This window comes from Hymenobacter sp. BT18 (genome assembly GCF_012273015.1).
Taxonomy (GTDB): domain Bacteria; phylum Bacteroidota; class Bacteroidia; order Cytophagales; family Hymenobacteraceae; genus Hymenobacter; species Hymenobacter lutimineralis.
Window position 1 is genome coordinate 2,833,750 of the sequence record NZ_CP050954.1, and the last position, 228,316, is coordinate 3,062,065.

Genomic DNA, 228,316 nt, shown 5'->3' on the forward strand with positions numbered 1-228,316 from the left:
GCCAGCGCGCTGCAGCTTCTCGGCCCACTTGATGTTCGATTCTTCATCGAAGCGGGCCTTCAGCTCCACGACCACCGTCACCTGCTTACCGTTTTTCACGGCCTTGAGCAGGGCCTTGGCTACTTCACTCTTTTCGGCCACCCGGTACAGCGTAATGCTGATGGCAGACACGGCCGGATCCTGAGCGGCTTCGCGCAGCAGGCGCAGCACTAGGTCGTAGCTCTGGTAGGGAAAGTGCAACAGGTGGTCCTGCTGAGCAATAGCAGCTAGAAAGGAGCCAGTGCGCGGCAGGGTAGGATGCTTTAGCGGGGGCTGGGGCACATATTTCAGCTGCGTCAGGCCCAGGTCGGGAAAGCCGAAGAAGTCGCGGAAGTTGTGGTAGCGGCTGCCTTCTACCAGCTCACTGGCGTCGATGTTGGTTTTTTGCTGCACGGCCCGCAGCACCTCGCGGGGCATGGCCGGGTCGAAGAGCAGACGGGCGGGGTAGCCGGTTTCGCGCTTCTGCAGGCTGCTCTTGATTTTGGCCAGCAGGTTGCCCGACACCTCCTCCTGAATATCCAGCTCAGCATCCCGGGAAATCTTGATGGCGTGCACCTGGACGCGGCCGAAGCGGGGAAACAGCCCCTGGGCGCAGCACCGGATAATGTCGTCCAGAAACATCACGTAGCGTTCCTCGCCCTGGTCGGGCAGGCGCACGAACCGGCCCCCGTGGCGCTTGGTGGGCAATTCCATCACCAGTACCCGCTCGTCGTCCTCGCCCTTCTTTTTCTGCAGGGGCTGCGTGAGGAAAAAGGTCAGGTACACGGTCTGATCTTTCAGGAACAGGTGGTGCAGGGTGTCGTCGAGGATGATGGGGGAAAGCAGGTCCTGCACATGGTCGCGGAAGTACTGCTGGGCCCACTGGCGCTGCTCGTCCGAAAGGTCGTGCTCGTTGATCAGGTGGATGTGCTGGGCGCGCAGCTCCGGCAGAATCTGGTTGCGGAACGTGTCGCCAAACTCCTGCTGCTGGCGGCCGACTTCGGCCAGCACGTGCTTGAGTTGCCGGGCCGGGTCTTCGCCCAGCTTGGCCAGGGTTTTCTTTTTCAGCTTCAGCAGGCGGCGGATGGTGGCCACGCGCACCTTGAAGTACTCATCCAGGTTAGACGAAAAAATGGCCAGGAACTTCAGCCGCTCCAGCAGGGGTACCTCGGGATTCTGAGCCTCCTGCAGTACGCGGTGATTAAACGAAAGCCAGCTCAGCTCCCGGTCCTGAAACCGGGGCAAAGTGGAAGTAGGCTGGTCACTCATAAAAAGCGAAATGTGGCGGGCTAGGTTAGCCCTTGTGGTTTTTGGGCGCGTCGAAGAAGTAGTACTCGGCGTTGGTGCGGTCGAGGTCCTGCCACCGGTCGATGCTGAACTTCAGGCACACGACGGCCGCCGTGGGCATTTCCGGAATGGGGCTCGGGGAAAGCAGGTTGGCAAAGTCCGTGATGGTGTTGTTGTGCCCCACCAGCAATGCCGACTCCGCCTCATCGGGAAAGGCGCGTACAATGGCCAGCAGCCCCAGCGGGTCGGCGCGGTAGATGAGCTCCTCTACCTGAATTTTCTCGTGAGGGTACTGTACTTCCTTGGCTACCAGGGCCGCCGTGCTCAGGGCCCGTACCGCCGTGCTGCTAATGAGCAGATCCAGCTGAATCTGGCGCCCGGCCAGGGCCCGGCCCATGGTGGGGGCATCGTCGCGGCCCCGGTCGTTCAGGGGCCGGTCGTGGTCGGAAAGGTCGTCGAAGCTCCAGCTGGACTTCGCATGGCGCATCAGGTACAAGGTTTTCATAAGCAGCAGGGAGGCGTGTCGCGCTTCTTTACTGTTGGCCTTGGCAAATGGTTTTCTCCCCGGCGAAAGAATGCCCCGAAAATAAAAAGACCCGCGTGGAGGCGGGTCTTTTCTGGGTGAGTGAGCTGTGGAATAGGGAGGCAATAAACCCCGTGCTGCAACAACGGGGCCGCTAAGAACGCAAATTCCCGCCGATAAAAATACGGGGGGCTAACAAAAAGCGAATTTTCGCATTTCGGGTAAGCTCGGCTATTGCTCGTCTTCCCAGGCCGCCCCGGTCTGGCCCGGAAACCGCTGGGCATGCAGGGCGCTGATGTGGCGCACCAGCAGGGCCCGCAGCTCATCGATATTGGTGCGCTCCTTGGCCGAAATGAAGATAACCGGGTCGTGAAGCTTAGCCATGTAGGTTGCCTGCAGCTGCTCCAGCGTGGGCCGGGGCACGTGGTCTTCGTCGGGGTTCATGCCCTCAAAGCCCTCGTGCGGCTCGGTGCTGGCTTCGGTGTTGTACTGGTCAATTTTGTTGAAGACGAGCAGCATGGGCTTATCGGCCGCGCCAATGTCCTTGAGTGTGTCGTTGACGACGGCAATGTGGTCTTCGAAGGCCGGGTGGGCAATGTCCACCACGTGTACCAGCAGGTCGGCTTCCCGAATTTCGTCCAGTGTGCTTTTGAAGCTTTCAATCAGCCGGGTGGGCAGCTTGCGGATAAACCCAACGGTATCGGAAAGCAGAAAGGGCGTATTCTCCAGCACCACTTTGCGCACGGTGGAGTCGACGGTAGCGAAGAGCTTGTTTTCGGCAAACACGTCGGCGCGGCTCAGCAGGTTCATGAGGGTGCTCTTGCCCACGTTGGTGTAGCCCACCAGGGCCACCCGCACAATGCCCGTGCGCGACTTGCGCTGGGTCTGGCTTTGCTTGTCCAGCTCCTTGAGGCGCTCCTTCAGAAAGTCAATCCGCTCCCGCACTACGCGGCGGTCCGTCTCAATTTCCGTTTCCCCCGGTCCACGCTGACTTACGCCACCCCCGCGCTGCTTGTCCAAGTGCGTCCAGAGGCCGGTGAGGCGGGGCAGCAGGTACTGGTACTGGGCCAGCTCCACCTGCGTGCGGGCGGTAGCCGATTTGGCCCGGCTGGCGAAAATGTCAATGATGAGCAGGGAGCGGTCCACGATTTTCACCTGCAGCTCGGCTTCCAGGTTGCGGAGCTGGGAGGGCGAGAGGTCATCATCGAAAATAACCATGCTGGCCCCGCTGTGCTGCACGTAGGCCTTGATTTCCTCGAGCTTGCCTTCGCCTACAAACGTGCGGATATCGGGCTTTTCGAGGCGCTGCACGAAGCGCTTGGTCACGACGGCACCGGCGGTTTCGGTGAGAAAGGCCAGCTCATCGAGGTATTCCTGAGTGAGGGCATCGGCTTGGCGCTTGTCGGGCACGGCCACCAGCACGGCCGTTTCCTGCTGCTGGGCGGTTTCGTAGGTGGCGTCTTTATTGCCCTGGGCCAGAATACGGCCGGCGCGGCCTTTGGCAGTATCTACAGCGCCGGGGTGGCGGGTGCTATTTTGGCGACGTTTGGAGGCGGGTTTATTGGCCATATGCGTGCGGGAGGGTTTAGGGAAAGAGGTGAGCGGGTACTACGAACGAGGACAGGGCGGCTGCCGGAGCAGAGTTACTGCAGGGTAAGTGAGTAGGCTGCTACCTGCTCAATCTGCTCTGGGCTAAGCTGATTTTTAAAGGCAGGCATGTTGCCGAGCCCGTTCGTCACCATGTACACGCGTCCGGCCTGATTCAGGTTGCTTTTGGTGAGGTCGTGGGCCCCATTCAAGCCGCGTTTGCCGTCGGAGCCGTGGCAGAGCGCGCAGTTCTGCTCAAATAAAGCCTTGCCGGGCAGCAGAACAGCCGCCGTGGTATCGGTGGACGTCTGGTAGCCCGGCTCCTGGCCGTGGCAGGCGCCCAGCAGCCCCATGCTCAAAAGCAGCAGCCAGGAAGTGCGGGAGAAGAGAATCATCATGACGGGAAACAACGTAAGGCGGCGCAAAGTAACCGAAACAATGCGGCAAGGCCGGGTAGCCCGCCGCCAACGCCTACCTTTGCCGTCCGAACTTTCCTTTGCTGCATGCGCGTCGCTATTGTTATCAACACCTCCTGGAATATCTGGAATTTCCGTCGTAGCCTGGTAAAAGCCCTGCAGGCCGCAGGCCACGAAGTGCTGGCCATAGCTCCGCCCGACGATTATTCGGCGCGCCTGGAAACCGAGCTGGGCTGCCGCTACGTGCCCATTCTGATGGAAAACAAGGGCACCAATCCCGTAAAGGATGCCCTGCTTACGCGGCAGTTCTACCAGGTATACCGCCGCGAGAAGCCCGATGTGGTGCTGCAGTACACCATCAAGCCCAACATCTACGGCACCCTGGCTGCCCGGCTGGCCGGTGTTCCCAGCGTTAACAACGTCTCAGGGCTGGGCACGGTATTTATCGTGAAAAACCTGGTGAGCAAGGTAGCCCTGGGCTTGTACCGCTTTGCCTTCCGCTACCCGCACCGCGTATTTTTCCAGAACGACGACGACCGGCAGCTGTTCCTGCAGCACGGCCTCGTGCGGGCCCGCATCACCGACCTGCTGCCCGGCTCCGGCATCGATACCCGGAAGTTTCAGCCGGCCCCCGTATTCCAGCGCCAGCAGCCCTTCACCTTCCTGATGATTGCGCGGGTGCTCTACGAAAAGGGCGTGGAAGAGTATTTCGAAGCCGCCCGCCGGGTGCGGGAGGCCATGCCCGGCACCCGCATTCAGCTGCTTGGGGGCATCGATGAGAGCGGGGGAGTGGGCGTGAAGCGGGCCGTATTTGAGCAGTGGCTGCAGGCCGGCAACGTGGAGTACCTGGGCACTTCCGACAACGTAGCTGCCCACATTGCCCAGGCCGACTGCGTGGTGCTGCCTTCCTACCGCGAGGGCACGCCCAAAACCCTGCTCGAAGCCGCCGCTATGGGCAAGCCCATCGTCACGACGGATGTGCCGGGCTGCCGCGAAACCGTGGAGGACGGCGTCAACGGGTTCCTCTGCGAAGTGCGCAACGGCGCCGACCTGGCCGAGAAGATGCTGCAGGTGCAGGGGCTGCCGGATGCGCAGCTGGCCGAAATGGGCCGCGCCAGCCGCCAGCTGGCCGAAGAGAAATTCGACGAGCGGATTGTACTGGAAAAATACCTGCGCGTGGTGGCGGAAATAGGCTCGCGCCGCAAGGTCTGAAGCCGTTTCTTGTTTGGCCTTTTCTCATCTTTGCGACCTACACTTTCTTGCGCATGGAAATCAAGTATCACGCTCTGGCCGGCATAATCGAACTAACTCCGCGGCTGTTTACCGATGCCCGCGGCTCCTTTTTCGAATCGTTTAATGCCCGGCGCTTTGCTGAGGTCGGCATAGAAGGCGACTGGGTGCAGGATAACCAGTCCCTCTCGTCGCGGGGAGTGTTGCGGGGCCTGCATTTCCAGCGCCCACCCTACGCCCAGGCCAAGCTCCTGCGTGTGGCCTCAGGCCGCGTGCTGGACGTGACGGTAGACTTGCGCCGCAACTCGCCCACCTACGGGCAGCACCTGAGCGTGGAGCTGGACGCGGAGCGCTGCAATATGCTGTACGTGCCCGTCGGCTTTGCCCACGGTTTCCTCACCCTGGCCGACAACACCCGCTTCATCTACAAGTGCAGTGACTATTATCAGCCTTCCGCCGAAGGTGGCCTGCGCTGGAACGACCCCACGCTGGGCATTAGCTGGGGCTTGGAGGAGCCGGTGGTTTCCGAGAAAGACGAAGTACTGCCCTTCCTGCGCGACTTCGAAAGCCCGTTTTAATTCCGAGGGAGAACCACGAAGAGGAACCACGGATTCGCGCGGATTTTTCGGATTTCACGGATTTCGTGGACGATTCAGCTGGTAATAAAAAAGCCTCGCAGTCTGCGAGGCTTTTTGCTTTATAACCTGTCATCCTGAGCACAGCGCAGGCCCTTATCACGCCAGAAAAAGGAGCTCGGCACTAACGCAGCCGTGAGAAGGTCCTGCGCTGTGCTCAGGATGACAAACAGTTTGTCTTAATCGTCCCCAAAATCCGTGAAATCCGAAAAATCCGCGCGAATCCGTGGTTCCAGCTACAGCAGCTCTACCAGCGTTTCCAGACCCATGCCGCGGGAGCCTTTCACCAGAATCTGCTGCCCCGCGGGCGTGTTGTGCTGCAGCCAGGCGGCTGCTTCCGCTTTGGTCGGAAAATGATGAAACCCGGGCCGGCGGGCGGCCGCCATTTCGGGGCCACACAGCACTACCGAGCCGAACCCGTAGCTGTCGAGCTGCTCGCCAATGGCGTGGTGCTCGGCGTGGCTTTCGGTACCCAGCTCGAACATGTCGCCTAGGATAACCATTTTGCTGGCGGCGCTGCCGGGGCGGCCGGCAAAGCTGGCCAGGGCCGCCGCCATCGACGAGGGGTTGGCGTTGTAGGCGTCCAGCACCAGCTCGTTGTGGGCGGTGCGCACCAGCTGGGAGCGGTTATTATCGGGGGCGTAGCCAGCCAGGGCTGCCGCAATATCGGCCGTAGGCACGCCAAAATGTGCTCCCACGGCGGCGGCGGCAGCCAGGTTCAGGAAGTTGTAGCCCCCATTAATCTGCGCTTCCACGTGCGTGCCATCGAAGAGCCGGAACACCACGTGCGGGGCCGCGCTGAGCAGCTCGGCGGGATATTGGTCGGTGGGGGCGGGGTAGGTAATACGCTGGGGAACCACCTGCGCGCGGGCGGCCACCTGGGCATCGGCGGTATTCACGAAAGCCGTGCCGGTGTGGTTTGCTAGATAATTCCACATTTCGCCCTTGCCCTTGGCTACGCCCTCCACCCCGCCAAAGCCTTCGAGGTGGGCCTTGCCCATGTTGGTAATCAGCCCGTGCGTGGGTTCGGCCAAAGTGCACAGCAGGGCTATTTCGCCTTGGTGGTTGGCGCCCATTTCCACAATAGCCAGCTCGTGCTCCTGCAGTCGGATGCTGAGCAGGGTGAGGGGCACGCCAATGTGGTTGTTGAGGTTGCCGCGCGTGTACTGCACCCGGTAGCGCCGGCTGAGTACACTATGCAGCAATTCCTTGGTGGTCGTCTTGCCGTTGGAGCCCGTAATAGCCAGCACCGGCCCCGTAAACTGCCGGCGGTGCTCCAGCGCCAGCTCCTGCAGCGCCACCAGCGGGTCGGGGGCGAAGGTGTAGCGGTCGGGGTCGGAGGCGGCCAGCGCCGCGTCGTCCACCACCGCAAACCTAGCCCCCTTGGCTAGCGCCTGGGGAGCGAAGTCGCGGCCCCGGAAATTAGGCCCGTTGAGGGCGACGAACAGCGTGCCGTTTTGGGGCTGCCGCGAGTCGGTGCTCACGGCCGAGCTAGCCAGAAAACGAGAATAAAGGGCGGTAGGCGCAGACATAGAACGTAAGGGTGTTAACTTCCGGCAACGCAGTGCTGTTTGCTGCTAAACTGCCTTCTGACATGATGCGACGCGTAAAACGAGGGGTGGTGACCGGGCTCTTAAGCCTGGGCGCACTGGGCGTGCAGGCCCAAGAGCTTGGGAGCTGGGGCCTGGAGTACCAGCCCCTGGCAAAAGTAGTACACGGCACCCAGACGCTATCCATGCCCTGGGCCGGTGGCTTTAATGCCCCGCAGTTCTCGGCCATCGATTTAAACCAGGATGGGCAGAACGACCTGTTTGCGTTTGACCGCATGAGCAACCGGGTGTCTACCTACCTGCGCGTGGCCGATGCGGCCGGCAAGCTCAGCTGGCAGTACGCGCCCCAGTACGAAGCCCTTTTTCCCGCCGACTTGCGCAACTGGGCCCTGCTCCGCGACTACGACTGCGACGGGCGCCCCGATTTATTTACCCACGCCAACGGGGGCGATATTCGCGTCTACCGTCAGGAAACTGATGCGCGCGGGCAGCTGACGTTTAAGCTCGCGAGCAGCCAGCTGCAGTTCTACAACACGCCCAACAACAGCGGCAATATCTTCGCCAGTGCCTACGACATCCCCGCCATCGATGACATTGACGGGGACGGCAAGCTGGATTTGCTGATGCTGGACTTTGTGCTGGGCACGACCCTGACGTGGTACCGCAACGTGAGTCCCACCTGCGGTGGGCTCGACTTCCGGTTAGAAACCAACTACTGGGGCCGCCTCAGCACTTGCTTTGCTTCCTGCACCGGCTTTGCCTTCAACGCCCAGTGCCGGGCCGCGGCCCCCCAGCATACGGGCGGCGCTTTTTTCGCGACGCTCGACCTGGATGGGGACGGTGACCGGGACCTGCTTACCAGCCGCGACCAGTGCCCGGAGCTGGTGAGTTTGCGCAACGACGGCACGGCCACCCAGGCGCTGATGCAGGCGGCAGGCCTGAGCACACAGTTTCCCCCGGGCACTACTCCGGTCCGGCTGCCCAATTTTCCCGGCGCTTACTACCTCGACGTGACGTTTGATGGTCTGCCCGATTTGCTGCTTTCCCCTACGCTGCCCGATAACGCCGACCAGATAAGGCTGCGGGAAACAACGTGGCTTTACGAAAATACGGGTACGGCTACTGTACCGGCATTTACGTACCGGCAGGCTGACTTTCTGCAGGGGCAGATGGTGGAAGTAAGTGAGGCCGCCGCTCCTGCTTTCCTGGATGTGGATGGTGACGGGCTGCTGGATTTGCTGGTCGCCAACGGGGGCGACGCACCCACCGCGGGCACGTACCGGTCGGCGCTGCACTACTACCACAACGATGGCACCGCCACCGAACCGGCTTTTACCTTGGTTTCGGAGGACTACCTGGAACTGGCGGCCAAAGGCCTGCTCCACCTGAAACCAACCGTAGCCGACCTGAACCGCGACGGCGCCGCCGACCTGGCCTTCGGGGCTTCGCAGGGAGGCACAGGCCGGGTGTGGTACCTGCTCAACCAGGCCGCTGCGGGGCAGCCGGTGCGCTTTGAAGTAGCCCAGCTGCAGGAGCTGCCGGGCGTGGGCACCCTCTTGGCGCCCGCCCCCACCTTTGCCGACCTGAACGGCGACCAGTACCCCGACCTGCTCCTGGGTACAAACGAGGCCACGGGCGCAGGCTCCCTGCGCTACTACCCCCAGGTGCCCGGCGCCGCCACGCTGCAATTCACGCTGATGGACGACGATTTTGGGGAGGTGCGAAACCCCGATGGTAACCGCCCTACCAACCTGCAGCCCCTGCTCACGGACCTGGACAAGGATGGCAAGCTGGACCTGCTAACCACCGACAACTTCGGGCAGGTGCGCTTCTTTGCGGATATCACCAGTCAGGCCTCGCCCTTTGATGGCCTCACCGATTTATTCTATCAGCCCCTCACGCAGCAGTACGGAGCAGCTCGACTGGGCACCTCGGCCAACCTGCACCTGGGCCTGGCCGCCGCCGACCTCACTGGCGACCAGCAGCCCGAGCTGCTCATCGGCTTGCAGGAAGGCGGGCTGCAAAGCTTCCGGGTGCGCCGCGAAACGGAAACGGCCGTGCGCTCTCCTCGCGCCACGTTCAGCTTTCAGGTGTACCCGGTGCCCGCCACCGACCGGGCCACCGTGGAAACCCCGCTGCCCACGCGCCTGACGGTGCTGGATCTGACGGGGCGCGTGGTGCTGACCAGCACCCAGCCGGGCCGGGTTCATCAGCTAAACCTGCAGAGCCTGGCTAAGGGAGTGTACGTGGTGCGCGCCGAGGGTACCAACGGGCAGCTGGCTACCCGCCGCCTGGTAGTGCGCTAGGGCTACGAGTGAATGGTAAACCGGTCGGCGTCCTGCAGGGCGGGGAAGCGCCGCCGGTAGGCTTCCAGCTCATTGCGGCGCAGGGTGCGGGTGATGCTGGTTTCGTGGTTGCCTACTTCTACCAGGTATTCGCCTTTCATATCCAGTAGGGCCGAGTCGCCGGCGTACAGCTGGCCGTGGATGTCGAGGCCCACGCAGTTGACACCCAGGGTATACGCCAGGTTTTCGATGGCCCGGGCGCGCAGCAGCGTCATCCAAGCCGTGCGCCGGGCAGCCGGCCAGTTGGCCATGTACAGCAGCAGGTCGTAGGGCGCCTCGGCGTTGTTGCGGCTCCAGACGGGGAAGCGCAGGTCGTAGCAAATAAGTGGCCGGATGCGCCAGCCCCGCCACTCTTCAACCAGCTGCGTGGTGCCGGGCGTGTAGGTATGCTGTTCGCGGGCGAAGGTGAACAGGTGGTGCTTGTCGTAGTGGCTGTAGCTGCCATCGGGGCGCACCCAGAACAAGCGGTTGTAAAACCGGTCGGCTTCCCGCACCATCAGGCTACCCGTCACCACCGCATCGTGCTGGGCCGCCACCTCCCGCATCCAGGCCAGGCTGGGGCCCTCTACCGGCTCGGCCAGCGTAGCCGCTTCCATGCTGAAGCCGGTGCTGAACATTTCGGGCAGCACAATCAAGTCCGAAGACAAGGAAAGCTGACTTAGCAGGCGGGAAAGCTCAGCCCGGTTGGCTTCCGGCTGGTGCCATTGAAGCGCGGCCTGAACAAAGGAAACGGTTAGATCCGACACGGTAGAGGAGAGGTTGAGCGAGAACGGAAGCTGTACGGCGGCCTGCTTTAGAAAAGATGCAGGGTGGCCCTGGTCAGCCAGACAACGGTGTGTAAGCGTGGCGTAGGTGCTTCAAGGTACAGGGCACAAGGAAGATAACAAAGCCCGGCCGGCTAGTTTATCAGGAAAGAGCTGCCTCGCGTAGCCGCTGAGCTGCCTGGCGTAGCGTTTCGTCTTCTTTGGCAAAGCAAAAGCGAATGAGGCCGGCATCCTGCCCGTCGTGGTAAAAGGCCGATACTGGCACTACAGCCACGCCAACTTCCGTGGTAAGGCGGCGGGCAAACTCCACGTCGGGCAAGGCTGAAATCCGGTGGTAGCGGGCCAGCTGGAAATAGGCGCCCGGCACCGGCAGCAGGTCGAAGCCCGTTTCCCGCAGCAGCTCCGCAAACAGGTCCCGCTTGGCCTGGTAGAAAGCGGGCAGGGCCTGGAAATGGGCGGCCTCCGCCAGCACATCGGCCAGGGCATGCTGGGCGGGCGTGCTCACGGCGAAGGTGAGAAACTGATGAACGCGGCGCACCTCGGCGGTAAGCGCAGGGGGGGCAATGCAGTAGCCCACTTTCCAGCCCGTAGCGTGGTAGGTCTTGCCAAACGACGACAGTACAAAGCTGCGCTCGGCCAGCTGCGGATGTTGCAGGGCACTGCGGTGCGGCTGCCCGTCGAAAACCATGTGCTCATACACCTCATCCGACAGCACCAGGGTGTTGGTGGGCGCCAGCAGCCCGGCCAGCGTGTCCCAATCCTGCTCCGTAAGCACCGCACCGCTGGGGTTGTGCGGGGTGTTGAGCATAATGAGCCGGGTGCGGGGCGAAAGGGCCGCGGCCACCAGGTCCCAGTCGGGGCGGAAGTCGGTGGCGCGCAGGGGTACGTACACCGGCTTTCCGCCCTGCAGCCGGATGGCGGGGCCGTACAAATCATACGCCGGCTCCAGCACCAGTACCTCGTCGCCGGGGTGCACTACGGCCGCCAGCACGGCATACAAGGCCTCGGTAGCGCCGCTGGTGATGGTAATTTCCGTGTTGGGGTTGGGCGCGGGCACGCCGTATACCAGCGCCGTTTTGTGGCTGATGGCCTCGCGCAGGCGGGGCAGACCGGGCATGGGCGCATACTGTTGGTGGCCCGGGGTGGTGGCGTGGCGGGCTAGGGCTTCGCGCAGTACCAGGGGCGGGTCGTAGTCGGGAAAGCCCTGGGCCAGGTTGATGGCCCCATGCTCCTGGGCCAGCTGCGACATCACCGAAAAGATACTGGTGCCCACGTCGGGCAGCTTGGAGGCAAGAGCAGGAGTAGGCATAGGGGCCGGCGGCAAAGTCAGAGTTGGGGACTAATCTACGCTGAAGCCGGCTTTCACGCTGCTTCTGGACAACCCCTGCCGGGAGTGAGCCGGTTCCGCACGACGAGGGAGCCGGCTGCGCAGGGCGAGTAAGCGGCTTGCTTCCTCGTCGTGCGGAACCGGGGCAGCGGTGGGTGTGCCCGCTGCTGCGGAACCAAAGCCCGTGCGTTGCGGCAGGCCTGCCCCATACCTACTATCCCAGCACCCGCCGACAAATGCGCCCGACGCACTACCTTGCGGCTATGCGCATGTGGTCTTGGCTTGCTTTGGCAGGCAGTTTGGCGCTGACGGCTCCGGCCGCCGCGCAACAGTTTCCGGTTCTCAGCCAGAACCCACCGTCGTTGCGGTGGTTTGAAATTCGCACGGCCCATTTCCGGGTGTTGTATCCGGCGGGCTTCGAGCAGCGGGCCCAACGCACGGCCCGTCGCCTGGAGCAGGTATACGAGCCGGTAGGCGCCTCCCTGGGTGTGCGCCCCCGCCCCGTAACCGTGGTGCTGCAAACGCAGAATACTATCGGCAACGGGTTTGTGAGCATCCTGCCGCGCCGCTCCGAGTTTTTCACCACGCCCCCGCAGGCGCCTTCGCTCACGGGTACCCTCGACTGGCTCGACCAGCTGGCTGTGCATGAGTACCGCCACGTGGTGCAGTTCGAAAAGCCCCGGCAGGGTTTGTCGCGGGTAGCTTTTTGGTTGTTTGGCTACGGCGGGCTGGGCGCTACCACCATCGGGGTGCCCGACTGGTTTACCGAAGGCGACGCCGTGGGCACGGAAACCGTGCTGACGCGCAGTGGCCGGGGGCGTATTCCGGCGTTTGATGTGGAGCTGCGGGCCAACCTGCTGGCGGGCCGCCGCTACACCTATGCCAAATCCGTGGCGGGCTCCTACCGCGACAACGTGCCCAACCACTACGTGCTGGGCTACTTCCTGACGTCTTACGCCAAGCGCCGCTACGGCCCCGAAGTGTGGGGCCCGGTCATGAACCGGTACTACCAGTTTCCGGTCTACCCTTTTTCCTTTTCCAACAGCCTGCGCCGCACCACCGGTCTGCGCGTGGAAAGCCTCTACCAGCGCACCCTGGCCGAAGTAGATTCTGCCTGGCGCCAGCAGCTGGCCCGTATGCCCGCTGGGCCGGCGCCTTTCTATTACCCTGCCCGACCCGAGCGCCGGGTATTTACCCAGTACCAATACCCGCAGTACCTGAACGACAGCACCGTGGTAGCCCTGAAAAGTGGCCTGGGCCACATCGACCAGCTAGTGCTGCTCCGGCCGCGAAGCAAAGAGCAGGTGCTGCACGTGCCGGGGTTGGTTAACCTGCCCGAGATGCTGTCGGCGGGTGGGGGCAAGGTGTGCTGGCCCGAGTACCGCTACGATGTCCGGTGGCTGCAGCGGGTGTACTCGGAGCTGAAGGTGCTGGATGTGGCTTCCGGCCAGGTAACGCGCCTCACGCCCCGGGGCCGCTACACCGCTGCTGCTCTTTCCCCCGACGGGCGGCAGCTGCTGGCTGTGCGCACCGATGCTACCTACCGCACCGAGCTGGTGGTACTCGATGCCAGCACCGGCCAGCAGGTGCAGGTGCTGCCCAACCCCGGCCACGACCAATTCCAGCAGCCCCGCTGGAGCACCGATCAGCGTCGCGCCGTGGTCGTGACGCTGAAGGCCGCGGGCAAGGTCCTGGAGGAAATAGACCTGGCCACGGGGCAGCGCCAGGAGCTGCTGCCCACGGCGGAGCTCAACATCAGCCACCCCCAGCCCTGGGGCGACTATGTCTTCTACAACTCCCCGCAGTCGGGCACCGACCAGATCTATGCCGTGCATACCGGCACCCGCCAGCGCCTGCAAGTCACCCACGATTCGGTGGGCGCCTATCACGCGGCCATTTCGCCCGACGGGCAGCGCCTGGCCTTCCACGTGTTTCGGAGCGGGGGCAGCCGGGTGGCCGAGCTGCCCCTGACGCCCGCCCAGTGGCAGCCCGCCGAAGCCGGCCACGACCCCGCCGCCTACCTGGAGCCTGTAGTACAAACCGACCCCGGCGCCCAGAAAGTAGGCCCCGTGTTGCCCGGCGACACGCTGCTCCTCGATAACGCGTTGCCCACGCAACGGTACCGGCCAGCCGCTCATTTATTCAATGTCTTCGGCTGGGGGCTTATTCAGTCGCCGGCGGGCAGCGGGCTGAGCGTAGGCGTCCGGTCACAGGATGTGTTGAGCACCCTGCAGTCGGTAGCCGGCGTAGGGTATGACCAGACGGAGCGGACGGGCAATGCCTTTGCTACCATCAGCTACCAAGGCTTGTACCCCGTGCTGGATGCCACCCTGGAGCGTGGGCAGCGCCGTACCACGTTGTACATTGATAGAGATGATGAGGCGGATAGCCTGCGCCAGGACCGGTGGCAGTATACCAACCTTACCCTGGGGGCCCGCCTGCCGCTGCAGCTCACCCAAAACCGTTTCCGCCAGGCCCTGACCGTCGGAGCTTACTACACTGCCCAGCAAAGCCAGGGTTACGATCTGCCGTACCGCTATTTAAATGAAATAGGCCGCAACACGCTTCACCTGCTTTCTTCCTCGGTTTCTTACTTCCGCCTGCTCAAGCAAAGCCAGCGGGACGTAGCGCCTCGTTGGGGCCAGACGCTCTTTTTGTCGGCGCGGACTACGCCGTTTGGCAAGGGGCTTTCTACCTGGCAGCTGGCGGCGCAGGGAAGCAGCTACTTGCCGGGGCTGGGGCGCCATCATTCGGTGCGGGTGCGCGCCGGCTACCAGCAGCAAAACCCCCGGAGCTTCCCGCTGACTGCCGCTATTTTCTACCCCCGGGGGCAGACGTACTACAACTTCCGGCAGCTGGCCACGGGCAGCGCCGAGTACCGCCTGCCCCTGCTGCACCCCGACTGGACCCTGGGCCGCTGGCTCTATGTGCCGCGGGTGCTGGGCGGCGTGTTCTACGATAGGGCCGTGGGCACTTTGGCAGCGGTATCCCCGGACGGGCAGCCCACCGAAGTGTGGCAGCGCTACGCCACCGTGGGTGCCGACGTGTCGGTGGTGTTTAACGCTCTTCGGCTGCGGACACCCTTTGAGGTAGGAGCCCGCACGATCTACAATGTGCGCTCCGGGGAGTGGCTGGTGCAGCCTTTGGTGCTGGATATTGGCTTCTGAGTTCCGTTTTACAGCGAATGCGAAGAGCCAGTAGCCGAGGCCGCCAGGGACGCATGGCCGGGCCGGAGCTCAAAGGCAAGACGGGGCTGCTGGTGCGTGGCGTCGTAGAGGTAGAGGTAGCGGCCGCTGGTTTCGTAGTAGGTTACCTGGCCCATCAGGTTCATGTAGCGCAGCTCAAACCGGGCGGTGGCATTGTCGCAGTGCAGCATGGTGGCAATGACGTGCACCCAGGAGCGCACCCGGAAAGACAGCGGGCAGGTAAACGTACCACTACCGGCCAGGGGCTGTGGCAATGCCGTGAGCGACCAGGCAGCAGCAGAGGCAAAGCCGGTAGTAGATGAGTCCGTGAGGTGCACAGCCGAAACGCGCCGCCCATCCAGCGCGCACAGGGACCAGGCCGGAGAGGGTGCCGCGCTGGGTAGTGCATACGCCAGGGCCGCGGCTAGTAATCCAGCCGAGCATCCGCTGTATAACAAGGTATGGCGCGTAGTCATAAGGAGGGAAAACGGGCTATAGGTAAGCTAGCGTAGGGAAGGACTCTGCACGGGTAAGACCCTGAAACTGGCCCCAAAGGTTGCATAGGGGGCAAGGACAATCCTTTGGACTCTTTCAGGGAAGTAAGGGAAAAGCAAAGTAGGGAATTGTCGGCGGATGCCGCTGGCCGGCAACAAAAAGCCCCGCTACGCTGGAAATAAAACCAGGTAGCGGGGAACGATGCGTACAGGAACAGCTGCTTAGTGTGCTTTCAGCAGCTGGGGAAACTCCTTGGCAAAATGCTGGTAGCGCGGCGTCGACACGTTCTGGATATAGGGGTTTTCGGGGTGGTGCACGAAGTAGTCCTGGTGGTAGCGTTCCGCCGGATAAAACACCTTGAACGGTACCACCTGCGTCACAATTGGGTTGGGGTAGCGGCGGGCGGCATTCACGCGCTTGATTTCGGCTTCAATCTGTGCTTTTTCCTGGGGCGTACGGTAGAAGGCAATGGAGCGGTACTCCTCCCCCGCATCGGGGCCCTGGCGGTTGAGGGTGGTAGGGTCGTGCTGCACAAAGAATACCTTTAGCAGCGTTTCAAAGCTGATGACCTTGGGGTCGTAGTACACCTGGATGGCCTCGGCGTGCCCGGTGCCGCCCCGGCCCACCTGCTCGTACGTGGGCGAAACCGTTGTGCCGCCGGCGTGCCCGGAAATAACCGTGCGTACCCCTTTCAGGCTTTCGAAAACGTGCTCGGCGCACCAGTAGCAGCCACTGGCAAACGTGGCCACGGCCTCGCCCGGCTGAGGCTTTGGCAGCGCGGCAAACTGGTGGTCATCGGGCGTTTGCTGGCCGGCAGGGGCCGCGTCGCAGCTGACTGTGCCCAGCACGGCCAGCAGGAAAAGGAGGAGCTTCTGCATATACATGCTTAACATACGAAACCCAACAGGAGTTCGGACGTATTGGGGCCACCTGCTGGCTTTGTGATGAGGAATGGCGCTTAGGCGCGGCCGCAAGCCTGCTTTCCTGACACGTCCTTCCCTTCGCCAAATGGCTCTTCGTTTGCTCCAACAAACCGACTACATCACCATTGCCTACGATTACGGCAACGACTGGCTGTACGCCAACTGGCACGGGGACCAGAACCTGGAAACGGTGCAGACGGGGTGCGGCTTCATGCTCGACCATCTGCGGGCGGAGCGCTGCCGCAAAGTGCTCAACGATAACCGGGAAGTTACCAGCATGTGGGCCGATGCGGCGGAATGGGGCGGCCACGAATGGTTTCCGGCCATGACGGCCGGGGGCCTGGAATACTTTGCCTGGGTGTACTCGCCCAACGTCTACAGCCGCCTTTCTACCGACCTAACCTTGCAGCACACCACCCGCCCCATCATCGTTACCTTCGACGACATCGACACGGCCGAAGCCTGGCTGCGGCAGATGTAGCTAGAGTTCCAGCCGTACCGGACCGGCTACGGGGTAGCCCGTGCACGTGAGCACCAGACCGCGGGCCAGCTCCTGGTCTGTCAGTACCTCATTGATGCTCATCCACACGGTGCCCTGGGTGCAGCGCGCCACGCAGTTGCCGCACTGGCCGGCCTCGCAGCTGTGGGGCAGGCGCAGGCCCTGCTGCCGGGCCGCCCGCAAGATGGTGGTAGGGTACTGTACCTGCAGCACGTACTCCTGTCCCCGCCAGCTCAGCGTGACCGGGTGCTGGTCCGTATCGGGCGGGACGTGGGCTACCGGCGCCGCAGCGGGCGTGAAAAGCTCCCGCCGGATGTGGCTGAGCGGCAAACCCAGCGCGTGCAGGGCATAGGTGGCCATGCGCATAAAATCCAGCGGTCCGCACACGTAGGCCAGGGTAGTCGGCCAGGAACTGGGAGCAAAGCGCCGGACCAGCTCCTCCAGCAGCGGTTTGTGCAGGCGGGCCCGCCCCAGGTTGGCATCCACGCTGTAGAGCAGCTCCAGCTGCAGCCGCTGGGAAAATTGCCGCTGCAACGCCAGCAGCTCCTCCCGAAATAAGGTAGTGGCCGGGGCCCGGTTGCTGTACACCAGGAGTATTCGCGCTTCAGGCTGCGTGTAAAGGGCAGTTTTGAGTAACCCGTATACAGGAGTAATGCCACTGCCAGCCGCCACCAGTACTAGTTCCTGAAGCGCGGCCGGGGGCTGCGGTAAGGTGAAGAAGCCGGCGGCTCCGCTGGTCAGCAACTGGTCACCGAGCCGGGCTTCATCTACCAGCCAGCGGGAGATAAGGCCATTTTCGACGCGCTTTACCGTGATGGTGAGCGGCTCACCCAGCGCCGGAGCCGAGCTGATAGAGTAGGAACGGCGTACCTCGCGCCCGTGCCGCCGGAAGATGAGAGTAAGAAACTGCCCGGCTTGATATGGCGCAAGCTCACCGGCCTCTGGTGCCAAGACCAGGCTTTTTACACCTAGTACTTCTTCGCGGATGTTCTTAACAGTCAGGGTGGTGTATAAGGCGTCTTCGGTAGGCATAAGCAGGCTTGCCAGGCAGTTGTCGTAGGCTGATATAAAGCAGATCTGAAATATTTCCCGAATCAGTTGCAATCCACTGTCCAGCCAGGCTTCGTAGGTCGGGCATCTTACAGTTCCATCTACCTCACTCCATGAAAAAGCACTTGTTTTCCCTGGGTTTCGTAGCCCTGCTGGGCACGGTTTCGTTCTCCGCTTCGGCCCAAGCCAGCATGACGCCTAATACCATACAGGTAGGAGGCCAGGCCATGTACCCCAACAAAAACATTGTTGAAAACGCCGTCAATTCCAAAGACCACACCACGCTGGTAGCCGCCGTGAAAGCCGCCGGATTGGTAGAAACCCTGCAGGGAAAAGGCCCCTTCACCGTATTTGCTCCCGTAAACGACGCCTTCGAAAACCTGCCTGCCGGCACCGTAGAAACGCTCCTGAAGCCCGAAAACAAGGCCACCCTCACTAAGGTGCTGACTTACCACGTGGTAGCCGGCAACATGACGGCCGACAAAATTATGGCCGCCATCAAAGCGGGCAAAGGCAAAGCAACCCTCAAAACGGTAAGCGGCGGTACGCTCACGGCCATGATGAACGGCGCCCACAACGTGGTGCTGACGGATGAGTCGGGCAACACGGCCAGCATCAGCACCTACGACGTAAACCAAAGCAACGGCGTAATCCACGTAATTGACCACGTGCTGCTGCCGAAGTAGCCCCACCTGCGCACAACGCAATTACCGAACAACCGCCGCCTTACTTATCGGAGTAGGGCGGCGGTTGTCGCGTTATAGCTTGCGGAAGGGGTGGCGGCCCCGGGCCAGCCGCTCGGTCATTTCTACGGCCCGCCGGGCCCGCGTTTCGGGCTGCTTGGCGGTGGCTATATGTTGGGCAACGGCCCGCTGCATGCTGCCACTGAGCTGCTGAAAACCCGTTAGTGCCTCCGGCCACGCCTCCATGGCTTCGGCCAGCTCTTCCGGTACGTCTACCCGGTCGGGCTCGGGGTCAGGGGCCAGGGTTATTGTCACCAGTTGGCCTACCTGCACGGCTGCTTCCCGGCACATATCCTTGTTGAACATCAGGTAGCGGCCCCCACCCGTGAGTGGCAGCAACCCGCGCCGGATGGCGTAGCCGTTAAGCGTACCCACCACGCGACGAGGCAGGGGCGTGCCCAGGGCTGCCAGCACCAGCGGCGGCACCACTACCACTTGCGTAGGCATAAAGCTGGGGCCGCCGTGCTCTAGCCGGGCTTCGAAAACAGACGTTTCAGCCGCCATGCGCACCAGGCTTATTTAGCCGCGGAAGCTTTGCTGGGACCCGGCAACGACAGCTCCCGCGCAATCTGAAACGTGAAGGGCTCCGTGGCCGACTCATCAATGCGTCGCTGCATAATGCGCAGGTGGCTCAGGTCGTCGCCGGGCAGCACGGCTACGTCGGCGCCGGTGCCGGAGCCGGGCTCGTAGCTGCGAAAGCCTACAATCCAGCCCTTGGGGTAGCCGGCCCGCTCGGCCTTGGCGGCATCTACCACATCGGGTTTGCCGGCAAACGAGCCGAGGTTTATTTCCTTGCTCTCCTTGCCGGCTATCTTCAGGAAAGCTTCCGTACGGAGCGGCTGGGCCCCTGCCACGGGCTTAAAGCGCAACGACAGCGTAATGGGTTCGGGGCCGGGAGCTGTCTTCAGCTGCGGTGCTTCATCAGCGGCTGGAGCGGCAGTGCCGGCAGTAGCCGTATCCTGGGCAGGCTGCTCCGGGGCTGTGGTCGTGGCCTGCTCGCTGGCCGGCGGGGTTTGATTGCAGCCGGCCAGCAGCGCAGCGGCAAGCACGGGTAGAAAGAGGCGTTTCATGGGGAAAACGAAGAAGGAGTGGCGTAGAACTCAGGCTGTAAGAATACGCATAATTCCAGCGTGGTCTTAGCAATGGACGGCGACCTGGCCGAAACCTTTTTCTGCGCATGAGGCTTATACAGCATCCTAAAACCGACCTTCCCCATGAAAAAGATACAAGTAGAAATCTGGTCTGATATCATGTGCCCCTTTTGCTACATCGGCAAGCGGCGCCTGGAAACGGCCCTGGCGCGCTTTCCGCACGCCAACCAAGTAGAAGTGCAGTGGCGCAGCTTTGAGCTGGACCCCAATGCCAACCCCGAGCCGGGCGTAAACCAGTACGTGCGCCTGGCCGCCAAATACGGTAAGTCTGAGGCCTGGGCGCGCGAGATGAGTGCCAACATGACCCAGATGGCCGCCCAGGAGGGCTTGGCTTTCGACTTCGACCAACTTATTCCCGCCAACTCCCTGCGGGCGCACCGGCTCGTGCACCTGGCTGCCACGCATGGCAAGCAGGATGCGGCCAAAGAGCGGCTATTTAAAGCGTACCTGGAAGAAGGCCTTGACGTGAACGACCCGGCCACGCTCACGCAGCTGGGCGCCGAGCTGGGCTTGCCTGCTGCCGAGGTAACGCAGCTGCTGGCCTCCGATGCCTTCACTGAGGCCGTCCGCCACGACGAGTACCAGGCGCACCAGATTGGGGTGCGCGGGGTGCCCTACTTTGTATTCGACGACAAATATGCCGTGTCGGGGGCGCAGCCGGCGGAGCTGTTTGAGGAAGTGCTGCAGAAGGTTTGGGAAGAAGCTAAGCCCCAGGCGGTGCCCTTCGCCGGTGCCGAGGGCGCCGCCTGCGACCTGGAAAATGGCGCCTGCTAAGCTTCTGGTTGAAGTAAAAAGCCCCACTCGCTGCCTAGCGGGTGGGGCTTTTTTTGGGTTGCTACATTTGTTGTGGATGATAGACCAGTTCAATGGCACCGGTGCTGAAACAGGTGGTGTCTACTAGCTTTAGGGTGGCCATGCTGCCCTCGGGGAACAGCTTTTTGCCGCTGCCCAGCACCACCGGAAACGTCATCAGCCGGAACTCGTCTATCACGCCCTGCTGCAGCAGGCTTTGCACTAATTGCCCGCTGCCGTAGACCAAGATGTCTTCGCCGGGCTGGTGCTTGAGAGCTGCAATTTCCTCGGCAATGTTGTCTTGAATCAGGGTGCTGTTGTTCCAGGCAAGCTCCTGCAGCGTGTTGGATACCACAAATTTGGGCAGGCTGTTCATGCGGGCGGCAAAGCCCTGCTCGTCGGTAAGGCTGGGCCAGGCGGCGGCAAAGGCTTCGTAGGTTACGCGGCCCAGCACCAGGGTATCGGCGTTCAGGAGTTCCTCCAGCTTACAGCGCTGCTGCTCCTCTCCAAAAAACGGAGCCGTCCACATCGGGTCTTCCATCACCCCATCCAGCGACACAAATTCGGATACAACCACTTTTCTCATAGCTCGTCGAAACACCGTTAGAATAGGGCTTGGCCTTTAGGAATAAGCGGGCAACGGCGCATTGGCAGCCAAAGACGCGGGTTTACTTCGTTTGCGGCGGTTCAAAAAATACGAGGTAGCCACCAGGCTAAGGCCCACCAGCAAGGGCAGCCACATGCTGGGCGGGTCGCCCACCGCAATAAAGGAATACAGGGCCCCACTCAGGTCGAATGCGAAGCCGGCGTAGGCCCATTCCCGCAGGCGCGGAAACCCGGGCACCAGAATGGCCACTACCCCCAGCAGCTTGGCCACGCCCAGAAAAGGCAGCAGGTAGGCCGGATACCCCAGGTGTTGGAAAAAGGCTACGGCTTCGGGGGCACTCAGCACGTTGGGCACGGACGACAAGGTCATCAGCAGGGCCAGCAGCCCCGTGCAAATCCAGTACAGTAGGTTGAGCTTGTTCATGGCGAAGGCAAGTGCGCGACAGGAGAAGAATTGGCTTTACTACTGGGGCTTGTCGTAGTTGAGCATCCAGTCGATGCCGAACTGATCGGCAAACATGCCGAATGTGGCGCCCCAGAACGTGTCCTGCAGCGGCATGGTGATAGTGCCACCAGCGGAGAGGAGGCTGAACAGGCGCTGGATTTCCTCCGGGCTCTGGCAGTTGACGGACAAGGAAATCATGTCGCCCTTGGCCACGGGGCCCAGCCCGGAGTCCGAGGCCATCAGCACCATGTCGGCCGTGGTCAGCGCGGAGTGCATCACATTCTGGAGGGCTTCGGGTGCTACGTGCTCGGCGGCCGGCGTGCCTTCAAAAGTTTGTACCATCAGCTCACCACCCAGGCATTGCTGGTAGAAGGCCATAGCCTGGCGGCAGTTGCCATTGAACGTGAGGTAAGGCGTGAGGCGGGGCGTGCTCATCGGAATAGGAGGTTATGGTGAAATAAAAGAAGAATTAGGCGTCTGCTTTGCTAAGTAATGTAGTAATATTGGCTACATTTAATCTTTGAAAGCCAACAAAATTAGCAAAAACCGCGTCCCGGCAGCGGGGCAATTCCGACTAATTTGGGGTTGATTCCGACATCTGCTCCGCCTAGCTTTTTGCCATGAAAAACATATCCATCCTGGTGCCGCAGGGCGCTATCCTAGGAAGCATCGAGGGGCCACGCCTGGTATTTTCGGAGGTGAATGCGCTGCTGGCGCGGATGGGGCAGCCGCCGCTTTTTGCCGTGCAGCTCGTGGGGCTTCAGCCCGAGACGCCGGTGTGCGGGGGGCTCTACACCATTTCTACCCCGCGCCTACTCAGCGAGGTAACGGCCACGGACTTGGTCATTATTCCGGCTGTAGATGGAGACCTGGCCGCGGCGCTGGTAGCCAACCAGGCGTTTATTCCCTGGATTGCAAACCAGTATGCCCAAGGTGCCGAGGTTGCCAGCTTGTGCGTGGGCGCCTTCTTGCTGGCCGCTACCGGCTTGCTCGACGGGCGGCACTGCACCACCCACTGGGCCGCTGCGGCCGACTTCCGGCGCATGTTTCCGGCCGTGGAGCTAGTCGAGCACCAACTCATTACCGATGAGCAAGGCATTTATTCCAGCGGCGGGGCCTTTTCTTACCTCAATCTGGTGCTGTACCTGATTGAGAAATACGCCAGCCGGGAAATTGCCGTGCTGTGCGCGAAGGTGTTTCAGATAGATATGGAGCGCGTGAGCCAGTCGGCTTTCATCATTTTCAATGGGCAGAAAGAGCACGGCGACGAGTCCATCAAGAAGGTGCAGGCCTATATCGAGGATAATTACCAGGAGAAGCTAACGGTGGAGCAGCTGGCCGACATAGTAGCCCTGGGCCGCCGCAACCTGGAGCGCCGGTTTAAGAAGGCCACGGCCAACTCCGTGGTCGAATACATTCAGCGGGTAAAGATTGAAGCCGCCAAAAGTAGCCTGGAATCGTCGCGGGAGAACGTAAACGAGGTAATGTACCGCGTAGGCTATTCTGACCCCAAAGCGTTTCGGGTGGCGTTCCGGCGCATCACGGGCCTGTCGCCCAAGCAGTACCGCGCCAAGTACAGCCGGACCGCCACTACGGTGTAGCCTGGCGGGAACTAGCTTCGGATGCCTGCTTGATGCGCAGGGCTTCGGCCAGGGTCAGGGGCTTGTAGGGAATGCCCAGGCGCAGGGAATTTTCTTCCACTGTGGAGTCGAAGCCCGCTTTCTTGCGCCGCTCGTTCACGCGCCCGGCATCTTCGATGGGCCAGATAAAAGACACCGTTTCGCGCTGGCCGGTTTGGGGGTTGAGCACGCCGTAGCTGCAGCCCTGGGTGCCATACAGCTGGGTCTGGTTCTGGTACATCAGGTGCCGGTCGAGCATGCGGGCGTAGAGGTAGAAGGGCACTTCACCTTTGGCCGCTTCCTGCTCCACCAGCTTCAGGTAGCGTGGAATGCGGGTGGAGTGCTGGATTACGAGCAGGGCTACTTCGTTGGTAGGCTCTCCTACCAGAGTTTTGCCAGGGTAGCCGTACTGCCCGATAATCTGCCCAACCCGCTTGATGTTGAGCGAGTCCTGCGTCACCATACGCTGGCTGAGGTAAGGCCCCACTTGCTCCGGCGGAATGCCCGCCGCCCTGGCTACCGAGTCGAACCGGACTTCCATGCCCGGCCCACCCACGAGAAGCTTGCGGTACCGCTGATCCACTACATCCAGGCTATCCAGCTCCCGCTTCAGCGTGAGGTTGATTTCTGTGGACTTTTTCGTGGATTGGCAGGCACCCATGCCGGCCACCAGCAGCAAAAGTAAGGAAAGGCTACCGCCGTTTAGCTTCATAGCCGGCAAGGTAGCACCGTCGCCGGCTGCTGGCACCTGCCCGCTGAAGTAAAAATGGCAGCAGTGGTTTGAGACCGTAGGGTGCCTTAGCGCGGTGCGGGCATTTCCTCAGGGCGGGAAAGCACCGTGGCTATCAGCCCAAATACGCCCATGGCAAGAAAGGCATTGCGGGCGCGGCTATTGCGGGCAAAGCCAAACACCCAGGGCGCGGACAACGCCGTGAGGCTGCTCACCGCATCAAGGGCCAGATGGGCTTTAAAGGGTATGGCCTTCACCAAGCCCCACTCGGCCCGGGTAAGCAGGCTGGAGGCCAGGGCCGTTCCGCTGAGGACGTACGACAAAGTGCTGGCCGTGGAGTCCTCCGAAAAACCGGCGGCGGTTGGGGCTGCCGCTGCCGCCGCTACAAAGCTGTAGTCGGCAACTACGTGCTGGCGACGGGAAATGGGCTGGTGCATAGTAAGAATGGATAGAAGGCTGAGTTGCTACCCTAAGCAACGGCCCAAGGCGCCAAAAGGATAAGGACGAGTTTGCGCGAATGGACGCCCGAAAGCCAGACAGGGCGGGGAACATAGGTGTCAAAAAATATTGCCAGTATTGCGCCCGGCTGGCTTCTCCTCACCGTTTGCCGCCCGGGTCTTATCTATTCACCTCCATGTCCATGCTCCAATCTATGCTGCGTACTTACCGCTCCGTTTTTCTGGCCAGTCTACTGTTTTGTGCAGCCTGTGGTGGATCCACAGATAGCGCTACTGAAAGTTCCTCAACCGCCGACGCCTCGGAGCAAGCTACTACTGAGGAGCAAGCCCCAGCGGCCTCGGCCACGCCGGCGGCACCTACGCCTGACGGTGAACCCCACCTCACGGCTGGCCCTAAAAAAGAGGTATACAGCGTAGGCGACGTTGCAGAGCTGGATTCCCTGCTCATCCGCGTAAACAGCGTAAGCACGGCCCCGGAAACCGACTTCAAGGAAAAGCCCAAAGCCGGGCAGGAGTTTGTGGTGGTGAACATCACCTGGGAAAACGGCACCGCCCAGCTGCGGGACTTCTCCACGTTGCTGCAAACCGTCGTGCTGGATGCCAAGGGTAAGGAAATTCCGGTGAAACCCGCCGGCAGCGCCGAGGGCACCATGCAGCTCGACCGGAGCCGCGCCGCTGGTATGTCGGGGACGGGCCCCATCTTCTACGAAGTGCCAGCCGGTGCCAAAGGGCTGAAGTGGGTATTCCGTACCCTACACGGCATGGAAAAAAACATGGCCGAGAAAGGGCGCGTCACCTTCGACCTGGGCCGTTAGAGCTTGAGTGCCTACTAAACTGAAAGGCCGCCTCACGCAAGTAAGGCGGCCTTTCAGCTGTTACACGTTTTGTAGGGTCGGTAAGCCTAAGGGGCTACTGGGCGGCGGCAGTATCGGTGGCCGCGGCAGCGGTATCTACCCCGGCGTAGGCATCTTCCGGGGCAATGGGGGCCGCACCCGGCGTGTCGGAGGTTGTGGTGGTAGTGTCGGCGTCTTCGGTTTTCTGCTCGCCGCAGGAGGTCAAGCTCAGGGCAACAACGCCAGCCAGGACAAAGGACTTTCTCATGAGTTCAGCAAGGACGGTAAGCTCGGAGGTACGCTGCCGCCCGGGCTGGGGTTGAGCGGCTTACGCGGTAGATACCTACTGCTGGGCTACGGGCCGGGCCGGGGCCTTCGCGTTCAGATACCGTTCCCGCAGGACCGGGCCGGGGCCGGCAGCTTTCAGCACGGGTATCGGCTGGGTGGTGTCCATCGTGAAGCCTTCCATCAGCTCGGCCCCAGCCCAGGGAATATCGGCGCCGTGGAGCACGTATTTCTGGAACTCGTAGCTGATGTCTTCGTGCAAGTACGTCTGGGCCAAAGCCAGGAAACGCTCATCGTTGAAGGACTGACCGGGCAGCAGGCAGGCCTGACGCAGCTCGCGCATCAGGTCGTCGAGGGAGCGGGTATAGCCGGAGCGTTTCAGGATCAGGTTATCAATCCAGAAGGCGAAGAGGGCCCCGCGCCGGTAAGGCAGCTTGCCAAAGGCGCGGCTTTTCCAGAAGTTGTCCTTGATGAGGTAGTTGGGCTGGTTGCGCTCCGGGTTTTTGTAGAGCTGCTGAATGATGTCTTCGTTGAAGGCCTTCACCCACGTGTCCAGGGTCAGGTCGCCGCTGCGGAGGCGGTTTTTGTAGGCGTAGTAATCCGTGAAGCCCTCCGTAAACCAGCTGTTGAGCTCCTGGTGGGCGCCCCGGATCTGCCCGCCTATCCAGTCGTGCAGCATCTCGTGGTTGAACATGTAGCGCAGCAGGTCCCAGCTGTTGAAGGGGTTGTTGGTAGACTGCAGCTTGAAGCCCTGGTAGAGGCCCTCCCCCCGCATGCTTTGCCCGCGCCAGGTGCTATCCGTGTACGTTACGGTGGGGCTCATGAACACGGTGTAGCGGGTGGGGCCGGCATCGTGCCAGAAGTCGCGCTGGGCAGTGAGGGCCTGCTGCAGGGTGGTCAGCAGGCGGGCATCGTCGTACTGCTGCCACTGGCCGCGCACGACCACGTACACTGGGCGGTTCTGGTAGCTGAGCTGGTGCAGGCGGTAGTCGCCGCCTACGTAGAGGGAGCGGTAGAACTCCGTCCAGAGCTTGCCGCGGAAGGTTTGCTCGGTAGCACCCGAGGCGAAGGTGTTGTGCAGCACAAAGCCTTTGGGAAAGCCCACCCACCGGATGGTGGCGGTAAGCTCGGGCTCGGTGGGGGCGCCGGCCAGAAACTCGGGCACGGTAAACAGACTTTCACCCAGGACGTGGAAGTAGGTATCGGTCACCCGCGGGCGGTTTACCTGGTCGCGGGTATACTCGGGGGCATCCTGCTTCACGCGGTAGGAAAAGCGCACGTCGCGGGTGCGGGGGTGGTAGACCACAATGCGGTTGCTGTCGGGCACTATCCGGAAGCGGTAGCCGGGCTTTTCGCCGGCAAAGCCGCTGAGGCAGCGCAGCAGATTGTCCTCCCCCCACACGTTGTTGGCGAAGTGAAAATACGTGGAGTCGGTGGCTTTGGGCGTGCGCACCTGCACTGCCACGCGCAGGCCCTCCGCGCCCAGGTGGGGGGCGTAGTGGACCTGGTAGCCGATGCGGGGCTGGGCAACGGTGAGCAGGGGCAGCAAGGAGCAGAAAAACAGCAGCAGACGTTTCATGGGCAACAAGGGGAGCTAGCAGGCTGCCAAAGATAGGCTGGCTGACTTTCAGGCGGTTTCACATAATGATGTGAAGCCAATACCCTAAATTCTGTTGGGCTGATTCCGCCGGTTATGTGCCCGCTGCTGCGTAGATTGCTTGTCGTCTTCTCCTTCGTGCGTGTATGACTTATGACTACCGATGAATATAACCGCCTGGCGGAGCTTGATTCTTACGATATCCTGTACTCGGCGCGGGAGAAGCTATTCGACAACCTCGTAGAACTGGCGGCCTACATCTTTAGCGTGCCGGTAGCGCGCATTGCCTTTGTGCACGAGCTGGTGGTTTGGCACAAAGCCAGCGTGGGCATGCCGCCCCAGGAAACCCTGACCCTGGAGCAGACGCTCTGCCCGCGGGCGGTGGCGTCGGCGGAGCCGGTGCTGGTGTACCCCGACCTGGCCACTGAGCCCCTGAATAGTACGGCTATGACCCAGGCGCGGCAAATCCGGTTTTACGCCGGCGTGCCCGTGTGCACGCCCCAGGGTTTCCGCATTGGTACGCTGTGCCTGGCCGGGTATGAGCCGCGGGAGCTGACGGCCCCCGAGCAGCAGCTACTTACCCACCTGGCCGACCTGGTGACGCTGGCCCTGGAGGCCCGCCGCCATCTGCTGAGCGTCCACCAGCTCCAGGCCTGGGAGCAGCTGCGCGAAGAGGCCGAGGAAGCCCTGCACAACCAGATGGCGGTAGTGCGCTACCTGAAGGCCCGCAGTGCCGGGCAGGTGCCGGTGCCCGCCGACCTGCTGGACCCCATTGGCAAACGCCTGGCGGAGGTGGCCCAGGTGCTCAAGGCCGGGCTGCCCGCGGCCGGGTAGCTTCCCGGCGCGCCGGCGGGCGGCGGCAGTTTGCGGAGTTGGCAGTAGGAAGCGCCTGGGGCTATCTTTGGCGTACGTCCTTTTTATCTGCCTGCTATGAAACAACGTATCCTTATCCTGGCCGCGGTGCTGTTTGTGCCCGCGCTGGGTATGGCCCAGAATGTGGGCATTGGCACCACCACTCCGGCCGAGCGGCTGGAAGTATCAGGCAACATTCAGATTCCCGCTGCCAACGATTTCAAGTACGACGGGGAAAGGGTGGGCTATGTATCAGTGCCGGCCATTGCTTTTACGTATGCCCCCTTCGGCAGTACTACGGCGTATCTTACCGGCACCACGACGGGTACTTACCGGTATGTGGCCGGTGGGAGCTACGGCAACTCGGCTCACCTGTTTGCCCCAGTCTACCTGCCCAACGGAGCCCGGATTACCCGGTACACGGTGTATGTGTATGATAATGATGCTTCCTACGAGCTGTATGGTAACCTCTACCGGATTAACCTGGCTACCAACGTCATTACCAATATCGGCTCCACCAGCCTAACGAACGGCACCCCGCTGAACACGACCATTCTGGCCGATGTGAGCTCCGTGGTGGACAATGCCGTGTACGCTTACTACGTCCGCTTCAACACGGTGGAAAATGCTTCCAGCCTGCGGCTGCTGGGCGCGCGCATCACCTACGCCGTTATGAAGGTGGAGTAGGAGCTTCAGACAACACAACGCCCGACCTCCCTGGTGGGAAGCCGGGCGCGGCTGTTGCAATAGTATAGTGTGAAGGGATAGGGGGCGACAGGCAATAATGAGCCGCGGGGGCTAGGCGGGGGGGGCTTTTCCTTGCGGGCGGCGGTGTTGATGCTTTGGCGGGCCGAGAGGTAGGCGGTGTAGAACTCGGGCTGGGGGCGCTGGTAGCGCACCAGATACTTATCGATGCGGTTGCGGAGCAGGGCGGTGGCGGCGCGCAGATCGGCGCGTAGAGCGGTGCTCTGGGCTTTGGCATCGGCGACGGTGACGCGGGGCTTGGCCTGCTCCTGCTGGAAGGCGGTGAGGGCGGCGGCCAGATCGGTGAGCTCCTGCTGGGTGACGCCCTGTTCCTTGAGGGGCGTGAGCAGCTCGGTGGCGCGGGTGTGAATGTTTTTGGCGATGCGCGGCAGGTCGTTGTCGGTGGCGCGCAGCAATTGGCGCTCGGTGTAGTCGGCGTCGGTGTGGAGGCGGATGTCCTGGATTTCGTCGGCGTAGGCGAGCAGGGCGGCGGCGGTTTCGGCGGCGCGGGTGGCCAGCAGGGCCTTGGTTTTCTGCTTGACCGCGCCGGGCTTGGCGGCGGCGCCCACGGCTTGCTGGGTGGCGGCGGTGGGGTCGAGGTCGGCCACCAGCTCGGCCAGGCGGACGCGGGCGGCGGTGAGGGCCTTGTTGGGAAGATAGAGGCTGGCGTGCTTGGTGAGGACGCCGAGGGTGGCTTGCAGCATAGCTAGCTTCGCCCGTTGCTTGTCGTTCATAAGGGTATGATAGTTAAAGGGTAAGCGGGAAGATAAGAATATAGCGTATTGGTTGTATAAGCCGGGGCGGAATGCGTGAGCGGAGGCGCGGAGGGCGCTGTCAGGGGCGCGGAAGGGTGTGGCAAGGGCGCGGAAGCCGCTGTCGGGTGCGCAGAAGCCTGTGTCAAAGGCGCGGAAGGCATTGTCAGGGGCGCGGAAGCCTTTGTAAAGGCCGCGGAAGGGTGTGTCGGGGGCGCGGAAGGCATTGACCGGCGCGCAATGGCCTTTGACGGGTGCGCAGGAGGGCGTGTCGGCCGCGCGGAAGGAAATGGCGGAGGCGCGGCAGGCTTTGTCACGGGCGCGACGACCTTGGCCGCGTTGCTGCGGCAGCTTCAGGCTACGGGAGAAGCGGAGTTAGCCTTTGGAACAGGTAGAAGTTATATGGTACTGGGTATTTGGTTAGGAAGCCGCAGTGACTATAACCGGGTTTGGCGCAACTCCAGCTTGTTGCTTACCACTATGATGGTAAGCATAACATACATGTTCGCAATGAATAGTATGAAGAAATAATATTGATAATATGTTTTGAATATATTATCAATATTTTATACTATTACCGCTGACTTAACGACAATCAAAATGGACCCTGTTACTACTACTATTGGAGGTTGGCTACTCGGAAAAGTAGCTGATAAAGGATTTGAATCAATTACTAAGTCATTGACGGCGGATGATATAGACAAAAGCATACATAAGTCGATTTCTGCGATATCAAAAAAAATGCAGGAAAAATATCCTGATGTACTAGCTAATAATATAGAGTATTTTTTTCGTAAAGATGAAGTAGTTGAGGAATTAGTAAAGTTGACTTTTAAAGATGCGAGAATTAATATTAAGGCAATTGAGGATAAATTTGATATAAGCACATTGCCAGATGGGTTTGTATTAGAATTTGTAACAGGTTTAAGAGAGGAGATGTCGAATGATAGGCATCTCAACTCTATATTAGCAAATAGTGAAATATATTTAGCTGTAACTGGCTTGAAAAAGGATGTAGAATCTATAGTACAAGATTCTTATCTTACTAGAGCAAACATTGTGAAAATCAAAAATATATTAGAAGATAAAATTAATTATAATTTTTCATTTGATGAATTTGTTTCTACATACAGTAGAAATGCCTTGAATATCTTATCAGAGGTAAACTTCATTGGCCTAGGAGTAAAATCTCATATTAAAAAAATAGAAAAAAGTTACAAGAGATATTTGTAAAACCATTTTTTGTTCCTAACAGTGAAAATTCGAATAAAATTTTGTTGAAATGTCTCAATACTAATAAGGCTATGAGTGGGCCTACTAGCAGATATGTGTACCCCAGGATTTTAAGTTATGGTAATATCTTTTCAGGTGCTAAAAATGTCGTAGTGTTAGGAAATCCAGGGGCTGGTAAGTCTGTTATGTGTAAATCGATAATTTGCTCAATACTTGAAGATAATAAGACAGATTTTGAAGATAAAACCATCTTTGATACGTTGCCATTTAGAATTGAATTAAGAAAGTATTATCAATTTAAAAAAGATAAAAAAAATGGAATAATTAAATATATATCTTTTATGTTAGAGCATGAATATCAAATAGCTAATATACCCGATTTGAAAATAAAAGAATTGTTTAATACATTTAAGACATTGGTTTTTTTTGACGGTTTGGATGAGATTTTTGATGTCAGCGAAAAGATTGATATTAAAAATGACATTGAAATATTTTGTATGACATTTGATAATGCTAGATGTGTTGTTACATCTAGGATAATTGGGTATGAGGAAGTTAAGTTAAAGTCTTCATTATTTTGCGATATAAATATTATAAATTTTAATAATGAACAAATATCACAGTATGTTAGGCAATGGTATGCGAATGAAGAAGTAGACGAAGATCTAAGAAAACAAGATGTTGAGGGATTTCTCTCTCACAAAGATGAAATAGATGCCGAATTAATTACCAATCCGTTACTGCTGTCATTGATCGTAATACTTTATAGAAATAATTTAAAAATTCCAGAGTCAAAACTTGAAATATATCAAAGCTGCACTAAAACACTTGTTGACAAATGGGATGGTATTAAGGAACTGAATATTGCATTGGATGATGATATTAGTAAAAGAAAGGAATCAATTTTTGCGGACTTGGCTTTCTGGCATTACGAACAAGCAGGTTCTAAAAATGCTAGTATAACAAATATTAGAGTACAAGAAGCAATAGCTGAGGCAATCGTTAATAAATTAAAAATTACTGATGATTTTATTAGAGCCATGGAAATGGCTGAAAAATTTTTAGATTATGCTCAGAAAAGGTCCCTGTACTTTGATAACAATTTTACTCATAAGACTTTTCTAGAATATTTTACTGCTTTTTGGATCTACTCTAATGTTGAAAAAAAGCATAAGGTAGATGAAAGAAATAGGATAATAAAAAAATATATTGCAAGCAATTTTTGGTACGTTGTTCTTGAATTGTTGCTCAATATGATAGATGATAATCAAGCTGATAATGAAATGTTAGATGAACTTATAGGAGTGCAAATGAATAGTAGAGATGCTTATCCCTTTCTTTTAATTGTGTTACCCACATTGAAAAATGTTTCAAATAAGATGGCTAACGATGTTTATGTTAAGTCAATTCTACTCGAGATAGATACTGTTAATGAAGATTTGTCGAAATCAAGTGATAAACTCAAGCTGCTAAGAGATGCAAGCATGCGATATAATATATATGCCTATTATGAAGTAAGATCTGGGCATAATGGTATTTATGAAAAATTTATACAAGCATATGATGAGGTTTATGAAATTATAAAGGAGGATGATAAAAAAATGAAAACATACTTTATAATGTATGCTGAATTGTATTTGAATGGAATGGGGTCAAGAAATAAAGCAGTTGGTAACTATATTAGTAATTCAAAGCATAAAGATAAATATATTGAATACTCGGAAAAAGAACCTTATCTAAATTTGATTAATATATATGGTAAATCTTTTGTGGATGGCAATTTTAAGTTGGAGTATATGGTAAACAATATTAAGGCCTTTGGTGTTGAGAATTTTTTCAAACCATATGACTCATTATTTGCAAGATTTAGGATTAGTTTAATAACAATGTTTACTCATGTGTATTTTGATGAGAGGAATAACGAAGATATGAAAACGTATTTATGGAGCTGGAAAAAGCAGGGTTAACAAGAAAAAAAATGTTTTCAAAACTGAAAAACAGAATAATAATTAGGTTCCCGTATTCTCAACATTCTGCTATAAAAATAATTACCAGAATATCTGTTAGTAATGAGCCATTAACTAATGCAGTTTTGGCGGGGTTTCTTTATCAGTATGTTACCGCTTTTAATAAGTATGGTAGTTCACATGCTAGAGAAAATTTGCAGTCTATTATTGATTCTGCAAACGCTCATCCTCAAGTATGGATTAAAAAAATGTTAGCACAAGGTGATAAAAAGCAAGCATTTAACTATATCGAATCAATTCTTGGTATATCATGAAAGATATAAGTCAGGCTCATATTATGAGCCTGACTTATATTACACCCCTACCGCTTCCTCACTCCCTAACTCACTGAGGATACGCTTGGCTGCTTGCACGTTCTTCACATCTTCGATGCTGAGGATGAGCTGTTCCTTGCGCTCCTTCATGGAGGCCGTGCGGGTGTGGCTTTGCACGTAGGAGAGGATGTTGCCGAAGGTGTCGCCCTGGAAGTAGGGCTCGTTGTTGGTGGCCGGGATGTAGCCTTTGAGCAGGTTCTTCTTGAGGGTGAGCTTCTCGAAGCCCACCTGGCAGGCCTGCCAGCGCAGGCGCACGATGTCGGCGAGCTGCTCTACCTCGGCGGGCAAGGGGCCGAAGCGGTCTATCATGCCGGTGAGCACCTTGCGCAGCTCCTCGGGGTTTTTGGCCCGATCGAGCTTGCTGTACAGCTGCAGGCGCTCCGATACGCTGGTGACGTAATGGTCGGGAATGAGGATCTGCAGGTCGGTTTCGATGTTGCACTCCTTGGGGCGGCCGGTGCCGGCGGCTTCCTGGAGGCGCTGGGTGGGGTCGCCGAGAAACAGGTCGCGGAACTCGGTTTCCTTGAGCTCCTGCACGGCTTCGTCGAGGATCTGGTGGTAGGTTTCGAAGCCCAGGTCGTTGATGAAGCCCGACTGCTCGCCGCCCAGCAGGTTGCCCGCGCCCCGGATGTCGAGGTCGCGCATGGCCACGTTGAAGCCCGCGCCCAGGTCGGAGAATTCTTCGAGGGTGCTCAGGCGCTTACGGGCGTCGGAGGGCAGACCGGCCACCGGGGGCGTGAGCAGGTAGCAGTAAGCCTTTTTGTTGGAGCGGCCCACGCGGCCCCGCATCTGGTGCAGGTCGGAGAGGCCGTGCATGTGGGCACGGTTGATGATGATGGTGTTGGCGTTGGCAATATCAAGGCCCGACTCGATGAGGGTGGTGCTCACCAGCACGTCGTAGTCGCCATCCACGAACTTCATCATGCGCTTTTCCAGCAGGTCGCCCTCCATCTGCCCGTGCACGTAGGTCACGCGGGCATCGGGCACGAGGCGCAGAATCATACTGGCCTGCTCCTCAATGTCTTTGATGCGGTTGTGCACGAAGAATACCTGCCCGCCGCGCTTGATTTCGCGGGCAATGGCGTCGCGGATCAGCAGCTCGTCGAACACGTGCAGCTCGGTTTGCACGGGCTGGCGGTTGGGCGGGGGCGTGGCAATCACGCTCAGGTCGCGGGCGCCCATGAGGGAGAAGTGCAGGGTACGCGGAATGGGCGTGGCCGAGAGGGTGAGCGTGTCCACGTTCACCTTTATTTCCTTGAGCTTGTCTTTGGTTTTCACCCCGAACTTCTGCTCCTCGTCAATCACCAGAAGGCCCAGGTCCTTGAACTGCACATCCTTGTTGGTGAGGCGGTGGGTGCCAATGAGGATGTCGGTTTTGCCGTCGGCCACCCGGCCCAGGGTTTCCTTGATTTGCTTGGTGGTCTTGAAGCGGTTGACGTACTCCACCGTGACGGGCAGGTTGCCGAGCCGCTCGCGGAAGGTTTTGTAGTGCTGCATGGCCAGGATGGTGGTGGGCACCAGCATGGCTACCTGCTTGCCGTCGGCCACGGCCTTGAAGGCGGCCCGGATGGCTACCTCGGTCTTGCCAAAGCCCACGTCGCCGCACACGAGGCGGTCCATGGGGTGGGGCACTTCCATGTCGCGCTTCACGTCCTCGGTGGCCTTGGCCTGGTCGGGGGTGTCCTCGTAGATGAAGGAGGATTCCAGCTCGGCCTGCATAAAGGAGTCCTGGGCGAAGGCGTGGCCGGGCGCGGTTTTGCGCTTGGCGTAGAGGCGGATGAGCTCGGCCGCAATGTCTTTCACCTTTTTCTTGACGGACTTCTTCTTGTTTTCCCACTCCGGGGAGCCCAGCTTGCTCATGGAGGGCGGGGTGCCCTCGGCCCCCGAGTACTTGGCAATCTTGTGCAGGGCGTGGATGCTCACGGTCAGCACGTCGTCGTCGCGGTACACCAGCCGGATGGCTTCTTGGAGCCGGTCGTTGATTTCGACCTGCGTGAGGCCGGCAAAGCGGGCAATGCCGTAGTCTTGGTGCACCACGTAGTCGCCGGGCACGAGGGTGCGCAGCTCCTTGAGGGTAAGGGCCTTTTTCTTGGAGAACTTGCGGGTTTCCTGGGCCCGGTAGTAGCGCTCAAACAGCTGGTGGTCGGTGTACACGACGAGCTTCAGTGTCTCGTCGATAAACCCTTCGCGCAGGCCCAGCAGCAGGTGCTGAAACTGCACGTTGTTGTCCAGCTCGTCGAAGATGGTGCGGAGGCGGTCGGCCTGGCGCACCTGCTCGGCGGCAATAATGTTGGTGTAGCCCTTCTTCTGGTTGTCGTGTAGGTTCTTGACGATGCGGTTGAAGTCCTTGCCGAAGCTGGGCTGGGGCTTGGCGCTGAACTGGAACTCCTCGGCCCCGGTCTTGTAGTGAAACCGCTTGCCGAACTCCACCACCGCAAACCCGTCGAGCAGCTTCTTCAGCGACTTGCCCGTCTCAAACAGGTCGTCGGGCTTGCTCACCACCTGGGTGCCGCCCGAAGCCGCCAGCAGCTCCTTGAAGCCGTGCTCGGCCTTGTCGAAGTACTCGTCTACCACGTCCAGGGTCTGGCGCACGTCCTTGGCCCACACGGTGGTGTTGGGCGGAATAAAGTCGAGGAAGGCCTCCCGCGTTTCCTGGAGCAGCTTGGTTTGTACGTTGGGGATGATGCTCACCTGCTGGCGCTTTTCCACCGACAGCTGGCTTTCCGGGTCGAAGGTGCGAATGGTTTCCACCTCGTCGCCGAACAGCTCGATGCGGTAGGGCAGCTCGTTGGCGTAGGAGAAAATGTCCACAATGCCCCCGCGCACGGCAAACTGGCCGGCCTCGTACACAAAGTCGCTCCGCTCGAAGTCGTACTCGGCCAGCATTTCGCTCACGAAGTTCACGTCGAGCTTGTCGCCCACCTTCACCAGAAAGGTGTTGGCCACTAGGCTTTTCTTGTTGATAACCTTCTCGAACAGGGCCTCGGGGTAGGTGACGATAAGTGCCCCGGCCGTGTCCTTTATGCTGATTTTCTTGCCCTTCTGACTTTTTTCTGCGCCTTCGGGCAGGGCATCGTCGGCGTCCTCCGAGGCCTGCTCGGCGGTGGTTTTGGGGCCGCGGTGGCTATTGAGCTTGTTGAGCACCTCGGCCCGCATCAGCACGTTGGCGTTTTCCGTCTCGTCGAAGGAGTAGGGGCGCTTGTAGGAGGTAGGGAACAGCAGGGGCTCCTCGTTGGGCACCAAATGCTGGAGGTCGGCCAGGAAGTAAGCGGCCTCGTCCCGGTCGTGGAGGATGAACAGGTGGTGCTGATCGGGAAACTCGCGGTGCAGGGCGGCGGCCAGCACGGCATCCTGGGAGCCGATGAGGCCGCGCAGGTGCAGGCGGGTGGCGCCGGCCTCAGCTTTGGCAGCTCCGCGCAGGGTGTTGCGCGTGGCCGGGTTCAGGCGGGCACCCACGGTCAGCACGGTTGGGTCGAGGGCGTAGAGCTTCAGAAAATCGGAGACCTTCAAAACGGGTATCGGCTAAAGGGGAGGCAAAGGGGGAAGCCCGGCCGGAGTCAACTCCGGTCGGGCAGGGCGTGGTAGCAATACCGCGGCCAAGGTCCGAAAGTTTCCGCGAAGCCCCGGCATGGCGCGTATGGTGGAGCTTATTACTTAATTCCTATATTAGGTCCTGCTTACCCCGCTCTGCTTGCCTACCCCTTAATTCCCACACCCCATGGACCCTACCCGCAACCCGGCCGAGGACCCCGAATTCGATTTTAACGCCTGGGAGCTGCGCCAGCGGGCCCATCACGCCTGGCTGGCCATCTACCAGCAGCGCTGCCTGGCCGCCGTGCAGAAGCCCCGGCCCTACACGCGCGGCAGCGCCCGGCCCTGGGCCGCCTGCGCCCTGCCCGAGAAAAGTCATTGCTAGGCCCTGGCGCACTACCTTCGTACTTTCGCAAGTAGTAAGTAGCAGGTATTTTTTGTGCGCGGTTCTTCTCACCTGGCTATCGGCCTGATTACCGGCGTCGCCATTGCCGGCCTGGTACCCGGCATTCCCTTCTCCCCGGCGGGTATTGCCCTGGCCGGCTTTTCGTCCCTGGCCCCCGACCTCGACCACCCCGGCTCCCGGCTCAGCAAACGGCTGGGCTTCGCGCAGAACTACGTGCGCTGGGCTTTTATAGTGGGGGCGGCCGTGCTGGCGGCCTACACGCACTTTCTGCTGCCGCCCGGCCCCGACCGGCGCATGGGCTTCACGGCGGCGCTGGCGTTTGGCCTGATTGGAGCCGCCATGCAGGGCGACGCCACGCGCAAGCTGGCCCTGCTCTTTACCGGGCTGTGCACGGTGGTAGCGGGCCTCTACACCGAGTACGTGTGGCTGAGCATGCTGGGGTGCTTTGTGGCCGTGGCCCCCTATACTTCTCACCGCACCTGGACGCACACGCTCTGGGCGGCGGCTTTGTGGACCTATATCGGGCACCTTGCTAACCAGAGCCTGGGCTGGCATGGCGTGGCCCTGTTCGCGGGCGGGGGGTACCTGTCGCACCTGCTGGCCGATACGCTCACCAAGGCCGGGGTGAAATACTTTATGCCGCTCTGGGACGTTAGTGTGAAAATTCCGCTGATTCGCACGGGCTCGAAAAGCGGTAATTTTCTGGAGGTAGCCATTTGCGCGGGCTATGGGTTGTTGGTGCTGGGGTTGGTAGTTGGGCGGATGGGGTTTTAAACAAAATGCTGGCAAGTAGATTATTACTCCACAGGAGCTTGGAGCCCGCAGCCGGCCTGGCCGTGGGCCAGGAGAGTGGCCCGGCCCACCACGGGAGCTGCTGCCCGCCCCGAGAGAATATAGGGTTTTTGCTGAACTTGGATTATTTACTTTTAGCTCCCAACCTGAATGGTGAAATCAAACAGTATAAAGACGCTATATGATGCCTTCTGCGTTGTAGAAAATAGGATTATATAGGAAAGTAGCTTTGTCTATATACGCAAAGAATCAGGCAGTTACCATATTAAATTTATATTATGTATTTTATGCTTCCTTCGTACCTTTGAACCCCTCCTGCCTCTACGGGAGCTTCCGAACTACCACCCCGCTTCTCGTCCTCTTCATCCTTTACACACCTGTTTTCGCTCATTTTCCGCTCATTCTAACCCGCGTTCCTTGTTTATGAATCAGATGAATAGCCCGCTGATCCGGATAGGCGTCTTCTACGACGGCAATTATTTCCTGAAGATCAGTGATTACTACTACTTCCAACATGAACGGAAAGCTCGCATCAGCCTGGAAGGGCTGCACGAGTTTATCCGCCATCAGGTTGCCGAAGATGAAGATACCGACGTGCGCCTGTGTCAGATCACCGACGCGCACTTCTTCCGGGGGCGCCTGAGCGCCACCGAAGCCCGCGACAAAGACCGACTGTTCCATGACCGGCTCCTGGACGACATTCTCATGAACCTGGGTATCACCACCCACTACATGGCCCTGAAAACCCGCGACGGCCGCCTGCAGGAAAAAGGCATCGACGTGTGGCTGTCGCTGGAAGCCCTGGAACTGGCCCTACACAAAAGCTTCGACGTGATTGTGCTCATTGCCGGCGACTCCGACTACCTGCCGCTGGTGAAAAAGCTCAACACCGTGGGTACCCGCGTGATGCTGCTGAGCTGGGATTTCAAGTACACCGACTTCAAAGGCGAAAACCGCGTAACGCGTCCTTCCCAGCAGCTGCTCGACCACTCTACCTATCCCGTGCTCATGCACGAGGTAATTGATGAGCGTCTGGCCAAAAACGACCCGCTGATTGAGGACATGTTTGTGAACACGCCCGAGCCGGCACCCTACAGCCCCGCGGCCAAGCCCGTACGCCCGACAGGCCCCACGGCAGCCGGGCCGGTAGGCACGGTAGGCATCAGCACCATCAAGAACCTGAAAAACGGGTTTGGCTTCGTGGTAATGCCGCCAAACAACCTGTTCTTCAGCTACGCTGATATGGCCGAAGGCGACTTCAACGACCTGCGCGAAGGCGACTGGGTGGAGTTTACCGTAGGCCGCAACCACCGCGACGAAGACTGTGCCCGCAACGTGCGCAAAGTAGAGGCGCCGCAGTTTGACGAGGAAGAAGAAAACTCTTCCGAAGAAGAAGAGCACGAGTCCGCCAGCTCGCGCTACTAGTACCCTGCCCTTATCCTTGTAGTTCGGTCTTGGAAAAGCCGGCTGACGAACAGTCAGCCGGCTTTTTTGTGGCCGTTTATTCCTGGCTGTCGTCGGCGGAGGGAAACAGCAGGTTGCGGAACTCGCGCTTGGTTGCGGGGTAGCGGTTGAAGGTGCCCAGGCCGCAGGCTACCACCAGCTCCCGGGTGGCGCAGAAGATGTCGCCCTCGGCTACTACTAGGCTTTTACCGCTGTGCACCACCCGGGCCCGGGCCACCAGCTGGTCGTGCAGGCGCACGGGGTGCAGGTAGTTGATCTTGAACTCGACCGTAGAAACCAGCTCGCCCTCCGTGAAAGCCAGGGCCAGAGCCGCCGCCCCCAGGGCCGAGTCCATCAGGCCGGCCAACACGCCGCCGTGGCACGTGCCGGGGGAAGAGAGGTGCTCGGGCAGCACCGTCATGCTATACTCTACCTGGCCGGAGCCGACGAGGCGCAGCGCCATGCCATTGGTGCGGCCGTACTGGTTGATTTGGTTGTAGATGGCCACCAGCGTGGCCACATCGGGGAGGGGTTCCATGGAAAAGGGAAGGGGGTACTGGGCTTTCAGCGAAAAGTTAGGCTTCTTTACGGAAAGCCCCCGGTCATGTCTGCTCTGCCGCTCACCTTTGCTGAGTTCTATCCCCGCTACCTGCGCGACCATCAGCGCCGGGGCACGCGGATGCTGCACTTCATCGGCACCTCCCTGTTCTTGGTAGCGGCTGTGCTGGCGCTGGTGTTCCTGCGGCCGGTTCTGCTGGCCTGGGGCATTGGGGTGGCGTACGGGCTGGCTTGGGTGGGGCACTTTTTCGTGGAGCACAACCGGCCTGCCACCTTTCAGCACCCGTGGTTTTCCCTACGAGGCGACTTCAAGCTGTATGTGGACTTGCTGCGCGGCCGGGAAAAGTTCTAAAGAGGCTTCTGCATCAGGAAGTGCGGAATGCTGCCAAATAAGGTATGCGACGGCGCTACCACGGCATAGCCGGCCCGCTCATAGAAAGGCACCGCGGCGGCGCGGGCATGCAGCACGCACTCGGTGAGGCCCCGGCGCCGCGCTTCGGCTTCTAAGTAGGTAAGCACCGCCTGGCCTACGCCCTGACCCTGCCAGGCGGGATGAACTGCCATAAAGCGCACTTGGCCCTGGGCCGCGGTAGCCGCGTGCAGGCGCCCTACGCCCACCAGCGTGCCATCCTCGGCCAGTGCCGCTGCGTGGCAGGTAGCCGGGTCCTCGTCGTCGGGGGCGTGCTCGGAGCCGGGAGGCTGCTGCCAGGGCGCCCGGAGCACCTGGTAGCGAAGCTGGTAGTACGCGGCCCACTCGGCCGGGCTTTGAGGCGCCGTAACACGCATAGCAGGAAGGGACGTTAAAGGAAAACAGGAGCGGTTCCGGCGCGGCTGCGCCGGGCGTACGGCCAAACTCCTACCTTTGGGCCCTGCGCCCTGCAAGATATTCTTTCTTTTCCCTGCTTTTCCTCATGGCTTCCTTCGATATCGTCAGCAAAGTAGATCCGCAAACCCTGGAAAATGCGGTGAACACGGCTAAAAAAGAACTGCAAACCCGCTACGACCTCCGCGACACGAAGGGCGGCATCGAGCTGGACAAAAAGGCCAATACCATTCTGCTGAGCTCGGAGAATTCTATGCGTATTCAGGCCCTGGAACACATCCTGCTCACGCGGGTGGTGAAACAGGGTATTGATGGGACCGTGCTGGACTTCTCGGACGAAGAGGTGCCCAGTGGGGCGCTGGTGAAGAAAACCGTGAAAGTGCGCGCCGGCGTTGACAAAGAAGTTGGGCGCAAAATTATCAAGGCCATCAAAGATGCTAAGGTGAAAGTAGAAGCCCAGATGCAGGACGACCAGGTGCGCGTGACGGCCAAAAAAATTGACGATCTGCAGGCGGCCATTGCGGCCGTGCGGCGGGCGGAGGTTGGCCAGCCCCTGCAATTTGTGAACATGAAGAGCTAGTCAATGTGCTCATGCGGCAATGGGCAGGTGTGCTAAGGCTTATTCTGGCATCAGCACATCGGCGCATTCACCCTCCTCATCACACCAGCACCCTTCCCACATTCGCACAGTAAACACCATGTTCGACCTTTCCATTTTCTCCGAAACGCAAACCTGGGTGAGCCTGCTGACGCTCACGTTCATGGAAATTGTGCTCGGCATCGACAACATCATCTTCATTTCCATTATCGTCAACCGCCTGGACCCCGCGCAGCAGAAGCGGGGCCGTACCATTGGGCTGGTGCTGGCGCTGGTTATCCGGATCCTGCTGCTGATGAGCATTTCCTGGATTGTGGGCCTGAAAGCCCCGCTGTTCCACATCGATGTGCCCTGGGCCGACCACGACTTTGGCGTAACCGGACGCGACATTATCCTGCTGATTGGGGGCCTGTTCCTCATTGCCAAAAGCACCACCGAAATTCACACCAAGCTGCAGGGGGAGGAAGAAACTGAGGCCGGCGGCAAGCTTTACAGCTCCATGGGGCGCATTATTATTCAGATTGTGCTCATCGACATCGTGTTCAGCTTCGACTCCATTCTCACGGCCGTAGGGCTGGTCGACAATGTGCTGATCATGATTCTGGCCGTGGTGCTGTCGATAGGGGTAATGCTGGCCTTCTCCGGAGTAGTAGCCGACTTCGTCAACCGCAATCCTACCATCAAGATGCTGGCCTTGTCTTTCCTGATTATGATTGGGGTGATGCTGGTGATGGAGGCTTTCCACAAGGAAATCGAAAAGGGCTACATCTACTTTGCCATGTTCTTTTCCCTGGTGGTGGAAGTGCTCAACATGCGTTTGCGCAAAAAGGCCGACCCGGTACGCCTGCGCGACTCCCAGTTCGACTAAGCGGTTAACAGCGTTGGTAAAAGCAGAGGCCCACAGCGTGTAGCGGTGGGCCTCTTTGGTTATAGGCGTTTCAGGAGCATTAGCAGCAAGATCAGCGCCACTACGGAGCCTATGATGGCCAGGTTGACTCGTACCTGCGCATTGGAAGCCCGCCAGCCGCTGCCTGCTATAACTAACAAAATGCCACTGAATACAGCCAGGACGCTTACTTCATTGTGAACTGGCAGTGGCGTGCCATCAGGTAGCTGCGCTGCAAACACAAAATGGCCTATCGGGGAAATGCGTAGCTGCAAATGGGGGATGGATAGCGGAATATCGACGCTGGTGATGAAGTGCCCATGCGAAGTGCCTATTTCGTATTTCCCGGGCTCATTGACGTTGGATTTATCTGCGTAGGTCAGAAAGTTGGCCTGCACTTCTCTTCTTAACACGAAATAGTCAACCAGGATCAGGCAAGGCAGCAGCAGTAAAAGCTGACACCAGCGGCGGGCCCGCCCGGAATACGAGTGGTAATCGAATACCTGCAACACCCTAATTCTGGCTCGGCGCCTGAATGCGGTGGGTGGCGGAGTCCGTTGGGCGCGTGACCTGTAATTTGTTGGAGGAGCCGGAGCAGGCAGCTTCTGCGCCTGCTGCAACGCTGCGTCATAGCGCTGCCGGCGAATGGGGTCGGAGAGGGTTTCGTAGGCTTCATTTACCGCCAGATACCGTTGGTGGGCAGCTGGGTCGGCGGTACGGTCGGGGTGGGTGAGGCGCACCAGGTGCAGGTAGGCCCGGCGTATCTCGGCGGCGGCGGCCTGCTCGCTTAGCTCCAAAACGGCGTAGTAGGTTATCATCGGCTGCAGGCTAAACAACGGCCCGCCCGGCAGAAAGCCAGGCGGGCCGTTGGGGTTAAGCGGTACTGGAAAAAAAGCTAGTGGCGCACCACTACTTTTTTGGTGAGCGTACCCTGAGGCGTGGTCACGCGCACCAGATAGAGGCCATCGGCCAGGTCCCGCACGTCGAGGGAAGCGCCGCTCTGTGCCTGTCCGGCCGACAGGGAAATCGTGCGGACGGTGGCTCCCAGTACCGTAAGCACTTCTACCTCCACCGGCGCCGTGCCCAGGCCAAAGGTGCGCAGCGTCAGCTGGCTGTTAGCGGGGTTGGGGTATACTTCTACCGCCGTGGCGCTGAGGGCGGCTTTCGTGCTCAGGGCAGCCGGGAGGGCAAACCCTGCTTTGTTGTCCGTCAATGACTTGCTGCTACCCTGAATAGCGTTGTTCCCCATGCCGCGCCGGGCAAACACCCGCCAGATAATATCCTGGTTAGCGGAGTTAAACAGGGCCTTGTCGGCGGCCAGGATAGCGTTGCGCCCATCAAGGAAGCCGGGGCTGCAGGGTTGCAGCTTCATGCCTTCCATTACCAGCAGCATGGCTTTGTTGTTGCCGCCGGTGCCGCGGTACAAATCAGCGTTGTAGCCGTAGCGTTCAATCATTGCCCAGTTCAGGTCCCAGAGCACCGTGGCCCACACCTCGCCCACGTCGTGCGTCTCGGTGTATGCCTTGCCAATGATATCGTAGGTGTAGTTGTTGACGGCCATATCAGTGGAATACGGCTTCTGTCGGATGCCTTCGCCATCGGTAGGCTGGCCCATCACGTACGAGCCCACACTCCGGGGAGTGGTGGCTTTGTCGCCGGGCTTGGTTGTCAGCCATAAGGCCACAAAATCGCTCCAGCCCTCGCCCATACCCTCCACATTGTCTAGGCAGTCGGCGGTGGAGGGCCCACCGGTGAGGCGGGTGCTAATGCCGTGGGTGTATTCGTGGGCAATGATGACGTTATCGAAGGCGCCATCCCGGTCGGCGTACGGGCTGGGCGGGCTCAGCAGCTCCACGGTTACCGTTTCCCCCGCTTTCAGGCGGGCTTTAATCTGTTCCCCCGTTGCCAGGGTAATCATGAGGCTGGGAATGGCTAGCTGCTCGTCCCCGCCCATCGTGAGCAACTCGTCTTCTACGTTGTTGATGACCACCACGGCAATGGCCCCGGCGCTCTGGGCCGCACTGATTTTCTCCACAAAGGTGCAGTCACCGCGGTCCAGCAAGGCAATGTTGCCTTTAATGGCACTGGCATTGGTGAGGGTGCCGCTGCAGGCCCGCGAGGGTGTAGTGCTGCCATCATTCACCAGCACCAGCTGGCCCTTAAGTGGGGTTACTTCGGGCAGGGCGGGTCCGATACTTCCCTCGGCGGCCGGGTAGGTGTCGGCAATGGAAGCCGGAGCGGTTACCTTCAGGATAGTGGTATTGGGGGCTGGCCACGTGAACATGTGCATCCGGCCAGCCGAACCGTCCACACTGGGTATGAAGTAGGCATTATATACGCCTTCCGGGTCCTGGGCTACGGCACGTACGGCGTCGCTGCCGCGCCCTTTACCGGTGTAGTTCTTGGTTTGGAAGTTACCGCTTGCTTCCGTGAAGCCATAGTTGTAGAACACGTCGTGCATGATGTTATTCATGTAAAACAGGTTCACTACGGCCGCTTTCTGGTTGTCCAGCAAAGACTTGTTGCTGTCGTATGTGGGGTTGAAGGCTAGGCTGGTGCCGCCATCAACGTAAACGGGGGCGTTTGCTGCGTCGAGAGCGAAAGCCAGGGTATTGTTGCCGCGTGTGGTAGTAAACTCGGCGCCGGTGGCACCATTGGTGTCGTGCCAGCCGTAAGGTGAGGCCTGCGCATCGGCGGGGTTGCGCACCTGGGTACGAGCTCCAAAGGAAGGGCCCTCCGTAGGAATAGCGAATACCGTGTAGGTTGCTTCGTTGGCGGATGGGCGGCCGCTAAGCACCGCCGCAGGCGTGGCCAGCTGCTCGGCTGCGCCGGAGGCCGGTGGGGCCAGCTGCTCGTGGATGTTTCGGTCGTGCTGCTGGACTACCCGGCCCGTGCCGGCGTCTACCAGCAGGCGCCACTGTTCGGGCGTACGGGGCGGGTGCAGCACCACCTGCCAAACCAGCTGTACGCTGCCATCTTCGGCAGCCAGGTAAGCCAGCTCTACGGGAATTTGCTCCTTGGAAAGCGCCTCATCGGCCAGGGTAAGCTTGGTAGCGCGGCTTTGCATTGTGGTAGCCGGCCGTAGGCTGGCAGGCGTGAGTTTGAGCTTACGGGCGGCGGCCAGCGTGGCTTCCGTACCCGATACGGCCGCCGCCGCTTCCGGAGCCTTGCGCGCAAGATCGGCTACGAACCGCCCGGTTTGCGTGAGCAAGGCACCCTGCTGGTTGAAGTGCAGGCCCATTTCAGTGCCAAACACGGGCAGACCCTGGTGCTGCTGGCGCAGGTAAACGTGCGTAATGCCCGTCAGGTCGTCGGTGTAAGCATCCGTGATGAGCGTATTCTGCACGTCGGCCGGGCGCAGGCCTAGCTGCTGCTGGTGCTGCGTGAGGTATTGTTGGGCCCGGGTGCCGGGGTCCTGGGCCTGGGCAGGCGAGGGTGCGCTCAGGCCCAAAAGCAGGGCAGCAAAGAAGCTGGTTAAAAGTGTTTTCACTGGAACGAAAGAAAGTTTGGGGCAGGTTAGGAGATAAATATACAGGGAATATTTCAGCCGAAAGCCCCGCAACTGCCTGGTAAGTGCCCGCTTAGCTGACCCGACTTCAGTTTGCTAGCCGAGCATTGCCGCAAAAAGGGTATTTTTGGCATACTCTCTTCGATTCTCACTTCCACCCCTTTTTACCTTTTGCACGTTGCGCATGAAAACACGAGTACTGCTTGCCTTTCTGGGGCTTACCACTGCCCAGCTGGGAAATGCCCAGGACCTGAAGCCCTCCTCCGTGCCGGGCGGCACCACGGTATGCTTTGCCTCCAAGGAAAACGCCTACACCCGCATTGCCCCGCCGGAAAGCTTTCTGCGGGCGCAAAAGCTCAAAGGCCGCTCGACCAATGCCCCCATTACGGTGACATACACGGGCTTCACGCCTGCGGCCAAGGCGGCTTTTCAGTATGCGGTAGATATCTGGGCCTCCTTGTTGAAAACAAATGTGCCTATTCACATTGACGCTACTTGGCGGCCCCTGGATGAAGGCGTGTTGGGCTCGGCCGGTCCAGGTACTTACTATCGGAATATGAGCGGGGCGCCCCAGAATAACGTATGGTATCCTATAGCCTTGGCCGAGAAGCTGGCCGGGCAGGAGCTAAACGGGGCTGGGGAAGCCGACATTGTAGCTAGCTTCAGCAGCACGTTCGACTGGTACCTGGGCACCGATGGCAACACCCCCACCAACAAATACGACCTGGTTTCGGTAGTGCTGCACGAGCTGGGCCACGGCCTGGGTTTTGTGGATGCTATGAATGTGGAAAATAAGATAGGCAGCCACGGATACAGCGGAATTCCCGTCGCTTACGACACCTTCGTAGAGAATAGTGTGGGCAAGCGCCTGGTCGACAAAGCAAACTTTGCCAATCCCTCGGCCGCTCTGGGTACGCAGATGACCAGCAATGCGCTTTACTTCAATAGCGACCTAGCTGAGGCAGTAAACAACAACAACCGTCCGCGGCTGTATGCGCCCACCCGGTATAGCGGGGGCTCCAGCATTGCCCACCTGAACGAGAGTACTTACCTCTCGGGCGACCCTAATTCCTTGATGACGCCCCAGATTGGGCCGGCGGAGTCCATCCACACCCCGGGTCCCCTGGTGCTGAAAATGTTCGACGAAATGGGCTGGTTTAACACCGCCATTCGTCACACGCCCCTGCGTGATACGGAAACCGCCCAGAACTACACTGTTACGGCCGTAATTGAAAGCGACGGGACCGTGAAGGCCGATTCGCCCAAGTTGGTGTACTCCGTAGATGGAGGCGCTGATGTGACGCTGAACTTAACTCCGACCGGGCAGCCCAAGCAGTATTCGGCGGTTATTCCCAATCCGGGCCTCAACCACACCATCCGGTACTACCTGACCGCCGCCGACAACGAAACCGGCCGCACCTACACGGCCCCGGGCAAAGCTGCTCCTGGGGTTACTACCATGCCCCGCTACAGCTTCAAAGTAGGAGCCGACGTGACGGCTCCCCAGGTAGCCCACGAGGCCCCCAGCTTCCTGTTTGAGTCTCAGCTACCCTACCAGCTGGTGGTAGCGGCCGACGACAACGTAGGTGTGGCCTCCGTAAAAGTAGAGTACAGCGTAAACGGCGTGGCCCAGACGCCCATTGAGCTCACCAAGCAAGGCGAGGAAACCTACGTTGGCACTATTGGCAGCAATGGCACCGTTAAAGCCGGGGACGTCCTCACGTACCGGGTGGTGGTGACTGACGTGGCTACAGCACAGAACAAGGCTTTTAATCCCACTAGCGGCGTTTACACCATCAATGTGGTCAAGGTGAAGGATGCCCAGGTTACGTACGTCAACCAGCTCAACAGCACCACGCCGCTTGATCTGGTGGGCAATGGCTTCTCCATTACCACGCCCGCCGGCTTCAGCAACGCTGCCATTCACTCCCTGCATCCTTACCCCGACGGGGACGGCGACGACCAAGAAACCAACTTTATCTACCAGCTGCTGGTACCCATCAAGGTGCAGGCCAACCGCGCCGAGGCCACGGTAAAGTTTGATGAGATTGTACTGGTGGAGCCCGGTGAGGACGGGAAACCTTTTGGCTCGCCCGATTTTTACGACTACGTAGTAGTAGAGGGCAGCACTGATGGCACTACCTGGGTGCCCCTGGCCGATGGCTACGATGCCCGCGCCAACATTGCCTGGCTGGACCAGTACAACAGCAGCACAAGCGGTAACAACTCCACTGCCGAGGGTACGCCCTCGTTGTTTAAGGCCCGCGAATTCAATCTGCGCGACAAGTTTGCCGGTGGTGATATTGTGCAGCTCCGCTTCCGCCTGTTTGCCGATGCCGGTGCCCACGGCTGGGGCTGGGCCATCGACAACCTGCGGATTCAGGATGCAGTGACGGGCGTGGCCCAGGAGCTGAAGGATGCCGGCGGGTTCGACGTATTCCCGAACCCCACCACGGGCCGCTTTACGCTCCAGGCCCGCCTGACCAAAGCTACGCCCGGCCTGCAAGTGGTGGTGCGTAATGTGCTGGGCCAGGAAGTGCTGCGCAAAGCCCTGCCCACTACGCCCGGCCTCGTGAAGGAAACCCTCGACCTAAGCCAGCTGGCTAACGGGCTCTACCTGGTAAGCCTGGGTGATGGTTCTGAAGCGCTGACCAAGCGCCTGATGGTTCGCCACTAAGCTTCCCCTTAGAAAATAAAAGAGCCGCTTCTATAGCAGAAGCGGCTCTTTTATTATGGGCTGATATTATGGGCTGAGCAGTGGCCTACTCAGTGGGCAGTTGCCAGCCTAGCTTGCTGATAAAATCCCATAACACCACGCCAGCGGCCACGCTCACGTTCAGGCTGTGTTTGGTGCCGAACTGGGGTATTTCCACCGCGGCGTCGCAGAGGGCCAGTACTTCATCCTCCACCCCAAACACTTCATTGCCCATGATTAGGGCGTAGCGCTGGTCGGGTAAGGGCTGAAAGGCGGGCAGCAGCTGGCTGCCGGTGGTTTGTTCTACGGCTACCAGCACGTAGCCTGCGGCTTTCAGCTGCCGCAAGGCCTCTTGGGTGGTAGCCGCGTACTCCCACACCACCGACTCGGTAGAGCCCAGGGCCGTTTTGGTGATTTCGCGCTGCGGGGGGCGGCCGGTAATGCCGCATAGCCATATTTTTTCGATGGCAAACGCATCGGCGGTGCGGAAGGCCGCGCCCACATTATGCAGGCTCCGCACGTTGTCGAGGACTAGGGTAAGGGGGAATTTTCGCGTATTTTTGAAGTCTGCCACCGTTAGCCGGTTGAGCTCTTCCATCGAGAGTTTGCGCATGCCCGCAAAGGTAGGAACGCCCGGCTAGGTGGTAGCTGTTTGGCTTAAGCCGCACTGGCCTGATCATGCTCTTCGCCCTTGCTTGCGCTGCGCGACCTGCTCAGGATAACAGGCCAGCCCCATATTCCCGTATTTCCGCTTCCGTGAAAATCAAGTCTGCCGATACCAACAAAAAGCCCATCCGCACGCATGGTTCCCTCGGGCCCGCCCCCGTGGTTGATACTCCGCTGATGAAGCAATACTACCAGCTCAAGCAGCAGCACCCCGGTGCGGTCCTGCTGTTCCGGGTGGGTGACTTTTACGAAACCTTCGGCGAGGATGCCGTTACAGCCTCGCGCATTCTCGACATCACGCTGACCAAGCGGGGCGCGGGTACCTCTTCCGAGACGCCGCTAGCGGGCTTTCCCCACCACGCCCTCGACAACTACCTGCCCAAGCTGGTGCGGGCCGGGCAGCGCGTCGCCATCTGCGACCAGCTCGAAGACCCGAAAATGGCTAAGGGTCTGGTGAAGCGCGGCATTACCGAGCTGGTCACCCCGGGCGTGAGCCTGCACGACAACGTGCTGGAGCGCAAGAGCAACAACTACCTCTGCGCCGTGCACTTCGGCAAGCAGGAGGCCGGCATCAGCTTTCTGGACATCAGCACCGGGGAGTTTCTGGTGGCGCAGGGCACCATCGAGTACCTGGGCAAGCTGTTGCAGAACTTCCAGCCCGCCGAGGTACTTTTCTGCAAGAAAAGCCGCGCGGAGTTTGAAGGGCACTTTGGGCCCGACTACTGTCATTTTGCCTTGGATGAGTGGGTTTTCGGCTTCGACTACGGGCATGATACCCTCACGCGCCACTTCCGCACTACCTCGCTCAAGGGCTTCGGCATTGATGGCCTGCGCGAGGGTATAACGGCGGCCGGCTGCATCCTGCACTACCTCGCCGAAACCAAGCACACCGATGTGGGGCACATTGGCAGCATCGGGCGGCTGGAGGAAGACAAGTACGTGTGGCTCGACCGGTTTACGGTGCGCAACCTGGAGCTGGTGCACGCCCAGCACCCCGGCGGCGTGCCCCTCATCGATATCCTCGACCAAACCGTGACGCCGATGGGCGCGCGGCTGCTGCGCAAGTGGGTGGTACTGCCGCTCAAAGAGCCCGCCCAGATTCAGCGCCGCCTCGATACCGTGGAGGCGCTGCTCCAGACGCCCGAGTTGCTCGAAAACCTGCTCCAGCACCTGCGCCAGATCAACGACCTGGAGCGGCTGATTTCCAAGGTGGCCGTGCGGCGCATCAACCCGCGGGAGCTGCTGCAGCTGGCCCGCGCCTTGGAAGCCATTGGCCCTATTCGGGCGGAGCTGGCGGCCTCGGGCATCAGGGCGCTGCAAAAGCTGGCCGACCAGCTCAACCCCTGCCAGGCGCTGCGGGAAGAAATCCGGGCGAAAGTGCGGGAAGATGCCCCTATCCTCACCAACCAGGGCGGCGTGCTCAACGATGGGGTAGACCAGGAGCTTGACGAGCTGCGCGCCATGGCCTTTTCGGGCAAGGACTACCTCTTCCAGCTCCAGCAGCGGGCCATTCAGGAAACGGGAATATCGTCGCTGAAAGTGGCCTACAATAAGGTGTTCGGCTACTACCTCGAAGTGACGAATGCCCACAAGGATAAGGTGCCGGCCTCCTGGATTCGGAAGCAGACGCTGGTGAATGCCGAGCGGTACATCACCGAGGAGCTGAAAACCTACGAGGAGAAAATCCTCCACGCCGAGGAGCGGCTGTTCGTCATCGAGCAGAATATTTACAACGACCTGGTGCTGTTTGCGGCCGAGTACGTAGCCCAGATTCAGCAGAACGCCCGCGCTATTGGGGTTGCCGACTGCCTAGCCTCGTTTGCCGCTACCGCCCGCCAGCACCGCTACGTGAAGCCTACTGTGGATGACAGCACGCTGCTTGACATTCGGGCGGGGCGCCACCCCGTGATTGAGCGCCAGCTGCCCCCCGGTGAGCAGTACATTCCCAACGACATCCGGCTAGACCAGGACGAGCAGCAGATTGTGGTGATAACCGGGCCGAACATGGCTGGCAAGTCGGCCCTGCTGCGGCAAACGGCCCTCATTGTGCTGCTGGCCCAGATCGGCTCCTTCGTGCCCGCCGATGCCGCCCACATCGGCGTTATCGACAAGATCTTCACCCGCGTGGGGGCCTCCGACAACCTGAGCAAGGGCGAAAGCACCTTCATGGTGGAAATGACGGAAACGGCCAGCATCCTCAACAACCTGTCCGACCGCAGCCTGGTGCTGATGGACGAAATTGGGCGCGGTACCAGCACCTACGACGGCATCAGCATTGCCTGGGCTATTGTGGAGCACCTGCACAACTGGCCCAAGGCCCGGGCCAAAACCCTGTTTGCTACCCACTACCACGAGCTCAACCAGCTGGCCGACGACTGCCCGCGGGTGCGCAACTACAATGTGGCCGTGAAAGAAGCTGATGGTCGCATTCTGTTTCTGCGCAAGCTGCGGGAGGGAGGCTCCGAGCATAGCTTCGGAATTCACGTGGCCCGCATGGCGGGCATGCCCACCTCCGTGGTGTTGCGGGCCAATGAGATTATGCACCACCTGGAGCAGGAGCGCGCCTCCGCCGGCGTAGACACTGACGGGGCAACGGAGTTCGATGAAGTACTGGCCGGCCTAGACGTAGCCCCGGCACCAGTAGCTACGCCCGAGGCAGCACGGCCGGGGCCTCGGGCCCAGCCCGCGGCGGCGGTGCACTCTGCGCCCCGGCCCAGCCTGCAGCTCAGTATGTTCGAGCCCGCCGACCCGGCCCTCGAGCGTATCCGAGAGCTGCTAGAAAGCCTGGATGTAAACACCCTTACCCCCATTGAGGCGCTGCTAAAGCTCAACGAGCTAAAGCTGGCTACCCGCAGCAAGTAACCGTTGTTTCGGGCCACCGGCCCAGCAGTATATTGCCCCCGCATTAACTTTCTTTGCCCCCTCACTACATCGTTGATTATGATTATTCGTCGCGGCACCGAAGCCGATTTGCCCCGCGTGCATGAGCTTATCGTCGAGCTGGCCATCTACGAGCGCGCCCCCGAGGAAGTCACCAACACGCTGGACGACATGCGCCGCGACGGATTCGGACCTCAGCCAATTTTTGGGTTCTTCGTGGCCGAGTCGCCAGAGCAGGGCATTCTGGGCATTGCGCTGTACTATACCGCCTACTCCACCTGGAAAGGACGGATGCTGTACCTCGAAGACCTGGTGGTAACGGAAGCCGCCCGCGGCACCGGCCTGGGCAAACTGCTGTTTGACGCCGTGGTGGCCGAAGCCCGCCGCACCGGGGCCCACCGCCTGCGCTGGCAGGTGCTGGAATGGAACGAGCCCGCCATCGGCTTCTACAAAAAAATCGGCGCCAACCTCGACCCCGAGTGGCACAATGGCACCCTCACGGCCGCAGAGTTGGCGGCCTACGCCTGTCACCCGGACGTGGAAGCAGCCGTGCGCGGGTAGATTGGGTTTAGGCGTTTTGCAGCGGGACCGGGGCATACGTGGCCGTGGTAGCCGCCCGTACGCGGGCGTACCAGATTTCGGCGGCCACCAGCCACGCCCCACCCACGCCCGCCGCAAGGCCAAGCCACGCGGTATGGTAGGTGAAGGCCAGTACCAGGCCCAGCGTGGCCAGCAGGCGCACCGGCTCCAGCTGCGTAGCCCAGCGGCGGTTCTCAAACAGGCCGCCGCAGGCTACTACCGCCCAGCCTATCCAAAGTGCCGTAATCAGGCGCAGGGGAGCATTCATATCTTTCTGGGTGAACAGAAACAAGGCCCCAATACCAATGGTGACGACGTACTGCCCAAATACGTACCAGTTCAGCTGCACCGGGGCCGGGGTATGGTATTTCTGATACGTGAGCGGGTCTACGGCCGGAATTTCGTAGGGGCCGCCCTGGCTGGCGGGCCGCCAGCCGGGCCGCCCAAACAGTGTGCGTAGCTTGTCGCCGAGGCCGGGTGTGCGGCTGAGCTGCTGCCACAGCCCCTGATAGTGGCCCAGGTTTGCCCACACCGGGTTCCAGGAGCTGACGGGCACCGTCACGCCGTATACCGGCCGTTCCCGTTCGGGCTCAAAGGTGCCAAAGAGCCGGTCCCAGATAATCAGTGCGCCAGCATAGTTCTTATCGATGTACTGCGGGTTGCGGCCATGGTGGACGCGGTGGTGGGAGGGCGTGTTGAGCACCCATTCCAGCGGACCCAGCCGGCCAATGTACTCGGTATGAATCCAGAACTGGTACAGCGTCACGAAGGCCGACACGTACACGAAAAACTCCGGCTCGAACCCGATGACGGCCAGGGGCAGGTAGAAGGCAAACGTGAACAGCTCCTGCCAGGAGCCCTGCCGCAAGGCCACCGAGAGGTTGTAGTCCTCGCTCTGGTGGTGCACCACGTGGCCTCCCCAGAACAAGTTGATTTCGTGGCTCATGCGGTGGGCCCAGTAGTAGCACAAATCAGCCAGCACAAACAGCAGGGCGCCCGTAAGCAAGGTGCGGGGCACGTGCCAGATAGCCAGGTGCTGGTAGAGTAGCGCGTAGGCGCCCACGCCCAGCACCTTCATAAACACGCCCGTTACCTGCTGGGTGAGGCCGCAGCTGATGTTGGTGAGGGCATCGTGGAAGCGGTAGTGCTTGGTCTGGTGAAATCGTTCGACCAGCAGCTCCACCCCAATCAGCAGAAAGTAGATGGGAATGGAAAGGATAATCGGGTTCAAGTTCATCGGGGGCGGGGTGGGAAGTGGACAAGCAGGGCGAAGCGCAGGTAAGATAAACAGAAAAAGCCGCCTCCAGGGAAGCGGCTTTTCGTGCCTTCAAGGGTACTGTGAGACTAGTCTACCACTTCCAGCATGGTGCGGAAGGAGGCAAACCGCCCGGCGAAGTGCTTGTCAATTTCCTGGCGCAGCGCCGGGGCCGCTACCTGCTGATATTCCTCCAGCTGCTCCAGACTCACGCAGTAGTACTGGGCGGCGTAGGTAACACCCCCGTCTTCCTCGTTGAGCAGGCGGCAGAGCTGGCTTTTCAGGAAAAAGCCGGTAGCCATTACATCCGGCAAATGCGTGTCGCGCATGTAAGCTACCCACTGCTCTTCAATTTCCGGGTCGAGGCTGGTGGTGACGTTATACAGAATCATGGGGAAAGTCGGCGAAACGGATGAATACGACCAAGGGTGCTAGGCTGGAGTACGGTTCTACGGCGCAGGTCTTAGTGCGACAACACAAAGTTCAGGCAAAAATTCCAGTCGCCGGCCTAAACGGGCGTATGGCTCACACCCGCATGGTGTCGAGCAGCACGTGGTCGATGCGCTCCTGGATGGCCGCGGGGGAGAGTTTCTCGCGGATGGCCGCCTGGAGCAGCCCCGGCAGCTCGGCATCGGAGGCGTAACGCAGGGCGGCTATCTGCTTGAAGGTGAGTTGTTGCTCGAAGGGTTGAAAACTGTCCCGGGTGATTTCGAAGTAGCGTTGGCGCATTTCCAGCCGAATGATGCGGTCCTGCAGGGTGAGGGCGTAGTGCTGCCGCATCATAATGAGTATGCCCAGTACAATAACGGCTCCGGCCGCCACGCAAAACCACAGGCGGGCGTTGTTGTCGTCGGCGCCGGCTACGGCTGCGTAGCGCCGTCCGGCATAAAAGGCCATGACCAGCGCCGCTGGCAACAGGATAAAATGGTGCGGCGCGTAGAAGCGCACGGTAGGGCGGTTGTTGGGCGAAGAAGAGGGCATGAGCTGTGGTCGTGAAAAGCACTGAAATTTTCGAGCCGCTATATGCTGGGTGCGCGGGGAGCTTGCCTGGCTGAGTACCGACCATCGCCCCGCAGACTTACCGGCTTAGGCGCGGGCTGCTTTCCGGGCTTCCTTGGTGCGCTTCTTTTCTTCTTTCAACAGCCCACGCGCGTCTTTTTCGCGCTGGCGGTCGGCTTTTGCCGCTTCCTGCTGCCGGTGTAGCGTCAGCTTTTGCTCTTTAAGCTGCTGCTTTTGCTCCTTCATAGCGCGCTTCTGTTCGTTAAGCTGCGCCTTGGAGTCGTGTACGGCGGTACGGGAAGCCGTCGAGGCTTGTTTCTGAGTGTTCAGGGTGCCTTGGGCAGCGGCGGCCCGGGCTTGCTGCTGCTCCAGCGTAAGCTGGGTGGTATCGGTTACCGCAGGTGTGGTTTGGGCGTGAGCAGTGGCTACGCTGCAACAGGCAGCGGCTAAAAGCGCAACAAAAAATTTCATAGCTACGGTCGAGTTCATAGGAGAATTCGCCCTTAGGTACGGCGCCCACTCAGCAGAGTTGGGTTCAGCCCACTTAGCCGCTGCAAACAAAAGCCCGTCCGCCGGGCTACGCCTCGTCCAGTTCCACGTAATCAAGGTCCTTGCCGAAGCTTTCGGGCAGGGTACTCACGGCCCAGAAGGCAATGAGCAAGGAAGCCAAACCCACTACGGCCCCGGCCAGCACACGGTTGGGCGCGCCGGGCTGCCCCAGCGCGGCGGCTGTGTACTGAAAGATGGGCACCAGCAGCACCACCGAGCCCCGGGCAAAGTTGGGAGCCGTGGTAGCCACCGTGGCGCGCAGGTTGGTGCCGAACTGCTCGGCGGCCACCGTCACGAACAGGGCCCAGAAGCCCACCGCAATGCCCAGCACAAAGCACACGGCGTAAAACACCGTGGGCGAGGCCCCACGAATGGCAAACAGGTACACGCCCACCATCAGGCCGCAGAACACCAGAAATATCTGCAGCGCCCGGTTGCGGCTGCGCAGCAGCTGGCTGAGCGTACCGCTGGCAAAGTCGCCGAAGACCAGCCCAAAATAGCACCAGAACACGCCCAACCCGGCCGTGACGGGTCCGGTCAGGCCCAGGTCTTTGCCGAACTCGGGAGAAAGGGTAATCAGGATGCCCACCACAAACCACAGCGGCACCCCGATGAGCAGGCACTTGAGGTAGCGGGCCAAGCGTGGGCCATTGGTGAACAGGGCAAAGAAGTTACCGCGCTCCACCTCACTCTTTTTGGCCTGCTCATACATTCCCGACTCGTACACGCCCACGCGCAAAGCCAGCAGGGCGAGGCCCAGCCCGCCCCCCACAAAGTAGGCATTGCGCCAGCCGAACTTGTCACCCACCCAGTAGGCGAGCATGGCGCCGGATACGCCCACGGTGGCCACAATCATGGTGCCGTAGCCGCGCTTTTCCTTAGGCAGGGTTTCCGAAACCAGGGTAATGCCCGCGCCCAGCTCTCCGGCTAGCCCAATGCCGGCAATCAGCCGCAGCCAGGCGTACTGGTCGATGGTTTGCACGAAGCCGTTGGCAATGTTGGCCAGGGAGTAAATCAGGATGGAACCGAAGAGTACCGAGAGCCGGCCCTTTTTGTCGCCGAGCACGCCCCACAGAATGCCCCCCAGCAGCATGCCGCCCATTTGCATGTTGATGAGGTAAAGGCCCTGGCTGGTCACTTGGTCGGCGGCTGTAATTCCCAGCTCGTTGAGGCTGGCGACGCGCACAATGCTGAACAGAATCAGGTCGTAGATGTCGACGAAATAGCCTAGGGCAGCTACCACCACAATGGTGCTGAGCAGACCGGTAGTTTGGGAAGGAGAGGCAGGCGTAACGGATTTCATGCGGGAGGGAACGTTGCGACCCGCAGATTACGAAGATTTACCGGCATCCTGGCTTCTGTTATCCGGAGGGGAGCCAGGGGCCAGCAGAATTGTTCCGGCGTATTTTAGCCCGCAGAAGGCGCGGTGGTTTTGCCAGCGTCCTACGTAGCAGCTTAGGCGGTCAGGCAGCCCCCGCCTTCCCTACGCGTCGCAGCAGCCGTGGGCGCCCATCAAGGGGTAGTCATCTTCCAGCTGCACGGTGCAGTGGTGAATGTTGAACTCGTGGAGCAAATCGTGCTGCAGCTCCCGTAGAAATTGGTTGCTGTTTTGGCCGCCGGGGCGCACCAGGTGCACCGTGAGGGCCGTGTCCTGGGTGCTCAAGGGCCAGATGTGCAAGTCGTGCAGGGCTGTAACGCCAGGACGGGCCAGTAAAAAGCGCCGCACCGCCCCTACCTCAATTCCGACGGGAGCCGCCTGTAAGCCCAGCTGCATAGTCTCGCGCAGCAACCCCCAGGAACTGTAGCCCACCACGGCCAGAATTACGAAGCTGATGGCCGGGTCGAGCCAGAGCCAGCCGGTGAAGTACACCAGCGCTCCACCCACCACTACGCCCACCGATACCAGCATGTCGGTGAGCATGTGCAGGTAGGCGCCGCGCACGTTTACGTCGGCCTTCTGCCCGCTCTGGAAAAGCCAGGCGGTGAAGCCGTTGATGAGCACGCCCAGCCCGGCCAGGGCCATGACGACCGGCCCATTTACCGGGGCCGGGTGGCGCAGGTGGTCGATGGTATCCCAAAGAATAAAGCCCAGGGCCAGGTACAAAAGCGCCGCGTTGAGTAGCGCGGCTTGAATAGTGGCGCCCTTGTAGCCGTAGGTGAACCGCTCGGCCGCCCGGCGTCGGGCCAGCAGCGTGGCGCCCCAGGCCAGGGCCAAGCTTAGCACGTCGCTCAGGTTGTGGCCGGCATCGGAGAGCAGGGCCGAGGAATTGGCCCACAAGCCGCCCGCTGCTTCGCCCGCCACAAACAGCAGGTTGAGCGTGATACCCCAGGCAAAGGCCCGCGAGAAATTGCCGTCGGCAGGCGGGCCGTGGTGGTGGTCGTGTCCGGCGTGGTCGTGGGCCATACGGGTTGCTCGCAGTATTGCGCAGTGAAAGGAGTAGTGTCTCGCGGTGTCGTTCTGCGGTCAGCGCACTGCGGACACCGCGCCTGCCACTGCATAACAATGCGAGGAATTTACTTGAACGACAACGGCACCAAAAGCTTCACGCTCAGGGTACGGCCCATGTTAAACACGCCTGGCCGGCCGGTGGCCTCGTTTACGGCCGTGTACTTCAGCCGACTGAGGTGATTTTGATACGCGACATCAAAGAGGTTGTTGGCCGCCAGGTACAAGGAAAACAGCGTGCGGTCCTTGGCCGACACCACATCTGTTCCTATACCCGCATTAAACAAGGTATAGCCAGAAGTGGGAGTTTCAGTGTCGAAGGCCGAGAAAATGCGGTTCTGGGCGAAGTTGTGCTCCAGGGTGGCCCGCGCGTACAGGTTGTGCAACCGGGAGCGGCCGGCTTTGCGGAAGTTCACCCGCAGCTCCGACTGAAATCGGTCGGCGGGGGTAAAGGGCAGGTAGCGCTGCCCGCTGGGCTGGTCAAACTGCAGGGCCCGCACCATCGAAAACGAGTTTTCGAAGTGCAGCCAGTCCAGGGGGTGGGGGTGCAGGTCGAGGCTGACTTCGCCCCCGGCCAGGCGCGCATCGCCCTGCCCGTAACGGAACACCCGGTCGCCCTCGGCCGACAGCGAATCGGTGCCATCGACGGCGGCCAGGCGGCGGGGGAAGATGTAGTTGCTGATGCGGTTGCGAAAAACGTCGGCCTGGAAGCTAATGTGGTCGGAGGTGAAGCTCACCCCGCCGTCGGCCTGGAAGCTGGTTTCGGCCTTAAGATCCGGCTCCCCGATTTCGTAGCGGGTAGTGCCTTCGTGAATGCCATTGGAGCCCAGCTCGGCAATGTTAGGCGCGCGGAAGCCCCGGGCTAGGTTGGCCTTCAGCAGCCATTTTTCGCTGAGGCTGTACGCCCCGCCCACGCTGCCGCTCACGTTGCGAAAGGTGCTCTGGAAGCCCCCAAACTTCTGCTCACCCAGGCCAGCCGGCACCGGCTGCTCGTCGGCGTTCAAAAACAGGGCATCGGCCGTGATGCGCCGCGCGTCCACGCGCAGGCCACCGCTAAGGTCGAGCTTCCCGAAGCTCTTTTTGGTGACGCCAAACAGGCCCCCATCCAGCAGCCGGTACGCCGGAATCAGGAACTCCACGCCTTTGTTCTGGTTTTGCTGCTGCATGCCGCTCAGGCCCACCGTGGTGTTCCAGCCGTTTTTCTCGGGCAGAAACCAGCGCAGGGCATAATCCACGGTGCGCAGCTGGAAAAACAACGACTTCTCGTAGTAGTCCAGCGGGTTGCCGAACTCCCGGCGCAGGTTCTGCTGCCAGCCCACGTTCAGCGTCACGCGGTGCTGGCCCAGAATAAAGTTGTTATCGGTGCCCAGGCGCAGGTGGTTGATCTGCTGACGCGGTACATCCAGGTCGTAGCCCGAAAAGCCGCGGTCCATCACCACTTCCGGCTCGCCCAGGCCATTGATGCGCAGAAACCGGCCGGTGGCTGCCTCCCGTTCGCCCTCAATCAGGCCCAGAATCTGGTTGAAAGAATTAAACGTGAGGTGGGAGTAGCCCCAGCTTTTGTTTAGACCCACGTAGCCGCTGCCGTCCAGCTCCCGAAAGCCCGAGTTGTACACCCGGTCGTCGTAGCGGTTACGGTAGTCGGCGGCTACTTTGCCCGAGCCGCGCACCTGCCAGTTCAGGCCATTCAGGTTGCCCGCGTTCCAGACTGAGTAGCCCTGCTGGTAGTTGTTGGTTTGGTAGGTGGCGGCTACGGCGCCGAGCACCCGGCCTTCCTCCACGGGCTCGGCCGGCAGGAAGTTGATAACCCCGGCCAGCCCGTCGGAGCCGTAAAGCAAAGAGCCCGGACCTTTGATGACTTCGGCCCGGTCGATGCTGAACTCGTCGATTTCGATGCCGTGCTCATCGCCCCACTGCTGGCCCTCCTGCTTGGCCCCGTTGTTCAGAGTGATAACGCGGTTGGCCCCCAGCCCCCGGATAACCGGCTTGCTGATGGCTGCTCCGGTAGTAATCTGGTTTAGGCCCGGCAGGTGGGCCAGGGCATCAACGGCGTTGGTAGCGGCCGTTTGGCGCAGCCGTGTCTGGTCCACCACGCTGGTGGGAATGGGGGAGCGGCGCATTTCCGTGCTAGCCGATACCCCCGTAACAATGACCTGCCCAATTTCTGTATCGGCCGCCGTGAGGGCTACGTCGAGGGCAAGGCCGGCGCCGGTATCCACGGTGCGTACCACGGGCGTGTAGCCGATAAAGCGAACCTGCATGAGAAACCGCCCGCGGGGCAAACTGCTGAACCGGAACGTGCCGTCAGGCCCGGCCGCCGTGGCCTGGCGCAAATCCGGAAACACAATGGTGGCCCCGGGCAGCGCCTCGCCGGTGGCGGCATCAGTAATACGGCCCGTCACCGGGGGCGCCGCCACGCGCGCGGGCCGGGCAGGCGGCGGCGCGGGGGCTTGGGCAAGTGCGCTAAAAGAAAGCAGCCATACGCCGGCCGTGGGAAGAAATCGGAACATACTCGCAAAAAACTATACGCTGGTCATGAACGGCAGACGGGGCCGCAAGGCTGCACTTAGCCAAAACTAATGAAACCAGCTGGCCGGATTTTCTGATCAGAACGGGTACCTGCGTCCGAGGGAAGTCCAGTAAACAAACCGGGCAGCACCAGCAGCTCTGTGCCACCTGTGCTGCCCGGTTTGTTTGGGAGGCCCTGACTTAGCGTACGGCCGTGGGGAAGTCTACGGCTACATCGGTGTCGCCGGGCGTAGCCGTGCCGTCTTTGGTGCCGGGCTGGTGGCGCAGCGTGATTTTAAGGTTGCCGGTCGTGCCGGCCGCATTGGCTGCGCCGGTTTGCACCGTCGTTTCCAGGCCCACTTCCAGGTTGTTCTTGTCCTTGTCGGTACGCGTAACGGTCACGTTGGTGCCGGTGGCCTCGAACAGGAACAGGTGCTCATCAGCTTCTTCCTTCACTTCGGCCGAAATATCCTCGGCCGGATTCTTGGTTTCGTCGAGCAGTACCAGCTTGCCGGTGTACGTAGTGTTGGGAGCCAGCGTGAGGCCGGTAATTACCGGAGCCGCGCCCCCGTCACCGTCTACGTCGCGGTACTGGGCCGTGAGCGTAGTGCCGCCGCCCACGGGCGTCAGCTCGTAGCGCAGGGTAGTAATTTGTTCGTTTTCCTCGTCGGGTGTAGGCGTGTCGTTGTTATCGTCGGAGCAGCTGGTGAGCATGGGCGAAGCCGCTAGCACGGCCAGGAAAGCGGAACGGAAAAGCAGATTTTTCATGGTTTCAGAAGGTGATGAAGTGAATGAGAAAAGAGTAAAAAGGGAAGAAGGCAGTAGTACCAAGCCCTAGGGCGTAGGGGCTGACTTTGCCCGGCTGAATTCGAGGGGTACCCGCAGGCGCAGGGTCACGTTGCGGCCCATTTCGTCGGCGAAGTAGCGGTAGCGGTTCAGGTAGTCGCGGTAGCGCTGGTTGAGCAGGTTGGCGCCGGCCACGCTCAACTCCAGCGGCAGGCGGCCCCAGTGCAGGGTGGTGCCGGCTTCCAGTCCCAGGAGGCCGTAACCGTTCGGGGGCAGGCGGTAGTCGCGCTCGGCGTAGTTGCGCGGCACACGGGTCTGGCGGGTTACGCCGGTTCCCAGTACCTGCACGTAGCCCGCGGAAAGTCGGCGGCCCACGCGGTTGGGTAGCGCGTAGCGGACACTCAGCTCGGCGCGGTCGGCGGGCATAAAGATGAGCCACTCATCCTGGCGGGTGTCGCGCCCGCGCACCATAGCGGCCTTGCCGGCCAGGAGCCAGCGCGCCGTCAGCTGGTAGGAGCCACTCACATCCAGCCCGCGCAGGGTGGCATCGGTTTGCTGAAACTGCCAGCTGGCCAGCACGCCCCGGATGTTTACCACCGGCGGCAGAATGGGGGACTGGTACAGGAAACCCCGAATGCGCGTCTGGTACACGGTCAGCTCCCCGTTCAGGCGCGGGTTATCGTGCAGGGTGGCGGTGAAACCCAGGTTGAGAGCAGTTTCGGGCCGGGCGGGACCGTTGCCGGGTACTAGGTCATAGCCCAGCTCGTACTGCGCGTTGTGCACTCCGTCGCTGAACCGCTCGTTCGGGGCGGGTGCGCGCTGGGTCAGGCCCGAGGCCAGTCGTAGCGTCAGGTGGGTGGAGGCATCATACACAGCCCCCAGCGAGGCAGCCGGCGTGGTGTATTGGAATCGGCTTTCTTCAACCCCAAACACTCCGCCCGCACGGGTGGCGCGTTTCACCTGCAAGTCGCGCTGGTCGAGGCGCAGGCCACCTTCCAGCAGCCAGCTTCCCTGTCGCCATTGCTCCAGCCAGAACAGGCCGCCCACGTAGTTGGTGTAGAACGGAATAAACTGCCGGCTGCCATCGGCGTAGCGGTTGAACTGGTAGGTGCCCGCCAGCCCCACGCTGCCCGTGAAGCCGCGCCAGGCCCGGTGCTCCCACAGCAGCTCGGCGGTGCTGGTGCGGTTGGTATAGCTCAGCGCGGGCCGGTCGAGGGCGGCGCGGTTGTCGTTACGAGGGCGGTACTTGTCGTACTCGTCGCGGGCGTCTACCTGCTGGGCCACGGTCGTGCTGAGGCGGCCCGCATTGCCCGTTTTCACAAAGCCCGAAAACTTGAGTACGTCGTGCTGTACCTGCTGGTAAGCCCGCTCGATGTCGTAGCTGAAGCCGGTGGTTTCCAGCGGCCGGTCACGCGCCACGGCCAGCAGAAAATCCTGCTGATTGCCCACGTGCGCCGCCGGCAGAATCCCGATGCGGGTGTTGAACTGGCTATAAAAAACCTCAGCTCCGTACGTCGGTTTGTGCCAGCCTACCGCGCCCGAGAAGTTGCCCTCCTCGAAGCCAGAGTTTTTCAGGTAGTAGCCCGGAGCACGCATGGTGCCGGCTTTGCGCACCGTGCCCTGGGTTCGCCAACTCAAGGCTGGCAGGCGGCGCAGGTTGCCCTCCACCGTACCAGAGGCCGCGCCCAAGCCGTTGTTGCTCATGCCCACCAGGTTCAGCTCGCCACCCACCCCGGCCGAGTCGCGCAGGGCGCGGGGCTGCACCAGCACCACGCCGCCCACGGCATCGGAGCCGTAGCGCACACTGGCTGCGCCCTTCACGACAGTGAGTTGAGAAGCCAGGAACGGGTCGATTTCCGGGCCGTGCTCCTGGCCCCACTGCTGGCCTTCCTGCCGCACCCCATTGTTGAGAATGGTTACGCGGTTGGAGTGCAGCCCGTGAATCATGGGCTTGAAAATGCCGGGGCCGGTCTGCAGGGCCGTCACGCCATTCACTTTCTGCAGGGCCTCGCCCAGGGTCTGGCCGCGGGTCTGCTGCAAGTCAGCTTCCGACAGCGTAGCCGTGGCCTGGGTGGTAGGAGCCGCTACGCGCTGCCCGCTTATCACAGCCCCTTTCAGCACCACGGCATCGGGGTGGAGGCGGAAGTCGCGGTACGTGGCCACCGTCAGGCGCACCTCACTCACTTCCGACGCAAAGCCAATGAAGCTTACCTGCACGTGGTAGGTGCCGGGGCAAAGACTTTCCAAGTGGTAGTGGCCGTCGGGCTCGGTTTGAGTTGCTTGCTGGGTTTCCAGCACAACTACCGTGGCGCCCGCCAGTGCCAGGCGCGACTCGTGGTCCTGCACGCGGCCGCTCAGCAGCAGGGCGCAATCCGCCGGAGCGGGAGCCTGGGCCCACAGCAGCCGGGGTAGCACGCACAGCAACGCTACCGCCAGCACGGAGCCAGCCCTCCGCCCCCGGACACGGCCCGGAGTACGAAAAAACATACGAAGAGAAAGGAATCTGCCCGGGCTACTTAAACCAACCGTTTTCCCTGATAGGCCAGGAGCGGGCAGGCTCTGGCCAGTAGCAGCAGCGCAGCGACAAGTGCTCTACGGCATCGGATAGCCCGATGCCCCTACCTGCGGGGCTGCTGGTGGAAAAGGTTACTGAGTGCTTAAGCCCGGGTAGGGGGGCCCCGCAGCTGGTAAGTAGCAAAGAGTGTAGCGGCCCAAAGCGAAACAACCTCCTCGGCAGCCGGCGCGGCAAAAATGCCAGCTACCGGAGCTTCCAGCTGTACGCCGGGTGCGGGCTCAAATGCCGACTTGAAGAATTGGTCCGCATTACAGTGCTGGTGCTTGGCGGAGAACAATGCCTTGCCCTTGGGCCAAGTCACGGCGTGGGCCAGCTCGTCGGTGGTGTGCGTGTGCTGGTGCAGGGCCAGCACCCACGTGTCCGGCAGCAGCACCCGCACAAAGCACAGGAGCAGCAACAAAGCCAGCCGGGAACGAAGCTTACGCATGGGCATTACCACAGGATACGAACGAAGGCAAATGTAGAAGGAAAACGCGGAATGCCCCGAATGAGCGGTAAACATAATAGCCTGATCATCTTCAGGTCATCTTGCCATCCGAGCTTTGCCGCAGACAAAACCTGATTGCTCATACCATGCAAAAGCTCACTATCCATCTGTTGCGCCGCTTGGCGGCTAAACTACGTCCGTTTCCCAAAACCGGTCAGCCGCATACCACCGAATCGTGGTTTGTATAGTTGTAGCGCATCTGGGCGATGCGGCCACAACAAGGTGCCTTCAGTATGTGCTAAACCATATTAGCTGACTGCTAAAACAGGGTGAGGGTAGTGGAGTAAGTTTTGTAACTGTGTGGTTTTATGGCGGAATTGTGCTTATTATTGTAGATAAGCCCTGTTCTCGCCAACTATGATCTGTTATATTCAGGAGTGCATTCGGCTGCATTACGATGCAGAAGCGCAGCTGCTGCATTATGCCTGGTGTGGCGACCTGACCTCGGGCAAAGCGTTGCGGCCGGCGCTGGAAGTTATTGCGCAGCTGGCTCCGCAACTTCAGATCCGCCAGTGCCTGCTTGATACCCGTTCTCTGCCACCTATTTCCATAGAAGACCAGTTCTGGATTCTGCACAGCTGGCTTCCCCGGGTTTGCCTGCCGACTATCGATTGCGTGGCCGTAATAGTGGGCGAGCGGGACTATAACCTGATGGTGATTGAAAGCATTCTGCGCGCTGGCCGGCGGTTTATCCGCTTCGACGTACAGCTTTTCTCCGATCTGGATGCCGCCTTTGACTGGGTGGTAGACGGCCACGAAGAAGCCACTGGGCGGCTTATGGCAGAATGGCTAAACCCAACCGTAGTTTACAAAGACGTGGACGAGCTGCTGGCCAAGGCATTGCCCTTATGACGGTAGCGCACCCAGCCCACCAGCACTACGCCTAGCCCAATTGGCACCAGAGCCACCCCTACCCAGACGAAGAGATTCTGGCGGAAAAACTGAATGAGGGAGAAGCCGGCAATAACCAAGGCCATACCCGTGCGAACGTAAGCGAGCAGTGTACGTTCGTTGGCCATTAAAGTGCGCTCCAGGGCCAGTAGGTCGCGTAGTTCGCGAAGGCGGTTGTGGGAAGCAGCCATAAGGAACAGGTGGGGTGTATACGTGTCTTTTTGCCTTATCAGCCTGTATCTACGGGCGGTTTCGGCCTTCGGTTTATGCCGCCGCCGTGTTGGTTTGCCTGTCAATCTGACAGCCCAAGCCCGGGGTGGAATGGGTTTTGACGCGCGCTGTCCGTCCGGTGGCTGAAAGACTCAGCTACCGGCACCGAAAACCGAGTTCTGTGTTTTAACCCTAGTTGTTCCCCAAGCGCCATGCAAGAGAAAGGCAGCATCTCGATTCACACCGAGAATATCTTTCCCATCATCAAGAAATTCCTGTATTCCGACCACGAAATTTTCCTGCGTGAGTTGGTTAGCAACGCCGTTGATGCCACTCAAAAGCTGAAAAGCCTCGGCCAGCTGGGCGAGTTCAAGGGTGAGCTGGGTGAGCTGAAGGTGAAGGTGAGCGTGGACAAGGACGCCCGCACCATCACCATCTCCGACCGCGGCCTGGGCATGACGGCCGAGGAAATCAAGAAGTACATCAACCAGATTGCCTTCTCCGGAGCTACCGAGTTTGTGGAGAAGTATAAGGAGAAGGATGCCGCCGCCAAAGACCAGATCATCGGACAATTTGGCTTAGGCTTTTACTCGGCATTCATGGTAGCCAAGGAGGTAGAAATATTCTCGAAGAGCTATAAGGATGACACCGAAGGCGCCCACTGGGTATGTGACGGCAGCACGGAGTTCAGCCTCGAAACCACCGCGAAGGCCGACCGCGGCACCGACGTGGTTCTGCACGTAGCCGAGGACTCCGATGAGTTCCTGGAAGCAGCGCGACTGAAGGGCATCCTGAACAAATACTGCAAGTTCCTGCCCATCGAAATTGAGTTCGAAGGCACCGTTATCAACCAGACGGCCCCCATCTGGACCAAGCAGCCCTCCGAGCTGACCGATGAGGACTACACCAAGTTCTATCAGGAGCTGTATCCTTTCTCGGAGCCGCCGCTGTTCTGGATTCACCTCAACGTCGATTATCCCTTCAACCTCACGGGTATTCTGTATTTCCCCAAGGTGAAGGATGAGCTGCAATTCCAGCGCAACAAAATCCAGCTGTACTCGCGCCAGGTGTTCATCACCGATGAGGTGAAGGACGTGGTGCCCGAGTTCCTGATGCTGCTGCACGGCGTGATTGACTCGCCTGATATTCCGCTGAACGTGTCGCGCTCCTTCCTGCAGGCCGACGCGGCCGTGCGCAAAATCAACACCTACATCACCAAGAAGGTAGCCGACAAGCTGGCCGAGCTTTACCGCAAAGACCGCGCGGGCTACGAGCAGAAGTGGTCGGACATTGGGCTTTTCGTGAAGTACGGCATGCTCTCCGACGACAAATTCTACGAGAAAGCCAAGGACTTTGCCCTGGTGCAGAACGTAGCCGGTAAGCTGTTCACGCTGCCCGAGTACCAGGAGTTTGTGCAGGCCAACCAGAAGGACAAGAGCGAGCAGACGGTAGTGCTCTACACCACCGACGCCGAAGCCCAGCACGGCTTTGTGCAGGCGGCTCAGGACCGGGGCTACGACGTGTTGGAACTCAACGGCCCGCTCGACTCGCACTTCATTGGGCAGCTGGAGCAGAAGCTGGAGAAAACCACCTTCAAGCGCGTGGATGCCGATACCATCGGCAAGCTGATTGAAAAGGAGGAAAGCACCGAGAGCGTACTCAGCGACGACGACAAAACCAAGCTCCAAGACGTCTACAAAGCGGCCATCAGCAACGAGCAGATGCACGTGCAGGTAGAAGCCCTGTCGCCGCAGGATGCGCCGGTTATCATCACGCTGCCCGAGTTTATGCGCCGCATGAAGGACATGCAGCGCGCTGGCGGTGGGGGCGGTATGCAAATGTTCGGCTCCCTGCCCGACTCCTACACCGTGAGCGTGAATGCCAACCATCCCATTGCCCAGCGCGTGCTGCAGGCCGAAGGCGAAGCCGGCAGCAAGCTGGCCCGGCAAGCCTTTGATCTGGCGTTGCTGGCCCAAGGCATGCTAAAAGGCGAGGCCCTGACAGCTTTTGTAAAGCGCAGCGCCGATTTGCTGGCGGCGGAGTAACGCTTAATTCCTGAAGTAATAAAGCCTGCTGTACCTCTAAGGTGCGGCAGGCTTTTTTGCGGATTATCCCCTGCAGGCTGGTGCTACCGCGCAACTTCCTACCTTCACTTCCCGCGGCCGTGGGCACTATCTCCTGATATCTTTGCGTTTTCCTGCCGTCTGCTATTCCTTTTCTGCCCATGCGCCTGTTTCGTTTGCTGTCTGTCTGGTCGGGGTTGCTGCTGGGGCTGGGCGCCTGCTCGCCGCAGCTGGTCTCGTTCAATAGTAAGCCCGAGCCACCCGCCAGTCAGAACCGCCTGTCCGATACGCTTACCACCGCCCGCGACACCGTTGCGGCGCCTTCCCTGGTAGCCAAACGCGCCACGCTCACGAAGGAGCAGGAAAAGCAGGCCAAGGAAAAGGAGAAAACGGCTCAGCGGAAGCCCAAAAAGAAGAAGAGCCTGTTCCTGGGTGAAAGAATCAAGAAAGGCTATACCAAATCGGGCCCCAAAGGGAAAAACCAGGTCATCGAAATCTTCTACTACCTCAAGACCTTCCAGCAGCCCAACGCCTACGCTCCGGCCCGCTATTACTTCAATCCGCGTAAGAAGAAGATCTTCAAGGCTTCCACGGAGCTGGATCCGGCCGTCGATAAAGTGCTGCACGGCCCCTACAAGAAGCTGCAGGGCGGTAAAGTCGTTGAAACGGGTTACTACGCCCTGGGAACCCGGCACCTGCGCTGGGAGCGTTACAACAAGGACAACGTGCTCCTGAACAAGGTGCACTATGAAATGGGCTTCCCCCGGGATGCGGTCATTACCTATTACGACGGGGAGCAAAAGCTGATTAAGGAAGTTATTCCTTACCTGAACGGCAAGCTCGAAGGCGACTACGTGCGCTACCTCGAAAACGGGCAGCGGGACTGGGAAGGGCAGTTTGAAAATGGCAAGAAAGTAGGGGAGTGGACCAAGTACTGGGGATTCCGCAACCGCCGCCACTACGTGTACCAATACGGCGAATCGGGTTACGACCCGGAAGTAACGACTCCGGAGCTCGTGAAGGAATATAACCGCAATGCCGTGCTTGTTTTCGAGAAGGACAAGCTGGATAACCGCGACAAGCCCGACAATTCCCGTCCCGGGGCCCGCAACTAGCCAAGCCGCCCGCTAGGCAAAGGCATCTTCGAAATGCTCGATCTGAAAGCCCTGCCCAGTCTGCGTTAGCGCCAGAATATCAAAGCGGATGTCGCCGGTCCAGCCAAGCTCTTCCTGAAGCTGCTCCGCGGCCAGCCGGAAGAGCTGCTGCTTACGCGCGGTGACAAACGTTTCGGGGTAGCCGTACTGCGTGCCGGAGCGGGCCTTGACTTCCACAAACACCAGCAGATCCGCTTCATACTGCACTATCAGATCTACTTCCGCCCGCCGGTAGCGGTAGCCCCGGTGCAGCACCACGTAACCGCGCTGCTGCAGAAAATCGGCCGCGGCTTGCTCGCCCGCAGCCCCAAGCTGGTGAGCCGCACAACTCATTGGTAAAGGGCCACAGGCAGAGAATACACAGGAGCAAAGGGAAGGTTGGAGCTAAATCTAGTACCTTTGCGGAGAATTTAGCCTGCGTCCAACAATCAGGTGCCTGGTTAAACTGCCTGAGTAACCGTTGTTTCGGTTGCCGAAAGCAGCGTCCTTGCGCTACCTGACCGACAGCAGGCCTTACCTTTCCTTCGCATGGATTCTCAGCTTACCACCTGCGTATCGGGCCCTGCTGCCGCCTCGGATGCTTCGCTCCAGGCTGCCGCCGGGCAAGCCGGCCAAAACCGGGTGGTGCGCCTAGAACAAATGGGCTTGGTGCCTTACCAAACGGCGTGGGACTACCAGGAGACCTTGTTGGCGGCCACTTTGGCCATCAAAACCCAGAACCGGCTGGTTGCTGAGGCCGGCCAGCTCCTGGCGCCCACCCCTAATCATCTGTTGCTCTGTCAGCATCCACCCGTGTACACCTTGGGGAAAAGCGGCAAGCCCGAGCATCTGTTGCTCGATGAGCAGGGGCTGCAGGCGCACGGGGCCACGTTTCACCGCATCAACCGTGGGGGCGATATTACCTACCACGGCCCCGGCCAGCTGGTAGGCTACCCCATCCTCGACCTCGAAAACTTCTTCACGGATATCCACCGCTACCTGCGGGTGCTGGAAGAAGCCGTCATTCTCCTGCTGGCGGAATATGGGTTGCGGGCGGGCCGCATAGCCGGGCTTACCGGCGTCTGGCTTGATTTTGAAGAAGGGGCCGCCAACCCGCGTAAAATCTGTGCGCTGGGCGTGAAGTGCAGCCGTTGGGTAACCATGCATGGCTTCGCCCTCAACGTGAACACCGACCTGTCCTACTTCGGCTACATCGTGCCCTGCGGTATTACCGACAAGGCCGTAACCTCCATGCAGCAGGAGCTCGGCCGGGAAGTTTCCCTGCCGGAGGTAGAAAACCGGCTGCTGCCGCACTTAGCCACGCTACTGGGGGCGGAATACGTAGCCTGAACATCGTATGAAAGAAGACATTCAGTTTGATCCGGTAGAGGGAGTAGCCGTAGCCGTAGTGCCCGACGAGAGTATCCTGACTGAATCCGGAGAAGCCGGCTGGCAGGTGTACCTGCTCAACTATAACGACTACGCCCTGCATAACGTCATTGTGAATTCTAATGGCTATGGCGTGCTACCCAACGGGGAGGCGGTGCGCACTTCCACGCTGCGGCACGTGATGTTGGAAGTGCCCGCCCAGAGCGCCGTACCCATTGAGCCTCTGGACCCCGCGCTGTTTGCCCTCAACAACCAGTACTGGGTAAGCTACTACCGGGGCACGCAGATTTTCGACAAGAAATACATTTTCGTGCCTGACTCCCTTGTTCCTGAAAACCTTGTTCACATTGCGTTGCTCAACCAGCAAGGCATTCTACACCACTAAGTAAAGCAGCTGCCAGTGCCTACCCTGCTGCTGTCATTGGCGTAAATGCTGTACTTTGAGCGCTGATCTATGAATCCAATCGGTATTTCCCTGGGCCTCTCTTTTTTGTGGGCATTTTTGGTGTCACTCTTTGCGGTGCCATCCATCATCTACATTGCCCACCTCAAAAACATGCTCGACACGCCCAACGTGCGGACCGTGCATGAGTCGCTGACGCCGCGCTTGGGCGGGGTGGCGGTATTTGCCGGGTTCATGTCGGCCCTTACCATCTTTGCCAACCTCGGCAACGGCGTGCAGCAGCTTCTGGCCGGGTGCATTATCCTGTTCTTCGTAGGGCTGAAGGATGACCTAGTGAGCATTTCCGTGTCCAAAAAGTTTGTCGGCCAGCTGCTCGCCACTGGCGTGGTCATGATCATGGCGGATATCCGCCTGACTTCATTTCAGGGCATTCTGGGCATTTACGAGCTGCCCATCGGCATTAGCTACGCCTTCACTTTTTTCGTGATTGTGGGCATCACCAACGCCATCAACCTGATTGATGGCCTCGACGGACTGGCCGGCAGCATTGTCCTGATCATCGTCAGCACATTTGGGTACTACTTCTACCGCTACGGCGGCCCCAACTACAGCAACTACGCCTTTGTTTCTATCTGCGTGATTGGCGGGATGCTCGGGTTTCTGCGGTACAACTTTCACCGGGCCACCATTTTCATGGGCGACACCGGGTCGTTGGTGTGCGGTTTCATCGTGTCCTTCCTGACCATTCAGTTTATTGAGATGCAGCAGCCATTTCCCACTTCCGCGCCGTCGGTAGCGGTGGGGGTGCTGTTTGTGCCGTTGTTCGATACCATCCGCGTCTTTATCGTGCGCATGATGGCGGGCCGCTCGCCCTTCTCGCCCGATAAAAACCACATTCACCACCGCATTCTGGCCATGGGCTTTCAACAAATCAGCACGGTGATGCTACTGGCCTTGCTCAATCTCATTGTTATCCTGTTTGTCATCAACTTTGCCTACTTAGGCAATACCTGGCTTATTGGCGGCCTGGTGGTTTTTTCGCTGGGTTTGAGCGTGTTTCTGGGCGTATACCACAGCCGCAGCAGCCGGCAGCGGGTAGCGTCCTAGCCTCACAGGCATACAGTGCGACAGATGCGGTGGCAGAGCTTGCTCGTAGCGTTGGTTGGGGTAGTCTGGCTGGCTATTCGCCCCGGCTATGCCGCCGAATACCGTCCCTTGCCACCTCCGCCCCACGCCGGCTTATCCAGTGACTGGTTGATCTATAATCGGGCGCAAAACCGGCTTACGCTCTATCTTTCCGGGTACCATCAGCCCCGCCGGGCCTATTACCAGTGGGTCACGCTTCAGGCCGATAAACCGACGGTCATTTCCTTCACCGCGCATCAGCACCTGAGCCTGTTTCTGGATAACAAGCTGGTGTATACTGCGCCGGCGGCTGGTTCCTACCGCTTGGATCTTGCCAAGCTCCTGCCCCTGACCAGTGCGCCTACTAGGCATCTGCTGTGCATCTGGCACCCGGAAATTCCGCCCGCCTACACTTCCTTCGTCGATGCAGCCCCGCTGCATGTTACCAAAGCCACTGAGGCAGTTGCTCCGTTGCTGCCGCAGGAGCGGGTTCCCGGGCACCACAATGCCTATGTCTGCTTTCTGCTGCTGCTGGGGCTGCTCTATGGTGGGGTGCGGGTTACTTATCGCCCGGGCTTCAGCCGGATATATGAGTTGAAAAGCTTTCTGAGCAGTTCTGCTGATCAGGACTTTCTCATCAAGCCTACGGCCACCTGGCTCAACTTGGCGCTTATTCTGGTTTTCTCACTGTCGTTTGCCCTGATTCTGGTGGCGGTCCACACCAGCCTGCAGGACGCCCTGATTTTGCGGCAAATTTTCAACGTGCCCGAGTCGGCCATCGTCGTACGCATCCTTTTGTACACCGGGCTGGTTTTTGGCTTCGTCCTGCTCAAATACCCCTATTTATATATCATGGGGTACATCTTTGATGTCATTCCCGTAGTGACGGTGCAGTACCGGGAATTCGTTCGTACCATCCTGCTAATCGGGTTGGTCCTGCCTTTCGTAGTGGTGCTTTACCTGACGCTGAACGTGGCCGCGCCGGTTACAGTGTTGTGGATATCCAATGGCGTGATTGCCTTTTTGTTACTGGCCACGGTGGGGCGTATTGCCCTGACGCTACACCGCAAATCGTCCCTACTGAATCTGCATTTGTTTTCGTACCTTTGCGCCACGGAAGTGATACCGCTCATTATCCTCTTAAAGCTTATTGTTTTTGCCTATTAAAGGGCTTTTTGCACGGTTTTAGCGAAGCGCTGACCTCTCCTTCCTCTTCCTTTTTCCTCTCCTTTATTGCCTAGTCTTACCTTTTTTTCTTACCATGGCCGATAGCAAAGAGCAACCGGGAACTGGCCGTCACGCAAAGCGCATTGCGAGCATACTGGTCACCCAGCCCAAGCCGACAGGAGATGTATCACCGTATTTTGCCATTGCGGAGAAATACGGCATTAAAGTAGATTTTCGGGAATTCATTCAGGTTGATCCGGTTTCCTATAAGGACTTCCGGAAGGAAAAGGTGAACATTCTCGAACATACGGCCGTCATCTTCACCAGCCGCAACGCCGTCGACCATTTCTTCCGTATCTGCCAGGAAGCGAAGATTGAAATGCCAGCGGAGATGAAGTACTTCTGTATTTCGGAACAAACGGCCAACTACCTGCAGAAGTACATTGTGTTACGTAAGCGTAAGCTGTTTGTCGGCCAGCGCACGGCTGTTGATCTGTTTGAGGTTATTAAAAAGCATAAGGGAGAGAAGTTTCTGTACCCGTGCTCCGATATCCGGAAGGACGATATTCCGGAGTTTATGCGCGCCAATAACTTCAAATTCACGGAGGCCGTTATTTACCGCACGGTAGCCAGCGACCTGTCCGATCTGTCGGATGTGAAGTACGACTGCATTGCGTTCTTCAGCCCTTCAGGTATCAGCTCGCTCTTTATCAACTTCCCCGATTTCACTCAGAACGGTACGCGCATTGCCGCATTTGGCCCTACTACCGCCAAAGCGGTACTGGATGCCGGCCTGGAGTTGGATATCCAGGCTCCGCACCCCAATGCTCCATCCATGACCGGCGCCATCGAGCAGTATATCCTCCTGCACGGAGGGGCACAAGCCAGTGCAAAGGCAAAGTCAACTAAATAGACTAACTATCGGTATTATCCGTTGAAGAGTGGGTCAACAGCTCCTAATTAGTGTAATGACCTTTTTCGTTACATTTGGAAGAGCTGCCTTGTCCCACTCTGCATTTAACCCGCTTCTATTAAAACACAATTATGAGGGTTCCGGTACTGGTTAGTATGCTGCTAGGCTTAGCAGCCGGCTCTGCTGTAGCCCAGCAACAGCCGCAGTTTACGCACTACGGTTTCAATGGAATGTACCTGAATCCCGGCTATGCCGGTGTGAAAGGCTACGGCGAAATTTCCACGATTGGCCGCTACCAGTACTTGGGCTACCAGGCTACCCTGCCCGAAGACCAGGGCGGGTCTCCCCAGACTTATCTGCTCTCGGCTACGGTCCCGGTGAAGTTTCTGCACGGTGGTGTGGGTGGGGTTTTGTACCGCGACCGAATTGCTGAAACCAAAATCACCACGGCTACTCTTTCGTATGCGTATCACCTGAAGGTAGGAGAGGGTACGCTGGGTATTGGGGTGCAGGGATTGTATACGCACCTGGGCAAGGGGACTTACCGCCCTGCCGAGCCCAACGACCCGGCCATTCCCAGTGAAAGTGCCGACCGCAAGTTCGACGTGGGCACTGGGGTTTGGTATGAGTCAGAGAAGCTCTACGCAGGGTTGAGCGTGAATAACCTGCTGCGGGCGCAATACCGATTTCAGAATGTAAACGGGAATGATTCCTCTTCCGTAACAGGGGAAAATCACGCCTATCTCACCCTGGGCTATAATATTGAGCTCACGCCTTCCGTTGTGGTCACACCCACTGCGCTGGTGAAGATGGTGTTGCCGGGCAAGGTTGGGGATTCGGGGAAATTCTCGCAGAAAAGTACGTCGTTTGAGTTGGGAGGCCGGGCCACGTTGGATGATAAATACTGGGCAGGACTTGGCTACCGGTTTCAGGAGTCGTTTCAGGGAATGTTGGGCGCAAGCTTTACAAAGGACAATGCGCTGAGGGTGGGGTACGCTTTTGATTTTATTGCATTTAATCAAGAAGCGCGTGCGTTTAGCTCACATGAAATTATGCTGTCCTACCGCCTGCCGCGGCCAGCAGCCACTGTTCGGCCCGCCATCCGTACACCCCGCTACAGTTTCTGATAAGCTGCTTTCAAAAGGGCTTTTTTGGTCCTAGAACGTCATTTGACTATCTTTTGCTTTCTGCTTTTAAATGATGCTGACCCCCTTCGTTTTAACCCGCATAAAGCGCCATTCACGGGTAGCTAAGCGAAGTTGAACGAAATACTTGCGTACATGCGTTCAACGCATTAAATTTGCCTGCTGCAAAAATTGTAATCTTTGGGTATCGCGCCTCACAAGTCTTTCGCTTCCGGACTATGAACAAGCTTTTCTTATTTCCTCTCGTCGCTGCTTCGGCCCTCTTGTTGGGAGGTTGTGGTTTTGGCAAAGGCCCGCAGGGTGACCTGATTGGCGCCGAAGACCGCCCGGAGTTTAATCCGCAGGAAGTGCCTTTTGGTATGGTGCCTTGCCCCGGTGGTACGTTCCACATGGGGCAGACCGATCAGGACATTTCCGCTTCTATGGTAAACATGAACAAGCAGGTAACTATTGCCGGTTTTTACATGGATGAGACGGAAATTACCAACAATGAATACCGCCAGTTCATGGATGCCATTCGGCAGGACTCCATTGACGTGCTGGGCGAAGAATACGTAATGACCGAACTCTACCCCGATTCTACGGTGTGGGTGCGCGACTTTACCTACCACATGGGCGACCCCCTGATGGAGTACTACTACACGCACCCGGCTTTCGATGATTATCCGGTAGTGGGCGTAGACTGGTTTGCGGCCAAGTACTTCTGCAACTGGCGCACGAAAAACAAGAATGCTTCCAACGAAGAACTGGGGCTGGCGCCTACGCCTAACTTCCGTCTTCCTTCCGAAGCCGAGTGGGAATACGCCGCGCGCGGTGGTCGTGACCTGGCTACGTACCCCTGGGGTGGCCCGTACCTGCGGAACCAGAATGGCTGCATGCTGGCTAACTTCAAGCCTGGCCGTGGCGACTATGCTTCCGATGGTGCCGCTTACACCTCCGCAGTCGGCTCGTATTTCCCCAACGATTTCGGCCTCTATGATATGTCGGGCAACGTTTCCGAATGGTGCGATGATGCCTACATGGAAGCTTCTGTACCGGTAGTTTGGGATTTGAACCCTACCAACCCGGATGACAACGAGCCCCGCAAAGTAGTGCGTGGTGGTTCTTGGAAAGATATTGCGTACTTTCTCGAAACCGGTACGCGGAACTTCGAATACCAAGACTCGGCCCGTTCTTACATTGGATTCCGGACGGCTATGATTCAGATTGGTATGGGCACCAACAGCTCTTTGAACTAAGTCCGCTTTTCACTCTTAGTGTTTTCAACAACCCCAATTCTACCAACACACAAGTACAATGGCACAAAAAGGCGGCAGTTTCCTGTATGACGTATTAATGCCGAAGATCTACGGTCTGGGTGCAGCAGTAGTAATCGTAGGCGCATTGTTCAAAATCCAGCACTGGGATGGAGCAGATATCATGCTCATCGTGGGTCTGGGCACTGAGGCGGTAATCTTCGCCCTAAGTGCCTTCCAGCCCAACCACAAAGACCCCGACTGGTCACTGGTGTACCCTGAGCTGAGCGAAGGCTACGACCCTTCAACCGGCAACGCCAGCTTTGCCGCTGAAAACAACAGCAAGGGCCTGACGCGCAAGCTCGATGATATGCTGAAGGATGCCAACGTAACCCCCGAAGCCATTTCCTCGCTGGGTGCTGGCCTGAACCGCCTGAGCACCACCACGCAGCAGCTCTCGTCGCTGGGTGAGGCTACCAACGTAACGGACGAATACACGGCAAAAGTGCGCACCGCTGCTCAGTCGCTGGAGCGTATCAATGATGCGTATTCGAACACGGTAGAAGCCATTACGGCTATGTCGAATGCTACTTCGGATGCCAAAGAGTACCACCTGCAGGTGCAGAACGTAACCAAGAACCTGGGTGCACTGAACGCAGTGTATGAAATGGAACTGCAGGACGCCAACACGCACCTGAAGTCCATGAACAAGTTCTACGGCACGCTGAGCCAGGCCATGGAAAACCTGACCGAAGCCGGCAAAGAAACCGAGCAGTTCAAGCAGGAAGTAACCAGCCTGACGACCAACCTCACTTCGCTCAACCGCGTGTACGGCAACATGCTGAACGCCATGCGGGCTACCAGCTAAGCCGGAAGGCTAGCTAGGAGGTTAAGTGTCAGTTTCACAGATAAGAACAGGAAGAAACGATGGCGGGTGCTAAAGAGACACCGCGGCAGAAGATGATTGGCATGATGTACTTGGTACTGACTGCTCTTCTGGCGCTACAAGTAAACTCCGCGATTCTGCTCAAATTCAAGTTTTTGGATGACAGCCTGATCGGAGTAAACGATAAAACGACCCAGGCTAACCAAGGTGCCGTGAAAGGCATTGAGGCGGCCGTAACCAAAAACCGCAACCAGGCGCGTGACCTTGCTATTCTGAAGCAAGGCCAGGAAGTGCGGGAGCGGACCACCAAAATGGTGGCTTACCTGCGGGATATCCGGGAGAAGCTGTTGGCTGCTACTCAGGAAAAAGGCAAGGCTGAAATGAACATGAGCGGCGAAGATAAAGTCGCCATGACCATGCTCGGCGGTAAAAAAGATGGTGCTGCTTACCCCTTAAAGGATGAGTTGAACAAATACGCTGAATACATCAAGCAGATTGTTCCTAACGCGACGCCGCTGGCCCTCGATGCGAAAGACGATAAGGCGGTAACCGAAAAGGACCAGAAGAACAAAAACTTTGCGGAACTCAACTTCGAGAATACGCCCGTAGTTGCGGCGTTGGCTGTGCTTTCGCAGAAAGAAACCGAAGTATTGAAGTATGAGGCTGACGCCCTGAATCAGCTTTCTCAGAAAGTTGGGGCTTCTACAATCGTCTTCGATAAAGTAGGTGCTTTCGCCAGCGCCGAGTCAAACACGGTAGCTGCCGGTACTAAGTACAAAGCAGAACTGTTCCTGACGGCTTCGGCTTCGTCGCTGCGCCCCTCTATGACGCTGAATGGCTCACCCCTTTCGGTTGGCCCTGACGGCAAAGGCAAAGTTGAGTTCACGGCTCGCCCCGGTGCTTTCGATGCTGCGGGCAACGCCAAGGCTTCCTGGAAAGGAACTATTCGCTTCAACCAAAACGGCCGCGACACGACCTTCACCGTAACGGTACCATACACCGTTACCAAGCCTGTCATGCAGATTCAGTCGGCTTCGGTGCAGGCGCTGTACTTCAAGTGCGGCAACAAGCTGAGCGTACAGGTTCCTGCTCTGGGAGCTCAGTATGATCCAAGCTTCTCTGCTTCGGGGGCGTCTACTATTAAAGGTTCTGCCAAGGGTGAGGTAACGTTGGTGCCTAACTCCCGCGAGGTAACTCTGAGCGTGAGCAGCGGTGGTAACCCCATTGGCTCGCAAACCTTTCAGGTACGCCCTATTCCTAAGCCCGAGATTAAGTGCATTGTAGGTGGTCGCGAGGCAAACGAGAAGCAAGGGACGCCGGTAACAGCCGTGCGTAACATGAGCCTCAAGGCCGTAGCTGACGCTGGTTTCGCTACGTTCCTGCCCGAGGACGCCCGTTACCGCGTAACCCGTTACGAAGTAACGCTGGTGCGTGGCAAGCGCCCCGCCATTCCTACGCGCACCATCAATGGTCCGGATGCCAGCCTGAACGATGTAGTAAACACTGCCCGCGAAGGTGACCGTCTGTACATCGAAGTAAAAGAAGTGCAGCGCATGAACTTCCAGGGTAATACCGAGTCGGTAAATGTGTCGAAGAACTTCAATATTCCGCTGCTGTAAGCGTTACTCAGTAAATTGAACTAACGCCCGACTTTTTCGATTCGCCTAGTATGAACAAATTCCTCTCCTTCGCCGCTCTGGCGGCCAGCCTGACGCTGTCGGTAGCAGCATCGGCTCAGGAACAAGCTACTACCGCGAGCAGCAATGGCTCGTACCGCCCGATTCCGAATTCGGACATCATGTTCCGCAAAACCATCTGGCGTGCTATTGACCTGCGCGAAAAGCAGAACAAGCCCATGTTCGCCGAAGGCAAGGAAATCAGCAAAACCATTCTGGAGGCCGTAAAACGTGGAGAACTACAAGCGTATCGGAACGATTCGCTAACCTCTACCTACACCGCCCAAGAAGTAGTGGCGAATAGCTCTTACGCGGAAGCCAGTGCCGGCCTAAGCGAAGAAGAAAAAGCGGCTGGTTTCAGCGAAGAGTCTTCGGACGACGGCTGGGGAGCTCCGGCGCCTAAAAAAGGCAAAGGCAAAACCACGGCGAAAGCAGCCCCCAAAAAGCCCGTCGCACCGCCTAGCTACGAATACCGGCCGAAGGATCTGTACCAGATGGAGTTGAAGGAAGATATGATCTTCGACAAGAAACGGTCGCGGATGTATCATGACATCAAAACCATTACGCTGCTCGTTCCTTCCACCCTAGCGTCGAACACTTCGGGTATTGAGAAGCCCATTGGCACGTTCAAATACAGCGACTTGGTGCGCGTATTCCGGAACAACCCGGACAAAGCCATCTGGTTTAACCCCCAGAACGATGCTCAGCACAAGAACCTGGCGGATGCTTTCGAGCTCTGGCTGTTCAACTCCTACATCGTGAAAGTGTCGAACCCCAATGATTCGCGTCTTTCGGATATCTACGGTGGAGAGCGGGAAGGTATTCTGGCTTCGCAGCAAGCCGCTACCGACCTGATCGAATACGAGTACAACCTCTGGAGCTTCTAACTCGCTTCTACTGATTAGCAAAAAGGCCCAACCAAACGGTTGGGCCTTTTTGTTGCTACTCGTAGGCAGGAAGGTGTGCTAGCCGAGGGCATCAGGTTGGCTGAAGTAATCCAGCAGAATGCGGGCTTTGGCTTTGCCTACTTCAGTGACCAGCTCGGCTTCGGAGAGTTCTTTAATTTTTTTGACGGATTTAAATTTCGTCAGCAGTTTGTCGGCTGTGACGGGGCCCAGGCCTTTTACATCGGTCAGTTCTGTCTTGAGCGTAGCAGCATCGCGGCGGGAACGGTGGAAGGTGATGCCAAAGCGGTGGGCTTCGTCGCGCATGCGCTGGATTAGGCGCAGGGTTTCACTTTTCTTGTCAATGTAGAGCGGCAGCGGGTCGTTGGGAACGTAGATTTCCTCGAGGCGCTTGGCAATACCGATAATGGGAATCTGCCCCCAAAGCCCCAGGTCCTTCAGCGCTTTTACGCCCATACTCAGCTGTCCTTTGCCGCCGTCTACAATCACCAACTGAGGAAGGCTGGCTCCTTCATCCAGCAAGCGGCGGTAGCGCCGCGTCACGATTTCGTACATGGAGTCGAAGTCGTTGGGGCCTACCACGGTTTTGATGTGGAAGTGGCGGTAGTCTTTCTTGCTGGGCTTGGCATTACGAAAGCACACCATGGCGGCTACCGGGTTGTCGCCCTGAAAGTTGGAGTTGTCGAAGCACTCAATGTGCTTGGGGAGCTCGGTGAGGCGCAAATCCTTCTTCATGGTTTCCATAATGCGCACCTCGTTTAGGTCCTTGCTTCGGTCGTTCATGCTTTCCTTTTCCTTGCGCAGGTACAGCACGTTCTTGATGCTCAGCTCCAGAAGCTTGCGCTTGTCGCCGATTTGGGGCTGCGCAATATTTACCCCAGGCAGGGGCAGGGAAGGTATGGCTACGTTGGTGAGGATTTCTTTCGACTGGCTTTCGAATTCTTCCCGCATCTGCATAATCACCGGGGCCAGGATTTCGTCGTCGGGCTCGTCGAGCTTTTTCTGGACCTCTACCGATTGCGTCAGAATGATGCTGCCGTTCATCACCTTCAGGTAGTTGATAAAAGCGGACTTCTCATTGGACGCAATGCTGAACACGTCGATGTTCGATAGGGAGGCATTGACGATGGTGCTTTTGCTCTGGAACTCGTCGAGGCGGTCGAGCTTTTGCTTGAATTGATGCGCCAGCTCATACTGCTGCTCCTGGGCGGCTACCGTCATCTTCTCGCGGAAGTATTGCTTGGGCAAGCGCAAGTCGCCATTCAGAATCAACCGAATCTGCTGGATATACTGGTTATAGGTTTCTTCATCCTGTAGTCCTTCACAGGGGCCTTTGCAGTTGCCCAGGTGGTACTCCAGACACACCTTGAACTTGCCGGCTTCAATGTTCTGCGGGCTTAGGTTGTACGTGCAGGTGCGCAGTGGATAGAGGGCCCGAATCAGTTCCAGCAGTAGGTTCATGCCCGTCACGTTGGCGTAAGGACCGTAATAGCGGCCTTGCCCGGGTACTTTATTACGGGTCGGAATCAGGCGTGGAAACCGCTCATTAGTGAGCAGCAGGTACGGATAGGTTTTGCCATCCTTCAGCAGGATGTTGTACTTGGGCTGATGCTGCTTGATAAGGTTATTCTCCAGCAGGAATGCATCCGATTCGGAGTCGACAATAGTAAACTCGATGCGACGGATGTTCTTGACCAGCTGCTGAGTTTTCTTGTTGTGGTCCTGCTTGGTGAAATAGCTGCTCACGCGCTTGCGTAGGTCAATGGCTTTGCCCACGTAGATGATGGTATCTTCTTCTCCGAAGTACTTGTATACTCCGGGCCGGTGAGGCAGTTGACGAATTTGCTCTTGCAGCGCAGGGTTGGCAGCCATAGAATCACGGATTGAGCAAGCGTACAGGGCGGGCAGGACACCACAACCGTAGCAGCAGGGTAAAATGGTACGTAAACCGGCCAGAGGCAGGTTCAGGACCGGGTAGGTTTCTGAAATGTCAGAACAAAAAAGGAGGCCGGGAAGTCCCGGCCTCGCAAAGTCAACTTAATAATTTCTCTGGCAGGCACTGACGCTTCGCAGAAATCAGGCTTGAGCTTCAATCTAGATATCCTGGTCGCTCAAATCATCCAAATCTACTTGGTTCAGCTTCTGATCCGGCGGAATGGTGTCGCGCTGACCGCCGTAGTAGCGGGCACAGTCAATTTCGATGCTGAGCGGCTGCTGGGGAACCGGGAAATCCTGGGTGCTGATGCCAATTTCCTTGTTGTTCTTGTACACCTGCTTCATGAAGATGCCGTAGATGGGCAGCGCTAGGCGGGAGCCTTGGCCGTAAGCGCCCGTGCGGAAGTGAATACTCCGGTCTTCACCACCTACCCACATACCACACACAAGGTCGGGCGTGAGGCCCATAAACCAAGCATCGGAATAGTTGGATGTAGTGCCCGTCTTGGCCGCCATCTGGTAGGGGAACTTAAAGCCGCCGCGCAGGATGATGGAGGTGCCGCCTTTTTCCTCCACGGCGCCCCGCATCATATACGTCATCAGGTAGGCCGTTTCTTCGCTGAGCGCCTCTTTCGTCTGGGGCACAAACTCGCGCAGCACGTTGCCGTTTTTGTCTTCGATGCGCATCACCATCATGGGGGCAGTCCACACGCCGCGGTTGGCAAACGTACCGTAGGCGCCCGTAAGTTCGTAAATGCTCACGTCGGAAGAGCCAAAGCCCACGGCCGGCACGGCTTCAATAGGGGAGGTGATGCCCAAACGCTTGGCATATGCAACGACTGTCTCAGGACCGAGTTTCTGCACCAGCCAGGCTGTGATGGAGTTCATCGAGCGGGCCAAGGCCTGGCGCAGGGTAAATGTGCGGCCCGAGAAGCCCCCTTCGAAGTTGCGAGGGGTGTAGGGCGGGCGGCCGGCTACAGCCGGAAACGTGGTAGCTACGTCGGGGCGCTGGTAACAGGGAGAGTAGCCCTGGTCGATGGCGGCGGTGTATACGAAGGGCTTAAAAGTAGAGCCAGGCTGGCGTTTGCCCTGCTTTACGTGGTCGTACTTGAAGTACTTGTAGTTGGTGCCGCCTACCCAGGCCTTGATTTGCCCATTCAGCGGATTCATGGCCATAAACCCGGCGTGCAGGAAACGCTTGTAGTACGCCAGGGAGTCCATAGGAGACATCGTTACTTCCTTCTCGCCCTGCCAGGTAAACACCTTCATCTTGTACTTCTTATTGAGGTAGTACTTGATAGAGTCGGGTTGGCCTTCGTAGCGGATGGACAAGGACTTGTACCGCTCCGTACGCTTGATGGCCGTGTTCAAGAAGCCCGGAATAATCTTGCCGTTTTCGTCGCGCCAGGGCTGCATGCCTTTCCAGTGGGTATCAAACCACCGCTGCTGCAGCTTCATATGGTCGGCAATGGCCGTTTCGGCATACTTCTGCATGCGCGAGTCGATGGTGGTGTAGATTTTCAGGCCATCGGCGTAGAGGTCGTGGTCGGTTTCCCGGGCCCAGTCGCGCAGCATCTTGCTTACTTCTACGCGGAAATAGGGGGCAATGCCTTCGTTCTGGTTTTCGACGTTGTAGCGCAGCACTATGGGCTTCACGGTGTCGGCCTGCAGGGACTGGGCATCGAGGTAGCCATACTTGTGCATCTGGCGCAGTACCCAGTTGCGGCGCATTTTGCTCCGCTGGGGGTTGAACTTGGGGCTAAAGCGGCTGGGTGCGTTCAGCACGCCCACCAGGGTGGCGGCTTCAGGGCGCGTCAGCTCCTTGGGCTTCTTGCTGAAAAACGTTTTGGCCGCCGTGCTGATGCCAAAGGCATTGGAGCCGTAGTCCGTCACGTTCAAATACATGCGCATGATTTCGCGCTTGGTGTAGCTGCGCTCCAGGCGGATGGCCAGAATCCACTCCTTGGTTTTGGTGATGAGCATGCGCAGGCCCGGCACGTCGTTCAGACGCCCGTCGCTAAGGTCTTCGCGCGTGCGGAACAGCACTTTGGCCAGCTGTTGGGTGAGGGTGGAGCCGCCGCCCCCGCTGCCGCCCGTGAGCAGGCCCGCCGCCACCCGGCCAGTAGCCTTGGGGTCGATGCCGGAGTGCTCCTCGAAACGGGCATCCTCGGTGGCAATGAGAGCATCTACCAAGTGCTGGGGCAGGTCTTCGTACTCAACGGGCGTGCGGTTCTCCCGGAAGTACTTGCCCATCAGTACGTTGTCGGCCGAGTAAACTTCCGAGGCCAGTTCGCTCTTGGGATTTTCGAGCGTTTTCAGGTTGGGCATCCGCCCGAAGAGGTTCAGGAAATTGGCGCTGACGGCCCACACGTAAAACAAAAACGCCAGCGTGCCCAGGCCAAACAGTGCCCAAAGCGTGCGAATGAAGGCCGAAAACCGCCCAGACCGGGCAGGCTTGCGCGGAACAGCAGGTTTTCTGGCAGCAGAATAAGCCATTAGATAAAAAGGTAAATCAGCCTGCGCCGCCCTCGCAAGCAAAGACGGCAGCAGGGCTCAGGGAAGAGTCCGCAAAGTTACGGACGATAGGCTTGCTGATAGAACTGCTCGTACTCGGCCACGTTCTGGCGTTGGAGCAGCACTGGTAAGTTCTCAATACCTACGATAAGGCTTTGGTAACCCACGCCCCGCAGGCGGCCCAGCGGGCCCTGGGGCCCACGGAGCTTCAAGGCATAGCTCTGCGCTACCTTAGACCCAGCCAACGACTGCACCACCACGGCTACGAAACCGTCGCCGAGGGGCTGTTGCTGCACCTGCAGATTGGCGGCCCGGTAGTAGCGGTTGTTGTAGGCAGTAAGCTGCGTGGGCAGCGTAGCGAGCAAGGGCGCATCTTTGGCTATTACCAACACTACCGCGTGGTTGGCGCTCAGGTTAGCTGCGTAAGGCGAAACCGGAGCCGTAGGCGCGGGGTCGGGCCCACCGGGCGTGGCAGTAGCCGGGGCCGGTACCGCAGCTGCAACCGGCTCGGCTACGGCGGGCGGAGTGGTAGCTGGGGTTTTGTCAGGGGAGGGGGCAGGCGTAGCTGAAGCAGGGGCCGCGGGAGTCGGTGCGGCAGGAGTGGCTGCTTCAACCGGAGCGGGAACTGCCGGCTTGGGCACTACCACCGGCGACTCATTGGCCCCGTAGAAAATGCGCATGCGGTTATCAACTTCCCCGGGGCGGAAATACGAAACCCTGGGCTTGTCGGTAGAAGCCAGTGCGCCGGGCAAGCTGCCTTGCTCATAGCGTGCGAAGGTTTCCAACAGGCTTTGCGCATCGGTTACCAAGGGGCTGTTCGGGTACTCTTTCACAAAGCGGGCTACTTGCGCTTTGGTGGTGGCAGGTGGTTGGGTACGCAGCGCCAGCAGCACCCCCAGGTAAGCTACCCGGTCGTTGTAGTCACTTTCCGGATACAGCTTGCGCGTGCGGGTAAGAACCCGGCCGGCTTTTTTGAATTCCTGCTGCTTATAAAACGCAAAAGCCGAATCCAGCTGCACGCTCACGCCCGCATTGGCTACCGACATCCGCCGCAGGTACTCTGGGTCGGCAACCAGACGCGCGTACGACGACGTGGGGAACTCCTGGCGGAGCCGCTGCGCGTATTCGTCAGCTTTGGTACTGCCAGCCTCTTTATACAGCAGGAATAAGCTGTAGTATACCTCTGGGGCATGTTTGCTGGTAGGGAACCGCGTCAGGAGGGTTTCGTAGGTTTCGGCAGCTTTGGCAGGCTCCCGGAGTTGTTGCCCGTAAATGCTGCCCAAAGCAAACAATGCTTCTTCAATCTGCTGGCTGGAGGCTGCCAGCAGCTCGGCTGTCAAAGGAATATTCTGTCGGTATTGGGCAGCCAGCGTAGCAGCCTGCTGAGCTGGGTTAAGAGCCGCCGCCGCTGTTCCCGGGGCATTCACCTGGGTGGCATCGGAACCCGCCACGGTGATGGGCACATTGCCGCCGCGGGCGGTAGCAGGGGAGGTGCTGGCTGTACTTGTAATGCGCCAGTTATCCTGCAGAGGCCGATCGCCCCAGCGGCGCACAAACTCCGAGCGCGCCGTACTCAGCGACGTTGGGTTGTCGAAGTACCACTGGGCCCCCGTATTTGCGTTGGCAAAGGCAAATGGGTCGATGTCGGGGTTGCCGCTTCGGACGCTGCTCACCCCGGTAGCTGTCTGCCGCCGGCTTTCCCGCTCACGCTGGTCGGCCAGGCGTTTTTCCTCGGCGGCTTTGGCGGCCAGCTCAGCTTCGGCGTAGCTAAGCAAGCGGGTACGTAGCGTAGCCGTGTCCAGCTTGGCCAGGGCCTGCAAGCTGTCCTGAGTATCTACAATGGTTAGCTGCTTGGCAAACTCCTGCAGAATGGCACTGCGCTCGGCAATAGCCGCGTAATCGGGCGACTCGCGCGACAAGTTCTGCACCGTGCTATCGTAGTAAGCGGCCGCAGGGCGGTACTTCTGCAGGTTCTCGTAGTTGATACGGCCCGCCAACAGGTAGGTATAGGACTTCTGGGCTTGGGTGCTGCCCGTAGCCCGGGCCGATTTCTGCAGCAGCTTCAGGGCCTCGGGGTAGCGTTGCTGGCGGTATTCCAGCCGCGCCATCTCGTAGTAGATCTTGTCGCCGTACTCCTTGTTCTTGGTGTCTTTTAGCAGCTTGGCAAAGTACTTATCCAGCCGGGCGCGGTCATTCTGATTCAGGTCCGAAACCTGCCCCAGCATCAGCTTGCTGTAGAAATCGAGTTCGTAGGGTGGGTTCCGCTTCAGGATTTGGTTGAGCTGGGCGTAGGCCTTTTTGTCGTTGCCCTGCGCCTGGTAGAGCTGAGCCAGTACGTAGCGCGTGCGCGACTGTTCGTTTTTAGGCGTGATGTAGGGCAGTGCCTTTTCCAGGTTGGCAATGGCCAGGGGCTGATTGTCGGTGCGGAGGTAATACTCAGCGCGGGTCAAAAACAGAGCCTTGGCATTGCTTTCCGTGCCTACCTCTTTATCGAGAATGTCAGATACGGCCGAGGCGCTTTCGTACTCCTTCAGGGCCAGGAAGCTGCGCATTAGCCAGATCAAAGCCTCGTGGCGGGCATGTGGGTCCTTACTGGTGGTATTAACGTACTTGAAGGTCTTGATGGCATCCTCCAGTTCACGCTTATAATAGCGGGCTTTGCCTACCAGGATATAGCTGTCGTCCGTCCAGTCGGAGCCCGGGTGATACTGAATGGGGATGGAGGTCTTTTTGATGATGTCCTCCATATCCGGGGCCAGCCGCACGGCCGTCAGCGAGTCAATGGTCGGAAACAAAGGCAGCACGCGGTTGTAGTCGTTGAGGCGGGCCTTGTTCAGGTCTTCCTCTACCGTGCGCATTTTTTCGCGGGCTAGGAAGTAGGCGTTGTCGCGGGCTACAATATTCTGGTACGTGCGGCCCACTGGACCACGCTCGGACGCGCAGCCGTGCAAGCTGGCAGCCACTACCAACGCCGCGGAGGGCCAGAAAAGCAGACGGGAAAGCAGAGTTCGGGTCAAAACAACGAAAGAAGTCGGAGGCCGGGCAGTAAACGCGTAACGGGCCAGGCTGCCAAAATTGTTCAGCCAGTCACCCATTTCGGTTCACAACGTCACACAGTAAGTAAAAGTACGCTTTTTCCCGACCCACCCCGGGAAAGGCCCGTTTTCCGGCCAGGCGCCCCGGAAACCCGTACTTTCGTTTGGCGGCCCTTTCCCCCGCTGTCTGGTATGTCTGAAACGCCTCTCCCGGAAGATTCCCGCCCCAGTGGCGGCAGCAACTTTGGCAAGTTTGCCGGCGCTGGTATGCAGATGCTGGCCATTATCGGCTTGAGCACATGGCTGGGCGTCTGGCTCGACGGGCATTTTCACACCAGTCCCTGGGCCACCGTTGTTCTGAGCCTACTAGGAATTTTTGCGGCCTTATATCAGGTAATCCGGGCGGTTTCGGAAAAGTGAAGAGTAGCCTAAAGTAAATGCAACGGCCATTTGCTGCCGATATCCTCTTTAGGTAAGAAGCTATTAAGGTGGGCGGTTAGGTGTGCACTTTTGTGCCTTATGGTACTTTACCGGCTTGCATCTGTTACCTTTGCCGGCCCATCCTCCTTATATAGTAAGACTTGCTTCGCTTTTTACGCAATCTGCTGCTGTTGGGCCTACTCTTATACGGTAGCCTGTATCTGCTGAACGCCCGCTACGGCGAAGCGGTGGTGCATCCTTTGGCTGGGTATATCATGGGCTACTTCGCCCTGCTCACGGGCATCATCTACTGGGTCACGGCCCGCCTGGTGAAAGCAAACCCCGAAAACTTCATGGCGGCCTACTTCGGGTCTATGGTGCTACGGATGTTTTTGAGCATCGGCATCGTACTAGTCTATCTATATAGAGGGGGCGCGCACGAAGGCAGAGGTACTTACACCTTCTTGGGGGCCTTCTTTCTTGGGTATTTTCTCTTTACCGGGTTTGAAGTCTGGAGCGTTCTGACTAACTTGCGCCCGTTTTCAAAACCGGGTGAACCCACCGTTTAGGTACCCGCTTTGCCCCACCCTAAGATCTTCTGAATGAAGCGCTTACTTGTAGCCCTCTTCTGTATTCTTTCCCTGCCCGTTTTTGCACAAGAGCAGACGGCTTCCGTTCACGAGGCCAACAAAGAAGAAGGCTTCAACGCCGGTGAGCTGATTCTGCACCACGTAGGTGACGCGCACGAGTGGCATTTCTTCGGCGAAGAAGGCGAAGGGCCTCACTTCACCCTGCCCCTGCCCATCATTGCGTACCAGGAAGGCAAAGGCCTGTCGGTGTTTTCTTCGCATCACCTTTACCCCGAGGGCACTGTGCACGAAGGCCTCAAGCTGGAGCACGAAACCCTGGAAGCCGTTGACGGCTACAAAGTACACGATTTCTCGATTACCAAAAACGTAGCTTCCCTGCTGTTGAGCGTGGTGCTGCTGATTGTGGTGTTCACGGCCGTATCGAAAGGCTACCGTAAAAACCACGGCCGCGCCCCCAAGGGCATTCAGTCCTTCTTCGAGCCCATCATCATCTTTGTGCGCGACGAAGTAGCCAAGAAAGCTATTGGCCCGAAGTATGAGCGGTACCTGCCTTACCTGCTCACCATCTTCTTCTTTATCTGGTTCAATAACCTGCTGGGCTTGCTGCCCGGCGCGGCCAACCTCACCGGCAACTTGGCCGTGACGTTCCTCTTTGCCTTCCTCACGCTGCTCATCACCACGTTCAGCTCCAATAAGTACTACTGGTCGCACATTTTCTGGACGCCTGGTGTTCCGCTGTGGCTGCGCCCGATCATGATTCCTGTAGAACTCATCGGCGTGATTTCGAAGCCCTTCTCGCTGATGGTTCGACTGTTCGCCAACGTTACGGCCGGGCACATCATCATCCTGAGCTTCATTGCCCTGATCTTTATCTTCAACAGCATTGGCATTGCGCCGCTGTCTATTGCCTTCGGTTTGTTTATCAACGTGCTGGAGCTGCTGGTAGCTGTTTTGCAGGCCTACATCTTCACGCTGCTGACGGCCATGTACATCGGTGGGGCCGTGGAAGAACACCACGACCACGACTATGGCATTGGCGGTGACGACGCCGACGCACCGCTGCACGTATCGGGCAGCCACGCGCACTAAGCTCCAAATTCCCCCTTTTTTTCTGCGTTTTTTCTTCACACATTCTTCAAACTCTTTGTCTTATGCTGCTCTCTCTGTTGCTGCAGGTTGTTAATGCTGTTGGTCTGGCTGTAATGGGTGCCGGTATAGGTGCCGGTCTGGCTATTCTGGGTGCTGGTCTGGGTATCGGCCGCATCGGTGGCTCGGCCATGGAAGCCATCGGCCGTCAGCCCGAGGCCTCTGGCAAAATCCAGACGGCTATGCTGATCGTAGCTGCTCTGGTAGAAGGTGCTGCTCTGTTCGCAGTAGTAGTCTGCCTGCTGATTGCCCTGAAGCTTCAGTAGAGAACCTGCAAGACCCGATACGCCGGCTGGGCTCGTCTGTAGCCCGGCCGGTGAATCGGGTTTGCGGTTTCTTTGGGTTGTAGCGGTCCGGTCCGAACTACGCGCCCCGTTTCTTCGCCCGGCACCGATTATTCACCGATTTAGCTGAGCCCTGATGCTTACCAACCCTAGTATTGGCCTGCTGTTCTGGCAGCTGGTCATTTTCCTGATTCTTCTCTTCCTGCTCACCAAGTTCGCTTGGAAGCCCATCCTCAGCTCCCTCAAAGAGCGGGAAAGCTCCATCGAAGGTGCCCTGCGCATGGCCGACCAGGCCAAGCTGGAAATGCAGGAGCTGAAAGCCGGCAACGAAAAGCTGCTGGCTGAAGCCCGCCTGGAGCGCGACCGTATTCTGAAGGAAGCCACCACGGTATCCAACCAGCTCATTGAGCAGGCCAAAACCAGGGCTACGGAAGAAGGCAGCCGCATGATTGTGCAGGCCCGCGAAGCCATTCAGAACGAGAAAAACGCCGCTCTGGCCGAGGTGAAAAACACCGCCGCCAAGCTGTCCATTGATATTGCGGAGCGCATCCTGCGCCGCGAGTTGGCCGATTCGCCCGCTCAGCAGCAGCTCGTGGACTCGTACCTGAAGGAAGTAAAATTGAATTAGTAGTGAGTATTCAGTATTGAGTAATGAGGTTCGGTCAGCCGAATAACATCTGTCTCAATACTCACTACCAACTACTCAATACTAAAATCAATGTCTGAACAACGAGTTGCTTCCCGCTACGCCAAGTCCCTGCTGGATTTGGCCGAGGAGCGTGGGGCGCTGGAGCAAGTGAAACAGGATATGGACTTGTTCAGCAAAACGCTGGACGAGAACCGCGACCTGCGCTTGTTGCTGCGCAACCCCATCGTGAATCACGATAAAAAACTTTCCATCCTGCGCGCGGTGTTCGGCGGCAAGGTGTCGGACCTCACCGAGAAGTTCTTCACCATTGTCACCCAGAAAAACCGCGAAAGCGCGCTGGAGTTTATTGGCTCCGAGTTCCTGAGCCAGTACAACGCCCTCCGGGGGGTGCAAGCGGCGGAAGTAACCACGGCTACTCCCCTCACGCCCGAACTGCGCACTCAGGTGCAGCAGATCGTGCGCGAGCAAACCGGCCTCCAGCAGGTCACCCTCACCGAGAAGGTAGATGCCTCGCTCATCGGCGGCTTCGTGCTGCGTGTGGGCGACCAGCAAATCGACGACTCGGTACGTTACCGCCTGCGTAAGCTGCGCAGCGAATTCTCGAAGAACCCCTACCAATCCCAACTATAACCCACCATGGCAGAAGTACGTCCGGATGAAGTATCCGCCATTCTGCGGGAGCAGCTGTCCAACTTCAAAACCGCCGCCGAGCTCGAAGAGGTTGGTACGGTACTGCAAGTTGGCGACGGTGTAGCCCGCATCTACGGCCTGGGCAAAGCCCAGTCGGGGGAATTGCTCGAATTTGAAAATGGCCTGCAGGCCCTCGTGCTTAACCTGGAAGAAGACAACGTAGGCGCCGTAATGCTCGGCGACTACAGCGAAATCCGGGAAGGCGCTACGGTGCGTCGCACCAATAAAATTGCTTCTATTAACGTCGGCGAAGGCATTGTAGGCCGCGTGGTAAACACGCTGGGCCAGCCCATCGACGGCCGCGGCCCCATCCAGGGCGAAACCTATGATATGCCCCTGGAGCGTAAGGCTCCCGGTGTAATCTACCGCCAGCCGGTAACCGAGCCCATGCAAACGGGTATCAAGGCTATTGACGCCATGATTCCAATTGGGCGCGGTCAGCGCGAGCTGATCATCGGCGACCGTCAGACGGGTAAGTCGGCGGTAGCTATCGACACCATCCTGAACCAGCGTGAGTTCTTCGAGCGCGGGGAGCCGGTATTCTGCATCTACGTAGCCGTAGGTCAGAAAGCCTCTACCGTAGCCCAGGTGGTAAACGCCCTGCAGCGTGGTGGTGCCATGGACTACACCGTGGTAGTTTCGGCTTCGGCTTCGGATCCGGCTCCCATGCAGTTCTTCGCTCCCTTCACCGGGGCTGCCATCGGCGAGTTCTTCCGCGACACCGGCCGCCCGGCTCTGGTAGTGTACGATGACTTGTCGAAGCAGGCAGTAGCCTACCGCGAGGTGTCGTTGCTGCTGCGTCGTCCTCCCGGACGCGAAGCTTACCCCGGCGACGTATTCTACCTGCACAGCCGCCTGCTGGAGCGCGCCGCGAAGATCAACGCTTCCGACGTTATTGCCCGCGACATGAACGACCTGCCCGAGAGCATCAAGCACCTCGTGAAAGGTGGTGGTTCGCTGACGGCATTGCCCCTCATCGAAACCCAGGCAGGTGACGTTTCGGCCTACATCCCGACCAACGTAATTTCGATTACGGACGGGCAGATCTTCCTCGAAACCAACCTGTTCAACTCGGGTATCCGGCCGGCTATCAACGTAGGTATCTCGGTATCGCGCGTGGGTGGTAACGCCCAGATCAAGTCGATGAAGAAGGTAGCGGGTACGCTGAAGCTGGACCAGGCTCAGTTCCGCGAGCTGGAAGCCTTCGCCAAGTTCGGCTCCGACCTCGACGCTTCGACCAAGCTCACCATTGAGCGGGGCCGCCGCAACCTCGAGATTCTGAAGCAGCCCCAGTTCTCGCCCCAGAAAGTAGAAGACCAAGTAGCCGTAATTTACGCTGCTACCAACGGTCTGCTCGACCAGGTGCCCGTAAACAAGGTGCGGGAGTTCGAGAAAGAGTTTGTTCAGGTGATGAACACCCGTCACCCCGATGTGCTGAAGGCCCTCAAGGCTGGCAAGCTGGATGACACCATCACCAACGCCATCCGTCAGGTAGCCAAAGATCTGTCGGCAGCGTACGCCACTAAGTAATTAACAATTAAGAATTAGTAATTAAGAATTGAGTGTTGCCATCCGGCTGGTCTTCGCCCGACGGCAATTCTTAATTCTTAATTACTAATTACTAATTCCCAACGCATGGCAAGCTTAAAAGAAGTTCGTAACCGCATTGTCTCGGTGCAGAGTACGCAGCAAATCACCAAAGCCATGAAAATGGTGGCGGCGGCCAAGCTGCGGCGGGCGCAGGACAACATCCTGCGCATGCGCCCCTACGCCCAGCGGCTCAACAGCATTCTGAGCAACCTGACCAGCCTTACCGGGGGAGAAGTGCTGAGCGACTATGCCGTGCAGCGCGAAGTCCGCCGGGTACTGGTTATCGCCATTACTTCCGACCGTGGCCTGGCCGGGGCTTTCAACAGCAACATCTTCAAAGGGGTCAACCAACTGGTGCGCGAACGGTACGCGGCGCAGTCGGCGGCCGGCAACGTAACGGTAATGGCCATCGGGAAGAAGGCCCACGACTACTTTGCCAAGCGCAATCCCCTGCTCGGCAACTACACGCACGTATTCGGCAAGCTGTCGTTTGATACTGTGCGGGAAGCGGCCGAAGAAGCCATGGAAGGTTTCCGGGTTGGTCAGTTCGATGAAGTGGTGATGGTGTACAACGAGTTCCGCAACGTGGCTACCCAGATTGTTCGGGCCGAGCAGCTGCTGCCGCTGGTGCCCGCCGAACCGGCTGCCAACGCTACGGCTACTTCCAACGTGGACTACATCTTCGAGCCTTCGAAGGAGGAAATCGTACAGACCCTGATTCCACAGTCGCTGAAGGTGCAGCTTTACAAAGCAGTGCTGGAAAGCAACGCCTCGGAGCACGGCGCCCGCATGACCGCCATGGACAAAGCCACCGACAACGCCGGGGAATTGCTCAAGTCGCTCAAGCTCACGTATAACCGCACCCGTCAGGCCGCTATTACCACCGAGATTCTCGAAATCGTAGGTGGTGCCGAGGCCCTGGCATCCAGCCGGTAACGCGAATTCTTATTTCATCAAAAAAGCCCGCTTCCCAAAGGAGGCGGGCTTTTTCGTTTGCTTTGACCAGAGGTTCTTGTTTGGCTTAACAGCCGCTAGTTAAGTTTGTCAAGGCCGTTAATGGATAGCGCAAAAGTTAGTCCTACAGGTTCATGTACGCTCGTTGGGCTAGCGCCTTGCTGGGTTTGGGGACGGCTGAATGGGCTTCCAGCAGTGCTAGCACCCGCTTGGGTGTTAGCTCGGTGAAGTCGTTGATAACTGTGAGAGGTGCCTGAAACTGCTTGGCTTTTAGCGTGGTACTCACGCCAATGCAGCGCATACCGGCGCGGTAGGCGGCCTGCTCACCCAATAGAGCATCTTCTATGACCACGCACTGCCCGGGCGGGATGCCCAGCTTTTGGGCGGCTACCACAAACGTATCGGCGTGGGGCTTGCCCCGGAGCACATCGGCTTGGCCCACCACCACGTCGAAGTAAGGGCGCAGGTGCAGGTGGTCGAGTATATAGCCAATGGTTTCGGGGGCTGAGCCCGTACCCAGGGCCAGCTTAAAGCCCGCGGCGCGGGCCGCCTGCAGGAAGGCCGTCAGGCCCGGCAGCTCGCGGCGGTGGCTCCAGTAGAGCGTGCGGTAGAGAAACTCGCGCTGGGAAGCGTACTCCTCCAGCTGCTTTTGGGGCACGGGGTTGGTGAAAACAGTTTTTAGAATATTCGTGGCCGGCATGCCGTTGAGGCGGGCCAGCAGACGGCGGGCGTTGGTAGTCAGGCCCAGGTCCCGGAACAGCAGCTGAAAGGCCCGGGCCTGGTAGCGGGTGTTGTCGATGAGGACGCCATCCATATCAAAAATTAGAGCGTAGGAAGCCGGAGTAGCCATAACGGGAAGGAGGAAGATCGTACTTATCGAGGCGGCCGGAGCCATTGGTGCGGGGCCCGCCCCGCTGCCTGTACGCGGTGGCCCTCATTTTGGCTGCCCAAAGTGCAAGTCCCACGCGGGCGGGTTATCTTTGCCCGGGCCTTCGGGCGGAGGAAGCATTCTGCCAAGCCGGCCCTTCACTTTGCTGTTGCTGATTTGAAAACGAGTTTGTGCGTGTTGCTGGCGTTGGGCCTGACGCTGCCCACGGTGGCCCAGAAGAAAAGTCTGCCTCTGGAGCGGCCCCGGCTGGTGGTAGGCATTGTGGTAGACCAGATGCGCTACGATTACCTGTACCGCTACTGGGAAAAGTACGGCGACGGGGGCTTCAAGCGCCTGCTCAGCCAGGGCTTTAGCTACGAAAACACTCATTACAACTACGTGCCTACCTATACCGGGCCGGGCCACGCCAGCATTTACACGGGTACTACGCCCTCCGTGCACGGCATCGTAGGCAACAACTGGTGGGTGCGCGAAGACGGCAAAGCCACCTACGTGACCGAAGACAAGGGCGTGAAAGCAGTGGGAGGCTCGGCGGCGGCCGGGCAACAGTCACCCAAAAACATGCTCACCACCACCATCACCGACGAGTTGCGCCTGGCCACCAACTTCCAGAGCAAGGTCATTGGAGTGTGCATCAAAGACCGGGGCTCCATCTTGCCGGCCGGGCACACAGCCAACGCCGCCTATTGGTTCGATGGGGCCAATGGCGCCTTTATCTCCAGCTCCTTTTACCAGAACACGCTGCCCGGCTGGGTGAGCAAGTTCAATGGGGAGCTGCACGCCGCCGACTACCTGAGCAAGCCCTGGGAAACGCTGCTGCCCCTAAAGGACTATACCGAAAGCACCGCCGACGACGTGGTGTGGGAAGGGGCCTTCAAAGGCGAGGCTAAGCCCATCTTTCCCCACGACCTGCCCAAGCTGAGTGGAATAGACGTGGCCGCCGCCCGGGCCGGCCTGCGCGCCGGCGTGGATGCCTCGGCTGCCACCAAATCCGCTACCTACGACCTGATTCGCTCCACGCCGTTTGGCAACTCCCTCACGCTGGACTTCGCCCTCGAAGCCCTCAAAAATGAGCAGCTGGGGTTGCGCGACGTTACGGACTTTTTGGCCTTGAGCTTCAGCAGCACCGACTACGTAGGCCACCAGTTTGGGCCAAACTCCGTGGAGGCCGAAGACACCTACCTGCGCCTCGATCGGGACCTGGAGCGCCTGCTCACCTACCTCGATAGCAACGTGGGCAAAGGCAAGGCGCTGGTATTCCTCTCCGCCGACCACGGCGCGGCCCACGCCCCCGACTTTTTGCTGGAGCACGGCGTGCCGGCTGGCAACGTGGGCTCCCGCCTCATGCGTGATTCCCTGCAGCACGAGATGGTGCGCCGCCACGGCGCGGGCCAGTGGGTGCTTAGCTTCGAAAACCAGCAGGTGTATCTGAACCGGCCGCTGCTGGCGCAGAAGAAGCTGGACCTGGCGGCTTTCCAGCGGGAGGTAGCCAACGTGATGCTGCAGTTTGCCGGCGTCACGCGCGCCATCACGGCCGAAGACCTGGAGAAGTCGCACTGGGAAAGCGGCATGCTGATGTACCTGGAAAACGGGTTCTTCCCCAAGCGCAGCGGCGACGTACTGGTGGTGCTGGCCCCCGGCTGGCTGGAGTCGTATACGTACCCGGTGAACCGGGGCACCACCCACGGCTCCGCAGGCACGTACGATACGCACGTACCCCTCCTTTTCTGGGGCTGGCGCGTAAAGCACGGCGAGTCGAGTCGGTCAACTTCTATTACCGACATTGCACCCACTTTGGCGCGCTGGCTGCACATTCAGGAACCCAATGGCTGCAGCGGGCAACCCCTGCCCGAAGTGCTGGGCTTTTAATTTGAGCTGGTAGCTTCGGTCAACAGAAAGCCAATAGCCGGCAACTCCTCAAAACAACGTTTTTTCATTCTTTTCAAATTTTAGCTGACCCGCTACTAGCTAACCGCTAAAAGCCCACAGCTAACAGCTAAACTCAACATGGCTCATTTTAACCCCTGGCACGACGTAGCGCGCGGCGAAGACGCCCCTCGCGTTGTGAATGGCATCATTGAAATTCCGAAAGGCTCTAAAGGCAAGTACGAGCTCGATAAGGAAAGCGGCCTGCTGAAGCTGGACCGGGTGCTGTTTTCGGCCGTGCATTACCCCGCCGCCTACGGCTTCATCCCACAAACCTACTGCGACGATAAAGACCCCCTGGATATTCTGGTGCTGTGCTCCGTGGACATCGTGCCCATGTGCCTGGTGGAAGCCAAGGTGATAGGGGTGATGCAGATGGTGGACGGCGACGAGGAAGACGACAAAATTATTGCTGTAGCGGCCCACGACATTTCCGTGAACCACTACAATGACCTTGACGATTTGCCCCCGCACACCCTGCGCGAGATGCAGCGGTTCTTCGAGGACTACAAAGCCCTGGAGCACAAGCACGTAACCGTGGAGCGTTTTATGGGCCGGGAGGAGGCCTACCGCATTGTGGAGAAGAGCATAGACCTCTACAACGAGACATTTAAAGCGGGCCAAGCCGCGCAGGGTGCCCCCCAACCGGCTGGCGTAGCGCTATAAGCTCCCGCCCCATTGCCTTGAAACGCCCTGCCTGGCTTTTGCACCGGCAGGGCGTTTTGTTTGGGAGCCGGCCCAAGCTCCGCTATACCTTTTGCGCGGGCGTTGCGTAGGGTGGGCTATGCCCCAAAAACCACCCCAAAACGCCCTGCTGCGGTTTCTGTACGAGAACAGCCTCTTGCTTGTGGGCACTGTGCTGGTGCTCGGTACCCTGGTTGGCCAGATAGTGACTGGCTGGCACGACTACAACGACGAGCTAACCCAGATGCAGTTACCAGTCCTGACGCTGGGCCAGTACCTCGGCTCGGGGCATTTCCTGGAAGCCACGTTTGAAAACTGGGAAAGTGAGTTTCTGCAGATGGCCCTGTACGTGCTGCTCACCATCTGGCTTCGGCAGAAAGGCTCATCCGAGTCTAAAAAGCTATACGAAGAGGAAGAAGTAGACCGGGAGCCTAACCCGTATAAAGAAGATGCCCCGGCCCCGGTAAAGCGCGGAGGCTGGCAGCTGCTGCTGTACCAGAATTCCCTGACGCTGGCCTTTCTGCTGCTGTTTTTCGCTTCTCTCTGGCTACATGCCAAAGGCGGGGCCGAGGTATACAGCATTGAGCAGCAGCAGGAGGGCAAGCCTGCCGTAAGCGCACAGGAGTATATGCAGACCACTCGTTTCTGGTTTGAGTCTTTCCAGAACTGGCAGAGCGAGTTTCTGTCCATTGTGTCCATTGTAGGCCTGTCCATCTTCCTGCGGCAGAAAGGCTCCCCTGAGTCGAAGCCGGTAGATGCCAGCTACGAGGAAACCGGGGAATAAGCCTGGCTGCGTACCTTCGCTGTGGAGCTTTTCTGCGGGCTCCGGCCCCGGGTATGTCTTCAGTCAACTCCTCTTTTTCTTCCGATGAACTAGTGCAGCGGGTACCACGGGGCCTAAAGCAGGTGCTCGATGCCATCTTATACAGCAACCTGGTAGTGGCGGCCGCGGCGGCCAGCCTGAGTTGGTCCACCTTTCTGTTCTGGCGCCAGCCGTTGCCGCCGCGCCTGGGGCTGTTCATCTTCTCTGCTACGCTGTTTTTGTATAACCTCGACAGCGCCCTGCCTTATAAATACACCCGGCCCGCCCTGCTTTCGGGGCGCAAGCACTGGATGCTGGTGCACCGGAAGGCCTTGCTGGGGCTGGCAGCCGCTAGTCTGGCCCTGGCTGGGTGGGCCCTGTGGGCCGAGGCCAACCTGCCCCTGCTGGTTTTTCTGGGGCACCTGGCCGCCGTAGCGGTGTTCTACTCGCTGCCGGTGGTGCGCTGGCAGAATAAATGGCGTAGCCTGCGCGAGGTACCCCTGCTGAAGGGCTTCCTGATTGCCTACGTATGGGCAGCCGTGAGCGTATGGCTGCCGGCCCTGCACCTGGGCAAGCCCTTAGCATCTCCGGTGGTGGCGCTGTTGTTTGGCCGGCGTTTCTTCTTTATTCTGGCCCTCACCTTCGTCTTCGATATTCGCGACTACACCAAAGACCGGCTCAGCGGAACCCACACGTTTCCAGGCTTGCTGGGCGTAGCTACGGCCAAGCTACTGGCTTTACTGGCCCTGCTCGTCTCGGGGCTGCTGGTACCGGCTGCCATAGCCGGTCCCCACTTGGTTTGGTATACCCTGCCCCTGGGGCTGGCGGCGCTGCTGGTGGTATTTGCCCGGGAGGGCCGCTCCGATTATTACTTTGCCCTGCTTGCCGATGGCGTGATGCTGACTCCTTTCCTGGCCGCCTACGGTACCCTGATGTAGTCCGGCTAAAAAGCAGGTGGGGTAGTTAGCTCCTCGAGCGCAGGCCCTAAGTGGGCTGCAATAATACCGGCGGTCAGCCCCAGTTGACCTACCTGCCGGGCGCCCAGGTCGCCGGCTCTGCCGTGGGCGTATACTGCCAGTAAGGCCGCATCGAGTGGGGCCAGCCCCTGGGCGCAGAGGGCGGTCACCGCGCCTGTCAGCACGTCGCCGCTGCCCCCGGTGGCCATGCCTGGGTTGCCGGTGCTGTTGAAATATAAGGTGCCCGTCGGCGTCCCGATACAGGTGTAGGCCCCTTTCAGCACTACGTAGCACCGATGCCGGGCGCAGAATGCGCGGAGCAGCTCCAGGCGGTGGTAGTCGTCGTGGGCCGGTTGGGTGAGGCGCTCAAATTCCTTGGGGTGAGGCGTCAGGATGGTGTCGGGGGGAAGGAGTGCCAGTAGGTGTCGGTTGCTGCCCAGTAGGTTTAGCGCGTCGGCGTCCAGCACCAGCGGCGCCGGGCACGTGCGCAGCAGCTGTTCCAGCACGCGGAGGGTGTCGGGCTGCTGCCCCAGGCCGGGGCCGATGGCTACAACCGAGTACCCCTTCAGGTTCGGCAACTCCCCGATGTAGTCTTGCCCTACGTCCGGCAGAGCCATGGCTTCCGGTACGGCAGTTTGAGCCACGGTATACCCCACGGCAGGTACCGCCAGTGTGAGCAGACCGACTCCACTGTGCAGGCAGGCCTGCGCTGCCAGCACTGCCGCGCCGATCTTCCCGTAGCTGCCGCCCAACAGTAGGGCATGCCCGTACGTGCCTTTATGAGCGAAGCGCTGACGAGCCGGCAGCCGGTTTGTCAACAGTTTAAGGTCGGTATAGTAGTTATCCACAGGTGTTTTGTGGATAACTGTAGTATTCAGTCCAATTGAGACCAACTCCCATTGCCCAACATAGTCGGCATTTTGAGGAAGCAGGAAGGCTAGTTTAGGCAGCTCGAAGCTGATGGTGTAGTGCGCGCACACCACGGGGCTGCTCTTGGGCTGAGGGGCATCGGTGAGCAAGCCCGAGGGCATATCCACGGCCACGACGGGGGCAGACGAGTTGTTGAGGTAGTGTACTACTGCCGCGGCCACGCCTGTCAGCGGCCGGTTCAGGCCCGTGCCGAACAAGGCATCTACCAGCACGGCCGAGGAGGAAAGCTCAGGCAGCTGGTAAGCATCCAGTTCTATGCACGGCACTTCCGAAGGCAGGCGCTGATGGTTGGCGGTAAAGTCGGCGGAGCGACGGGCGGCGGGCAGCAGCCACACGCGCACGGCCTGCCCGGCTAGGTGCAGCAGGCGGGCGGCGGCTAGTCCGTCGCCGCCGTTGTTGCCGGGGCCGCAGAAGACGTGCACTTCGCGCTGCGGGTGAGCAGTCAGCTTTTCCAGCAGCCACTCCGTGAAAGCCGCCGCTGCGCGCTCCATCAACTCGACGGAGGTAATACCTTCTGCCTGAATGGTGGCTTGGTCGAGGGCGCGGGTTTGGGCAGCGGAAAGGATTTTCATGGAATTGAATCGGGCGGCTTTCTGAAAATAGTTAGTTCTTGGTGCGATGATATCTAAACCAATACGATTTAGAACTCTAGCATTACTGTGGCTGGTAGCGGCCTGCAAGCAGGCACCGGAACAAGCTGCCAGCTCTTCACCCTCAACCCCTTCAAAGCCTGTCACCGAAGGTTGGCAGCCAGCACCACTCCCCTCGGCTTCTAAGCCTGATACAACGGCAGTCGTGGAAGAGGTGTTGCTGATGGAGCCTTCCCCAACCGCCCGGCAGGCCGCGTGGCCCGGGGTGGTTGCGCTGCCCGATACCACTCTGCCAGTGGGTATCAGGCAGCCAGGCCGGGTGCTGGAAATGAAGCGGTGGCGCGATGCGGCCGGTGAGCAGCTGCTGGTAGTGTCGCGCCCTGCCCCGAAAGTCGAGTACCGGCCGGGCGACCGAAGCGCGGAGGGTGACATCTTGAAAGAGGGCGACATTCGGCTGTACGCGTCCACCGCCTGGCTGTATATCCGGCAGTATCGCCGCGTGGGCGAAGCCTGGCAGGAAGTATGGCGCTTGCAGGATGTGCTGGATAAGTGCTTCCTGGATCGGTGGATAGGTACCTTGCCCGGCTCCACGTCCGTTACCGATCTGGATAAGGACGGGCAAACGGAAACGACGATAGTGTACATGATAACCTGTCGTAGCGACTATAGCGCTTCGGCTATGAAGCTGGTCATGCGGGAAGGCCCGGTAAAATATGCGTTGCGTGGCTTTTCCCTGCTCAACGTTGATGCTGATCAATACCGCAGTAAGACTGAGGTTCCGATCTGCTGCAACGATACAGTAAACCAAGATGCTGATGCTGGAAAGTATGCTCTAAGCTGGTTTGGTCTCATGCCTGGGCATGAAGGAATGTATTTCAATGAAAAGGAATTTGCGGCTGCTCCAGCATCCTTTCTGAAGTTTGCCCGGCAGGAGTGGCGCTACTGGCGCGTGCGGGAACAGTTCAACCAGCTTTAGCGCGAACCTCCCCAGCAGTTTGGCTTTTTTAAGTTTGCTAACAGGACACTTTCTGCTGACTATTACCTGCCTGAAAGCAGGTCGTGCAGCTAGCTAACTACGGCAGCCCGGTTCTCAATGCAGATACAGTAGCCCTGATTCTCATATTACTATGATGGTTGAAACCGGCTTTGACCGATACACTATGCGCCCTGCTTTCTGGTTAGCATCTCTGCTCTTTGTGGCGGCCTGCTCCGAACCGCATTCCCCCGCCGAAACGAAAGCAGCCCCTCCGGCGGCAGCCACAGTTGATTCCGCAGGATTCAATTCCACAACCGTTAAGAGCCTACCGCTTCGCCAGCTGCCGGCTGGGGTGCCACGTCAGCCGGGCAAAGTGCTGGAAATGACGCAGTGGACGGACGCCAACGGCCCAAACCTGCTGCTGATAAGCCGCTCCGCCGTGCAAACGCTGCCCGCTGGCCCCGACGACCCAAACGACGTGCAATCAGTAAGCCTCTACGCCCGGCAGTATGTGCAGCGGGCCGGAAAGTGGAAAGAGCTGTGGCACTTGCAGGATGGCGTGGAGCGGTGCGCCTTCGATATGTGGCTGGGCCCGGTGCCCGGCGCAGTGGCCGTTACCGACCTGGATGCCGATGGCCGGACGGAAACCACACTGGTCTACAAACTGGTGTGCCGCAGCGACGTGAGCCCGGCAGATCTGAAGCTGATTATGCGGGAAGGATCAGACAAGTACGCCCTGCGTGGCCACACCGTAGTGCAGTACGACTCGGTGCCCGCCGCCCAACGCATACCAGCTGATGCCTGCTGCCTCGACACCATCAGCGCGGCCCGGCTGGAAGAAGAGTACGAGCTGCTCACGGGGCGCTACGAAACCGAAAAAGAGTTTCGGCAAGCGCCGTCCGCCTTTTTGCGCTTTGCCCGCCAGCACTGGCGGCGGTGGGTAGTAGAGCAGGAAATGGGGCAACTGTAGAAAACTTCTGACGCGGCCCCGGCGTTTGCACCGTAGTTGAATTGCTGACTTTACTTTTCGCCACTATGCAAACCTGGAACGATGTTATCCGGCTCGCCAACCACGGCAGCCCGGCCCCCGATAAGCGCGTAGAAAAAACCAACGAGGAGTGGCGCCAGCTGCTCACGCCCCAGCAGTACCACGTCACGCGGGAGCACGGCACCGAGCGGGCCTTCACGGGCGAATACTGCGAAGCCCACGAGGCGGGCCTCTACGCCTGCGTGTGCTGCGGCACCCCGCTCTACGACTCGCGCACCAAGTTCGAGTCGGGCACGGGGTGGCCCAGCTTCACTCAGCCCGTAAAAGACAACGCCTTGCGGTACAAGAAAGACACCAGCTACGGCATGACGCGCGTAGAAGTGCTCTGCAATGCCTGCGACGCCCACCAGGGCCACGTATTCCCCGACGGCCCGCCGCCTTCGGGGCTGCGCTTATGCATCAACTCGGCCAGCATCAAGCTGGTGAGCGAGCCACAGGCCGCCTGACGCTTTTACGCACAGCCGGAGGGGAAACCCGCCAAAATCAAGTACTTTGGGCTTGTCTGACCGTGGGGTTAGGCAAGCCTTTTTTGTTCTTATCACTTTGTATGAAGAAACAGCTACTCGCCTTATTTGCTACTGCCTTATTGCCAGGAGTGGCGCTATACGCACAAGTCCAGCCGGAACCCCTTTTACCTGACCCCATTGCCAGTGCTGCGCGGGCCACTGCCGCTACAGTGTTTCAGCCAACACAGCTGCTGGAGCAGACCTATGCGCTGACTGACTGGAAAAATAAAACCCGCACAGTGCTGCAGAAATTTGCCGGTCCCAACCAGCCACAGCTTTCCGTGGTAGATGCCTGGGATGGGAATGCCTGGAAGCCGTCTTTGTACAGCCACTTGCGCTACACTCCCGACGGGCAGATGAAAACCGATACGTTCTTCACCTACCAGCCCGGCAACCCCAAAGCCTTTGCCTACCTGGCCATTGCGCAAAGCTTCAATAGCGCCCGGCAGCTTACGGAGCGGGTTACTTCCGCTCTCAATATCGGCACCACCAAGTGGGTGCCCGTTAGCCGCGCCCAGATCAGCTATACCAACGGCCTGGCCACGCAGCAGGTAGAACAGAGCTACGATTACGGCACGGAGAAGTATCTGAACGTAGCCCGGTCGCTGTATAGCTACAACGCCAGCAAGCAGCAAACGCAGCACGAGCAACAGAAACTTGAAAACAATGCCTGGGTAAAGCTGCAGCGCTACGACAACACCTATACGGCCACGGGCAAGCTAGCCCAGCAGCAGCTCAGCCGCCCCGTGAATAACATGTACGAAGTCATGTATCGGTTTACGTTTTCCTATGATGCGGCCGACCGCGTCACTAAAATTCTTACGGAAGAGAAAAAGGCCGCTACTTGGGTGTCGGTGCAGCAAACGGTGTATGCCTACGACGGCAAGGGCAACCCAGCCAGCTATACCGAGCAGGCTTGGTCGGGCACCGCATTTGTAAATGCGCGGCGGGTGTTGATAACGGGCCAGTTGGTGACAGCTAACCAGGCAGCCCAGGCCCGGCAGTTTCAGTTGACGGTAGCGCCTAATCCCGCCCATGGAGCAGCCCAGGTACAATACACACTGGCTTCTCCGGCCACGGTAGCTGCTCAGGTGTTTGATGGAGTTGGGCGGGAGGTGGTGCGCTTAGCTTCACCTCAGCAGCAGGGTATTGGCCGCCAATCATTGCTGGTCCCTGCTACGCTGCAACCAGGCCTGTACGTCGTGCGCCTCAGCATCAACGACGAGGTAGTCCAGACAAAATTGGTGGTACAATAAGCTCGCACCACAACTTTAAATAGGAAAACAAGCCGCCACTGGCCCTAGGTCGGTGGCGGCTTTGTTTTCAGGGCACAGACCAGAATTTCTACCGATTTTCGCACCCCATCCACCAATTGTTGTTCGTAAGACGGAGGTAGTTGACAGTTCTTGCTTTAGGCAGGAGCCGTTACTGACCACCAGCAACCGCCAACAAAAATTACCCCACCCACCCCATGTCCCTACTTTTCACCGATTTTGCTTCCTGGCAAGCCCATTGCGCCAGTACCGGGGAGCCGCTGTACCAGCCCGTGCTGGCCTACGAGATAGAACAAAAGGGCCGCACCGAAGACCAGATCTGGCCTGGCCTGCAGCGCGCCTACGACGTGATGCGCGACGCCGTGCACACGGGCCTCACCGGCGACATGACCTCCCGCTCGGGCATGATCAACAACGGCGCGAAGAAGATTGCGGCTTCCCCCGTGACGGTGCTGTCACCCGAGTTCAAAAGTCTTATCATTCGGGCCCTGGGCGCCAAGGAAGTGAATTCGTGCATGGGCCGGGTAGTGGCCGCTCCTACGGCCGGGGCCTCCGGCATCCTGCCCGGTGTGCTCGTTACGCTGCAGGACCTGCATAAGCTGGAAGACCAAAAAATCCTGGAAGGTTTGCTGGTGGCGGCGGGTATTGCCCTCATCATCGAGCAAAATGCTTCCCTTGCCGGGGCCGTAGGTGGCTGCCAGGCCGAAACGGGCTCGGCGGCGGCTATGGGGGCCGGCGCTATAGTGTACTGCCTGGGCGGAACCGTCGAGCAGACGTTTTCCGCCGTAGCCATTACCATTCAGTGCATGCTGGGCTTGGTGTGCGACCCGGTAGCCGGACTAGTGGAGGTACCTTGCGTGGTGCGCAACGCCTCCGCGGCAGCCATAGCCTTCAGCTCCGCCCAGATTGCCATTGCCGGCGTCGACCCGGTGATTCCCGTAGATCAGTGCGTGGCCGCGCTGGGCGAGGTAGGGCAGAGCATGGAAACCCGCTACAAGGAAACCGCGCTGGGCGGCCTTGCCAATACTACCCGGGGGCGCGAAATCGAGAAAATGGTGCTGGTGCAGGACGTGCAGATTTTGCCCGACGAAGAAACTACCTGAGGCCGGCCCGAGCCAAGGCGCTAAAAGGCCTTGATTTCCGGCGTCATGGTGAGCTGGCCCAGGTAGGCAATGGCGGGCTGGTAGCGGCTGCGCAACTCCTGGTACTGGTGCCAGCAGGCTTCTACGTCTTCCTCCAGGGGAATTCCCTGCGCCCGCAACTGCGCGTAGGCTTCCCGGAAACTTTCCCCAGAGGGCTCTTCGATGCGGGCCTTGGGCAGGGCTTCGGGATTGGCATGGGCGCCCTCAAAGTACCGGTACACGCGGTTGATGCTGATGCATCCGGCTTTAAAGCAGATTTCGCCGTGCGGGTTGCGGGGAGCAGCCACCGTGCTCAGCAGCAGGGCCGCTGCATCCAGGATGATATCGGCAGCCATAACCCAGGAGCGCCCCGGCTGAGGGGACCGGAAGAAGGCCAGGATGCCCAGGGAAGTATGGCTTTCCTCGATTTCCACAAACCAGGACTCCCATTCTTCCCACTTCACCCCGTCGTGCTGCAGGGCGCCGGCGCGGTGCAGCCACTCTAGCAGCGTTACGGCGGAGGCCGGAGCGCCCGCCCGCAGCTCCAGGCGGGCCACCACCAGCTCCCGCCGGGAAAAAGCCTGGTACATCGTGGGCAGGTAGGAAATCAGCAGCGTAACCAGCAGCAGCCCGAGCCCGGCTTCGGAGTACGACACGGCGTTGGGCAGAAACCCTTTGCTGGGCTCCTCAGAGCCCAGGGTAAACAGGGAGCTGTTGCTGATACGAAAACAACGGTCAAAATCTCCCTCACCCAGCGCCCAAAAGATGGCGGTGTAGCCTAGCCCCACCATCACCAGCCACACCGCCGGCAGTGTTACCAGGGCTACGGGAGCATACAAAGCCATTACCCGGTCGCGGCTGCCGTAGGTTTTCTTGAGGCGGGCCAGGCGGCTAAACAGGAAGCGGATGCTGCGGAACACCCAATTGGTAATAAGCACCGACTCATTGCGGGGCAGCACAAAAGAGCGAATGGCGGCCAGCAGCGTACTGAGCACCAGCAAGGCCCCGCCCACAAAGGCCAGCACATGCAGCAAGAAAGTCCAGGAGGGCATCAAATGGTCAGGGAAGGCCAGCGTATGGGCTGAGTGTACGTGACGCGTTTCCCACAGTTGAGGTAGAAGCTGGTATGGTTTTCGCCGCGCGCCCATTCTTTTACCTAACCAATTTATAGTATGAAATTCTTTACTCCTGCTCTTGTTTCAATTCTGGGTGCGTCGGTACTATCAGCGGGCTGTTCCGTCGGCCGGGTGTCCATGCAAGTGCCCACGGAGCTAACGGCTACCAGTCCTTTGCCGGTCACCGGTAAGCAAGGCTTTACCTACAGTTATCAGTTCGGTGAATTCAGCACTGCTGCCGTGCACAAAGGCTGGCGCAGCACGGCTACGCACTCGGTGGGCCAGCCAATAAGTGCCGATCTAACCCGCGTCCGGCAGAAGTCATCCTTTGTGCTGCAGCCCGTAGGTGGCACTACCTGGGAAGCCCAGAGTGCTTATCTGCTGCGTGACAACGACCTGGGTATACAGACCGGGGCAAACTCCCGCACCGACGTCACCCTGCGCAGCGACGAAGTGTTCAGGACGTATATTTTCGCCCCGAATCAGCCGGGGTGGCAGCTGGTGGTGGAAAATCACCTGGGTCTGGGCCGGGAGCTACAGCCCCCGGCCGGCACGCTCAGCAGTGGCGATTCGGTGCTGACGGTGCGGCCCGTTACGCACCTGATGCGGCGCGACGGCCAGCCCATGCAGCTGCCAACCGGTTCGCCCCTGGGCTACGAGTTTGTGCGCGCCAATGGCTCCGTAGTGGCGGCCGTAGAGCTGCTGGGGCGCGGGCGGGTGTGGCTGAGCCCGGCCCTGTCTCCCGAAACCAAAGGCCCGGTAGTAGCCGCCGTAACGGCCCTGCTCATGCACCATCGGTAAGGCATGTGGCCCGCACAACCAGTGTGCGGGCCACATGCCTTATTTCTTGCGCTGTTTCCAGAGCTGGCGAAACGACTTCGGCGCTATCTGCAGGGCGTCGCGGCGCTTGCTCCAGCCTACTTCACCCAGCAGGCGGCTGAGTACCCAGTTTTTGCCAGCCGCAGGCGCCGCATCCCAGGCCCAGCGGTGCTTCATGCCATACAGCCAGAAGCCCACGGCGCGACGCTCTTCCTTGTCAGTAAAGCCCTGACTGACGGCCTGCTGGCGGTTTTTGAGCAGCAGGTTGTGCAGGTTGATTTTTACGGGGCACACCGAAGTGCAGGCTCCGCACAGCGAGGAAGCAAAGCTCAGGTGCTTGTTTTCCTCCATGCCCGCCAGGTGGGGCGAAATCACCGAGCCGATGGGCCCGGAGTACGTGGTTTCGTAGGTGTGGCCGCCAATGTTCTTGTACACGGGGCATACGTTCAGGCAGGCCCCGCAGCGGATACAGTGCAGGGCCTCGCGCTTGTCGGGCTGCTCCAGCAGGTTGGTGCGCCCATTGTCGAGCAGCACCACGTACATTTCCTCGGGGCCATCCTTTTCCAAAGGCTGGCGCGGACCCGTGTACACGGTGTTGTAGACGGTGAGCTGCTGCCCGGTGCCACTGGTGCTCAGCAAAGGCCAGAACAAATCCAGGTCCTGCAGGCGCGGTATTACCTTCTCGATGCCTACAATGGCAATGTGCGTTTTGGGGAAGGTGGCCGAAAGGCGGGCGTTGCCCTCGTTTTCCGTCACGGCCACGCCGCCCACGTCCGCAATCAGGAAGTTGCCGCCTGTGATGCCGACCTCCGCCGTGGTGTACTTCTGGCGCAGCAGGCGGCGGGCCGTGAGCACCAGCTCCTGGGCATCGTCGGTGGGCTGGATGCCCAGGTGCTTCACGAAGATGTTGGCAATGTCCTGCTTGCTCAGGTGCATGGCCGGCGTGACGATGTGGTAGGGCCGCTCCCCGTTCAGCTGCACGATGTACTCACCCAGGTCCGTTTCGATGGACTCGATGCCGTTCTTCTCCAGAAACGAATTCAGGTGAATTTCCTCGGTAGTCATGCTTTTGGCCTTCACCACCGTGCGCGCGTGCTTGCGGGCCATGATCTTGCCGATTTCCAGCAGGGCCTCCTCCGCATTCTGCGCCCAGATGACGCGGCCGCCCCGGGCCGTGAAGTTGCGCTCAAACTCCAGCAGGTAGTCATCGAGGTGGTTGATGGCCTTGGCCTTCAGATAGGAAGCCCGTTCCCGCGCCAGCTCATGGTCGCGGTACCAGTCGAGGCCGGTTTGCACGGCCGCGTTGTACTTGCCGATGTTGAAGCGAATCTTGCGCCGATGCTCCAGGTCAAAGGCTTTGGCCTCGCTGTCCCGCTGAAATTGACTAGGTTTGGTAAGCATGTTTCTGGTGGCGTGTGCCGCGTTGTCTTGTTGAACATCCTTCGGTTTGGCCTTCTCTCACATTCCTGACCCTCTGCCGCCCGAAGGTTTTTCGCTGCCCGTCGACGAAATTGAGGGCAGCTTCCGCACCTGGGGGTTTCTGCCCGGCTACTCCCGCAACAGCCTCAGCGCCCGCCTCACGCTCTACCCCGAGCAGGTGGAGCTTAAGGTACTATCCGTGAGTAGCTACCCCTACGCGGCCCTGCGGGAGGTGGGTTACCGGCCCGCCGGACTCCTGCGCCAGGAACGGGTAGTGTTGTTCTTCACCAGTCCAAAACACACGAGCTACTCGTTTATTCCATCCTCGGCACCTATCCGGCGGGCGTTTCTGCAGTTTTGCGTACAGCGAGGCCTCCATCTGTCAGCCGAAGCCCAGCAAGCCTTGCTGCTATAACCCGCCAGCCTACGGCTTGTTGGAATCGACCACAATCCGGTTGTCCCGGTTGGCCAGTTCCCAGGCCGTGTAAAATACCAGCTGGGCCCGGGTCTGGAGTTTGTCAAACTCAATCTTCTCCACATCGTCGGTGGGCTGGTGGTAGTCGGCGTGGTCGCCGGTGGTGTAGAAGATAACCGGGATTTTGTGCTTGGCGAAGTTGTAGTGGTCGGAGCGGTAGTACACCCGCTCGGGGTCATTAGGGTCGTTGAAGTGGTAGTCGAAATCGAGCTTGGTGTACTTCTGGTTGGCGGCTTCGTTGATGGCGTGCAGCTCCGAGGAAAGCTTGTCGGAGCCCACCAGGGCCACGTAGTTGGGCTTGCCTTCGTGTTCCTTATCGGTGCGGCCCACCATGTCGATGTTCAGGTCGGCAATGGTTTGCTCCAGCGGGAAAATGGGGTGGTCGGTGTAGTACTCCGAGCCAAATAAGCCTTCCTCTTCGCCCGTCACGGTCAGGAACAGGATGCTGCGGCGCGGGCCGTGGCCCTCGGCTTTGGCTTTAGTAAAAGCCTCGGCCAGCTCCAGCACCGAGACTGTGCCCGAGCCATCATCGTCGGCCCCGTTAAAGACTACCCCGTTTTTGATGCCCAGGTGGTCGTAGTGGGAAGATATTACCAGGATTTCGTCTTTCTTATCGGTGCCTTCCAGGAAGCCCAGCACGTTTTCGGTAGCAAAGGTTTCTTGTTGGCGCGCGGCCTTAATGGCGAAGGGCGCCGGTTTGAAGGGCGACTTTACCGGCTGCTTGGCCGTGGCGGTGCTTTCCTGATACTCACGCAGCTTCTCAGCGGTAGTGCGCAGCAGGGCCGCGCCCAGGACCGGCGACACGAAGAAGTAGCCCGCGCGCGGGGTCTCCGCCTTGCCCAGCATATTCATGCGAGCCTGGTCTACGTAAGGCCGCACCATGCCCAGCGTTTTGCGGTAAGCGGCCGTGTCGGGGTTCACGAAGAACACGCTGCGGGCGCCTTTCTGTGTGGCCAGCAGCACCTTGCTGCGCGTGTTCGGCACAAACGCCTTGCCTGGGGCGGCTACGGCCGGGAGCCCCGACTTTCCATCCTTCATCGGCTCCCCGACGAGGATGATGAGGTCCTTGCCCTGCACGTCGCCCAGAGCCGCGTAGTCGGAGTAGCCGTCCTGCTCGATGCCGTAACCCGCAAACACCGGCTGTACCGTGGTTTCCTGCGAGAAGGACGAAGTGCCGGTGGCGTAGAAGTCGCGCTTCCACACAAAGGGCTGCTTGCCAATGGTGAGCGTGGGGGCATCTTTCCAGCGGGTACGCTCCAACGTGAACGGCTGCAGGTAGGTGTTTTCAAAACCTTGGACCGGCCCCGTGAGGCCCAGCTCCTTGAAGCGGTTGCTGATGTACTCGGCGGCCATTTTCTGGCCTTTCTCCCCGGTTTCGCGGCCCTCGTAGGCATCCGAGGCCAGCACCGTCAAGTGGCGGCGCAAATCTTCCTGGGTGATGCTTTGAGCGTACTGAAGCGCCCAGTCGGTGGCCACCGGGGCGGGCGCGGGTGCGGCCGGCTGGCTGGCTTTGGGTTTGTGCTTTACCTTGATTTTGCTCTGGGCCAGCGCCGGCTGAGCGGTGGCGCCGGCCAATGCCAGCAGTAGGGCGTAACGGTGCAGGGAGTTCATACAGGCAAGAACGGCAGAAATGGCCACACCTGCTGCGGCCAAGCCCTAAAGCTAGCTTACCAGCGGCCAGGCCCGCAGAAAAAAAGCCCCGGGCATCCGGGAAGGAGCCAGGGGCTTTTGACAGAAACAGCGGGCTAAGCGAAGCCGCGGTTTAAACTACGGCTTGTTGGAGTCCACCACGGGGCGGTTGTCGCGGTTGGCAATGTCCCAAGCCAGGTAGTACACCAGCTGGGCGCGCTTTTCCATCTTCGGAAACTCAATCTTGTCTACCTCGTCCTTGGGACCGTGGTAGTCGTCGTGCACCCCGTTGAAGAAGAAGGCCACCGGGATTTTGTGCTTGGCGAAGTTGTAGTGGTCGGAGCGGTAGTAGAAGCGGTTCGGGTCCTGGGGGTCGTTGAACTGGAAGTCCAGGTCGATTTGCGTGTACTGCTTGTTGGCGTTTTCCAGGGCCGCGTGCAGCTCCGAGGAAAGCTTATCAGAGCCGATAACGTACACGTAGTCGCCCTTGCCCTCGTGGCCTTTATCCGTGCGGCCCACCATGTCGATGTTCAGGTCCGTCACCGTCTGAGCCAGGGGGAAGACGGGGTGGTCGGTGTAGTACTCCGAGCCCAGCAGGCCTTTCTCTTCGCCCGTCACCGTCAGGAACAGGATGCTGCGGCGCGGACCGTGGCCCTCGGCTTTGGCCTTGGTGAAGGCCTCGGCCAGCTCCAGCACCGAGACTGTGCCCGAGCCGTCATCGTCGGCGCCATTGTGCACCTCGCCATCTATGATGCCGATGTGGTCGAAGTGGGCCGAAACCACCAGGATTTCGTCTTTCTTATCGGTGCCTTCCAGGAAGCCCAGTACGTTTTCGGTGGTGAAAGGCTGCTGGTCTTTAGGCGCCGTGATGGTAAACTTCGTCGGCTTGAACGTGGATTTCTGGGGCTTGCCGGCTGCCGCGGTGGCATCGGTGTACTTAGTCAGGTTGGCCGCCGTCGTACCCAGCAGCTTATAGCCCACAGCCGGCGACACGAAGAAGGTGGCGACCCGCTCCGAGGGCTTGTCGGCGAAGGTGATGGTGGGCTTTTTCAGGTAGGGCCCAAAGCGGGCCGCCGTTTTCTGAAAGTTGTCGTTGGGGTTGAAGCTCACGAAGAACACGCTCCGGGCACCTTTCTGCGTGGCTACCGTAGCTTTACCCCGGTAATCCATGCCCCACTTGCTGGGCTGGCCGTCTTTGCCCAGCAGCGGCTTCCCATCCTTCATGGGTTCCCCGATGAGGATGATCAGGTCCTTGCCTTTCACGTCGCCTAGGGCAGCGTAGTCGGAGTAGCCGTCCTGCTCGATGCCGTAGCCCGCAAACACCGGCTGCACTACCGTGGCCTGCTGGAAGGGGGAGGAACCATAGCCGTAGAAATCCTGAAGCCAGGCAAAGCTCTGGCTGCCCACTTTCAGGGTGGCGCCATCCTTCCAGGAAGAGCGCAGCATGGTGAAGTGCTGCAGGTAAGGATTATCGGAGCCCTGCACGGGCCCCGTGAGACCCAGCTCCTTGAAGCGGTTGCTGATGTACTCGGCGGCCATTTTCTGGCCTTTCTCCCCGGTTTCGCGGCCTTCGTAGGCATCCGAGGCCAGTACCGTCAGGTGTTGGCGCAAGTCGGCCTGCGTGATGGTTTGGCCATACTGGCGGGCCCAGTCGGTGGCCACCGGGGCGGGAGCGGGAGCCGCTGCGGGCTCGGTGGTGGCGGGCTGCTCGGTTTTGGGCTTGTGCTTGACCTTGATTTTGCGCTTGGTTTCCGGCTGCTGAGCCACGGCGGCCGTGGTACAGGCACCCGCCAGTAGCAGCGCGCCCAGGAAGGGTAGTTTCATAGGAGAGGGGGTGAGGCGTTTTTTGTTAGATGGAATTTTGCAGCAATGGTTGCATAAGGGTAATGTGTTGCGCTTCGCTAATGTGGGAATGTGGTTTGAATGTGCTGATGCGCACAAGGGCTGAGTGGGAAAAGCACGTGCAGGCGTTGTCCAAGACGGATGGCTTCGCTTCGCTCGCCATGACACATTCCTCACCTGAGCACATTTTCCGCATTCAAACTACATTAGCGAAGCGCAGCAAATTTTAGCCCTGCACAATCAGCACCGAGGCGTAGGCGGCTACCCCTTCGCGCCGGCCCACGAAGCCCAGCTTTTCGGTGGTGGTGGCTTTAATGCTAATGTCTTCGGTCGGAATCTGCATCACCTCGGCCAGCACCCGCTGCATCTCGGGAATGTGCGGGTTCACTTTGGGTGCTTCCAGGCAGATAGTGGAGTCGATGTTGGAAATGGTGTAGCCCCGTTCGGTCAGCAGCCGGACCACTTCCGCCAGCAGGCGCTTAGAGTCGATGCCTTTGTACTGGGGGTCGGTGTCGGGAAAGTGAAAGCCGATGTCGCGCAGATTGGCGGCCCCCAGCAGGGCGTCGCAGATAACGTGAATCAGGACATCGGCATCAGAATGGCCCAGGGCCCCGTGGGTATGCGGCACCTGAATGCCGCCCAGCCAGAAAGGCAGCCCCTCGCGGAGCTGGTGGACGTCGTAGCCAAAGCCAGTGCGGATTTTCATAAGCAGAAACGAACAGAAAGTTGGGAGCCCAAGGTACAACGGCCCCGCCTTTTTTGCGGCCAAGCTTCCCGGATGGCGGCCCCGGGCAAATAAAAACCGGGAAAAATGCCGGAGGGTTAAAGTAAAAGCCCCGGCTTTGCGTCAGGAAAAACGACAGCAGCGAGAAGCGGAAAAAGAATAGAAAAAAATTAATGGAAACTTTGAATCCGTTTAAAGTTTCCAATGTACCTTTGCCCCGTCATGGAAATCAAAGACCGGATTTTAGTTGGGGCAGTGGAGCTGTTTATGCGCAATGGCATCCGCAGCGTGTCGATGGATGACATTGCCACCCGCCTGGGAATGTCGAAGAAAACCCTGTACAAGTGGTTCGAGAACAAAGACCAAATCGTGCTGGCCGTGATGCAGCAGCACCTCAACCGTGAGGAGGTAGACTGCGAAGCCGCTTTTGCCCAAGGTTCCAACGCCCTGGAAGCCATGTTCAACCTGATTCAGTGGCACCGGGAAATGCTGGCCAACATTCACCCCAGCATCTTTCACGAGCTGCAGAAATACTACCCCCAGGCCTGGGCCCTGTTTGATGAGCACAAAAACACCTTCATCCTGGCCAAAGTAGCGGCCAACATCCGTCAGGGCATGGCCGAAGGCCTGTACCGCCCCGACCTGGACGTGGACGTTCTTTCCCGCCTGCACTTGGCCGAAATCGAGCTGATGTTCAACAACGTGGTTTTCCCGCCCAAGCAGTTTACCCTGCAGCGCGTGAACTCGGCTATGATAGAACACTTTCTGATGGGCATATCCACCCTGAAAGGCCACCGCTTAATTAATGAATACCGTCAGGTGACGGAAGCAGAATAATCGTTTTCCGCGCTTCTTTCTTTACCAATTACCCTATGAAAAACGCTTTGCGCGCCGTGCTGTTGCTTGCGGTGCTGGGTTTTCTAAGTCTGCACAAGCTGCTGGCACAGGCCCCCACCGCCGTTTCCGGCACCCCGATGCCCCTGAGCCTGCAGCAGTCTATCGACTACGCTATCAAGAACAAGCCCACGCTGCTGGCCACACGCCTGGCCGAGCGCACGGCTGAAGCCAAAGTGGGCGAAATCCGCTCGGCGGGCCTGCCCCAGGTGAACGGAGGCCTGAACGTGGCCGACAACTTCAAGCAGCAGAAAGCCCTAGTATCTTTTCCGCTGTCGCAAACAGTGCTGACCTCCGAAAGCCTGAATAAGGCTGAAACCGGAGAGCGGGTAGTGCTGGAAACCCAGCAGTTGAACCTGCCGCCCCAGCCGTTCGTGTTCGGCCAGCAGTGGCAGGGCTCAGCTAACGTGTCGGTGTCGCAGCTGCTGTTCGATGGCTCCTATTTCCTGGGGCTGAAGGCGGCTAAGGTGTACCAGGACCTGTCTAAAAAGCAGACCCAGCAGGCCGAAATTGACGTGGTAGAGCAAGTAAGTAAAGCCTACTACAGCACCTTGGTAGCCCGCGAGCGGCTGCAGCTCCTGGCCCGCAACGTGCGCCGCCTCGATACGCTGCTGTACCAGACCAACCAGACCTTTAAAGAAGGCTTCGTAGAGAAGCTTGACGTGGACCGCCTGCGCGTGCAGCGCAACAACCTGGTGGTGGAGCAGCAGAAAGCCCAGCGCCTTACGGAGCTTAGCGTGGCGTTGCTCAAGTTTCAGATGGGCCTGCCCCAGCAGCAGTCCGTAGAGCTTACCGATTCGTTGAGCACGGCCCTGGTAGATGCCAATGCCCTGCGCCAGCGCCTGGGCACCGCCGACTTTGCCCAGGGTGGCGGGGCAGCGGGCGTACCTACGGCCCCCGCTACCACGCCGGGCCAGCCCAATGCCGCAGAGCAGGCCCGCCAGGACCGGCAGGATGCCCTCAACAATGGCCTGACGACGGCCGCCGGCGCCGCTTTCAACTACGGCAACCGCATTGAGTTCAGCACCCTGGAAACCCAGCAGGCCTTGGCCGGCCTCGATTTGCGCAACCGCCGCGTGAGTGCCTACCCACGCCTGATCCTGACGGGGGCCTACGGCTTCAACGGGGCCGGACCTACAGCCCGCGACCTGTTCGCCTTCCGCGGGCCCGATTCGCGCAATGGCGGCGGCTTTGCCAACCAGAACTGGTTTGGCTTCGGCAACGTGGGCGTGACCTTGTCGGTGCCAGTGTTCGACGGCTTCCGCCGCAGCTACCAGGTGCAGCAGGCGCGCATTCAGCAGCAGACCATTGAGAAAGGCTTTGAAACCCTGCGCCAGAGCATTGACTTGCAGGATGCCCAAAGCCGGGCTACGCTCACCAACGCCCTGGACGTGCTCGACAACCAGAAGGCCAACCTGGACCTGGCCGCCGATGTGGCCCGCGTCTCGCGCATCAAGTTCCAGGAGGGCGTGGGCTCGAACCTGGAAGTGGTGACGGCCGAAACCGAGCTGCGCACGGCCCAGACCAACTACTACGCCGCCCTCTACGATGTGCTGGTGGCCAAAGTAGACCGCGACAAAGCCACCGGCGAACTGTACCAGAAAACCAAATAAGCTGTTAGCTGATAGCCGGTGGCTGTTGGCTTCTTCCCAGACATTCTTTCTCCGACTCACTATGAACTCTTCGCTAACGAAAGCCCTCAGCTATCAGCTAATAGCTATCAGCTTACTTACTGCGGCCTGCGGTGGCAAGCAGGACCCCGCCGCCGAACTCGCCAAGCTTAAAAAAGAACAAGCCGCCAACCAGGCTAAAATTGCCGAGCTGGAAGCCAAAACCGGCACGCCTGCTGCCGCCGATCAGTCAGTACCCGTGTCCGTAATCGACGTAAAGCCCGAAAGCTTTAAAAGCTACCTGGAAGTACAGGGTCGCGTTGATTTCGACCAGAATGCCAACGTGTCGCCCCGCGTGCCGGCCGTGATTACCAATATCCGCGTGCAGCGCGGCGACCGGGTAAGCAAAGGGCAGCTTATTGCTACCCAGGATGCGGCCGTGCTGGAATCGGGCATTGCCGAGCTGCGCACCCGCCTGGACCTGGCCCGCACCGTGTACGAAAAGCAGGACCGCCTCTGGAAACAGCAGATCGGCACCGAGATTCAGTACCTGCAGGCTAAGAACAACTACGAAGCCCTGCAGCGCAGCCTGGCTACCCAGCAGCGCCAGCGCGCCATGTACAACGTGGTAGCCCCCTTCAGCGGGGTGGTAGATGATGTGCCCGCCAAAATAGGCGAAATGGGCAACCCCGGCGTGCCGGTGGTGCGCCTGGTAAGCGGCGCGGGCGGCAAAATCGTGGCCGACGTATCGGAGGCCTACGCCAACCGCATCAAAGCCGGCGACCAGGCCCTGGTGCGCATCCCCGACCTGGGCGACGAGGAAATGACGTCCACAGTTCGGACGGTGAGCCGCACCATCAACCCCACCAGCCGCACGTTTGCGGTGGAGCTGCGTCCCACCAGCAGCAAAGCCTCCCTGCTGCGCCCTAACATGGTAGCTACCGTGCGCATTCAGAATTATGCCCAGAGTAATGCTACCGTGCTGCCCGTAGACCTGGTGCAGAAAGACGAGCAAAACAGCTACGTGCTGGTAGTGGAGCAGAAGGACGGCAAGAAAGTAGCCGCCAAGCGCGTTATCCAGACCGGCCAGACCTACAACGGCAAGGTAGAAGTAACCAGCGGGCTGAAGCCCAATGATCAGGTGATTTCCGCCGGCTACCAAACCCTGAACGAAGGTCAATTGGTGACGCTGTAATCAGCGCCACCCCCAACGTCAACTCCCGAAGCCATGCAGGATTTAGAGAAAGAGTTTGGGCCGACCAGTTGGTCCATTAATAACAAAACCAGCATTTACATTATCACGGTGCTGCTGTGCCTGGCGGGGATTTTTGCCTACATCAAGCTGGGCAAAGAGAAATTCCCCGACATCGTGATTCCGCGCATCATCGTGGCCACCATTTACCCCGGCACCTCGCCGGCCGATATTGAAAACCTGGTGACGCGCCAGCTTGAAAAAGAGCTGAAAAGCGTGAACGGGGTGAAGAAAATCAACTCCACTTCCAACCAGGACTACTGCATCGTCGACATCGAGTTCAACTCGGGCGTGGACGTGCAGTACGCCAAGCAGCTGGTGAAGGACGCCGTGGACAAGGCCGCACCCGAGCTGCCCAATGATTTGCCCTCGCCGCCCACGGTAAAGGAAATCAACATCTCCGAGCAGCCCATCATGTTCGTGAACCTGAGCGGCAACCTACCCGCCGTGCAGCTCAAGAAGTACGCCGACGACTTCCAGGATAAGATTGAGGCCCTGCCCGAAATTACCCGCGTGGACATCGTAGGCGCCCTCGACCAGCAGGTGAACGTGGACGTGGACCTGAACAAGCTGCGGGCCTCGCGCCTGGGCTTCTCCGACATCAGCAATGCCATTGCCCGCGAAAACGTGACCATTTCCGGGGGCTCCATCGACGTGGGTTCCCAGAAGCGGGCCGTGCGCGTGGCCGGCCAGTACGTGCGCGCCGAAGACATTGCCGACATCCAGGTGAAGAACCTGAACGGGGCCGCCGTGCGCCTCGGCGACATTGCTACCGTGACGGATGGCTTCAAGGACCGGGAGTCCTACGCCCGCCTCGATGGCAAGCCCGCCATTACGCTGAACGTGGTGAAGCGCCAGGGGGAAAACCTGATTGACGCGTCCGACAAAATCAAGGCACTGGTGAAGGATGCGGAGAAAACGCTGCCCCGCGACCTGAAGGTGACTATCACCGGGGATACCTCCAACGACACCCGCGTAACGCTGCACGACCTGATTAACACCATCGTTATCGGCTTCCTGCTCGTAACGGCCATTCTGCTGTTCTTCATGGGCACCACCAACGCCATGTTCGTGGGCCTGTCGGTGCCGATTTCGATGTTCCTGGCCTTCCTCATCATCCCGGGCTTCGACTTCTCGCTGAACATGATTGTGCTCTTCGCCTTCCTGCTGGCCCTGGGCATTGTGGTGGACGACGCCATCGTGGTAATTGAAAACACCCACCGCCTCCTGCACGAGCACCCCGAGCTGACCACCGAAAAGGCCGCCAAATTCGCCGCCGGCGAGGTATTCGTGCCCGTGCTGGCCGGTACGCTCACCACCGTGGCGCCCTTCGTGCCGCTGATGTTCTGGCCCGGCATTGTGGGCTCGTTCATGTACTACCTGCCCGTCACGCTCATCATCACCTTGATGTCGTCCCTGGTGGTGGCCTTCATCATGAACCCGGTGTTTGCCGTGAGCTTTATGGAGCGCGAGGAGCACTTCGAGGAAGACCTGCACAGCAAGCCTAAGCTGAGCAAAGGCCTCAAAATTGCCGTAGGCGTGCTGGTGCTGCTGGGCATCCTGTTCAACGTGCTGGCTTTGGGCGCTACGCCTGAAGTAGGCCCCGACGGCGAAACCAGCGGCCTGATTGGGCACTTCGTAGGCAACATCTGCCTGGCCCTGGCCGGCTTCATCCTGCTCGATAAGTTTGTGCTGGTGAAGATGATTGCCTGGTTCCAGACGCGCGCTTTGCCCAAGTTCCAGAATGGCTACGCCAGCCTCGTACGCTGGGCTATTGGCCACCCGGCTCTGGTGATGATTGGCGTAGTGGTGCTGTTCTTTGGCTCCTTTGTAGCCATTGGAATGCGCGGGCCGAAAGTAGACTTCTTTCCCAAGGGCGACCCTAAATTCATCTATACCTACCTGAAAATGCCGGTGGGTACCCGCGTTGAGATTACCGACTCCATTACCAAAGTGCTGGAGAACCGCATCTACGGCGTCATCGGCCGCCAGAATCCCGACGTAGAGTCGGTGATTACCAACGTAGCCATCGGTGCCGGCGACCCCAGCGACGCCTCGTCGTCGAGCGGCACGGCTATGTCGAACATGGGCAAAGTGGCCGTCGCCTTCAAGGAGCTTAGCGACCGGACAGGCCCCGCCACCGGCACGTACATGGATAAAATCCGCGAGGTAGTGAAAGGCATTCCGGGCGCCGAGATTTCGGTGGACCAGGAAGCCAGCGGCCCGCCCCAGCAGAAGCCTATTGCCATTGAGGTGATTGGCGACGACTATCCTACGCTGGCCAAGCTCAGCAAGAAAGTAACCCGCTACGTCGATTCGCTCAACATTGGCGGCGTGGAGGCTCTGCGCTCCAACCTGGAGGACCGCAACCCCGAAATTGCCGTGAACATCGACCGTACCCGCGCCAACCGGGAAGGCATCAGCACCGGCCAGATTGGTTTGGAAGTGCGCACGGCCATTTACGGCTCGGAGGCCAGCAAATTCAAAACCTCCGACGATGAGTACCCCGTGCAGGTACGCTACGCTAAGCCCTACCGCAACGACGTGGGCGCCATCATCAACGCCCCGCTCACGTTCCGCGACGCTACCGGGCAGGTGCGGCAGGTACCCATTTCCTCGGTGGCCGAAGTGACCTACGGCTCTACCTACGGCGGTATCCGGCGCAAAGACACCAAGCGCGTTATCACCATCTCCTCGAACGTACTCAATGGCTATACCGGCCCCGACGTGGTAGCCAACATCCGCACGGCGCTAAAGGCTTTCCCCACGCCGGCCGGCTATACGCTGAAAATGGGTGGTGCCGAGGAAGACCAAAAGGAAACCACCGACTTCCTGCCCATGGCCGGCCTCGGGGCCCTGGCCCTCATCTTCCTGATTCTGGTCACGCAGTTCAACTCGTTCAGCAAGCCGGTTATCATCCTCTCGGAGGTGCTGTTCTCCATTGCGGGGGTGTTCTGGGGCCTGGCCATTACGGGCATGAACATTTCCATTGTGATGACGGGTGTGGGCATCATTGCCCTGGCCGGTATCGTGGTGAAAAACGGAATTCTGCTGGTCGAATTCACCGACATTCTGCGGGCCCAGGGAATGCCCCTACGCGAAGCCATTGTGCTGGCCGGCCGCACCCGCCTCAACCCAGTAATCCTGACGGCCACGGCCGCCACGCTGGGGCTGATTCCGCTGGCTATTGGCTTAAACATCGATTTCTACGAGCTCTTCGCTTCCGGCAACGCGCACTTCTTCATCGGCGGCGAGTCGGTGGTGTTCTGGGGCCCGCTGGCCTGGACCATCATTTTCGGGCTCACGTTTGCAACCATTATCACGCTGGTAGTAGTCCCGGTTATGTACCTGCTCAGTGAGAGCCTGAAGCTGCGTCTGAACAAGACGGCGGAACCCGTGGCCGATGCTGAGGAGATACAAGCGGCCACCCCGCCGGTTTTCGCCGAACACTAATTCTTTTCCTTCCCCTTACCTGAACGTCGTATCCCCCATGATTGCCTCGACGACTCTGGCCCCTCCGGCCATCACGCAGCAGGTGTTGCGTATCATCAGCAAGCGCAAGCACATCCGTGCTTCCCGCCTGCGTGTTTCCAGTAATCTGAGCCGGGAACTCGGCTTCGATACCGTTGATGTGGTAGACATCATCCTGGAGCTGGAGCGAAACTTCCACATCACCATCCCGGACGAGGTGCCCCTAAGCACCGTAGGAGATTTTGTGGACTACGTAGCCTCGCACACGCCTCAGGCCCAAGTAGCTGCTTAGCTCAGCCACAATGGAAAAGCCGCCCGAAACCTAAGTTCCGGGCGGCTTTTTTGTGCCTAAGACTACGGGCTTAGCGGACGTTCCCGCCGGTGTCACCGGAAGGCATCTGCGAGTCGTGGTTGGGGACCCGGCTGCTATCGGTGGTGTTGGCCGCTACATCGGTGGCTGGGGTAGCGGCTTCTGCGCTGGGCACCGGAGGCGTAGCGGGAAAATCCGTGGTGCCGGCTTTCTTGGCCGATTCAGAGCTGGGTTCGAAGGTAGAAGCCGTGGCTTGAGCCCGCTCTTTGGGCGTTTCGCCCGTTACGCTTGCATGGCTTTCTACCACTACCGCGCGGCTGCTTTCCCAGGCTTCAAACTTATCCATCTCATCGGTGAGGGTAGACGTAAACCACGCCACCAGGGCTACGTCGTCGAGCAGGCCCAGCACCGGGATAAAGTCCGGAATCAGGTCAATGGGGCTGAGGAAGTAGATGATGACTGCTACGGCAGCCACAATAGTCGGCGTGGGCAGGCCCGTATACTCACCCGAAACGGAGGCGCGTATCAGGCGGAACAGACGCTGCAGGCTTTCCCAGGCTTCATGGGCAATGGTGCCTACGTCATTCTTTTCACTGGCTTTCTGATACGCATCGTTCAGCAGCTGCTTGATGCGCAGGGGTTTGCGTACGTACTCTTCGGCCGAGTGCATAGCGCGCTTAAAGAAAGGCGAAGAACTAACCTGTTCACCGTTGGGAGCTTGGTTTGCCATGATGATGCGGAGTAAGGAAGAGAATGAGGAATGGTTGGGAAGCGGTAGGGCCGCCCGGGTACTATACTGCGGTACGCGAAAATAGTTGGCTGCCGGAAAAGCAACAGCCCCAGCCGAAATTCGACCGGGGCTGTGCCACTACAAAACGTGCTGATACCTAGTTGTGCGCTACCCGCCCAGCGGCGTAGAAGTTGCGCTGGTAGTAGGCTTGGTGCAGGGAGCTTACCATAACGCCACCGTTGGTAGCAGAGTGGGCAAACTTGCCGTTGGTGAGGTAGATACCTACGTGGTAAATAGGTTGGCCGGGGCCGCGGCGGAAGAATACCAGGTCGCCGGGCTGCATGGCGTCTTTGGCAACGCGCTGCACGTTCTCGAACATGGAGCGGGAGCTACGCTGCAGGGTGATGCCGTATACTTCTTTGAACACGCGGGTTACAAAGCCGGAGCAGTCGGTGCCGCGCTTGGAGTTGCTGCCGTAGTGGTAGGGAGTACCGAGCCAGTCTGTTACAGTGCGGAGCAGATCTTTGTTCTCGGTGTATTCCAGCTTTACGCCCAGCGCCTGCGCGTACTGGCTATACTGGATAGAGTCGCGGTAGGAAGCCCGGGTGCTGGGGCCTTCAACAGGGTCAGTGCTGAGAAAATCGGGGAGGAGGGAAGCTTCCGCTGCCACAGGCGAGCCAAGGGCAGTTGGAGCAGGGGCTTGCTCGAAGAAGAAAGATAGAGCCAGGGAGGCAGCGGCGAGGCAATACAGAATTCTGTTTTTCATTGTCCGTCGTAGGTGGCAGAATCAATTTAAGGGTCAGCTCCAACCAGGAACCTTAGCGTACTTCGTGTTACTCGATACTCAGAGCTGCAGCAGCCAAAAAAGAGAGTGAAGACCAGCGGAATCAGACCAAATCAATAAAGATTATTCCTGTCCCGTTGAGTAAAGCTAACCTCAAAAAGTCAAGCTATCCAAACGAAGACCGGGTAATGGCGTTAAATACTTCATTTAGTGCTATATTATTTTCAAATATTTATGACCCTCCTTGCAACCAGCCACTGAGGAGGCCCGTATATTCCGGCCGTTCTGCCGAGCCTTATGCCTAGTCCCCGCATCGTTGAAAACTCCCTCTTTGCACGTATTGCCCGTTTGGTGCTAAAGTCGTCCAGCGTGGCCATGGTTCTGGGCAATACTATTCATCTGAGCGGCGTGAAGCGCCAGGATTTTCTGCGTGACCCTTATTGGGTAGCGCACGAGATGTGCCACATCCGGCAGTACCAACAGCACGGCTACTTCGGCTTCCTGGGCCGTTACCTGCTCGAATCGATGCGGGTGGGCTACTACGCCAACCGCTTCGAGGCGGAAGCCCGGCAGGCCGGCCGCGACGAAGCCCACCTTTACGCCAACGGGCTGCCATTGCCAGATCCTGCAAAGATGCATCGCGGCGCTGGCGCGGCCTGATCCTGTTGCTCATACCCTAACTGATCGGGTAAGCACGAGGCTACTTTTGCCGTGGTGACAGGGTGCGGCCACGGATGCATGATTAAGCGCCGCCGCCGGCTTTCTTACAAACGGCCATTAGCAGGTGATGTAGCAGAGAATGAGTGTATAAAACCCTGTTCTTTTTGTAACCTAGGAAGGCAAACTTACGAATAGTAGCCAGAAGCTGCCTAGCCGGCAGCAGCGTTATTGTTCTATCTAACCACCCTTCCTCGTCATGGAAAATAAGCAAAATCAACCCTCTTCGAGTAATTCGAATTCCAATAAAAACGCTCAGTCTTCTACTCCTTCCTCGTTTGCCCAGCAAGCTTCGGCTTCGGATAACAGCACTAGCGGCGCTACGCAGCGCGAGGGTGCCCAGAAGGATGTATCGTCTAAAGCTCAGACCAGCAGCACCCGGAGCACCAATGCTGCCAACACCGAGTCGTCTGCTTCGATGAATGCAGGAGATTTGCTGAGCAGCGTAGAGGAGCGTTTCACCCAAGGCAAATCGGGAGTACAGTCCTGGATCAGCCAAACCGACTGGCGCGAAACCATGAATCAGCTGCCCCAGTCCGTGAAAGATCTGGGTACCAAGGCTACGGAGCAATTCAATAAGCTCACTACCACGCAGAAAGTCGTGGGTGGCGCCTTGCTGTTGGGCGGCCTCGGCTACCTGGCTTCGCGCTCTTCGCAGAAAACCAGCGACAATGAGTGGAGCACCGCCAAAGCCCGCCGCAACGACTACCGCTCGGGCAACATTCCCCGCGTAGAGTCTTCGCAGCGTTCCTCGGAGTGGAACAAGCGCACGATGCCTTCTTCAGCCTCAACGGCTTCTTCGTCTTCCTTCGACCGTGACCAGGATGCTCGTCGTTCTGACCGCGGCTCCCTTGGCCACGTAAACATCGACAGCTAGGCTGCTAGTAGTTTGCTGGCAAACTACTAGCAAGAGAAAAGCCCCCGCATCGTACTAACGAATGCGGGGGCTTTTGTTTGTGAGCCTGTTATTGGACTCGAACCAACGACCTGCTCATTACGAATGAGCTGCTCTACCAACTGAGCTAAACAGGCATTTCCCGAAGCCCGAGTGGCTTTCAAGGGCTGCAAAGATAAAGAGCGGCGCGGAAACCGCGCAAGCTACTTGGCAATTTTTTCGGTCTAGCTCAGGGTGTACAGCTTTACACCGGCTAAATCAGGTCTGATTCGTCCATCGTTTTCTGCTTTTCTAATGAAAAAATCGTCTTCCCCGAACTCCGTTTTACGCGCTTTGGCCAGCGGATTTGCCGGTGCCGTTGTCGTGACCCTGATTCATGAAACCGTGCGGCGCGTGCGGCCGACGGATGCGCCCCGCATGGACATCATTGGCGAGCGGGGCCTGCGCAAAATTCTACGGGCAGCGGATGCCCCTCAACCCGACGCTTCCACTGCCTATGGCCTCACGCTGGCCGGCGACATCCTGAGCAACGGCTTATACTATAGCCTGGTGGGCAGTGGCCGGGGCGTATGGTGGCGTGGCGCTGCGCTAGGGCTGGCGGCGGGCATTGGGGGCGTGACTTTGCCAGGGCCGTTAGGCCTCGGAAATGGACCCAGCAACCGTACTCCCCAAACTAAGGCTATGACGGTAGCCTGGTACCTGGTAGGCGGGCTGGTAGCCGCCGCTACAGCTTCGGCGTGGCAGTCTAAGGCTAACCGCCGCTAACTAAGCAGCAATTCGCGGCTTTCCGGCATCTTTGCGACTGTTATGATGAAAGACCTCCGCAAACTGCTGGTGCGCACCCTAGGCTTCGAGACGTACATCCGGCTGGTGAGCCGCGTGTACCTACGCCTGGTGGGGGCTGGCTGGGGCAAAGCCAAATACCCGGAGCTGTTTTTCCTGCGTCGGATTGTAAAGCCCGGGGACGTGTGCCTGGATATTGGCGCCAACCTCGGCTACTACTCCGTGATGCTCTCTAAGCTAACTGGGCCGGCGGGCCAGGTGCTGGCCGTGGAGCCCATTCCGGCGTTTCAGGCCATCTGGCGCGATAATGTGCGGCTGAGCGGCTACGATAACCTGATGCTACTGCCCTACGCATTGGGGGGCGAGAATACCACGGTGCAGATGGGCACTCCGGAGCGGGACGGACTGCTGCACCACGGCATGACGAAGATAGCCGCCAGCAACCCGCAGGAGCATTATGTGCGCACCTACGAAGTGCCCATGCGCAACCCCGACCAGCTGCTGGCCGACCTGACGCGCCTGGATTTTGTGAAGTGCGACGTAGAAGGGTTCGAGTACGAGGTGTTCCGGCACATGCAGGCCACGCTACGCCGCCACCGCCCCCTTATCCAGACGGAGCTGAACGGTCTCGAAAACCGCCGCCAGGTAGTGACGCTGCTAAGCGAGCTAGGCTACAAACCATTTGTGTTATCAGCTCGTTTGGAACTGGAGCCCTGCCTACCTGCGCAGCTCGAAAGCGCCGCCACGGCTGATTTTTACTTTCAACCTACCACGCCAATTGGCTAGCCTAGCTGCCCTGAGAGATGCCGAAGTTCCTGCTTATTCTGCTGTTTGTTTTTCTGTTCGTGCGGTTTGTGCTGCCAGTGCTCCTGCGCATGCTGCTGGGGCGGGTAGTCAGAAAACAGATGAAGAACTTCGGCCAGCAATTTGGAACAGAAGTGCCCTTTGAGCAGCCGCCAACCGCCCCAGGGCCTTCAACTGGCGGCGTCCATGTTGACTACGTGCCGCCTAAGCAGCCGCGCAAACCCCAGGGCTTCAAAGGAGGAGAATACGTAGAGTTTGAGGAAGTGAAATAGCGTCCACCGGCTTGTGGCCGTTGACACCTAGTCTTATAAACCCCGACCGTTTTAACCAAAACAGTCGGGGTTTTTGCCTTTAAAATCAAAAAAAGGGCTGGCCAAAGGCGGTACCTGCTGGCCGGGGAAATAAAATAATCGGGCTACCTTCGGGCTGCTTTGTTGGGTGTAGCGCCCTCCTGGTCTGTATTAGCTTCTTTTCACGCCGAATGACAACCGTTTCCCCTGGCCCCGCGCCATTGTGGCGGCGGGTGCTGCCGCACCTGCTGGCTGTTTTATTTTTTCTGGTGCTGGCCGCCATCTACTTCTCGCCCATCCTATTTGATGGCAAGACGCTGGCCCAGCACGACATTGTGCAGTTCAACGGCGGAGCGCACGAAGCGGCGCAGTACCGCGAGGTCATGGGCAAGGAAGCCCTCTGGACGAACTCTATGTTCTCCGGCATGCCCACTTACCTGATCAGTACCCACTTTCCGGGCGACTTATCGGGCTACTTGCACAAGATCTTTACCCTGAATTTGCCGGCCGTAGTGGCCAACCTGTTCCTGACCTTGCTCTGCGGCTACATCCTTTTTGTGGCCTTGGGAGTGCGGCCCTTGCTGGCCGTGGTAGGAGCCATTGCCCTGGGCTTCACCAGCTACAACCTCATCATTCTGTCGGCGGGGCACAATACCAAGTCGCTGGCGCTGGCCTACGCCCCCCTGGTGCTGGCGGGCCTGCTGGTGGCCCTGCGGCGCAATAAGTGGCTGGGCGCCGCGCTGTTTGCGCTGGGGCTGACCATGAATCTGCGCTCTAACCACCTGCAGATTACCTATTACCTGCTCCTGCTTATTCTCGTCTTTGGCATTATTGAGTTGGTAGCCGCGGTGCGGGAAAACCGCCTGCCGGCCCTGCTCAACCGAGTTGCTATTCTGGGCCTAGCTGCGGTGCTGGCCGTGGGCGTGAGCTTTGGTCGTCTGTATACCACGCTGGAATACGGTAAATACAGTATTCGGGGCCGCTCGGAGCTGAAAACGCCTGCTCCTACGGCCCCGGGCCAGCCTACTGCCGCAGTGGAGGAAGCCGGCTCCGGCCTCGACCGCGACTACGCCTTCCAGTGGAGCTATGGCGTGGGCGAAACCATCACCTTGCTGGTGCCCAACTACTACGGTGGCGCTTCTCAGGGGGCACTCAGTGAAAGCTCGGCTACGGCCCAGGCCTTGGCTCAGCTAGGGGTACCTCCAGCCCAGCTCCAGGATGTGCTCCGGCAGCTTCCTCTGTACTGGGGCGACCAGCCGATTACCAGCGGCCCCGTTTACCTGGGCGCGGGCGTACTGCTGCTATTTGTGCTTGGCCTGTTTGTGGCCGACCGTCGTACGCGTTGGTGGTTGCTGGCGGCCACTGTGCTGTCCATCGTGCTGGCCTGGGGCAAAAACTTCGAGGTCTTCAACAACCTGATCTTCGACTACTTCCCGGGTTACAACAAGTTTCGCTCGGTGAGTATGGCCCTGGTCATAGCTCAGCTGGCCGTGCCCCTGCTGGCTGTGCTGGCGTTGGCGCGGGTGCTACGGGCTCAGCCGGCCGTGGTAGCCACCTCCGCGGCGTACCCGGCGCTGGCACCCAAACCCGCTGATACCCCCGAAACGGCCGTGCTGAAACGCCAGGTGCTCTACGCCGTCGGTATCACGGGCGGCCTCTGCTTGCTGGCGTACTTAGTAGGGCTGGGGGCTGATTTTGCTTCGCCTATTGATAGCAGCCTACAGCAGCAAGGCTTTCCGCTGGATGCCCTCCGCCAGGACCGGGCTTCGCTCATGCACAAAGACGTGTTCCGCTCCCTGCTGTTCATTGTACTCACCGGGGCTATTCTCTGGTTTTACTTGCAGCGCAAGCTCACCGCTACGCTGGCCGCTGCCCTGGTTGGGGTGCTAACGCTGGTGGACCTCTGGGGCGTGGATAAGCGCTACCTCAACGACGACAACTTCCAGCGCGAAACCGTAGCTCAGCAGTTTGTCCCCACCCAGGCCGATCAGCAGATTCTGCAGGACAAGGACCTGAGCTACCGGGTATACAACGCCAGCAACCCTTTCAACGAAGCCAATACTTCTTACTTCCACAAGAGCATCGGCGGGTACCACGGTGCTAAGCTGCGCCGCTACCAGGACCTGATTGAGCGGCAGCTGGCCCAGGGCAACCCCGGGGTGCTCAACATGCTGAACACGCGCTACGTGATTGTGCCCAGCCAGCAGGCCCAGGGCGGGCTGCAGGTGCAGCGCAACCCTGGCGCCCTAGGCAACGCCTGGTTTGTGAGCGAAGTGCAGCCCGTGAAAACTCCCGATGAGGAAATCAAGGCCCTGACCAGCCTGAGTCCGGCTACCACTGCCGTGGTGGATGTAGCCAAGTTCCCGCTTGCTAAAACCAACTTCATTACCGTCGGCTCTACTATTGCCCTCACGCAGTACTCCCCGGATAAGCTCACGTACAAGGTAAATGCCGTGCAGGATGGCTTCGTGGTCTTCTCCGAGATTTACTACAAGGATGGCTGGAATGCCTTTATTGATGGCAAGCCAGCTCCGTACGTGCGCGCCAACTACGTGCTGCGGGCTATGCAGGTGCCCACCGGAAAGCACACCATCGAATTCCGGTTCGAGCCTACTGCCTACTCCATAGGCAATACCGTTTCCCTGGTTTCCTCCATCTTGCTGATTCTGGCCCTGCTCGGCACGGTCGTGTACGCGCTACGCCGTCAGCCCGCCGCCACCGCGGCACCCGAACAGCTGGTAGCTTAATTAGTCTCGAGTATCTGGCAGAACCTTATCTGACCGCCCTGGCGGTGGCGGGTAAGGTTCTGTTGCGTTTACCGTTTTCCGCCTTATGCTGCCTCCGCCTAGTTCTTCATTGCTCGTGCAGCCCTTGCCCGAACCGGCGGCACTGGCGCGGGGTATCCGCCTCCTGCTCGTGCGCGACGACCTGCTTCATCCGCAGTTGCCCGGCAACAAGTGGCGCAAGCTCAAATATAACCTGCAGGCAGCCCGGCAGCAGCAGCAGTCTACTCTGCTCACGTTCGGAGGAGCTTACTCCAACCACTTGGCGGCCGTGGCCGCCGCCGGAAAACTGGCCGGGTTTCAGACTATCGGCATTGTGCGGGGGGAAGAGCTGGCCCGGCAGCCGCTAAACCCTACACTTGCGCAGGCCCGGGCCGATGGGATGCAGCTGCGCTTTGTGGACCGTACCACCTACCAGCGCCGCCACGAGGCTGCCTGGATAGCTGACCTTCAGCGGGAAACCGGCCCGGCGTACGTGCTGCCGGAAGGTGGCACCAATGCCCTGGCCTTACCTGGTTGCGCCGAGTTAGTTGCCGAATTGCGGGCGCATACTCCCTTCGATTACCTGGCCGTGGCTTGTGGTACCGGGGGCACGCTGGCGGGTATTGTTTCAGGCTTGCTGCCGCAGGAAAAAGCCGTGGGCGTAGCGGCTTTGCGGGGCGGTGAGTTTCTGCAGGCGGAGGTGCGAACCTTGCTACAGCCTGTTGGACAGGAAGGTGCAGCAGGCAACTGGACAATTCGTACCGAGTTTCACCATGGAGGCTACGCGCGCTTTTCGCCGGATCTGCTGGCGTTCATCCAGGCATTCCAGCAGCGCCATGGGGTGCTGCTCGACCCTATTTACACCGGCAAGCTCTTGTGGGGCGTATTGCAGTTGGTGGAGCAGGGATATTTTCCGGAAGGCAGCACCGTGGTGGCCGTGCACACGGGCGGGCTACAGGCCTGGGCTGGGTTCCGGCAACGGTTCGGACCGCGCAGTGCGTGGTGGCCCTTCCCCGAAGCGGGCGAGTAAGGTGGCGGCCCCCAGGGCGGCCAGCGCGAAAATGCAGGGCAGCACCGGAATCAGGAACCGCACGTCCCAGTCCTCCACCGTTAGCATCACAATGAAGCCCTGCAAGGCCACCACGGCTACTAGAAAGGCCCGCACCCCTACAGGAAATACGCCCGCGCGGCTGCCCACCCAGGCTAGCCAGTAACATGGGTAGATAACCAGCACTACGGCCAGCACGTGGCCAAAAGAATAGTAACTCTTGACGTAGCTGAAGAACAAGCCGCCCTTCAGCAAGGCCAGCTTGGTTACGTACACGGGGTTGTGCAGCACGAAGTAGCCGAGGCGAAACACGGGGCTCAGGCCTGGGGGCGGCAACTGCAGCGGCTCCCGGGGCTCCAGCGTCCAGGCTGTGTAGGCGTAAATGATTTCTCCGCGCAGGTAGGTTTCCACGAGGGTAAAGGTGAGCAGCAGCTTATTCAGGACCACCCAGACCACGGGTGCCACCGCCAAAACTACGAGGGCCAGCCAGGGACGGCAGGCCGGGCGCAGCAACCAGCGCCGCCACTGCCAACCTGCCCCTAGCACTAGGGCCAGTGGCACCAGAAAGCCATTGGGACGCAGCAAGGCTGTGCCCAGTGCCAGCAGCACCAGCCGGACGATGCCCCATCCATTGTGCGCTTTGGTAAAGGACCAGAAACAGAGGGTAATACCGCTGGTAAACAGCGACTCGGTGAGTACGTAGGCATTCAGGTTTTGCGTGTCAAACCACCCCAGCAGCAAGGCGGTGGCGCCCCCGGCTACCAGGGCCCGGCCCGTGAGGTGCAGCAACGCCTGATGAAAGGCCCAGGCCGCCGCGCCGGCAACCAGCATCTGGCCCAGTACAATGCCCCACTCGCCCCAGCCCAAGGCCAGCCACAAACTGCAGTAAAATGGGTAGCCTACGTAGCGCAGGTTGTGGTCGTGCTCGAAAAACCACTGCTCCGCAATCTGGGTGGCGTAAATGATGTAGCGGTTGCTGTCGTTGACGTGGCGGGGGCCGCCGTGCTTCCAGAGCAGGGCCACTTGCATCAGCAGCCACAAAACGCCCAGCAGCCAGCCGTAATGGCGCTTCAGCCAGGCAGTCTGCCGGGCCGAAAGCGGCGTTTGGCTTAGCAAAAGGGCAGGCAGTTGAAGCATAGCGGCTGGCAAAATACGGAAAGCCCGGCCACTCAATCGGCAAAAACCGCGCGGCTTGCGTAGGTTGTGGCAGATTAACCTGCTTGCTCATGCCTCTTGCCCGTCTTCTGCGCCGCTTGCTGCCCCTGGCTTTTCTGCTCCTGCTGGGCTGGTTTCTGTGGCGGAAAGTGCAGCCGTCCTTGTCCGATTTTAGCTTGCTGCGCGCCGAGCCGCGCGTGACCGTCACGCACAACACCGTGCTGCAGAAAGTAGAAAGCCTGGGCCGGCTGGAGCTGGTGCGCTACCACTTCAAGGATGTGGTGGAGTACAAGAAAAGCACCTACCGCTTTCTGCCCGACGCCAAAGTCGCGCTTATTGTGGCGGGCGATGCCGTGGGCTGCCTCGACCTGCGCAAGGTGCGGGCCCAGGACGTAGTGTTTGAGGGCGACTCGGTGGTGCGCGTAGCCCTGCCCCCGGCCGAGCTGTGCACCTGGCAAATCGACCACAAAAACAGCAAGGTGTACAGCGTGGAGAATGGCTTTCTGCAGGATGCTGAACTGGTGGACGCCGGTTACAAGTACGCCGAGCAGAACGTGCGCCGGGCCGCCCTGCAGTCGGGTATTCTGGCCCAAACCAATGAGAATGCCGAGCTGATCTTGCGGCCTATGCTCGAAACCATGACGGGCCGCCGCGTGGTGCTCATGCGCCAATTGGCGCTGCCGGCCCGGCCCCGGTTGCAATAATGCCCACCCGGTTGTATGCTTACCGCATGACCACCGCCGCCCCCGCATTTCTATCTGGCCTTACGCAGCTGCCCACGCTCACTACCCTCCGCCTGCGCCTGCGCTGGCTTACCCCGGCGGACGTGCCGGCGCTGTTCACCATTTTCTCCGACCCGGCCGTGATGCGCTACTGGAGCCGGGAGCAATTCACTAGCCTTGCTGAAGCCACGGAGCTGCAAACCCAGATAGAAACCCTATTCAGGGAGCGGAGCCTGTTCCAGTGGGGAATCACCCACCTCACCGACGACGTAGTAATTGGCACCGCTACCCTCTACGGGCTCCATGCCGCGCACCGCCACGCGGGCGTGGGCTACGCCCTGGGCTCGGCGCACTGGGGGCAGGGCTACGCGTCCGAAGCCCTAGCCACTCTGGTGCGCTTCGCCTTCACGGAGCTTAACCTGCACCGGCTCGAGGCCGACGCAGACCCACGTAACGTAGCTTCCCGCCGCTGCCTCGAAAAGCAGGGCTTTCGGGAAGAAGGTCTCCAGCGTGAGCGGTACTTCCTCTACAATGAATGGCAGGACGCCCAGCTGTTTGGCCTGCTTCGTTCCGACTATGACGCCCAGCAGCTCAGGTAGCCCTTTGCCAAGTTGCACGATGTCTAGGTTAGTCCGTGCAGCGGACTAACCTAGACATCGTCATGACCTAGCCTATACGCGGTGCCTGCATAAGCTATGTGGATACCGCGTATAGGGCATGCGTAGCAAGCCATTAGTCTTCGTAGGCCTCGTCCGCGTCTTCGGGGGCTTTGCCCAGGTCTTCCAGGGCCATGCGGATTAGGTCCTGCTCGTAGCCCTTGAGCGTGAGAAACTGGGTGAGCTTCTGGCGGCGCTTGGCCGGATGACGCTCTTTTTCCTGGGCGTCCTTTTTTTCCAGCAGGGTGGTCAGGTTCTGGTAGTACTCGTCGCCGTCGATTTCCTTCATGCCGGCTTTGATGCAGTAGTCGGAGAGGCCCTTTTGCTTGAGCTCCTGCTGGATGCGGCGGCGTCCCCACTTTTTCTGGCGGTACTTGCCCCGCACGAAGCTCTTGGCATACCGCTCTTCGTCGAGCAGCTTTTCGCGGCTGAGCCGGATGATAATTTCGCCCGCTTCATCCTCATCCAAACCGTAGCTGCGCAGCTTCTCAGCTACTTCCCGCTGATTTCTTTCCTGGTAAGTGCAGAAAGCCGCTATTTTTTGGAGGGCTTCGCCGGGCGTGTACGTTTTGTTCGGGCGTTGATTCATAAGGAAGGAAAAGCGCCACCGGCGCCGGGTTGACTAAGGTAACGCAGCCCGGTGGTAAGTCGTTCGGCCCCCTTTGTCCAGCTTGACGCAACTTGCTGGCTGGAGTTTGTCTCTATCTTCACCGAAACTACGACTGAACCGGACTTTGTTATGTGGCGTGCTGGATTACTGCAATTGTTGTTGTTATGGGTATCGTACCAGGCCTGCGCCGGCGTGGTGCGCGGGCGCGTAACCGGGCCCGATAAAGCCCCGCTGGCCTTTGCCAACGTGGCCGTGCGTAACACCACGCAGAGTACGGCCACCAATGAGCAGGGACAGTACCAGCTGCGCCTGGAGCCGGGCTCCTACGAGCTGGTATACCAGTATGTGGGCTTCCGGCCGCATTTTGCTACCGTGCGCGTTGCCGGTGGCGACACCGCCACCACCCTAGACGTAGTGCTGCAGCCCGAAAGCTACCAGCTGAAGGAAGTACTGGTGCGTGCTAAAGACCGGGACCCGGCCTATGCCTTGGTGCAGCACGCCATTGAGTGGCGGCGCTACCACCGGGCCGAAGTGGCGGCTTTTACAGCCCGAACCTACATCAAAGGGCTGGTGCGGCTGATTGATGTGCCGGCCAAGATTCTGGGCTTGTTTAAAACTGACCCCAGCCTCAAGCCGGGGGTTATCTACCTGTCCGAGTCAGTGTCGGAGCTGAGCTTCCGACAGCCTAACGTTATTCGGGAGCGGATGATAGCCTCGCGCATCAGCGGCAACAGCCGGGGCTTCAGCTTTAACCGGGCCTCGGGCCGCAACTTCAACTTCTACGACAACCTGCTGCAGTCGGGCTTCTCGGAGCGGGGTTTTGTGTCGCCTATTGCGCAGAATGCTTTCCTGTTCTACCGCTACGAACTGGTGGGCACTACCGAGCAGAATGGCCAGCAGATTCACAAGATTAAAGTCACGCCCCGCCACCGGAACGACCCCGCTTTCTCGGGCCATATCTACCTCGTAGACGGGGCTTGGCGCCTGCACAGCCTCGACCTGACCCTGGGCGAAAACTCGGGCATCGAATACGTGGAGTCTATTCGCATCGAGCAGCAGTACATGCCCGCGCCCGGCCGCCCCGATGTGTGGGTGCTACAGTCGCAGAAAGTGGGCATGACGGGCAGCGGAATGGGCTTTAAGGGCAGCGGCTCCTTCAACGCCGTATTCAGCAACTACCGCGTGCAGGCCACGTACCCGGCCCGGCCCGCCGAGAAGGAAGTAGCTGCCACCACTAAGCCCGAAGCCCCGGTAACCCGCGAAACCGTGGCGGAGGTGAAAAAGCAGCGGCCCAGCCTGCCCAACCTTCGGCGCCGGGTGCGGGAGCAGGTGAAAGCCGCCGAAGCCCAGCCCGAGGCCGTGGCCGGGGTAGAGCCCCTGGGCCGGGGCGAAGTCCTGCGCATTGAGAAAGGCGCCAACGAGCGGGACTCCACGTTCTGGAACGATATCCGTCCGGTACCCCTCACCGCCGAGGAGCGCAAGGACTACCACGTGAAGGATAGCGCCGAGGTCATCAAACGCTCCAAGCCCTACCAGGACTCGCTGGACCGCAAGCGCAACGAGCTGGGCCCGGTGCAGGTGCTGCTCACGGGCTACAACTATTCCAACTCTTTCCGGCGGCGCTACCTGCGCGTGGAGCCTGTCTTCACTCAGCTGCAGTACAACACCGTGGAGGGCGTGGTGCTGAACCTGGAAGGTACCTACACCCAACGCTACGAAAACCGCCGCAGCTATTCGCTCACGCCGGCTTTGCGCTACGGGTTTGGGGCGCAGCTATTCAGCCCCAGCCTGGCCGGGGGCTACACATTCCGGCCGTTGTCGTTCACGCGGGTAGGCTTTATGCTGGGGCGCACCATTGAGAACTTCGACCAATCCACCCAGCTAACGCCCTTCACCAATACCAACTACACCCTGCTGCGCAACCGCAACTACGCCAAGCTCTACCAGCGCGATGGGGGCGAGCTGAACTTCCGGCACGAGTTGGTAAACGGCCTGATGCTGCGCACGGCCCTGGGCTACGCCGACCGCCGCGAGCTGCAAAACCACAGCCGAAAAGTGCTGGTGGACGTGCCGGGCCGCGCTTTCACGCCCAACGTGCCCATAAGCGACGAACTGCCCGACCCCACCTTCGGCCGCAACCAGTCGCTCACCGTCTTTGCCGAGCTAACGTGGCAGCCCGGGCAGCAGTACATCATCCGGCCCGATGGGAAATTCAACCTGGGCTCGAAAAGCCCCACGCTGCGCGCTGCCTGGCGCCAGGGCATTAGTGGTATTCTGGGCTCCGACGTCCGCTATACGCGTCTGGAAGCGGGTATAAAGAAAGACCTGGAGCTGGGCCTCTTTGGGCAGACGCACATAGACGCTACCGTGGGCGGATTTGTGGGTACGCCGCGCCTGTCGTTTATGGACTACCGCCATTTCTCGGGCAACCTCACCGTATTCGCCGCCAACTTCGACCAGTTTCAGCTGCTGGATTACTACCGGTTCAGCACCCGTCAGCGCTACCTGGAAGCCCACGTAAACCACCACTTCAACGGTTTCTTCCTCAATAAAATCCCGCTGCTGCGCCGCCTCAAATGGCAGGAAGTAGCCTCTTTCAACTACCTCAGCACGCCTGCCGTGGGCCACTACGTTGAGCTGGGGGCCGGCATCGAGCACATCTTCAAGCTTTTTCGGGTAGATGTGTACACGGGCCTGCGCTCGGGCCAGCAGCTAAGCACCGGGGTGCGGGTAGGAGCGGGGTTTTAAGTAGTTAACCGTTGTTCTTGTAGCAATGGATAACGAACAACCAGCCACGAACGACTAACAACCAGCAACTTGCTTCTCTGGCAGGTTATATAGCACTACCGAAGCCAGAATAGCCACGTAGGCTACGGCCTGGGTGAGGGTGGCTGCTTCGTGGAAGTAAAGGAACGCCAGCACGAAGCTTACCAGCGGGTTCAGGTACATCAGAATGCCTACGGTGCCGGAGGGCAGGGCATTTAGGGCGTACAGATTGAGAAACAGCGGAATAATGGTAAAGCAAATGCTCAGCACGCCGGCCATTTGCAGCAGATGCCTATCGTGGAAGCCCGCGTTCAGGTCGGCATGCAGGGAGTGGGCTATGGGCAGCAGCACCACGGCCGCCAGCAGCAGCTGAATCTGGAGCAGCAGCAGTTTATCGTAGTCCCGGAGCAGGCGCTGAGAAATAAGGTAAAAGGCGTAGGTAAGGGCCACCACCACGCTCAGCCCCAGCGCGTGCAAATCCCCGATGCCCAGTAGGGCGCAGCTGCCCGCGCTGAGCCCAATAGCCAGCCACTGCCGCAGGTGAAGCCGCTCCTGCAGCACCACAAAGCCCAGCAGGGCCGTGATAATGGGGCAAATCAGGTACGCAAACGAGCCAGCCTGCACGCTCACTTGGTTGATGGTGTAGATAAAGAGCAGCCAGTTGCCCACGAGCAACAGCCCGCCGCCCACGGTAAGCAGCAGCACCCGGCGCTGCTCGGCCTGGGTGGCTTGGCGGTATTGCTGCACCAGGGTGCGCATAGCCGTGCGCCGCAGCAGTAGGTTGATAATCAGCAATAAGCCCAGGGAGACTAGCACCCGGAAAAGCAAAATTTGCCCGCTGGAGTAGCCCGCCAATGCTTTAAGCGGAATAGGGAAAAAGCCCCAGATCAGGAAGGCGAGCAGGGCGGCAGAATGGTAACGAGTCACTGAGGCAAGAGGCGGGTGAGAGAACAGGGCAGAACCCAAAGGTACTTGAATGGTTTGATGACTGCCGCCCACCTGCAATGGATGAGGAGGGTCGGTTGTACCTTTGCCGTATGCTGCTATACTCTGATTTGCCGGCCTTGGTAGATGGCACGCTGCTGCAGGCCCCCACCGATCCGACCCTGGTGGTTCAGTACCTGCTGCTCGACAGCCGCCGGGTGGGCGTAGCGGCTGGCTCGTTGTTTTTTGCCATCCGGGGTGCCCAGCACAATGGGCACCGCTACCTGCCCGAGCTCTACCAGCGCGGTGTGCGGCAGTTTGTGGTCGATAGCGCAAGTGAAATTCCGGGCGGTCCGGCTGCTTTTCCCGAAGCGGGCTTTGTGGTGGTGCCCAACAGCCTGCGGGCTTTGCAGGAGCTGGTAGCCCGCCACCGGGCGCAGTTTCGGGTGCCGGTGCTGGGCATCACCGGGTCCAATGGCAAAACCATCGTAAAGGAGTGGCTGGCCCAGATGCTGAGTCCCGATGAGCTGCTCTGCAAAAGTCCGCGCTCCTACAACTCGCAGGTGGGCGTGCCCCTGAGTGTGTGGGAGCTCAACCGCACGCACACCTTTGGCATCTTCGAAGCGGGCATTTCGGAGCGCGGCGAAATGGCCCGGCTGGCGGCCGTCATCCAGCCCACGCTGGGCATTTTCACCAACCTGGGTACGGCCCATGATGCTGGTTTCAACTCGGCGGCCGAGAAAGTGGCGGAGAAAATGCAGCTGTTCCGCCACGTCGATACGCTGTTTTACTGCCGCGACCACGCCCTCATTCACGCCGCTGCCCAGCAGCGGTTGGATGCCAGCCGCACCTTCACGTGGAGCCGCCAGCACCCGCAGGAGGCGCACGTAGCCGTTACGGTGCTCGAAGCCACTGCCGACCGCACCGTGGTGCGCGTGGCCCAGCGCCGCCCGCTGCCGCAGGAGCACACCTTCACCGTGCCCTTCGCCGATGAGCCCTCCCTGGAAAATGCTCTGCACTGCCTGATGGTGCTGCTCTGGCGCCAGGTGGCTCCCGCCGAAATCCAGCGCCGCCTCGACCGGCTGCATCCCGTGGCTATGCGCCTGGAAATGAAGCAGGCCCTGAACGACTGCTACATCCTGGACGATACCTACAACAACGACCTGGCGGGCCTGAGTCTGGCACTGGATGCGCTGGTGCGCCAGCCCCGCCGCGGCCGCCGCACCCTCATTCTGTCCGACGTGCTGGAGTCGGGGCTGGCGGGGCCGGAGCTTTACGCCCGGGTGGCGCAGCAGCTGGCTACGCACGGCGTGGAGCGTTTGGTGGGTATCGGGCCGGATATCAGCGCCAGCGCGGTGGCCTTCCCTGGTGTGTCGGCGGAATTTTACCCCGATACGGCGGCATTTCTGGCTGATTTCCGGCCCGACCAGTTTCGGCACGAAACCATTCTGGTGAAGGGCGCGCGGCGGTTTGGGTTTGAGCGAATCGTGGCGGTATTTCAGCAGAAAATCCACGGGACGGTGCTCGAAGTCAACCTGGATGCCCTGGTGCATAACCTGAATTTCTACCGCAGCCGCCTGCAGCCGGGCACCAAGCTGATGGTGATGGTGAAGGCGTTTGCCTACGGCAGCGGCTCCTATGAAGTGGCCAACCTGCTGCAGTTTCACCGTGCCGATTACCTAGCCGTGGCCTATGCCGATGAAGGCGTGGACTTACGCCAGCAAGGCATCAGCCTGCCGCTGATGGTGATGAACCCCTCGCCGGACTCTTTCCAGAAGCTGCGCCAGTATCATCTGGAGCCCGAAATCTACTCTTTTGAAGCGCTGGCCGATTACTTGCGCGCCGCTCAGGATCAGCCCTTGCCCCCCATGCACCTGAAGCTGGATACCGGCATGCGGCGGCTGGGCTTTGCCGAGGAAGACCTGGAGGAGCTGTGCGCGCTATTGCAAACGCACCGCGCCCAGCTGCGCGTGGCTAGCCTACTTACGCACCTGGCCGGCGCCGACGAAGCTCAGCATAATGATTTTTCCCGTCAGCAGTTGGCCGCGTTCAGCCGGATGGCTCCGCGGCTCGAAGCCGCGCTTGGCTATTCCGTACTGAAGCACGCCCTTAACTCAGCGGGCATCATTCGGTTCCCCGACAGCCATTTTGATATGGTGCGGCTAGGCATCGGGCTGTATGGAGTAGAAGCGACCGGCCAGCAGCAGGATGCCCTGTGCCCCGTCAGTACGCTGCAAACCACGGTTTCGCAGGTGAAGACGCTAGCCCCGGGCCAGACGGTGGGCTACAGCCGCCGCGGCCAGGCTACGGACTACGAGCGGCGCATTGCCACCCTGGCTATCGGCTACGCCGATGGGTACGACCGGCGCTTCGGCAACGGCGGGGGCGAAGTGGTCATTCGCGGGCAGCGGGCCCCCATCGTGGGCAATGTGTGCATGGATATGTGCATGGCCGACGTGACGGGCATTGCCGGCGTGCAGGCCGGCGACGTGGCCGAAGTGTTTGGCCCCCACATCCCCCTCACCGAGCTGGCCAGTCGCATCGGCACCATTCCCTATGAGCTGCTGACCAACGTGAGTGACCGGGTAAAGCGCATCTTCGTGGCGGAGTAAGTTTGGTGCTTGGTGCCGCGTGCCTTATGCTCAGGTAAAGTGTCAGCAGGGAAACTAAGAAAAAGGCCCCGCAACAACCGTTGCGGGGCCTTTTACATACACTCTAAGCTCTAAGCCTCAGTCCTTGTACATATCCACCGAGGCCTTGATCATGGCGTTGTAGCGCTGGCCGTTGTTGGCAAGGGTAATGAGCGTCCAGCCCCGGCCAATAGTGTAGTTCCAGGTACGGCTTTCCTTGAACTCGAAGGTGGGGCGCAGAATCTGGCCGTAGGGCGTGTAGGAGTCCATGAAGTTGGTGGTGTAGAACTTGTCGCCGCTCACAATCCACTCCATAGCCACGTAAAAACCATCTTCGGGCGCTACAATGTTGTAAGCGGCCAGATCAATGGTAAACCACTGCCCACCACCGGGCGCCGACACGACCACGTTTTCCGTCAGCAGGTCGGTATTGGGCGAGCTGTAGTTGCCATCGGCCTTGTAGATGCGCACCCGGAATGGCTCCCGCGGGAAGCCGCTTTCGCTCAGGAAAAACGACACGGAGCGAATCAGGCCAAGCTTTTTGCTTTTGTCGTTCTTCACCCAGAACGCGTACTGGCTGCCAGGCATACCCTGGATCATCCCGTCGCCCGGGGTGTTGGTGCGGGCGCCCATTTCCAGCTCTTTTACTTTGCTGGCCGTGATGTTCACGTTTTCCAGCACAATGTTTTGCTTGGGCACCTCAATGATGAGTTCATCCATTTTGGTGCCTTTCTTTACCAGCAAGGCCGTGCGCTTGTAGCCCAGGGCCATAATGATCAGGGAGTCGGTGGCGTTCTTGTCGGGCATGGGCAGCTGGAAGAAGCCGTACTCGTTGGTAAGTGCCCCGGCTTGCTCTTCCTTCAGGCCAATGGAGGCGAAGGAAATCGGCTCCTTTGTTTTCTGATCTACCACCCGGCCGGAAATACGGTTGGCCTGCGCGAAGCTGAGGGCGGGCAGCAGTAAAAACAAAGCAAATAAAAGAAGTACGCGTTGCTGCATAGGTCAGGGTTTACTTCCCAAAAATACAATGAGTTCCGACAACTTCCACGGGACGGAACGTTGGGAAGATTTTTTCAGGCTTGGGTGGTGGCATCAGCGGCGCTGGGCGTTAATTAAGAAGCCGCCGCTTCGCCGGACTTAATCCGGAAAAGCGGCGGCCAACCCAAGCAATACCGGGCATTTACTTAATCATGTCTACTTCCGCCTTAATCATGGCGTTGTAGTATTTGCCGTTGTTGACCAGCGTAATCAGGCTCCAGCCCTTGCCGATGCTATAGTTCCAGGTGCGACTTTCCTTAAACTCGAAGGTGGGACGCATGATCTGGCCGTAGGGCGTGTAGTTGTCAGCGAAGTTGGTGGTGTAGAACTTGTCGCCGCTTACTACCCACTCCATAGCTACGAAGAAGCCTTCTTCCGGCGCTGGGATATTGTAGGTCGTCAGGTCGATGGTGTACCACTGCCCGCCACCGGGGGCCGACACGACCACGTTTTCCGTCAGCAGGTCGGTGTTGGGGGAGTTGTAGTCACCGTCGGCCTTGTACAGGCGCACGCGGAACGGCTCCCGCGGAAAGCCGTGCTCCCCGATATAGAAGGACACGGACCGGATGTTGCCGAGTTTTTTGCCTTTGTCGTTTTTCACGAAGAAAGCGTACTGGCTGCCGGGCTGGCCCTGAATCATGCCCTCACCGGGCGTGGCCGTCTTAGAGCCGAGAGCCAGGTCTTTCACCTTGCCGCCCTCCACGGTTACGCCCTTCAGCTCGATTACCCGCTTCACCACCTCCACGGAAATGTCTTCCATCTTGGTACCGCGCTTCACGGGAATCGTTTTGCGGAAGTAACCCAGCGCAATAACGACCAGGGAGTCAGACTCATTTTTCTCTGGCATGGCAATCTGGAAAAAGCCATACTCGTTGGTAAGCACCCCGGTTTGCTCTTCTTTCAGCCCGATGGAAGAGAAGGGAATTGGCTCCTTCGTCTTGGAGTCCACGATGCGGCCGGTGATGCGGTTCTCGGTGCTTTGGGCGGAAAGCAGCAGGGGTGAGAACAGGAAAAAGGCTAGGAGGAAAAGTAGACGTTGTTGCATACGTGTTCGAGTGTATGTCAAAAATACAACAAAAACCCTAATTGTAAAGCTATAATCTGTGTTTGTTTATAAACAACAATTCCATTTCGGAAAAGTACTACCTATAGCTCAGCGGTAATTGCGGGGATTGGGGACAAAGATATTCCGTGCTTGGCCGAAACCCAAATGGGGTGTACCTTTGTTTAAATCGAGTCTAAATAGCTTGCCATGTCTGCCCGCCCTGCTCCCGCCCTTACCACTCCCCGAAGCGTCAAAGACCTTGGCATGGGCGAAGCCGGGACCATTTGCTGCCTGAAAGACCCGGAAATGGCGCTGAAACTCCTGGAAATGGGCTGCATTCCCGGCACCCGCATCCGGCTCAACAGTCGGGCGCCCCTGGGCTGCCCTATCACGGTGATGGTGGGCGACGGCGAAGACTATACCCTTTCGCTGCGCGTCACCGAAGCAGCCACCATTTTGCTGAAGGAGTAGCCATTGGATATGGCCAGTGTTGATCTGATTACCAGCCGGGCCGGCACGGCCGTAGCGGCTGCCGCGCTGGAAACTGCCGCCGGTCGGCAGCCCGGTGCCATCACCCGCATTGCCCTGATCGGTAATCCGAACTCCGGCAAGTCGTCGTTGTTCAACCAGCTCACGGGCCTGAACCAGAAGGTTGGCAACTTCCCCGGGGTAACGGTAGACCGCAAAACCGGCGTGGCGCAGATTACGCCGGGCATGCGGGCCGAAATCATTGACCTGCCGGGTACTTACTCGCTTTATCCCAAAAGCCTGGACGAGAAGGTTATTACCGACCTGCTCTACGACAAAACGTCCCAGCAGTACCCCGACTTCGTCGTCATCACGGCCGATGCCAGCAACCTGCGGCGCAACCTGCTGCTGTTTACCCAGCTGGCCGATCTGGGCCTGCCCGCCGTGCTGGCCCTGAACATGATGGACGTGGCCGAGCAGCACGGCGTGAAGATTGACATTCAGGCGTTGCAGCGGGAGCTGGGCGTGCCCGTCATTCCGATGAATGCCCGCAAGGGAATTGGCGTGGCGGCCCTCAAAATTGTGATGGCGCAGCAGCTGGATGCTCCGGCCGTGCAGTTCTACGCCCCCGACGAGGCGCTGCTGCCCATGATCCGGCAGATCCGCTACTACTTCAACCTGCACAACGACTACCTGGCCCTGCACTATGCGCACCAGTACCGGCAGATTAGTTTCCTTTCGGCCGATGACAAGGCCTACATTGGGGAGCTGGTGGAGCAGTACGGGTTTGAGCCCACGCCCCGGCAGGCTCAGGAAACCATCGACCGGTACGCCCGCATCAACGACATCCTGCTGGACACCGTGTCGGTGACGCGCACGGAGCGCAAGGAGCCGTATAGTAACCGCCTCGACCGGGTACTCACGCACCGGGTGTGGGGCTACCTGATTTTCTTTGGGGTGCTGTTTCTGATGTTTCAAGCGGTATTCGCCTGGGCCAGCTACCCCATGGATTTGATTGATGAGGGCATTGCGTTCATCAACAGTCTTATCCAAACCAATTTTGATGGGCCCCTTATCAACCTGCTTACGGAGGGTGTACTGGCCGGACTAGGTGGGGTGCTCATGTTCGTGCCGCAGATTGCCTTGCTGTTTGCCTTCATTGCCGTGCTCGAGGAAACCGGCTACATGGCCCGGGTCACGTTCATGATGGACAAGATCATGCGCAAGTTCGGGCTCAACGGCAAAAGTGTAGTGCCGCTGATTTCCGGGGTAGCCTGCGCGGTACCGGCCATTATGAGTGCCCGCACCATCGAAAACTGGAAGGACCGCATCATCACCATTTTCGTCACGCCGCTCATGTCGTGCTCGGCCCGTATTCCTATCTATACGGTGCTTATTGGCCTGGTGGTGCCGGATGAGCCGGTATTGGGCATCTTCAACCTGCGCGGCATTGCTTTGATGGGCCTCTACCTGCTGGGGTTCTTCGCGGCTATTTTCTCGGCCCTGGCCATGAAGCTGCTGCTCAAGACCAAGGAGCGGAGCTACTTTATCATGGAGTTTCCGGTGTACCGCTGGCCACGCTGGAAAAACGTGGGCATCACCATCGTGGAAAAGGTGAAGACCTTTGTTTTTCAGGCGGGCAAGGTGATTGTGGCCATATCGGTTATTCTGTGGGTGCTGGCTTCCTTTGGCCCCGGCGACACCCTGGAAAAGGCCGAAGCGCAGGTGCGGCAGCAGGCCGTGGCCCAGGGCACCCCTGCCGCCGAAGCCGACATGCAGGTGGCCGCCATTCGACTTGAAAACTCCTACGCGGGCGTTTTTGGCCGCGCGCTGGAGCCTGGCATCCGCCCCTTGGGCTTCGACTGGAAAATTGGCATTGCCCTGCTCACCTCGTTTGCGGCCCGGGAAGTTTTTGTGGGCACCATCTCCACTATTTACAGCGTGGGTCAGGACGCGGATATGCGCACCGTGCAGCAAAAGCTGGCGTTGGCCAAAGACGTGAATGGGCAGCCGTTTTTCACCACGGCCCGGTCGGCTTCCCTGCTGGTGTTCTACGTGTTTGCCATGCAGTGCATGAGCACCCTGGCTACCACCTACCGCGAAACCAAAGGCTGGAAGTGGCCCCTGCTGCAAATGTTTTACATGACGGGGCTGGCGTACTTCTCGGCCCTGCTAGTGTATCAGGTACTGAAATAGCCGGCTCCCTACAGGCCTATTAGAAACACGGCTGGCTGCTTGTGCAGATCGGGCGGCCCCACTTTTTTCCAGCCCGCAACGGTATCCGTACGCACATATTCGGTAGGAGCCGTGAGGTTGGCGGCAAGGCAAAGGCGCGTGTTGGGGTGCAGGTTCGCCAGCAGATCTTCTACCAGCTGCATGTTGCGGTAAGGCGTTTCGATGAACAGCTGGGTCTGGTGCAGCGTTTGGGCTAATTTTTCCAGGTGCTTGATAGTGGCCCCGCGCCGGCCTCGCTCAATGGGCAGGTAACCGTGAAAGGTAAAGCTCTGCCCGTTCATGCCCGAGGCCATCAGGGCCAGCAGCAGGGAGGAAGGGCCTACCAGCGGTACTACCCGTACGCCAAGCTGGTGCGCGGCCTTAGCCAACTCGGCCCCGGGGTCGGCAATGCCCGGGCAGCCGGCCTCCGAAATCACGCCGGCGTCCTGGCCGGCCACCACCAGCTTTAGCGCGGCCTGAATCTGGCTGGGCGAACTGTCTTTGTCGATAACGGTGATTTGCAGCTCCTCGATTACCTGCCCGGGCGCGGCTAGCTTAATAAAGCGCCGGGCTGTGCGGGCATTCTCTACCAGAAAATAGCGCAGCTGAGCAATACACGCCGTCACCTGGGCGGGCAGGACCTGAGCCAGGGTATCGTCGGCCAGCGTAGTAGGGATAAGGTAGAGGATGCCGGGCTTCACGGAGAAGAGGAACAAATAATAAGAAGGCTTACCGCTTGGTCAGCCAAAGAAAACGGGGCCTATAAGGTCTATTGGCGGACAAATGCTTCTACCAACCCAAACACCTCATCGGGCTTTTCGGCGTGTACCCAGTGCCCGGCATCCACAATGGTTTCGACCTGGGAATTGGGGAACAGGGCCGGAATGGCGTAGAGCTTATCCTCCGCGTTGATGTAGTCGGACTTGCCGCCGCGGATGAACAGGGCCGGTTTGAGAAAGGGCTGGGTGTCGGTTATGGCCTCACCGACGGCAGCCATCTGGGCCGTAAGCGCGGCCAGGTTTTGGCGCCAGGCAAAGGAGTTATCTTCGCGGCGGTAGAGGTTTTTCAGCAGAAATTGCCGCACGCCGGGCTGGGGAATGTGCACGGCCAGGGCGTCGTCGGCCTGCTGGCGGTTTTGAATGGTCGTTAAATCCACGGCATTCAGCCCGGCCAGAATATCGTCCTGGTGGCGCATATCCGAGAGGCGGGGGGCAATATCGAGCACAATAAGGCGGGCCAGTCGCTCGGGGTAGTCGAGGGCGAAGCGCATGGCTACTTTGCCGCCCATGCTATGGCCCAGCAAGGTAGTATCGGCGGGCAGCTCTAGCTGATCGAAGAGGCCCAGCACATCCTGGCTCATCAGGGCGTAGGAGTGCTCGGGAGAGTGAGGCGAGCGGCCGTGGTTGCGCAAGTCCACCACGATTACCCGAAACTCCTCCGACCAGCGCCGCGCCAGCGTTTGCCAGTTATCAAGCGTGCCAAACAAGCCGTGGAGGATAACAAGGGGGCGGCCGGCGCCAAGCTCGCGGTAGTGAAGGGGCAGTATCATAGTAAGTGCAAAGATGCAGCCCCGGGGCCGAACTTACGCGCGGGGCAGGCTTACCTGCACGGTGGTACCCGTGCCAGGCACGCTGGCCACGTGCAGGCGGCCCTGCAGACGGGCCACGAAAGCCCGGCACAACACCAGCCCCAGCCCGGTGCCCGTACGGTTGTGGGCGGGCACCGGGGGCTGGGCCAGCGGAGCCATGAGCTGCTCTACCTGGGTGGCCGACATCCCGGCGCCAGTATCATGAACGCAGAAGACGATTTCCGTAGCCGAAGCCGCGAAGGCGCTTAGCGTAATGCTGCCGCCCACTGGGGTAAACTTGATGGCGTTGCCCGTGAGGTTGCGCAGAATCGTGCGCAGCATATTCCGGTCAACTTGGCTGTATAGCGGCGTGGCGGGCGCGTCTACCGTCAGTGTCAGGTTACGGGCGTGGGCCAGGGTGGAATAGATGCCGGCGCACTCTCGAAGCACTTCACCCGCTTCTACGGCTTCCAATTGGAGTTGTAGCTCCCCGCTTTGCATGACGGCCCAGTGCAGCAAGTTGTCCAGCAAATGATTGAGGCTGGAGGCCGACTGACGTACCAGGCCGGGTAGGTTGCGCAAGCCTTCCTGGTTGTTTTCCCGGTGGTAAAACTCGATGAGCTCCGCCACCCCCACGAAAGCAGTAACGGGGCCGCGCAAATCGTGCGCAACGATGGTATAGAGCCGGTCCTTGGCGGCGGCAAGGCGGGCTACCTGCGTCGTGGCACTATGCAAAGCCGCGTGGTTGCGGGCCAGCGCCTGCCGGCTACGGCGCAGCTGCCAGTAGAGAAGGCTCCCCCCGGCCAGCACTAGCCCCAAAGCACCAAGCCCGGCCAGCAGCAGCCGGTTGCGCGTGGTTTGCTCTTGGGTATGCTGGGTAAGCTGCACAATCTGCTGCTGTTTATCGCGCAGGGTGTAGCGGCTTTCCCAGGCTGCCAGGGTAGCCAGCTGCCGCCGTGCGTTTAGGCTGTCGTTCAGCGTCTGAAAGCGGGTCTGCCACTGGTAGGCCGTCGGGTATTGGCCAGCGGCCGCGTAGAGCTCGGCCAGCAAGTTGTAGGCCCCCAGCACCCGCTCCCGGTCGTGGCGGCTCTGCGACAACTCCCGGGCACGGTGGGCTTCCACTAGGCCCTGTCCGATGGCGTTCTGCTGCAGGTGCAGGGCCGCCAGCTCCAGCAGCGCCGCCGCTTCGTGGCGGGGGCGGTGGTTTTGGCGGGCCAGGTTGGCCGACTCCTGAAATTCCCGCACGGCTACGGCTGGCTGCTGTTGCAGTGCCACTATACCTAAGTTCAGGTGATGTTTGATAGCGGCCTCCGGGTCCTGAATAGTCTTTGCCAGGGCGACGGCCTGTTCTCCCAGCCGCTCTCCCCGGCCCGGGTGGCCGGTTTCGAAAAGCAGGTCGCTGGCATTATTAAGGATAGCCACCTGAGTTTGGGGCCTTACGCCCGGCTGGCGAAGCACGCTTAGGGCCAACTGAAAATTGCTCCAGGCACTGGCTGTGTCGTTGCGGTAGTAGTGCAGTGCCCCGAGGCGGTTGTAAGTGGCCGCAAGACCATCAGCGTTTTGGGTGCGGCGAGCCAGCTGCAGAGCTTGGTCGTAGAGCTGGCGGGCTGTGAGGTAGTCGGCTACCGTAACGTAGCACCGGCCCAGGTTGTTGAGGGCCCGAACCTCGGCCGTGGGGCTTTGCTGCTTGCGGGCCAGCTGCAGATGTTGCTGGCCATACGCCAAGGCCCGGTTGACGTCGTACGGCTCCCAGGCCCAGCACAGCGAATCCAGGATCTGGAGCCGCCCCGGGGCGGCTGCTTGGGGCAGCTGGCTTTCCAGGCGGACTATGGTAGGGGTAGGGGCCTGGGCTGCGGCCGGTTCGGTCAGCATCGCAGCGCATAAGAAAACCGCCAAGGTACCGGACCAGCGCACCCCAACCCAACCAGCATCCCTGGGCGATACAGCAGACAAGGCAAAAACGGGAGAGGCTGGCAAGGCGAAGAGCAGTGGGAAGTAGAGCGTTAAAGCAAGCACCACCAACGCCGGTGCTGCTCCAGCTGGGTATTGCGCAGGAACTCGGCTACAGGCCGAAGGTTAGTGAGCAAAGACGTCAGCGTCAGCACGTGGCCATCGGCCAAATGCAGCCGAAGGTAATTGTACTGACTCCAAAAAAAGCGGCGGGAACGGCATTCCACCCACTCTACCCGTACTACCTGCTGGCGGGTAAACGGGATGAGGAGGTGGTTTTCGTATACCTCAAGCCGATTTTTCTTGGGCTCAAAAATCAAGCTGGTAGCTTGATTGCGCAAGTAGTACTGCCCATGGAGTACCAAGGCCGGGCCGGCAAAGCCCAGAATAACCGCCGCCAGCAGGCTCACCAGCAGAATATCGTAGCCGGAAAGCGGCGCCGCCAGCAGCCCCGCCCATACCAGCGGTCCGCCTACGGCTAGCGTAAGCAAGGGCCAGAACAAGAGCTGTAGCTGGCGGACCCAGGTGAGGTGGTAAGCGTTGCTGCGCCGCGTGAAGATTCCCGTCACGAAACGCAGCAGGAGCAGGGCGCCCACCAGCACGGCACCTAACTCCAGCAGCTGGCGTACCAGGGGAAAAAGCTTCATGCGCTTATCGCACCAAAATCCAGGGCTCGTTGGCCTGGTGCGGGCGCAGCGTGCCGAAGCTTTCCAAGGCCAGGCCATACTTGGCAAAAACGGCCTGTGCCGCCGCGCGCTCCGTCGGCTCCACGCACACCAGCAACCCCCCGGAAGTTTGCGGGTCGCAGAGCCACTGCCGCTGCTCTTCGGTTAGCGCCCCAATCTTGTGGCCGTAGGAGTCCCAGTTGCGCACGGTGCCGCCCGGAATGGCCTTCTGCTGACGGTAGATTTCCGCTTCCGGCAGCAAAGGCACCTTGGCAAAGTCGATTTCGGCGGTGAGGCCGCTGCCCTCGCAGACCTCAGAAAGGTGGCCCAGGAGCCCAAAGCCCGTCACGTCGGTCATGGCCCGTACCCCGGTCAACTGGCCCAGATCAGCCCCTATTTTGTTTAGCTGCATCATACTGAGGGGAGCAATCTGCTCGTGCTCGGGTTGGAGCAGGCCGCGCTTCTGGGCCGTGGTGAGCATACCCACGCCCAGGGGCTTGGTGAGGTACAGCTCGCAACCCGCCGTGGCGGTGTCGTTGCGCTTCAGGTTCTCAATAGCCAGCAGGCCCGTTACGGCCAGCCCAAAAATAGGCTCGGGCGAGTCGATGCTGTGGCCGCCCGCCAGCGGAATACCCGCCTCCAGGCAAATGCTGCGGCTGCCCTCAATCACGCGGCGGGCTACTTCCGGGGCTAGCTTATCGATGGGCCACCCCAGCACGGCAATGGCCAGCACCGGCCGGCCGCCCATGGCATACACGTCGGAAATGGCATTAGCGGAGGCAATACGACCAAAATCATACGCATCATCGACGATGGGCATGAAGAAGTCGGTAGTTGAAATAAGCGCTTGGCCTCCGCCGATATCGTACACGGCCGCGTCGTCGCGGGAGGAGTTGCCGACCAGCAGCTTGTCGTCGTGGGGCTGTGGGATGCTGGTGTGCAGGATCTGGTCGAGCACCTTGGGGGCAATTTTGCAACCGCAGCCCGCGCCGTGGCTGTACTGGGTAAGGCGAATCAGGTCGGGGGTCGTTTCTGCGTTCATGGTAGTTGAGCTGATGGTAGGGCCGGGAAAGGCCGGGCAAAGCAACCCGTCGGGTGGCTCCTTGGTTATTCGGGCTGTTTGGCTAAAGACGCCTGCATGGCCTGCAGCACCAGTCCGGCATTTACGGTGGCGTCGCAGGTGTCGGATGGCACCCGCACAAACGCGCGGTTGCCTAGGCTATGGGTATAAGTCTTGTCGTAATAGTCGAGCACGAGGCTCACCATTTTCTCCATATCATCTTCAGCAATGGCGGCCAACGCTTCCTTGGTGGCCAGTCCGCCCAGCCTTTTCCGGATACGCAGAATAGCGGAAGCCAGGGCCCCGGCATCCTGGCGGCCATACTCCTCAGCCAGCTTGCGCACCCGCACCGGCCGCGGAATTTCTAGTAGAATCAGTGGTGCCTGCTGCAGCTGCCCAAAAAAGGGCGTAGGCAAGTGCAGGCTGCCAATGGTGCGGCTTTCATCCTCCAACCAAGTGGGCCCGGTGGTTGGGAGCTGGGCCAAGTGCCAGGCAAGATCATTCTCAAACTGCTCCTGCGTGGGCTGGGCCGGCTGCCCAATGCTCCCGAAAGCCGACCCTTTGTGGCAGGCCAGGCCTTCGAGGTCGAGTACCGGTTGGGCCAGTTGCCGCAGCGCGTGCAGCACATCCGTCTTGCCGGAGCCCGTGAGGCCACCCAGCACCACCAAAGGGTGGGGGCGCGCCAACTCCGCCAAAACGAAGTGGCGGTAGTCTTTGTAGCCTTTGTTGAGCAGCTGCACCTGAAAGCCCCCCAACTCCAGCAGCCACTGCACCGCCCCACTGCGCATCCCGCCCCGCCAGCAGTGCAGGCGTACCTCTTTGCCGGGGGCAAGTTTCTGCGCCTGCTGCACCATGCGGCTCATCTTCGGGCCAAACAAATCCAGCCCCAGCAGCACGGCGCGGTCCTGGCTTATCTGCTTGTAGGTAGTGCCAATGCGGGCGCGCTCCTCGTCCGAGAACAAAGGGAAGCTCACGGCGCCGGGGATGTGGCCCTGAGCATACTCCTGCGGCGCCCGTACATCCAGGATGGGGGCGGTAGCCGGACCCTGCAAAAATTCTTCGATGGATAAACGAGGCATGGGTTCTTACGGGAGCAGCGGGCAGGAGAAGTGGATGCACGCCAACCGCTAGCTGGTCAGTACGCGTTCCGGGCGGGTAGCGCTGGGGTTAGGAAACAAGCTGCCGCCGGTACAACTGAATGGTATTCTCCAGGCCCAGGTACAAGGCGTCGCATACCAGGGCGTGCCCGATGCTTACTTCCGCCAGGCCGGGTAGCTGCTGGTGCAGGTAAGCGAGGTTGTCGAGGTCGAGGTCGTGGCCGGCATTTACGCCCAGGCCCAGCTCCTGGGCCAGGGCCGCAGCGGCACGGTAGGGGGCCACGGCGGCTTCGCGGTCAGCAGCATAGCCGCTGGCGTAGGCTTCGGTGTAGAGCTCTATCCGGTCGGTGCCGGTGCCCAGGGCGGCTTTTACCATGGCCAGGTCGGGGTCGAGGAAAATGCTGACGCGGCACCCCAATGATTTAAGCTCCTGCACTACGCCCAGCAGGTACACCTGGTGCTTGATGGTGTCCCAGCCCGCATTGGAGGTAATAGCGTCGGGCGCGTCCGGCACCAGCGTTACCTGCTCGGGGCGCACCTCGCGCACCAGGTCCAGGAAGTCCGGGGTAGGGTTACCTTCGATGTTGAACTCGGTGGTGACAAGGGCTTTCAGGTCGCGCACGTCCTGGTAGCGGATATGCCGCTCATCGGGGCGTGGATGCACCGTGATGCCCTGGGCCCCGAACCGCTCACAGTCCTGGGCCACCTGCAGCACGTTGGGGCGGTTGTGGCCGCGGGCGTTCCGTAGCGTGGCTATTTTATTTATGTTTACGCTAAGCTTGGTCATATGCAAAAGCGGCGCTGAGGGTGAGTAGGTGCTCAAAGATACGTAGCTCCAACAGCGTTGGCCGATTTTAGTTGAGGTAGCCATGGTCGTCCGACTTCCCGTTTCCACGCGGCCCGCGCTGGGGTTTGGCTTGTTGCTGCTGGCGGTTACCGGCCTGGAGTGGCTGGTAGTGCAACAGCCCGTGTTCCGGCAGCTGCCCCTGCTGCCGGCAGCCGTGAGTTTCGATGTGCTGGTGGGGCTGCCTATCTTGTTTTACCTGCTGGTGGTGCGTTCCTACCGGCTGCCAATAAGCACCATGGCGGTGGCCTTCACTGCCGCTGTGGCTTTGGGCTACTGGCTTATTCCGGGGCCACAGCAGCAGTATGTGCAGTGGGCAGGACAGGTGTTAGGAGCTCTGGAGGTGCTGATGGTTGCGCTGCTGCTGCTGAACCTGCGGCGGCTGCAGTTGGCTTATCGTACCGCCTGCCTGCATATTCCGGAGGTGGCAGATCGGCTCACGGCGGCTTTCCGGCAGGTGTTCGGCCGGCCGCTGGCGCCGTTGGTGTTCGAGCTGCTCGTGTGCTACTACGCGCTGTTGAGCTGGCGGAGCCGGCCGGCAGTAACTACCGGCAGCCGCGCATATTCCAGCTACCGGGATTCGGCCTTCACGGCGTACGTGGGCACGGTCATGCTACTGTCGGTGGTCGAAATGGGCGCACTGCATTTGCTGCTGCTGCGCTGGAGCTCTGTGGTGGCCGGGGTGCTTCTGGTGCTGCACCTGTATGGACTGCTGCTGTTGCTGGCGCACGCCCGGGCGGTACGGCTGCTGCCAATACAGCTGACGGCCGACCACGAACTGATAGCGCGGGTGGGCTTTTGTTGGACGGCGCGTTTGCCCCGGGCAACGCTGGCGGCGGCGCGGCGGCTATCCGACGCCCCAGCGCCGGTGCCGGGCCGGCTGAATTTGGCTCGGCCGCTGCTCACGCCGCCCAATGTGCTGGTAGTGCTTACTGCGCCCCAGGTTTTCAACGGACCCTATGGCCTGCGCCGGGTTGCCCGGGAGCTGGCGCTCTACGTAGACGATGCTGCCGGCCTGCTAACGGAGTTGGCCCTGCCCGAAAACCCGGCCGACGGCCCTGTATTCGGGAATAACCCGTAATCTTGTAGATTCCTTTATTTCCCAACCCATGGCTCTGAAAGAAACCATCGACGCCGATATCAAACAGGCCATGCTGGCCAAAGACAAAGTACGTCTGACCACCCTGCGCAGCATCAAGTCCCAGATTCTGCTGGCCGAAACGGCCGAAGGTCAGCACGGGGCAGCCCTCTCGCCCGATGCCGAAATCAAGCTCCTGACCAAGCAGGCCAAGCAGCGCCGCGAGGCCGCCGAAACCTACAACAAACAGTTCCGCTCCGATCTGGAGGAAGTAGAACTGGCCGAACTGGCCATCATTGAAGAATACTTGCCCAAGCAGCTCTCGGAGGCTGATCTGGTAGAGAAGCTGGTCGCCATTATCCAGCGCGTGGGAGCTACTGGCCCATCGGACCTGGGCAAGGTAATGGGTGTTGCCGCCCGGGAGCTGTCGGGTCAGGCCGATGGCCGCATGATTTCCCAGGTGGTCAACAACCTGCTAAACAACACGAATGTGTAAGTTGCTAAGGTGGAAAATGGGCTGATGTGCTAATGCAGGCTACTCAATGTCAGAAGGCATTAGCACACCAGCCCATTTTCCTCCTTAGCGAAGCCTAGCACATTTCCCCACGTTCGCACATTAACTAAAGATGTCTGCTTTCGACATTCTCTTGCTGATTCCGCTGGGAGTAGGAGCTGTGAAAGGCTACCGGCGTGGGCTGGTGTTGGAAGTGGCTTCGCTGCTGGCCTTCGTGCTGGGGGCTATTGGGGGGCTTTTGCTCTTGCAGGACGCCATTCCGTTGGTGCGACACTACGTAGGGGAGGCCTTTGGTATGCTGCCGCTGGTATCGTTTCTGCTGGTGTTTGTGCTCATCGTATGGGGTGTTCACCTGCTCGGGACATTTATCAAAACGGCCGTACACCTTACGCCTCTGGGAATGCTCGATAATATTTTGGGCGGTACGGCCGGGGTGCTAAAGTGGTTGTTGGGCTTGAGCCTGCTTTTGCACGGGGTGGGGCTGGCCGGTTTGTCGGTGCTTTCGCCTGGGCTTGTTGCCGACTCGGAGGTGCTGCCCCTGGTGCAGGAAGCAACGCCATTCGCCCTGCAAGTGGTAGGGTTGGTGCTGCCCTTTGCCAGCGACCTGCTCGAAAAGCTCCGGGGCGTATTCTGAACGAAGGCATGGCTCATTATTAAATGGTTGCCTGAGTCGCTATCCGGCCATTAAAGCCATGCGTTTACTTCTGCTAGACAACTTCGACTCCTTCACCTTCAACCTGCTCGACTACTTGCAGCAGCTGGGGGCAGAGGTGTACGTAGTGCGCAACAACGTAGGCCTGGAGGAGCTGGAAAAGCAGCCGTTCGACGGCATCGTGTTGTCGCCGGGACCGGGGACCCCAGCGGCGGCGGGCAGTATGCCGGCCGTTATTGCCCGGTACCATGCGCACGTCCCCATGCTGGGCGTTTGTCTGGGGCATCAGGCGTTGGGGGAGTATTTCGGGGCCGAGCTCGGGCGCGGTGTCCGGCCCATGCACGGGAAAGTCTCGGATATTATACTCACGGACGCTGCCGAGCCGTTATGGACGGGGCTGCCGCCGCAGATACCCGTCACGCGCTATCATTCTTTGGTGCTGCGGCAGCTGCCGCCGGCTCTGGTGCCCCTGGCGTATACCGCGGATGCAGCAGGAGAGCTGATGGCCTTCCGGCACCGCGAACTGCCCCTCTACGGCGTGCAGTTTCACCCGGAGGCCTTGCTGACCACCCACGGCCTGGCTATCCTTCGCAATTGGGTCAAGTATTGTATCATTGCAACGAACCGGCCCCGCCCGGGCTTCAGTTCTCCCGCCGATGGAATTGCAGATTAAGGAACACAACGGATATCAGTATATAGACGAAGGCACGGGCGACGTGCTGCTGCTGCTGCATGGCCTCTTCGGTGCCCTCAGCAACTGGCAGGACGTGGTAGCCACCTTTCGGGAGCAGTATCGGGTAGTTATACCGCTGCTGCCCATTTATGACATGCCTCTGCTTAGCGCCGACGTGCCCGGACTGGTGAAGTTTGTGGAGCGCTTCGTGGCCGAGGTGGTCGTGCCCGGTCCCTACACAGTGCTTGGCAACTCGCTGGGTGGGCACATTGCCTTGGTGTACACGCTGCGCAACCCGCGGCAGGTAAGCCGGCTGGTACTTACCGGCAGCAGTGGCTTGTTTGAGGATTCGATGGGTGGCTCCTTCCCCAAGCGGGGCAACTATGGTTTCGTGCAGGAGCGGGTAGCCTACACTTTCTACGACCCGGCCGTGGCTACCAAAGAGCTGGTTGACGAGGTGTTCAGCATTACTAACTCCAACGCTAAGTGCCTGCGTATCATTAACATCGCCCGCTCGGCCCAGCGGCACAACATGGCCAGGGACCTGGGCAAAATCCGCGTGCCCACGCTGCTGATATGGGGCCTCAACGACACCATCACGCCCCCGCTGGTTGCTCACGAGTTCAACCGGCTCCTGCCCCAGTCGGAGTTGTACTTTCTCGACCATTGCGGCCACGCCCCCATGATGGAACGGCCCGGCCCATTCAATGCCCGCCTGCAGCAGTTCCTGCGGCGCACGGCTTCCCAGCCGGTAGCTGCCCGCTAAACGGGTTACTTTCTGCTCACTCCGCGAACAAAGAAAAGGGCGCAGCGTTTGTGTCTCGGCGGCATAGCCGTTAACTTCCGCTTCTTAGTACCTAATGCCGATGTCGCCGATGATAGCTGCAGACATGATTAATCAGATGATTCCGCCCCTGAAGGTGTCGGACTCTGCGAGCAAGGCCGCCAAGTGGCTGGAGGAATTTCACGTAGACCAGTTGCCCGTGCTGGAAAACCGTCAGTACCGCGGCCTCATTACGGAGGCCGACGTACTCGATATCAGCCAAGCTGACCGCTTGCTTTCCACCATTTCGTTTGGCTTTGCGGACGTACACGTGCAGCGGGACCAGCATTTCTATAGCATTATCGAGCAGGCTGTGCAGAACAAGGTGCAGTTGGTACCAGTGCTGGATGATCAGCAGGAATACCTGGGCGTGGTAACGGTGGGCGATACGCTGGCCGCTTTCGGGCAAATGCCTATTGCCTTGGGACAGGGAGGCATTATGGTGCTGTCGATGGATGAGCGCGACTATTCTCTCTCGCAAATCAGCCGCTACGTGGAGGAAAACAACGCCAAGATTCTCAGCGCCCACGTCGCCCAGGATGAGGCTAACCCTTTCAAAATCCGGCTTACGCTCAAAGTAAACACGCCCAGCCTGACTCGCATTGCCGCTACCTTGGAGCGTTTTGGCTACGTCATTACGGCGCAGTTCAGTGGGGCCGGCGAGTTGGGCGAAAACGAGCAGGAACGCTACGATGCCCTGCTGAAGTACCTGAGTCTCTAAGCTCCAGTTGGTGATAGCAAGTCTACTGGCAGCGGGTTTGCTGGCCGCTGCCGGGCCTCAGCCACTTCCCGATACGCTCCGCACCGCTTCCCTCGATAGTGTAGTCCGGACCCAGTGTCCTGCTTATACCCAGGTGCGCGTGGCGGCTATTCTCTTTGCGGGCAATGCCACCACCAAGGATAAAATCCTGCGGGCCGAGCTGGACTTCCGGGAAGGCGATACGCTAACGGTGGAAACCCTGGCCAAGCGCTTGGAAAAAAACCGGCTCCGCGTTTTCAACCTGCAGCTGTTTCATACGGTGGGCGTGCAGACGGTGTGCCGCGACGGAGCCCTGACGGTGTTGTTCGGTGTGCAGGAACGGTGGTACACATTCCCGGTTCCTATCTTTTCCCTGGCCGACCGGAACATCCGCGCCTGGCTCGACCGCGCCGACCGATGGCAGCGCGTGGATTACGGTGTGCACGTTGTTCGCTACAATTTTCGGGGCCGCAACGAACTGCTGCGCGGAAACCTGCAACTGGGCTTCAACCAGAAGTACGAGGTTTTCTTCGAGAATCCCGGTACGGCCCGCCGGCCGGGGCTGGCCCTGGGCGGCTCTGTCACGCGCAGCCGGGCCCTCGATTACCGCACCGTCAACGACCGGCTGCTAACCTACCGCTCCGTCTCGGGCTTCGCTTTGCGCCGGGCGTACGCCACGGTGGGCCTGCGCTGGCGCAATACCGTGCAGCGCCGCACCGCCCTCGACCTGGCGCTTTATCAGGAGCGGGTAGCCGATTCGGTGCAGATAGGTAACCCGGATTATTTTCGGAGTGGCTCTTCCCGCCAGTATCTGGATCTGCGCCTGACCCGCATTATCAATCAGCGCAACACCTTTTCTTACCCTCTGACTGGGCGCTATCTACAAGTGACGGTGGCGCAGCGGTTCTACGCCCGCGCTTCGAGCCCGGCTTTCACGACGATTTTCGTTCAGGCGGCCCGTTATTGGGCGCTGCCACGCAACTTTTATTACAGTGCGGGCTTTACTAGTCAGGCCCGCATTGCCGGTCGCTCCTTGCCTTATGCCGATACCCGCGCCCTGGGCTACGCTACCTTGGTGCGGGGCTACGACCGGTACGTGGTGGATGGCGTGCGCTACCTTGTCGTGCAGCAGGGCTTGAGCTACCCCTTGCTGGCCACGCGGCGTCTGCGCGTGGGCGTCACCGATAACCCCAAATTCAACTCTCTTCCGCTGGCCATATATTTAAATACCTTTGTCGACGCAGGTTATGTGGGCGCCCAAAATGTGCCCCCGGCCAACCGCTTCCCCAACCGCCTGCTGGGCTCAGCCGGGGTTGGGCTGCATCTGGTTTCGTACTACGACCGGGTGGTAACGCTGGAATATGCCCGCACCCTGGCTGGCGAAGGCGGCTTTTACCTGCGCACGGAGTTTCCCATCTGAGCAGCCGTAGCGCATTATCATTCTGTGATGAAAATAGCCATTCTTGGTAAGCCATTCGATGAAAACGTAGCCCCGGCTATTCAGGCCCTGTTCGACGATCTGCTGGCCCGTAACGCGGAGCTGTACGTGGTCGAATCGTTCTGGGTGTACCTGCAAACGCACCTGCGGGTGCCCACGCACATCCGCACCTTCCGCCGGGGCGACTCTCTGCAGGGCATGCAATTTGTCCTGAGCATCGGGGGCGACGGAACCTTGCTGGACACCGTGACCTACGTAGGCAGCCTGCAAATCCCGATTTTGGGCATTCATACCGGCCGCCTGGGTTTTCTGGCCACCGTCACCCCCGACCGCATCCCGCAAGCCATTGACGCTCTTTTCAAAGGGCACTTCGTGCTGGATGAGCGCAGTCTGATCCGGGTGGACACCGACCCGGAAGTTTTTGGCGACATCACCTTCGGCCTAAACGAATTCTCGATTCTGAAGCGGGATACGTCTTCCATGATTGTGGTGCACACGTACATCGATGGGGAGTACCTCAATTCGTACTGGGCCGATGGTCTGATTGTGTCAACGCCAACGGGCTCGACGGGCTACTCACTCAGCTGCGGAGGACCTGTAATGCTGCCACAAACCAACAACTTCATCATCTCCCCCGTATGTCCGCACAACCTAAACGTGCGGCCACTCGTTGTATCCGACCGCAGCGTTATTTCATTTGAGATAGAAGGCCGGAGCAATAACTTCCTGCTTTCGCTGGATTCACGCTCGGTTACCGTCGATTCAACCATTCAAATTGCCGTTCGCCGGGAAAATTTCAAAGCTCGTTTAGTTCGTCTGAATCATGTGAATTTCTTGAGTACGCTGCGTAGCAAGCTTAATTGGGGCTTGGATCGTCGTAACCCGGATGGAATTTTATTGCCTTAAAAGAGGCCTTTTTCAGGCAGTTGTTTTTATAATTGCCTGCAACACGTACTTTTGTCACCAAGTGTAGCCGTGCCCAAATGGGTCAATGCATTTCCTGAATCTTGATATTTCTTAACTTCGCCCGATTATGAAGAAACTTTTTCCCCTCACCCTGGCACTTATACTGGCCTTCGCGCTGGTAGCTACGGAGGCGAGTGCGCAGCGATTCACGAAACGGAAGATGTACAACTCGGTAGGAGTGACGCTGAACGCCATGAACTATTTCGGCGACGTCGTACCGAAGACCAACATTGCCAGCCTACGCTTGGGCGCTACCCGTCCGAACATCGGCTTTTCGTTCACCCGCCGCTTTGCGCCCCGTATCTCGGGTCGTGTAGGTTTGTCGTACGGCCGCGTTACTGGTGATGATGCCAAAGCCGCCGATGACAAAGACAGCGAAGCAAAATTCCGCTATACCCGGAACATGAACTTCCGGAACGACATCTTCGAAGCCTCCGCCGTTGGTATCTTCGACCTGTTGGAAAACCGCAACAACTATATCCGCCGTCCTGACTTCGTTCCCTACGTGTTTGGTGGCGTGGCCGTCTTCCACCACAATCCCAAGGGTTTGGTAGGTGACAACAGCCAGGGCTTGGCTAAAGGTGACTACGTGGCTCTGCAGCCATTGGGCACGGAAGGACAAGGAGAAGCCGGCTATGGCTCACCTTACAAGCGCACTCAGATTGCTATTCCTTTTGGTGCTGGTATCCGTTACAAGCTGGACCGTCACTTCGATTTGGGCTTTGAAATTGGCTGGCGCAAAACCTTCACCGACTACATCGACGACGTTGGCGGCAACTACGTAAACAACAAAAACGACCTGAAGACCCCCGGCGGCAAGTATTTCGGCTACGAAATCACGCGGGAAGGTGTACCAGGTACTTTCACGGAAGCCAACCAATTTGGGGAAGTTCGTGGCAACAACAATGAAAAGGACTGGTACATCGTTACGGGTCTGACGCTAAACTACATTCTTTCGCCCCGCGTAAAGAGCCCCAAATTCCGATAGCCGATAGAGTGGCTGTCATGTTTCACCCACAGCCAGTCTAATGACGCAGCATTCTCTCTTCAAAACACTCCTTATTTGCTCCTTGCAAGTAGGGAGTGTTTTTTTTGTTCATACCGCCGCATTTGGGCAGAATACCAGCGAACTGGGCCTTGGTCTCGGGGCACTGAGCTATAAGGGTGAGCTGGCGCCGGAGTACCGTTTTGCCAACAACCGCCCCGCCATTACGGCTTTTTACCGCAAGGATGTCTCGAAAGCCGTTACCCTGAAGGGCAGTGTGCTGGCTGGCCTGCTGCGCGCCGACGACCGCCAGGTAAGGGGCCTAAACAACGGGCCAATGCCCCTGAACCAGTACCGCAGTGCCAACCTGAAAGGTAGCCTGTACGAGCTGGGCGGTACGCTGGAGTACAACTTCTTTGATTACTACAGCAAACAGGTGAAGACGCGCTTCACCCCCTACGCGTTTGTGGGAGTAGCTGGGTTTATGGCCCCGGTGCGGACCCTTTTTACGGGCACCTTCCGGGCCCCCGAGGAAAAAAATACCGTGATAGGTCTGGCCATACCGGCTGGCGTTGGCCTCAAGCTGGGTCTTTCTACGCACTGGAACCTGGGCGCGGAAGTTGGGGCCCGTAAAGCCTTTACCGACCAGCTGGACAACATCAGCACCCAAAACGAGGTAGTGGCGAACCGGCACGATCAGGACTGGTACTACTATGGGGGCTTCAGTATTTCGTATACTTTCTATAAGATCCGGTGCCCCGAAGTAACGGCCGGTAGCCAGTAAGCAAGCCCGCTTTTGTCGGGCAGCGTGCAATGCAACCATTTGCGTAACTTGCAGCCTCTTTACGCAAACAACACGCATGGCCGCCCGGGCTGAACTTGATCCTTCCAGAATTCCTGCTCACGTTGCCGTCATCATGGATGGCAATGGCCGGTGGGCGAAGCAAAAAGGCGGACTACGCATTTTTGGTCATCAGAATGCTATTACCGCCGTGCGCGAAACGGTAGAAACGGCCGCCGAGTTGGGCGTGCAGTTTCTGACGCTGTATGCCTTTTCCACCGAAAACTGGGCGCGCCCGGCTCATGAGGTAATGGCTCTGATGCAACTGCTGGTGCACACTATCCGGCAGGAAACGAGTACACTGCTAAAAAACAACATCCGGCTTCAGGCTATTGGTGATACGGCGAGCCTACCGGCCTCCTGCCAGCGGGAACTGGCTGAAGCCATTGAGCTAACCCGCACAGGCACCCGCATGACGCTGGTGCTGGCTCTGAGTTACAGCGGCCGCTGGGACCTTGCCCAGGCGGCGCGGCGTTTAAGCGAGGAGGTCGTCGCCGGTAACGTGCAGCCCGGGGAGATAACAGAGCATACCCTAGCTTCCTATTTATCTACCGTCGGAATACCTGATCCGGAACTGCTTATCCGCACCAGCGGCGAGCAACGCATCAGCAACTTCCTGCTCTGGCAACTGGCGTATACGGAGTTATATATTACGGACTTGCTGTGGCCGGATTTCAGGCGGGAGCATTTTCAGGAGGCGGTCCGCGTGTATCAGCAGCGAGAACGTCGATTTGGCAAAACCAGTGAGCAGCTCAACGTTTCGTAAGTTTTTGGGAATGAAATTTTTGATTAACCGGGTAGGCGCTTTAGTCGCGACGCTACTGCTAGTATGCGGCGCACTAAGCCCAGTAGAAGCCCAGAAAGCGGGAGGGGCAGGAGAACCAGAACGCTACCAGATTGGTGGTATCTCTTTCACCGGCACCCGCTACCTCGATCCTAATACGCTGATTGGTATCACCGGCCTGAAAGTAGGGGACCCGGTAAGTATTCCGGGTGAAGAACTGGGCAAGGCCATTCGGCGCCTCTGGGATCAGGGCATTGTGGGAGACGTCAACGTGTCGATAGACCGCACGGAGGGCTCCCGGATCTTCCTGACGTTCGACGTGAAGGAGCGGCCGCGTTTATCTAACTTCACCTTCAGCGGTATTGGCAAAACCCAGGCCGACGACTTAAAAAATAAGATCAAGCTGATTCGGGGAAAAGTGGTGACGGACGCGTTGCTAAGCAATACCAGCGAGCAGGTGCGTAAGTTCTTTACCAACAAAGGGTTTTTGAACGCCAAGGTAAACGTCACCCAGCAGCCCGACTCTACCCTGCCCAATAGCGTAGTGCTGACTTATAACGTGAACCGGGGCGAGAAAGTCCACATCACGGACATCGACTTTGTAGGTAACTCGGCCGTGAAGGACGGGAAGCTCAAGTCGAAAATGAAAAAGACCAAGGAGAAGAAGCCGTACAAGTTTCTGAACGCCGGCAAGTTTCAGCGGAAAGAGTTTGAAGACGACAAAGAGAGTGTACTTGCGTACTATAACGCCCAGGGCTACCGCGACGCGGTTGTGGTATCAGACTCCCTGATTTCTATTCCTCAGACCCGCAGCTACCTGTGGCTGGGCACCGAAAACGGCAAATTCGGCATTCATCGGGCTACGGAGCAGGATATTGATAAGCTGGCGTTGCGCATTCGGGTAGATGAAGGGCCGAAGTATTACTTCCGCAACATCACGTGGTCGGGCAATTACCTCTACGACAACCGTACCCTGGCTTCTATTCTGGGCATCAAGGAAGGCAGCGTATACAGCAAAGAAACGCTGGACAAGCGTCTCAACTACAACCCAACCGGTCAGGATATCACCTCGCTCTACATGAACGACGGGTACCTGTTCTTTCAGATTGAGCCCATCGAAACCAAGGTAGAAGGGGACTCCATCGATATTGAGATGCGCCTGACGGAGGGGGTACAGGCCCGGATCAAGGACATCAACATTGCCGGCAATACCAAAACCAGCGACCATGTAGTGCGCCGGGAACTGCGCACCCTGCCCGGGGAGAAGTTCAACCGCGAACTGTTGATCCGCTCCCAGCGCGAGTTGGCGTCGCTGGGTTACTTCGACCCCGAAAAAGTAGGCATCAATCCGGTGCCCAATCAGGCCGATGGCACGGTAGACATCAACTACACCGTAGAAGAAAAGCCCTCAGACCAGATTACCCTTTCTGGCGGCTGGGGGGGCTTTGCCGGCTTCATTGGTACCGTGGGCCTCGTGTTCAATAACTTCTCGCTGCGGAAGGCCGGCAACTTTAGCAACTGGCGCCCTGTACCCGCTGGGGATGGGCAGCGCCTGGCCCTGAACGTGCAGGCCAATGGTATCCAGTACCAAGCCTACTCCTTCTCTTTCACGGAACCCTGGCTGGGTGGCCGCAAGCGGAACTCCCTTACCGTCAGTCTCAACAAGAGCATTCAACGGGTAGGCACCAACTTCGATGTGAACACGGGCAGCTCGATTAAGGTAAACAGCGCCTCGGTAAGCCTCGGCCGCTACCTACGCTGGCCCGATGACTACTTTTCCCTGAGCAACTCGTTGTCGATCAGCCAGTACAAGCTCAAGAACTATCCTTACCTGCAGGGCTTTGCCAACGGCACCGGCAACGCCAACAACATCACCTTTAACACCACGCTTTCCCGCAATAGCACCGACAACCCAACGTATACCCGTCGGGGCTCGGCTTTGTCGCTGAGTGTGAACCTGACGCCACCGTACTCCGCGTTTAAGGGGGCTCATCCCAGCGTAAACGAGTGGGTGGAATTCCACAAGTGGATGTTTGATGCTTCCTGGTTTACGCCCATCGTGGGAAAACTGGTGCTGAACACGCGGGCGCACTTCGGCTTTATCGGGTCGTACAACAGCAGCCGCGCCATTGGCCCCTTCGAGCGGTTCAAGCTCGGGGGCTCAGGGCTGGCTTCCGGTGGGCAGAACAACTTCTTAGTAGGTACCGAATTTGTGGGGTTGCGCGGGTACGACGACCCAACGGATGCCAATGCTATTCAGAACCCGAATGGCAGCGGTGGGGTAGCCTACAATAAATACGTCATGGAACTGCGTTATCCGGTTTCGCTGAATCCGGCGGCCACCGTTTATGTCCTCAGCTTTGCCGAAGCCGGCAACTCCTTTGATCAATACTCCAAATACAACCCCTATAAGTTGTACCGCTCCGTGGGGGTGGGCGCCCGAATTTTCATGTCGGCATTCGGTTTGCTAGGGTTCGACTACGGCTATGGTTTCGACCCGGTGGACCGCTACAATACGGGTGCTACCCAACCGGCGCAGGAAAAAGGCCACTTCCACTTCATCATTGGTCAGCAGATCCGCTAAGCTGCCTGGCCAGCTAGCCCCTTATGTAGCTATGAAAAAAGTTCTTTGCTTACTTCCGCTGCTGTTGCTGCTGGCCCTGCCGAGTGCCTGGGCCCAGAAATTTGGCTACGTAGACTCAGAGTTTATCATGAGCAAGATGCCGGCCTACGCCGCGGCCCAACAGGAGCTTAACACCCTGTCACAGAACTGGCAGAAGGATATTGAGTCGATGCGCAAAGACCTGGACAAGATGTACCGCACCTACCAGGCCGAGGAAGTGTTGCTGACGGACCCGATGAAGAAAAAGCGGCAGGATGAGATTCTGCAAAAGGAGCAGGACATCAAGACCTACCAGAACAAGATATTCGGGTACGAAGGCCAGCTGTTCAAAAAGCGCCAAGAGCTGACCAAGCCCGTGCAGGACCAGGTATTTGAAGCCGTGGAGAAAGTAGCCAAGAAAAAGCAGCTGGCTATCCTTTTCGACAAATCGGGGGACCTGACCATGCTGTATACCAACCCCACGCACGACTACACGGAATTTGTGCTCGAAGAATTGGGTTTAGGATCGGAGGAGCGTAACCAGCCGGCCAACAAGGGGGCCGTGCGCACGGTAGCCACGCCCGCCACCCCGGCTGGCGACGAGCCAGCCGCCGATGAGGCCGGCACCCGCTCGGCCGCTCCCGCTAAAAAGGCTACCACCAAGCCCGCGCCGCGTTCAACCGGCCGAAAAAAGTAATTTTGCATTCTAACTCTCAGACATTTCTCTTTTCCCGAATGAGTTCATTCCCCAAATTCCGCCTGCTGCTGGCTACGGCCGCACTCACGCTCACCACGGTTACGGCCACGCTGGCCCAGACGGCTCCCCAGAAAATCGGCTACACCAACGTAGACTACGTGCTGAGCCAGATGCCCGAAAGCAAGCAGATTGAGTCGCAGCTGAAGGATTATAGCACCCAACTGGAAAACCAGCTGAAGGCCAAATACCAGGAGTATCAGACGAAGGGCGAAGCCTATCAGAAAGGTGCTGCTACGATGGCTGAGCCCGTACGCGCCGATAAAGAAAAGGAACTTCAGAGCCTGCAGCAGTCCATTCAGGAGTTCCAGCGCAATGCAGAAGCCTCCGTTCAACAGAAGCAACAGGCTTTGCTGAAGCCCGTGCTGGATAAGCTGCAGAAGAACATTGATGCCGTAGCGGATGAGAACGGCTACGCCTATGTGCTGAATTCGGACGCCGGCTACGGCACCACGCCCATCCTGCTGCACGGCCCGAAGGATGGCGACATCTCGGACCTGGTGCTGAAAAAAATGGGCATTACCCCCGGTGCTGCGCCGGCTGCTGCGCCTACCGCCGCAAAGCCAGCGGCTCCGGCAGCTACTCCTGCTGCTACCAGCACCAAAACCAAGACGAAATCCAAGAAGTAATTACTGCTACCCACAGGGTAGTAGTAAAGCAGGAAAGCCGGAACCTCGTTCCGGCTTTCTTATTTTTGCCCGGAGCCACCAGCGTAGTTATGCAGCAAGAAGACGAAGACCTATTCACTGACGATTTGCTGCCCCTCGACGACGAGCAGGACCCCGACGACGAACTATACGAGCATCACCGCATTCAGGCCGATAAGCGGCAGGAACTGCTGCGGCTCGACAAGTTCCTCATGAACCGGCTGCCGAATGCCTCCCGCACCAAGATACAGAACGCCATTCGGGCCGAAGCAGTCCAGGTAAATGAGCGGCCAGTGAAGTCGAACTACCGCGTGAAGCCCGGGGACGTAATTACCATTACGCTGCCGGAGCCGCCGCGCGAGGGGAAAGTGGTGCCAGAGCCCATGGAGCTGGATATCCGCTACGAGGACGACTCCCTGCTGCTCGTAAACAAGCCTGCGGGCTTAGTGGTACACCCCGCTTACGGTAACTGGCAGGGCACCCTGGTAAACGGTCTGGCCTACCACTTCCAGCACCTGCCCACGGGCCGCAACGGCGAGATTCGGCCGGGCCTAGTACATCGAATCGACAAGGATACCTCGGGCCTGCTGGTAATCGGGAAAACGGAGTGGGCCATGACCCACCTCTCGCAGCAGTTTTTCCACCATACCATTGAGCGCACTTACCTGGCGCTGGTATGGGGCGTACCCAAAGAAGAACAAGGCACCATTACGGGGCATATTGGCCGTAGCCTGAAGGACCGTAAGGTGCAAGCCGTGTACCCCGATGGTTCCTACGGTAAGCACGCCGTAACGCACTATAAAGTGCTCCAATCTTTCCGCCACGTGGCGCTGGTGCAGTGTAACCTGGAAACTGGTCGGACGCACCAGATCAGGGCGCACATGAAGCATATCGGGCATCCTTTGTTTTCCGATGCCACTTATGGGGGAGACAAGATTCTATACGGGCAGCGTACCGGCGCCTACAAGGACTTTGTAGAAAAAGTATTGGCGGTTATACCCCGGCAGGCGTTACACGCTAAATCCCTCGGGTTCGTGCATCCGGTTACGGGAGAAACCCTACACTTTGAGGCAGAGTTGCCCGCCGATTTCGAAGCCGCGCTGTTGAAATGGGCAGCTTACGCGGAGCAGGGATACTAGGAGGGGGGCATGACTACAAAAAAAGGCCGCCTCGCAGTACGCGAGGCGGCCTTTTTAGCAAACAGGCAGATGGAAATTACTTCCGCTTAACGGGAGCCTTGGCCGGCGCCTTGCGCGTAATTTCGTTGATGGCCGTCGTTACCTGGCCATCGGCGGGGTCCAGCGTTTTGGCTGCCTGCCAGTAGGGCAGTGAAGCCGCTTTGTCGCCTTTCTGGTAGTAATAGTAGCCAAGGTACTTGTTGGCTTCTACCATGCCATCCTTATACTTAGTAGGGTCATTGGCCAGTTCCAGGTACTTCTCGTAGTAAGGCTTAGCCGCACCCTGCTTAGAGTCTGGGTCCAGGTTAGCGTTAGCACGGGCCCGCATCAGGTAGCCGGGGATGTAGTCAGGCTTCGCGGTCGTAATCACACCGTAGAGGCTGTCTGCCTGGGCGTATTGCTTGTTGAACTCGTAAGCCCGGGCCAGGTATACTTTGTTGGTCAGGGTTTCAGGGTTCTTCTTCGCAATGGCGCTATAGGTTTTGATGGCCATCGGATAGTTCTTCGAAGCCAGATAAGCCTGCGCTAAGTCGCCCTGCAATTCATCAGCCTTGGTCGGGTCATTCTTGATGGCCTTCTCAATAGTGGCAATGCCTTCCTGCGTACGGCCGGCTTTGGCCAGCATCTTCCCGTAGTACACGTAGTCTTCGGTGATGAGCTTGTCGGCCGGTACCATTTTCATGTAGGCATCCATAGCCGCCAGAGCCTCTTCATTCTTGCCCGTTTCGTAGAGCGAGTAAGCCTGCAAACGATTCATCGTTACATTCTTGGGGTCGCGCTGCAGAATGGTCTGCACCTCCGTCAGTGCCTCGGGGTACTTCTTGGTCAGGAACAGGAACGAAGCATACTTAGCTTGCGTGCTCGGCGTATTCTCCGCCATGTCGCGGTACTTCTGGAAAGTGCTCAGGGCATCGTCGTACTTGCCAACGAAGTAGTACATTTCGCCAAGCTCGCGGTAAGCAGGAGCGAAGTTGGGGTCCAGAATTGTCGTTTTCTGGAAGGCGTCACGAGCACCGTTGTAGTTGCGCGAGCGTACGTTCAGCTGGCCTTTGCGGTAGTAAGCGGTTACGTTATTGGGGTCAGCCAAGATGGCACGCTCGTAGCTGTTCATGGCTTCGCCGCCACCGTTGTCCTGCTTCAGGTAGATGTCGCCGATCAGGTTCATGATGCGCGGATCATCCTTCTTGTTGAGCTTGTTGGCCAACGTCAGGTACTCCAGGGCTTTGCCATTGTCTTTGGAACCCGACTCGGCATAGGCCTGTCCTACCTGAATCAGGGTTTCCTTGTCTTTCGACTTGGTGGCTTTTACGGCTTGGTCGAACTGAATCTGCGCTTCGGCGTTTTTGCCTTGTGCCAGAAAAGCGCGTCCCGTCGCAATCAGCGACTGCGGAGATTTAGAAGCGCTGGCCGACTGCGTGAAGAAATAAGCGGCCGAATCAGGCTTTTCCATTTTCTGGTACAAACGGCCCAGCTCGAAAGCGGCTTCGGGGGTCTGACCTTGACCCAGCTGGCGCCGGGCATCACTGTAGCGCTCCAGCTCAATGGCTTTCTGAGCGCCAGCTACGTTCTGCGCCACGGCAGCCGTGGTGCTGACGGACAAAGCAACGAGGAGGGAAAGCTTCCAGGGCTTGAACTTCATGTGCGAAAAATTAAATGAAAGCGTAAGAAAAAAAGTGAGTAGGGAGCAAGTTTAATTGGATTTCGTCGTCACGATTCGCGTCTGGCCCACCGCCGGCATCAAGCCGGATTTGAGAATGATGAGCTGCCCTTTCGTCCCCGCAACGAAGGAGGCAAAACCGGTGCCAAGTCCTGCGCGGGCCTCCCGGCTGATGACGTATACGTTGCGGCGGAGCGGATATGTTTTCAGAGCCAGATAGGCCTGATAGGGCTGCACGTAGTCCTCTGTGCTGGTAGGGGCTGCCGAGGTACTGATGCCAACAACGCGCACCCGCCGTAAAAAACTTTGAACGGAGGCATCATCCCGGTCACTGATCCAGTTCACGCCGATTACCCCAATGGCGTTGGTGTGGGTAGCAACGTAATCCAGAAGCGCCGGGTTCGATTTGGAAGCAAATGACTTTTTGGTCAGCGCGGCTCCGCGCGTAACGGAGTCCTGTACATACCGGCTGGTGCTGGAGTTGTTTGAATCGAAGACCACGGTAATATCGCCTAGCTTACTACCGCGGTTGATTTGCTGCCATTGCGTGGCCTTGCCCGTAAAGATGTCCCGTAACTGTGCCATCGTCAGCAGGGAGTCCGCGTTGGCGGGGTTGACGATAATGGCAAGGGCATCAGTGGCAACATGCGTTGTGCGCGGAATCAGCTTCAGCCGCTCAAAGTGCGTTTTCTCAGCCGCTGTCAGTTCCCGGGATACAATGGCCACCCGCACTTTGTCGTTCAGCAACGCCTCCATGGCATCGGCTTCCGGCACGTACTGCGGTTTCACCTTGGCATATTGGTACAGCTGCTGAAACGTGTCAACGTGTGATTTTACGATGGGTTCAAACGTAGCGTCAACAGCAATCTTCAATACCCCACTGGTGGGTGTATCATCAATGGTCTCGGCCGTAGGTGGGTTTCCTCCATTGCAGCTACCCAACAGCAAGCCTGCCAGCAAGAACGCCCCTGCTGGCAGGAGCAGCGTGTTACTCTTCATCATTTTTGCCGGTTATAACCCGATAGTTGCGAACAAATCTAATGATTCCGTACAGGATGAACACCCCACCCAAAATCCGACGCGGCGTGGGAGGGAGCGAAAAGATAGAAACTGCTGAAAGCAGCAGGTAAAGCCCCAAGGCTATGTAGACACAGGCCATAAACAGCACAAAGTAGCGCGTCAGGCGTTGGGGGTTACTCTGGCCCAGCCGTTCGCGGGCAGGTCGTCGGTCAAGCATGGGGGGGAAAGTAGAGGCGAAAAGGCTTAAACGTACAAAGGTAGCCAGATGGTTGGTTGCGAAGCTGCGGGCTTATTTTGCCCCATCCTGGCTGGCACAAAAGCGCCCTTCGTTTCCAATTAGGCAACGAAGGGCGCTAACTAAGGCTGCCGCGGCCTTTATTGAAACTGAAACGTAATCGGCAGCGTGAAGCGCACGGGTACAGCGCGGCCGCCCTGCTGCCCGGGCGACCAGTGGGGCATGTTTCTGATAACGCGGCTGGCTTCTTCTTCTGTGCCATAGCCCAGCCCTTTCAGCACTTCCACGTCCATTACCTCCCCGGAAGCACTCACAGTGAACGAAACAAATACCCGCCCGGAAACCTGGTTGCGCAGGGCCAGGGAAGGGTAGTGCAGGTGCTTGCGGAAATATTCTCCCAGGGCCTTCTCGCCGCCAACGAAAGAGGGCATTACTTCGGCGGTTAAGAAAGGCTTGGGCGGAGCTACCACCGCTGGGGCAGCCTTGCCGGAATCGGAGCCGGAGGAGGTGCCGTAGCCCGAGCCAGGTTGAGCTACTGGCCCTACCTGCGTACCCTCCGGCAAGTCAGCGAAGCTACTGGTAGTGGGCGTTACTGGTTTAATATCCGGCTTGGTGACCAATTCATCGGGCTTCACGGTAGGCACGATTTCGTCGGGCGGACGCACTACGGGCGGCGCCACGGCTGGCCGGACGGCCATCTTTGGCTGCGGAATTACGGGGTCAATAAGTGTCATCGGAGGGTGTACTACAGTGACTGTAGGTGCCACCATCGGCTCAGGATCTAGGTACTGCACCAGCAGGGGCGTAGCAATTAATAGCAAAAATAAAGCCGTGGCAATAATGACGGCCCGCTGGAGGTGCCGTTGGTAAAGCTGCCGGATGACGAAGGCGCCATAGGCCTTGTTGCGCCCTTCGAACACAATGTCGTCGAGCGAAGCGGTGAGCAGGTTGAGCGTGGACATAGGTGGTATAGGTTAAAGGTGAACGGAATGCTGCACGAATAATTTCCAAGCCAACCAACTCACATTCAGAACCCTATCTGGCTTTCAAGAACAAAACGCCTAGCCCTGACCATCTAGTATAGGGTTGCGTATATTTTTTTCGACGGAAAAAGACAACAAAAAACCCGAACCAAGCCGGAGCTTGATTCGGGTTTTAGCCTGGCCGAAGCCGAGTGGTAGTTACTTGATGGCGAAAGTTACCGGTACCGTAAACGATACGCTAACTGCCCGACCATTCTGCTTACCGGGAGCGAAGCGGGGCAGCGTCTTGATTACGCGCACAGCTTCTTCGTCGGTACCGCCGCCTAGGGGCTTTGTAACCTTTACATCGGTTACGCTGCCATCGGGGCCTACGGTGAAGTTCACGAACACCTTGCCTTCAATCTGGTTGCGCAGGGCAAGAGCAGGATAGCGGATGTTTTTACCGATGTACTGCAGCAGGGCCTCTTGGCCACCGGGGAACACCGGCATCTGCTCTACATAGGTATAGACTTTCTGCTCTACTACTTCGGCTACTACTTTGTCGCCATCGCCCTCAAGGCCTGCCAGATCGTTCGGGTTATCCGTGTTACCCTTCACCGTTACGGTGGCCACTACCTTGTCTTCCAGCTCTTTCTGATCTGGAATTTCCTCCACTTTGCGGACTTCTTCATCTTTCTTTACAACCGGAGGTGTAAACTTGATGGTCGTCAGCTTAGGTGGTGGGGGTGGTGGCGCCTCGGGTGGCGGTGGGGGTGGTGGGGGTTTGGTCTCGTCCAGGGGAGGTGCATCCATCAGGACGTTTTCCTTCAGCATTTTGTCGTCTTCCACCACGTCGTTGCTGCTGAACATCCGCGCCAGAAGCGGGAAGGTTACCAGCAAAGCGAAGAGGGCAACGGCAATGAGAAGGGCGCGCGTGACGTGCTTGTTGTACAAGCGCCGCAGCACATACGCACCGTAGGCCTTATTACGGCCTTCAAATACGATGTCGTTGAGGCTGGCCTGCGCTAGCTGTGCGTTATCCATCATAAGCCGGAGGATGCAATAAGTTCAGTATCAACTTTCGAAATGGGCACCAGCGCGTACTTTTTCTGGTCGGTGATGTTCATTTCATCCAGGATGTCCACCATGTTCTTATAGTTGGACTTGTCATCCGGCTTGATCAGCACCACCGTTTTAGGGTTTTGCCGCTGCCGTTGCAGCAGTACTTTCCGAATGCCGTTAGCATCGTAGCTCGAAAGCTTGAGCTCTGGCTTCGTGGTGGCGTCCGCCAGCCCTTCGTAGTAGTACAGCTTGTTGTTCTCACCCATCAGGATGGTGAAGGCATCCGAGGCTTTCAGCTCCGAACGCTCTTCCGGGTTCTTTTCCTTCACGGGCATCGTCACCTGCATCACGTTCGGTTTGTTGAACGTGGTCGTGAGCATGAAGAAGGTCAGAAGCAGGAAGGCCAAATCCACCATGGGAGTCATGTCGATTTTGGTCGACATTTTTTTGGCCCGCTTCTTACCTCCTTTACCGGAGTCGGCTTGTTGTTGTATTTCTGCCATGTCGCTGCGCTTATCGGCTCACTACCGGCTTGTTTTCCAAGTCGGTGATGAGATTGAAACGGTTGATGTTCTTGTTCTGCAACAGCTGGATTACTCTTCTTACCGTGGCAACATCGGCGTCATTATCACCTTTGATGGCAATAAAGGTGGGCTTTTTTACCGCGTCCATGTTAGCTTGGCGCGCGGTCATTACCCAGTCGATGAGCTGCACCGTGTCGGCTTCGGAAAGCAGACCGGGCTGCTTTACCTCTTTGCGCTTCTCCGTGCTCATATCGAGCAAAGAGCCGAGCTGCTGAACCGGTACGCCAAAGCTGTTGAGGCCACCAAAGGCGCGCTTTTGCTTTTCGGTGAACGAAACGCCGTACTTGGCGCCCATCCGGTCGAGCAGCAGAGCCCGCGCTTTGTCGCTTTCCAGCCCGAAGAACACGCGCTTATCCTTGTCGATGAGGAGGCGGATAACGTTGCTTTCCGGCAGCTTGATTTCCGAGGTAGAGGAGGGAGTATCCACTATCACCACTTCCTCGGGGGCAAACTTGGTGGTGAGCATGAAGAACGTCACCAGCAGGAAGGCCAGGTCCACCATCGGGGTCATATCCAGCGAAGGGGACGTTCTATGGGGCTTTACTTTAGGCATTTCTTGCGTGGTTTTATTCAGACAACGAGACTTACTGAGGCGTTATTGCGCTAACCGCAAACTAGGCCGTGTAAGTTTCTTTTTCGCCGTGCTGAGCCGCGAAGGTCTGAATAATGCTGAAGCCGGCTTCGTCGATGCTGTAAGTCAGCTCGTCAATTTTGCTGGTGAAGAAGTTGTAAGCAATGATGGCGATGGCCGAACCGGCAATACCGATAGCCGTGTTAATCAAAGCTTCCGAAATACCTTCTGCCAGGGCTACGGCGTCGGGGTTACCAGCCTGAGCCAGTGCCGAGAAGGCCTTGATCATACCGAATACCGTACCCAGCAGACCCACCAGCGTCGATACCGAAGCAATGGTAGAGAGGATAACCAGGTTCTTTTCCAGCATGGGCAGTTCCAGCGTCGTCGACTCTTCGATTTCCTTCTGAATGGCGAGGATCTTCTGGTCTTTGTCGAGGCCACGCTCACGGGCCATTTCCTGGTACTTCAGCAGACCGGATTTAACTACGGCAGCTACTGAGCCTTTCTGCTGGTCGCATACGGCAATAGCACCCGAAATGTCGTTAGCATTCAGCTTCTGACGGATAGTGCGCACAAAGCTCTCGATGCTCTTCGTGCCTTTGGCCTTGCTGATGGTCAGGAAACGCTCGATGGAGAACGTAATTACCAACAGGAAAAGGGACATAAGGATCGGTACGATGACACCCCCTTTGTAAATGGTGCCCAGGTAGTTACCTGGCAAGGCGGCGTTATCATGGTTACCACCCTGGAAGTTAGCGCCATTACCCAATACAAACAGGTAGATGATGACGCTTACAACAAAAGCCAGCGGAATCACGATGGCGGCAAACGCGGAACCGCCTTTTGCCTCGCCCTTGGGCGCTGCAGGAGCGGCAGGCCGCACGTTCTTGTTCATGGCATTCTTTTGTTCCATTGTTCCGGAAAATTAGGGGGTTGGTTGGTGAAAGATGAAGTTGTGATTAAAACTGTTGCGAAAAGCTTTAAGACGGAAACGCCCCGCTCACCCGCACCGTTGTCAAAAATAAAGACAAGTAAGTGGGTCTGCTCGTGCGCGGGGCCAGTCCGAAAAATAGACTCTCTCTGGCAAACCTAAACAAAACCCTTGGCGCTGCCAAATCCCAAATGCGTTTAAACGCTTTCATGCAGGCTTAGTCTTAAAAAAACGCTATTCCGGTTTGCCCGTGGCCGGTAGCTGCTTGGCTTGGTTCCAGTAAACATCCATCTGCGCCAGCGTTAGGTCGCGGAGGGAATACCCTTCGCGGGCCGCCGCGGTTTCGAGGTATTGAAAACGGTGAATAAACTTGCGGTTAGTGCGTTCCAGTGCTTCCTCCGGGTTGATACCCGCGTGCCGGGCAAAGTTGATAAGGGAAAATAGCAGGTCGCCAAACTCTGCTGCGGCTCGTTCCTGCTGCTCCGCCGAAGGAGTAGCAACCGCAAATTCGTCCCCGAATTCTTGTAGTTCCTCCTGTACTTTTTCCCATACCTGGCCCGGCTTTTCCCAGTCGAAACCAGCTCCGCGCGCTTTTTCCTGAATACGCATGGCCTTTACCAGCGCCGGCAGAGAAACAGGTACGCCACCGAGGACGGAGGAGTTGCCTTTTTCCTGGAGTTTTAGCTGCTCCCAGTTCTGTTTTACTTCCTCTTCCGTGCTGGCCTCCACGTTTCCGTAAATGTGCGGGTGCCGAAAAATCAGCTTCTCGCACTGGGCATTCAGCACATCCGCAATGTCGAACGCGCCCTGCTCACTGGCGATTTTAGCGTAAAACGTCAGGTGCAGCATCACGTCGCCCAGTTCCTTTTTCAGGTCGGGCAGGTCCCCCCGGATGATGGCGTCGCTGAGCTCGTAGGTTTCCTCAATGGTGAGGTGGCGTAGGCTTTCCAGCGTTTGTTTCCGGTCCCAGGGGCACTCGGCCCGCAGCCGGTCCAGCACGTCGAGCAGCCGGCCAAAGGCTTCTAACTGGGTTGGCCGGCGGGTAGCAGAATTATTTTCCATGAACTCAAATATACAACGGGGCGGGGTTCTGTAGGAGTAAGGGGGCGCAGGGGAGGGCCGGTGAAGCTGCCGGGGCCGGCAAGCTCAAGCTTAGAGAAACACCGGGCAGTTGCCTACTTTTGCCCCACGTTTAGTTGATTTTTCAACGCATCACTTTCAGAAAGCACTGTGGCACTGATCAAATCTATTTCGGGCATCCGGGGAACCATTGGGGGCGCGGCCGGCGACGGCCTCACGCCAATTGACGTGGTAAAATACGCGGCAGCTTTTGGTACGTGGGTGCTGAACACCACGCAGAATACAACCATCGTGATTGGTCGCGATGCCCGCTTATCCGGGGAAATGGTCAGCCGCCTGGTTTCCGCTACCCTGCAGGGACTGGGAATTGATGTTATCGACCTGGGCCTGAGCACCACGCCAACTGTGGAAATGGCCGTGCCGGCTAAGAAAGCCGGGGGAGGCATCATTCTGACGGCTTCGCACAACCCCAAGCAGTGGAATGCCCTCAAGCTGCTCAACAGCAAAGGCGAGTTTATTTCGGACGAGGAAGGCAAGCAGGTCCTGCTGCTGGGCGACTCAGAAGCCTTTGACTTTGCCCCCGTCACGAAGCTGGGCAAGTATTCCACGGATGATACTTTCCTGCAGGAGCACATTGATGCTATTCTGGCCTTGCCCCTGGTGGATAAAGCGGCCATCAAAGCCAAGAACTTCCGCGTGGTAGTGGACGCCGTGAATTCGTCGGGTGGTTTTGCTGTGCCCATGCTCTTGGAGCAACTCGGCGTGGAAGTCATTGAAAAACTCTTCTGCGAACCTACCGGCGACTTTGCGCACAACCCCGAGCCGCTGCCTGAGAACCTACGTGATATTGCCAAGGTGCTGGAAAAAGGCTCCTTCGACGTGGGCATCGTAGTAGACCCCGACGTGGACCGCCTAGCACTGGTAAATGAGGACGGTACCATGTTCGGCGAGGAGTACACGCTGGTAGCCGTAGCCGATTACGTGCTGCAGCAGAACGGCGGCGGCAATACTGTGAGCAACCTGAGCAGCACCCGCGCCCTGCGCGACGTGACGGAAAAGCACGGCGGTAGCTACGCCGCCGCCGCCGTGGGGGAGGTGAATGTGGTGAATAAGATGAAGGAGACCCATGCCGTAATTGGCGGGGAAGGCAACGGGGGCATTATTTACCCCGAACTGCATTATGGCCGTGACTCTCTCGTGGGCATTGCGCTTTTCCTGAGTCACTTGGCTAAAACCGGCCTGACGATGACACGGCTGCGGGCATCCTACCCCAACTACTTCATCTCCAAAAACAAGATTGAGCTAACGCCGGAAATCAACACCGATGAAGTCTTGGTGCAGATGCAGCAGCGCTACGCCAAACAGCCTATCAATACCATCGACGGCGTAAAAATCGAGTTTGATAAGGAGTGGGTACACCTGCGCAAATCCAACACGGAGCCGATTATCCGCATCTACGCCGAATCGACCTCGAACGCCACGGCGGATTACTTGGCCAATAAAATTATCGGGGACATCAAGGAAATCATCAGCCAATAGTCCTTGTCCAAGCGCCCATTAGGGGCTTCCTGCGAGTCAATTATTTACAGGATTCCGGCGGCCCCGCTGGAATCCTGTATTTTTGTGGCGCCTTCCTCTTTCAATCAGTGTTTGATTAAGCTGTAGTCTTGCTCATGAACGTGTATTTCGATAATGCCGCCACCACGCCGCTGGACCCCGAAGTGCTGGATGCTATGCTGCCCTTTATGCGGGAGCATTTTGGCAACCCCAGCAGCATCCACGGCCATGGCCGCCAGGTGCGCGCTGCCATCGAAAACGCCCGCAAGACCATTGCCCACCTGATTAATGCCGCTCCCGCCGAAATCGTATTCACTTCGTGCGGGACGGAAGCCGATAACTACGCGGCCTCCGGCAGCGTGAAGACGCTGGGCCTGAAGCACGGCATTACCTCGCAGCTGGAGCACCACGCCGTGCTGCACACCATACAGGCGCTGGAAAAGTGTGGGGATATCCAGCTCAGCTACCTGCGCCATGACGCCCAGGGCCGCCTCGATTTGGAGCACCTGGAGGAACTGCTGGCTACGCACCCACGCACCTTTGTGAGCTTAATGCACGCCAACAACGAAATCGGCAACCTGAACGACATCGTCACCATTGGCGACATCTGCGCCCGGCACAACGCGGTTTTCCACACCGATACAGTGCAGACCATGGGCCATTACCGCCACGACGTGCAGAAGCTGAAGGCCAATTTTCTGGTGGGTTCTGCCCATAAGTTTCATGGGCCCAAAGGGGTTGGGTTCCTGTACCGCCGCTCGGGCCTGGCCGTGGACTCCCTGATCCACGGCGGCTCCCAGGAGCGTAACCAGCGGGCCGGCACCGAAAACGTGTACGGCATTGTAGGGCTGGCCAAGGCGCTGGAAATTGCTTACCGCGACATGGCGGCGCATCAGCGCCACATCCAGGGGCTCAAAGACCGATTCATTGAGAAGCTGCGCGCTGAAGTCGATGGGGTAGAGTTCAATGGTACCTCCGCCGATGCCGACCATAGTCTGTACACCGTGCTCAGCGTGAGCTTGCCGCCTTCGGAGCTGAACGAGATGCTGCTGTTCAACCTCGACATCAACCACATTTCGGTTTCGGGGGGCTCGGCCTGTACCAGTGGGGCCAATGCCGGCTCGCACGTACTCAATGCGCTGAACTGCGACCCGGCCCGGGGTACCATCCGCTTCTCCATGAGCAAATACAACACCGAAGAGGAAGTAGATTACGCGGTGGAGCAACTGGCCAAGATGTATCGGAAAGTGCCGGCGTAAGCACCAGTAGCTACCCGGTACTTACTCTTCGGGAACCTTGCTATTCTGGTGGCTAGTAGGTGCTTTCGGCCCCGCCACCCCCAAATTGCCCGCCGCCAAACTCGAAGCCGGGCTGGGGCGCCTGCGGCACTACGGCCGTTTGGGCTACCACCAACGACTCCAGGTTGAAGTGCGGCGGCTGCTCGTCGTCGGGCAGCGACGTGAGTCCGTGCCGGGCCGGCCGCAGGTAGCGCGCTGCCCAGGCGGCCAGCACTAGCAGCACGGCCCCGGCTAGCACGGCCGCTAGTTCGGGCGGGAGCAAAGAGTGGTAGTACCGCAGCGTAGCCACCGAGCACGCCGCCGTCAGCAGCCCGGTGAGCAGCCATAGCCGGCTGGGGCGCCTTAGCCCCACCACGGTATACGCCAGCGGTACGACCGCCGTCAGAACATAAAAAACTAGTGCAAAGGGAATTTGCAGGGACGTAAACGCCCCGCTGAGCGCGGCATTGACTTCTCGCACCACGTAATAGTTGCCGGCTCCATAAAACGTGAGCAGCACCAGCACTTCCAGCAGCGTTAGGCAGGACTGGTAATACAGATAATCGGGCCGCTTGCGGAACTGGCGTACCAGCCAGTGGGCGCCTACTGCCAGCAGCATCAGGACAAAGGGCAGGAACGCCCGGCCGTAGGGTACTTGCAGCAACGCGTTAACTACGAGCAACAGCAGGAGTACGTAAGTGGCCCCTGCTACCAGCCTGTCTGCGTAGCGGATGCTGGCCAACAGAAATACGGTAAACAGCGGACCCAATACGAGCAGCACGTACGGGTTACCCAAGGACTCGAAGTCGCGGCTGGCTACTGGCACTAAGTCGTGAGCTAGGGCGATGAAAAATACCGTAACCCAAACCAGAGAGCTGTACAGCAGGGCGTTGTCGGGGCCGGCGTAGTAGAGGCGGGAGCTCTGAATGCTCACTTCCAGCACAACCATTCCCCCTAGCGCGCACAGTAGGGCCAGCACCAGTAGAAAGTCCGATGACATGGCCTCCGCCAATGGCAGGGCCAGCAGGCCAGCGGCGCCGGCCGCGCCTATGCACGTGAAAATAAACAGACCAATGCGCAGAAACAGCCCGGGGCGGTAAAACTCCAGCGGGTAGCGCGCCCGGATGGCTTGGTGCTGCTCCGGCGTGAGCAAGCCCCGGCGGTGCCAGCGAGCGGCGGCGTGCAGCATCGCCTCATGGTAAGCCCAGGCGGGATTGTAGGCTTTCAGGCTCATGCTAAGCGCAGGATTTTCTTGGCATTGACAAAAAGATAGATAACGCCCGCCGCCGAGCCCACGAAATAGAGCATCCCCAGCATAAAGGCGGCTTCCCCAAGTCCGGAATCAAGCAGCTGAAAGAACAGGTAGGTAATGGTGATGTAGCCATACACCGCGCCCATTAGCAGGAATAGATAGGAATGACTCCGCCGGGCATACCATACCAGGCCGGCACTCAGCCCCAGGATGAGTAAAACCAACAGGGCTTCGGGTAGAAAGCTGTAGAGATAAAAATCGAAGAGGGAAACCGTGGCGGCCAGCAGCGCTAAGTTGGCCCCCAGCGAAATGTACGTAAAGGCAAAGTGCCGCTTCCGGTCCGCAAAATCGGAGTAGAGGCCCGCGCCAGTCAGCGCCAACCCCAGCAGTACCGCGGCCCCGCCCAGCCGCGACGACAGCAAGCTGTTCTCGGTGAAAGCCGAAAGGGGGGCAATGCTCACGCCCACCCAGGAAGCCAGGGCCGTAAGCCCCATAGCCAGCACGCCCCGCTGGTCGAAGTGGTAGGCCAGGGGAAGAAACAGCACCGCCGGGATGATAGTGGCCAGCCTGTAATAGCTACCGAAGAAGTTATACTGCACCTGCAGGTAGGTTTCCAAAGCCAGAAACAGCAGGCACCCGAGCAGCAGCACGTAGTCCGGTACGAAGCTGGCGGGACGGGTTTGCCCCCAGGTAAAGGGCTGCTTGTGCCAGATGGCGTACCCAAAGCTGGCTACCATCAGCAGGCCCATGCTGCCAATGATAACCCCATGCCCAATGTCGCTCAGGTGCTGGTACAGCAACACCCCCAGGCCCCCGGCGAGCAGGGTAACGCCCAAGTACAAGGCCGCGCGCAGCTCGTAGTGCAGGGAGAAGGGACGGTGTTGCTCATCCTCGCGGATGGCGGCGGCCTGAGCAGCGGAAAGCAGCTGGGCAGTCTGTAAATCGTCTAGCAGTTGGTCCGGTATCATGCAAGGCAAGAAGCTGGCTTACGGCAGCGCCCGGCTAAACATACACATCTTGAACGACGTCTCATGCAAGCTACTGGTACAATGTACTTTATATGTTTCAATGATAGATGCTGATACGTAGTACTGTATCTATCATTTAGATTGAAAATACGAATAAGATAATTTATACAATAATAAAACTGATGTGTTTAATGAGAGATGCTACAGAATGAATGATATGCCGTTTATTAATGCATGGAGCGCAATTCCCCAAACGAATCCTCTTTTCATGCGAATATTGCTGATAAAAATGCTCATAATTATTTGGGGCATTACAAATAAAGGGTAAAATAGAATATAGTTGAACTCAATATGCTTAATGTTCGAGATGTGAACTAATCCAAAGGCAAGCACAATGAAATAATACCAATACTTAAAGTATTTTGTTTGAATATCTGATAAAAAACCTTTAGGAAGTAAAATGTACACTACTGCAAACAAAAAGATAGATAGTGCGACTCCCAGCCAGTAGAAAAACTTGGAAAAATCCGCAACAAGGAGGCCTCCGTTAACGAATCTAAAGAATAGAAGAGTAACTCCTAAGGCAATACTACCTCTTCTTAGGTCAAGGGGTAGCCTGAAAATTAGCTCTTCAAGAATAGGAACCACAAACACAACTACTACAAATGCGTAGCTTCCGAAAGCTTCCCTCACCCCTGTATTAGTGGAACGGATCTGCTGATAAATGGAGTCAATATGAAGGTAGGTGACAATGCTGTAATCGATAGTCAGTATAACGCAGCCGGCAATAAGTATTCCGATGGCACACATTATGTAGGACCATAACATGTATTTTGCATTTGAGAGCAGGCTGCGTCTTTCGGGGGTTGTATAATGCGGATTCCTTAAATAGCTGAATACGTCTATTATTGAAAATCCGCTTGCATGATTATTCATGTCACTTTTTTCGAAACGTTGTAAAGTACAACAGAGAAGCCTCTATAAAAAGAGACTTCTCTGTTGTCAAAACGTCATGTGGGATTAGCCTTTATGAAGTGTGGCCACCATTAAGAAGAGCGCCAGCAATTCCGATGATGGTGCCTGCTACTACCAATGCTTCCCCTACTGCATGGCCGATAGCATATGCTGTACCCTGATGGCCTCCTTCAATGGTCATAAGATCTTGTTCATTTACAAGTTCTACGCCGTAGAGTTCGAAATTTGATGAGTTCATTTTGTCAAAAATGATTTAGAAAAAACGATTAATTAGTGTCCGGTCATGCCAGCCCACATACCGCTGAAAAAGTCGCCGACTGCATGAGCTGCATCAATAACTCTATTGAGGTCCAGCTGTGACTGACCGCCATGATAAGACGTGTTAACAGTGTCGCCGCCATCAATAGAAATCAGCTCAGTTGCATCTAGGAGCATCAAGTTCAAAGATTCAATTTGTTCTGTATGGTTCATGCTATTTTTAATGAATGGTGAGTTAGCAGTTATTAGGTCGCGACGCTTACATTCTGCTCTTTATACAAAGGTGTACGGAGTATTCTATTACTCACAATGGTTAAGTTGTACTAAAATAGATGTTGCTACATTGGTCTGCTATGCCATTTACAGTACCAAAGCTATGTCATTCTGTTACCCATCCCCTGGTTGCCCTGATTAGTTGCTGTGATTTGCCAGCGCGATGAACACAGTTAGCATATATCCCTATCCCAAGGTCTGCCTAGCCGCAGCTATTTCGTAACCGGTTGTGCGGGTAAGTGCGTATGTTGCTAGCTTTAAAACAGGTTTCTTCTCCATGGCCGATATCAACATTCAACGCAAAAAGTCTTCTCCCAGCCCCTGGCTGCTCATCTTGCTCGTGCTGCTCGTAATTGGGGGAGCCGCTTACTTTCTGCTTCGCCACGATGCTGGCTCCTCGGCTCCGGTTTCTACTCCTGCCGCCAGCCCGGAAACTCCCCTGCCAGATAGCACCACTGGCGCCGAGACGGGCCCCCGCCCCGATGCTAACGCGGCCGTAGCCGATATGAGTACGCCCACCGAAGTCGTAGTAGCGCCCGAAGAGCTGGCGGCTTTTGCTGCCTCCGATGCTGCCACTCCCGATTATGGCCGGCGCGGGCTCCAAATACTGAGTGCCACCTTAAGCAGCCTGGCCGATCGGGCCGACTTCCGGGACGCCGCCATCAGCACCCGGCGGGATGATCTGACCAGTGCTACCAGCCGCCTGGAGGAAGAGGGTGCCAGCTTGCGTCCGGGCTTCACTGCCGCTACGTTGCTGCTGCAGGCTATGCAGCAGAAGGGCTACCCGGAGCTCGAAGCCGACGTAAACCAGCTCACGGCGCAGGCCGATGCCCTGACCGGGCGGGTGGCTACTGCCCAGGACCAAGCGGCGCTGCAAGCCTACCTGAAACAGGCTGCCCGCCTTGTAAAGGCCCTAAATGAGCCGCCAACCCGTTAATGAACCTGCTTTATTGCCTTTGCCCTTCCTGCTATGGAACCTATAACTGACCCCATTCCCTCGGCCCAGGGCATGCACCTGCGCCGCCTGCGCGACCTCACCGAATTTGAAGTAGCCGATGGCAACCCCGATGTACGCGGCTGGGCTGTGCGCGGCGCCGATGGCCGGCAGTTTGGGCAGGTATATGAGTTGATTGTGGACGCGGATGCCTTAAAAGTACGCTACCTTGATGTGGAGCTGGACGAAAACCTGCGCATCAACGAGCGGGACCGGCATATCCTACTGCCTATTGGCGCGGCCGCCCTCGATGACGACGGCGACAACGTATTCGTGCCTTCCCTGACGGCGCAGTCAGTGCTGGACTACCCGCCCTACGTCGAAATTCAGATCACGCGCGAGTACGAACAAGCCATGCTGCGGGCTCTCAACCTGCAGCTTCCCGAAGGCCAGCAAAGCTTCTACGACCAGCCCAGCTACGACGACTCGCAGTTTTATCAGCGGCGTCGCCTGAACTAAAAAAACACCGCCGGGCCAATCTATTATAGACGGACCCGGCGGTGTTTTTGTGGGATAATGGCTTTAGTTGCGCCGAATCATGTCGGCTACGCCGCGTACCCACTGTGGGTGCGAGTTCAATGAGGGAACCAACTGCCAGTGCTTGCCACCAGCTTCTTCGAACATCTCCTTAAATTCTTCCCCTACTTCAATGGTCGTTTCCAGGCAGTCGGCCACGAAAGCAGGGGAGAAGGCCAGCACATTGTGGATGCCCTTGGCCGGGAATTCCTTGATTACCTCATCGGTGTAAGGCTGTAGCCAAGGGTCACGCAGGCGGCTTTGCAGACGGCTCTGAAAGGTAGTGGTGTACTGATCCGGCGTGAGGCCCAGCGCCTTGCCCAGCTGGCGCGACGTCTCGAAGCACTGAGCCCGGTAGCAGTAGCGGTTGTTCTTGTTGTAGCTGGCGCAGCAGCTGCCCAGCTTACAGTAGCTCTTGTGGCTGCCTTTCAGCACGTGGCGCTCCGGGATTCCGTGGTAGCTAAATACCACGTGGTCGTAGGCATGCTTGGCCATTTCGGCCTTGCCCAAAGTGGCAAACGTGCCGATGAAAGCGGGGTCTTCTACGAAGGTGCTGATAAAGGAAATCGTGGGCACTATCCACCATTTGCTTACTATCTCCATCACCTTTTCCTGCACGGAGCCCGTGCTGGCTGCCGCGTACTGCGGGAACAGCGGTAATACGATAATTCGGTCTACGGCCGCGTCGCGTAGTTGCTCCAGGGCACTTTCAATGCTGGGGTTCTGGTAGCGCATCCCAAAGGCCACCAAGTAGTCCTGGCCGAGCTCCTCCTGCACCAGCTTCTGCAGATCCAGGCCGTGGTAAAGCAGGGGAGAGCCACGGTCAGTCCAGAGCTGCTGGTAGATTTTGGCCGACTTGGGGGCGCGCAACGGCACTACCAAGCCCCGGAACAATGGGTACCGAATGGCCGCCGGCATATCAATCACGCGGGCGTCTGTTAGAAATTCGTTGAGGTAGCGCCGCACATCCGGCGTACGGGGGGAGTCGGGCGTGCCTAAATTAACGAGCAGTACACCGGTGCGGCCTTGGGAAGCTGAAGAGGGCATTGTATAGGGCTGTTAGCTGTTGGCTGATAGCGGCTAGCCTTTTGCGGGGCGGGTCGCAGCTGGCCACAAGCTAGTGGGTAAGAACTAGGCGTTAAACCGAAAAGCAAACGGTTTGTCTCTGTTTGAACCGCAAAAGAAGCTAATAGCTGGTAGCTAACAGCTAACGGCTTAAAATAACCGTACCTTTGCAGACTTATTTCGAAAACACTGTGAATTCCGAACCTACTCCGCACCGCGCTGGCTTTGTGAGCATTATCGGCAAGCCCAACGTAGGCAAGTCGACGCTAATGAACGCCCTCATGGGTGAACGGCTCAGCATCGTCACCAGCAAAGCCCAAACCACGCGCCACCGGATTCTGGGCATTCTCAACGGCGACGACTTTCAATTGGTGTATTCTGATACGCCGGGCATCATTCAGCCTAAGTATGAGCTGCACAACGCCATGATGTCGTTTGTGTACTCTTCGCTGGAAGATGCCGACGTTATTTTGTTCGTAACGGACATCTACGAGAAGCACGACGAAGAGCCGGTGGTAGAACGCCTGCGCAAAATGGTGAATACGCCCATTCTGCTGCTGGTCAATAAAATTGACCAGGCCGATCAGGCCGAGGTAGAAGCCAAAGTGGACTACTGGCGCGAGCAGCTACCCAATGCCGCCCGCGTGCTGCCAATTTCGGCCCTGGAGAAGTTTGGCACCGGTGAACTGCTGGATCTGATATTGGGTTACCTACCCGTTCATCCGGCCTACTACCCCAAGGATGAGCTGACGGACAAGCCGGAGCGCTTCTTTGCGGCTGAAATGATCCGGGAAAAAATCTTTAAGCTCTACAAGAAGGAAGTGCCTTACAGCTGTGAGGTCGAGATTGAAGAGTTCAAGGAAGAGGAAGATATCATTCGGATGCGGTCCATCATCTACGTGGAGCGCGCCAGTCAGAAAGGCATCATCATTGGCCAGCAAGGCGCCGCCCTTAAGAAAGTAGGCACCTGGGCCCGGGAAGAAATGGAGAAGTTCTTCCTGAAAAAGGTGTTCCTCGAAATCCACGTGAAAGTCAACGAAAACTGGCGTACCGATCCTAAGGCGCTTACCCGCTTTGGGTACAACCAATAGCAGCGGTGAGATTTTAGAATTAAGAGCTTAGAATGTTCAAGAACAATGATACTGAACAGTCTAAGCTCCCATAGCTAGCTTCTTAGTTCTAAGAATCCGACCTCACATTCACTTAACTACTCCGGGCACTGCCGAAACTGGTCGGGCCGGCGGCTGGAGTCAGACAACATGAAGAATACTATTGCCATTGTGGGCCGCCCAAATGTGGGTAAGTCCACGCTGTTCAACCGGTTGGTGGGCCAGCGCAAGGCCATCATGGACAACGAATCGGGCGTGACGCGCGACCGGCACTACGGCTACGGCGAGTGGACGGGGAAGTACTACACCGTGATTGACACGGGCGGCTACGTTCACAACTCGGAAGACATCTTCGAAGGCGAAATCAACAAGCAAGTAAAGCTGGCCATTGAAGAAGCTGACGTCGTCCTGTTTATGGTGGATGTAGACTCCGGCCTGCACCACCTCGACGAAGAGTTTGCCAACGTGCTGCGCCGCTACCAGGGCAAAAAGCCCATGTACATGGTAGCCAACAAGGCCGATACCAACGCCCGCGCCCACGCCGCCGGCGAATTCTACGCCCTGGGCATCGGCGACGGTGAAATTTTCCCGATCAGCTCGCAAAGCGGCTCCGGCACCGGCGACCTGCTCGACGCCGTGGTTAGCCACTTCGAGGAAGAAGGCGTGGAAGAGCCCGACGCGGGCGTACCCAAAATTGCCATTGTGGGTCGCCCTAACGTAGGTAAATCGTCGTTTGTGAACCTGCTGCTGGGCACCGAGCGCAGCATCGTGACGGATATTGCCGGTACCACCCGCGACTCTATCCAGGCACGCTACAACGCCTTCGGGCAGGAGTTTATCCTGGTCGATACGGCCGGCCTGCGCCGCAAAACCAAGGTGCACGAGGACATTGAGTTCTACTCTGTGCTGCGCTCCATCCGGGCGCTGGAAGAATCGGATGTGTGCATCGTGATGCTCGACGCCACCCGCGGCATCGAGGCCCAGGATATGAACATCATTGGCCTAGCCGACAAGAACCGCAAGGGCATCGTGATTCTGGTGAACAAGTGGGACCTGATTGAGGATAAGGAAACGAATACGGCCAAGGAATTCGAGGAGAAAATCCGCGAGAAAATTGCGCCCATCAGCTATCCGCCCATCATTTTCGTTTCGGTACTTAACAAGCAGCGGGTGCACAAGGCCATTGAAACGGCCGTGAAAGTGTACGAAAGCAAGCGCCGCAAAATTCCGACTTCGGAGCTGAACGAGGTGATGCTGAAGGAAATTGAGAAGTATCCGCCGCCTATTCAAAAAGGCAAGCTGGTGCGCATCAAGTACGTGACGCAACTGCCCACGCACAACCCGGTGTTTGCGTTCTTCTGCAACCTGCCCCAGTACGTGAAGGAAAGCTACACTCGCTACCTCGAAAACCGCCTGCGCGAGCATTTCGATTTCACGGGCGTACCCATCGGCATTGTGTTCCGGAAAAAATAATTTCCCGGGTTGGGTTACCTTCTATTGAGGTCGGTATAAAGCCCTGTATTTCATCAGAACTTCAGGGAAGGCTGATAAGTGCAACTTCAACTTCGACATTCATTTTAACCCAACCCCCACAATGAAAAAGGTTCTGTTCCTCGCTCTGGCTGCTGCTTCGTTCACCTTCGCTTCGTGCGACAGCAAAACTGAAAACAACCAGGAAGCTGCTGCTGAGCAAGTAGAAGAAGGTGCTGAAGCTAAGGCTGACGCTATGGAAGAAGCCGGTGCTTCGGACGCCGCTGCTGACTCGGTAGAAGCCAATGGCGAAGCCAAGGCTGATGCTATGGAAAACGCTGCTGACGCAACCGACGCTAAGTAGTTGGATGCGCCTTCCGGCGCACAATAAAAAAGGCCGCCTCTGCAAAGAGGCGGCCTTTTTTATTGTGGTGAATTCTTAAAGCAGTGCATCAGCGCAACCCGCTACGCTGAACGAAATCGTGAGGCTCCCTTCTTCACGGGAAAGGGAACCGAGGAGGAAGCCCGCAAAGGCGCTACCCCAGCCGGCGGCGTAGTAGCCCATCTACTACTTCGAACAGCTTGCGCGGGGCGTACGTGCGCCAGGGCAGTTCATCCAGCTGGCCCCCAAAATTTACGTAATTATCGATGTTAAACTGGTGCATTTCGCGCACCACGTGCTCCTGGAAGTTCACGCCGGCAATCCAGCCTTCTTCCACATCCTCAAACCATTCTTCGTAGTAGGAGTCGTCGGAGCCGTGAAAGTTGAACACGTTTTCGCCGATGAGCACAAATTTGCGGATGCCCTCGTGCGTCATCAAATCAATGATGTTGCGCTTGAGGTGCATCACGTCGTTTTCGATGGCGTCGTTCCACTCGCCGATGAACTCAATGATGGCGCTGCCCAGGTCATAATCCACGAACAGGATTTTCAGGTACAGCGTCTCCGAGTCGAGGCTGTCCCACTGCGGATGGATGTAGTAACCATAAATGGTATTGGTATAGGCATCCAGGCTATTCTCGGCTTCGAAAAGCGGAGAGCGGGGGTCTTCCGATGCGGAGTACTGATCCAGCCAGGCGTAGTGCGGTTCGATGGTGTGCATAAGGGAAAGGAAAATCACCCGCCTGCGCTTGCGCTGGGAGGCATTGAGCCAGTTTTGTTTTCCTTCCTAACTGCGAAAAAAGCCCCGGGGTTTCCCAACCACCGTAATTGGGCGGGGTATGAAAGCGCCCAGGCGGCCTAGCTGGAATTCGGCCTCGGTTTACTACCCGCAGAGCTGACGCTAGCTAGTTTACAACGCCAGCTCCTGTCTCGCCGGGTAGGCTGTTTCGCCCCGTCAGGGCGGCTCGCACCGAGCCGTATTGCTGTAGCAAGGCGGCTGCCTCGGGTTGCGCTATGCCCAGCTCATCCATCAGCATCCGTTCTCCCCGGTCAACCAGCTTGGCGTTGGAAAGCTGCATATCCACCATTTTATTGCCTTTCACTTTGCCTAGGCGGATGAAGGTGGCCGTAGTGAGCATGTTAAGAGCCAGCTTCTGCGCTGTGCCGGCTTTCATGCGCGTGCTGCCCGTCACAAACTCCGGCCCCGTCACGATTTCAACTGGGAATTCAGCTGCTGCGGCCACCGCTGAGCCCGAATTGCACACGATGCAGCCGGTAGCCAGGCCATGCCGCCGGGCCTGCTCCAGGCCCCCAATTACGTAAGGCGTTCGGCCCGAAGCTGCAATACCCACCACAATGTCTTTATCCGTAATAGCATACGCCAGCAGATCCTGCCAGGCTTGAGCTGCGTCGTCTTCGGCGTTTTCCACGGCTTTACGAATGGCCGTGTCGCCGCCGGCAATCAGGCCGATTACTAGGCCGTGGGGCACGCCAAACGTAGGCGGGCACTCCGAAGCATCCAGAATGCCCAGCCGCCCGCTGGTGCCCGCTCCGATGTAGAACAAGCGCCCTCCGCGCTGTAACCGGGCCACCGTAGCCTCAACTAGGGCTTCCAGCTGTGGCAAGGCTTTGGCTACGGCCTGCGGCACCGTGGCATCCACGCTGTTGATGCCGGCCAGCAGTTCACGGGTAGAGAGGGTTTCGAGGTTATTAAAATCGGAAGGGCTTTCGGTTGTGTTCACGGCAAATCAGGAAGCTTGGGGCGGCAAGGGCAACAACTGGCCAATAATTGGAAATCGGTCGAAAACGTTGGGCGTGTGCGGGGCATCTTTGTCCAGCTCCTTGGTAAGGTCCTGGCCGGCCCAGTGCTCGTAGTGGTTACCGCGTCGCCACAGCCGGGACCGGGTTACATCGTAGATCAGACCACGGTAGCTCACCCAGATTTCGTCCCGATCCTGGCCATTACGCAAGGCCAGCTGGCTTCTGGTGTAAGTTTCTAGTTGCGGGTTGCAGGTTGCTGGTTCAGACAGGGGCGTAGAAGGCAAAATAATTGCCTCAGCGGCGTCCGCGTTTACAGAAGTGGTACGCTTTTCCGCTTCCGCAGAAGACTCATCAGGCGAAACAGGCTCTGGCATACACATCAACTTGAAACTAAAATCCAGCAGCTCACCCCAGCAAGGCTTGAGTAAGAATCCAGCGGTTAGGTAAATCACCCTGGGAGGCGTGGAGGTAATCCTGGTAGCTGCAGGGCACAATGCGCTTCACGGAGCTGTCGGCCAAGCTTTCCACCTCCAGCCACCACTTCTCAGTGCGGCGGGCCTTATAGAATACCAGCTTGGCCGGAGTGCCCGGCAGACCAATGGCGTAGCGCATAAACCGTCGGCTCTGGAAGTCGGTTTCGCCCAAGCGGTGGTAGAAGCCTTCAATAAAGTACCAGAGCATGGTGGCTGCGGCAAAGGCCGCTAGGCCGTGCTCATCCTGGTCGGGACGGTAGCCGTAGAGGCCGAAGGAACTCAGTTGGTCGTTATGGCCGGCGTACCAGCACAGCTGGGAGGCCTCTTCGCCCGTCAGCCCATACGGACTGGGTGGGGTGTAGCCCGGGAAGTCGGGCCAGCGTAAGGCCGATAAATCGAAGCTGAGCATATCGGCCTGCCGGATGAGGGGCTCGGCCTGGCGCACGTCGGCGTGGACTTCGCCCAGACGCAGGGTTTCAAAGTGCAGTTTTTCGAGCGTGGCCAGCACCCCGGGCGGCACTAGGTACTGCTGGTGCCCGATTTGACTAAAGCAGAACAGGAAATTGGGCTCGTGCATTAGAATGCGCCGCAGGTGCGTATCCTCGGGCCGGGCTCCGTCGTGCTCCGCCATGTCTACCCGGGCGTCAATCGTCACGTGGCTCACGGGGCGCTCCAGCGTTTCGTACGCCAAGAACTGCCCATAGTCTAGGTCCTGGGAACCGCCCAGTAGCAGCGGGATAGTCTGATTTTCCAGCAGGGCCGCCACAATTTCGCGCAGGCGCAGGTAGGTGTCTTCCAGCGTGAGGCCGGGGCGCAGGTTGCCCAGATCTACTAGTCGAACCGGCCCGGTACCCTTCTGCAATTGGTAAAACCGCTCCCGCACGCGGTTGGCGCTATGGCCCTGCGGGGCACCGGCAGCGCTGCCCCGCCATTCATCCAGCCCTATCAGGGCCAGATCGGCGGCGCGCCAGTCCGGAAACGTGTCGATGAAGCGCGTGGCATACGCCCCCAGCGTGGTGGGAACGGGTGCGGCACCTACCGGGTCTTCGGGCAATGGATCAAAAAAGATAGCAAGATTCATCGGACGCAGACAGAGCGGACTCGGGCAAAGCTACGTAAAAGCCGGGCATGGCCCTAGCTGCCGCCCCGGCCATTATGTGCCGGTAAACTGGTTAACCAACGAAAAAAGTAGTTATTTAAGCTGCGGTTCAGGTTGCCCGGCTCCACGCCGGCCCAAAACTGCTGTCCTGCTTCCTTGCATCTTCCCACCAGTGCCTTCCCTTCTTCATGGACATTCGCCGTACCTTCGACATCCTGCCCCACCTGCAGCAGAAGTACAACAAACCCGACTGCTTTGCCGTCAAAATCAGCGGCCGTTATACCCCCATCAGCACCGATACGGTTGTCGAGAAAGTAAACCAGGTGAGCCTAGGGCTGCGCAGCCTCGGCATTGGTAAAGACGACAAAGTAGCCATTATCTCCATGAACCGCCCCGAGTGGATGTTCGCGGATTTTGGTATTGCCCAATTGGGCGCCACGAGTGTACCTATGTACCCCAGCATCACCGTTGAGGACTACAAGTACATCTTCGCCGATGCCGGCGTGAAAGCAATTTTCGTTTCCGATAAGAAGCTGCTGGAAAAGGTACAGGAGGCCACCCAGGGCCTGAATATCCCGGCCGGCAATATTTTTACCTTCGACAAGATTGAGGGAGCCCGCCACTTCGAAGAACTGCTGGAGCTGGGCAAAAAAGGCGTTGCCGCCGACCTGGAGCCGGTGAAAGCCGCCGTCCAGCCCGACGACCTGCTCACGCTCATCTACACCTCGGGCACCACCGGTCAGCCCAAAGGCGTAATGCTGACGCACAACAACCTGCTCAGCAACTGCCGCAACTCCCAGCGGTTTGTGCCCGTCACGCAAAACGACAAAGCCCTGAGCTTCCTGCCGCTCTGCCACATCTTTGAGCGGATGGTCACGCACCTCTACCTCATCAACGGCGTGAGCATCTACTACGCCGAGAGCATGGAAACCATTGCCGATAACTTGCGCGAGGTGAAGCCCGAAATCTTTACTACCGTGCCGCGCCTCCTGGAAAAGGTGTACGACAAGATTGTCGCCAAGGGCCACGAGCAAACGGGGGTCAAGAAAAGCCTGTTTTTCTGGGCGCTTGACCTGGGCCTCAAATACGACAACCAGAAAGACCACGGTTTTCTGTACAACACGCAGCTGGCCCTGGCCAATAAGCTTATCTTCAGCAAGTGGCGCGAAGCTCTGGGCGGTAACCTGCGCTGCATAGTGAGCGGTGGCGGCGCCCTGCAGCCCCGCTTGGCCCGCGTGTTCTGGGCCGGCGGCATCCGGGTAATGGAAGGCTACGGCCTCACTGAGACGTCGCCCGTTATTGCCGTGGGGGGCTATGAGCCCGAAAACAATATGATTGGCACCGTGGGTCCCATCATCGACAACACCGAAGTGAAAATTGCCGCCGACGGAGAGATTCTGACCAAGTCGGAATCCGTGATGAAAGGCTACTACAACAAGCCCGAACTCACCGCCAAGGAATTTGACGCTGAGGGCTGGTTCCACACCGGCGACATTGGGGAAATCGTGGACGGCAAATTCCTGAAAATCACTGACCGCAAAAAGGAGATGTTCAAGACCTCGGGCGGCAAATACATTGCCCCGCAGGTGATAGAAGGCAAATTGAAAGAGTCGCCCCTGGTGGAGCAGTGCATGGTGGTGGGCGACGGGCAGAAATTTCCTTCGGCTTTGGTTATTCCTTCCTTCGATGACCTGAAGGGCTGGTGCAAGCGCCATGATGTGGACTGCAACTGCTCCAACGAAGAGTTAGTGAAGAACGAGAAGGTGGTGAAGATGTATGAGGAGCTGGTGCAGAAGTACAACCAAGGCTTCGCCCAGTGGGAGCAGGTCAAGAAAATTGCCCTGCTACCCCAGCTTTGGACCGTAGAGACCGGCGAAATGACGCCCACCATGAAGGTGAAGCGCAAGGCCATCAGCGAAAACAACAAGCAGATCATCGAAAGCCTTTACCAGCAAGACGCAAAACGCTAAATTATAATGCTCACCATCAGCCTCGCCGTCGAACAAGCGGTGAGGCTGATGGCTTAAGCCACCGGGGCACATCCAGGGTTTCTCACCTATGGCGTCATGACGCGGCTATGGCGTAAATCGAACTGAGAATCAGGTGCGAACCAGTAGGTAGAAAATGAGCCTCTAAGATCAGGCTCATTTTTTTGCGTAACTTAGTATGCAAGCATAACATATTTTTGTATGTTTACCGGACTTGCCGTACTGCCCTATGACACCTGAGGAAACCGTTGATTATAACATTAAAGTTGCCTGGCACGCCATTTCGCGTATGTACAATACGCAGGCTGCCAAGCACGACATCACCACGAGCATCGGCTTCGTGCTGCTGAACATCGACCAGGAAAACGGCACGCCCGCTACCAAAATAGCCCCGCTGCTGGGCCTCGAAACCCGCTCTCTCACGCGCATTCTGCGGAGCATGGAAGAAAAAGGCCTGATCTACAAACAAGCCGATACCCAGGACAAACGCTCGGTGCGCATTTTCCTGACCGAAGAAGGCCTGCGCGGCAAGGAAATTTCCCGTCAGACGGTGCGCCACTTCAACCTGAAAGTGCGCGAGAAAATCCCGCAGAGCGAACTGAACGTGTTTTTCAAGGTAGTCGGCCAGATTACGGGCATGATAGAGGGCAAGACCCTCTATGACGATTTCAAACTAAAACCCCTGCGCTCCGAGTCACCGGCCTAGCCGGGCGGTTAGCTATTGGCCCTTGGCTGATAGCTTTCTTGTTTTCCACCGGCACTGCCCGTGGAAACGTAAAGCCAACAACTCGGCATGACGAGTGCTTCCAACCGGTAGCTGGCAGTCTGAAGCTTAAACAAAACTTATTTCTTCCCACCTCATTCCTTCCCACGAATGAATCGTACCATCAAAAAAGTAGCCGTTTTGGGCTCCGGGGTGATGGGCTCGCGCATTGCGTGCCACTTCGCCAACATCGGTGTGCAGGTGCTGCTGCTCGACATTGCGCCCAAGGAGCTGCTGCCCGCCGAGGAGGCCAAAGGCCTGAAGCTGGACAACCCGGCCGTGAAGAACCGCATCGTGAACAGCTCGCTGCAGACGGCCGTGGCGGCTAATCCCTCGCCGCTGTACCGCAAGCAGGATGTGAGCCGCATCAAAACCGGCAACTTCGACGACAACCTCAAGGACATTGCCGGCTGCGACTGGACGATTGAGGTGGTAGTGGAACGTCTCGACATCAAAAAGAGCCTGTTTGAGCGCGTAGAGCAGTACCGCAAGCCCGGTACGCTCATCACCTCCAACACCTCGGGCATTCCGATTCACATGATGACGGAAGGTCGTTCCGACGACTTCCGCAAGCATTTCTGCGGCACGCACTTCTTCAACCCGCCCCGCTACCTGAAGCTGCTCGAAATCATCCCGACGCCGGAAACCGACAAGTCGGTGGTGGATTTCCTGATGCACTACGGCGACCTGTACCTGGGCAAAACCACGGTGCTGGCCAAGGATACCCCGGCCTTCATTGCCAACCGCGTGGGCGTTTTCGCCATTATGGACGTGGTACAGGTGATGAGCGAGTTGGGCCTGACGGTGGAGGAAGTGGACAAGCTGACCGGCCCGGTTATCGGCCACGCCAAGTCGGCCACCTTCCGCACCTCCGATGTGGTGGGTCTGGATACGATGATCAACGTGGCCAACGGCCTCGCCCAGAACCTGCCCAACGACGAAGCCAAGCACGTGTTCCAGCTGCCCGACTTCATCAAGAAGATGGCCGAGAACAAGTGGCTGGGCGACAAAACCGCCCAGGGCTTCTATAAGAAAGTAAAAGGTGCCGGCGGCAAGTCGGAAATCCAGGCCCTCGACCTGAACACGCTGGAGTACAAGCCCAGCCAGAAGGTGAAGTTTGCCACCCTGGAAGCCACCAAGCCGATTGAAAAGCTGGCGGACCGCTTCAAGGTGCTGGCCGCCGGCAAAGACAAGGCCGGGGACTTCTACCGCAAGACCTTCGCGGGCCTGTTTGCCTACGTGAGCAACCGGATTCCGGAAATCACCGACTCGCTCTATAAGATTGACGACGCCCTGCGCGCCGGCTTCGGCTGGGACCTGGGCCCCTTCGAAACCTGGGATGCCCTGGGCGTGCAGAAGGGCCTGGAGCTGGCCAAGGCCGAAGGCAAAACTGTGGCGCCGTGGGTAGAGGAGATGGTGGCCGCCGGCCACACCGCCTTCTACAAAGTGAGCGAAGCGGGCGTGAAGCAGTTCTACGACATCGAGTCGAAGAGCTACCAAGCCATTCCGGGCATGGAGAACTTCATCATTCTGGACAACCTGCGCGCCACGGGCAAAGTGCTGTGGAAAAACGCCGGGGCCTCGGTGCTCGACATGGGCGACGGTATCCTGAACGTGGAGTTCCACTCGAAGATGAACGCGCTGGGTTCCGACGTCATCCAGGGTTTGCTGAAAGGCGTGGAGCTGGCCGAAAAGGACTTCCGCGGCCTCGTGGTGGGCAACGACGCACCGAACTTCTCGGCTGGCGCCAACCTGGGCCTCGTGTACATGTTTGCGCTGGACCAGGAGTATGACGAGCTGAACCTGATGATTGCCCAGTTCCAGCAGGCCATGATGCGGATGCGCTACAGCAGCATTCCGGTGGTGGGCGCACCCCACGGCCTGGCCCTGGGCGGCGGCTGCGAGCTGAACCTGCACTGCGACCGGGTGGTAGCGGCAGCTGAAACCTACATGGGCCTCGTGGAATTCGGTGTAGGCCTGATTCCGGGCGGCGGCGGCACCAAGGAAATGACTTTGCGCACCGCCCTCAAGTACGAGGAAGGCGAGCCGGAGTACAACCTGCTGCGCAACGCCTTCATGACGGTGAGCACCGCCAAAGTATCCACCTCGGCCCACGAAGCCTTCGACCTGGGCTTCCTGCGCCGCGGCGACGAAGTGGTGGTGAACTCCAACCGCGTACTGGCCCAGGCCAAAGCCGCCGCCATTGAGCTGGCCGAAGACGGCTACACCCAGCCGGTGCAGAAAACCAACATCAAGGTGCAGGGCAAAGGCGCCCTGGGCATGTTCCTGACCGGCGTGCACGCCATGAAGGAAGGCCGCTACATCTCCGACCACGACGTGAAGATTGCCAACAAGCTGGCCTACATCATGTGCGGCGGCGACCTGAGCAGCCCCACCGAAGTATCGGAGCAGTACCTGCTGGACCTGGAGCGCGAAGCATTCCTCAGCCTCACCGGCGAGCGGAAAACGCTGGAGCGGATTCAGTCGATTCTGACTACCGGCAAACCGCTTCGTAATTAGAACTGAGAATTGAGAGCTTAGAACCTAGAGTTGTTCTGTATGGTAAGTCGGCATCGTTTTCGGGGTTTAAAAATCTGGCAGAAGGCGATGCTGATTACCAAGCTCACTTACCAATGCTGCGCGCTGTTTCCGCCTGACGAACGGTTCGGGCTAACCTCGCAGATGCGCCGAGCCGCCGTTTCTATCCCTTCAAACATTGCCGAAGGAGCAGGGCGTGGTTCAGCAAAGGATTTCGGGCAGTTTCTTTCAATTGCCACCGGTTCAGCTTACGAGTTGGAAACCCAGTTTCTGCTGGCGGCTGAGTTCGGCTACATTGATGAACCCCGATTACAAGCTGTTGTAAGTGAGTTGGTAGAACTTCAAAAGATGCTCTACGGCTTTCAAAAAAGTCTTCAATCTGAGAACTAACCACCAGAGTCTAAGCTCTAAGTTCTCACCTCTAACTTCTACTAACATGAACGCATATATCGTAGCCGGTTACCGTACGGCCGTTGGCAAGGCCAACCGTGGCGGTTTCCGCTTCACCCGTCCCGATGACCTCGCCGCCGACGTCATCAAGCACCTGGTGGCCTCGGTGCCCCAGCTGGACCCCACCCGCATCGACGACGTGATTGTGGGCAACGCCGTACCGGAGGCCGAGCAGGGCCTGCAGATGGGCCGCCTGATTTCGCTGCTGGCTTTGCCGATGAACGTGTCGGGCCTCATCGTGAACCGCTACTGCGGCTCTGGCGTGGAAACCATTGCCATGGCCGCCGGTAAAATTGCCGCCGGTATGGCCGACTGCATCGTGGCCGGTGGTACCGAGAGCATGAGCTTAGTGCCTACCGTGGGCTGGAAAACCGTGCCCAACTACAAGCTCGCCCAGCAGCACCCCGACTACTACCTCGGCATGGGCCTCACCGCTGAAGCCGTAGCCCAGGATTACGGCATCACCCGCGAAGACCAGGATCAGTTTGCCTACAACTCGCACCAGAAGGCCATCAAAGCCATTCAGGAAGGCAAGTTCAAGGACCAGATTGTGCCCGTAACCGTGGAGGAAACCTACCTCGACCAGGCCACCGGCAAAAAGAAAAACCGCTCGTTCGTAGTCGATACCGACGAAGGCCCCCGCGCCGATACGTCGATGGAGGCGCTGGGCAAGCTGCGCCCCGTGTTTGCCGCCAACGGCTCGGTAACGGCCGGTAACTCGTCGCAGACGTCCGACGGTGCCGCTTTCGTCATTGTGATGTCGGAGCGCATGGTGAAGGAACTGAACCTGGAGCCGATTGCCCGCATGGTGACCTACGCCACTGAAGGCATCGACCCGCGCATCATGGGCATGGGCCCCATCAAGGCCGTGCCGAAGGCGCTGCGCCAAGCCGGCATGAAGCTCCAAGACATCGACCTGTTCGAGCTGAACGAAGCCTTCGCCTCCCAGAGCCTCGCCGTCATGCGCGAGCTGGACATGGACCAGAGCAAAGTGAACGTGAACGGCGGCGCCATTGCCCTCGGCCACCCGCTGGGCTGCTCCGGTGCCAAGCTCAGCATCCAGCTGTTCCACGAGCTGCGCGCCCGGGGCCAGAAGTACGGCATGGTAACCGCCTGCGTCGGCGGCGGCCAGGGCGTAGCCGGCATTTACGAGCTGTTGAAGTAGTAATGTAGCGTAAGCTTTAGCTTGTGCCGTGGGCGGCCCGAAGCCCAGCTTCGGACGGAAAACTCAGCCGCTCACGGCACAAGCCAAAGTTTCTGTAACTGATTTGTCATCCTGAGCGGAGCGAAGGACCTTATCACGCTAGAACGAATCGTTATAATACGGTAAGGTCCTTCGCTCCGCTCAGGATGACAGACGGTTGACAAAGATTTCCCCGCTGATCCGGGGTTTTCTTTTCGTGAACTAGTCGGCAAGCATAACAAATTTTTGTATCTTTCGGTACGACAAAACAACGGGGCTTACTTGCCGGTAAATAGTAGGTAAGCCGAGTAGTTTCTCTTCTTTTTGACTTCAGTATTTCCCACTCAATTTCACCTCACCCGGTCATGGAAGTAACCAACCAACTTGTGAAAGGCGGCGAGTTTATCATCAAGGAAACCGACGCCCAGGACGTATTCACGCCCGCCGATTTTTCGGAGGAGCAGAACATGATGCACCAGACCGCTCTCGACTTCGTGGAGAAGGAGGTGACGCCGCTGCTGGACCGCCTCGATAACCACGAGGAAGGGCTCATGCGCGGCCTGATGGAAAAGGCCGGCGAGCTGGGTTTGTTCGGCGTGAGCATTCCCGAGCAGTACGGCGGGTTGGACATGGACTTCCCCACGTCGCTACGCGTGACCGAGGGTGTGGGTGGTGGCCACTCGTTCCCGGTGGCCTTCGCGGCCCACACCGGCATTGCCATGCTGCCCATTCTGTACTTCGGTAACGAGGAGCAGAAAGCTAAGTACCTGCCCGGTTTGACCAATGGTCAGCTGATGGGCGCGTATTGCCTCACCGAGCCCGGCTCCGGTTCCGACGCCCTGGGCGCCAAAACCAAAGCCATGCCCACCGAGGACGGCGAGCATTACGTGCTCAACGGCCAGAAAATGTGGATTACCAACGGTGGTTTCGCCGACGTATTCATTGTGTTTGCCCAGGTGGATGGTGACAAGTTCACCGGCTTCATCGTGGAGAAAGAAACGCCCGGCCTGAGCCTCGGCAACGAGGAGCACAAAATGGGTATCAAGGGTTCCTCGACCCGTCAGGTGTTCCTGTCCGACGTGAAAGTGCCGAAATCGGCGGTGCTGGGCGAGATTGGCAAGGGCCACCTCATTGCCTTCAACATCCTGAACATCGGCCGCATCAAGCTGGCTGCCGCTTGCCTGGGTGCTACCAAAATGGCTTCTACGCTGAGCGTGAAGTACGCCAACGAGCGGGTGCAGTTTAAGCTGCCCATCAGCAAGTTCGGCGCCATCAAGTACAAGCTGGCTCAGCAGGCCATCCGGATTTACGCTGTAGAATCGGCTATTTACCGCGCCGGCATGGACATCTTCCGCATGGAGCAGGAACTGCTGGCCAAGGGACAGAGCCACAACGAGGCCCTGTTGGGTGCTGCTCGCGAGTTTGCTGTGGAGTGCGCCATCCTAAAAGTGGAAGGCTCGGAAGTGCTTGACTACGTGGTGGACGAAGGTGTGCAGATTTACGGTGGCTACGGCTTCTCGGCCGACTATCCTATGGACCGCGCCTACCGGGATTCGCGTATCAACCGCATCTTCGAGGGCACCAACGAAATCAACCGCATGCTGGCCGTCGACATGATCCTGAAAAAGGGTCTGAAAGGCGAGCTGGATTTGATGGGCCCCGCCCAGGCGGTGCAGCAGGAGTTGATGGCTATTCCAGACTTCAACCTGGAAGAAGAAACCGGCCTGTTTGCCGCCGAGAAAAAGACCGTTGCCAAGCTGAAAAAGGCTATTCTGATGGTAGCTGGTACGGCCGTGCAGAAGTACATGAACTCGCTCGCCAAGGAGCAGGAAGTACTGATGAACATTGCCGACATGGCCATCAAGGTGTACACCGCCGAAAGCACCCTGCTGCGCGTGGAGAAGGAAGCCGCCGCCAAAGGCGAAGAGGCCGTTTCAACGCAGATCGACATTGCCCGCGTATACCTCTACGACACCGTGGATCAGGTGAACAAGTTCGGCAAGGACGCCATCGGCACCATGACCGAGGGTGACGAGCAGCGTCTGCTGGCCATGGGTCTGAAGCGCTTCACCAAGTCGGACCTCTACAACGCCAAAGAAGCTCGTCGCCGCATCGCCGACAAGCTGATTGCCGCCAACGAGTACGCCTACTAAACCACGGATTGTGCGGGCGATTCACGCACCAACAAAAAAGCCTCCATCTATGGAGGCTTTTTTGTTTCATGTCATCCTGAGCAAAGCGAAGGATGACAGGTGCTTGATGCACGCCGACTATAGAATCCGTGGAATCCGGAAAATCCGCCGGAATCTGTGGTTCATTTGCTCACAATCTTATTCAGCATCAGGGCCGCCGACTTCTTATTGGGGCGGCTTACACCGATGATGGTTTTAGCATCCAGCCAGGTTGTAAAATCCTTTACATAGGCCAGGTTTTGGTCGGCTACGTTCAGGCCTAGTTTCTTCGGCTCCGATACCACCCCGGTGCGGGCATTTACCCGGCGTAGATACAGGTCCGACTTGTTCTTGAGCTTTTCCTGCGTGACGATTTGCAGCTCATTGCCGAAGGCCGCCACCCGGTAGCCAATGCCGGCAAACCCCTCGGCCGGTGACGCTACCTGGTTTTTGGCGATAATCGTGTGCCAGGTAGGCGTTTGGAACTGGTTATAGCCAAACAAGTGCAGTTCCCGGGCGTGCGTAGGGGAGTCGTCGCCGCCTTCCTCATATTTCTTTTCCGCTACCACGACTAGAGCACTATCGGGCGTGAATACTACATCTGAGAGGTACACGTCTTCCAGTCGTTTGGAGCTGGTTTGTCCGGCTTTGTTTACTTCTGCCAGATACTCCGGCGTAAAGCGGAATTCCGGCGCAAACTTCAAATCACCGCCCTGCGTGGGGTCAAATTTGACGAGCTTAAGGCTGTAATACTGGCCCGTTTCGCGTTCCGTACAAATTGCGGCCCCAAAGATTACCCCATTGGGTTGCATGGTGAACTTGGTATCAAACACGTTTACCGCCTTACCCCCGAACGTGCCGCCCACGGCTACCGAAAGCACCTGTACATCGTTAGTATCCAAACGATAGCGGCGGAGGGAAAGCTTTTTCATCTTATCACTAACCAACGTGACGTATTGGGTGCCATCGTTGGCAACGTGTACCGCCGGTGAGAAAAGGTCGCCTAAGTCGTGAAAATCGTAGATACGGTCTTTGAGTTTGGTCAGCTGCTGATCGTACAGCGTCGCGCTAATGGCTTTGATTTGAACCTCCCGGGTGAGGTAGCGGAACGCAAGGATGCGCTTGCCATCCGGGGAAATAGCAACCCCTGGGCGACGGTCACGCGGGCTGGCGTCGATCAGTTTTTGGGGATTCGCCTTTTGCCCCGACTTGAGGTTGATGGGCAAAACCGATAAATACTGGGCAGCGGCGTCCTTGTGGTGAATTACTACCATTGCCTGCTCAGTGTTTGCGGCGAAGGTTTCGATGCTTTCTCCGGCAGCTACGGGCACCGCCGCCGTCCATACCTTCTTTAGCTCGGCATCGTAGCGTTCCACGCTATACTCCGTTGCCGATCTGTGGCCCAGCACTACAAAGTCGGTGGTGCCGGCTACGGGCAGCGTTTTGCGTGGCACCCGTTGGTTGTAGCGGTCATCCGTTTGCTCTGGTACATAGCTGAACGCCGCCGTCTTCACGCGCTGGGCAGAAACGGGGCCGGTGCAGAGCGCACCTGCGAGGCTCAGGGCAACTCCCCATATTTTTACAGTAAAGTTCACGAGAGAAGGCGGTTAGCTACGAACAAGAAAAAAAATCAAAAAAAATCCTCTTCAAAGGTATCAACTCTTCCTTAACTACCGTAAACGACCCGGCTTCTGAGCGAGAGGCCAGTGCAGGCAAGGAAAGCTTCATCTTTTCATAAAGGAAACGGTTCTTGTTTTCTGCCGACAAAGTGGTTGCTTTGCCCCATCAGATGCCCGTTTTTTTGCATGATTGACATAATTTTGTAGATAAAATCTACATTTACTTTTGTAAGTTGTAGAAAAAACGCCGCCTCTACTGCCTGTTGAAGCTACTGCCGAGCCGAGGCTAACGCATCCTGGCTCAGTTTTTGCCAAACAACCTTCTGCACATACGTGGACCTGTTGATATGAAATTTTTACTTAAGACTCTCCTTCTGTTTGTTCTCATCGTAGCTGGCCGATTTGCCAGAAATTCGGAGCCGCAAACCGCAACCATTGTTCATAAACCCCAGGCAGCTGCAGTGGCTACCCCCTTCTTGGTGCATCAGGTGAGCACACATTCACAAAATATCCGGCAGGTGCCTGGAACGGCTCCGGTAGTGGAGACGGCAGTAGCCATGAGCATTGAATAAATGCAGCAAGCGGATCTTTTCCGCTTTTTTTATGCCTATTCTTCTATATAGAAATCTAGCTGATGCGGCTCCAGTTGACGGCCGTAGCCGGCAAACTTTCTATATGCCGGCGAATAGGTTGATTGGCTGGTTTACGCAAGTCAGGGTCGTCGTGTAGCAGTTCTTGCGCGGCGGCCCTGCTTTCGGTCAGAATGCGGCCATCTTTAGCTAAGTCGGCAATCAGCAGATCCAGCACCCCGCTTTGCTGGGTTCCCATCAGGTCGCCGGGGCCGCGCAGCTTTAGGTCGATATCGGCAATTTCGAAGCCGTTATTGGTGCGTACCATGGTTTCGATGCGGGTGCGGGAGTCTTTGCTGAGTTTGTAGCCGCTCATCAGAATGCAGTAGCTCTGGTCGGCACCCCGGCCTACGCGGCCCCGCAGCTGGTGCAGCTGCGAAAGGCCGAACCGCTCCGTGCTTTCTATGACCATTACGGAGGCATTGGGAACGTTCACGCCTACCTCAATTACGGTAGTGGCCACCATAATCTGCGTTTGTCGGGCCACGAAGCGCTGCATCTCGGCATCCTTCTCGGCTGCCGACATGCGGCCGTGCACAATGCTGATCTGGTATTCGGGGAAGGCGCGGGCCACGCTTTCGTACCCGTCCATCAGGTCCTTGTAGTCGGCCATGGCCTCACTTTCCTCGATGAGGGGGTAGACAATGTATACCTGCCGGCCGAGCTTTATCTGGTCGCGCAGAAATTGAAATACCTTGAGGCGGTTGGAATCGAAGCGGTGGACGGTGACAATGGGCTTACGGCCGGCCGGCAGCTCGTCGATGACGGAAACATCCAGGTCGCCGTAAAGCGTCATGGCCAGCGTACGGGGAATCGGAGTAGCCGTCATCACCAGCACGTGGGGAATAACGTGCGGGTTCTTTTGCCAAAGCTTGGAGCGCTGGGCTACCCCAAAACGGTGCTGCTCGTCCATGATGGTGAGCCCCAGGTTGCGGAATTGTACCACGTCCTCCAGCAGGGCGTGGGTGCCTACCAGCATGTGCATTTCGCCGCTGCGCAGCTGCTCGTGCAGTACGCGCCGCTCGGCCGTGCGGGTGCTGCCCGTGAGCTTCCCGATTTTAAGGCCCAGCATATCGGCGTACTGCTTCAGACCAACGTAGTGCTGGTCGGCCAGAATTTCGGTGGGAGCCATCAGGCAGCTTTGGGCCCCGTTGTCGGCAGCCATGAGCATGCTGATGAAGGCTACAATGGTTTTGCCCGAGCCCACGTCGCCCTGCAACAACCGGTTCATCTGCTTACCGGAGCAAAAGTCTTTGTAGATATCGTGGATAACGCGTTTCTGAGCCCCCGTCAGATCGAAGGGCATCACGTTCTTATAGAAGTGCACCAGGGAAGGCACTTCGCGAAAAATCTGGCCGGCCAGCTCCACCTTCCGCTGGTCGCGCTGGCGCAGCAGCTTCAGCTGCACGTAGAATAGCTCCTCAAATTTCAACCGAAACCGGGCGGCCTGCAGGAGTTCCGTGCTCTGCGGAAAGTGAATCTGCTGGAAGGCGGTGGCCTTGGGCATGAGGCCGTATTGCCGGATCAGGTCGTCGGACAGGGTTTCCGAGACCTGGGGCAGGGCCAGCTTAAGCAGGTCGGCCACCATGCGGGCAATGGCTTTGCTATCGACCCGGTGGTAGTTCTTGAGTTTTTCGGTGGTGTTGTAAACGGGCTGCAGGTAGCTCTGCCCCGGCTTTTGCTCCGACACCTCTTCCAGCTCGGGGTGGGCCATCTGGGGCCGCCCGTTGAACAGGGTAGGTTTACCGAAAACGATATACTCCTGGTGGTTTTTAATGATCTTCTCCAGGTAGTTTACTCCTTTAAACCATACCAGGTCCAGCTCGCCGCTGGCGTCGGCGACCTTGGCGACCATGCGCTTCTTCGGACCTTCGCCCAGGACCTCCCGGTTGCGCAGAATGCCTTTTACCTGTACGAAAGGTAAGTCGTCGTGCAAGTCGCAGATGTTGTAAAACTGCGTGCGGTCGAGGTAGCGGAAGGGGTACCGCTGAATCAGGTCGCCGTAGGTGAACAGACCCAGCTCTTTCTGGAGAAGCTGGGCACGCTGCAAGCCGACGCCGCGCAAATACTCAATCTTGGTCTGGAAAAAGGTACTCATAGATCAATGAAGAATGAAGAATGAGGAATGAGCAATGAACTGTACCTTCCGGCCATCCTTCATTGCCCATTTTTCATTGCTCATTGATATTTCAGCGTGTTTAGCAGGCGCACAATATCCGTCTTCACGTAGTCGATTACCGGGGCCAGAGAGTCATTGGCCGTGGCTGTGCGGAAGTACAGGGCCCCGCGGAAGAAGTGCCGGGTACTGTCGGTGGTATAAAACTGAAACTGACTGGGTACTTCCCCGCTGAGCTCAAACACCGAAACCCGCATGCCGCTGGGCGTTTTCAGAATATTCTCGTCGATGGCCGACGCTTTTATCTCGTGCTTGCTGGTGAGCTTACGGGCATCTTCCAGCATCTTGTTATAGAGCTTGGGATTCCGCCGCACATCCGTGTAGGTTATCTGCACATTCGCCCGCAAAGAGGGGTAGTATACATTAATCCAGTGCGGCTGGGCCAGGTAGGAAGAGTCGCGTAGGATCTTGGCGTACCGGGAGTACTCAAACGTGTACGGATGACCGGGCGCCAGCTGCTGGTAACGGTGCGGGGGCAGGTCGATGCGGTTGTACCCCTTGGGCTTAGGTGTGTATTCAGGAGACGAGGAGCAGCCAGCGGTAAAAGAGGCCGCTACGAGCAGCATAGCCAGCGCCCGAAAGAAGGAGGAAGAGAAGGACATCCGGAAAACAGATTTACCTATCAAAGGTAACCACTGCGAGCTACTATGTTCTACAACGCAAAAAGCCCCGGCCATGTGCCAGGGCTTTTGATAGAGGGTAAAGCCGGACGGTATTAGAAAGGCAGCTGGTCAAGCTCGGGCTCCTGTCGGAAAGTGACAGGAGCCGCCGTGGCCTGCTCGGGCGCAGAAGGGCCGTCGGTGCCCGATGGCCGGGCGCTGAGCATGGTAATTTCGTCGGCGACAATTTCGGTGATATACCGGGTCTGGTTGTCCTTGTCCTGGTATTGCCGCGTCCTGAGCTTTCCTTCAATGTATACCTGTTGGCCCTTTTTCAGGTACTTCTCGGCCATATCGGCCAAGCCGCGCCAAGCCGTGATGTTATGCCATTCCGTGCGCTCTACCCGGTTACCTTGCTTGTCTTTGTAGTAGTCGTTGGTAGCCAGGGTAAAGTGGGCCACGCTGGCGCCGCCCTCCAAGTGACGAACTTCCGGGTCTTTGCCCAGATTGCCAATCAGGATTACTTTGTTAATGCCTGCCATGATCTGATGAATAAGGAGTTGAGTGAAAAATAAGGGTTGGTTTCTGCTATTAAAGATACAATAGTAAAAACAATATACCAAAAATATTAGCCAAATATATCAGCTAATATAATTAGTAATAAGGATTGGTTTGGGTAGGCTTTCCACTTCCGCCTGCGTGAAGGGCTGCAGGCCGGTCACGCGCAGCTGCTGGTCGGAGAGGGGAGCCTGCAGCGCCAGGGAGTGGAAACGAACTTCCAGCTTTTGATGACTGAGCACATGCCGGAAGATAGCGCTGGGCTCCTCTGCATGGTTAATGGCCAGGGTGGCTCCCAGCGCGGCCACGGCATCCAGCAGCGTGGTTGGAGCAATGGCGGGCAATTCGGTTTCTACCAGGGCAAAATCGTAAAGCCCCTGCCAGATGTCTTTGCCCGTACGCTTGCGCATGTATACCAGATCCTGGTAGCGTAGCACTAAGTAGTGAAAGTAGCGCGTGCGGGAAGCTTTGGCCTTGCTTTTCACGGGTAGCTCCTGCACCAAGCCATGCTGAAAAGCAAAACAGGTGCTTTGCAGCGGGCAAAACAGGCAGTCGGGTTTGGCAGGGGTGCACTGCAGGGCGCCAAACTCCATTATAGCCTGGTTGAATTCGGCGGGATGCTCGGCGGGAATCAGCGAGTCGGCCAGCTGTTGGAATATCTTCCGGCTGGCGGGGGCGGCTATGTCGGCGCTGATGCCGAACACGCGAGCCAGCACCCGGTACACGTTACCATCCAGCACCGCTACTTTTTCGTCGTAGGCAAAAGAAGCAATAGCCGCCGCCGTGTACTGCCCGACGCCGCGCAGCTTAAGTAAGCCATCGTAGGTGCCGGGGAACTCGCCCCCATATTCCCGCACTATCTGCTGGGCGGTATGGTGCATGTTGCGGGCCCGGGAGTAGTAGCCCAGCCCTTGCCAGTGGCGCAGTACCTCGTCTTCCGGGGCAGCAGCCAGCGCCTGCACCGTGGGGTAAGAAGCCATGAAATCCAGGAAGTAGGGAAGGCCCTGCTTTACACGGGTTTGCTGTAGAATAACCTCCGACAGCCAGATGGCGTAGGGGTCACGGGTATGGCGCCAGGGCAGGTCGCGGCGGTGGCGGGGATACCAGGCCAACAGAGCGGGAGCAAAAAGGGACGAAGCTGGTAGAGAAGTGGATAGAGCCAAGAACTTGAAGACGAAAGGGTTGTAAAAAAGCCCCGGGAGGGAACGGAATACGGGGAAACGCTTGTAAAACAAAAAAAGGGGGCTACCTTTGTGGCCCCAATTCGCAATCGAACCGCCTATTGGGCAAAGGCTTACGTCTTGAATCGGGGTAGTTTGCCCGCACTTTTTTTTCACTCCATAGTACACTTACCAGCGTGACTAAAGCAGAAGTAATTGCCGAAATTGCCGATAAAACCGGCATCGAGAAAGCCGACGTTTCGGCTACCGTAGAAGCTTTCTTCAAAGTCGTGAAGGATTCAATGGCTGACGGCAACAACATTTACGTGCGTGGCTTTGGCAGCTTCGTAAACAAAAAGCGCGCGAAGAAAGTGGCCCGCAACATCTCAAAAAACACGTCGATTATCATCGACGAGCACTTCATCCCCAGCTTTAAGCCGTCGAAGACTTTCATCGGCAAAATCAAAAACAGCAAGAAGATCAAGGAGCTGGCTCAGGCATAAGTTCGTTTCTTCGTAACATTGTGGCAGCGCCGCTAGGTTTTCCTGGAAAGCCGGGCGGCCTGCTTTTTTCTCCGAATGGCTCGTATTTCCTCGCACCAACTTCTGTTACTCCTTGTCGCCCTGGCGGTAGTGGGAGCATTGTTTATGCTGCCTAAGGGAATTGTGAAGCCAAAGGAGGGAAAAAGTGAGCTGGCGCAAACGGCGGCGCGCACGGCCAACCGCGACCAGGGGGCTGCGGCTCCTTCCACGGCTTCCGTAGACGGCGCGGCCGCAATGGGTGGAACGGCTGAGCAGCCGCATATGAGTGCTACGCCGGCCCAGCAGAAAGAGCTGGCTCAGCTACGTGCTCGTTACGCCGCGGCCGATGCCACTACCAAGCTCCGCTTGGCCTCAGACCTGGCCGCTAAGTACGCGGCCGTCACCAAGTTCGACAGTGCCGGTTATTACTACGAGCAAGTAGCTGTAGCCCGTCCTGGCGAGCAAGCGTGGAAAAAAGCGGCTGACCAGTACTTCGAGGCGTTTAGCTTCGCTGCTACCGAGGAGCGGGCCAAGGCCCTCAGCGCCAAGGCCCGCGAACTGTACCAGCGGGTGCTGAAAAATAATCCGGACAACCTCGACGCCAAAACCAATTTGGGTATGGCGTACATGGCCAGCGACAACCCGGTACAGGGTGTAGTGATGCTGCGTGAGGTGCTGGCTACAGACCCTCGCAATGAAAAGGCCCTTTACAATTTGGGGGTGCTGTCCTTGCAGAGCAACCAGGCCGAAAAAGCCGTGGAGCGTTTCCGGGAGCTGGTGAAATACCATCCCGATAACGTCAGCGGTCAGTTTTACCTCGGCGTTTCCTTGGCCCAAACCGGTAACCGGGCGGAGGCACGTAAGGTATTTACGCAAGTCAAACAAAACAGCACCGACCCGGCCCTTTCGGCGTCGGTCGACCAGGAATTGCAGAAGCTGCAATAATCATTTCTTCAACCTAACCCTTTTAACCCATGCCCTGCGGTAAAAAAAGAAAGCGTCATAAGATTGCTACCCACAAACGCAAAAAGCGTCTGCGCAAGAACCGTCACAAGAAGAAGTAAGCCTTCCGGGGTTTGCTGGCGGGCGTAGCAGCCACGGGCTGTCGACTAAGCGTCCGTCTATCTCTCATTTAGTATCCCCGAGAGTGGCTAATCGTGCGCTTTCCCCGAGGCTTGGAAGGGAAGCTGGTGCTCTACGCACTGGCTTCCCTTTACGGGTTTCTGGGCTGCACACGCGGCCATGTGCTCAGGTATGCTGCTTAACCGCTTAATCCATTGAGTAACGAATTAATCATTAATTCTACTCAGGACGGAGAACGGATTGCCCTGCTACAGGACAAGCGGCTCATCGAATATCATTTCGACCGCAACGACACCAACTATTCGGTTGGTGACATCTTCCTGGGTACGGTCAAGAAAGTTATGCCCGGTCTGAACGCCGCGTTCATTGACATTGGGTACCAAAAAGACGCCTTTCTGCACTACGGAGATCTGGGGGAAAACTTTCCCTCGCTCAATAAGTGGGTGAAGGGCGTTCATTCGCAGAAAATTGCCGTTGGGCCGCTCAAAACCTTTCAGTTTGACGGGCAGCTCGACAAGGTTGGCAAAATAGCCGACACCCTGAAAAAGGGCCAGCAGCTGCTGGTTCAGATCATCAAGGAGCCAATTTCGACCAAAGGGCCGCGCCTGTCCACGGATATTTCCATGGCCGGCCGCTACCTCGTGTTGGTGCCTTTTTCCAATACCATCAGTGTCTCGAAGAAAATCGTGAGCAAGACGGAGCGGGAGCGGCTTAAGCGCCTCATTGCCTCCATCAAGCCCGAAAACTTCGGCGTCATCATTCGCACCGTGGCCGAAGGCCGCGAAGTGGCTGAGCTCGACAAAGACATGCAAAGCATGGTGGACAACTGGCAACAGCTGTTCCAGACGCTGCGTAAGGCCAAGCCCAACGAGAAAGTGCTGGGCGAACTGGGCCGAAGCAGCTCCATGCTGCGGGATATGCTCAACGAGTCGTTCGACTCCATCATCGTGGATTCGCCCCCGATGTACGAGGAGATGCGCAGCTACCTGCAAAAGATTGCTCCCGATAAGGTAGGCCTGCTCAAGCTGCACAACGCCAAAGTGAAGGTGTTTGAGCAGCACGGCATTGAAAAGCAGCTTAAGTCGCTGTTTGGCAAAACTGTGACGGTGCCCGGCGGCGGCTACCTCGTCATTGAGCACACCGAGGCCCTGCACGTAGTGGACGTAAACTCCGGCAACAAGAGCAACCAGGAAGGCGACCAAGAGGCTACTGCCTTGATGATCAATATGCTGGCTGCTAAGGAAGTAGCCCGTCAGCTCCGCTTGCGCGACATGGGCGGCATCATCGTCGTCGATTTCATTGACATGAAGTCGGCCGAAAGCCGGAAAAAGGTAGAGGATGCCGTGAAGGATGTGATGAAGCACGATAAAGCACGCTTTACCATTTTGCCCATCACCAAGTTCGGCCTCTTGCAGATAACCCGGCAGCGCGTACGCCCCGCCGAGAATATCGTAACGGGCGAGGTATGTCCTACCTGCGGGGGCACGGGCAAGATTTCGGCTTCTATTCTGGTAACGGACGAAATCGACAACAGCATCGAGGACCTGCTGGTGACGCAAAACCAGTCAGGCGTGACGCTGAACGTGCACCCGTTCCTGCATGCCTACTATACCAAAGGTCTGGTGAGCCGCCAGATGAAGTGGTATCTGAAGTACTACAAATGGGTGAAAGTGATGAAAGACACTTCCCTCGGCATTACCGAATACCGCATCGAGGACGAGTACGGCGAAGAAATTGAGCTGCACTCGGCAGCAGCGGCCATGAGCCGACTGCAGGACCGCGAAGTGGAAATTGTAGAATAATTGACGGCCGTTTTCTGCGAAACCCCGCCTGACAAGTAGAAGAAACGCCCGCGCTGCTGAAAGCAACGCGGGCGTTTTCCGTTAACTAGGCTTTTGGCTGAAGGCTGGTTCGGGTAACCGATTAATGGGTTAGCCATTCAGCCATTTACCTTTTTAGAACTTCATGCCCAGGTCCAGGGCAAACTCACTGTTCTTGATGACCACGTTGCTGAATTTCCGCTCGTCGCCGAAGTAGTTGTCGATGTTGGGCAGGCCGCGCTGGTAGCGCAGGCCGGCGAATACCTTGGTGCTCTGGCCTACCTGGTACTCGGCGCCGAAGCCCGCCAGTACGCCGGCGTCAGGTATCAGCAGAAACTTGTTGCTCTTGAACGTCTCGCCGGAGCCGGGGTCTTTAAATTCCTTTTCCCCGTCGATGCGGGTGCCGATGTTGCCGGCCAGGTAGCCGCCCAGCTGGAAGTATAGCTTGGTGTCGGTGGTTATGTCGTTGGTAAACAGCTTAATGGTAAGCGGTAGCTGCAGATACTGCGCCCCTACTTTCAGTTCCCGGTTAGAGCCATCCGTGTACGTCAGCTTGCCGCCTTTGCCCACTAGGTCGAGGCCGGTGCTAAAGGCGTAGTTTTCGCCGAAGAAGTAATCGACCACCAACCCACCCCCAATGCTGAGTTTGGACTTGCCTTCGAAGTTGTTGGCCGAGCCGTCGGCGCGTAGGGAAGTAACAGCGGGCGAAAGGCGTAGGCCGATTTCCACCTGAGCCGAAGCCGCCGAAGCCGAAAATCCTACGGTCAGGAGCGCTAGAAAGAGTTTTTTCATAAAGCAGCAAAGAAATGAAGGGTCAGATACTAGCGCCTACGTTGCGGCGTTCGGTTTTGGCTAATTTCGCCCCAAAGATAGAAACGTGAACTTCAATCAAACTTGTATGCAGGGAGTATTCCGAATGGCGCTGGGAATCGGTATGCTGACGGCGCTGGCAGGCTGTGGCCGTGATACGGCGCAGTGTGAGCAAAACCCCGAGGTAGCCCGCGTGGCTGCCCCGGTGCATATGGAAAGCCTGATTCAGCCATTTTTTCAAATCAAGAACCCCGCCGATGCACAACAGTTTCTGAACGCTCACCCACGTTTCGCTGATCAGTTTCTGCAGCGCCGCCAGTTCCCGTCCGATAATCTGCTGGATCAGCGCCTCACGCAGCTGGCCACGAATGCCGGCCTGCAAAAGCTGGCCCGGGAAACGGAAGCGGCGTTTAAAGATACGGCTGCCCTGCGTCAGCAGCTGCACCAGGCTTTTCAGCACGTGCGCTACGAGTTTCCCGATTTCCGGGTGCCGCCCGTCAACTTGTTTGTGAGCGGGCTCAGCCAGGACGTCTTTGTAAACGACAGCCTGCTGGTGCTGGGGCTGGACTTCTTTGTGGGACCTAAGGCAAGCTACCGTCCGAATGTCCCTGAATACATCTTGCGCCGCTATACCCCGGCCCATGTGCTGCCCACGGTGATGCAGGCAGTATCTACCAAGTACAACCAGCGCCTGGCTGGTAGCCCAACGATGCTGAGCGAAATGGTGCAGTTTGGTAAAGCGCTTTACTTCACCGAGAAAATGCTGCCTTGTACCTCCGACTCCCTACTCATTGGCTATACCAGCCGCGAACTGGAGGGACTGCAGTACAACGAAGCCAAGGTGTGGGGCCATTTCATTGAGAAGAACCTGTTGTACTCGACTACACCATTTGTGATTCAGAAATACGTGGGAGAACGGCCCAATACACCCGAAATTGACCGCACGGCCCCCGGCCGGGTGGGTGCCTGGCTGGGCTGGCAGATTGTGCGCAAATACATGGCTGAGCACCCCAATGTGTCGCTCAAGCAGCTAATGGCCGAAAAGGATGCCCAGCGTATTCTGACGCAGTCGAAGTACCGGCCAAAGAAGCGCTAACGGCCTCCCTCGTGCATATTGCCGTCTTCAGCCAGTACCACACCAACCCCGACTGCCCGGCCACCAGCCGGCACTACTCCCTGTTGCGGCATATTGCCAGCACCCACCGCGTTACACTGATTACGACGCGCACGTGGGAAAGCCAGCGCCTTACGGAGCAGTTTCCCTGGCTGCCAGCTGGCGTTACGATGCGGGCGGCAAACGTGCCCTATGACAATAAGATGGGCCCTGCCCGCCGCGCCTTGTCGTTTGCGCAATACGCGGCCTATGCCCTGCGGGAAGGTCTGCGGCTCGAAAAACCCGACGTGATATGGGGCATCAGCACCCCGCTTACGGCGGCCTGGGCAGCCGCTCAGGTTGCCCGACTGCGGCGGGTACCGTGGGTGTTTGAAGTGCAGGACTTGTGGCCCTCTTTTCCTATTGCCATGGGGGCAGTGCCCAGCCCATTTGCCCAGCGTCGCCTGTTTGCGCTGGAAAAAGGGCTTTATCAATCGGCAAAGCACATTTTGCCTTTGTCGCCCGACATGACCTCCTATGTACAGGGCTTGGGCATTCCGGCGGCGAAAATCACCACGGTGCTGAACGGTACTGATCTGGACCTGGCGGCCGCCGCTACTGAGCAAGCCGTAGCCGAGCTGCGGCAAGCCCATGACCTGGCGGGAAAAAAAGTTGTGCTGTACGCTGGTACTTTTGGTCGGGCCAATGACATCCTTACCCTGATAGAAGCAGCTGAGCAGCTTGCAGCCCTGGATGCCAGTATCTGCTGGGTATTTATGGGATTGGGGTATTACGAGCCGCAGGTGCGGGAAGGGGCTGCGCGGTGCCCGGGCATCCGGCTGCTTACGCCCCAGCCCCGCCATGCGGTGTTTGCCTGGTTCAAGCTGGCGGATATCTCCGTCGCGTCCTTTCTGGAACTGCCCGTGCTGGATGCCAACTCCCCGGCTAAGTTCTACGACAGCCTTGCCGTGGGCACCCCCGTGGTGGTTACCAACCAAGGGTGGACGCGGGCCTTTGTGCAGGAGCATGGAGTAGGGTGGTACGTGCCCGCCAAACAGCCACTAGCACTAGCACAGCACCTGCACAAGCTTATTAGCAGCCCGGAGGACGTTCAGGCCGCCGGACAGCGCGGGCAATTAGCTGCCAAGAAGTATTTCGATAGGGCCAGTATAGCAGCCATTGTTCAACGCACGCTGGAAGAAGCAGCCAAGTCAACAAACCATGTATAACTGGTTTTCGACCTTTTTATACTAAGCGGCAGATCGAGTCTGCGTTTAGGCGCTGGGAAGCCCGTTTTCCTCCGCAGGAAGGCTTGGTATATTCTTAACCAGTGGCGCTACCTGGCGGGCGTAGTAAGCGCAGATATTGGTAAGCGGGCAGATGCTACACTTAGGCTGCCGCGCTACGCAAATGTAGCGGCCGTGCAGAATAAGCCAGTGATGCGCCTTCGGAATAAGGCTTTCGGAAATGTAGCGAACCAGTTCTTTTTCTACTGCCAGCGGTGTTTTGGCAGTTTTAGGTACCAAGCCTAATCGGTGCGACACGCGAAAAACGTGCGTATCCACGGCCATAGCCGGCTGGTTGTAGATGACGGACATGACCACATTGGCCGTCTTGCGTCCTACACCGGGCAAGCGCTGCAGCTCTTCCAGGCTGCTCGGCACTTCCGCGTTGAATTCCTCCACCAGCAGCCGGCCCAGGCCCGCCAGATGCTTGGCCTTGTTATTAGGGTAGGAGACACTCCGAATAAAGGGAAAGATATCCTCCGCAGTGGCGGCGGCCAAGTGAGCAGGCGTAGGAAACTGGCGGAAAAGCTCCGGGGTAATCAAGTTTACCCGCTTGTCGGTGCACTGGGCGCTGAGCACCACGGCCACAATCAGCTCGTAGGGGTTGCCGTAAGCCAGCTCCGTTTCGGGCTCGGGGAAGTGCGTGGTGAAATACTCCAGGAAACGCTGAAAACGCTCGGCTTTACGCATAACGGCACGGGACAGGATCAGCCCGCAAGTTCAACCAAAAAAACGTCATCCGGTACTCCAACCGCCTCCTTCGTGAAACACGGAGAGGTGGCCGGAGTACCGGACGAAACAGAGCCAAAGCGGAAAATCAGCTGGCAGTCAGAAACGTGCGGGAATACTGCAGAATGTTCTGCACTGTGGCACTGCGTGGTGTTTGCCGCAGGGAGTCGAGGGCGCGCTGGGCGAGGAGCAGATCGGCGCACTTGGCGGCGAGGTCGGCGTCGTGCACCAAGGCCTGCTCTATTTCTGACTGTTCATCAGCCGGCAATTCGTTGTACACGTACCGGAGGAGTTTCTCGTGGGTAAAGGTTTTGATCATAGAAAACGGGTTGCGCGGACATTTTCTTCCGCAGGTTGATCAGCGCGTAGCGCATACGCCCCAGCGCCGTATTGATGCTCACCCCCGTCGCGTCGGCAATTTCCTGGAAGCTCATGTCGCCGTAATGACGCATAATGAGCACCTCCTTTTGGGCCGGCGGCAGGTCCTGTATTAACTCCCGTAACTGAGCATAGGTTTCCTCGCGGGTAAGCGCAGCTTCAGCCCCCTCTTCCGCCAACGACAGCGAGTTGAAGGTGTGGCTGGTCGTATCCAGGTTCTGGAGCGGGCTGCGTTTCTCCCGGCGGAAAAAGTCAATGGCTAAGTTGTGGGCAATGCGGCAGATCCACGACGAGAACTTGCCCTCCTCGTTGTAACGGCCGCTTTTCATGGTATGCACCGCCTTGATGAACGTATCCTGCAGCAGATCATCCGCCACGTCGGTATCCCGCACAATCAGCATGATGGTGGTGAATACGCGGCTTTTGTGCCGTTCCAGTAAAAGGGCAAAGGCATCTTCTTGTCCGCTGATATAGAGCGAAATCAACGCGGAGTCGCTCGGCTGCATGGTTTCCATAAAGGGCTACGGGTTAGGGAACGTAGAGCTTTAGGCCATATTGTGCAGCTAGAGACGAAGAAGGGGAATAAAATTCGGGGATTCGGAACTGACTCCTGTCCAAATGTAGAAAACCAGCCGACCAAACACAATGCCGGCCAGAGCCAAAAGCAATATTTTTTTCACGCGTTCTTCACGAAGCTCGGCAAGCGCGCGTTATAGCCTGCTGGACCGTCGGCAGCGGCCGTGCCGTAGCAGGGAGGAAAAAGAGCGTTGCCGCTTATTGCAACTGCTTATCGAGCGTGTTCAGCTCCGCATTGATTCGGGTGGCTTCTTCCGATACCGGAACTGCCTGCGCAGCGCGCTCGGCTAGCTTTTCCGTGAGCTGCTGCACGAGGGTAGCTTTGCGCTCCACTCGGGCCAGAGCCTTTAGGGTCTCGGCCGATAGGGCATTGGGCATTACTACTGTGGTGCCCTTATAGCCCGTTACCTGCTCATCCAGCTGTTGAATGGTGGCCGCGGAAAGCATATCATCATTGAAGCCGACAACATCTCCCTGCATATTGATGGCGCGTCCATTGGTCAGCCGCTGGGTGCCATTCTTGGAGACGATACGGCCATCGGTGTACACGGTAGTGCCATTGGCGAGTTTCAGCGGGGCCGTCAGCGGCGTCACTTTACCTCCTTGAATGCGCATCATGGTACCCTTGCGCCGAAATGCCCCATCTTTTAAAGCCGTTTTCACGGGCTGTTTGGCGGGAGAAGCAGCAGGCGTCTGGGCCCAGACGGGCGTAACGGCGGAAGTCAAGAAAAACAGGAAGAGGAAAAGACGGAGCATGGCGGAGCGGGCTAAACGTAGATAATTGACCAAGGTGTGGGCCTAGTACGCAATTGCGGCCAAGAAGGTAAAACCCACCCGTTGTGCTGGTGAGCCCGGAGGGCAGGCGCTACCTTTACCCCATCACGCCTGCCCTTTCTTATGCCTCAATCTGCTGCTTCCCGTTCCGGTCATGATCCTTATGCTGCGCTGCGCTTGCCGGAATTCCAGCGGTTTATAAGTGCCCGCGCGCTGTTTGTGGTGGCTACCCGCGTGCAGGGGCTGGTGGTGAGCTGGCAGCTGTTTAAACTAACCGGTGACCCATGGAAGCTGGGACTAATCGGGCTGACGGAGGCCATTCCCAGTATTGCCGTATCTCTCTACGCCGGGCATGTGGCCGATTCGGTGAAGCGCAAGAATATCATTGTGACGGCAGTGGCGGTGCTGTTGCTCTGCGCCGCTACCCTCACGCTGCTGGCATCTCCTGCTGGGCTGCCGTTGCTGAGCAAAGACCAGCTAGGTACATGGCCTATTTACGCCGTTATTTTCGTGAGTGGCATTGCCCGGGGTTTTCTGGGGCCGGCGCTGTTTTCCTTCATGCCCCAGTTGCTGCCCACCAAGGAGCACTTGGCCAATGCTGTTACCTGGAACAGCACCACTTGGCAGGCATCCTCCGTTCTGGGGCCCGTCTTGGGGGGCTACCTGATTGCACACGCGGGCGTAGCCAGCGCCTACACCGTATCGACGGGGCTGCTGGTCCTGGCCCTAACTATGTTCGGCAGCCTGACTTCGCGCCCTTTGCCAGCCCGTATGGGCGAGCGGCTGGATTTCCAAACCAGTATCCTGAGTGGCCTGCAGTTCATCTTTGGCAACCAGTTAGTGCTGGCCGCGCTTTCTCTTGATTTGTTTGCGGTGCTGTTCGGTGGGGCCGTAGCCTTGCTCCCGGTTTTTGCGGAAGACATCCTGAAAGTAGGCGCCGCCGGCTTGGGGCACCTGGAAGCCGCGCCAGCGGTGGGCTCCGTTCTAATGGCCGTGCTGCTGACGTATTTTCCGCTTCGGCGCTTTGCGGGCCGCAAGCTGCTGTGGGCCGTAGCCGGCTTTGGCCTGGCTACCATCTGCTTTGCCCTGTCGCGCAATTTCTGGCTGTCGTTGGTGCTGCTGTTCCTGACCGGGGTGTTCGACTCCGTGTCGGTGATTGTGCGCTCAACGTTGCTGCACACCTTCACGCCGGAGCACATGAAAGGGCGCGTGTCGGCCGTAAACAACATCTTCATCGGCTCCAGCAACGAAATTGGCGCCTTCGAGTCGGGGGCCATGGCCAAGTGGCTCGGCACCACTGCCTCCGTGGTGTTTGGCGGAACGATGACGATACTGGTTGTGCTGTTCACGGCCTGGCGCGCCGACAAGCTGCGCGAACTGGATATGACGCCGGCAAAACCCGCAGAGCCTACTACCTAACTATTGGCGCTCCAGCGAGTAATCTAGCTTGGAGTCGTTGATGGGTTTGCCGCTGCCGTCCAGCAGCACCAGCTGCTGCGGGTTGCTGACCAAGTAGCTCCGGCCCGGGTGTGAACCACTGGGCGGCAAGCTCAACACTTGGCCACGCACCCGCCAGGTTCCGCGCTGCTCTACGGGCTCGGGCTCCTTATCGAGGTAGGTTTGCCGCAGCACAAACGAGCTATCCGCGTTCAGCAGCAGTTGAGTGGCTACACCGCGGCAGTCGGGGCAGGGGACGGTATCGGCGTAAGTGCCCGCCAGGCTTTGCGCTACCGGAGGTGCTTCTTTTTCAGCGGCCGGGTTCTGGGGGGCGGTGCCGTAGGGGTTTTCCCGGCCTTGGCAACCAGCAAACAAAAGCAGCGCAAACGAAGCAGTATAGGCAGAGCGGAGCATAAGCAAAAAGTAGTAGGCGAATTAGTATACGGCAGCCCTACGCCAACGGCTGTATCCGTGTCCGTCAAACGCGCCGAAACCCGTAGCTTTAGGCCGCTATTTGCCTTGCCCGTATGGCTGCTGCCCTTTCTCCCGACGCGCTGGAAAACCGGTTGGTGCATTTGCGCACCACCGATGAGGCCGCGTTTATGGAGCTGTTGTTTCGGGAGTTTTACCGGCCGCTGGGGCAGGTTATCCAGCGCGTGGTGCAAGACCGGGAGGCCACGGAGGACTTGCTGCAGGATGTATTTGCGCGGGTGTGGCAAGGCCGGGAAAAGCTCGTTATCAGCACCACGTACCGGGCTTACCTATACCGGGCCGCGCTGAATGCGGCGCTACGCTACGTAGAGCGGGGCAAGCGCCAGGTAGCCTGGGAGCAGGCACCAGCTGCGGCCGAGCCAGTGAGCCACGCGGCGGATGAAGACCTGCATCATCAGGAAGCCGCGGAGTCGGTAGAGGCCGCCCTGGCGGCGTTGCCACCGCAGTGCCGGGCCGTGTTTATGCTGAGCCGCTACGAGGAAATGAGCTACCAGCAGATTGCTGAGGCGCTGGAAATCTCGCCTAAAACGGTGGAAAATCAGATGGGCAAGGCCCTACGCATCTTGCGCCAACAGCTCAGCGGCGTTTTGCGCAACCTGTACAGCTGGCTGTTCTAACCTGAAGGCGGCCGCCAATTTTCTAGTTAGTTGATGGGTTTGGGTAGCGTCAGGAGGATTGCGCAGGGACTAGCGCACTGCAAACTGGCACTGATTTAAAAAAAGTTGGTAGCCGCGTAGGGGTAGGGGCGAGGTTCCGGGTCTTAGAAGGGAAATCCATCTTCTGTTCTCTTCACTCAACCTCTTTTCTGCTATGAAAATGCGTTTGCTCACTGCTCTGTTGCCCCTGGCTGCCCTGCTGGCCGGCTGCCACAACGACATCTTAGGCCCCACGGTGCGGGGCAGCGGCCCCATCCAGTCGGAAACCCGCACCATTGAGGAATTCACGGAGGTCGAACTGCCCATTGATGCGGAAGTCTACCTTACCCAGGGAGTCACCCAGGAAGTACGCGTGGAAGCACAGGGCAACATTCTCGACGTGCTGGAAACCGACGTGGATGGCAACCGGCTACACATTGACTTTGGCCGTACCATCGTACGCAGGCACGACCGGATCCGCGTGTACCTGACCACGCCCCGCCTTACCCGCCTGGTTCTCGCGGGCTCCGGCCACATCGTAAGTACCAACACCTGGTTGCTGCCCCGCCTCGATGTGTCCATCAGCGGCTCCGGCAGTACCGATCTGGCTTGTGAGCAAGCCACCAACCTAACCACGACAATTTCGGGTTCGGGAAAAGCAAGGTGGGAAGGCAATGCTGGCCACCACGAAATCAACATCAGCGGCTCAGGCGAGGTAGCTAGCTACGACCTCGACACGGATGCCGTGGACGTTAACCTGGTCGGCTCGGGTCGGGCAAAAGTCCGCGTAGCCGACAACCTGACGGTGCGCATCAGCGGCAGCGGCAACGTGTACTACAAAGGCCGGCCCAACATTTCTACCGAGGTATCCGGCTCGGGCCGGGTGCTAAACGCCAACTAGCGTCAGCTGGCCCCTGGCCAGGACTACGAAATAGCTCGTCCGCTTTTCTCGTAGCCCTGGTCAGGGGCTTCAGCCGGAAAATCCCGAATTTGGCGGGTAAGTCTGGCCACTTGCTGCCGCCCATTGGCTGACTCTTCGTTTCTTCGCGTTATGTCTTCCCCTATTCCTGCATCTGATGCCCCCTGGGAGCTGCTCGCCAAGCAGCTGGCCGGCGAGGCTACGCCGGCTGAGCTGGCCGAGCTGCAGGCATGGGTGCAGGCCCAGCCCGAGCGGCAGCAATGGCTGCGCGAGACTACCCGGGCCTGGGAGCAGGCTACCCCGCCAGCCCCAATTTTTACAGAGGCCGATGTAGAATCAGCCTGGCAACGCTTTCGGACGCGGGAAAACATACCAGCGGTAAACTCTGGCACTGTGCCTCATACCGAAGCACGCGTGGTGCCGATGTGGGCGGCCCAAGGCTGGTTGCGCGTAGCGGCGGCCATCCTGCTACTGCTTGGGGTGGTAGGCTTGTGGCGCCTTACCCGACCTGCGGCACCGGCCAGCTACCCGATGCTGGCTGTGCAGGCGGGCAATGTGGTGCGTGTGGTGGGCTTGCCCGATGGCAGCAAGGTGTGGCTGAACCGCCAGTCCAGCCTGCGCTACGCCGCCGGATTCAAAGCTGGAAAGCGGGAAGTAGAGCTGCAGGGGGAAGCCTTTTTCGAAGTTACCAAGAACCCGCAACGGCCCTTTACCGTGCTGAGCTCCACTTCGCGCACCCAGGTTTTGGGTACTTCGTTTAACGTGCGGGCCTATCCGGGAGAAGACTCCGTGGAGGTTTCTGTAGTGACGGGCAAAGTAGCCTTCGGGCCCCGGTCTGCGCCCGCCGATACGGTATTGCTACTACCGGGGCGGCGGGGCGTGGTGCAGGGCCTGCAGCCCGGTCGAGCCCGCCGTACGCTCACCGTCGACTCCAACTTCCGGGCTTGGCAGCAAAAAGAGCTGCGTTTCGACAACGCCACGGTGGCCGAGGTGCTGCGTACGCTGGAAACTACCTTCGCTACGCAAGTTTCAGTGCCTGATTCGGCCGTGCTCACGTGCCGCTTCACGGGCTCTTTCTCAACTCCTACCCCCGCGCAGGTGCTGCGGGTGCTCAGCCTCACGCTGGGCGCTGAACTCTCTACCCAACCCGATGGCAGCTACGTGCTGCGTGGCGCCGGCTGCACCGCGGCGGGAGCAGCGCAGCCCTAGCTGGGATTAGGCTGTATGCTGGGGACCCGTATTTTCGCGGGCCTATGCGGTCTGTATGCGGTACCTGATTCTGTTTCTATTTTGCTGGGTGCCCCTGCGGGCCTGGGCGCAGATGCCGCAGGTGCTGCAGCGGCCCGTGCCCATCACAGCCGACAACCAGCCCCTGAGCACCGTGCTGCGGCAGCTTAGCCGGCAGGGAGGCGTCTCATTCAGCTATAGCAGCACCGTGCTCCCGCTCCAAACCCGCGTGACCATTCCCCCCGGCCCACCCCGGCCGCTGTATTACACCCTTGATGCCTTTTGCCGGCCTTTGCGCCTTTCGTATGCCGTAGTGGAAGGGCAGATAGTGCTCTGGCGGGCCAATGACCGGCCCCCGGCAGGGCTGCTGGCAGGAGCCGGCATTTACCCTAAGCCGCTGGGGCCGCCGGCCCCGCCCCGGCAGGCGGTACCGCTGCGGCCGCTACCTACCCGCCGGGTGGGTGTGCGAGTGAAAAAGTACCCCCTGGCCCGGCAGCTGTCCACGACAGCCAATGCCACGGCTTCCGTAGCAGCTACTCCGGTACCTGACTTATCAGGCCCAACGCTTTCCGCGGCCGATACCATTAACATGGCGGCTGATACGGCCGCCTACTTCAACCTGGGCAATATCATGGCGAAGGCGCAGCAGACCCTGGTCGCCATGAAACGCCAGGCCCAAATCAAGGGCCGACAGCTGAAAACCACGGCCCAACGGGTAGCCGCCGTGCCGCCCATGGCGCTCAGCCCCGACTCGGCCCGCTGGCGCCAGCGCCAAGCACGGGCCTCACGGTTTATCGACAGCCTTACCGTGAGCATCATGCGGGCCAAAGTCAACCTGCGTGCGCGCGACACAACTCTGGCCAGCACTGCTGTACGCCCTCCGCGCGTCGCGAATTCATTGTACGACGAGCATACGTGGCAGATAACCCTGGTGCCGCCTCTGGGAACCAATGGGCTACGGGCCGGTCGGGCCGTCAACCGCTATTCCGCCAACGTGCTGGTGGGCTATGCCGCCGGCCTGCGCGGGCTGGAGCTGGGGACGGTGCTTAATCTGGACCGTGATACGGTGCGCGGCAGCCAGTTGGCTGGGGTAGGCAACCTGGCCGGGCGCCACCTCGGTGGGCTGCAGGGCGCCGGCGTGCTAAACGTAGTAGGGGGCGGAGGCCGGGGCTTGCAGCTCGCGGGAGTGCTGAACATAGCAGCGCGGCCCTTAGCCGGCTGGCAGGCGGCTGGGGTGCTCAACTACGCCGGCCCGCCCCGCCCCGATGCGACGGAACCCGCGGGCCCGTTGGTCCAGACGGCCGGCGTGCTCAACGTGTCGTTGGCTGAGGTGAGGGGCGTACAAGCTGCGGGCGTGCTCAACGTGGCGCGGCGGGTGCGCGGAGTGCAGCTTGGCCTCTTCAACGTAGCCGATACGGTAACCGGGGCCAGCGTGGGGCTGCTCAACTTCGTGCGCCATGGCTACTACCGCCTCGATGTGCTGTATAGTGAAACCTGGCCCGCTCTGGCCACGCTCAAGCTGGGCGGCAGCGCCTGGTTCTACACACAATTCGTGGGGGCTGCGCAGCCATTCGATGGGCAGTTGCGCTGGGGTCTGGGCTACGGCTTGGGCACGGAGCTGGCAGCGCGGCGGCGGTTCAGCCTGAGCCTCGATGCCCTGGCCCTGCACGTAAACGAAGAGCCCAGCGGCTGGACAAAACAGCTCAACCTGCAAAGCCAGTTGCGCCTGCTCGTGGGCTGGGCGTTGTGGAAGGGAGGGCGGATACGCCTGGTAGCCGGGCCCGAAGTAAACGTGCTGGTGTCGCAACGCTACGACGCCGACCGGCAGGCGGTGTACTCGCAAGTGGGGGAGGGGCAGCATCTGCTGGCTGAAAACCTGAGTGGCTCTACGCTGGTGCGCGTCTGGGCCGGGTACAGCGCCGGGTTACGTTTCTAGCTGGCGACGCGCTAGGTCGGTAAACTTGAACTTGAAATAGCGTCGGCCCAACGCAGCACACAGCTTGCTCGTGCTGTGAATAAAAAATATCAGAAAATAAATGCTTACCCGTAGGGGTAAGCGCGGGGAAGCGTGTCTTAAGTACGAAACCCGCAACCAGCCGGCCGGCTACTTCCTGAGTTCAGGGTTTGCGGGGTGATGCACCCGTCAGCTTCGGCTGCCACTACCTTCTGGCTTTTCGTTGTGCGCTGCTTTTCCGGGCAGCCCGGGCCGCGCTTTGTCTGCTCATTTCTTCTTCTTACCTATGAAAACTCTTTCATTGCGCAGTCTGCTGCTGTGCTTTGCGCTGCTATCTATATCCTGGGTTCAAGCGCAGGAACTCACCCAAACCATTCGGGGCCGCATCCTCGACCGCGAATCACAGACGCCGCTGGTGGGCGCCACGGTCGTGGTGCTCGATACCAACCCACCCCAAGCTGCTACCACCGATGCCGATGGTTATTTTAAGCTCACCAAGGTGGCCGTGGGCCGTCATACACTCAAGATTTCCTTTATCGGCTACGAGGAGCAAACCATTCCGGAGCTGCTGCTGGGCTCGGGCAAAGAGCTGGTACTGAATGTGGGGCTGGCCGAAGCCTATACCAGTCTTGGCGACGTGCGCGTGGTGGCCGAGCGCGAAAAGGGTACGGCCCGCAACGAAATGGCTACCGTGAGTGCCCGCTCTATTTCGGTGGAAGAAAGTAAGCGCTACGCAGCCAGCATTTCTGACCCGGCCCGCACGGCCCAAACCCTGGCCGGCGTGGTAGCCTCCGGCGACGACCTGGGCAACGAAATAGTCGTGCGCGGCAACTCCCCGCGGGGGCTGCTCTGGCGCATCGAAGGCGTAGAAGTGCCCAACCCCAACCATTTTTCGGCGGAAGGGGCCAGCGGCGGGGCCGTGAGCGTGCTTAGCTCCAACGTGCTCAGCAACTCCGATTTCTTTACCGGAGCCTTCCCCGCCGAGTACGGCAATGCCTTGTCGGGCGTGTTTGATGTGCGCCTGCGCAGCGGCAACAACGAAAAGCGCGAGTATGCCTTTCAGGCCGGGGTGCTGGGCGTTGATTTTGCCGTGGAAGGTCCGCTGCGGCAGGGCGGCAAAGGCTCTTATCTGGCCAACTACCGCTACTCCTCCCTGGCTCTGCTGAAGGATATTGGCATTGATGTGACGGGCGGGGGCGGAGTACCCAAGTACCAGGATCTGTCCTTCAAGCTGAATATGCCGGGGCGGCACGGCACGCTGGTGCTCTGGGGCGTGGGGGGGCTGAGTACTTCCAACTCGCACGCCGTTACCGACACTACCCTCTGGAAGCGCTACTACGACCGGTTTGAATCGGTGAGTGGGTCAGATATGGGCGTAGCGGGCCTCACGTACACGTACCCACTGTCGGAGCAGGCTTATCTAGAGACCAGCCTCTCTGCCTCCGCCTCCCGTCAAACCTTCCAAAGCAATGCGTTTGAGACCGAAGGCCGCGTCACGGATGCCGACCAGAAATTCGTGAGTACGGCGCTGCGGGCCTCCGTGCTTTACAACCATAAGCTGAGCTCCCGCCATACCGTGCGGGCGGGCTTCATTGCCAGCCGGCTGGGGTTTGATGCCCGCAGCGGCTTCCGCGATGATAATTACGGGGGGCAATTTGTGCAGTTCCTCGACCAGCGCGGCACGGCCAACACTTGGCAAGGCTACGGACAGTGGAAGTACCGCGCCACCGAGCAGCTTACCATAAGCAGTGGCCTGCATGCTCTGTACTTTGCCCTGAACGGCCATAGTGCCGTAGAGCCGCGCGTGGGAGCCCGCTGGGCATTTTCGCCAACTAAGTCGTTTTCGGCGGGGCTGGGGCTACATAGCCGGCACGAGGCCCCCTTCATCTACTACACCCGCATCCCATTGGGCGAAGGAGCCTACTCTGAGCCCAATAAGAACCTCGACCTGGCCCGGGCGGCGCACGTGGTGCTGGGCTACGACCAACTGCTGCGCGAAGACCTGCGCCTGCGGGTGGAGCCCTACTTTCAGCACCTCTACCGCGTAGGCATTTCGCCGAACCCGAACAGCGCCATGTCGGCCCTCAACTACGGCGGCGGCACCGCTACCGACTCGCTCGTGGCCCGCGGGCGGGGCCGCAACTACGGTCTCGACGTGACGCTGGAGAAGTTCTTCACCGGCCAGTACTATTACCAAGTTACCGGCTCCCTCTACGACTCTCGCTACCGGGCCGCCGACGGGCAGTGGCGCGGCACCCGCTACAACGGCCACTACGTGCTGAACGTGCTGGGCGGGCGTGAGTTCAAAGTAGGCCGGCAGCGCAACAACCTCATTGGGCTGAACCTGCGCCTGCTCTGGGCCGGCGGCAACCGCTATACCCCCGTAGACCTAGAGAAGTCGAGGGAAGCCGGGTACCAGATCAACGCGCAGGGGCAGGAATGGGCCGAACAGGGCCCCAGCTACTCTCGCCTGGATGTGCGCCTGAGCTACCGGAAAAACAACCCCCGGGCTTCGCACATCATTTCCCTGGATGTGCAAAACGCCACCAACCACCTCAACCTCTACGGCCGCTTCTACGACCGGTATTCCGAGCAGGTAGAAACCGCCTACCAAACTGGCCTGCTGCCCTTCCTGAATTACCGGGTGGAGTTCTAGGCGCGAGCTTTAGAATTCATAAATGCTCTGAAAGTCCTGCTGAGCTTGTCGAAGCATCTCTACCGCTTCGCCTACTGGTATTCAACGAAGCGGTAGAGATGCTTCGACAAGCTCAGCAGGACGATTTACGGCTTTGAGAGCATCCAATAAAACGCCCTGCCGCCTACGGGAATACGAGGCGGCAGGGCGTTTTATCAAATAGAAAAGGGCCTAGCCGCGGGGCTTATCGGCGGCGGAGGCGCGCTTGAGGGAGTTCAGCTTGCTTTTCAGGGACGATGACACCACCGGCTGCGTCTGCTTTTGCAGCCAGTCGTTGATGAGCTGTAAGGCTTTGGGGGAAAATACGGGCTGCTGCTGCCCATTCACCATGGCCCATTCGGCCGGCGGGGGCTGAAACCAATGGTTGATGTTGGCCAGCTTTTCCGTTTTCACCTCCGGGCTGTTGCGCAGCCCTTTGTTGAGGATAGATAAGTTCTTGCCCGAAGCCACTTGTAAGTCGTCGGTGCCGTTGAGGGCCAGGACGGGACACTTAACCTCACTGAGGCGAGCGGAAGGATCGAAATCCAGGTAAAAGCGGTACCAGGTGGACGTGAGCTGGTCGGCGCGGGCCGACACCATAGTATGGTCGATATCGGTGTTGTTCTGGCGGAGAAGTACGCCCAGCTTGGCCCGGGCCAGCGCATTGTTGGGCGTCTGCCGGATGGTTTCCACCATGCGGTCTTCCAGGTCCAGCGCGGCTTTCACCTGCGCCGTATTGGCCCCAATCAGCCGCATAATCTCTACCTGCTGCTGCCGGAGTACCTCCCGCCCCGACTGCCCGTAGCCCGCCAGGGAAATCAGGAAGTCGGGGCCTTTGGGTTGGGCGGCGGCCAGCAGGGCAATGTTAGCGCCTTCGCCGTGCCCAATGAGCCCTACCTGGGTTTTCTTCACGCGGTAGTGGGCCCGCAGATAGCCCAGCGCCGCCTGCGCATCACTCACCAGATCGGCGGTGGTAGCGGCCAGATACTTGCCCTGGCTCTGGCCCACACCCCGGTCGTCGTAGCGAAGTACGGCGAAGCCGCGGCGCGTGAGGTAATCGGCCAGGATGGCGAACATGCGATACTGCTCCTGGGAAGCGTCGCGGTCCTGAGCCCCCATATCCGAAACCAGGGCCACGGCTGGAAACGGACCAGTACCGCTGGGCATAGTGAGCGTAGCGCCTAGGCGCAGCTTAGCCACCTTGTTGGGCACAATAACTTCCTCCTTTTTGTAGGGTGGCGCTGCTTTGAAAGCGGCGTTTACCGCCGAGGTGGCCGTGCGCGTAAGCACCAGCTCACTTGTCAGACCCGGCTGCTGCCAAGTGCCCACCATCATTTTGCCATCCTCGCTGAGCTTGCCAATAAACCGGCTCCCGGCCTGGTCAATGCGCAGCTGCACGTCGCGGCCCTTTACCTGCGCATCGACCGGCATCCGGCTCACCTTCTGCTTGGGCACGTCCAGGGCCGCGTAGTACCCCCCGGTGCTCAGCGGCACAATGGTGATGATCAGCTCCATTTCGCCGCCGGGCACTTTCAGCGGGCCCGTCCACTGCCCGTTGAGCACGGGTGGGATACCGCCGGCCAGCAATTGAACAGGCGCCCACCAGATCAAGAGGAGGAAGAAAAGCGCGGGTATAGGTTTCTTCATAAAGTGAAAAATAAGGACAAGAATCTGCCACGAATTCCAAAAAACGGGACTGAAATTATCAAACCCCGGCCAGACTTGCCAGCCGCATCAACTGCTCCTACGGAAATTAGCAAAAAACCACTAAGCAGGCCTTGCATAATCCTGTAATTAGTGAATTTTATGGTGCCAGAGCAGCTTTTGACGACCCCCAGGGTCTGTCGTATATAACATAGCCAATAATCGATTTTATGAGCCGGATTACGCAGGTTGCCCTTGTTGGGATATTTCTATTGGCTCTGGCGCACGGCGCAGCAGCTCAGGCCCGCCTCTTTGCCCCCGATACCCTTTCCGATGGCGGCGTGTTTGGCCTGGCCTTGTCGGCCGATGGGCAGGAAGCTTACTTCACCGATTCCGATAAAACCCGGACCTCGTTGCGGCTGATGCAGGCCAAGCGGGTAGGGGGGCGGTGGCAGCCGCCCACGCCGGTACCCTTTGCCAGTGCCTACCGGGATATTGACCCCATCTTCTCGCCCGATGGGCGGCGCCTGTACTTTAACTCGACGCGCCCCTTGGAGGCCGGGGGCAGTGAGCGGCCCAACTTCGACGTGTGGGTAGTAGAGCGCACCGCCGGTGGGGGCTGGTCGGAGCCGGCGCGCGTGCCCGTTGTTTCCCAGGACTCTACTTCCGAATCGTACGCCTCCGTGGCCCGCAATGGGGCTATGTACTTTACTTCGACGCGAAAAGCAGGCCCGGGGAAATCGGATATTTACCGCTCGGCCTGGAAAAACGGAGCGTATCAGCCCGCCGAGGTCTGGCCGCTTAATACCCCCAGCTCCGACGGCAACCCCTACATTTCCGCCAACGACCAAGTGCTGTGGTTTCTCTCGGACCGGCCCGGCGGATTCGGCGCTACCGATTTGTACGTGAGCTACCGCCGGGGAAAAACCTGGAGCCCGCCGCATAACCTGGGCCCCGCCGTAAATACCGACGCTTCCGAGTTTTGCCCCTTGCTGTCGGCCGATGGCCGGACGCTGTATTTCTCCCGCACCGTGCGGGAAGGCACCGTCATAACCCGCGAAGATTTGTATTCGATTCCCGTCGCCGAGCTTCAGCTGCCCCGGGAAATTCTGCGGCGGCTGAAGCCCTAAGCAGGCGCAGAAGCCGTGGTCTGCTATTTTGCGGCATGGCACCCTTCTCCCGCATCCGCTCCCGCCTGCACCCGTGGGCCGTGCTCACTGTATTGCTGCTTGGTAGCTTGCGTGGCTTCGGCCAAACGGCGGCCGCCTTTATTACCAACCCCGCGCAATGGGCGGCCGAGGTGCGCGCCTTCGCCCGGCAGGACAGCCTTACGCCGCTGCCCAAGCGGCCCGTTCTGTTCTATGGCAGTTCCTCGGTGCGTAAATGGACCACGCTGCAGCAGGATTTCCCCGGCCTGCCCGTGCTCAACCGCGGCTTCGGCGGTTCCCGCTTTCCTGATGCCCTGTACTTTTTTGATGAGCTGGTGCTGGGCTACCGGCCCCGGCAGGTAGTGCTCTACGAGGGCGACAACGACCTGGGGGCCGGAGCCACCCCGCAGCAGGTGTATGCTTCCTTTCGGGAGTTTGAGAAGCGCATGCGCCAGCATCAGCCTCTGCGCCGGGTGCCGCTGGTGTTTCTGGCCATTAAACCCAGCCCGGTACGCTGGGCGCTCTATCCCAAAGTGCAGGAAGCCAACCAGCTCATCCGTCAGTATATCGAAGCGCACCCTAAGTACCTGCGGTTCGTGGATACAGCCACTCCCTTGCTGGGTCCCAACGGTCGGCCCCGCCCGGCATTCTACGAGTCTGACAGCCTCCATCTGACGCCCGCCGGGTACGCTGCTTGGACTCAGGTGGTAGGGAAGGCGCTGAAGAAGTAGGAAATCAATAACCTTTTGCCAAAAATCTCTTTGGTTGATATGTGTAACACAAAGGCATATTGACCATTGTATGGTAAAGCTTGATTTCTATTAAAATACTACGTTAGAATATTGTATTCAACGTACAGTGAACTTATCCATTCTTATTATTTCATCAATTGATAGAGACCAAAATGTTGCTTGAATTGATTTTTTTATCTCTTGGTTGAGTTATGTAAGGGTTTTGGAACTCTATATCAAGTACTATGTCCCAGCTCTTTATTATATCATGTTGAATGTTTTTAGGTAGTTCTTCAAGCCTCGTATTGTCTAAGTTCCTCTTAACAAGTAAATCCTCAAAATCTTCAACATCTTTTTCTGAGCTCCCAATATAACTTGCGAGAGATAGTGGATAATGCCAAAGTTCGAAATCTGAAAGTAAGACATCTTCGTCATTCTTGATGATTTCCATTCTAACCCCCTGTTCTCCTTTATGCAAATGCCCATTAAAACGTAAGTCGGGCTTAGGCTTTTTAGCATTGTCCCACTGATACCATGCCCATATCGGATAACAACCGGAAAATGGGCGTTTGCCAACTCTATCATCCATTTTCTCCATTAGCCAATGATATCCATATAAAAATCCTTCATCTTCTATAAACTCTCTTCTGCCATAGATTATCTTATTTGTTAATAAGCTTTCATAAAACTTAAGATTCTGTACGGTCCAAAGCGTCATACTTATTTAATAAAAAATTAAAAAACGAATTTAATATTGTACGTAGCTGTTTATGTGTTGCTGATGTGTGACAGGTAAATCGATGTAAAAGGGTAGTAGGAGCCAAGATACGCGCCGAGCTTACCTTACTACATTTTCGAACAAACGTTATTTGCGTGCCGGACGCTTAGCTTCCACTTGCCATCCTGCAGCAGCCAGATATTGGTATAGCGGCGCCGGAGCTTTTGGCCGGCGTTGGGTGCGCCTTTGGCCGGTACTACTACTTCGCCTCCCATAACAACAACCATATCCTTGAAGAAAAGGAAGCTTTCGGGAGTGCGCTCGAAGGCGGAGTAGCGGATAACGCCCTGCTTGATTAAGCCCAATAGCTCCTTCTTCTCTTTTACTATGCGGTTGGTGGGGTGGTTGACGGTCACGTCGTCGTTCATCAGGCTATCCAGGGCGGCCGCGTCGCTGCGGAATATGGCTTGGGCGTGGGCCAGGTCCAGCCGCCGGATTTTTTCCAGGAGAGCAGGATCGGCCGAAGTGGGTTGGGCCAGTGCGGAGCCGGCCACCAGCAGTACCGGCACCAGTAGGAGGAGACGTTTCATAATGTGGCTATGTAGTTCGTTTACCAAGGCCGCTCGGCTTGAGTGCAGAAGGTAAGTAAATTACAAAAGTCACAGCGTGGCATCAACCAAAGCACAGAGCTTCCTGCTCCGCTGGGCGGTTGCCACCTGCGCCTGAGCGCCGACTGGTGCCGCTATTGGCGGTTTGCTAAGTAGTTGTTCCGGCTATGCACCATGCCTCATACCCTAAGCGCACCCCGGAAGCCCCGGGCGGCATAGTAGGAAGCAGCGCCATTATGATACACGAACACCTGGCCGTACCGGTAATCAGCGAAAAGGCACCGCCAAGCTGCCGGATTTCCGCCGGCGTTTTTAGCCAGCTGGATGTTTTTGCGTCAAACGTCCCGAGCTGTTGCAGCTGCCGGTATTGCTCCTCTGTGAGCAACTCGACGCCCATAGCGGCAGCCATGTCCACCGCGTTGTTGGCTGGCTTTGCCTCGCGCCTGGAGTCCTGGCCTGGCCGGTCATAGCAGAAGCTTCTGCGGCCTTGGGGGCTTTCCGGCGCGCAATCGTAGAAAAGATACTCGTCCGTGCTGGCATCATACCCCACAACGTCCGGTTCGCCCCCGGTTCTTTCCATCTCCTGGAGCGACCA

Annotated in this window: 208 protein-coding genes, 1 tRNA gene and 2 pseudogenes (2 of these 211 running past the window's edge); 114 read left to right on the plus strand and 97 right to left on the minus strand. The window is 58.5% G+C overall.

All coding sequences use genetic code 11. From position 1 onward, the window contains the following. From ppk1 to HER32_RS12115, 4 genes are all read right to left on the minus strand, one after another. Positions 1–1,287, minus strand: partial view of a polyphosphate kinase 1 gene (gene ppk1, locus HER32_RS12100; RefSeq protein ID WP_168682057.1) — the 5' portion only. The gene continues 795 nt to the left of window position 1, outside the view; only the first 1,287 of its 2,082 coding nucleotides appear in the window; the start codon lies at positions 1,285–1,287; the stop codon falls past the left edge of the window. A 25-nt stretch (positions 1,288–1,312) separates the two neighbouring features. Continuing rightward, the gene (locus HER32_RS12105) at positions 1,313–1,810 is read right to left on the minus strand and encodes a SixA phosphatase family protein (RefSeq protein WP_149069851.1); all 498 of its coding nucleotides are present in this window, start codon (positions 1,808–1,810) and stop codon (positions 1,313–1,315) included. A 249-nt stretch (positions 1,811–2,059) separates the two neighbouring features. Then, positions 2,060–3,397, minus strand: a complete 1,338-nt coding sequence (gene hflX / locus HER32_RS12110; protein WP_149069850.1) for a GTPase HflX — start codon at positions 3,395–3,397, stop codon at positions 2,060–2,062. 74 nt (positions 3,398–3,471) lie between these two features. Further along, positions 3,472–3,813, minus strand: a complete 342-nt coding sequence (locus HER32_RS12115; RefSeq protein WP_168682058.1) for a c-type cytochrome — start codon at positions 3,811–3,813, stop codon at positions 3,472–3,474. Between the two features lie 105 nt (positions 3,814–3,918). Here HER32_RS12115 and HER32_RS12120 point away from each other — a divergent pair, with 105 nt between their 5' ends. Then, positions 3,919–5,043: a glycosyltransferase family 4 protein gene (locus HER32_RS12120; RefSeq protein WP_168682059.1), complete on the plus strand. Its 1,125-nt coding sequence runs from the start codon at positions 3,919–3,921 to the stop codon at positions 5,041–5,043. A gap of 53 nt (positions 5,044–5,096) precedes the next feature. Then, entirely contained in the window at positions 5,097–5,639 is a 543-nt protein-coding gene (gene rfbC / locus HER32_RS12125) for a dTDP-4-dehydrorhamnose 3,5-epimerase (RefSeq protein WP_149069847.1), read from the plus strand. Positions 5,640–5,932: 293 nt separating this feature from the next. Here rfbC and HER32_RS12130 read toward each other — a convergent pair whose 3' ends face one another. Next, positions 5,933–7,228, minus strand: a complete 1,296-nt coding sequence (locus HER32_RS12130) for a UDP-N-acetylmuramoyl-tripeptide--D-alanyl-D-alanine ligase (protein ID WP_168682060.1) — start codon at positions 7,226–7,228, stop codon at positions 5,933–5,935. 62 nt (positions 7,229–7,290) lie between these two features. On the opposite strand from HER32_RS12130, the gene HER32_RS12135 reads away from it, so the two are divergent. Next, on the plus strand, positions 7,291–9,552 hold the full coding sequence (locus tag HER32_RS12135; protein WP_168682061.1) for an FG-GAP-like repeat-containing protein: 2,262 nt from the start codon (positions 7,291–7,293) through the stop codon (positions 9,550–9,552). Between the two features lie 2 nt (positions 9,553–9,554). On the opposite strand, the gene HER32_RS12140 is transcribed toward HER32_RS12135, so the two are convergent. Together HER32_RS12140 and HER32_RS12145 are read right to left on the minus strand one after the other, a co-directional pair. Beyond that, positions 9,555–10,337, minus strand: a complete 783-nt coding sequence (locus tag HER32_RS12140; protein ID WP_168682062.1) for an amidohydrolase — start codon at positions 10,335–10,337, stop codon at positions 9,555–9,557. A 160-nt stretch (positions 10,338–10,497) separates the two neighbouring features. Next, positions 10,498–11,664 (minus strand): methionine aminotransferase, encoded by a 1,167-nt coding sequence (locus tag HER32_RS12145; protein WP_168682063.1) that lies wholly within the window; start codon positions 11,662–11,664, stop codon positions 10,498–10,500. A 287-nt stretch (positions 11,665–11,951) separates the two neighbouring features. Between HER32_RS12145 and HER32_RS12150 the strand changes: the two genes are divergently transcribed. Beyond that, entirely contained in the window at positions 11,952–14,849 is a 2,898-nt protein-coding gene (locus HER32_RS12150; protein ID WP_168682064.1) for a PD40 domain-containing protein, read from the plus strand. Positions 14,850–14,857: 8 nt separating this feature from the next. Here HER32_RS12150 and HER32_RS12155 read toward each other — a convergent pair whose 3' ends face one another. Then, a complete protein-coding gene (locus tag HER32_RS12155; RefSeq protein WP_168682065.1) occupies positions 14,858–15,343 on the minus strand; it encodes a hypothetical protein in 486 nt (161 codons plus the stop codon). Between the two features lie 240 nt (positions 15,344–15,583). Next, positions 15,584–16,240 carry a peptide-methionine (S)-S-oxide reductase MsrA gene (gene msrA / locus HER32_RS12160; protein ID WP_168682066.1) on the minus strand — a complete coding sequence of 219 codons (657 nt, stop codon included), beginning with the start codon at positions 16,238–16,240 and terminating at the stop codon, positions 15,584–15,586. A 130-nt stretch (positions 16,241–16,370) separates the two neighbouring features. Here msrA and HER32_RS12165 point away from each other — a divergent pair, with 130 nt between their 5' ends. Then, complete coding sequence (locus HER32_RS12165; protein WP_168682067.1) at positions 16,371–16,766, plus strand: hypothetical protein; 396 nt, start codon at positions 16,371–16,373, stop codon at positions 16,764–16,766. Here the strand turns inward: HER32_RS12165 and HER32_RS12170 are convergent, their stop codons facing one another. Next, a complete protein-coding gene (locus HER32_RS12170) occupies positions 16,767–17,816 on the minus strand; it encodes a ferredoxin--NADP reductase (protein WP_168682068.1) in 1,050 nt (349 codons plus the stop codon). A 131-nt stretch (positions 17,817–17,947) separates the two neighbouring features. Here HER32_RS12170 and HER32_RS12175 point away from each other — a divergent pair, with 131 nt between their 5' ends. Further along, complete coding sequence (locus HER32_RS12175) at positions 17,948–18,520, plus strand: fasciclin domain-containing protein (RefSeq protein WP_149069837.1); 573 nt, start codon at positions 17,948–17,950, stop codon at positions 18,518–18,520. Between the two features lie 72 nt (positions 18,521–18,592). Here HER32_RS12175 and HER32_RS12180 read toward each other — a convergent pair whose 3' ends face one another. Together HER32_RS12180 and HER32_RS12185 are read right to left on the minus strand one after the other, a co-directional pair. Further along, the gene (locus HER32_RS12180; RefSeq protein ID WP_168682069.1) at positions 18,593–19,081 is read right to left on the minus strand and encodes a YdeI/OmpD-associated family protein; all 489 of its coding nucleotides are present in this window, start codon (positions 19,079–19,081) and stop codon (positions 18,593–18,595) included. An 11-nt stretch (positions 19,082–19,092) separates the two neighbouring features. Continuing rightward, positions 19,093–19,647 carry a hypothetical protein gene (locus HER32_RS12185; protein WP_168682070.1) on the minus strand — a complete coding sequence of 185 codons (555 nt, stop codon included), beginning with the start codon at positions 19,645–19,647 and terminating at the stop codon, positions 19,093–19,095. Between the two features lie 144 nt (positions 19,648–19,791). Here HER32_RS12185 and HER32_RS12190 point away from each other — a divergent pair, with 144 nt between their 5' ends. Continuing rightward, positions 19,792–20,502 (plus strand): DsbA family oxidoreductase, encoded by a 711-nt coding sequence (locus tag HER32_RS12190; RefSeq protein ID WP_232066243.1) that lies wholly within the window; start codon positions 19,792–19,794, stop codon positions 20,500–20,502. A 61-nt stretch (positions 20,503–20,563) separates the two neighbouring features. On the opposite strand, the gene HER32_RS12195 is transcribed toward HER32_RS12190, so the two are convergent. Genes HER32_RS12195 through HER32_RS12205 form a run of 3 tightly spaced genes read right to left on the minus strand, consistent with a single transcriptional unit; the run spans position 20,564 to position 22,006 of the window. Beyond that, a complete protein-coding gene (locus HER32_RS12195) occupies positions 20,564–21,106 on the minus strand; it encodes a dihydrofolate reductase family protein (protein WP_149069834.1) in 543 nt (180 codons plus the stop codon). 36 nt (positions 21,107–21,142) lie between these two features. Further along, positions 21,143–21,550, minus strand: a complete 408-nt coding sequence (locus tag HER32_RS12200) for a DoxX family protein (RefSeq protein WP_168682071.1) — start codon at positions 21,548–21,550, stop codon at positions 21,143–21,145. Positions 21,551–21,589: 39 nt separating this feature from the next. After that, positions 21,590–22,006, minus strand: a complete 417-nt coding sequence (locus tag HER32_RS12205; RefSeq protein WP_149069832.1) for a VOC family protein — start codon at positions 22,004–22,006, stop codon at positions 21,590–21,592. A gap of 185 nt (positions 22,007–22,191) precedes the next feature. Between HER32_RS12205 and HER32_RS12210 the strand changes: the two genes are divergently transcribed. Further along, complete coding sequence (locus tag HER32_RS12210) at positions 22,192–23,172, plus strand: GlxA family transcriptional regulator (RefSeq protein WP_168682072.1); 981 nt, start codon at positions 22,192–22,194, stop codon at positions 23,170–23,172. Here the strand turns inward: HER32_RS12210 and HER32_RS12215 are convergent. Both HER32_RS12215 and HER32_RS12220 read right to left on the minus strand, forming a co-directional pair. Then, positions 23,162–23,902 carry a DUF6624 domain-containing protein gene (locus tag HER32_RS12215; protein ID WP_168682073.1) on the minus strand — a complete coding sequence of 247 codons (741 nt, stop codon included), beginning with the start codon at positions 23,900–23,902 and terminating at the stop codon, positions 23,162–23,164. The genes HER32_RS12210 and HER32_RS12215 overlap by 11 nt on opposite strands. Before the next feature lie 86 nt (positions 23,903–23,988). Beyond that, entirely contained in the window at positions 23,989–24,357 is a 369-nt protein-coding gene (locus HER32_RS12220; protein ID WP_149069829.1) for a hypothetical protein, read from the minus strand. A gap of 215 nt (positions 24,358–24,572) precedes the next feature. Between HER32_RS12220 and HER32_RS12225 the strand changes: the two genes are divergently transcribed. Then, positions 24,573–25,193 (plus strand): DUF4352 domain-containing protein, encoded by a 621-nt coding sequence (locus HER32_RS12225; RefSeq protein ID WP_168682074.1) that lies wholly within the window; start codon positions 24,573–24,575, stop codon positions 25,191–25,193. 94 nt (positions 25,194–25,287) lie between these two features. Here HER32_RS12225 and HER32_RS12230 read toward each other — a convergent pair whose 3' ends face one another. Together HER32_RS12230 and HER32_RS12235 are read right to left on the minus strand one after the other, a co-directional pair. After that, positions 25,288–25,479, minus strand: a complete 192-nt coding sequence (locus HER32_RS12230; protein WP_168682075.1) for a hypothetical protein — start codon at positions 25,477–25,479, stop codon at positions 25,288–25,290. Between the two features lie 75 nt (positions 25,480–25,554). After that, a complete protein-coding gene (locus HER32_RS12235) occupies positions 25,555–27,075 on the minus strand; it encodes a peptidase (protein ID WP_168682076.1) in 1,521 nt (506 codons plus the stop codon). A gap of 171 nt (positions 27,076–27,246) precedes the next feature. Between HER32_RS12235 and HER32_RS12240 the strand changes: the two genes are divergently transcribed. Continuing rightward, entirely contained in the window at positions 27,247–27,927 is a 681-nt protein-coding gene (locus HER32_RS12240; protein ID WP_149069825.1) for a GAF domain-containing protein, read from the plus strand. A 96-nt stretch (positions 27,928–28,023) separates the two neighbouring features. Next, complete coding sequence (locus tag HER32_RS12245; RefSeq protein WP_168682077.1) at positions 28,024–28,632, plus strand: hypothetical protein; 609 nt, start codon at positions 28,024–28,026, stop codon at positions 28,630–28,632. A gap of 5 nt (positions 28,633–28,637) precedes the next feature. Here HER32_RS12245 and HER32_RS12250 read toward each other — a convergent pair whose 3' ends face one another. Continuing rightward, positions 28,638–29,423 (minus strand): hypothetical protein, encoded by a 786-nt coding sequence (locus HER32_RS12250; protein ID WP_168682078.1) that lies wholly within the window; start codon positions 29,421–29,423, stop codon positions 28,638–28,640. A 618-nt stretch (positions 29,424–30,041) separates the two neighbouring features. Here HER32_RS12250 and HER32_RS12255 point away from each other — a divergent pair. The 3 genes from HER32_RS12255 (at position 30,042) to HER32_RS12265 (ending at position 32,955) form a co-directional block, all read left to right on the plus strand. Next, complete coding sequence (locus HER32_RS12255; RefSeq protein WP_168682079.1) at positions 30,042–30,674, plus strand: hypothetical protein; 633 nt, start codon at positions 30,042–30,044, stop codon at positions 30,672–30,674. A 71-nt stretch (positions 30,675–30,745) separates the two neighbouring features. Continuing rightward, positions 30,746–32,641: an NACHT domain-containing protein gene (locus HER32_RS12260; RefSeq protein WP_168682080.1), complete on the plus strand. Its 1,896-nt coding sequence runs from the start codon at positions 30,746–30,748 to the stop codon at positions 32,639–32,641. Next, complete coding sequence (locus HER32_RS12265) at positions 32,617–32,955, plus strand: hypothetical protein (RefSeq protein ID WP_168682081.1); 339 nt, start codon at positions 32,617–32,619, stop codon at positions 32,953–32,955. The genes HER32_RS12260 and HER32_RS12265 overlap by 25 nt, the downstream gene beginning before the upstream one ends. Before the next feature lie 39 nt (positions 32,956–32,994). Here the strand turns inward: HER32_RS12265 and mfd are convergent, their stop codons facing one another. Then, on the minus strand, positions 32,995–36,525 hold the full coding sequence (mfd, locus tag HER32_RS12270) for a transcription-repair coupling factor (RefSeq protein ID WP_168682082.1): 3,531 nt from the start codon (positions 36,523–36,525) through the stop codon (positions 32,995–32,997). A gap of 208 nt (positions 36,526–36,733) precedes the next feature. On the opposite strand from mfd, the gene HER32_RS12275 reads away from it, so the two are divergent. From HER32_RS12275 to HER32_RS12285, 3 genes are all read left to right on the plus strand, one after another. Next, positions 36,734–36,931 (plus strand): hypothetical protein, encoded by a 198-nt coding sequence (locus HER32_RS12275; protein WP_168682083.1) that lies wholly within the window; start codon positions 36,734–36,736, stop codon positions 36,929–36,931. Between the two features lie 54 nt (positions 36,932–36,985). Continuing rightward, positions 36,986–37,726, plus strand: a complete 741-nt coding sequence (locus HER32_RS12280) for a metal-dependent hydrolase (RefSeq protein ID WP_168682084.1) — start codon at positions 36,986–36,988, stop codon at positions 37,724–37,726. Positions 37,727–38,167: 441 nt separating this feature from the next. Further along, positions 38,168–39,169 (plus strand): NYN domain-containing protein, encoded by a 1,002-nt coding sequence (locus HER32_RS12285; protein WP_149069813.1) that lies wholly within the window; start codon positions 38,168–38,170, stop codon positions 39,167–39,169. Between the two features lie 76 nt (positions 39,170–39,245). On the opposite strand, the gene HER32_RS12290 is transcribed toward HER32_RS12285, so the two are convergent. Further along, the gene (locus tag HER32_RS12290) at positions 39,246–39,725 is read right to left on the minus strand and encodes a PaaI family thioesterase (RefSeq protein ID WP_149069812.1); all 480 of its coding nucleotides are present in this window, start codon (positions 39,723–39,725) and stop codon (positions 39,246–39,248) included. Positions 39,726–39,791: 66 nt separating this feature from the next. Here HER32_RS12290 and HER32_RS12295 point away from each other — a divergent pair, with 66 nt between their 5' ends. Then, positions 39,792–40,097: a DUF962 domain-containing protein gene (locus tag HER32_RS12295; protein ID WP_168682085.1), complete on the plus strand. Its 306-nt coding sequence runs from the start codon at positions 39,792–39,794 to the stop codon at positions 40,095–40,097. On the opposite strand, the gene HER32_RS12300 is transcribed toward HER32_RS12295, so the two are convergent. After that, positions 40,094–40,531, minus strand: coding sequence for a GNAT family N-acetyltransferase (locus HER32_RS12300; RefSeq protein WP_168682086.1), 438 nt, complete (start codon positions 40,529–40,531; stop codon positions 40,094–40,096). The two genes, HER32_RS12295 and HER32_RS12300, sit on opposite strands and share 4 nt — an antisense overlap. Before the next feature lie 125 nt (positions 40,532–40,656). On the opposite strand from HER32_RS12300, the gene HER32_RS12305 reads away from it, so the two are divergent. Continuing rightward, complete coding sequence (locus HER32_RS12305) at positions 40,657–41,148, plus strand: YajQ family cyclic di-GMP-binding protein (RefSeq protein ID WP_149069809.1); 492 nt, start codon at positions 40,657–40,659, stop codon at positions 41,146–41,148. A gap of 118 nt (positions 41,149–41,266) precedes the next feature. Beyond that, entirely contained in the window at positions 41,267–42,034 is a 768-nt protein-coding gene (locus tag HER32_RS12310; RefSeq protein WP_168682087.1) for a TerC family protein, read from the plus strand. Positions 42,035–42,093: 59 nt separating this feature from the next. Here HER32_RS12310 and HER32_RS12315 read toward each other — a convergent pair whose 3' ends face one another. Both HER32_RS12315 and HER32_RS12320 read right to left on the minus strand, forming a co-directional pair. Then, positions 42,094–42,870: a J domain-containing protein gene (locus HER32_RS12315; RefSeq protein WP_168682088.1), complete on the minus strand. Its 777-nt coding sequence runs from the start codon at positions 42,868–42,870 to the stop codon at positions 42,094–42,096. Positions 42,871–42,947: 77 nt separating this feature from the next. Next, positions 42,948–45,542, minus strand: a complete 2,595-nt coding sequence (locus HER32_RS12320) for a M36 family metallopeptidase (RefSeq protein WP_168682089.1) — start codon at positions 45,540–45,542, stop codon at positions 42,948–42,950. A 202-nt stretch (positions 45,543–45,744) separates the two neighbouring features. Here HER32_RS12320 and HER32_RS12325 point away from each other — a divergent pair, with 202 nt between their 5' ends. Continuing rightward, on the plus strand, positions 45,745–48,237 hold the full coding sequence (locus tag HER32_RS12325; protein ID WP_168682090.1) for a T9SS type A sorting domain-containing protein: 2,493 nt from the start codon (positions 45,745–45,747) through the stop codon (positions 48,235–48,237). An 85-nt stretch (positions 48,238–48,322) separates the two neighbouring features. On the opposite strand, the gene HER32_RS12330 is transcribed toward HER32_RS12325, so the two are convergent. Then, entirely contained in the window at positions 48,323–48,868 is a 546-nt protein-coding gene (locus HER32_RS12330) for an RNA methyltransferase (RefSeq protein WP_168682091.1), read from the minus strand. 230 nt (positions 48,869–49,098) lie between these two features. On the opposite strand from HER32_RS12330, the gene mutS reads away from it, so the two are divergent. Further along, positions 49,099–51,783 (plus strand): DNA mismatch repair protein MutS, encoded by a 2,685-nt coding sequence (gene mutS, locus HER32_RS12335; protein ID WP_168683273.1) that lies wholly within the window; start codon positions 49,099–49,101, stop codon positions 51,781–51,783. A gap of 78 nt (positions 51,784–51,861) precedes the next feature. After that, entirely contained in the window at positions 51,862–52,362 is a 501-nt protein-coding gene (locus tag HER32_RS12340; RefSeq protein ID WP_149069803.1) for a GNAT family N-acetyltransferase, read from the plus strand. A gap of 7 nt (positions 52,363–52,369) precedes the next feature. Here the strand turns inward: HER32_RS12340 and HER32_RS12345 are convergent, their stop codons facing one another. The 10 genes from HER32_RS12345 to HER32_RS12390 form a co-directional block, all read right to left on the minus strand. Beyond that, positions 52,370–53,617 (minus strand): sterol desaturase family protein, encoded by a 1,248-nt coding sequence (locus tag HER32_RS12345; protein WP_168682092.1) that lies wholly within the window; start codon positions 53,615–53,617, stop codon positions 52,370–52,372. 107 nt (positions 53,618–53,724) lie between these two features. Then, entirely contained in the window at positions 53,725–54,027 is a 303-nt protein-coding gene (locus HER32_RS12350; protein ID WP_149069801.1) for a DUF4286 family protein, read from the minus strand. Positions 54,028–54,160: 133 nt separating this feature from the next. Continuing rightward, a complete protein-coding gene (locus HER32_RS12355; protein WP_168682093.1) occupies positions 54,161–54,616 on the minus strand; it encodes a DUF6526 family protein in 456 nt (151 codons plus the stop codon). A gap of 105 nt (positions 54,617–54,721) precedes the next feature. Further along, positions 54,722–55,105, minus strand: a complete 384-nt coding sequence (locus HER32_RS12360; protein ID WP_168682094.1) for a hypothetical protein — start codon at positions 55,103–55,105, stop codon at positions 54,722–54,724. Between the two features lie 106 nt (positions 55,106–55,211). Next, positions 55,212–56,486: an MFS transporter gene (locus HER32_RS12365; protein ID WP_149069798.1), complete on the minus strand. Its 1,275-nt coding sequence runs from the start codon at positions 56,484–56,486 to the stop codon at positions 55,212–55,214. A 180-nt stretch (positions 56,487–56,666) separates the two neighbouring features. Further along, positions 56,667–57,587 carry a cation diffusion facilitator family transporter gene (locus HER32_RS12370; RefSeq protein ID WP_168682095.1) on the minus strand — a complete coding sequence of 307 codons (921 nt, stop codon included), beginning with the start codon at positions 57,585–57,587 and terminating at the stop codon, positions 56,667–56,669. A gap of 110 nt (positions 57,588–57,697) precedes the next feature. Beyond that, positions 57,698–60,139 (minus strand): TonB-dependent receptor, encoded by a 2,442-nt coding sequence (locus HER32_RS12375; protein WP_168682096.1) that lies wholly within the window; start codon positions 60,137–60,139, stop codon positions 57,698–57,700. 199 nt (positions 60,140–60,338) lie between these two features. After that, entirely contained in the window at positions 60,339–60,905 is a 567-nt protein-coding gene (locus HER32_RS12380; RefSeq protein ID WP_168682097.1) for a hypothetical protein, read from the minus strand. A 66-nt stretch (positions 60,906–60,971) separates the two neighbouring features. Next, positions 60,972–63,410, minus strand: a complete 2,439-nt coding sequence (locus HER32_RS12385) for a TonB-dependent receptor (protein WP_168682098.1) — start codon at positions 63,408–63,410, stop codon at positions 60,972–60,974. Positions 63,411–63,580: 170 nt separating this feature from the next. Then, a complete protein-coding gene (locus HER32_RS12390; protein WP_168682099.1) occupies positions 63,581–63,925 on the minus strand; it encodes a hypothetical protein in 345 nt (114 codons plus the stop codon). 417 nt (positions 63,926–64,342) lie between these two features. Between HER32_RS12390 and HER32_RS12395 the strand changes: the two genes are divergently transcribed. Continuing rightward, on the plus strand, positions 64,343–64,837 hold the full coding sequence (locus tag HER32_RS12395; RefSeq protein WP_168682100.1) for a hypothetical protein: 495 nt from the start codon (positions 64,343–64,345) through the stop codon (positions 64,835–64,837). Here HER32_RS12395 and HER32_RS12400 read toward each other — a convergent pair. Further along, the gene (locus HER32_RS12400) at positions 64,792–65,067 is read right to left on the minus strand and encodes a YidH family protein (protein WP_168682101.1); all 276 of its coding nucleotides are present in this window, start codon (positions 65,065–65,067) and stop codon (positions 64,792–64,794) included. The two genes, HER32_RS12395 and HER32_RS12400, sit on opposite strands and share 46 nt — an antisense overlap. Positions 65,068–65,298: 231 nt before the next feature. Here HER32_RS12400 and htpG point away from each other — a divergent pair, with 231 nt between their 5' ends. Both htpG and HER32_RS12410 read left to right on the plus strand, forming a co-directional pair. Beyond that, on the plus strand, positions 65,299–67,131 hold the full coding sequence (gene htpG, locus HER32_RS12405; RefSeq protein ID WP_149069790.1) for a molecular chaperone HtpG: 1,833 nt from the start codon (positions 65,299–65,301) through the stop codon (positions 67,129–67,131). A 179-nt stretch (positions 67,132–67,310) separates the two neighbouring features. Next, entirely contained in the window at positions 67,311–68,264 is a 954-nt protein-coding gene (locus HER32_RS12410; protein WP_168682102.1) for a toxin-antitoxin system YwqK family antitoxin, read from the plus strand. 12 nt (positions 68,265–68,276) lie between these two features. Here the strand turns inward: HER32_RS12410 and HER32_RS12415 are convergent, their stop codons facing one another. Further along, entirely contained in the window at positions 68,277–68,636 is a 360-nt protein-coding gene (locus HER32_RS12415; protein ID WP_149069788.1) for a YraN family protein, read from the minus strand. A gap of 195 nt (positions 68,637–68,831) precedes the next feature. Here HER32_RS12415 and lipB point away from each other — a divergent pair, with 195 nt between their 5' ends. The 10 genes from lipB to gldN all read left to right on the plus strand — a co-directional run bounded on the left by lipB (position 68,832) and on the right by gldN (position 79,108). Continuing rightward, positions 68,832–69,632 carry a lipoyl(octanoyl) transferase LipB gene (gene lipB / locus HER32_RS12420; RefSeq protein WP_168682103.1) on the plus strand — a complete coding sequence of 267 codons (801 nt, stop codon included), beginning with the start codon at positions 68,832–68,834 and terminating at the stop codon, positions 69,630–69,632. 7 nt (positions 69,633–69,639) lie between these two features. Beyond that, a complete protein-coding gene (locus tag HER32_RS12425) occupies positions 69,640–70,056 on the plus strand; it encodes a hypothetical protein (protein WP_149069786.1) in 417 nt (138 codons plus the stop codon). A gap of 69 nt (positions 70,057–70,125) precedes the next feature. Further along, positions 70,126–71,181 (plus strand): MraY family glycosyltransferase, encoded by a 1,056-nt coding sequence (locus HER32_RS12430; RefSeq protein WP_149069785.1) that lies wholly within the window; start codon positions 70,126–70,128, stop codon positions 71,179–71,181. 24 nt (positions 71,182–71,205) lie between these two features. Continuing rightward, positions 71,206–72,366, plus strand: coding sequence for a DUF4271 domain-containing protein (locus tag HER32_RS12435; RefSeq protein WP_168682104.1), 1,161 nt, complete (start codon positions 71,206–71,208; stop codon positions 72,364–72,366). A 94-nt stretch (positions 72,367–72,460) separates the two neighbouring features. Beyond that, positions 72,461–73,279: a uroporphyrinogen-III synthase gene (locus HER32_RS12440; RefSeq protein ID WP_149069783.1), complete on the plus strand. Its 819-nt coding sequence runs from the start codon at positions 72,461–72,463 to the stop codon at positions 73,277–73,279. Between the two features lie 155 nt (positions 73,280–73,434). Next, positions 73,435–74,406: a type IX secretion system membrane protein PorP/SprF gene (locus HER32_RS12445; protein ID WP_232066244.1), complete on the plus strand. Its 972-nt coding sequence runs from the start codon at positions 73,435–73,437 to the stop codon at positions 74,404–74,406. A gap of 236 nt (positions 74,407–74,642) precedes the next feature. Further along, positions 74,643–75,662: an SUMF1/EgtB/PvdO family nonheme iron enzyme gene (locus HER32_RS12450; protein ID WP_149069781.1), complete on the plus strand. Its 1,020-nt coding sequence runs from the start codon at positions 74,643–74,645 to the stop codon at positions 75,660–75,662. A 58-nt stretch (positions 75,663–75,720) separates the two neighbouring features. Further along, positions 75,721–76,527, plus strand: a complete 807-nt coding sequence (gene gldL, locus HER32_RS12455; protein ID WP_168682105.1) for a gliding motility protein GldL — start codon at positions 75,721–75,723, stop codon at positions 76,525–76,527. Positions 76,528–76,586: 59 nt separating this feature from the next. Beyond that, positions 76,587–78,164 (plus strand): gliding motility protein GldM, encoded by a 1,578-nt coding sequence (gldM, locus tag HER32_RS12460; RefSeq protein ID WP_149069779.1) that lies wholly within the window; start codon positions 76,587–76,589, stop codon positions 78,162–78,164. A 50-nt stretch (positions 78,165–78,214) separates the two neighbouring features. After that, entirely contained in the window at positions 78,215–79,108 is an 894-nt protein-coding gene (gene gldN, locus HER32_RS12465) for a gliding motility protein GldN (protein ID WP_149069778.1), read from the plus strand. 78 nt (positions 79,109–79,186) lie between these two features. On the opposite strand, the gene uvrC is transcribed toward gldN, so the two are convergent. The 3 genes from uvrC to HER32_RS12480 all read right to left on the minus strand — a co-directional run bounded on the left by uvrC (position 79,187) and on the right by HER32_RS12480 (position 86,592). After that, positions 79,187–80,998 carry an excinuclease ABC subunit UvrC gene (gene uvrC / locus HER32_RS12470; RefSeq protein ID WP_149069777.1) on the minus strand — a complete coding sequence of 604 codons (1,812 nt, stop codon included), beginning with the start codon at positions 80,996–80,998 and terminating at the stop codon, positions 79,187–79,189. Positions 80,999–81,220: 222 nt separating this feature from the next. Further along, positions 81,221–83,557, minus strand: coding sequence for a penicillin-binding protein 1A (locus tag HER32_RS12475; protein ID WP_168682106.1), 2,337 nt, complete (start codon positions 83,555–83,557; stop codon positions 81,221–81,223). Positions 83,558–83,634: 77 nt separating this feature from the next. Next, entirely contained in the window at positions 83,635–86,592 is a 2,958-nt protein-coding gene (locus HER32_RS12480; RefSeq protein WP_168682107.1) for a tetratricopeptide repeat protein, read from the minus strand. A gap of 210 nt (positions 86,593–86,802) precedes the next feature. On the opposite strand from HER32_RS12480, the gene HER32_RS12485 reads away from it, so the two are divergent. The 8 genes from HER32_RS12485 (at position 86,803) to atpG (ending at position 92,915) form a co-directional block, all read left to right on the plus strand. Then, positions 86,803–87,030, plus strand: a complete 228-nt coding sequence (locus tag HER32_RS12485; RefSeq protein WP_149069774.1) for an AtpZ/AtpI family protein — start codon at positions 86,803–86,805, stop codon at positions 87,028–87,030. A 161-nt stretch (positions 87,031–87,191) separates the two neighbouring features. Then, positions 87,192–87,599 (plus strand): hypothetical protein, encoded by a 408-nt coding sequence (locus HER32_RS12490; protein WP_168682108.1) that lies wholly within the window; start codon positions 87,192–87,194, stop codon positions 87,597–87,599. 33 nt (positions 87,600–87,632) lie between these two features. Next, positions 87,633–88,709, plus strand: a complete 1,077-nt coding sequence (atpB, locus tag HER32_RS12495; protein ID WP_168682109.1) for a F0F1 ATP synthase subunit A — start codon at positions 87,633–87,635, stop codon at positions 88,707–88,709. 62 nt (positions 88,710–88,771) lie between these two features. After that, positions 88,772–89,032, plus strand: a complete 261-nt coding sequence (gene atpE, locus HER32_RS12500) for an ATP synthase F0 subunit C (RefSeq protein ID WP_044511419.1) — start codon at positions 88,772–88,774, stop codon at positions 89,030–89,032. A gap of 151 nt (positions 89,033–89,183) precedes the next feature. Next, positions 89,184–89,678, plus strand: a complete 495-nt coding sequence (locus tag HER32_RS12505; protein WP_168683274.1) for a F0F1 ATP synthase subunit B — start codon at positions 89,184–89,186, stop codon at positions 89,676–89,678. 90 nt (positions 89,679–89,768) lie between these two features. Further along, on the plus strand, positions 89,769–90,329 hold the full coding sequence (gene atpH, locus HER32_RS12510) for an ATP synthase F1 subunit delta (RefSeq protein WP_149069770.1): 561 nt from the start codon (positions 89,769–89,771) through the stop codon (positions 90,327–90,329). Between the two features lie 6 nt (positions 90,330–90,335). Then, entirely contained in the window at positions 90,336–91,919 is a 1,584-nt protein-coding gene (gene atpA, locus HER32_RS12515; RefSeq protein WP_149069769.1) for a F0F1 ATP synthase subunit alpha, read from the plus strand. 105 nt (positions 91,920–92,024) lie between these two features. Then, positions 92,025–92,915 (plus strand): ATP synthase F1 subunit gamma, encoded by an 891-nt coding sequence (gene atpG / locus HER32_RS12520; protein ID WP_149069768.1) that lies wholly within the window; start codon positions 92,025–92,027, stop codon positions 92,913–92,915. A gap of 142 nt (positions 92,916–93,057) precedes the next feature. Here the strand turns inward: atpG and HER32_RS12525 are convergent, their stop codons facing one another. Further along, positions 93,058–93,783 carry an HAD family hydrolase gene (locus tag HER32_RS12525; protein ID WP_168682110.1) on the minus strand — a complete coding sequence of 242 codons (726 nt, stop codon included), beginning with the start codon at positions 93,781–93,783 and terminating at the stop codon, positions 93,058–93,060. Between the two features lie 195 nt (positions 93,784–93,978). Between HER32_RS12525 and HER32_RS12530 the strand changes: the two genes are divergently transcribed. From HER32_RS12530 to HER32_RS12545, 4 genes are all read left to right on the plus strand, one after another. Then, entirely contained in the window at positions 93,979–95,691 is a 1,713-nt protein-coding gene (locus HER32_RS12530; RefSeq protein ID WP_168682111.1) for an alkaline phosphatase family protein, read from the plus strand. 138 nt (positions 95,692–95,829) lie between these two features. Then, positions 95,830–96,414: an inorganic diphosphatase gene (locus HER32_RS12535; protein WP_168682112.1), complete on the plus strand. Its 585-nt coding sequence runs from the start codon at positions 95,830–95,832 to the stop codon at positions 96,412–96,414. 118 nt (positions 96,415–96,532) lie between these two features. After that, positions 96,533–97,216 (plus strand): DUF6766 family protein, encoded by a 684-nt coding sequence (locus HER32_RS12540; RefSeq protein ID WP_232066246.1) that lies wholly within the window; start codon positions 96,533–96,535, stop codon positions 97,214–97,216. A 53-nt stretch (positions 97,217–97,269) separates the two neighbouring features. Further along, the gene (locus HER32_RS12545) at positions 97,270–98,172 is read left to right on the plus strand and encodes a UbiA family prenyltransferase (RefSeq protein WP_168682113.1); all 903 of its coding nucleotides are present in this window, start codon (positions 97,270–97,272) and stop codon (positions 98,170–98,172) included. A 5-nt stretch (positions 98,173–98,177) separates the two neighbouring features. Here HER32_RS12545 and HER32_RS12550 read toward each other — a convergent pair whose 3' ends face one another. Further along, entirely contained in the window at positions 98,178–99,692 is a 1,515-nt protein-coding gene (locus HER32_RS12550) for an NAD(P)H-hydrate dehydratase (RefSeq protein WP_168682114.1), read from the minus strand. A 241-nt stretch (positions 99,693–99,933) separates the two neighbouring features. Between HER32_RS12550 and HER32_RS12555 the strand changes: the two genes are divergently transcribed. The 5 genes from HER32_RS12555 to sdaAA all read left to right on the plus strand — a co-directional run bounded on the left by HER32_RS12555 (position 99,934) and on the right by sdaAA (position 104,617). After that, positions 99,934–100,686 (plus strand): M949_RS01915 family surface polysaccharide biosynthesis protein, encoded by a 753-nt coding sequence (locus tag HER32_RS12555; protein ID WP_168682115.1) that lies wholly within the window; start codon positions 99,934–99,936, stop codon positions 100,684–100,686. A gap of 184 nt (positions 100,687–100,870) precedes the next feature. After that, complete coding sequence (locus HER32_RS12560; RefSeq protein ID WP_410503899.1) at positions 100,871–101,656, plus strand: M949_RS01915 family surface polysaccharide biosynthesis protein; 786 nt, start codon at positions 100,871–100,873, stop codon at positions 101,654–101,656. A gap of 65 nt (positions 101,657–101,721) precedes the next feature. Then, a complete protein-coding gene (msrB, locus tag HER32_RS12565; RefSeq protein ID WP_168682117.1) occupies positions 101,722–102,180 on the plus strand; it encodes a peptide-methionine (R)-S-oxide reductase MsrB in 459 nt (152 codons plus the stop codon). A gap of 101 nt (positions 102,181–102,281) precedes the next feature. Next, positions 102,282–103,496 (plus strand): T9SS type A sorting domain-containing protein, encoded by a 1,215-nt coding sequence (locus tag HER32_RS12570; RefSeq protein ID WP_168682118.1) that lies wholly within the window; start codon positions 102,282–102,284, stop codon positions 103,494–103,496. 215 nt (positions 103,497–103,711) lie between these two features. Further along, positions 103,712–104,617 (plus strand): L-serine ammonia-lyase, iron-sulfur-dependent, subunit alpha, encoded by a 906-nt coding sequence (sdaAA, locus tag HER32_RS12575; RefSeq protein WP_168682119.1) that lies wholly within the window; start codon positions 103,712–103,714, stop codon positions 104,615–104,617. A gap of 20 nt (positions 104,618–104,637) precedes the next feature. On the opposite strand, the gene HER32_RS12580 is transcribed toward sdaAA, so the two are convergent. After that, positions 104,638–105,687, minus strand: a complete 1,050-nt coding sequence (locus tag HER32_RS12580; protein WP_168682120.1) for a YbjN domain-containing protein — start codon at positions 105,685–105,687, stop codon at positions 104,638–104,640. A gap of 120 nt (positions 105,688–105,807) precedes the next feature. On the opposite strand from HER32_RS12580, the gene HER32_RS12585 reads away from it, so the two are divergent. Next, a complete protein-coding gene (locus HER32_RS12585; RefSeq protein ID WP_168682121.1) occupies positions 105,808–106,551 on the plus strand; it encodes a hypothetical protein in 744 nt (247 codons plus the stop codon). Positions 106,552–106,590: 39 nt separating this feature from the next. Here HER32_RS12585 and HER32_RS12590 read toward each other — a convergent pair whose 3' ends face one another. Continuing rightward, the gene (locus HER32_RS12590) at positions 106,591–107,970 is read right to left on the minus strand and encodes a LutB/LldF family L-lactate oxidation iron-sulfur protein (RefSeq protein ID WP_168682122.1); all 1,380 of its coding nucleotides are present in this window, start codon (positions 107,968–107,970) and stop codon (positions 106,591–106,593) included. 46 nt (positions 107,971–108,016) lie between these two features. On the opposite strand from HER32_RS12590, the gene HER32_RS12595 reads away from it, so the two are divergent. Beyond that, complete coding sequence (locus tag HER32_RS12595; protein ID WP_149069754.1) at positions 108,017–108,403, plus strand: hypothetical protein; 387 nt, start codon at positions 108,017–108,019, stop codon at positions 108,401–108,403. Between the two features lie 9 nt (positions 108,404–108,412). Here the strand turns inward: HER32_RS12595 and HER32_RS12600 are convergent, their stop codons facing one another. From HER32_RS12600 to ispF, 3 genes are all read right to left on the minus strand, one after another. Then, positions 108,413–110,074 (minus strand): M28 family peptidase, encoded by a 1,662-nt coding sequence (locus HER32_RS12600; protein WP_168682123.1) that lies wholly within the window; start codon positions 110,072–110,074, stop codon positions 108,413–108,415. Positions 110,075–110,230: 156 nt separating this feature from the next. Continuing rightward, positions 110,231–111,916: a M28 family peptidase gene (locus HER32_RS12605; RefSeq protein ID WP_168682124.1), complete on the minus strand. Its 1,686-nt coding sequence runs from the start codon at positions 111,914–111,916 to the stop codon at positions 110,231–110,233. 244 nt (positions 111,917–112,160) lie between these two features. Continuing rightward, entirely contained in the window at positions 112,161–112,640 is a 480-nt protein-coding gene (gene ispF / locus HER32_RS12610) for a 2-C-methyl-D-erythritol 2,4-cyclodiphosphate synthase (RefSeq protein ID WP_149069751.1), read from the minus strand. A gap of 240 nt (positions 112,641–112,880) precedes the next feature. On the opposite strand from ispF, the gene HER32_RS12615 reads away from it, so the two are divergent. The 5 genes from HER32_RS12615 to HER32_RS12635 all read left to right on the plus strand — a co-directional run bounded on the left by HER32_RS12615 (position 112,881) and on the right by HER32_RS12635 (position 120,177). Continuing rightward, positions 112,881–113,495 carry a TetR/AcrR family transcriptional regulator gene (locus tag HER32_RS12615; protein ID WP_149069750.1) on the plus strand — a complete coding sequence of 205 codons (615 nt, stop codon included), beginning with the start codon at positions 112,881–112,883 and terminating at the stop codon, positions 113,493–113,495. A 35-nt stretch (positions 113,496–113,530) separates the two neighbouring features. Further along, complete coding sequence (locus HER32_RS12620; protein WP_149069749.1) at positions 113,531–115,165, plus strand: TolC family protein; 1,635 nt, start codon at positions 113,531–113,533, stop codon at positions 115,163–115,165. A gap of 61 nt (positions 115,166–115,226) precedes the next feature. Beyond that, entirely contained in the window at positions 115,227–116,357 is a 1,131-nt protein-coding gene (locus HER32_RS12625; protein WP_168682125.1) for an efflux RND transporter periplasmic adaptor subunit, read from the plus strand. A 33-nt stretch (positions 116,358–116,390) separates the two neighbouring features. Then, positions 116,391–119,867 (plus strand): efflux RND transporter permease subunit, encoded by a 3,477-nt coding sequence (locus HER32_RS12630; RefSeq protein ID WP_168682126.1) that lies wholly within the window; start codon positions 116,391–116,393, stop codon positions 119,865–119,867. A 37-nt stretch (positions 119,868–119,904) separates the two neighbouring features. Further along, entirely contained in the window at positions 119,905–120,177 is a 273-nt protein-coding gene (locus HER32_RS12635; protein ID WP_149069746.1) for an acyl carrier protein, read from the plus strand. A 394-nt stretch (positions 120,178–120,571) separates the two neighbouring features. On the opposite strand, the pseudogene HER32_RS20320 reads toward HER32_RS12635, so the two are convergent. Together HER32_RS20320 and HER32_RS12645 are read right to left on the minus strand one after the other, a co-directional pair. Further along, positions 120,572–120,925 (minus strand): annotated as a pseudogene (locus HER32_RS20320) (YkvA family protein); the annotation flags it as partial. Positions 120,926–121,082: 157 nt separating this feature from the next. Then, positions 121,083–121,691, minus strand: a complete 609-nt coding sequence (locus HER32_RS12645) for a C40 family peptidase (protein WP_149069745.1) — start codon at positions 121,689–121,691, stop codon at positions 121,083–121,085. A 315-nt stretch (positions 121,692–122,006) separates the two neighbouring features. Here HER32_RS12645 and HER32_RS12650 point away from each other — a divergent pair, with 315 nt between their 5' ends. Next, on the plus strand, positions 122,007–122,369 hold the full coding sequence (locus tag HER32_RS12650; RefSeq protein WP_168682127.1) for a hypothetical protein: 363 nt from the start codon (positions 122,007–122,009) through the stop codon (positions 122,367–122,369). A gap of 256 nt (positions 122,370–122,625) precedes the next feature. After that, positions 122,626–123,303, plus strand: a complete 678-nt coding sequence (locus tag HER32_RS12655) for a hypothetical protein (RefSeq protein WP_168682128.1) — start codon at positions 122,626–122,628, stop codon at positions 123,301–123,303. Between the two features lie 82 nt (positions 123,304–123,385). Here HER32_RS12655 and HER32_RS12660 read toward each other — a convergent pair. Continuing rightward, positions 123,386–123,458, minus strand: a tRNA-Thr gene (locus HER32_RS12660). Between the two features lie 157 nt (positions 123,459–123,615). On the opposite strand from HER32_RS12660, the gene HER32_RS12665 reads away from it, so the two are divergent. The 5 genes from HER32_RS12665 (at position 123,616) to HER32_RS12685 (ending at position 128,993) form a co-directional block, all read left to right on the plus strand. Continuing rightward, on the plus strand, positions 123,616–124,086 hold the full coding sequence (locus tag HER32_RS12665; protein ID WP_168682129.1) for a hypothetical protein: 471 nt from the start codon (positions 123,616–123,618) through the stop codon (positions 124,084–124,086). Between the two features lie 42 nt (positions 124,087–124,128). Next, entirely contained in the window at positions 124,129–124,890 is a 762-nt protein-coding gene (locus tag HER32_RS12670) for an FkbM family methyltransferase (protein ID WP_168682130.1), read from the plus strand. 17 nt (positions 124,891–124,907) lie between these two features. Continuing rightward, on the plus strand, positions 124,908–125,180 hold the full coding sequence (locus HER32_RS12675) for a DUF4834 family protein (protein ID WP_168682131.1): 273 nt from the start codon (positions 124,908–124,910) through the stop codon (positions 125,178–125,180). Between the two features lie 209 nt (positions 125,181–125,389). Continuing rightward, positions 125,390–127,945, plus strand: coding sequence for a YfhO family protein (locus HER32_RS12680; RefSeq protein WP_168682132.1), 2,556 nt, complete (start codon positions 125,390–125,392; stop codon positions 127,943–127,945). 85 nt (positions 127,946–128,030) lie between these two features. Further along, complete coding sequence (locus HER32_RS12685; protein WP_168682133.1) at positions 128,031–128,993, plus strand: 1-aminocyclopropane-1-carboxylate deaminase/D-cysteine desulfhydrase; 963 nt, start codon at positions 128,031–128,033, stop codon at positions 128,991–128,993. On the opposite strand, the gene HER32_RS12690 is transcribed toward HER32_RS12685, so the two are convergent. Then, on the minus strand, positions 128,916–130,148 hold the full coding sequence (locus HER32_RS12690; RefSeq protein WP_168682134.1) for a hypothetical protein: 1,233 nt from the start codon (positions 130,146–130,148) through the stop codon (positions 128,916–128,918). The two genes, HER32_RS12685 and HER32_RS12690, sit on opposite strands and share 78 nt — an antisense overlap. 89 nt (positions 130,149–130,237) lie before the next feature. Here HER32_RS12690 and HER32_RS12695 point away from each other — a divergent pair, with 89 nt between their 5' ends. Both HER32_RS12695 and HER32_RS12700 read left to right on the plus strand, forming a co-directional pair. Further along, positions 130,238–130,870, plus strand: a complete 633-nt coding sequence (locus HER32_RS12695) for a DUF4230 domain-containing protein (protein WP_168682135.1) — start codon at positions 130,238–130,240, stop codon at positions 130,868–130,870. A gap of 26 nt (positions 130,871–130,896) precedes the next feature. Next, positions 130,897–131,487, plus strand: coding sequence for a GNAT family N-acetyltransferase (locus HER32_RS12700; protein WP_168682136.1), 591 nt, complete (start codon positions 130,897–130,899; stop codon positions 131,485–131,487). Between the two features lie 133 nt (positions 131,488–131,620). On the opposite strand, the gene HER32_RS12705 is transcribed toward HER32_RS12700, so the two are convergent. Further along, complete coding sequence (locus HER32_RS12705) at positions 131,621–132,133, minus strand: regulatory protein RecX (RefSeq protein WP_149069733.1); 513 nt, start codon at positions 132,131–132,133, stop codon at positions 131,621–131,623. 150 nt (positions 132,134–132,283) lie between these two features. Between HER32_RS12705 and HER32_RS12710 the strand changes: the two genes are divergently transcribed. Beyond that, the gene (locus tag HER32_RS12710) at positions 132,284–134,902 is read left to right on the plus strand and encodes a DUF5686 and carboxypeptidase regulatory-like domain-containing protein (protein ID WP_168682137.1); all 2,619 of its coding nucleotides are present in this window, start codon (positions 132,284–132,286) and stop codon (positions 134,900–134,902) included. Positions 134,903–134,956: 54 nt separating this feature from the next. On the opposite strand, the gene HER32_RS12715 is transcribed toward HER32_RS12710, so the two are convergent. Beyond that, positions 134,957–135,847, minus strand: coding sequence for an EamA family transporter (locus HER32_RS12715; protein WP_168682138.1), 891 nt, complete (start codon positions 135,845–135,847; stop codon positions 134,957–134,959). A 110-nt stretch (positions 135,848–135,957) separates the two neighbouring features. Between HER32_RS12715 and HER32_RS12720 the strand changes: the two genes are divergently transcribed. Continuing rightward, positions 135,958–138,456, plus strand: a complete 2,499-nt coding sequence (locus HER32_RS12720; RefSeq protein ID WP_168682139.1) for a bifunctional UDP-N-acetylmuramoyl-tripeptide:D-alanyl-D-alanine ligase/alanine racemase — start codon at positions 135,958–135,960, stop codon at positions 138,454–138,456. Positions 138,457–138,573: 117 nt separating this feature from the next. Here HER32_RS12720 and HER32_RS12725 read toward each other — a convergent pair whose 3' ends face one another. Continuing rightward, a complete protein-coding gene (locus tag HER32_RS12725) occupies positions 138,574–139,443 on the minus strand; it encodes a carboxypeptidase-like regulatory domain-containing protein (RefSeq protein WP_168682140.1) in 870 nt (289 codons plus the stop codon). A gap of 211 nt (positions 139,444–139,654) precedes the next feature. After that, positions 139,655–140,557, minus strand: a complete 903-nt coding sequence (locus tag HER32_RS12730) for a carboxypeptidase-like regulatory domain-containing protein (protein ID WP_149069726.1) — start codon at positions 140,555–140,557, stop codon at positions 139,655–139,657. Positions 140,558–140,764: 207 nt separating this feature from the next. Between HER32_RS12730 and HER32_RS12735 the strand changes: the two genes are divergently transcribed. Both HER32_RS12735 and feoB read left to right on the plus strand, forming a co-directional pair. Then, complete coding sequence (locus HER32_RS12735) at positions 140,765–141,028, plus strand: ferrous iron transport protein A (RefSeq protein ID WP_149069725.1); 264 nt, start codon at positions 140,765–140,767, stop codon at positions 141,026–141,028. A gap of 9 nt (positions 141,029–141,037) precedes the next feature. Continuing rightward, positions 141,038–143,221 carry a ferrous iron transport protein B gene (feoB, locus tag HER32_RS12740; protein ID WP_168682141.1) on the plus strand — a complete coding sequence of 728 codons (2,184 nt, stop codon included), beginning with the start codon at positions 141,038–141,040 and terminating at the stop codon, positions 143,219–143,221. Positions 143,222–143,229: 8 nt separating this feature from the next. On the opposite strand, the gene HER32_RS12745 is transcribed toward feoB, so the two are convergent. The 7 genes from HER32_RS12745 to HER32_RS12775 form a co-directional block, all read right to left on the minus strand. Beyond that, positions 143,230–143,955 carry an SAM-dependent methyltransferase gene (locus tag HER32_RS12745; protein ID WP_232066247.1) on the minus strand — a complete coding sequence of 242 codons (726 nt, stop codon included), beginning with the start codon at positions 143,953–143,955 and terminating at the stop codon, positions 143,230–143,232. Between the two features lie 53 nt (positions 143,956–144,008). Next, positions 144,009–144,788, minus strand: coding sequence for an alpha/beta fold hydrolase (locus HER32_RS12750; protein WP_168682142.1), 780 nt, complete (start codon positions 144,786–144,788; stop codon positions 144,009–144,011). Positions 144,789–144,821: 33 nt separating this feature from the next. Further along, a complete protein-coding gene (locus HER32_RS12755) occupies positions 144,822–146,678 on the minus strand; it encodes an ATP-binding protein (protein WP_149069723.1) in 1,857 nt (618 codons plus the stop codon). Between the two features lie 131 nt (positions 146,679–146,809). After that, the gene (locus HER32_RS12760) at positions 146,810–147,403 is read right to left on the minus strand and encodes a hypothetical protein (RefSeq protein ID WP_149069722.1); all 594 of its coding nucleotides are present in this window, start codon (positions 147,401–147,403) and stop codon (positions 146,810–146,812) included. A 4-nt stretch (positions 147,404–147,407) separates the two neighbouring features. Continuing rightward, on the minus strand, positions 147,408–148,463 hold the full coding sequence (selD, locus tag HER32_RS12765) for a selenide, water dikinase SelD (protein WP_149069721.1): 1,056 nt from the start codon (positions 148,461–148,463) through the stop codon (positions 147,408–147,410). A 65-nt stretch (positions 148,464–148,528) separates the two neighbouring features. Then, on the minus strand, positions 148,529–149,560 hold the full coding sequence (gene mnmH / locus HER32_RS12770; protein WP_168682143.1) for a tRNA 2-selenouridine(34) synthase MnmH: 1,032 nt from the start codon (positions 149,558–149,560) through the stop codon (positions 148,529–148,531). An 88-nt stretch (positions 149,561–149,648) separates the two neighbouring features. Next, positions 149,649–150,365, minus strand: a complete 717-nt coding sequence (locus HER32_RS12775; RefSeq protein ID WP_149069719.1) for a pyridoxine 5'-phosphate synthase — start codon at positions 150,363–150,365, stop codon at positions 149,649–149,651. Positions 150,366–150,447: 82 nt separating this feature from the next. On the opposite strand from HER32_RS12775, the gene HER32_RS12780 reads away from it, so the two are divergent. The 15 genes from HER32_RS12780 to HER32_RS12850 all read left to right on the plus strand — a co-directional run bounded on the left by HER32_RS12780 (position 150,448) and on the right by HER32_RS12850 (position 165,057). After that, a complete protein-coding gene (locus tag HER32_RS12780) occupies positions 150,448–151,503 on the plus strand; it encodes a hypothetical protein (protein ID WP_149069718.1) in 1,056 nt (351 codons plus the stop codon). A gap of 28 nt (positions 151,504–151,531) precedes the next feature. Beyond that, on the plus strand, positions 151,532–151,996 hold the full coding sequence (locus HER32_RS12785; protein ID WP_149069717.1) for a GatB/YqeY domain-containing protein: 465 nt from the start codon (positions 151,532–151,534) through the stop codon (positions 151,994–151,996). 130 nt (positions 151,997–152,126) lie between these two features. Then, on the plus strand, positions 152,127–152,648 hold the full coding sequence (locus HER32_RS12790; RefSeq protein ID WP_149069716.1) for a CvpA family protein: 522 nt from the start codon (positions 152,127–152,129) through the stop codon (positions 152,646–152,648). Between the two features lie 58 nt (positions 152,649–152,706). Further along, on the plus strand, positions 152,707–153,339 hold the full coding sequence (locus tag HER32_RS12795) for an anthranilate synthase component II (protein WP_168682144.1): 633 nt from the start codon (positions 152,707–152,709) through the stop codon (positions 153,337–153,339). Continuing rightward, the gene (locus tag HER32_RS12800) at positions 153,323–154,105 is read left to right on the plus strand and encodes an alpha/beta fold hydrolase (RefSeq protein WP_168682145.1); all 783 of its coding nucleotides are present in this window, start codon (positions 153,323–153,325) and stop codon (positions 154,103–154,105) included. Before HER32_RS12795 ends, HER32_RS12800 begins: the two co-directional genes overlap by 17 nt. 124 nt (positions 154,106–154,229) lie before the next feature. Beyond that, complete coding sequence (locus HER32_RS12805) at positions 154,230–154,883, plus strand: CBS domain-containing protein (protein WP_232066248.1); 654 nt, start codon at positions 154,230–154,232, stop codon at positions 154,881–154,883. 10 nt (positions 154,884–154,893) lie between these two features. Next, positions 154,894–156,321, plus strand: a complete 1,428-nt coding sequence (locus HER32_RS12810; protein ID WP_168682146.1) for a POTRA domain-containing protein — start codon at positions 154,894–154,896, stop codon at positions 156,319–156,321. Between the two features lie 27 nt (positions 156,322–156,348). Beyond that, positions 156,349–157,245 (plus strand): NAD kinase, encoded by an 897-nt coding sequence (locus HER32_RS12815; RefSeq protein ID WP_168682147.1) that lies wholly within the window; start codon positions 156,349–156,351, stop codon positions 157,243–157,245. A gap of 127 nt (positions 157,246–157,372) precedes the next feature. Next, positions 157,373–158,293 carry a DUF6089 family protein gene (locus tag HER32_RS12820; protein WP_168682148.1) on the plus strand — a complete coding sequence of 307 codons (921 nt, stop codon included), beginning with the start codon at positions 157,373–157,375 and terminating at the stop codon, positions 158,291–158,293. Positions 158,294–158,333: 40 nt separating this feature from the next. After that, on the plus strand, positions 158,334–159,074 hold the full coding sequence (locus HER32_RS12825) for a DUF6089 family protein (protein ID WP_168682149.1): 741 nt from the start codon (positions 158,334–158,336) through the stop codon (positions 159,072–159,074). A gap of 76 nt (positions 159,075–159,150) precedes the next feature. Then, on the plus strand, positions 159,151–159,897 hold the full coding sequence (locus HER32_RS12830) for an isoprenyl transferase (protein WP_168682150.1): 747 nt from the start codon (positions 159,151–159,153) through the stop codon (positions 159,895–159,897). Positions 159,898–159,907: 10 nt separating this feature from the next. Beyond that, positions 159,908–162,499 carry an outer membrane protein assembly factor BamA gene (bamA, locus tag HER32_RS12835; RefSeq protein WP_149069707.1) on the plus strand — a complete coding sequence of 864 codons (2,592 nt, stop codon included), beginning with the start codon at positions 159,908–159,910 and terminating at the stop codon, positions 162,497–162,499. Between the two features lie 31 nt (positions 162,500–162,530). Next, positions 162,531–163,214 carry an OmpH family outer membrane protein gene (locus HER32_RS12840; RefSeq protein ID WP_149069706.1) on the plus strand — a complete coding sequence of 228 codons (684 nt, stop codon included), beginning with the start codon at positions 162,531–162,533 and terminating at the stop codon, positions 163,212–163,214. A 38-nt stretch (positions 163,215–163,252) separates the two neighbouring features. Continuing rightward, positions 163,253–163,900, plus strand: a complete 648-nt coding sequence (locus HER32_RS12845; protein WP_168682151.1) for an OmpH family outer membrane protein — start codon at positions 163,253–163,255, stop codon at positions 163,898–163,900. An 89-nt stretch (positions 163,901–163,989) separates the two neighbouring features. Beyond that, on the plus strand, positions 163,990–165,057 hold the full coding sequence (locus HER32_RS12850) for an RluA family pseudouridine synthase (RefSeq protein WP_168682152.1): 1,068 nt from the start codon (positions 163,990–163,992) through the stop codon (positions 165,055–165,057). 76 nt (positions 165,058–165,133) lie between these two features. Here the strand turns inward: HER32_RS12850 and HER32_RS12855 are convergent, their stop codons facing one another. From HER32_RS12855 to mazG, 9 genes are all read right to left on the minus strand, one after another. Next, the gene (locus HER32_RS12855) at positions 165,134–166,735 is read right to left on the minus strand and encodes a tetratricopeptide repeat protein (RefSeq protein ID WP_168682153.1); all 1,602 of its coding nucleotides are present in this window, start codon (positions 166,733–166,735) and stop codon (positions 165,134–165,136) included. 51 nt (positions 166,736–166,786) lie between these two features. After that, positions 166,787–167,755 carry a PstS family phosphate ABC transporter substrate-binding protein gene (locus HER32_RS12860; RefSeq protein ID WP_168682154.1) on the minus strand — a complete coding sequence of 323 codons (969 nt, stop codon included), beginning with the start codon at positions 167,753–167,755 and terminating at the stop codon, positions 166,787–166,789. Further along, positions 167,742–167,990: a hypothetical protein gene (locus tag HER32_RS12865; RefSeq protein ID WP_168682155.1), complete on the minus strand. Its 249-nt coding sequence runs from the start codon at positions 167,988–167,990 to the stop codon at positions 167,742–167,744. The genes HER32_RS12860 and HER32_RS12865 overlap by 14 nt, the downstream gene beginning before the upstream one ends. Before the next feature lie 158 nt (positions 167,991–168,148). Next, positions 168,149–168,970 (minus strand): energy transducer TonB, encoded by an 822-nt coding sequence (locus tag HER32_RS12870; RefSeq protein WP_168682156.1) that lies wholly within the window; start codon positions 168,968–168,970, stop codon positions 168,149–168,151. Positions 168,971–169,189: 219 nt separating this feature from the next. Continuing rightward, positions 169,190–170,017, minus strand: coding sequence for an energy transducer TonB (locus tag HER32_RS12875; protein ID WP_232066249.1), 828 nt, complete (start codon positions 170,015–170,017; stop codon positions 169,190–169,192). After that, positions 170,014–170,535, minus strand: a complete 522-nt coding sequence (locus HER32_RS12880; RefSeq protein ID WP_149069699.1) for an ExbD/TolR family protein — start codon at positions 170,533–170,535, stop codon at positions 170,014–170,016. The genes HER32_RS12875 and HER32_RS12880 overlap by 4 nt, the downstream gene beginning before the upstream one ends. A 10-nt stretch (positions 170,536–170,545) precedes the next feature. Further along, on the minus strand, positions 170,546–171,169 hold the full coding sequence (locus tag HER32_RS12885; RefSeq protein WP_149069698.1) for an ExbD/TolR family protein: 624 nt from the start codon (positions 171,167–171,169) through the stop codon (positions 170,546–170,548). Positions 171,170–171,230: 61 nt separating this feature from the next. Further along, positions 171,231–172,103 (minus strand): MotA/TolQ/ExbB proton channel family protein, encoded by an 873-nt coding sequence (locus HER32_RS12890; protein ID WP_197748836.1) that lies wholly within the window; start codon positions 172,101–172,103, stop codon positions 171,231–171,233. Positions 172,104–172,355: 252 nt separating this feature from the next. Beyond that, positions 172,356–173,183, minus strand: a complete 828-nt coding sequence (gene mazG / locus HER32_RS12895; protein ID WP_168682157.1) for a nucleoside triphosphate pyrophosphohydrolase — start codon at positions 173,181–173,183, stop codon at positions 172,356–172,358. Positions 173,184–173,351: 168 nt separating this feature from the next. Here mazG and glmM point away from each other — a divergent pair, with 168 nt between their 5' ends. Continuing rightward, positions 173,352–174,740 (plus strand): phosphoglucosamine mutase, encoded by a 1,389-nt coding sequence (glmM, locus tag HER32_RS12900; RefSeq protein ID WP_168682158.1) that lies wholly within the window; start codon positions 173,352–173,354, stop codon positions 174,738–174,740. 134 nt (positions 174,741–174,874) lie between these two features. Next, positions 174,875–176,017, plus strand: coding sequence for a cysteine desulfurase family protein (locus HER32_RS12905; RefSeq protein WP_168682159.1), 1,143 nt, complete (start codon positions 174,875–174,877; stop codon positions 176,015–176,017). 52 nt (positions 176,018–176,069) lie between these two features. Here the strand turns inward: HER32_RS12905 and HER32_RS12910 are convergent, their stop codons facing one another. The 5 genes from HER32_RS12910 to HER32_RS12930 all read right to left on the minus strand — a co-directional run bounded on the left by HER32_RS12910 (position 176,070) and on the right by HER32_RS12930 (position 179,701). Further along, positions 176,070–177,269 (minus strand): hypothetical protein, encoded by a 1,200-nt coding sequence (locus HER32_RS12910; protein WP_168682160.1) that lies wholly within the window; start codon positions 177,267–177,269, stop codon positions 176,070–176,072. Beyond that, the gene (locus HER32_RS12915) at positions 177,266–178,255 is read right to left on the minus strand and encodes a DUF2157 domain-containing protein (protein WP_168682161.1); all 990 of its coding nucleotides are present in this window, start codon (positions 178,253–178,255) and stop codon (positions 177,266–177,268) included. The genes HER32_RS12910 and HER32_RS12915 overlap by 4 nt, the downstream gene beginning before the upstream one ends. Before the next feature lie 201 nt (positions 178,256–178,456). Further along, positions 178,457–179,191 carry a hypothetical protein gene (locus tag HER32_RS12920; RefSeq protein ID WP_168682162.1) on the minus strand — a complete coding sequence of 245 codons (735 nt, stop codon included), beginning with the start codon at positions 179,189–179,191 and terminating at the stop codon, positions 178,457–178,459. Positions 179,192–179,282: 91 nt separating this feature from the next. Further along, positions 179,283–179,468, minus strand: coding sequence for a hypothetical protein (locus tag HER32_RS12925; RefSeq protein WP_168682163.1), 186 nt, complete (start codon positions 179,466–179,468; stop codon positions 179,283–179,285). A 32-nt stretch (positions 179,469–179,500) separates the two neighbouring features. Beyond that, positions 179,501–179,701, minus strand: a complete 201-nt coding sequence (locus HER32_RS12930; RefSeq protein WP_149072986.1) for a hypothetical protein — start codon at positions 179,699–179,701, stop codon at positions 179,501–179,503. Between the two features lie 337 nt (positions 179,702–180,038). On the opposite strand from HER32_RS12930, the gene HER32_RS12935 reads away from it, so the two are divergent. Further along, the gene (locus HER32_RS12935) at positions 180,039–180,698 is read left to right on the plus strand and encodes a hypothetical protein (RefSeq protein WP_168682164.1); all 660 of its coding nucleotides are present in this window, start codon (positions 180,039–180,041) and stop codon (positions 180,696–180,698) included. A gap of 33 nt (positions 180,699–180,731) precedes the next feature. Then, positions 180,732–181,214, plus strand: coding sequence for a PRC-barrel domain-containing protein (locus HER32_RS12940; RefSeq protein ID WP_149072027.1), 483 nt, complete (start codon positions 180,732–180,734; stop codon positions 181,212–181,214). 63 nt (positions 181,215–181,277) lie between these two features. Here the strand turns inward: HER32_RS12940 and hemH are convergent, their stop codons facing one another. Then, a complete protein-coding gene (gene hemH, locus HER32_RS12945; protein WP_168682165.1) occupies positions 181,278–182,318 on the minus strand; it encodes a ferrochelatase in 1,041 nt (346 codons plus the stop codon). Between the two features lie 209 nt (positions 182,319–182,527). On the opposite strand from hemH, the gene era reads away from it, so the two are divergent. From era to HER32_RS12960, 3 genes are all read left to right on the plus strand, one after another. Next, positions 182,528–183,427 carry a GTPase Era gene (gene era / locus HER32_RS12950; RefSeq protein ID WP_149072029.1) on the plus strand — a complete coding sequence of 300 codons (900 nt, stop codon included), beginning with the start codon at positions 182,528–182,530 and terminating at the stop codon, positions 183,425–183,427. 168 nt (positions 183,428–183,595) lie between these two features. Next, positions 183,596–184,918, plus strand: coding sequence for a ribosome biogenesis GTPase Der (gene der, locus HER32_RS12955; protein WP_168682166.1), 1,323 nt, complete (start codon positions 183,596–183,598; stop codon positions 184,916–184,918). 121 nt (positions 184,919–185,039) lie between these two features. Then, positions 185,040–185,279, plus strand: coding sequence for a hypothetical protein (locus HER32_RS12960; protein WP_149072031.1), 240 nt, complete (start codon positions 185,040–185,042; stop codon positions 185,277–185,279). A 172-nt stretch (positions 185,280–185,451) separates the two neighbouring features. On the opposite strand, the gene HER32_RS12965 is transcribed toward HER32_RS12960, so the two are convergent. The 4 genes from HER32_RS12965 to HER32_RS12980 all read right to left on the minus strand — a co-directional run bounded on the left by HER32_RS12965 (position 185,452) and on the right by HER32_RS12980 (position 188,612). Beyond that, a complete protein-coding gene (locus tag HER32_RS12965; RefSeq protein ID WP_149072032.1) occupies positions 185,452–186,018 on the minus strand; it encodes a hypothetical protein in 567 nt (188 codons plus the stop codon). 184 nt (positions 186,019–186,202) lie between these two features. Further along, positions 186,203–187,039, minus strand: coding sequence for an N-acetylmuramic acid 6-phosphate etherase (gene murQ, locus HER32_RS12970; protein WP_168682167.1), 837 nt, complete (start codon positions 187,037–187,039; stop codon positions 186,203–186,205). 6 nt (positions 187,040–187,045) lie between these two features. Continuing rightward, positions 187,046–187,327, minus strand: a complete 282-nt coding sequence (locus HER32_RS12975; RefSeq protein ID WP_232066484.1) for a cytochrome b5 domain-containing protein — start codon at positions 187,325–187,327, stop codon at positions 187,046–187,048. A 136-nt stretch (positions 187,328–187,463) separates the two neighbouring features. Beyond that, positions 187,464–188,612 (minus strand): formimidoylglutamase, encoded by a 1,149-nt coding sequence (locus HER32_RS12980; protein WP_149072035.1) that lies wholly within the window; start codon positions 188,610–188,612, stop codon positions 187,464–187,466. 206 nt (positions 188,613–188,818) lie between these two features. Between HER32_RS12980 and HER32_RS12985 the strand changes: the two genes are divergently transcribed. From HER32_RS12985 to HER32_RS13010, 6 genes are all read left to right on the plus strand, one after another. Further along, complete coding sequence (locus HER32_RS12985; protein ID WP_168682169.1) at positions 188,819–190,600, plus strand: AMP-dependent synthetase/ligase; 1,782 nt, start codon at positions 188,819–188,821, stop codon at positions 190,598–190,600. A 247-nt stretch (positions 190,601–190,847) separates the two neighbouring features. Continuing rightward, positions 190,848–191,324 (plus strand): MarR family winged helix-turn-helix transcriptional regulator, encoded by a 477-nt coding sequence (locus HER32_RS12990; protein WP_168682170.1) that lies wholly within the window; start codon positions 190,848–190,850, stop codon positions 191,322–191,324. Positions 191,325–191,492: 168 nt separating this feature from the next. Then, complete coding sequence (locus HER32_RS12995; protein ID WP_168682171.1) at positions 191,493–193,901, plus strand: 3-hydroxyacyl-CoA dehydrogenase/enoyl-CoA hydratase family protein; 2,409 nt, start codon at positions 191,493–191,495, stop codon at positions 193,899–193,901. A 39-nt stretch (positions 193,902–193,940) separates the two neighbouring features. Continuing rightward, the gene (locus HER32_RS13000) at positions 193,941–194,309 is read left to right on the plus strand and encodes a four helix bundle protein (protein WP_168682172.1); all 369 of its coding nucleotides are present in this window, start codon (positions 193,941–193,943) and stop codon (positions 194,307–194,309) included. A gap of 46 nt (positions 194,310–194,355) precedes the next feature. Continuing rightward, positions 194,356–195,534, plus strand: a complete 1,179-nt coding sequence (locus HER32_RS13005; RefSeq protein WP_168682173.1) for an acetyl-CoA C-acyltransferase — start codon at positions 194,356–194,358, stop codon at positions 195,532–195,534. Between the two features lie 383 nt (positions 195,535–195,917). After that, entirely contained in the window at positions 195,918–197,705 is a 1,788-nt protein-coding gene (locus tag HER32_RS13010; RefSeq protein WP_168682174.1) for an acyl-CoA dehydrogenase family protein, read from the plus strand. A 161-nt stretch (positions 197,706–197,866) separates the two neighbouring features. Here HER32_RS13010 and HER32_RS13015 read toward each other — a convergent pair whose 3' ends face one another. From HER32_RS13015 to mutY, 5 genes are all read right to left on the minus strand, one after another. Beyond that, complete coding sequence (locus HER32_RS13015) at positions 197,867–199,318, minus strand: hypothetical protein (RefSeq protein ID WP_168682175.1); 1,452 nt, start codon at positions 199,316–199,318, stop codon at positions 197,867–197,869. 651 nt (positions 199,319–199,969) lie between these two features. Continuing rightward, positions 199,970–202,069, minus strand: coding sequence for an ATP-dependent DNA helicase RecG (gene recG / locus HER32_RS13020; protein WP_149072042.1), 2,100 nt, complete (start codon positions 202,067–202,069; stop codon positions 199,970–199,972). A gap of 80 nt (positions 202,070–202,149) precedes the next feature. Then, on the minus strand, positions 202,150–202,749 hold the full coding sequence (gene gldD / locus HER32_RS13025) for a gliding motility lipoprotein GldD (RefSeq protein ID WP_410503877.1): 600 nt from the start codon (positions 202,747–202,749) through the stop codon (positions 202,150–202,152). 113 nt (positions 202,750–202,862) lie between these two features. Beyond that, a complete protein-coding gene (locus HER32_RS13030) occupies positions 202,863–203,288 on the minus strand; it encodes a single-stranded DNA-binding protein (protein WP_149072043.1) in 426 nt (141 codons plus the stop codon). Positions 203,289–203,387: 99 nt separating this feature from the next. Then, complete coding sequence (gene mutY, locus HER32_RS13035; RefSeq protein ID WP_232066251.1) at positions 203,388–204,416, minus strand: A/G-specific adenine glycosylase; 1,029 nt, start codon at positions 204,414–204,416, stop codon at positions 203,388–203,390. A gap of 245 nt (positions 204,417–204,661) precedes the next feature. Between mutY and HER32_RS13040 the strand changes: the two genes are divergently transcribed. The 3 genes from HER32_RS13040 to HER32_RS13050 all read left to right on the plus strand — a co-directional run bounded on the left by HER32_RS13040 (position 204,662) and on the right by HER32_RS13050 (position 207,870). Then, positions 204,662–204,967 (plus strand): HU family DNA-binding protein, encoded by a 306-nt coding sequence (locus HER32_RS13040; RefSeq protein ID WP_073104742.1) that lies wholly within the window; start codon positions 204,662–204,664, stop codon positions 204,965–204,967. Positions 204,968–205,042: 75 nt separating this feature from the next. Further along, positions 205,043–205,930 carry a tetratricopeptide repeat protein gene (locus tag HER32_RS13045; RefSeq protein ID WP_232066252.1) on the plus strand — a complete coding sequence of 296 codons (888 nt, stop codon included), beginning with the start codon at positions 205,043–205,045 and terminating at the stop codon, positions 205,928–205,930. A gap of 332 nt (positions 205,931–206,262) precedes the next feature. Further along, positions 206,263–207,870 (plus strand): ribonuclease E/G, encoded by a 1,608-nt coding sequence (locus HER32_RS13050; protein WP_168682176.1) that lies wholly within the window; start codon positions 206,263–206,265, stop codon positions 207,868–207,870. 153 nt (positions 207,871–208,023) lie between these two features. On the opposite strand, the gene HER32_RS13055 is transcribed toward HER32_RS13050, so the two are convergent. Beyond that, positions 208,024–208,680: a porin family protein gene (locus HER32_RS13055; RefSeq protein ID WP_149072045.1), complete on the minus strand. Its 657-nt coding sequence runs from the start codon at positions 208,678–208,680 to the stop codon at positions 208,024–208,026. 106 nt (positions 208,681–208,786) lie between these two features. Here HER32_RS13055 and gldB point away from each other — a divergent pair, with 106 nt between their 5' ends. Together gldB and HER32_RS13065 are read left to right on the plus strand one after the other, a co-directional pair. Beyond that, complete coding sequence (gldB, locus tag HER32_RS13060; protein WP_168682177.1) at positions 208,787–209,794, plus strand: gliding motility lipoprotein GldB; 1,008 nt, start codon at positions 208,787–208,789, stop codon at positions 209,792–209,794. A gap of 11 nt (positions 209,795–209,805) precedes the next feature. Next, positions 209,806–211,020, plus strand: a complete 1,215-nt coding sequence (locus HER32_RS13065) for a glycosyltransferase family 4 protein (protein ID WP_168682178.1) — start codon at positions 209,806–209,808, stop codon at positions 211,018–211,020. Positions 211,021–211,065: 45 nt separating this feature from the next. Here HER32_RS13065 and nth read toward each other — a convergent pair whose 3' ends face one another. From nth to HER32_RS13085, 4 genes are all read right to left on the minus strand, one after another. After that, on the minus strand, positions 211,066–211,767 hold the full coding sequence (gene nth, locus HER32_RS13070) for an endonuclease III (RefSeq protein ID WP_168682179.1): 702 nt from the start codon (positions 211,765–211,767) through the stop codon (positions 211,066–211,068). Between the two features lie 127 nt (positions 211,768–211,894). Continuing rightward, positions 211,895–212,125: a hypothetical protein gene (locus tag HER32_RS13075; protein WP_168682180.1), complete on the minus strand. Its 231-nt coding sequence runs from the start codon at positions 212,123–212,125 to the stop codon at positions 211,895–211,897. After that, positions 212,064–212,699: an RNA polymerase sigma factor gene (locus HER32_RS13080; protein ID WP_149072049.1), complete on the minus strand. Its 636-nt coding sequence runs from the start codon at positions 212,697–212,699 to the stop codon at positions 212,064–212,066. The genes HER32_RS13075 and HER32_RS13080 overlap by 62 nt, the downstream gene beginning before the upstream one ends. 259 nt (positions 212,700–212,958) lie before the next feature. Next, positions 212,959–213,516 (minus strand): DUF6799 domain-containing protein, encoded by a 558-nt coding sequence (locus HER32_RS13085; RefSeq protein ID WP_168682181.1) that lies wholly within the window; start codon positions 213,514–213,516, stop codon positions 212,959–212,961. A 141-nt stretch (positions 213,517–213,657) separates the two neighbouring features. On the opposite strand from HER32_RS13085, the gene HER32_RS13090 reads away from it, so the two are divergent. Then, positions 213,658–214,953 carry an MFS transporter gene (locus tag HER32_RS13090; protein WP_168682182.1) on the plus strand — a complete coding sequence of 432 codons (1,296 nt, stop codon included), beginning with the start codon at positions 213,658–213,660 and terminating at the stop codon, positions 214,951–214,953. Here the strand turns inward: HER32_RS13090 and HER32_RS13095 are convergent, their stop codons facing one another. Then, the gene (locus HER32_RS13095) at positions 214,954–215,385 is read right to left on the minus strand and encodes a copper resistance protein NlpE (RefSeq protein ID WP_168682183.1); all 432 of its coding nucleotides are present in this window, start codon (positions 215,383–215,385) and stop codon (positions 214,954–214,956) included. 113 nt (positions 215,386–215,498) lie between these two features. On the opposite strand from HER32_RS13095, the gene HER32_RS13100 reads away from it, so the two are divergent. The 5 genes from HER32_RS13100 to HER32_RS13120 all read left to right on the plus strand — a co-directional run bounded on the left by HER32_RS13100 (position 215,499) and on the right by HER32_RS13120 (position 222,854). Then, entirely contained in the window at positions 215,499–216,080 is a 582-nt protein-coding gene (locus HER32_RS13100) for an RNA polymerase sigma-70 factor (RefSeq protein ID WP_149072053.1), read from the plus strand. Between the two features lie 199 nt (positions 216,081–216,279). Continuing rightward, the gene (locus HER32_RS13105; protein WP_168682184.1) at positions 216,280–216,999 is read left to right on the plus strand and encodes a head GIN domain-containing protein; all 720 of its coding nucleotides are present in this window, start codon (positions 216,280–216,282) and stop codon (positions 216,997–216,999) included. 150 nt (positions 217,000–217,149) lie between these two features. Then, the gene (locus HER32_RS13110; protein WP_168682185.1) at positions 217,150–218,226 is read left to right on the plus strand and encodes a FecR family protein; all 1,077 of its coding nucleotides are present in this window, start codon (positions 217,150–217,152) and stop codon (positions 218,224–218,226) included. A 55-nt stretch (positions 218,227–218,281) separates the two neighbouring features. Continuing rightward, positions 218,282–220,180: a hypothetical protein gene (locus HER32_RS13115; protein ID WP_168682186.1), complete on the plus strand. Its 1,899-nt coding sequence runs from the start codon at positions 218,282–218,284 to the stop codon at positions 220,178–220,180. A 304-nt stretch (positions 220,181–220,484) separates the two neighbouring features. Continuing rightward, entirely contained in the window at positions 220,485–222,854 is a 2,370-nt protein-coding gene (locus HER32_RS13120) for a TonB-dependent receptor (protein ID WP_168682187.1), read from the plus strand. Positions 222,855–223,064: 210 nt separating this feature from the next. On the opposite strand, the gene HER32_RS13125 is transcribed toward HER32_RS13120, so the two are convergent. Beyond that, the gene (locus tag HER32_RS13125) at positions 223,065–224,519 is read right to left on the minus strand and encodes an alpha/beta hydrolase family protein (protein ID WP_168682188.1); all 1,455 of its coding nucleotides are present in this window, start codon (positions 224,517–224,519) and stop codon (positions 223,065–223,067) included. A 227-nt stretch (positions 224,520–224,746) separates the two neighbouring features. On the opposite strand from HER32_RS13125, the gene HER32_RS13130 reads away from it, so the two are divergent. Continuing rightward, positions 224,747–225,646: a PD40 domain-containing protein gene (locus tag HER32_RS13130; RefSeq protein WP_168682189.1), complete on the plus strand. Its 900-nt coding sequence runs from the start codon at positions 224,747–224,749 to the stop codon at positions 225,644–225,646. Positions 225,647–225,681: 35 nt separating this feature from the next. Next, entirely contained in the window at positions 225,682–226,395 is a 714-nt protein-coding gene (locus HER32_RS13135) for an SGNH/GDSL hydrolase family protein (protein WP_168682190.1), read from the plus strand. 154 nt (positions 226,396–226,549) lie between these two features. Here HER32_RS13135 and HER32_RS13140 read toward each other — a convergent pair whose 3' ends face one another. From HER32_RS13140 to HER32_RS13150, 3 genes and pseudogenes are all read right to left on the minus strand, one after another. Continuing rightward, the gene (locus tag HER32_RS13140) at positions 226,550–227,113 is read right to left on the minus strand and encodes a DUF3841 domain-containing protein (RefSeq protein WP_168682191.1); all 564 of its coding nucleotides are present in this window, start codon (positions 227,111–227,113) and stop codon (positions 226,550–226,552) included. A 128-nt stretch (positions 227,114–227,241) separates the two neighbouring features. After that, positions 227,242–227,703 (minus strand): nuclear transport factor 2 family protein, encoded by a 462-nt coding sequence (locus HER32_RS13145; RefSeq protein WP_168682192.1) that lies wholly within the window; start codon positions 227,701–227,703, stop codon positions 227,242–227,244. Between the two features lie 197 nt (positions 227,704–227,900). After that, positions 227,901–228,316 (minus strand): annotated as a pseudogene (locus HER32_RS13150) (DUF4256 domain-containing protein); it runs 147 nt beyond the window's last position.

Bases quoted from the DNA above. Each gene is read 5' to 3' on its own strand.
- HER32_RS12105 (WP_149069851.1), bottom strand. From the start codon at position 1,810: ATGAAAACCTTGTACCTGATGCGCCATGCGAAGTCCAGCTGGAGCTTC.
- hflX (WP_149069850.1), bottom strand. From the start codon at position 3,397: ATGGCCAATAAACCCGCCTCCAAACGTCGCCAAAATAGCACCCGCCAC.
- HER32_RS12115 (WP_168682058.1), bottom strand. From the start codon at position 3,813: ATGATGATTCTCTTCTCCCGCACTTCCTGGCTGCTGCTTTTGAGCATG.
- HER32_RS12120 (WP_168682059.1), top strand. From the start codon at position 3,919: ATGCGCGTCGCTATTGTTATCAACACCTCCTGGAATATCTGGAATTTC.
- rfbC (WP_149069847.1), top strand. From the start codon at position 5,097: ATGGAAATCAAGTATCACGCTCTGGCCGGCATAATCGAACTAACTCCG.
- HER32_RS12130 (WP_168682060.1), bottom strand. From the start codon at position 7,228: ATGTCTGCGCCTACCGCCCTTTATTCTCGTTTTCTGGCTAGCTCGGCC.
- HER32_RS12135 (WP_168682061.1), top strand. From the start codon at position 7,291: ATGATGCGACGCGTAAAACGAGGGGTGGTGACCGGGCTCTTAAGCCTG.
- HER32_RS12145 (WP_168682063.1), bottom strand. From the start codon at position 11,664: ATGCCTACTCCTGCTCTTGCCTCCAAGCTGCCCGACGTGGGCACCAGT.
- HER32_RS12150 (WP_168682064.1), top strand. From the start codon at position 11,952: ATGTGGTCTTGGCTTGCTTTGGCAGGCAGTTTGGCGCTGACGGCTCCG.
- HER32_RS12155 (WP_168682065.1), bottom strand. From the start codon at position 15,343: ATGACTACGCGCCATACCTTGTTATACAGCGGATGCTCGGCTGGATTA.
- msrA (WP_168682066.1), bottom strand. From the start codon at position 16,240: ATGCAGAAGCTCCTCCTTTTCCTGCTGGCCGTGCTGGGCACAGTCAGC.
- HER32_RS12165 (WP_168682067.1), top strand. From the start codon at position 16,371: ATGGCTCTTCGTTTGCTCCAACAAACCGACTACATCACCATTGCCTAC.
- HER32_RS12170 (WP_168682068.1), bottom strand. From the start codon at position 17,816: ATGCCTACCGAAGACGCCTTATACACCACCCTGACTGTTAAGAACATC.
- HER32_RS12175 (WP_149069837.1), top strand. From the start codon at position 17,948: ATGAAAAAGCACTTGTTTTCCCTGGGTTTCGTAGCCCTGCTGGGCACG.
- HER32_RS12180 (WP_168682069.1), bottom strand. From the start codon at position 19,081: ATGGCGGCTGAAACGTCTGTTTTCGAAGCCCGGCTAGAGCACGGCGGC.
- HER32_RS12185 (WP_168682070.1), bottom strand. From the start codon at position 19,647: ATGAAACGCCTCTTTCTACCCGTGCTTGCCGCTGCGCTGCTGGCCGGC.
- HER32_RS12190 (WP_232066243.1), top strand. From the start codon at position 19,792: ATGAAAAAGATACAAGTAGAAATCTGGTCTGATATCATGTGCCCCTTT.
- HER32_RS12195 (WP_149069834.1), bottom strand. From the start codon at position 21,106: ATGAGAAAAGTGGTTGTATCCGAATTTGTGTCGCTGGATGGGGTGATG.
- HER32_RS12200 (WP_168682071.1), bottom strand. From the start codon at position 21,550: ATGAACAAGCTCAACCTACTGTACTGGATTTGCACGGGGCTGCTGGCC.
- HER32_RS12205 (WP_149069832.1), bottom strand. From the start codon at position 22,006: ATGAGCACGCCCCGCCTCACGCCTTACCTCACGTTCAATGGCAACTGC.
- HER32_RS12210 (WP_168682072.1), top strand. From the start codon at position 22,192: ATGAAAAACATATCCATCCTGGTGCCGCAGGGCGCTATCCTAGGAAGC.
- HER32_RS12215 (WP_168682073.1), bottom strand. From the start codon at position 23,902: ATGAAGCTAAACGGCGGTAGCCTTTCCTTACTTTTGCTGCTGGTGGCC.
- HER32_RS12220 (WP_149069829.1), bottom strand. From the start codon at position 24,357: ATGCACCAGCCCATTTCCCGTCGCCAGCACGTAGTTGCCGACTACAGC.
- HER32_RS12225 (WP_168682074.1), top strand. From the start codon at position 24,573: ATGCTGCGTACTTACCGCTCCGTTTTTCTGGCCAGTCTACTGTTTTGT.
- HER32_RS12230 (WP_168682075.1), bottom strand. From the start codon at position 25,479: ATGAGAAAGTCCTTTGTCCTGGCTGGCGTTGTTGCCCTGAGCTTGACC.
- HER32_RS12235 (WP_168682076.1), bottom strand. From the start codon at position 27,075: ATGAAACGTCTGCTGCTGTTTTTCTGCTCCTTGCTGCCCCTGCTCACC.
- HER32_RS12240 (WP_149069825.1), top strand. From the start codon at position 27,247: ATGACTACCGATGAATATAACCGCCTGGCGGAGCTTGATTCTTACGAT.
- HER32_RS12245 (WP_168682077.1), top strand. From the start codon at position 28,024: ATGAAACAACGTATCCTTATCCTGGCCGCGGTGCTGTTTGTGCCCGCG.
- HER32_RS12250 (WP_168682078.1), bottom strand. From the start codon at position 29,423: ATGAACGACAAGCAACGGGCGAAGCTAGCTATGCTGCAAGCCACCCTC.
- HER32_RS12255 (WP_168682079.1), top strand. From the start codon at position 30,042: ATGGACCCTGTTACTACTACTATTGGAGGTTGGCTACTCGGAAAAGTA.
- HER32_RS12260 (WP_168682080.1), top strand. From the start codon at position 30,746: ATGAGTGGGCCTACTAGCAGATATGTGTACCCCAGGATTTTAAGTTAT.
- HER32_RS12265 (WP_168682081.1), top strand. From the start codon at position 32,617: ATGGAGCTGGAAAAAGCAGGGTTAACAAGAAAAAAAATGTTTTCAAAA.
- HER32_RS12275 (WP_168682083.1), top strand. From the start codon at position 36,734: ATGGACCCTACCCGCAACCCGGCCGAGGACCCCGAATTCGATTTTAAC.
- HER32_RS12285 (WP_149069813.1), top strand. From the start codon at position 38,168: ATGAATCAGATGAATAGCCCGCTGATCCGGATAGGCGTCTTCTACGAC.
- HER32_RS12290 (WP_149069812.1), bottom strand. From the start codon at position 39,725: ATGGAACCCCTCCCCGATGTGGCCACGCTGGTGGCCATCTACAACCAA.
- HER32_RS12295 (WP_168682085.1), top strand. From the start codon at position 39,792: ATGTCTGCTCTGCCGCTCACCTTTGCTGAGTTCTATCCCCGCTACCTG.
- HER32_RS12300 (WP_168682086.1), bottom strand. From the start codon at position 40,531: ATGCGTGTTACGGCGCCTCAAAGCCCGGCCGAGTGGGCCGCGTACTAC.
- HER32_RS12305 (WP_149069809.1), top strand. From the start codon at position 40,657: ATGGCTTCCTTCGATATCGTCAGCAAAGTAGATCCGCAAACCCTGGAA.
- HER32_RS12310 (WP_168682087.1), top strand. From the start codon at position 41,267: ATGTTCGACCTTTCCATTTTCTCCGAAACGCAAACCTGGGTGAGCCTG.
- HER32_RS12315 (WP_168682088.1), bottom strand. From the start codon at position 42,870: ATGATAACCTACTACGCCGTTTTGGAGCTAAGCGAGCAGGCCGCCGCC.
- HER32_RS12325 (WP_168682090.1), top strand. From the start codon at position 45,745: ATGAAAACACGAGTACTGCTTGCCTTTCTGGGGCTTACCACTGCCCAG.
- HER32_RS12330 (WP_168682091.1), bottom strand. From the start codon at position 48,868: ATGCGCAAACTCTCGATGGAAGAGCTCAACCGGCTAACGGTGGCAGAC.
- mutS (WP_168683273.1), top strand. From the start codon at position 49,099: ATGAAGCAATACTACCAGCTCAAGCAGCAGCACCCCGGTGCGGTCCTG.
- HER32_RS12340 (WP_149069803.1), top strand. From the start codon at position 51,862: ATGATTATTCGTCGCGGCACCGAAGCCGATTTGCCCCGCGTGCATGAG.
- HER32_RS12345 (WP_168682092.1), bottom strand. From the start codon at position 53,617: ATGAACTTGAACCCGATTATCCTTTCCATTCCCATCTACTTTCTGCTG.
- HER32_RS12350 (WP_149069801.1), bottom strand. From the start codon at position 54,027: ATGATTCTGTATAACGTCACCACCAGCCTCGACCCGGAAATTGAAGAG.
- HER32_RS12355 (WP_168682093.1), bottom strand. From the start codon at position 54,616: ATGCCCTCTTCTTCGCCCAACAACCGCCCTACCGTGCGCTTCTACGCG.
- HER32_RS12360 (WP_168682094.1), bottom strand. From the start codon at position 55,105: ATGAAATTTTTTGTTGCGCTTTTAGCCGCTGCCTGTTGCAGCGTAGCC.
- HER32_RS12365 (WP_149069798.1), bottom strand. From the start codon at position 56,486: ATGAAATCCGTTACGCCTGCCTCTCCTTCCCAAACTACCGGTCTGCTC.
- HER32_RS12370 (WP_168682095.1), bottom strand. From the start codon at position 57,587: ATGGCCCACGACCACGCCGGACACGACCACCACCACGGCCCGCCTGCC.
- HER32_RS12375 (WP_168682096.1), bottom strand. From the start codon at position 60,139: ATGTTCCGATTTCTTCCCACGGCCGGCGTATGGCTGCTTTCTTTTAGC.
- HER32_RS12380 (WP_168682097.1), bottom strand. From the start codon at position 60,905: ATGAAAAATCTGCTTTTCCGTTCCGCTTTCCTGGCCGTGCTAGCGGCT.
- HER32_RS12385 (WP_168682098.1), bottom strand. From the start codon at position 63,410: ATGTTTTTTCGTACTCCGGGCCGTGTCCGGGGGCGGAGGGCTGGCTCC.
- HER32_RS12390 (WP_168682099.1), bottom strand. From the start codon at position 63,925: ATGCGTAAGCTTCGTTCCCGGCTGGCTTTGTTGCTGCTCCTGTGCTTT.
- HER32_RS12395 (WP_168682100.1), top strand. From the start codon at position 64,343: ATGATCTGTTATATTCAGGAGTGCATTCGGCTGCATTACGATGCAGAA.
- HER32_RS12400 (WP_168682101.1), bottom strand. From the start codon at position 65,067: ATGGCTGCTTCCCACAACCGCCTTCGCGAACTACGCGACCTACTGGCC.
- htpG (WP_149069790.1), top strand. From the start codon at position 65,299: ATGCAAGAGAAAGGCAGCATCTCGATTCACACCGAGAATATCTTTCCC.
- HER32_RS12410 (WP_168682102.1), top strand. From the start codon at position 67,311: ATGCGCCTGTTTCGTTTGCTGTCTGTCTGGTCGGGGTTGCTGCTGGGG.
- HER32_RS12415 (WP_149069788.1), bottom strand. From the start codon at position 68,636: ATGAGTTGTGCGGCTCACCAGCTTGGGGCTGCGGGCGAGCAAGCCGCG.
- lipB (WP_168682103.1), top strand. From the start codon at position 68,832: ATGGATTCTCAGCTTACCACCTGCGTATCGGGCCCTGCTGCCGCCTCG.
- HER32_RS12425 (WP_149069786.1), top strand. From the start codon at position 69,640: ATGAAAGAAGACATTCAGTTTGATCCGGTAGAGGGAGTAGCCGTAGCC.
- HER32_RS12430 (WP_149069785.1), top strand. From the start codon at position 70,126: ATGAATCCAATCGGTATTTCCCTGGGCCTCTCTTTTTTGTGGGCATTT.
- HER32_RS12435 (WP_168682104.1), top strand. From the start codon at position 71,206: ATGCGGTGGCAGAGCTTGCTCGTAGCGTTGGTTGGGGTAGTCTGGCTG.
- HER32_RS12440 (WP_149069783.1), top strand. From the start codon at position 72,461: ATGGCCGATAGCAAAGAGCAACCGGGAACTGGCCGTCACGCAAAGCGC.
- HER32_RS12445 (WP_232066244.1), top strand. From the start codon at position 73,435: ATGCTGCTAGGCTTAGCAGCCGGCTCTGCTGTAGCCCAGCAACAGCCG.
- HER32_RS12450 (WP_149069781.1), top strand. From the start codon at position 74,643: ATGAACAAGCTTTTCTTATTTCCTCTCGTCGCTGCTTCGGCCCTCTTG.
- gldL (WP_168682105.1), top strand. From the start codon at position 75,721: ATGGCACAAAAAGGCGGCAGTTTCCTGTATGACGTATTAATGCCGAAG.
- gldM (WP_149069779.1), top strand. From the start codon at position 76,587: ATGGCGGGTGCTAAAGAGACACCGCGGCAGAAGATGATTGGCATGATG.
- gldN (WP_149069778.1), top strand. From the start codon at position 78,215: ATGAACAAATTCCTCTCCTTCGCCGCTCTGGCGGCCAGCCTGACGCTG.
- uvrC (WP_149069777.1), bottom strand. From the start codon at position 80,998: ATGGCTGCCAACCCTGCGCTGCAAGAGCAAATTCGTCAACTGCCTCAC.
- HER32_RS12475 (WP_168682106.1), bottom strand. From the start codon at position 83,557: ATGGCTTATTCTGCTGCCAGAAAACCTGCTGTTCCGCGCAAGCCTGCC.
- HER32_RS12485 (WP_149069774.1), top strand. From the start codon at position 86,803: ATGTCTGAAACGCCTCTCCCGGAAGATTCCCGCCCCAGTGGCGGCAGC.
- atpB (WP_168682109.1), top strand. From the start codon at position 87,633: ATGAAGCGCTTACTTGTAGCCCTCTTCTGTATTCTTTCCCTGCCCGTT.
- atpE (WP_044511419.1), top strand. From the start codon at position 88,772: ATGCTGCTCTCTCTGTTGCTGCAGGTTGTTAATGCTGTTGGTCTGGCT.
- atpH (WP_149069770.1), top strand. From the start codon at position 89,769: ATGTCTGAACAACGAGTTGCTTCCCGCTACGCCAAGTCCCTGCTGGAT.
- atpA (WP_149069769.1), top strand. From the start codon at position 90,336: ATGGCAGAAGTACGTCCGGATGAAGTATCCGCCATTCTGCGGGAGCAG.
- atpG (WP_149069768.1), top strand. From the start codon at position 92,025: ATGGCAAGCTTAAAAGAAGTTCGTAACCGCATTGTCTCGGTGCAGAGT.
- HER32_RS12525 (WP_168682110.1), bottom strand. From the start codon at position 93,783: ATGGCTACTCCGGCTTCCTACGCTCTAATTTTTGATATGGATGGCGTC.
- HER32_RS12535 (WP_168682112.1), top strand. From the start codon at position 95,830: ATGGCTCATTTTAACCCCTGGCACGACGTAGCGCGCGGCGAAGACGCC.
- HER32_RS12540 (WP_232066246.1), top strand. From the start codon at position 96,533: ATGCCCCAAAAACCACCCCAAAACGCCCTGCTGCGGTTTCTGTACGAG.
- HER32_RS12545 (WP_168682113.1), top strand. From the start codon at position 97,270: ATGTCTTCAGTCAACTCCTCTTTTTCTTCCGATGAACTAGTGCAGCGG.
- HER32_RS12550 (WP_168682114.1), bottom strand. From the start codon at position 99,692: ATGAAAATCCTTTCCGCTGCCCAAACCCGCGCCCTCGACCAAGCCACC.
- HER32_RS12555 (WP_168682115.1), top strand. From the start codon at position 99,934: ATGGAGCCTTCCCCAACCGCCCGGCAGGCCGCGTGGCCCGGGGTGGTT.
- HER32_RS12560 (WP_410503899.1), top strand. From the start codon at position 100,871: ATGCGCCCTGCTTTCTGGTTAGCATCTCTGCTCTTTGTGGCGGCCTGC.
- msrB (WP_168682117.1), top strand. From the start codon at position 101,722: ATGCAAACCTGGAACGATGTTATCCGGCTCGCCAACCACGGCAGCCCG.
- HER32_RS12570 (WP_168682118.1), top strand. From the start codon at position 102,282: ATGAAGAAACAGCTACTCGCCTTATTTGCTACTGCCTTATTGCCAGGA.
- sdaAA (WP_168682119.1), top strand. From the start codon at position 103,712: ATGTCCCTACTTTTCACCGATTTTGCTTCCTGGCAAGCCCATTGCGCC.
- HER32_RS12580 (WP_168682120.1), bottom strand. From the start codon at position 105,687: ATGCCCTCCTGGACTTTCTTGCTGCATGTGCTGGCCTTTGTGGGCGGG.
- HER32_RS12585 (WP_168682121.1), top strand. From the start codon at position 105,808: ATGAAATTCTTTACTCCTGCTCTTGTTTCAATTCTGGGTGCGTCGGTA.
- HER32_RS12590 (WP_168682122.1), bottom strand. From the start codon at position 107,970: ATGCTTACCAAACCTAGTCAATTTCAGCGGGACAGCGAGGCCAAAGCC.
- HER32_RS12600 (WP_168682123.1), bottom strand. From the start codon at position 110,074: ATGAACTCCCTGCACCGTTACGCCCTACTGCTGGCATTGGCCGGCGCC.
- HER32_RS12605 (WP_168682124.1), bottom strand. From the start codon at position 111,916: ATGAAACTACCCTTCCTGGGCGCGCTGCTACTGGCGGGTGCCTGTACC.
- ispF (WP_149069751.1), bottom strand. From the start codon at position 112,640: ATGAAAATCCGCACTGGCTTTGGCTACGACGTCCACCAGCTCCGCGAG.
- HER32_RS12615 (WP_149069750.1), top strand. From the start codon at position 112,881: ATGGAAATCAAAGACCGGATTTTAGTTGGGGCAGTGGAGCTGTTTATG.
- HER32_RS12620 (WP_149069749.1), top strand. From the start codon at position 113,531: ATGAAAAACGCTTTGCGCGCCGTGCTGTTGCTTGCGGTGCTGGGTTTT.
- HER32_RS12625 (WP_168682125.1), top strand. From the start codon at position 115,227: ATGAACTCTTCGCTAACGAAAGCCCTCAGCTATCAGCTAATAGCTATC.
- HER32_RS12630 (WP_168682126.1), top strand. From the start codon at position 116,391: ATGCAGGATTTAGAGAAAGAGTTTGGGCCGACCAGTTGGTCCATTAAT.
- HER32_RS12635 (WP_149069746.1), top strand. From the start codon at position 119,905: ATGATTGCCTCGACGACTCTGGCCCCTCCGGCCATCACGCAGCAGGTG.
- HER32_RS12645 (WP_149069745.1), bottom strand. From the start codon at position 121,691: ATGAAAAACAGAATTCTGTATTGCCTCGCCGCTGCCTCCCTGGCTCTA.
- HER32_RS12650 (WP_168682127.1), top strand. From the start codon at position 122,007: ATGCCTAGTCCCCGCATCGTTGAAAACTCCCTCTTTGCACGTATTGCC.
- HER32_RS12655 (WP_168682128.1), top strand. From the start codon at position 122,626: ATGGAAAATAAGCAAAATCAACCCTCTTCGAGTAATTCGAATTCCAAT.
- HER32_RS12665 (WP_168682129.1), top strand. From the start codon at position 123,616: ATGAAAAAATCGTCTTCCCCGAACTCCGTTTTACGCGCTTTGGCCAGC.
- HER32_RS12670 (WP_168682130.1), top strand. From the start codon at position 124,129: ATGATGAAAGACCTCCGCAAACTGCTGGTGCGCACCCTAGGCTTCGAG.
- HER32_RS12675 (WP_168682131.1), top strand. From the start codon at position 124,908: ATGCCGAAGTTCCTGCTTATTCTGCTGTTTGTTTTTCTGTTCGTGCGG.
- HER32_RS12680 (WP_168682132.1), top strand. From the start codon at position 125,390: ATGACAACCGTTTCCCCTGGCCCCGCGCCATTGTGGCGGCGGGTGCTG.
- HER32_RS12685 (WP_168682133.1), top strand. From the start codon at position 128,031: ATGCTGCCTCCGCCTAGTTCTTCATTGCTCGTGCAGCCCTTGCCCGAA.
- HER32_RS12690 (WP_168682134.1), bottom strand. From the start codon at position 130,148: ATGCTTCAACTGCCTGCCCTTTTGCTAAGCCAAACGCCGCTTTCGGCC.
- HER32_RS12695 (WP_168682135.1), top strand. From the start codon at position 130,238: ATGCCTCTTGCCCGTCTTCTGCGCCGCTTGCTGCCCCTGGCTTTTCTG.
- HER32_RS12700 (WP_168682136.1), top strand. From the start codon at position 130,897: ATGACCACCGCCGCCCCCGCATTTCTATCTGGCCTTACGCAGCTGCCC.
- HER32_RS12705 (WP_149069733.1), bottom strand. From the start codon at position 132,133: ATGAATCAACGCCCGAACAAAACGTACACGCCCGGCGAAGCCCTCCAA.
- HER32_RS12710 (WP_168682137.1), top strand. From the start codon at position 132,284: ATGTGGCGTGCTGGATTACTGCAATTGTTGTTGTTATGGGTATCGTAC.
- HER32_RS12720 (WP_168682139.1), top strand. From the start codon at position 135,958: ATGCTGCTATACTCTGATTTGCCGGCCTTGGTAGATGGCACGCTGCTG.
- HER32_RS12730 (WP_149069726.1), bottom strand. From the start codon at position 140,557: ATGCAACAACGTCTACTTTTCCTCCTAGCCTTTTTCCTGTTCTCACCC.
- HER32_RS12735 (WP_149069725.1), top strand. From the start codon at position 140,765: ATGTCTGCCCGCCCTGCTCCCGCCCTTACCACTCCCCGAAGCGTCAAA.
- feoB (WP_168682141.1), top strand. From the start codon at position 141,038: ATGGCCAGTGTTGATCTGATTACCAGCCGGGCCGGCACGGCCGTAGCG.
- HER32_RS12750 (WP_168682142.1), bottom strand. From the start codon at position 144,788: ATGATACTGCCCCTTCACTACCGCGAGCTTGGCGCCGGCCGCCCCCTT.
- HER32_RS12755 (WP_149069723.1), bottom strand. From the start codon at position 146,678: ATGCTGACCGAACCGGCCGCAGCCCAGGCCCCTACCCCTACCATAGTC.
- HER32_RS12760 (WP_149069722.1), bottom strand. From the start codon at position 147,403: ATGAAGCTTTTTCCCCTGGTACGCCAGCTGCTGGAGTTAGGTGCCGTG.
- selD (WP_149069721.1), bottom strand. From the start codon at position 148,463: ATGAACGCAGAAACGACCCCCGACCTGATTCGCCTTACCCAGTACAGC.
- mnmH (WP_168682143.1), bottom strand. From the start codon at position 149,560: ATGCCTCGTTTATCCATCGAAGAATTTTTGCAGGGTCCGGCTACCGCC.
- HER32_RS12775 (WP_149069719.1), bottom strand. From the start codon at position 150,365: ATGACCAAGCTTAGCGTAAACATAAATAAAATAGCCACGCTACGGAAC.
- HER32_RS12780 (WP_149069718.1), top strand. From the start codon at position 150,448: ATGGTCGTCCGACTTCCCGTTTCCACGCGGCCCGCGCTGGGGTTTGGC.
- HER32_RS12785 (WP_149069717.1), top strand. From the start codon at position 151,532: ATGGCTCTGAAAGAAACCATCGACGCCGATATCAAACAGGCCATGCTG.
- HER32_RS12790 (WP_149069716.1), top strand. From the start codon at position 152,127: ATGTCTGCTTTCGACATTCTCTTGCTGATTCCGCTGGGAGTAGGAGCT.
- HER32_RS12795 (WP_168682144.1), top strand. From the start codon at position 152,707: ATGCGTTTACTTCTGCTAGACAACTTCGACTCCTTCACCTTCAACCTG.
- HER32_RS12800 (WP_168682145.1), top strand. From the start codon at position 153,323: ATGGAATTGCAGATTAAGGAACACAACGGATATCAGTATATAGACGAA.
- HER32_RS12805 (WP_232066248.1), top strand. From the start codon at position 154,230: ATGATTAATCAGATGATTCCGCCCCTGAAGGTGTCGGACTCTGCGAGC.
- HER32_RS12815 (WP_168682147.1), top strand. From the start codon at position 156,349: ATGAAAATAGCCATTCTTGGTAAGCCATTCGATGAAAACGTAGCCCCG.
- HER32_RS12820 (WP_168682148.1), top strand. From the start codon at position 157,373: ATGAAGAAACTTTTTCCCCTCACCCTGGCACTTATACTGGCCTTCGCG.
- HER32_RS12825 (WP_168682149.1), top strand. From the start codon at position 158,334: ATGACGCAGCATTCTCTCTTCAAAACACTCCTTATTTGCTCCTTGCAA.
- HER32_RS12830 (WP_168682150.1), top strand. From the start codon at position 159,151: ATGGCCGCCCGGGCTGAACTTGATCCTTCCAGAATTCCTGCTCACGTT.
- bamA (WP_149069707.1), top strand. From the start codon at position 159,908: ATGAAATTTTTGATTAACCGGGTAGGCGCTTTAGTCGCGACGCTACTG.
- HER32_RS12840 (WP_149069706.1), top strand. From the start codon at position 162,531: ATGAAAAAAGTTCTTTGCTTACTTCCGCTGCTGTTGCTGCTGGCCCTG.
- HER32_RS12845 (WP_168682151.1), top strand. From the start codon at position 163,253: ATGAGTTCATTCCCCAAATTCCGCCTGCTGCTGGCTACGGCCGCACTC.
- HER32_RS12850 (WP_168682152.1), top strand. From the start codon at position 163,990: ATGCAGCAAGAAGACGAAGACCTATTCACTGACGATTTGCTGCCCCTC.
- HER32_RS12855 (WP_168682153.1), bottom strand. From the start codon at position 166,735: ATGAAGTTCAAGCCCTGGAAGCTTTCCCTCCTCGTTGCTTTGTCCGTC.
- HER32_RS12860 (WP_168682154.1), bottom strand. From the start codon at position 167,755: ATGATGAAGAGTAACACGCTGCTCCTGCCAGCAGGGGCGTTCTTGCTG.
- HER32_RS12865 (WP_168682155.1), bottom strand. From the start codon at position 167,990: ATGCTTGACCGACGACCTGCCCGCGAACGGCTGGGCCAGAGTAACCCC.
- HER32_RS12870 (WP_168682156.1), bottom strand. From the start codon at position 168,970: ATGTCCACGCTCAACCTGCTCACCGCTTCGCTCGACGACATTGTGTTC.
- HER32_RS12875 (WP_232066249.1), bottom strand. From the start codon at position 170,017: ATGATGGATAACGCACAGCTAGCGCAGGCCAGCCTCAACGACATCGTA.
- HER32_RS12880 (WP_149069699.1), bottom strand. From the start codon at position 170,535: ATGGCAGAAATACAACAACAAGCCGACTCCGGTAAAGGAGGTAAGAAG.
- HER32_RS12885 (WP_149069698.1), bottom strand. From the start codon at position 171,169: ATGCCTAAAGTAAAGCCCCATAGAACGTCCCCTTCGCTGGATATGACC.
- HER32_RS12890 (WP_197748836.1), bottom strand. From the start codon at position 172,103: ATGGAACAAAAGAATGCCATGAACAAGAACGTGCGGCCTGCCGCTCCT.
- mazG (WP_168682157.1), bottom strand. From the start codon at position 173,183: ATGGAAAATAATTCTGCTACCCGCCGGCCAACCCAGTTAGAAGCCTTT.
- HER32_RS12905 (WP_168682159.1), top strand. From the start codon at position 174,875: ATGAACGTGTATTTCGATAATGCCGCCACCACGCCGCTGGACCCCGAA.
- HER32_RS12910 (WP_168682160.1), bottom strand. From the start codon at position 177,269: ATGAGCCTGAAAGCCTACAATCCCGCCTGGGCTTACCATGAGGCGATG.
- HER32_RS12915 (WP_168682161.1), bottom strand. From the start codon at position 178,255: ATGATACCGGACCAACTGCTAGACGATTTACAGACTGCCCAGCTGCTT.
- HER32_RS12920 (WP_168682162.1), bottom strand. From the start codon at position 179,191: ATGAATAATCATGCAAGCGGATTTTCAATAATAGACGTATTCAGCTAT.
- HER32_RS12925 (WP_168682163.1), bottom strand. From the start codon at position 179,468: ATGAACTCATCAAATTTCGAACTCTACGGCGTAGAACTTGTAAATGAA.
- HER32_RS12930 (WP_149072986.1), bottom strand. From the start codon at position 179,701: ATGAACCATACAGAACAAATTGAATCTTTGAACTTGATGCTCCTAGAT.
- HER32_RS12935 (WP_168682164.1), top strand. From the start codon at position 180,039: ATGGCCGATATCAACATTCAACGCAAAAAGTCTTCTCCCAGCCCCTGG.
- HER32_RS12940 (WP_149072027.1), top strand. From the start codon at position 180,732: ATGGAACCTATAACTGACCCCATTCCCTCGGCCCAGGGCATGCACCTG.
- hemH (WP_168682165.1), bottom strand. From the start codon at position 182,318: ATGCCCTCTTCAGCTTCCCAAGGCCGCACCGGTGTACTGCTCGTTAAT.
- der (WP_168682166.1), top strand. From the start codon at position 183,596: ATGAAGAATACTATTGCCATTGTGGGCCGCCCAAATGTGGGTAAGTCC.
- HER32_RS12960 (WP_149072031.1), top strand. From the start codon at position 185,040: ATGAAAAAGGTTCTGTTCCTCGCTCTGGCTGCTGCTTCGTTCACCTTC.
- HER32_RS12965 (WP_149072032.1), bottom strand. From the start codon at position 186,018: ATGCACACCATCGAACCGCACTACGCCTGGCTGGATCAGTACTCCGCA.
- HER32_RS12980 (WP_149072035.1), bottom strand. From the start codon at position 188,612: ATGAATCTTGCTATCTTTTTTGATCCATTGCCCGAAGACCCGGTAGGT.
- HER32_RS12985 (WP_168682169.1), top strand. From the start codon at position 188,819: ATGGACATTCGCCGTACCTTCGACATCCTGCCCCACCTGCAGCAGAAG.
- HER32_RS12990 (WP_168682170.1), top strand. From the start codon at position 190,848: ATGACACCTGAGGAAACCGTTGATTATAACATTAAAGTTGCCTGGCAC.
- HER32_RS12995 (WP_168682171.1), top strand. From the start codon at position 191,493: ATGAATCGTACCATCAAAAAAGTAGCCGTTTTGGGCTCCGGGGTGATG.
- HER32_RS13000 (WP_168682172.1), top strand. From the start codon at position 193,941: ATGGTAAGTCGGCATCGTTTTCGGGGTTTAAAAATCTGGCAGAAGGCG.
- HER32_RS13005 (WP_168682173.1), top strand. From the start codon at position 194,356: ATGAACGCATATATCGTAGCCGGTTACCGTACGGCCGTTGGCAAGGCC.
- HER32_RS13010 (WP_168682174.1), top strand. From the start codon at position 195,918: ATGGAAGTAACCAACCAACTTGTGAAAGGCGGCGAGTTTATCATCAAG.
- recG (WP_149072042.1), bottom strand. From the start codon at position 202,069: ATGAGTACCTTTTTCCAGACCAAGATTGAGTATTTGCGCGGCGTCGGC.
- gldD (WP_410503877.1), bottom strand. From the start codon at position 202,749: ATGTCCTTCTCTTCCTCCTTCTTTCGGGCGCTGGCTATGCTGCTCGTA.
- HER32_RS13030 (WP_149072043.1), bottom strand. From the start codon at position 203,288: ATGGCAGGCATTAACAAAGTAATCCTGATTGGCAATCTGGGCAAAGAC.
- HER32_RS13045 (WP_232066252.1), top strand. From the start codon at position 205,043: ATGGCTCGTATTTCCTCGCACCAACTTCTGTTACTCCTTGTCGCCCTG.
- HER32_RS13055 (WP_149072045.1), bottom strand. From the start codon at position 208,680: ATGAAAAAACTCTTTCTAGCGCTCCTGACCGTAGGATTTTCGGCTTCG.
- gldB (WP_168682177.1), top strand. From the start codon at position 208,787: ATGCAGGGAGTATTCCGAATGGCGCTGGGAATCGGTATGCTGACGGCG.
- nth (WP_168682179.1), bottom strand. From the start codon at position 211,767: ATGCGTAAAGCCGAGCGTTTTCAGCGTTTCCTGGAGTATTTCACCACG.
- HER32_RS13075 (WP_168682180.1), bottom strand. From the start codon at position 212,125: ATGATCAAAACCTTTACCCACGAGAAACTCCTCCGGTACGTGTACAAC.
- HER32_RS13080 (WP_149072049.1), bottom strand. From the start codon at position 212,699: ATGGAAACCATGCAGCCGAGCGACTCCGCGTTGATTTCGCTCTATATC.
- HER32_RS13085 (WP_168682181.1), bottom strand. From the start codon at position 213,516: ATGCTCCGTCTTTTCCTCTTCCTGTTTTTCTTGACTTCCGCCGTTACG.
- HER32_RS13090 (WP_168682182.1), top strand. From the start codon at position 213,658: ATGCCTCAATCTGCTGCTTCCCGTTCCGGTCATGATCCTTATGCTGCG.
- HER32_RS13095 (WP_168682183.1), bottom strand. From the start codon at position 215,385: ATGCTCCGCTCTGCCTATACTGCTTCGTTTGCGCTGCTTTTGTTTGCT.
- HER32_RS13100 (WP_149072053.1), top strand. From the start codon at position 215,499: ATGGCTGCTGCCCTTTCTCCCGACGCGCTGGAAAACCGGTTGGTGCAT.
- HER32_RS13105 (WP_168682184.1), top strand. From the start codon at position 216,280: ATGCGTTTGCTCACTGCTCTGTTGCCCCTGGCTGCCCTGCTGGCCGGC.
- HER32_RS13110 (WP_168682185.1), top strand. From the start codon at position 217,150: ATGTCTTCCCCTATTCCTGCATCTGATGCCCCCTGGGAGCTGCTCGCC.
- HER32_RS13115 (WP_168682186.1), top strand. From the start codon at position 218,282: ATGCGGTACCTGATTCTGTTTCTATTTTGCTGGGTGCCCCTGCGGGCC.
- HER32_RS13120 (WP_168682187.1), top strand. From the start codon at position 220,485: ATGAAAACTCTTTCATTGCGCAGTCTGCTGCTGTGCTTTGCGCTGCTA.
- HER32_RS13125 (WP_168682188.1), bottom strand. From the start codon at position 224,519: ATGAAGAAACCTATACCCGCGCTTTTCTTCCTCCTCTTGATCTGGTGG.
- HER32_RS13130 (WP_168682189.1), top strand. From the start codon at position 224,747: ATGAGCCGGATTACGCAGGTTGCCCTTGTTGGGATATTTCTATTGGCT.
- HER32_RS13135 (WP_168682190.1), top strand. From the start codon at position 225,682: ATGGCACCCTTCTCCCGCATCCGCTCCCGCCTGCACCCGTGGGCCGTG.
- HER32_RS13140 (WP_168682191.1), bottom strand. From the start codon at position 227,113: ATGACGCTTTGGACCGTACAGAATCTTAAGTTTTATGAAAGCTTATTA.
- HER32_RS13145 (WP_168682192.1), bottom strand. From the start codon at position 227,703: ATGAAACGTCTCCTCCTACTGGTGCCGGTACTGCTGGTGGCCGGCTCC.